At 65.5% G+C, this 230,686-nt stretch carries 191 protein-coding genes, 1 tRNA gene and 1 other RNA gene (2 of these 193 running past the window's edge); 105 read left to right on the plus strand and 88 right to left on the minus strand.

The genetic code is table 11. The features are described 5' to 3' along the window. The 3 genes from FHY19_RS09925 to FHY19_RS09935 form a co-directional block, all read left to right on the plus strand. A protein-coding gene (locus FHY19_RS09925) for a glycoside hydrolase family 3 protein (RefSeq protein WP_259166366.1) crosses the window boundary here: on the plus strand, positions 1-548 show its 3' portion. The gene continues 1,642 nt to the left of window position 1, outside the view; the window shows 548 of its 2,190 coding nt (coding positions 1,643-2,190); its start codon lies beyond the left edge, outside the window; the stop codon is at positions 546-548. Positions 549-689: 141 nt separating this feature from the next. Beyond that, a tRNA-Leu gene (locus tag FHY19_RS09930) sits at positions 690-776 on the plus strand. A gap of 465 nt (positions 777-1,241) precedes the next feature. Next, positions 1,242-2,060: a YggN family protein gene (locus tag FHY19_RS09935; RefSeq protein WP_259165513.1), complete on the plus strand. Its 819-nt coding sequence runs from the start codon at positions 1,242-1,244 to the stop codon at positions 2,058-2,060. Between the two features lie 279 nt (positions 2,061-2,339). Here FHY19_RS09935 and FHY19_RS09940 read toward each other — a convergent pair whose 3' ends face one another. From FHY19_RS09940 to FHY19_RS09960, 5 genes are all read right to left on the minus strand, one after another. Then, positions 2,340-3,674: a serine hydrolase domain-containing protein gene (locus FHY19_RS09940; protein ID WP_259165515.1), complete on the minus strand. Its 1,335-nt coding sequence runs from the start codon at positions 3,672-3,674 to the stop codon at positions 2,340-2,342. A gap of 251 nt (positions 3,675-3,925) precedes the next feature. Beyond that, a complete protein-coding gene (locus FHY19_RS09945; protein WP_259165525.1) occupies positions 3,926-5,506 on the minus strand; it encodes a DHA2 family efflux MFS transporter permease subunit in 1,581 nt (526 codons plus the stop codon). 6 nt (positions 5,507-5,512) lie between these two features. Next, the gene (locus tag FHY19_RS09950; protein ID WP_259165543.1) at positions 5,513-6,706 is read right to left on the minus strand and encodes an efflux RND transporter periplasmic adaptor subunit; all 1,194 of its coding nucleotides are present in this window, start codon (positions 6,704-6,706) and stop codon (positions 5,513-5,515) included. Between the two features lie 10 nt (positions 6,707-6,716). Then, positions 6,717-8,231 carry an efflux transporter outer membrane subunit gene (locus FHY19_RS09955; RefSeq protein WP_259153517.1) on the minus strand — a complete coding sequence of 505 codons (1,515 nt, stop codon included), beginning with the start codon at positions 8,229-8,231 and terminating at the stop codon, positions 6,717-6,719. Then, the gene (locus FHY19_RS09960; RefSeq protein ID WP_259165551.1) at positions 8,228-8,668 is read right to left on the minus strand and encodes a MarR family transcriptional regulator; all 441 of its coding nucleotides are present in this window, start codon (positions 8,666-8,668) and stop codon (positions 8,228-8,230) included. The genes FHY19_RS09955 and FHY19_RS09960 overlap by 4 nt, the downstream gene beginning before the upstream one ends. 122 nt (positions 8,669-8,790) lie before the next feature. Between FHY19_RS09960 and FHY19_RS09965 the strand changes: the two genes are divergently transcribed. The 3 genes from FHY19_RS09965 to FHY19_RS09975 all read left to right on the plus strand — a co-directional run bounded on the left by FHY19_RS09965 (position 8,791) and on the right by FHY19_RS09975 (position 12,863). Next, entirely contained in the window at positions 8,791-9,642 is an 852-nt protein-coding gene (locus FHY19_RS09965) for a helix-turn-helix transcriptional regulator (RefSeq protein ID WP_259153515.1), read from the plus strand. A gap of 60 nt (positions 9,643-9,702) precedes the next feature. After that, positions 9,703-11,946 carry a DNA topoisomerase IV subunit A gene (gene parC, locus FHY19_RS09970; protein WP_259153514.1) on the plus strand — a complete coding sequence of 748 codons (2,244 nt, stop codon included), beginning with the start codon at positions 9,703-9,705 and terminating at the stop codon, positions 11,944-11,946. Between the two features lie 260 nt (positions 11,947-12,206). Continuing rightward, the gene (locus FHY19_RS09975; protein ID WP_259165570.1) at positions 12,207-12,863 is read left to right on the plus strand and encodes a thiopurine S-methyltransferase; all 657 of its coding nucleotides are present in this window, start codon (positions 12,207-12,209) and stop codon (positions 12,861-12,863) included. A gap of 232 nt (positions 12,864-13,095) precedes the next feature. Here FHY19_RS09975 and bfr read toward each other — a convergent pair whose 3' ends face one another. Continuing rightward, the gene (gene bfr, locus FHY19_RS09980) at positions 13,096-13,581 is read right to left on the minus strand and encodes a bacterioferritin (protein ID WP_074059611.1); all 486 of its coding nucleotides are present in this window, start codon (positions 13,579-13,581) and stop codon (positions 13,096-13,098) included. Between the two features lie 262 nt (positions 13,582-13,843). Here bfr and FHY19_RS09985 point away from each other — a divergent pair, with 262 nt between their 5' ends. The 3 genes from FHY19_RS09985 to hpaM all read left to right on the plus strand — a co-directional run bounded on the left by FHY19_RS09985 (position 13,844) and on the right by hpaM (position 20,245). Beyond that, the gene (locus tag FHY19_RS09985; protein ID WP_259165572.1) at positions 13,844-16,249 is read left to right on the plus strand and encodes a penicillin acylase family protein; all 2,406 of its coding nucleotides are present in this window, start codon (positions 13,844-13,846) and stop codon (positions 16,247-16,249) included. 569 nt (positions 16,250-16,818) lie between these two features. Further along, positions 16,819-18,960 carry a TonB-dependent receptor gene (locus FHY19_RS09990; RefSeq protein ID WP_259165573.1) on the plus strand — a complete coding sequence of 714 codons (2,142 nt, stop codon included), beginning with the start codon at positions 16,819-16,821 and terminating at the stop codon, positions 18,958-18,960. Positions 18,961-19,192: 232 nt separating this feature from the next. Continuing rightward, positions 19,193-20,245 (plus strand): type III secretion-associated outer membrane-bound protein HpaM, encoded by a 1,053-nt coding sequence (gene hpaM / locus FHY19_RS09995; protein WP_259165576.1) that lies wholly within the window; start codon positions 19,193-19,195, stop codon positions 20,243-20,245. Between the two features lie 59 nt (positions 20,246-20,304). Here hpaM and asnB read toward each other — a convergent pair whose 3' ends face one another. From asnB to map, 7 genes are all read right to left on the minus strand, one after another. Next, entirely contained in the window at positions 20,305-21,999 is a 1,695-nt protein-coding gene (gene asnB / locus FHY19_RS10000) for an asparagine synthase B (RefSeq protein WP_259165584.1), read from the minus strand. A gap of 295 nt (positions 22,000-22,294) precedes the next feature. After that, on the minus strand, positions 22,295-23,425 hold the full coding sequence (dapE, locus tag FHY19_RS10005; RefSeq protein ID WP_259165597.1) for a succinyl-diaminopimelate desuccinylase: 1,131 nt from the start codon (positions 23,423-23,425) through the stop codon (positions 22,295-22,297). 111 nt (positions 23,426-23,536) lie between these two features. Then, the gene (locus FHY19_RS10010) at positions 23,537-23,893 is read right to left on the minus strand and encodes an arsenate reductase (protein ID WP_046963024.1); all 357 of its coding nucleotides are present in this window, start codon (positions 23,891-23,893) and stop codon (positions 23,537-23,539) included. Further along, the gene (locus FHY19_RS10015) at positions 23,890-24,363 is read right to left on the minus strand and encodes a hypothetical protein (protein ID WP_259165600.1); all 474 of its coding nucleotides are present in this window, start codon (positions 24,361-24,363) and stop codon (positions 23,890-23,892) included. The genes FHY19_RS10010 and FHY19_RS10015 overlap by 4 nt, the downstream gene beginning before the upstream one ends. Continuing rightward, the gene (gene dapD, locus FHY19_RS10020) at positions 24,360-25,526 is read right to left on the minus strand and encodes a 2,3,4,5-tetrahydropyridine-2,6-dicarboxylate N-succinyltransferase (RefSeq protein WP_259165610.1); all 1,167 of its coding nucleotides are present in this window, start codon (positions 25,524-25,526) and stop codon (positions 24,360-24,362) included. The genes FHY19_RS10015 and dapD overlap by 4 nt, the downstream gene beginning before the upstream one ends. A 17-nt stretch (positions 25,527-25,543) precedes the next feature. Beyond that, positions 25,544-28,153, minus strand: a complete 2,610-nt coding sequence (locus FHY19_RS10025; protein ID WP_259165622.1) for a [protein-PII] uridylyltransferase — start codon at positions 28,151-28,153, stop codon at positions 25,544-25,546. Next, positions 28,150-28,926 (minus strand): type I methionyl aminopeptidase, encoded by a 777-nt coding sequence (gene map / locus FHY19_RS10030; protein WP_046963027.1) that lies wholly within the window; start codon positions 28,924-28,926, stop codon positions 28,150-28,152. Before map ends, FHY19_RS10025 begins: the two co-directional genes overlap by 4 nt. Positions 28,927-29,217: 291 nt before the next feature. Between map and FHY19_RS10035 the strand changes: the two genes are divergently transcribed. The 16 genes from FHY19_RS10035 (at position 29,218) to bamA (ending at position 47,360) form a co-directional block, all read left to right on the plus strand. Then, a complete protein-coding gene (locus FHY19_RS10035; RefSeq protein ID WP_259165633.1) occupies positions 29,218-29,760 on the plus strand; it encodes a spore coat U domain-containing protein in 543 nt (180 codons plus the stop codon). Between the two features lie 8 nt (positions 29,761-29,768). Next, complete coding sequence (locus tag FHY19_RS10040) at positions 29,769-30,539, plus strand: molecular chaperone (protein ID WP_259165635.1); 771 nt, start codon at positions 29,769-29,771, stop codon at positions 30,537-30,539. A 16-nt stretch (positions 30,540-30,555) separates the two neighbouring features. Next, positions 30,556-32,907, plus strand: a complete 2,352-nt coding sequence (locus FHY19_RS10045; protein WP_259165642.1) for a fimbria/pilus outer membrane usher protein — start codon at positions 30,556-30,558, stop codon at positions 32,905-32,907. Next, positions 32,904-33,938 (plus strand): spore coat U domain-containing protein, encoded by a 1,035-nt coding sequence (locus FHY19_RS10050; RefSeq protein WP_259165644.1) that lies wholly within the window; start codon positions 32,904-32,906, stop codon positions 33,936-33,938. The genes FHY19_RS10045 and FHY19_RS10050 overlap by 4 nt, the downstream gene beginning before the upstream one ends. Before the next feature lie 48 nt (positions 33,939-33,986). After that, positions 33,987-34,319: a hypothetical protein gene (locus tag FHY19_RS10055; protein ID WP_259153496.1), complete on the plus strand. Its 333-nt coding sequence runs from the start codon at positions 33,987-33,989 to the stop codon at positions 34,317-34,319. 2 nt (positions 34,320-34,321) lie between these two features. Continuing rightward, positions 34,322-35,029: a fimbria/pilus periplasmic chaperone gene (locus FHY19_RS10060; protein ID WP_259165653.1), complete on the plus strand. Its 708-nt coding sequence runs from the start codon at positions 34,322-34,324 to the stop codon at positions 35,027-35,029. Between the two features lie 463 nt (positions 35,030-35,492). Next, positions 35,493-36,305, plus strand: a complete 813-nt coding sequence (gene rpsB, locus FHY19_RS10065; protein ID WP_046963032.1) for a 30S ribosomal protein S2 — start codon at positions 35,493-35,495, stop codon at positions 36,303-36,305. A gap of 170 nt (positions 36,306-36,475) precedes the next feature. Then, positions 36,476-37,354, plus strand: a complete 879-nt coding sequence (gene tsf, locus FHY19_RS10070) for a translation elongation factor Ts (RefSeq protein WP_046963033.1) — start codon at positions 36,476-36,478, stop codon at positions 37,352-37,354. Between the two features lie 281 nt (positions 37,355-37,635). Continuing rightward, positions 37,636-39,159 carry a GGDEF domain-containing protein gene (locus tag FHY19_RS10075; protein ID WP_259153494.1) on the plus strand — a complete coding sequence of 508 codons (1,524 nt, stop codon included), beginning with the start codon at positions 37,636-37,638 and terminating at the stop codon, positions 39,157-39,159. Between the two features lie 106 nt (positions 39,160-39,265). Next, positions 39,266-39,988: a UMP kinase gene (gene pyrH / locus FHY19_RS10080; RefSeq protein WP_046963035.1), complete on the plus strand. Its 723-nt coding sequence runs from the start codon at positions 39,266-39,268 to the stop codon at positions 39,986-39,988. A 195-nt stretch (positions 39,989-40,183) separates the two neighbouring features. Next, on the plus strand, positions 40,184-40,741 hold the full coding sequence (gene frr, locus FHY19_RS10085) for a ribosome recycling factor (protein ID WP_046963036.1): 558 nt from the start codon (positions 40,184-40,186) through the stop codon (positions 40,739-40,741). 17 nt (positions 40,742-40,758) lie between these two features. Then, positions 40,759-41,520: a polyprenyl diphosphate synthase gene (gene uppS / locus FHY19_RS10090; protein ID WP_259165662.1), complete on the plus strand. Its 762-nt coding sequence runs from the start codon at positions 40,759-40,761 to the stop codon at positions 41,518-41,520. After that, a complete protein-coding gene (locus tag FHY19_RS10095; protein ID WP_259165666.1) occupies positions 41,517-42,344 on the plus strand; it encodes a phosphatidate cytidylyltransferase in 828 nt (275 codons plus the stop codon). The genes uppS and FHY19_RS10095 overlap by 4 nt, the downstream gene beginning before the upstream one ends. A gap of 2 nt (positions 42,345-42,346) precedes the next feature. Then, positions 42,347-43,537, plus strand: a complete 1,191-nt coding sequence (locus FHY19_RS10100; RefSeq protein ID WP_259165680.1) for a 1-deoxy-D-xylulose-5-phosphate reductoisomerase — start codon at positions 42,347-42,349, stop codon at positions 43,535-43,537. Positions 43,538-43,563: 26 nt separating this feature from the next. Beyond that, positions 43,564-44,910 carry an RIP metalloprotease RseP gene (gene rseP / locus FHY19_RS10105; protein WP_259165694.1) on the plus strand — a complete coding sequence of 449 codons (1,347 nt, stop codon included), beginning with the start codon at positions 43,564-43,566 and terminating at the stop codon, positions 44,908-44,910. A gap of 83 nt (positions 44,911-44,993) precedes the next feature. Beyond that, positions 44,994-47,360, plus strand: coding sequence for an outer membrane protein assembly factor BamA (bamA, locus tag FHY19_RS10110; RefSeq protein WP_259153489.1), 2,367 nt, complete (start codon positions 44,994-44,996; stop codon positions 47,358-47,360). A gap of 75 nt (positions 47,361-47,435) precedes the next feature. Here the strand turns inward: bamA and FHY19_RS10115 are convergent, their stop codons facing one another. Next, entirely contained in the window at positions 47,436-47,627 is a 192-nt protein-coding gene (locus FHY19_RS10115) for a hypothetical protein (RefSeq protein ID WP_259153488.1), read from the minus strand. Between the two features lie 127 nt (positions 47,628-47,754). Between FHY19_RS10115 and lpxD the strand changes: the two genes are divergently transcribed. The 8 genes from lpxD (at position 47,755) to FHY19_RS10155 (ending at position 57,900) form a co-directional block, all read left to right on the plus strand. Next, entirely contained in the window at positions 47,755-48,768 is a 1,014-nt protein-coding gene (gene lpxD / locus FHY19_RS10120; protein ID WP_259153487.1) for a UDP-3-O-(3-hydroxymyristoyl)glucosamine N-acyltransferase, read from the plus strand. Continuing rightward, a complete protein-coding gene (fabZ, locus tag FHY19_RS10125) occupies positions 48,765-49,226 on the plus strand; it encodes a 3-hydroxyacyl-ACP dehydratase FabZ (protein ID WP_046963043.1) in 462 nt (153 codons plus the stop codon). The genes lpxD and fabZ overlap by 4 nt, the downstream gene beginning before the upstream one ends. A gap of 23 nt (positions 49,227-49,249) precedes the next feature. Beyond that, the gene (gene lpxA / locus FHY19_RS10130; protein ID WP_259153486.1) at positions 49,250-50,041 is read left to right on the plus strand and encodes an acyl-ACP--UDP-N-acetylglucosamine O-acyltransferase; all 792 of its coding nucleotides are present in this window, start codon (positions 49,250-49,252) and stop codon (positions 50,039-50,041) included. After that, positions 50,038-51,357 (plus strand): lipid-A-disaccharide synthase, encoded by a 1,320-nt coding sequence (gene lpxB, locus FHY19_RS10135; RefSeq protein WP_259165698.1) that lies wholly within the window; start codon positions 50,038-50,040, stop codon positions 51,355-51,357. Before lpxA ends, lpxB begins: the two co-directional genes overlap by 4 nt. Then, positions 51,354-52,079 carry a ribonuclease HII gene (locus tag FHY19_RS10140; protein ID WP_259165703.1) on the plus strand — a complete coding sequence of 242 codons (726 nt, stop codon included), beginning with the start codon at positions 51,354-51,356 and terminating at the stop codon, positions 52,077-52,079. Before lpxB ends, FHY19_RS10140 begins: the two co-directional genes overlap by 4 nt. Before the next feature lie 286 nt (positions 52,080-52,365). Beyond that, entirely contained in the window at positions 52,366-55,956 is a 3,591-nt protein-coding gene (gene dnaE / locus FHY19_RS10145; protein WP_259165705.1) for a DNA polymerase III subunit alpha, read from the plus strand. A 164-nt stretch (positions 55,957-56,120) separates the two neighbouring features. Continuing rightward, a complete protein-coding gene (locus FHY19_RS10150; protein WP_259153482.1) occupies positions 56,121-57,080 on the plus strand; it encodes an acetyl-CoA carboxylase carboxyltransferase subunit alpha in 960 nt (319 codons plus the stop codon). A 64-nt stretch (positions 57,081-57,144) separates the two neighbouring features. After that, entirely contained in the window at positions 57,145-57,900 is a 756-nt protein-coding gene (locus FHY19_RS10155) for a tetratricopeptide repeat protein (RefSeq protein WP_259165708.1), read from the plus strand. 152 nt (positions 57,901-58,052) lie between these two features. On the opposite strand, the gene FHY19_RS10160 is transcribed toward FHY19_RS10155, so the two are convergent. Then, positions 58,053-58,499, minus strand: a complete 447-nt coding sequence (locus tag FHY19_RS10160; RefSeq protein WP_259153480.1) for a CopD family protein — start codon at positions 58,497-58,499, stop codon at positions 58,053-58,055. 74 nt (positions 58,500-58,573) lie between these two features. Here FHY19_RS10160 and FHY19_RS10165 point away from each other — a divergent pair, with 74 nt between their 5' ends. Further along, a complete protein-coding gene (locus FHY19_RS10165; protein WP_259165711.1) occupies positions 58,574-59,176 on the plus strand; it encodes a class I SAM-dependent methyltransferase in 603 nt (200 codons plus the stop codon). A 466-nt stretch (positions 59,177-59,642) separates the two neighbouring features. Beyond that, positions 59,643-60,986, plus strand: coding sequence for a polyhydroxyalkanoate depolymerase (locus tag FHY19_RS10170; RefSeq protein WP_259153478.1), 1,344 nt, complete (start codon positions 59,643-59,645; stop codon positions 60,984-60,986). A gap of 164 nt (positions 60,987-61,150) precedes the next feature. On the opposite strand, the gene FHY19_RS10175 is transcribed toward FHY19_RS10170, so the two are convergent. Next, positions 61,151-62,062 (minus strand): sensor domain-containing protein, encoded by a 912-nt coding sequence (locus FHY19_RS10175; protein WP_259153477.1) that lies wholly within the window; start codon positions 62,060-62,062, stop codon positions 61,151-61,153. Next, entirely contained in the window at positions 62,059-62,421 is a 363-nt protein-coding gene (locus FHY19_RS10180) for a PadR family transcriptional regulator (protein ID WP_259153476.1), read from the minus strand. Before FHY19_RS10180 ends, FHY19_RS10175 begins: the two co-directional genes overlap by 4 nt. A 376-nt stretch (positions 62,422-62,797) precedes the next feature. On the opposite strand from FHY19_RS10180, the gene FHY19_RS10185 reads away from it, so the two are divergent. Then, on the plus strand, positions 62,798-64,351 hold the full coding sequence (locus FHY19_RS10185; protein ID WP_259153475.1) for an alginate export family protein: 1,554 nt from the start codon (positions 62,798-62,800) through the stop codon (positions 64,349-64,351). Positions 64,352-64,658: 307 nt separating this feature from the next. Here FHY19_RS10185 and FHY19_RS10190 read toward each other — a convergent pair whose 3' ends face one another. Then, the gene (locus FHY19_RS10190) at positions 64,659-66,020 is read right to left on the minus strand and encodes a hypothetical protein (RefSeq protein WP_259165714.1); all 1,362 of its coding nucleotides are present in this window, start codon (positions 66,018-66,020) and stop codon (positions 64,659-64,661) included. Positions 66,021-66,467: 447 nt separating this feature from the next. Here FHY19_RS10190 and FHY19_RS10195 point away from each other — a divergent pair, with 447 nt between their 5' ends. The 3 genes from FHY19_RS10195 (at position 66,468) to FHY19_RS10205 (ending at position 70,229) form a co-directional block, all read left to right on the plus strand. Then, complete coding sequence (locus FHY19_RS10195; RefSeq protein WP_259165718.1) at positions 66,468-67,142, plus strand: DUF502 domain-containing protein; 675 nt, start codon at positions 66,468-66,470, stop codon at positions 67,140-67,142. A gap of 5 nt (positions 67,143-67,147) precedes the next feature. Next, positions 67,148-67,924, plus strand: a complete 777-nt coding sequence (locus tag FHY19_RS10200) for a queuosine precursor transporter (RefSeq protein WP_259153473.1) — start codon at positions 67,148-67,150, stop codon at positions 67,922-67,924. 355 nt (positions 67,925-68,279) lie between these two features. Next, complete coding sequence (locus tag FHY19_RS10205) at positions 68,280-70,229, plus strand: DUF885 family protein (RefSeq protein WP_259165719.1); 1,950 nt, start codon at positions 68,280-68,282, stop codon at positions 70,227-70,229. 195 nt (positions 70,230-70,424) lie between these two features. On the opposite strand, the gene mmuM is transcribed toward FHY19_RS10205, so the two are convergent. Together mmuM and mmuP are read right to left on the minus strand one after the other, a co-directional pair. Beyond that, the gene (gene mmuM / locus FHY19_RS10210) at positions 70,425-71,387 is read right to left on the minus strand and encodes a homocysteine S-methyltransferase (RefSeq protein ID WP_259165731.1); all 963 of its coding nucleotides are present in this window, start codon (positions 71,385-71,387) and stop codon (positions 70,425-70,427) included. After that, positions 71,384-72,781 (minus strand): S-methylmethionine permease, encoded by a 1,398-nt coding sequence (mmuP, locus tag FHY19_RS10215; protein WP_259165736.1) that lies wholly within the window; start codon positions 72,779-72,781, stop codon positions 71,384-71,386. Before mmuP ends, mmuM begins: the two co-directional genes overlap by 4 nt. Before the next feature lie 379 nt (positions 72,782-73,160). On the opposite strand from mmuP, the gene FHY19_RS10220 reads away from it, so the two are divergent. The 18 genes from FHY19_RS10220 (at position 73,161) to FHY19_RS10305 (ending at position 93,413) form a co-directional block, all read left to right on the plus strand. After that, positions 73,161-73,550 (plus strand): VOC family protein, encoded by a 390-nt coding sequence (locus FHY19_RS10220; RefSeq protein WP_259165738.1) that lies wholly within the window; start codon positions 73,161-73,163, stop codon positions 73,548-73,550. A 144-nt stretch (positions 73,551-73,694) separates the two neighbouring features. Continuing rightward, a complete protein-coding gene (locus tag FHY19_RS10225) occupies positions 73,695-74,588 on the plus strand; it encodes an ABC transporter ATP-binding protein (protein WP_259165740.1) in 894 nt (297 codons plus the stop codon). 12 nt (positions 74,589-74,600) lie between these two features. Next, positions 74,601-78,191, plus strand: a complete 3,591-nt coding sequence (locus FHY19_RS10230) for a M1 family aminopeptidase (RefSeq protein ID WP_259165756.1) — start codon at positions 74,601-74,603, stop codon at positions 78,189-78,191. Between the two features lie 399 nt (positions 78,192-78,590). Further along, a complete protein-coding gene (locus FHY19_RS10235; protein WP_259165758.1) occupies positions 78,591-79,040 on the plus strand; it encodes a DUF2147 domain-containing protein in 450 nt (149 codons plus the stop codon). A 328-nt stretch (positions 79,041-79,368) separates the two neighbouring features. Continuing rightward, entirely contained in the window at positions 79,369-81,459 is a 2,091-nt protein-coding gene (gene metG, locus FHY19_RS10240; RefSeq protein ID WP_259165775.1) for a methionine--tRNA ligase, read from the plus strand. A 755-nt stretch (positions 81,460-82,214) separates the two neighbouring features. Next, the gene (locus FHY19_RS10245; RefSeq protein WP_259153463.1) at positions 82,215-82,805 is read left to right on the plus strand and encodes an HAD family hydrolase; all 591 of its coding nucleotides are present in this window, start codon (positions 82,215-82,217) and stop codon (positions 82,803-82,805) included. A 6-nt stretch (positions 82,806-82,811) separates the two neighbouring features. Continuing rightward, positions 82,812-83,231: an Rnf electron transport complex subunit RnfB gene (gene rnfB / locus FHY19_RS10250; protein ID WP_259153461.1), complete on the plus strand. Its 420-nt coding sequence runs from the start codon at positions 82,812-82,814 to the stop codon at positions 83,229-83,231. A gap of 327 nt (positions 83,232-83,558) precedes the next feature. Then, positions 83,559-84,347, plus strand: a complete 789-nt coding sequence (locus FHY19_RS10255; RefSeq protein WP_259165778.1) for a hypothetical protein — start codon at positions 83,559-83,561, stop codon at positions 84,345-84,347. Positions 84,348-84,432: 85 nt separating this feature from the next. Continuing rightward, positions 84,433-84,798 (plus strand): DUF4345 domain-containing protein, encoded by a 366-nt coding sequence (locus FHY19_RS10260; protein ID WP_259153458.1) that lies wholly within the window; start codon positions 84,433-84,435, stop codon positions 84,796-84,798. Positions 84,799-84,856: 58 nt separating this feature from the next. Further along, positions 84,857-85,420, plus strand: a complete 564-nt coding sequence (locus FHY19_RS10265) for a sigma-70 family RNA polymerase sigma factor (RefSeq protein WP_259153457.1) — start codon at positions 84,857-84,859, stop codon at positions 85,418-85,420. Next, positions 85,417-86,253 (plus strand): anti-sigma factor, encoded by an 837-nt coding sequence (locus tag FHY19_RS10270; RefSeq protein ID WP_259165808.1) that lies wholly within the window; start codon positions 85,417-85,419, stop codon positions 86,251-86,253. Before FHY19_RS10265 ends, FHY19_RS10270 begins: the two co-directional genes overlap by 4 nt. Positions 86,254-86,587: 334 nt before the next feature. After that, complete coding sequence (locus tag FHY19_RS10275; RefSeq protein WP_259153456.1) at positions 86,588-87,583, plus strand: fatty acid desaturase; 996 nt, start codon at positions 86,588-86,590, stop codon at positions 87,581-87,583. Beyond that, the gene (locus FHY19_RS10280) at positions 87,580-88,830 is read left to right on the plus strand and encodes an FAD-dependent oxidoreductase (protein WP_259165821.1); all 1,251 of its coding nucleotides are present in this window, start codon (positions 87,580-87,582) and stop codon (positions 88,828-88,830) included. Before FHY19_RS10275 ends, FHY19_RS10280 begins: the two co-directional genes overlap by 4 nt. Continuing rightward, positions 88,830-89,714, plus strand: a complete 885-nt coding sequence (locus FHY19_RS10285) for a DUF1365 domain-containing protein (protein ID WP_259165823.1) — start codon at positions 88,830-88,832, stop codon at positions 89,712-89,714. Before FHY19_RS10280 ends, FHY19_RS10285 begins: the two co-directional genes overlap by 1 nt. After that, entirely contained in the window at positions 89,711-90,997 is a 1,287-nt protein-coding gene (locus tag FHY19_RS10290; RefSeq protein WP_259165824.1) for a cyclopropane-fatty-acyl-phospholipid synthase family protein, read from the plus strand. The genes FHY19_RS10285 and FHY19_RS10290 overlap by 4 nt, the downstream gene beginning before the upstream one ends. Before the next feature lie 3 nt (positions 90,998-91,000). Further along, a complete protein-coding gene (locus FHY19_RS10295) occupies positions 91,001-91,546 on the plus strand; it encodes a DUF2878 domain-containing protein (protein ID WP_259165828.1) in 546 nt (181 codons plus the stop codon). After that, positions 91,543-92,325: a DUF1295 domain-containing protein gene (locus tag FHY19_RS10300; RefSeq protein ID WP_259165842.1), complete on the plus strand. Its 783-nt coding sequence runs from the start codon at positions 91,543-91,545 to the stop codon at positions 92,323-92,325. Before FHY19_RS10295 ends, FHY19_RS10300 begins: the two co-directional genes overlap by 4 nt. A 17-nt stretch (positions 92,326-92,342) precedes the next feature. Continuing rightward, positions 92,343-93,413 (plus strand): cyclopropane-fatty-acyl-phospholipid synthase family protein, encoded by a 1,071-nt coding sequence (locus tag FHY19_RS10305; RefSeq protein ID WP_259165847.1) that lies wholly within the window; start codon positions 92,343-92,345, stop codon positions 93,411-93,413. Between the two features lie 348 nt (positions 93,414-93,761). Here the strand turns inward: FHY19_RS10305 and FHY19_RS10310 are convergent, their stop codons facing one another. Further along, complete coding sequence (locus FHY19_RS10310; RefSeq protein WP_046963077.1) at positions 93,762-94,109, minus strand: RidA family protein; 348 nt, start codon at positions 94,107-94,109, stop codon at positions 93,762-93,764. A 10-nt stretch (positions 94,110-94,119) separates the two neighbouring features. Next, complete coding sequence (locus FHY19_RS10315) at positions 94,120-94,827, minus strand: DUF998 domain-containing protein (RefSeq protein WP_259165849.1); 708 nt, start codon at positions 94,825-94,827, stop codon at positions 94,120-94,122. Between the two features lie 260 nt (positions 94,828-95,087). On the opposite strand from FHY19_RS10315, the gene mprF reads away from it, so the two are divergent. Beyond that, complete coding sequence (gene mprF / locus FHY19_RS10320; protein ID WP_259165852.1) at positions 95,088-97,652, plus strand: bifunctional lysylphosphatidylglycerol flippase/synthetase MprF; 2,565 nt, start codon at positions 95,088-95,090, stop codon at positions 97,650-97,652. Between the two features lie 265 nt (positions 97,653-97,917). Here mprF and FHY19_RS10325 read toward each other — a convergent pair whose 3' ends face one another. The 6 genes from FHY19_RS10325 to FHY19_RS10350 form a co-directional block, all read right to left on the minus strand. Continuing rightward, positions 97,918-99,291 carry an AcvB/VirJ family lysyl-phosphatidylglycerol hydrolase gene (locus FHY19_RS10325; protein ID WP_259165855.1) on the minus strand — a complete coding sequence of 458 codons (1,374 nt, stop codon included), beginning with the start codon at positions 99,289-99,291 and terminating at the stop codon, positions 97,918-97,920. 69 nt (positions 99,292-99,360) lie between these two features. Next, positions 99,361-99,543, minus strand: coding sequence for an oxidoreductase-like domain-containing protein (locus FHY19_RS10330; protein ID WP_259153442.1), 183 nt, complete (start codon positions 99,541-99,543; stop codon positions 99,361-99,363). A 67-nt stretch (positions 99,544-99,610) separates the two neighbouring features. Next, the gene (locus tag FHY19_RS10335) at positions 99,611-100,216 is read right to left on the minus strand and encodes a hypothetical protein (RefSeq protein WP_259165858.1); all 606 of its coding nucleotides are present in this window, start codon (positions 100,214-100,216) and stop codon (positions 99,611-99,613) included. A gap of 64 nt (positions 100,217-100,280) precedes the next feature. Further along, complete coding sequence (locus tag FHY19_RS10340) at positions 100,281-100,883, minus strand: 2'-5' RNA ligase family protein (RefSeq protein ID WP_259165860.1); 603 nt, start codon at positions 100,881-100,883, stop codon at positions 100,281-100,283. A 280-nt stretch (positions 100,884-101,163) separates the two neighbouring features. After that, positions 101,164-101,619 (minus strand): PA2169 family four-helix-bundle protein, encoded by a 456-nt coding sequence (locus FHY19_RS10345; RefSeq protein WP_104614037.1) that lies wholly within the window; start codon positions 101,617-101,619, stop codon positions 101,164-101,166. Between the two features lie 644 nt (positions 101,620-102,263). Then, on the minus strand, positions 102,264-103,475 hold the full coding sequence (locus tag FHY19_RS10350; RefSeq protein WP_259153439.1) for an MFS transporter: 1,212 nt from the start codon (positions 103,473-103,475) through the stop codon (positions 102,264-102,266). Positions 103,476-103,717: 242 nt separating this feature from the next. Between FHY19_RS10350 and FHY19_RS10355 the strand changes: the two genes are divergently transcribed. The 3 genes from FHY19_RS10355 to FHY19_RS10365 all read left to right on the plus strand — a co-directional run bounded on the left by FHY19_RS10355 (position 103,718) and on the right by FHY19_RS10365 (position 107,077). After that, entirely contained in the window at positions 103,718-104,812 is a 1,095-nt protein-coding gene (locus FHY19_RS10355) for an alkene reductase (protein WP_259166368.1), read from the plus strand. A gap of 233 nt (positions 104,813-105,045) precedes the next feature. Continuing rightward, complete coding sequence (locus FHY19_RS10360; RefSeq protein ID WP_259165864.1) at positions 105,046-106,095, plus strand: L,D-transpeptidase; 1,050 nt, start codon at positions 105,046-105,048, stop codon at positions 106,093-106,095. Positions 106,096-106,276: 181 nt separating this feature from the next. After that, a complete protein-coding gene (locus FHY19_RS10365) occupies positions 106,277-107,077 on the plus strand; it encodes a hypothetical protein (protein WP_259153436.1) in 801 nt (266 codons plus the stop codon). Between the two features lie 134 nt (positions 107,078-107,211). On the opposite strand, the gene FHY19_RS10370 is transcribed toward FHY19_RS10365, so the two are convergent. Next, positions 107,212-107,547, minus strand: coding sequence for a zinc ribbon domain-containing protein YjdM (locus FHY19_RS10370; protein WP_259165882.1), 336 nt, complete (start codon positions 107,545-107,547; stop codon positions 107,212-107,214). Positions 107,548-107,662: 115 nt separating this feature from the next. Between FHY19_RS10370 and FHY19_RS10375 the strand changes: the two genes are divergently transcribed. From FHY19_RS10375 to FHY19_RS10390, 4 genes are all read left to right on the plus strand, one after another. Then, entirely contained in the window at positions 107,663-108,709 is a 1,047-nt protein-coding gene (locus FHY19_RS10375; protein ID WP_259165885.1) for a cation diffusion facilitator family transporter, read from the plus strand. Between the two features lie 338 nt (positions 108,710-109,047). Then, positions 109,048-109,521 (plus strand): peptidylprolyl isomerase, encoded by a 474-nt coding sequence (locus FHY19_RS10380; RefSeq protein WP_259165890.1) that lies wholly within the window; start codon positions 109,048-109,050, stop codon positions 109,519-109,521. 123 nt (positions 109,522-109,644) lie between these two features. After that, the gene (locus FHY19_RS10385) at positions 109,645-111,021 is read left to right on the plus strand and encodes an Hsp70 family protein (RefSeq protein ID WP_259165891.1); all 1,377 of its coding nucleotides are present in this window, start codon (positions 109,645-109,647) and stop codon (positions 111,019-111,021) included. Positions 111,022-111,209: 188 nt separating this feature from the next. Continuing rightward, positions 111,210-111,395, plus strand: coding sequence for a hypothetical protein (locus FHY19_RS10390; protein WP_010366034.1), 186 nt, complete (start codon positions 111,210-111,212; stop codon positions 111,393-111,395). 113 nt (positions 111,396-111,508) lie between these two features. Here the strand turns inward: FHY19_RS10390 and FHY19_RS10395 are convergent, their stop codons facing one another. From FHY19_RS10395 to FHY19_RS10405, 3 genes are read right to left on the minus strand one after another with little or no spacing between them, the layout of a single operon-like run. Next, a complete protein-coding gene (locus FHY19_RS10395) occupies positions 111,509-112,393 on the minus strand; it encodes a DUF4097 domain-containing protein (protein ID WP_259165892.1) in 885 nt (294 codons plus the stop codon). Positions 112,394-112,404: 11 nt separating this feature from the next. After that, the gene (locus FHY19_RS10400; RefSeq protein WP_259165895.1) at positions 112,405-112,941 is read right to left on the minus strand and encodes a hypothetical protein; all 537 of its coding nucleotides are present in this window, start codon (positions 112,939-112,941) and stop codon (positions 112,405-112,407) included. Further along, positions 112,938-113,522 carry an RNA polymerase sigma factor gene (locus FHY19_RS10405; RefSeq protein WP_259153429.1) on the minus strand — a complete coding sequence of 195 codons (585 nt, stop codon included), beginning with the start codon at positions 113,520-113,522 and terminating at the stop codon, positions 112,938-112,940. Before FHY19_RS10405 ends, FHY19_RS10400 begins: the two co-directional genes overlap by 4 nt. 448 nt (positions 113,523-113,970) lie before the next feature. Here FHY19_RS10405 and FHY19_RS10410 point away from each other — a divergent pair, with 448 nt between their 5' ends. Both FHY19_RS10410 and FHY19_RS10415 read left to right on the plus strand, forming a co-directional pair. Further along, a complete protein-coding gene (locus FHY19_RS10410; RefSeq protein WP_259165896.1) occupies positions 113,971-114,219 on the plus strand; it encodes a hypothetical protein in 249 nt (82 codons plus the stop codon). 205 nt (positions 114,220-114,424) lie between these two features. Continuing rightward, entirely contained in the window at positions 114,425-115,018 is a 594-nt protein-coding gene (locus tag FHY19_RS10415) for a mechanosensitive ion channel family protein (RefSeq protein ID WP_259165897.1), read from the plus strand. Positions 115,019-115,165: 147 nt separating this feature from the next. On the opposite strand, the gene FHY19_RS10420 is transcribed toward FHY19_RS10415, so the two are convergent. Next, positions 115,166-115,432 carry a DksA/TraR family C4-type zinc finger protein gene (locus FHY19_RS10420; RefSeq protein WP_259153426.1) on the minus strand — a complete coding sequence of 89 codons (267 nt, stop codon included), beginning with the start codon at positions 115,430-115,432 and terminating at the stop codon, positions 115,166-115,168. 143 nt (positions 115,433-115,575) lie between these two features. Between FHY19_RS10420 and FHY19_RS10425 the strand changes: the two genes are divergently transcribed. Then, complete coding sequence (locus tag FHY19_RS10425) at positions 115,576-115,830, plus strand: DUF2789 domain-containing protein (RefSeq protein ID WP_259165898.1); 255 nt, start codon at positions 115,576-115,578, stop codon at positions 115,828-115,830. Between the two features lie 144 nt (positions 115,831-115,974). Here FHY19_RS10425 and FHY19_RS10430 read toward each other — a convergent pair whose 3' ends face one another. Next, on the minus strand, positions 115,975-116,148 hold the full coding sequence (locus FHY19_RS10430; protein ID WP_003489471.1) for a DUF1328 domain-containing protein: 174 nt from the start codon (positions 116,146-116,148) through the stop codon (positions 115,975-115,977). A gap of 393 nt (positions 116,149-116,541) precedes the next feature. Between FHY19_RS10430 and FHY19_RS10435 the strand changes: the two genes are divergently transcribed. The 3 genes from FHY19_RS10435 (at position 116,542) to FHY19_RS10445 (ending at position 119,618) form a co-directional block, all read left to right on the plus strand. Beyond that, a complete protein-coding gene (locus FHY19_RS10435) occupies positions 116,542-117,069 on the plus strand; it encodes a M48 family metallopeptidase (RefSeq protein ID WP_259165899.1) in 528 nt (175 codons plus the stop codon). Between the two features lie 35 nt (positions 117,070-117,104). Further along, entirely contained in the window at positions 117,105-118,361 is a 1,257-nt protein-coding gene (locus FHY19_RS10440; RefSeq protein ID WP_259165903.1) for a 2OG-Fe(II) oxygenase, read from the plus strand. Between the two features lie 156 nt (positions 118,362-118,517). After that, on the plus strand, positions 118,518-119,618 hold the full coding sequence (locus FHY19_RS10445; protein ID WP_259165904.1) for a Glu/Leu/Phe/Val dehydrogenase dimerization domain-containing protein: 1,101 nt from the start codon (positions 118,518-118,520) through the stop codon (positions 119,616-119,618). A gap of 101 nt (positions 119,619-119,719) precedes the next feature. Here FHY19_RS10445 and FHY19_RS10450 read toward each other — a convergent pair whose 3' ends face one another. Then, positions 119,720-122,563, minus strand: coding sequence for a S8 family serine peptidase (locus FHY19_RS10450; RefSeq protein WP_259165906.1), 2,844 nt, complete (start codon positions 122,561-122,563; stop codon positions 119,720-119,722). Positions 122,564-122,721: 158 nt separating this feature from the next. Here FHY19_RS10450 and FHY19_RS10455 point away from each other — a divergent pair, with 158 nt between their 5' ends. The 11 genes from FHY19_RS10455 to pdeM all read left to right on the plus strand — a co-directional run bounded on the left by FHY19_RS10455 (position 122,722) and on the right by pdeM (position 134,129). Next, a complete protein-coding gene (locus tag FHY19_RS10455; protein ID WP_259153420.1) occupies positions 122,722-123,897 on the plus strand; it encodes a thiolase family protein in 1,176 nt (391 codons plus the stop codon). Positions 123,898-124,020: 123 nt separating this feature from the next. Further along, positions 124,021-124,362 (plus strand): hypothetical protein, encoded by a 342-nt coding sequence (locus FHY19_RS10460; protein ID WP_039528386.1) that lies wholly within the window; start codon positions 124,021-124,023, stop codon positions 124,360-124,362. A gap of 225 nt (positions 124,363-124,587) precedes the next feature. Further along, positions 124,588-124,914, plus strand: coding sequence for a hypothetical protein (locus FHY19_RS10465; protein ID WP_104614060.1), 327 nt, complete (start codon positions 124,588-124,590; stop codon positions 124,912-124,914). A 242-nt stretch (positions 124,915-125,156) separates the two neighbouring features. Further along, positions 125,157-126,878, plus strand: coding sequence for a diguanylate cyclase (locus FHY19_RS10470; protein WP_259165909.1), 1,722 nt, complete (start codon positions 125,157-125,159; stop codon positions 126,876-126,878). Between the two features lie 97 nt (positions 126,879-126,975). Then, positions 126,976-127,536, plus strand: coding sequence for a polymer-forming cytoskeletal protein (locus tag FHY19_RS10475; RefSeq protein ID WP_259153418.1), 561 nt, complete (start codon positions 126,976-126,978; stop codon positions 127,534-127,536). Beyond that, on the plus strand, positions 127,533-127,898 hold the full coding sequence (locus tag FHY19_RS10480; RefSeq protein ID WP_104611419.1) for a hypothetical protein: 366 nt from the start codon (positions 127,533-127,535) through the stop codon (positions 127,896-127,898). The genes FHY19_RS10475 and FHY19_RS10480 overlap by 4 nt, the downstream gene beginning before the upstream one ends. A 251-nt stretch (positions 127,899-128,149) precedes the next feature. Next, positions 128,150-129,166, plus strand: a complete 1,017-nt coding sequence (locus FHY19_RS10485) for a ligase-associated DNA damage response exonuclease (RefSeq protein ID WP_259165911.1) — start codon at positions 128,150-128,152, stop codon at positions 129,164-129,166. After that, entirely contained in the window at positions 129,163-129,396 is a 234-nt protein-coding gene (locus FHY19_RS10490) for a hypothetical protein (protein ID WP_259153415.1), read from the plus strand. The genes FHY19_RS10485 and FHY19_RS10490 overlap by 4 nt, the downstream gene beginning before the upstream one ends. Then, complete coding sequence (locus FHY19_RS10495; protein ID WP_259165915.1) at positions 129,393-130,997, plus strand: ATP-dependent DNA ligase; 1,605 nt, start codon at positions 129,393-129,395, stop codon at positions 130,995-130,997. Before FHY19_RS10490 ends, FHY19_RS10495 begins: the two co-directional genes overlap by 4 nt. Further along, positions 130,994-133,495, plus strand: a complete 2,502-nt coding sequence (locus tag FHY19_RS10500) for a ligase-associated DNA damage response DEXH box helicase (RefSeq protein WP_259165917.1) — start codon at positions 130,994-130,996, stop codon at positions 133,493-133,495. Before FHY19_RS10495 ends, FHY19_RS10500 begins: the two co-directional genes overlap by 4 nt. Further along, entirely contained in the window at positions 133,485-134,129 is a 645-nt protein-coding gene (gene pdeM / locus FHY19_RS10505) for a ligase-associated DNA damage response endonuclease PdeM (protein ID WP_259165923.1), read from the plus strand. Before FHY19_RS10500 ends, pdeM begins: the two co-directional genes overlap by 11 nt. Positions 134,130-134,415: 286 nt before the next feature. Here pdeM and FHY19_RS10510 read toward each other — a convergent pair whose 3' ends face one another. The 11 genes from FHY19_RS10510 to rlmD all read right to left on the minus strand — a co-directional run bounded on the left by FHY19_RS10510 (position 134,416) and on the right by rlmD (position 144,527). Next, positions 134,416-135,726: an NAD(P)/FAD-dependent oxidoreductase gene (locus FHY19_RS10510; protein WP_259165924.1), complete on the minus strand. Its 1,311-nt coding sequence runs from the start codon at positions 135,724-135,726 to the stop codon at positions 134,416-134,418. Positions 135,727-135,822: 96 nt separating this feature from the next. Beyond that, positions 135,823-136,029, minus strand: coding sequence for a cold-shock protein (locus FHY19_RS10515; protein ID WP_003488188.1), 207 nt, complete (start codon positions 136,027-136,029; stop codon positions 135,823-135,825). An 87-nt stretch (positions 136,030-136,116) separates the two neighbouring features. Further along, positions 136,117-136,869 (minus strand): S-methyl-5'-thioinosine phosphorylase, encoded by a 753-nt coding sequence (locus FHY19_RS10520; protein ID WP_259165925.1) that lies wholly within the window; start codon positions 136,867-136,869, stop codon positions 136,117-136,119. Positions 136,870-137,091: 222 nt separating this feature from the next. Then, positions 137,092-137,646, minus strand: a complete 555-nt coding sequence (locus FHY19_RS10525; RefSeq protein ID WP_005991984.1) for a hypoxanthine-guanine phosphoribosyltransferase — start codon at positions 137,644-137,646, stop codon at positions 137,092-137,094. Next, positions 137,646-138,647 carry a beta-N-acetylhexosaminidase gene (gene nagZ / locus FHY19_RS10530; RefSeq protein ID WP_259153363.1) on the minus strand — a complete coding sequence of 334 codons (1,002 nt, stop codon included), beginning with the start codon at positions 138,645-138,647 and terminating at the stop codon, positions 137,646-137,648. Before nagZ ends, FHY19_RS10525 begins: the two co-directional genes overlap by 1 nt. A gap of 357 nt (positions 138,648-139,004) precedes the next feature. After that, a non-coding RNA gene (locus FHY19_RS10535) (sX9 sRNA) lies at positions 139,005-139,081 on the minus strand. Between the two features lie 59 nt (positions 139,082-139,140). Next, complete coding sequence (locus FHY19_RS10540) at positions 139,141-140,706, minus strand: cryptochrome/photolyase family protein (RefSeq protein ID WP_259165927.1); 1,566 nt, start codon at positions 140,704-140,706, stop codon at positions 139,141-139,143. Positions 140,707-140,710: 4 nt separating this feature from the next. Continuing rightward, a complete protein-coding gene (locus tag FHY19_RS10545; RefSeq protein ID WP_259165931.1) occupies positions 140,711-141,721 on the minus strand; it encodes an FAD-dependent oxidoreductase in 1,011 nt (336 codons plus the stop codon). Positions 141,722-141,760: 39 nt separating this feature from the next. Continuing rightward, positions 141,761-142,444, minus strand: a complete 684-nt coding sequence (locus FHY19_RS10550) for a DsbA family oxidoreductase (protein WP_259165936.1) — start codon at positions 142,442-142,444, stop codon at positions 141,761-141,763. A gap of 149 nt (positions 142,445-142,593) precedes the next feature. Further along, a complete protein-coding gene (locus FHY19_RS10555) occupies positions 142,594-143,091 on the minus strand; it encodes a CYTH domain-containing protein (protein ID WP_259165937.1) in 498 nt (165 codons plus the stop codon). A 101-nt stretch (positions 143,092-143,192) separates the two neighbouring features. Continuing rightward, positions 143,193-144,527 (minus strand): 23S rRNA (uracil(1939)-C(5))-methyltransferase RlmD, encoded by a 1,335-nt coding sequence (gene rlmD / locus FHY19_RS10560; RefSeq protein ID WP_259165948.1) that lies wholly within the window; start codon positions 144,525-144,527, stop codon positions 143,193-143,195. A gap of 160 nt (positions 144,528-144,687) precedes the next feature. Here rlmD and FHY19_RS10565 point away from each other — a divergent pair, with 160 nt between their 5' ends. Then, positions 144,688-145,410 (plus strand): response regulator, encoded by a 723-nt coding sequence (locus FHY19_RS10565; protein ID WP_039424755.1) that lies wholly within the window; start codon positions 144,688-144,690, stop codon positions 145,408-145,410. A 119-nt stretch (positions 145,411-145,529) separates the two neighbouring features. Here the strand turns inward: FHY19_RS10565 and recO are convergent, their stop codons facing one another. From recO to rpoE, 10 genes are all read right to left on the minus strand, one after another. Then, positions 145,530-146,252, minus strand: coding sequence for a DNA repair protein RecO (recO, locus tag FHY19_RS10570; RefSeq protein WP_259165953.1), 723 nt, complete (start codon positions 146,250-146,252; stop codon positions 145,530-145,532). Between the two features lie 142 nt (positions 146,253-146,394). Then, positions 146,395-147,171, minus strand: coding sequence for a hypothetical protein (locus FHY19_RS10575; protein ID WP_259165954.1), 777 nt, complete (start codon positions 147,169-147,171; stop codon positions 146,395-146,397). Between the two features lie 25 nt (positions 147,172-147,196). Further along, positions 147,197-148,096: a GTPase Era gene (gene era / locus FHY19_RS10580; RefSeq protein ID WP_259165958.1), complete on the minus strand. Its 900-nt coding sequence runs from the start codon at positions 148,094-148,096 to the stop codon at positions 147,197-147,199. Continuing rightward, positions 148,093-148,773 carry a ribonuclease III gene (gene rnc / locus FHY19_RS10585; protein WP_259165965.1) on the minus strand — a complete coding sequence of 227 codons (681 nt, stop codon included), beginning with the start codon at positions 148,771-148,773 and terminating at the stop codon, positions 148,093-148,095. Before rnc ends, era begins: the two co-directional genes overlap by 4 nt. Continuing rightward, on the minus strand, positions 148,763-149,170 hold the full coding sequence (locus FHY19_RS10590) for a DUF4845 domain-containing protein (RefSeq protein ID WP_259165968.1): 408 nt from the start codon (positions 149,168-149,170) through the stop codon (positions 148,763-148,765). Before FHY19_RS10590 ends, rnc begins: the two co-directional genes overlap by 11 nt. After that, on the minus strand, positions 149,171-149,971 hold the full coding sequence (gene lepB / locus FHY19_RS10595) for a signal peptidase I (RefSeq protein WP_104611436.1): 801 nt from the start codon (positions 149,969-149,971) through the stop codon (positions 149,171-149,173). A gap of 104 nt (positions 149,972-150,075) precedes the next feature. Beyond that, positions 150,076-151,866 carry a translation elongation factor 4 gene (gene lepA, locus FHY19_RS10600; RefSeq protein ID WP_259153985.1) on the minus strand — a complete coding sequence of 597 codons (1,791 nt, stop codon included), beginning with the start codon at positions 151,864-151,866 and terminating at the stop codon, positions 150,076-150,078. A gap of 187 nt (positions 151,867-152,053) precedes the next feature. Then, complete coding sequence (locus FHY19_RS10605) at positions 152,054-153,646, minus strand: DegQ family serine endoprotease (RefSeq protein WP_259165971.1); 1,593 nt, start codon at positions 153,644-153,646, stop codon at positions 152,054-152,056. A 109-nt stretch (positions 153,647-153,755) separates the two neighbouring features. Next, a complete protein-coding gene (locus FHY19_RS10610) occupies positions 153,756-154,736 on the minus strand; it encodes an RseA family anti-sigma factor (RefSeq protein ID WP_259165973.1) in 981 nt (326 codons plus the stop codon). Beyond that, positions 154,733-155,353, minus strand: a complete 621-nt coding sequence (gene rpoE, locus FHY19_RS10615) for an RNA polymerase sigma factor RpoE (RefSeq protein WP_005991949.1) — start codon at positions 155,351-155,353, stop codon at positions 154,733-154,735. Before rpoE ends, FHY19_RS10610 begins: the two co-directional genes overlap by 4 nt. A gap of 235 nt (positions 155,354-155,588) precedes the next feature. Here rpoE and FHY19_RS10620 point away from each other — a divergent pair, with 235 nt between their 5' ends. Continuing rightward, positions 155,589-157,670: a 3-hydroxyacyl-CoA dehydrogenase NAD-binding domain-containing protein gene (locus tag FHY19_RS10620; protein WP_259165977.1), complete on the plus strand. Its 2,082-nt coding sequence runs from the start codon at positions 155,589-155,591 to the stop codon at positions 157,668-157,670. Positions 157,671-157,831: 161 nt separating this feature from the next. Here FHY19_RS10620 and FHY19_RS10625 read toward each other — a convergent pair whose 3' ends face one another. The 3 genes from FHY19_RS10625 to FHY19_RS10635 all read right to left on the minus strand — a co-directional run bounded on the left by FHY19_RS10625 (position 157,832) and on the right by FHY19_RS10635 (position 163,077). Continuing rightward, complete coding sequence (locus tag FHY19_RS10625) at positions 157,832-160,684, minus strand: TonB-dependent receptor (protein ID WP_259165978.1); 2,853 nt, start codon at positions 160,682-160,684, stop codon at positions 157,832-157,834. Between the two features lie 320 nt (positions 160,685-161,004). Beyond that, complete coding sequence (locus FHY19_RS10630; protein WP_259165983.1) at positions 161,005-162,585, minus strand: tetratricopeptide repeat-containing sulfotransferase family protein; 1,581 nt, start codon at positions 162,583-162,585, stop codon at positions 161,005-161,007. Positions 162,586-162,624: 39 nt separating this feature from the next. Next, complete coding sequence (locus tag FHY19_RS10635; RefSeq protein WP_259165984.1) at positions 162,625-163,077, minus strand: type VI secretion protein; 453 nt, start codon at positions 163,075-163,077, stop codon at positions 162,625-162,627. Between the two features lie 159 nt (positions 163,078-163,236). Here FHY19_RS10635 and FHY19_RS10640 point away from each other — a divergent pair, with 159 nt between their 5' ends. Continuing rightward, positions 163,237-164,739: a sulfotransferase gene (locus tag FHY19_RS10640; RefSeq protein WP_259165985.1), complete on the plus strand. Its 1,503-nt coding sequence runs from the start codon at positions 163,237-163,239 to the stop codon at positions 164,737-164,739. Positions 164,740-164,757: 18 nt separating this feature from the next. Here the strand turns inward: FHY19_RS10640 and FHY19_RS10645 are convergent, their stop codons facing one another. From FHY19_RS10645 to FHY19_RS10675, 7 genes are all read right to left on the minus strand, one after another. Beyond that, entirely contained in the window at positions 164,758-166,041 is a 1,284-nt protein-coding gene (locus tag FHY19_RS10645; protein ID WP_259165989.1) for an aspartyl/asparaginyl beta-hydroxylase domain-containing protein, read from the minus strand. Positions 166,042-166,195: 154 nt separating this feature from the next. Next, positions 166,196-167,161 carry a cation diffusion facilitator family transporter gene (locus FHY19_RS10650; RefSeq protein ID WP_259165993.1) on the minus strand — a complete coding sequence of 322 codons (966 nt, stop codon included), beginning with the start codon at positions 167,159-167,161 and terminating at the stop codon, positions 166,196-166,198. Between the two features lie 308 nt (positions 167,162-167,469). Continuing rightward, a complete protein-coding gene (gene mmsB, locus FHY19_RS10655) occupies positions 167,470-168,372 on the minus strand; it encodes a 3-hydroxyisobutyrate dehydrogenase (protein WP_259165995.1) in 903 nt (300 codons plus the stop codon). Positions 168,373-168,490: 118 nt separating this feature from the next. Next, positions 168,491-169,684: an enoyl-CoA hydratase/isomerase family protein gene (locus FHY19_RS10660; protein ID WP_259165998.1), complete on the minus strand. Its 1,194-nt coding sequence runs from the start codon at positions 169,682-169,684 to the stop codon at positions 168,491-168,493. Continuing rightward, positions 169,669-170,466, minus strand: coding sequence for an enoyl-CoA hydratase (locus tag FHY19_RS10665; protein WP_259166006.1), 798 nt, complete (start codon positions 170,464-170,466; stop codon positions 169,669-169,671). Before FHY19_RS10665 ends, FHY19_RS10660 begins: the two co-directional genes overlap by 16 nt. Then, a complete protein-coding gene (locus tag FHY19_RS10670) occupies positions 170,463-171,644 on the minus strand; it encodes an acyl-CoA dehydrogenase family protein (protein ID WP_259153342.1) in 1,182 nt (393 codons plus the stop codon). Before FHY19_RS10670 ends, FHY19_RS10665 begins: the two co-directional genes overlap by 4 nt. A 10-nt stretch (positions 171,645-171,654) precedes the next feature. Continuing rightward, complete coding sequence (locus tag FHY19_RS10675; RefSeq protein ID WP_259166007.1) at positions 171,655-173,160, minus strand: CoA-acylating methylmalonate-semialdehyde dehydrogenase; 1,506 nt, start codon at positions 173,158-173,160, stop codon at positions 171,655-171,657. Between the two features lie 135 nt (positions 173,161-173,295). On the opposite strand from FHY19_RS10675, the gene FHY19_RS10680 reads away from it, so the two are divergent. The 6 genes from FHY19_RS10680 to FHY19_RS10705 all read left to right on the plus strand — a co-directional run bounded on the left by FHY19_RS10680 (position 173,296) and on the right by FHY19_RS10705 (position 184,814). Next, entirely contained in the window at positions 173,296-174,681 is a 1,386-nt protein-coding gene (locus FHY19_RS10680) for a short-chain fatty acyl-CoA regulator family protein (RefSeq protein WP_259166013.1), read from the plus strand. 360 nt (positions 174,682-175,041) lie between these two features. After that, positions 175,042-177,729, plus strand: a complete 2,688-nt coding sequence (locus FHY19_RS10685; protein WP_259166014.1) for a TonB-dependent receptor — start codon at positions 175,042-175,044, stop codon at positions 177,727-177,729. A 304-nt stretch (positions 177,730-178,033) separates the two neighbouring features. Continuing rightward, positions 178,034-179,236 (plus strand): arabinogalactan endo-1,4-beta-galactosidase, encoded by a 1,203-nt coding sequence (locus FHY19_RS10690; protein ID WP_259166015.1) that lies wholly within the window; start codon positions 178,034-178,036, stop codon positions 179,234-179,236. Then, positions 179,233-181,794: a beta-galactosidase GalA gene (gene galA, locus FHY19_RS10695; protein WP_259166016.1), complete on the plus strand. Its 2,562-nt coding sequence runs from the start codon at positions 179,233-179,235 to the stop codon at positions 181,792-181,794. Before FHY19_RS10690 ends, galA begins: the two co-directional genes overlap by 4 nt. A 1,090-nt stretch (positions 181,795-182,884) precedes the next feature. Beyond that, positions 182,885-183,907, plus strand: coding sequence for a hypothetical protein (locus FHY19_RS10700; RefSeq protein WP_259166019.1), 1,023 nt, complete (start codon positions 182,885-182,887; stop codon positions 183,905-183,907). A gap of 322 nt (positions 183,908-184,229) precedes the next feature. After that, on the plus strand, positions 184,230-184,814 hold the full coding sequence (locus FHY19_RS10705) for a hypothetical protein (protein WP_259166020.1): 585 nt from the start codon (positions 184,230-184,232) through the stop codon (positions 184,812-184,814). Positions 184,815-185,123: 309 nt separating this feature from the next. Here FHY19_RS10705 and FHY19_RS10710 read toward each other — a convergent pair whose 3' ends face one another. The 3 genes from FHY19_RS10710 to FHY19_RS10720 form a co-directional block, all read right to left on the minus strand. Beyond that, positions 185,124-185,465 carry a hypothetical protein gene (locus tag FHY19_RS10710; protein ID WP_259166033.1) on the minus strand — a complete coding sequence of 114 codons (342 nt, stop codon included), beginning with the start codon at positions 185,463-185,465 and terminating at the stop codon, positions 185,124-185,126. 164 nt (positions 185,466-185,629) lie between these two features. After that, positions 185,630-187,558, minus strand: coding sequence for an alpha-L-fucosidase (locus tag FHY19_RS10715; RefSeq protein ID WP_259166034.1), 1,929 nt, complete (start codon positions 187,556-187,558; stop codon positions 185,630-185,632). A gap of 738 nt (positions 187,559-188,296) precedes the next feature. Then, the gene (locus tag FHY19_RS10720; protein WP_259166035.1) at positions 188,297-188,590 is read right to left on the minus strand and encodes a hypothetical protein; all 294 of its coding nucleotides are present in this window, start codon (positions 188,588-188,590) and stop codon (positions 188,297-188,299) included. 311 nt (positions 188,591-188,901) lie between these two features. Here FHY19_RS10720 and FHY19_RS10725 point away from each other — a divergent pair, with 311 nt between their 5' ends. Beyond that, entirely contained in the window at positions 188,902-191,166 is a 2,265-nt protein-coding gene (locus tag FHY19_RS10725) for a methyl-accepting chemotaxis protein (protein ID WP_259166036.1), read from the plus strand. A gap of 109 nt (positions 191,167-191,275) precedes the next feature. On the opposite strand, the gene FHY19_RS10730 is transcribed toward FHY19_RS10725, so the two are convergent. The 6 genes from FHY19_RS10730 to FHY19_RS10755 form a co-directional block, all read right to left on the minus strand. Beyond that, positions 191,276-192,400, minus strand: a complete 1,125-nt coding sequence (locus FHY19_RS10730; protein WP_259166037.1) for a pyridoxal phosphate-dependent aminotransferase — start codon at positions 192,398-192,400, stop codon at positions 191,276-191,278. Positions 192,401-192,413: 13 nt separating this feature from the next. Beyond that, entirely contained in the window at positions 192,414-193,190 is a 777-nt protein-coding gene (locus FHY19_RS10735; protein WP_259166038.1) for an SDR family oxidoreductase, read from the minus strand. 11 nt (positions 193,191-193,201) lie between these two features. Continuing rightward, positions 193,202-194,458 (minus strand): aminotransferase class V-fold PLP-dependent enzyme, encoded by a 1,257-nt coding sequence (locus FHY19_RS10740; RefSeq protein WP_259166039.1) that lies wholly within the window; start codon positions 194,456-194,458, stop codon positions 193,202-193,204. A 27-nt stretch (positions 194,459-194,485) separates the two neighbouring features. Then, positions 194,486-195,943, minus strand: a complete 1,458-nt coding sequence (locus FHY19_RS10745; protein WP_259166040.1) for an FAD-dependent oxidoreductase — start codon at positions 195,941-195,943, stop codon at positions 194,486-194,488. An 85-nt stretch (positions 195,944-196,028) separates the two neighbouring features. Continuing rightward, complete coding sequence (locus FHY19_RS10750) at positions 196,029-197,201, minus strand: tryptophan 2,3-dioxygenase family protein (RefSeq protein ID WP_259166043.1); 1,173 nt, start codon at positions 197,199-197,201, stop codon at positions 196,029-196,031. Next, positions 197,194-197,724, minus strand: a complete 531-nt coding sequence (locus tag FHY19_RS10755) for a VOC family protein (protein WP_259153321.1) — start codon at positions 197,722-197,724, stop codon at positions 197,194-197,196. The genes FHY19_RS10750 and FHY19_RS10755 overlap by 8 nt, the downstream gene beginning before the upstream one ends. A 931-nt stretch (positions 197,725-198,655) precedes the next feature. Here FHY19_RS10755 and mutS point away from each other — a divergent pair. The 3 genes from mutS (at position 198,656) to katG (ending at position 204,810) form a co-directional block, all read left to right on the plus strand. Further along, entirely contained in the window at positions 198,656-201,277 is a 2,622-nt protein-coding gene (mutS, locus tag FHY19_RS10760; RefSeq protein ID WP_259166044.1) for a DNA mismatch repair protein MutS, read from the plus strand. A 309-nt stretch (positions 201,278-201,586) separates the two neighbouring features. Beyond that, positions 201,587-202,201: a DUF937 domain-containing protein gene (locus FHY19_RS10765; RefSeq protein WP_259166045.1), complete on the plus strand. Its 615-nt coding sequence runs from the start codon at positions 201,587-201,589 to the stop codon at positions 202,199-202,201. A 362-nt stretch (positions 202,202-202,563) separates the two neighbouring features. Beyond that, complete coding sequence (katG, locus tag FHY19_RS10770; RefSeq protein WP_259166046.1) at positions 202,564-204,810, plus strand: catalase/peroxidase HPI; 2,247 nt, start codon at positions 202,564-202,566, stop codon at positions 204,808-204,810. A 535-nt stretch (positions 204,811-205,345) separates the two neighbouring features. On the opposite strand, the gene FHY19_RS10775 is transcribed toward katG, so the two are convergent. Beyond that, positions 205,346-205,753, minus strand: coding sequence for an RNA-binding S4 domain-containing protein (locus FHY19_RS10775; protein ID WP_259166047.1), 408 nt, complete (start codon positions 205,751-205,753; stop codon positions 205,346-205,348). 439 nt (positions 205,754-206,192) lie between these two features. Between FHY19_RS10775 and FHY19_RS10780 the strand changes: the two genes are divergently transcribed. Next, entirely contained in the window at positions 206,193-207,668 is a 1,476-nt protein-coding gene (locus tag FHY19_RS10780; RefSeq protein WP_259166048.1) for an MATE family efflux transporter, read from the plus strand. A 444-nt stretch (positions 207,669-208,112) separates the two neighbouring features. Here FHY19_RS10780 and rplS read toward each other — a convergent pair whose 3' ends face one another. From rplS to ffh, 8 genes are all read right to left on the minus strand, one after another. Continuing rightward, complete coding sequence (rplS, locus tag FHY19_RS10785; protein WP_005989873.1) at positions 208,113-208,520, minus strand: 50S ribosomal protein L19; 408 nt, start codon at positions 208,518-208,520, stop codon at positions 208,113-208,115. A gap of 144 nt (positions 208,521-208,664) precedes the next feature. Then, entirely contained in the window at positions 208,665-209,438 is a 774-nt protein-coding gene (trmD, locus tag FHY19_RS10790; protein ID WP_259166049.1) for a tRNA (guanosine(37)-N1)-methyltransferase TrmD, read from the minus strand. Positions 209,439-209,503: 65 nt separating this feature from the next. Beyond that, on the minus strand, positions 209,504-210,016 hold the full coding sequence (gene rimM, locus FHY19_RS10795; RefSeq protein WP_259166050.1) for a ribosome maturation factor RimM: 513 nt from the start codon (positions 210,014-210,016) through the stop codon (positions 209,504-209,506). A gap of 43 nt (positions 210,017-210,059) precedes the next feature. Beyond that, positions 210,060-210,320 (minus strand): 30S ribosomal protein S16, encoded by a 261-nt coding sequence (gene rpsP, locus FHY19_RS10800; RefSeq protein ID WP_011036396.1) that lies wholly within the window; start codon positions 210,318-210,320, stop codon positions 210,060-210,062. Between the two features lie 110 nt (positions 210,321-210,430). Further along, on the minus strand, positions 210,431-211,228 hold the full coding sequence (locus FHY19_RS10805) for an aminotransferase class IV family protein (protein ID WP_259166051.1): 798 nt from the start codon (positions 211,226-211,228) through the stop codon (positions 210,431-210,433). Then, entirely contained in the window at positions 211,219-212,310 is a 1,092-nt protein-coding gene (locus FHY19_RS10810) for a nitronate monooxygenase (RefSeq protein WP_259166053.1), read from the minus strand. Before FHY19_RS10810 ends, FHY19_RS10805 begins: the two co-directional genes overlap by 10 nt. 8 nt (positions 212,311-212,318) lie before the next feature. Then, on the minus strand, positions 212,319-213,095 hold the full coding sequence (locus FHY19_RS10815; protein ID WP_259166369.1) for a DUF2314 domain-containing protein: 777 nt from the start codon (positions 213,093-213,095) through the stop codon (positions 212,319-212,321). A gap of 343 nt (positions 213,096-213,438) precedes the next feature. Beyond that, a complete protein-coding gene (gene ffh, locus FHY19_RS10820) occupies positions 213,439-214,815 on the minus strand; it encodes a signal recognition particle protein (protein ID WP_259153280.1) in 1,377 nt (458 codons plus the stop codon). Between the two features lie 437 nt (positions 214,816-215,252). Here ffh and ccsA point away from each other — a divergent pair, with 437 nt between their 5' ends. Continuing rightward, positions 215,253-216,044 carry a cytochrome c biogenesis protein CcsA gene (ccsA, locus tag FHY19_RS10825; protein WP_259153279.1) on the plus strand — a complete coding sequence of 264 codons (792 nt, stop codon included), beginning with the start codon at positions 215,253-215,255 and terminating at the stop codon, positions 216,042-216,044. Positions 216,045-216,413: 369 nt separating this feature from the next. On the opposite strand, the gene FHY19_RS10830 is transcribed toward ccsA, so the two are convergent. Next, positions 216,414-217,463 (minus strand): aldose epimerase family protein, encoded by a 1,050-nt coding sequence (locus tag FHY19_RS10830; RefSeq protein ID WP_259166054.1) that lies wholly within the window; start codon positions 217,461-217,463, stop codon positions 216,414-216,416. A 241-nt stretch (positions 217,464-217,704) separates the two neighbouring features. On the opposite strand from FHY19_RS10830, the gene FHY19_RS10835 reads away from it, so the two are divergent. Next, positions 217,705-219,288, plus strand: coding sequence for an alpha-L-arabinofuranosidase C-terminal domain-containing protein (locus tag FHY19_RS10835; protein ID WP_259166055.1), 1,584 nt, complete (start codon positions 217,705-217,707; stop codon positions 219,286-219,288). A 165-nt stretch (positions 219,289-219,453) separates the two neighbouring features. Here the strand turns inward: FHY19_RS10835 and FHY19_RS10840 are convergent, their stop codons facing one another. Continuing rightward, the gene (locus tag FHY19_RS10840; protein ID WP_259166056.1) at positions 219,454-220,419 is read right to left on the minus strand and encodes a LysR family transcriptional regulator; all 966 of its coding nucleotides are present in this window, start codon (positions 220,417-220,419) and stop codon (positions 219,454-219,456) included. 134 nt (positions 220,420-220,553) lie between these two features. Between FHY19_RS10840 and FHY19_RS10845 the strand changes: the two genes are divergently transcribed. Together FHY19_RS10845 and FHY19_RS10850 are read left to right on the plus strand one after the other, a co-directional pair. Next, positions 220,554-220,829, plus strand: a complete 276-nt coding sequence (locus tag FHY19_RS10845; protein ID WP_259166057.1) for a DUF2798 domain-containing protein — start codon at positions 220,554-220,556, stop codon at positions 220,827-220,829. Between the two features lie 344 nt (positions 220,830-221,173). Further along, positions 221,174-222,523, plus strand: a complete 1,350-nt coding sequence (locus tag FHY19_RS10850; protein ID WP_259166058.1) for a glycoside hydrolase family 16 protein — start codon at positions 221,174-221,176, stop codon at positions 222,521-222,523. 32 nt (positions 222,524-222,555) lie between these two features. On the opposite strand, the gene FHY19_RS10855 is transcribed toward FHY19_RS10850, so the two are convergent. Then, entirely contained in the window at positions 222,556-222,924 is a 369-nt protein-coding gene (locus FHY19_RS10855; protein ID WP_259153273.1) for a response regulator, read from the minus strand. Next, positions 222,917-224,080: a PAS domain-containing sensor histidine kinase gene (locus FHY19_RS10860; protein ID WP_259166059.1), complete on the minus strand. Its 1,164-nt coding sequence runs from the start codon at positions 224,078-224,080 to the stop codon at positions 222,917-222,919. Before FHY19_RS10860 ends, FHY19_RS10855 begins: the two co-directional genes overlap by 8 nt. Before the next feature lie 158 nt (positions 224,081-224,238). Here FHY19_RS10860 and FHY19_RS10865 point away from each other — a divergent pair, with 158 nt between their 5' ends. The 5 genes from FHY19_RS10865 to FHY19_RS10885 all read left to right on the plus strand — a co-directional run. After that, positions 224,239-227,409, plus strand: a complete 3,171-nt coding sequence (locus FHY19_RS10865) for a response regulator (RefSeq protein ID WP_259166061.1) — start codon at positions 224,239-224,241, stop codon at positions 227,407-227,409. After that, the gene (locus FHY19_RS10870; protein WP_259153270.1) at positions 227,382-228,230 is read left to right on the plus strand and encodes a CheR family methyltransferase; all 849 of its coding nucleotides are present in this window, start codon (positions 227,382-227,384) and stop codon (positions 228,228-228,230) included. The genes FHY19_RS10865 and FHY19_RS10870 overlap by 28 nt, the downstream gene beginning before the upstream one ends. Further along, the gene (locus tag FHY19_RS10875; protein ID WP_259153269.1) at positions 228,227-228,811 is read left to right on the plus strand and encodes a chemotaxis protein CheB; all 585 of its coding nucleotides are present in this window, start codon (positions 228,227-228,229) and stop codon (positions 228,809-228,811) included. Before FHY19_RS10870 ends, FHY19_RS10875 begins: the two co-directional genes overlap by 4 nt. Further along, positions 228,808-229,932 carry a hybrid sensor histidine kinase/response regulator gene (locus FHY19_RS10880; protein ID WP_259166063.1) on the plus strand — a complete coding sequence of 375 codons (1,125 nt, stop codon included), beginning with the start codon at positions 228,808-228,810 and terminating at the stop codon, positions 229,930-229,932. Before FHY19_RS10875 ends, FHY19_RS10880 begins: the two co-directional genes overlap by 4 nt. A gap of 393 nt (positions 229,933-230,325) precedes the next feature. Beyond that, on the plus strand, positions 230,326-230,686 hold the 5' portion of the coding sequence (locus FHY19_RS10885) for a DUF1428 domain-containing protein (protein WP_259153267.1). 5 nt of this gene lie beyond the right edge of the window; the window shows 361 of its 366 coding nt (coding positions 1-361); it begins with the start codon at positions 230,326-230,328; the stop codon falls past the right edge of the window.

Genomic DNA, 230,686 nt, shown 5'->3' on the forward strand with positions numbered 1-230,686 from the left:
ATCTGCCGGTGACCTGGCCGGTGGACGAATCGCAGTTGCCGCGCCCCTCGATTCCGGGGCTGGGCTTCAAGCCGGCCAAGCCGGGCGAAGACACGATCGACTACGCCATCGAAGGCGCCAACGTCGGCTACAAGTGGTCTGCCGCGCGCAACCTGACCCCGCGTTATCCGTTCGGGCACGGTCTGTCGTACACCCAGTTCCGCATGGGCGGCCTGCAGGTGGACGCGCAAGGCAGTACCCTCACCGCGCGCTTTGACGTGGAGAACACCGGCCCGCGCGAAGGCGCCGCCGTGCCGCAGCTCTACGTCACCCTGCCCGACGGCCACCCCACCCCGCTGCGCCTGATCGGCTGGCAGAAGCTCACGCTCAAGCCGGGCGAAAAGCGCAGCGTGCAGGTGGTGGCCGAGCCGAAGACGCTGGCCGATTTCGATGCCAAGGCACGTCACTGGAAGATCGCTGCCGGCACCTACCGAGTGCAGCTGGCGCGTTCGGCAAGCGAACCGGTGCAAAGTGCGGAGGTCAGCTTGCAGGCGGCGCAGCTGCCGTAATCGCGTGCCGTGGCGGCCATGCAATGCGCATGGCCGCCACGCCGTCTTCTCACATCGCCGGCAGGCGCCAGCCACGTCAAGAATTTGTGCCAGATGCGTTGACAGCCGCGCGCGCAGCTTGCACAATTCGCCCCCTGAGTCGCCCAGGTGGCGGAATTGGTAGACGCACTAGCTTCAGGTGCTAGCGGGGGCAACTTCGTGGAGGTTCGAGTCCTCTCCTGGGCACCACGACTCACGGTAGATCGCAGAAAACCTCGCTTCGGCGGGGTTTTTTGCGTTTGGGCATTTGCGTTTGGGCGTCTGCCTTCGCGCACTACTCGCCATTGCGCCGTGGTCTGTTGCAGGCAGTCTCCGGCGGCAGCAGCATCGAACGATTCCGCCATCGCGCGGCCAGGTCACCGGGCATGGGCCAAGCTCAGCCCGGGCAGCAAGCGCATGCGTGGTGATCTCCTGATGTGTTGCCAGCAACACATCACTGCGCGCCGCCGCACCCAACAAACACCCAAGCGCCATAGCAGTGACTTTCGACACGCGCCACACGCGCTACACACGCATGAGGATGCCTCGTCACCATCATGGCAATTCCCGATGCGCCGTTCGCTGTCACTTGCCTTGATGCTGATTGCCACGTTCAGCACGCCCGCATGGGCACAGCAGGCCCATAGCGGCGCGGCGCAGACGCATCGAGCCCAGGTGTCATCGCACCAATGCGGCCTTGGCACAGCGTTCAATGTGCTCGCCGACAGCGGCGGCATCTGGCTTTACCGCGACACTGGCGTGCCGCGCGAGGTGTTCTTCCACGCTGGCGAGTTGAGCATCGATCACCAGGTGCAACAGATCAGCGCTGCCGACAGCGAGCGATTGCGCGAGATGGAACAACACGGCCGCGCACTGATGCCGCAGGTCGCCGATATGGCGCACGCGATGGTCGACCTGAGCTACGACGCGCTGGGCGGCGTGATCGAGGTGCTGACCGGCAGTTCGCTCAACGCCCGCAAGATCGCACGCCTGCGCACGCGTGCCAACGACTATGTCGATGCCACGCTGGGCAAGGGACGCTGGGACCAACAGGCCTTCGACGGGAACTTCGAGCGTTATGTCGAACACGAAGCCGAAGCCTTCAAAGGCAGCATCGCGCGTCACATGCTGTGGCAGATCATGACCGGCCGCTCGGATGCGATCGATGCACGCGCACAGGCGATGGATGGCCAACTCGACGCCAGACTGGATGCGCGGGCACGCGCAATCGAAGCCAGGGCCAGCGCCTTATGCAGCGATGTGCAAACGCTACGCGCCTTACAGGATGCACTGGACGTGCGCTATCAGGGCCATGCACTGCAGTTGCTCGATGCAGTGCCGCAAGACGATCGCAACGCCATCACCGCAGCCGCGCACGCACGCACACCGGTTGAAAAAGAGATCGCCAACGATGGAGCGCTTGCGTTGCCGCAACCGGTAAAACTGCAAGGCGGCACCGAAGGCACGCCGGCAGCTGCGGTGACGCATCAGTAGTGTGCCGGAGCGACTGCCACATGCCGCGAGCGAGGTCGGGCGCACGGCGCGGAGAAACGGGTCCTAGGAGCGGCATCTGCCGATTGCGAACACCGGCCGCACCCGCCAGGAGATCGCGCAGCGGCGTGTGAGCCGCACCTAGAGTGGCCAGAACGTGGCGAGCAGTCGTCACGCGGGAACGGACAGCGCGCTCAAAAACGGGGGGACACGTGGTCCATGCCGCACCGGGCACCGGCTGCACCCGCCTGACGGTGAGCACAGTCGGTTTGTTAGCTGCCCTCAGTCGGCACTGCTGGACTTGTCCTTGATCGCTTGCCTGATGCGCTTGGCACGTGCAAGGTCTCCGGCCGCCTCGTACGCTTCAGCCAGGCTGTCCTGCGCATTGCGCGATGCCGGGAACACGTCCACGTTGAGTGCAAACACCCTGATCGCGGCGGTGGCGCCCAGGTTGGACAGCACGGTGTAGCCGGTCGTATTGATCGCGCGTTCGAGCGCAGTGTCGGAGAGGCCGGGCCGTGCCCGCAGTGCCTGCACAAAGAGACGGTTGTCCTGCTCGTCGGAAGCGCGCAGCGCGTAGGCAATCAGTGATTCAGCCAGCGACTTATCGGCAAACCGTTGCGGCGAAAGCGTGCCAAGCACGCTATCCAGCAGCACCCTGCTCCACACACCGCGTACGCTGCCATTGGTGAGATAGACGACGCTGTAACTGTCCCCATCAAGCGTCGTATCGAACAGGATCCGCACTCTCGCCCGCGCGCCACGATCGTGGCCAATCGCCTGATACGCGTCGTCCTGCCCGAGCTCCCACCCACTGGCGAACCAGCCGCGCTGTCCATTGGCAAGCGTCTGCGGTTGCCAGAGCTGGCGCAGCGTGTCCTGGCCCACCAGACGCCCGGTCCGCACCGCCTCCAGGAACGTGCTCAGATCGTCGACGCTCGTATACAACTGCCCATGTGCGAGCGCGTAGTCCGGCCAGGCGACAGTCGGCTCCAGTTCCGGCTTGCCGTCTTTACCGAGGTACGCGCTGGCCACGCTGTGTGCAGGCAGCAGTGGGAGCCCAACAGATGTGCGCGTCAGATGCAGCTTGGCGATGATCCGCTCCGATGCGATCTGCGGATACGGCTTGCGGTAGTGCGCCTGCAGTAGCTGCGCCAGCACCACGTAATTGGTGTTGGTGTAGCGCGTTTGGCTGCCGGGAACGGCAACCAAGGGCTGTATGGCCAGTCGCTCGAACATCGCCTGCGCGCTGGCCGGAAAGCGCGCATTGTCCTGGACCGAGCCACGCATCTGCGACGGCTCGAAGTACTCCGGTAGACCGGAGGTATGATCGAGCAGCTGCCGAACGGTGATGCGCTTCCAGGGCGCGGGCAACGCAGGCAGATACTGCCTGGCCGGCTGGTCCAGGTCGATCTGCCCTGCCTCGACCAGTTGCATGATCAAGGTACCGACAAACAGCTTGCCGATCGAAAATGCGGGAAAGATCTGCTCGCGCGTGATCGGTTGCTGTGTCTGCAGATCGGCGACGCCGTCGACTGCGCAAAATTCCCGCTTGCCGTTGTGCACGACAACCACTGCCTGGCCGACGATGCCGTAGCGCTGCCGATTGAGCTGCATCTGCCGGGCCAGGCGGTCGCCGAGAGACTCAGGCGTGGCAGCAACGGCAAAGCAGCAGCACAACGCAAGACACAGCAGCAGCCATGCAAACCACTGGGTCAGTTGTCGCCGCCGCGCTGGCAGGTGCGATGATCGCGACGCCGCTGGCAAAGCTCCATCCGTGAATGCCCTACCTGCCCAACACCCGACCATCGGCGCTGCTCCCGAGTGAACAGCGCCAGTCTAGCCCAGCGGCAAAACCTGCCGTGCGCTCAATGCCCCCCGGCCGCCGCCGCACCACCGGCGCCCGCGCCGAATGGCGGCTTGGCCAACCAAAGGAAGAAGATGATCGCCAGGAAGGTCCAGCCCAGCAGATAGAAGATGTCATTGAAGCCCATCTGCGAGGCCTGGTGATTGATCATGTTGTTGAGCGATGCCGCGCCGCGTTGCAGGTCGCCCTGCCCCATGGCGGCGACCTGTTCCTGCATGCCGGGCGTGTACACCGAGATGTGTTCGGTGATGTGCGCGTGGTGCACCTGCGTGCGGCGCGCCCACAGATACGTGGTCAACGATGCGGCAAAGCTGCCGCCCAGGGTACGCAGGAAGGTAGCCAGGCCCGAGCCCGCGGCGATCTCGCGCCCATCCAGGTCGGAGAGCAGGATCTGCAGAACCGGCATGAAGAACAACGCCACGCCGACGCCCATCACCAATTGCACGGTGGCCACGTGGCTGAAGTCCACCTGCAGGTTGAAGTTGGAGCGCAGGAAGCTGGTGAACGACAGGAAGATGAAGGCGACGCTTGCCAGCATGCGCAGATCGAAGCGCAAGGCGTATTTGCCGACGAACGGCGTCATCAGCACCGGCAGGATGCCGATCGGCGCGGTGGCAAGGCCGGCCCAGATCGCGGTATAGCCCATATCGCGTTGCAGCCACTGCGGGATCAGCAGGCTCACGCTGAAGAACGCCGCATAGGCCACCACCATCGCCAGCGTGCCGGCGCGGAAGTTGCGATGCCGGAACAGTTTGAGATCGACGATGGGGTCCTTGTCGGTGAGCTCCCAGATCACGAACACCACCAGCGCCACGGCAGCAACGCAGGCCAGCACCACGATCTTGTCTGAAGAGAACCAGTCCTCGTCGTTGCCCAGATCCAGTACCAGCTGCAGCGCGCCCACGCCGACCACCAGCAGGATCAGGCCGATATAGTCCATGCGCGGTTTTTCGAGCTGTTCGGGGCGATGCCGCAACTGCGAACCGACGATGCTGCTGGCGATGATGCCCAGCGGCACGTTGATCAGGAAGATCCATTCCCAGCTGTAGTTGTCGGTGATCCAGCCGCCCAGGATCGGGCCGGCGATCGGCGCGACCACGGTGATCATCGCCAGCAACGCCAGTGCCTGCCCGCGTTTTTCGCGCGGATAGATCGACACCAGCAAGCTTTGGGTGATGGGATACATCGGCCCGGCGACAAACCCCTGCAGCGCGCGTGCGACCACCAGCATGCCCATGCTCTGGGCAAGCCCGCACAGCAACGAGGCGATGGTGAAGGCCAGCGTGGACCACACGAACAACTTGGTTTCGCCAAAGCGCCGGCTCAACCAGCCGGTCAACGGCAACGCGATCGCCGTGCTTACCGCGAACGAGGTGATGACCCAGGTGGCCTGCTGCGAACTGGCGCCGAGATTGCCGGCAATGGTCGGCAGCGAGACGTTGGCGATGGTGGTGTCCAGCACCTGCATGAACGAGGCCATGGCCAGGCCCATGGTGCACAACGCCACGCTGGCCGGACGAAAGCCGGCAGCGGGCGCCGGCGCTGCCGGGCCGCCGGACGCAGTGGGAGCTTGCGAAGACATGGTGGCCTAGCCCGCCTTGCTGGCAGCCTGCGACGGCAGGTTGTCCTGGATGATGCGATGGATGTCGGCGTCGGCAGCCTGCAACTGCTGCGCGTACACATCGGTGGAGAACACCGAACCGGTCGCCAGCTTGGTCGGCAGCACGCTGCCCTGCTGGTCATGTAGATTGACGTCGACCTTCATCGACAACCCAATGCGCAGCGGATTGTTGGCCAGTTGCTTGCTGTCCACCGCAATGCGCACCGGCACGCGCTGCACGATCTTGATCCAGTTGCCGCTGGCATTTTGCGCCGGCAACAGTGAGAACGCGCTGCCGGTGCCCAGGCCCAGGCTCTCGATGCGACCGGTGTAGTCGACACCACCGCCATACAGATCCGAATGCAGTTCCACTTCCTGGCCCAGGCGCATGTGCTTGAGCTGGGTTTCCTTGAAGTTGGCTTCCACCCACACCTGTTCCAGCGGCACCACCGCCATCAACACGCTGCCCGGCTGCACGCGCTGACCGACCTGCGCCGAACGTCGTGCGACATAGCCCGATACCGGCGCCACCACGCCGGTGCGCGCATGATTGAGATAGGCCTGACGTACCTGCGCTGCGGCCGTCTGCACATCCGGCTGATTGGACAGCGCGCTGTCGTCGATCAGCGCACGGTTGCGCTCGAAGCTCTCGCGCGAGCCGCTCACGGCCGCTTCGGCGGCAGCGAGCTCTTCGCGGGCATGCGCCAGTTCTTCATTGGAAATGGCGCCGCTGGCTGCCAGATTCCTGCGTCGCGCAAAGTCGGCACGGGCGCTGCGCAGGGTGACTTCGCGTGCCGACAATTCGGCCTGCGCGCCTTCCACGCTGCGGTACAGACCGCGCACCTGGCGCACGGTCTTGGCCAGGTTGGCTTCGGCCTGCTGCAGCGCCACGGCGGTATCGGCCGGGTCCAGTTGCACCAGCAGCTGGCCACGCTCCACGCGCATGCCGTCTTCGGCACCGATGCTGACCACCGTGCCGCCCACCATCGGGGTGATCTGCACCTGGTTGCCCTGCACGTACGCATCGTCGGTGTCCTCGTACCAGCGTCCGACCAGGACGTACCAGGTCACGATGCCGATGATCGCCAGGATCACCACAATGGCCACGATGCGCAGCGCCGCGCGGCGCTTGCTGGGTGCGGCTGGCGCGGGTTGGGAAGAAGTTGGAGTCGTCTGGCTCATCGTCGATGTCTCAGGAATTCGGTTGTGCGGAAGTGGGCGCGGTGTGTGCGGTGTCGCGTGCGGGCTCTGGCGCGAATCCGCCACCCAGCGCACGCTGCAACCTCACCGAGGCCAAAAGTTGTTGCGATTGCAGTCCGGCCATGCGCTGGCGTGCGACGAGCAATTGCTCCTGCACGCTGAGCACCTCCAGGTAGCCGCCGATGCCGGCGCGGTAGCGCTGCTCGGCCAGATCGAAGGCGGCGGCGGCGGTCTGCACGGCATCGTCCTGGGCGCGTGCGCGCTGCTCCAGCGAACGCACCGCGTTGACCTGGTCGGCCACTTCGCGCAACGCCGCGATCACCTTCTGGTTGTAGTCGGCCACGGCCAGGTCGTACTGCGCATCGCTGCCGGCCAGATTGGCGCGCAGCTTGCCGCCGTCGAAGATCGGCAGGCTCAATGCCGGGGCGACCACGCCGAAGACCGAAGCGCTTTCCAGCAACTGGCCGACATCGCGGTTCACCACACCGCCCAGCGCGGTGATGTTGAAGCTGGGATAGAAGCGGGTCTTGGCCGTGGCGATGTCCTTGTCGGCCGCCTCCACGCGCCAGCGCGCAGCCACCACGTCCGGGCGACGGCCGAGCAGATCGGCCGGCAGGTTGCTAGGCAGCTGCGCGGCGACGCTCGCGCCCAGCAGCGGGCGCGCGATGTCCAGCCCGCGGTCCGGGCCCTGGCCAAGCAACGCCGCCAGCGCGTTGCGCGCTTCGTCGATCTGCTGCTGTGCGGATTGCACCTGTTGCTGCGCCGCCGGCACCCGTGCCTGGGCCTGACGCAGCTGCAGATCGCTGTCGATGCCTGCACTGCGGCGCTGCTGGGTCAGCTCCACCGTCTTGCGCGAGCGCGCCAGTTCCTCGTCGGCCACGTCGTGCAGACGCCAGGCGTAGTCGAGTTGCGCATAGGCTTCGGCGATCGCCGCCGACAGGTTCAGGCGCGCGGCCTGCGCATCCACCTCGGCCGCGTGCGCGGTGTCCACCGCCGCTTCCCAGGCGGCGCGCTTGCCGCCCCACAGGTCCACGCCATAGCGGAAGTCCACCACCAGCTGACCGTTGCCGCCGAAGCGTCCGCCGCGCTCTTCGCCGGCCACCGACTCCGGCAACTGCACGCCCGCATAGCCGCCGGAGACCGACAGGCTGGGGCCGCGATCGGCCTGCGCGGTACCGATGCGGGCCTGCGCCTGGCGCAGGCGCGCGTCGGCCGCCTCCAGGCTGGGGCTGTGCTGCAGGCCTTCGCCGATCAGCGCGTTCAATTGCGCATCGCCAAGCGCACGCCACCAATCGCTGGCCGGCCATGCGGCCGCACTCAGCCCGGCCTGCCCCAGGGTGCGCTCGGCATGCAGCTGGCTGGCGTCGAGCACGGTGGCTTGCGGCGCCAGGCCACGGCTGCTGGCGCAGGCGGCCAGTGCCAGCGTCAGGGCGGCGACAACGAGTGGCCGCGCGCGGCGCATCGGGCGCGGGCGCAGCGTCTGGATGGAAAAACTAGCAGCGTTCATGAGTTGAGTGCATCGCGGACACGGATAAGAAGAGAGGTGAGTTGTTCGCGCTCAGGGGCATCCAGGTCGCGCAGGCCATGCTCGATCGCACGTTCGCCGCGCAAGCGCAGCCGTTCCCACAGCGCCACGCCCTGCTCGGTCATGACGATCTGCAGCGCGCGCCGGTCCTGGGCATGCGGCTCGCGCCGCACCGCGCCCAGTGCCTCGAGCTTGTCGAGCAGGCGGGTCACCGCGCTCGGCGTCTGGTCCAGCGCCAGAGCCAGTTCGTTGGCCGTACAGGGCGAACGCACCGCCAGGATCTTCAGACCGACGTAGTGGCTGAAACCGAAGTCGGGCAGCTCGCCCTTCATCTCGGCATCGAGCTGACGCATCAGCGCGTCGCGCACCTGGCGCAACAGCAACCCGAACGACGGCGGAGCGGTGGGCGGTAAATTCATGTGGCACATTTTGTTCCGAAAAATATATTTGTCAACGCAAATATCTCACCCGGGATTAAACCGCCAGCAAGGATCGCCACCTTACGCGCCACTCCAACTGGCCCGGTAATACAATCAGGCCAATGACTATCGAAAACCCGCCAACGACGGTGGACGCACTACCGCCCGGCGTGCGCAGCAGCTTCGAATGGGCCGACGGCCCGGTGCTGATCGCCTTCCTGGCAGACCTGCGTGCGGTGTGGGCGCCCGAAACCGCCTGGCATGCGCATGTACGCGGACAGCTGATGTTTGTCGAACAAGGCGTGCTGACCGTGCATACCCGACAGGGCACGCTGTCGTTGCCACCGGGCTGCGCCGGCTGGATGCCGCCTGGCCAGCAGCACACCGTCGAGCTGGCCGGCCCGATGCGCGGTTGGGGCGTGGTGGTGCGGCCGGATGCCTGCGCCTCCCTGCCCGCGCAAGGCGGAGTGATCCGGCTGACCGGGCTGGCCCGCGAGGCGATCATGCGTGCCGCCGGCTGGCCGCTGGATCGGCCGCTGGATAGCGCCCAGCAGCGGCTGGCCGCGGTGCTGCTGGACGAGCTATGCCAGGTCCAAATCGACCACCTGCACCTGCCGATGCCGGCCGACCGCCGCCTGCTGCGGATTGCCCGGCAATTGCTCGCCACCCCTGCCGACCCACGCCCGCTCGATGCCTGGGCCGATTGGGGCGGGCTGTCGCCGCGCAGCCTGAGCCGGCATTTTCGCGACGAGACCGGGCTGAGTTTTGCGCAATGGCGCCAGCAGGCACGCCTGGCCGAGGGCCTGCGCCGGCTCAGCCAGGGCAGCGCGGTGGCGCAGGTGGCCGACCAGCTCGGCTACAGCAGCCCCAGTGCCTTCGTCAGTGTGTTTCACCGCCACTTCGGCGCCCCGCCCACCCGTTATCTGGCCGCCGGCCACGCGCGCGGCTTGGCATCCCCCGCCGCATCCGGATAATCGGCGCTCTTCGAGCTCGCGCTGCGGCGCGGTCTCCTCTCACGCAGGACCTGGCTTTACATGACCGATCTGACCCGCCCCACCTTCCATGGCTTCGAACAGCTGCCGCTGCGCGAGTACGCCGAACGCGCCTATCTCGACTATTCGATGTACGTGGTGCTCGACCGCGCCCTGCCGTTCCTCGGCGATGGCCTGAAGCCGGTGCAGCGCCGCATCATCTTCGCGATGAGCGAGCTCGGCCTGAACGCGGCTGCCAAGCCGAAGAAATCCGCGCGCACCGTGGGCGATGTGATCGGTAAGTACCATCCGCACGGCGACAGCGCCTGCTACGAAGCGCTGGTGCTGATGGCGCAGCCATTTTCGTACCGCTATCCGCTGATCGAAGGCCAGGGCAACTTCGGCTCCACTGACGACCCCAAGTCGTTCGCGGCGATGCGCTACACCGAGTCCAAGCTCACCCCCATCGCCGAAGTGCTGCTGGGCGAAATCGGCCAGGGCACCACCGATTGGGCGCCCAACTTCGACGGCACCCTGGAAGAGCCGACCTGGTTGCCGGCCCGCCTGCCGCACCTGCTGCTCAACGGCACCACCGGTATTGCCGTCGGCATGGCCACCGACGTGCCGCCGCACAACCTCAACGAGATCGTCAGCGCGCTGCTGCGCCTGCTCGACAACCCCGATGCCACGGTCGCCGAGTTGTGCGAACACGTGCTGGGCCCGGACTACCCGACCACCGCAGAAATCATTACCCCGGCCGCCGACCTGCGCAGCATCTACGAGACCGGCCATGGCAGCGTGCGCGCACGTGCCACCTATAAAAAAGAACACGCCAACATCGTCATCGATGCGCTGCCGTACCAGGTCTCGCCGTCCAAGGTGATCGAGCAGATCGCCCAGCAGATGCGCGCCAAGAAGCTGCCGTGGCTGGAAGACATCCGCGACGAGTCCGACCACACCAGCCCGGTGCGGGTGGTACTGGTGCCGCGCTCCAACCGTGTCGACGCCGAACAGTTGATGGGCCACCTGTTCGTCACCACCGATCTTGAGCGCAGCTACCGCGTCAACCTCAATGTGATCGGCCTGGACGGCCGCCCGCAGGTGAAGAACCTGCGCCAGTTGCTGAGCGAGTGGCTGACCTTCCGCAGCGATACCGTCACCCGCCGCCTCAACCATCGCCTGCAAAAGGTCGAGCGCCGCCTGCACCTGTTGGAAGGCCTGTTGATCGCCTTCCTCAACCTGGACGAAGTGATCCGCATCGTCCGCAGCGAGGACGAACCCAAGCCGGTGTTGATTGCCCGCTTCGCGCTCAGCGAGGAACAGGCCGAATACATCCTGGAAACCAAGCTGCGTCAGTTGGCGCGCCTGGAAGAAATGAAGATCCGCGGCGAGCAGGAAGCACTGGCCAAGGAACGCGCGCAGCTGATGGCGATCCTGGAAAGCAAGACCAAGCTCAAGAAGCTGATCAAGGACGAGCTGACCGCCGACGCCAAGAAGTTCGGCGACGCGCGCCGCTCGCCGCTGGTGCAGCGTGGCGCCGCGCAGGCGATCGACGAGACCGAAATGGTCGCCAGCGAACCGATGACGGTGGTGCTGTCGGAAAAGGGCTGGGTGCGCGCGGCCAAGGGCCACGAGGTCGATCCGGCCGGCATGTCGTATCGCGACGGCGACAGCCTGCTGGCGGCGGTGCGCAGCCGCAGCACGCATCAGGTGGCGTTCCTGGATTCAGATGGCCGCGCCTATTCGACCGCCGTGCACACCCTGCCCTCGGCGCGCGGCAACGGCGAACCGTTGACCGGACGCTTCTCGCCCGGCTCGGGCGCATCGTTCCAGGTCATGGCCAGTGCCGACAACGCCACCCGCTTCGTGCTGGCGTCCTCGCACGGCTATGGCTTCGTCACCCGCTTCGAAAACCTCACCGGCCGCAACAAGGCCGGCAAGGCGATGCTCAACCTGACTGCCGGCTCGCATGTGCTCAGCCCTGCGCAGGTGAGCAACCCGCAAACCGACCGCATCGTCGCCGTCACCAGCGCCGGCAACCTGCTGGCGGTGCCGGCCACCGACGTGCCCGAGCTGGACAAGGGCAAGGGCAACAAGATCATCGAGATCCCCAAGGCCAAGCTCGGCACCGAGCGCGTGGTGGCAGTGGTCGCGGTGGCGCCGGGCAACACCCTGCTGGTGCGCAGCGGCGCGCGCACCATGAGCCTGTCGTTCAAGGATCTGGATACGTACGTGGGCGCGCGTGCGAGTCGTGGATCGTTGTTGCCGCGCGGGTGGCAGAAGGTGGATGGGCTGGAGGTGCAGTGACGGTGATTCACTCGTCTGGCGCGCGGCGGCGCGACTGACATTGCTATCGCCTCAGGCTGCTGAGGCGCGGCAAAAAAGTCGATGGGCTGGAAGTGCGGTAACGGCATCCGCTCACCGCGCGCGGCGGCGCGGCTGACACTGCGGTCGCCCCAGCCCGCTGAGGCGCGGATCACCAACGCACCGCGTTGCGGTGTCTTGGCTGGGAGGTTCAATGCTGTATGCGGATGGCCAGGAATCCAAAGCACCGACATGACGAGACCATGGACACAGATTTCTGGTTGCAACGTTGGCAGGACGGACAGACCGGCTTTCACCAGGATGAGGTGATGCCGCTGCTGCAGAAGCACTGGCCGGCGCTGCAGCTGCCACACGCTGCACGCGTATTGGTGCCGCTGTGCGGCAAGACGCTGGACATGCATTGGCTGGCCGCGCAAGGCCATCGCGTTCTGGGCGTGGAGGTCTCGCCACTGGCCGTGACGCAGTTCTTCGATGACGCCAACCTGCAACCGCAGCGCCATAGCAGCGGCGCTGGCGAACATTTCGTCGCCGGTCCCATCGAGATCATCTGCGGCGATGCCTTTGCGCTGGACGCGCACGTATTGGCCGATTGCATGGCGGTCTACGACCGCGCTGCGCTGGTGGCCTTGCCGGCGGACCTGCGCCAGCGGTATCTGCAAACCACCTACGCGCGCTTGCCGGCAATGTGTCGTGGGCTGCTGATCACGCTGGATTATCCGCAAACCGAAAAGGCCGGCCCGCCTTTTGCGGTGGATGCGGCCGAGGTGCAGTCGCTGTTTCAGGCGCCATGGCAGGTGCAACAGCTGGAACGGCGCGACATCCTGGATCAGGAGCCGCGCTTCCGTGCCGACGGCGTCACCGCCTTATCGACTGCGGTGTATCGGCTGCAGCGCAACTGACAGCGTCGAGACCAAGTCTGCAGCGCCAATCCGGGCGCCGGGATGGCCTGAATGAAAAAGCCGGCATCGAGCCGGCGATCTGCAGCACTGGAGCCTGTGACGTAACGGAGGTCTGCACGTCTGCACACTCCCGTGCAACGTGCCGGCCGCATGCCCCAAGCACCACGGTTCGTGGCCGCCTCAAGCACCAGCGCACGGCCTTGGAGCGTACGCCAGTCCAGCAATCCCGCAATCAACCGGCCACGTGGCCCTTGTCGATCTTCGAGGTCTGGTACAGCTCCAGGCCGATCCGCTTGATCAGGCCAAGCTGCTGCTCCAGCCACCAGGCATGGTCTTCTTCGGTGTCCTGCAATTGCTTGAGCAACATGTCGCGGCTGACGTAATCGCCGTGCTCTTCGCACAGCTTCATGCCGGCAGCCAGCGCCGCGCGCACTTCGTATTCCACCACCAGATCGCGCTCGAGCATCTCGACAACGGTCTTGCCCGGCGCAAACTCGGCCGGGCGCATATCCGGGTCGCCTTCCAGGAACAGGATGCGCCGCAGCAACGCGTCGGCGTGCTCGGTTTCTTCCTGCATCTCATGGTTGATGCGCTCGTACAGCGCCATCAGGCCCTGATCCTCGTAGCGGCGCGAATGCAGGAAATACTGGTCGCGTGCCGCCAGTTCGCCGCGTAGCAGCTGCTTGAGGTAATCGACGACTTCGGGATGGCCTTTCATGGTGTGCTCCAGCGACGCAATGCGCGCATGGTGCACTAAGCCGGCGGGCAATGATCTAATCGGAATCACTTTCAGTTGCGCTTGCGGCCAGACCCGTCGCGGTCATGATCTGCAGCCACACTGAAACGGCCGGCACCTCGGCGCAGCAGGAACGGGCGGCCTCGCCCCGCATCGCGCCTGATGCACGGGAGCCGCCATCTCCCGCTCCACTGACCGCCCAGGTCTATCGGCAACCCCCGAACCACGCTCCAAGGAACCGACGATGCGCAAATGGCTGGCCCGGCTGATGCTGGCAACTGTGGTGCTGGTGCTCGCCGCCGGCCTGGCGCTGTATCTGCTGCTGCGTGGCAGCCTGGCGCAGCTGGATGGCGACACGCCCTTGAGTGGCCTGGCCGCCGCCGTCAGCGTGCAGCGCGACCAGAACGGCGTGGTCACCATCGACGCGGCAAGCCAGAGCGATGCGATGCGCGCGCTCGGCTACGTGCATGCGCAGGAGCGCTATTTCGAGATGGACCTGATGCGCCGCGCGCCCGCCGGCGAATTGTCCGAACTGTTCGGTCCCAAGGCGGTGGATCTGGACAAGCGCAGGCGCGTGCACCGGCTGCGCGCCCGCGTGCATGCCACCCTGGACATCGCCGCCGGCAGCCAGCGCGCTGCCCTGCAGGCCTACACCGACGGCGTCAATGCCGGGTTGGCCGCCTTGCCGGTACGCCCGTGGCCGTATCTGCTGCTGCGCCAGGCCCCGCGCGCCTGGACGCTGGACGACTCCATCCTGACCGGCCTGGCGATGTATGCCGACCTGCAGGACAGCGACAACCAGACCGAACTGGCCGCCGCGCGCATCCGCGCCGTGGTGCCGCCTGCGCTGGCGGCGCTGCTCGATCATCAAGGCTCCAGCTGGGACGCGCCGCTGCTGGGCCCGGTACATGGCGATGCCGTGCTTCCCGACGCGGCTGCACTGGATCTGCGTGCCTTGCCGCACCCGCCCGCCACACCGCCTGCCGAGCAACCCACCCCAGGCAGCAACAATTTTGCGGTGGATGGAAGCCTCACTGCAGACGGGCGCGCCATCGTCGCCGACGACATGCATCTGGGGCTGCGCGCGCCCAACATCTGGTTCCGTGCGCGGCTGCGCTACCCCGACAGCGCTGCGCCGGACGGCAAGGTGGACGTCACCGGCTTCACCCTGCCCGGCCTGCCCGCGGTGGTAGTCGGCAGCAATGGGCATGTGGCCTGGGCGTTCACCAACAGCTATATCGACACCGCCGACTTTGCGCGGATTCCCGCAGCTACGCCCGGTCATCCGCAGGCGCTGACCACGCATGTCGAAACCATTGATGTGGCGGGCGCTGAGTCGGTGCGCCTGGAGGTGCGCGAAGCGGCGTGGGGGCCGATCCTGCATGAAAACCCGGATGGCAGCCTGCTGGCGCTGCGCTGGGCCGCGCAGTTGCCGGGCGCGATCCGTCTGGACTTCGCACAGATGAGCAGCGCACGCGACCTGCGCAGCGCCTTCGAAGTGGCCGACCGCTCGGGCATTCCGGCGCAGAACCTGTTGCTGGCCGACCGCAGCGGGCGCATCGCCTGGCGCCTGATCGGTGCGCGCCCGGCCCGCAATGCCGGATGCGGGCCGACCGGCATTGCCGAGCTCGCGAGCGCCGCATCACCGTCTGCGTCGCCCACACCCGCTGCGCAAGCGGACACACCAGCGGCCGCCTGCACACCATGGCCGGTGCGCAGCGATGCGGCGCCGGCGTTGATCGACCCGCCCTCGCATCGGCTATGGACAGCCAATAGCCGCGTGGTCGATACGCAGCAGCTGGCCACGCTCGGCAATGCCGGCTACGACCTCGGCGCGCGTGCGCAGCAGATCCGCGACGACCTGTTCGCGAAGCAGCGCTTCAGCGAGCGCGATCTGCTGGCGATCCAGCTGGACGATCGTGCGTTGTTGCTGACACGGTGGTGGCAGCTGTTGCGCGGTGTGGTCGAGCACAACAAGGACCCGGCGTTGCAGCAGATCGAACAGGCAACGCGCCGGTGGGACGGCCATGCATCCACCAGCTCGGCCAGCTACCGCATCGTGCGCGAGTTCCGCAGCAAGACCATCGATGCGGTGGAAGCCGGTCTGCTGGCGCCGGCCCAAGCAGCGCTGGGCGAGCAGTTTCTCGCGCCGCGTCGCGCACAGCTGGAAGGCATCGTCTGGCCGTTGCTGCAGCAGCGCCCCGCCAACCTGCTGCCACCGGCCTTCGCAGACTGGGACCAGTTGCTGAGCGATGCCGCACGCAGCGCGCAGGCGGACCTGATCGCGCAGGCGGCGCCCGGCCAGCCACTCGACAAGCGCAGCTGGGGCGAACGCAACACCGCCGCCATCTGTCACCCGATCGCGCGGGCATTGCCTGCGCTCGCCAAGCACTGGCTGTGCATGCCGCCCGACCAACTGCCAGGCGACCGCGACATGCCGCGCGTGCAAGGCCCGGCCTTCGGCGCATCCGAACGCATGGTGGTGTCGCCCGGCCACGAGCAGGACGGCATCGTGCACATGCCGGGCGGCCAGAGCGGACATCCCTTGTCGCCGTTCTGGGGCGCCGGGCACGACGATTGGGTGCACGGCCGGCCGACCCCATTCCTGCCGGCAGCCATGCGCTACACGCTGCACTTGCAACCGGAGTAGGCGGTCGTGCTTTCTGGTCTGTCGACACGGGTCTCTACGGTCGGCGTCCTGCACCCTCATCCGCCCTTCGGGCACCTTCTCCCGATGGGAGAAGGGAGACAGGCAGCGCTTCATCCGTTTGCTTGAGCAATCCCCTCTTCCGCCGGGAAAGCGGTTGGGGTGAGGGTACGGGCGCCTGCCATGCGACCGATGGCAGGCGATGCGACTCAGCTTGCGCTGGCTTCGATCGGTTTCCTGCATCGCAAAATGGCGTCCTGCACGACAGACAGCACGAGGCTTCGCTCGTACCCTCATCCGCCCTTCGGGCACCTTCTCCCGAGGGGAGAAGGCAGACAGGCAGCGCTTCATCCATCTGCTTGAGCAAGCGCTCTCCCGCCGGGAGAGCGGTTGGGGTGAGGGTATGGGCGCCTGCCATGCGACCGACGCAATTGCACGTTTTGCTGTTTACAGATCGCGCCCGGCACATCGGCACGCGCAAGTGTCCGCGACTATGTCCGCCTGCCGACCTGCGTAATCAAGCGAGCACAACATGCTAAGATGCATTTGATAACCATTCCCATTAGTGACCAATGCGCCCCACGCTCCTTGTCACCGCACTCGCCGCTGTCTTGGCGTTACCCTCGCCCCGCGCCTTTGCCCAACACACCAGCACCTCGGCAACCGTCACCGACCTGGATGGCGTCGACGTCGTCGGCCGTGCGCAGACGCTGTACAAGTCCGACGACGCCGCGGTCGCCACGCGCACCGACACGCCACTGTCGCTGGTGCCGCAATCGGTGCAGGTGCTGCCGCGCGAGTTGATCGACGACCAGGCCGCGCGCCAGATCACCGATCTGTATCGCAGCATCAGCGGCATCAGTTTCTTCAGCTATGCGGGCGTCACCTTGCGTGGCTTTCGCCAGGAAAACGTGCTCTACGACGGTCTGCGTGGCGACCCGTATGCCGGCTTCTCGGTGCCGCAGCTGTTCAACATCGAACGCGTGGAAGTGCTCAAGGGCCCGGCAGGTGCGTTGTATGGCGGCGGCGAACCCGGCGGCGTCATCAACTACGTCACCCGCAAGCCTGCGCACCAGGCGCAGCGGCGCGTGGAGCTGCAGCTGGGCAATCAATCGTTCGGCGCGGCGTCGTTCGAAGCCACCGGCCCTGCGCGCGAAGACGGCCGCATCCGCTATCGCATCGGCGCCTACGCCGATGGCGAGGATGGCTTTCGCTGGAACACCGATAGCCAGAGCCAGATCGGCGATGCATCGGTGGCTTTCGATGTCGGCGACACCGGCGAGCTCACCCTGCAATACACCGACATCACCCAGAACCTGGGCGGAAACCGCTTGCGCGGTGTGCCGGTCGATGACGAGGGCAACTTCCTCACCGACCGTCGCTGGAACCACAACGAGCCCACCGATTTTCTCGACATGCGCGCCAAGGTGGCGTTCGCGCAATATCGCTTTGCGCCGTCGGATGCGTGGGACGTGGACATGGCGCTACGCTGGTTCAAGAACGACGAGCACCAGATCTATCACGAGCCGATGGGTTTGATCGATCGCGATCGCGACGGCACCGCCGAGTGGATGACACGGCAGTTGCGCAACCAGTTCCGCGACAACGATGCGATCTCCAGTAACGTCAATGCGGTGTTCCGTACCAGCACCGGCGCCATCGCACACAAACTGCTGATGGGCGCTGATTACTATCGCCTGGATGCCGATTTCCGCGCGCAAACGGCCAATACCGCAGATACCGGCCGCGTGCGCGGGCCGGTGCCGGGCATCGATCTGTTTAACCCGGTGTATGGCCGCAGCGGTTTTTACGACTACGGCCTGGACGCGCTGCCCTGGCGTGCCACCAGCACGCGCAGCCAGCGCTACGGGGCGTATCTGCAGGACGAACTCACCCTGACGCCGCGCTGGTTTGCGATGGCCGGACTGCGCTGGGACGGCTTCAAGGACGACAACCGGCTGGACGGCTCGCGCGTCACCGGCAACGATCTCAGCTGGCGTGTGGGCAGCACCTTCGTGCTACGCGATGGCGTCAACGCGTACGCCAGTTATGCCAGCGGCTTCCTGCCGCAGGATGCGGCGAACCAGGACAGCAGCGTCGGTGGCCCGTTCGAACCCGAGCGCAGCACGCAGTGGGAAGTCGGCCTGAAAACCGCGCTCAACGATGGCGGGCTGACGCTCAACACCGCGCTGTATCGCATCGAACGCAGCAATATCGTGCAGGCCAACGGCAGCATCGTTGCCGGCGTCAACCAGCTCTCCGCGCTCGGCCTGGTGCGCAGCGAAGGCCTGGAAGTGGATCTGCTGGCCGACCTCACCGAACGCTGGGTGCTCAACCTGACCTACGCCTACAACGATGCGCGCGTGCTCGATGCGGGCACCAACGGCATCACCAATGCGTCCGGCGACCGCTTCGCCAATGCACCGCGCAACACCTTCGGTCTGTGGACGCGTTACGACCTGCCGGCCTGGAACTCGGCGATTGCCTTCGGTGCCGACTACGTGGGCGAGCGGGTCAGCCTTGAAGGTCAGCGCGTCAAGCCGTACGCCATCTTCGACATCAGCTGGCAGACGCAGTGGGATGCCTGGAAGCTGCAGGTCAACCTCAAGAACCTGTTCGACAAGGTTTACGCCGTCAGCGGGTTCACTGAGCGCACCGGTCACTTTCCCGGCGAGCCGCGTCGCATCTACGCGCAGCTGGCTTATAGTTTTTAAGCGTGGCGAACGCGCGCCTGCGCAGGCCTTGCGCGCGGCTTCAGATGTGACGTTCGTCGACCGCTACACGCGCATTTGCGGCCTCGACGACGGCTGTGCAATGAACCTGCGCCGAATCAGGCAGGCCGGAATCAGCCAGACTTTAACGTCCGGTGGGACACACTAGAGGCCGTCGCGATGTGGAGTACCGCTCCACAGCATCGCCCTCTTCCCCCCACTGACCGGAATCCGCATGCCTCTGCTTGCCCGCTCCGTTTCCGCCTTGTTGCCTCTGCTTGTTGCCACTGCCTGCTCGGCAGCGCCGCCCGCCCAGTCCGGCCCGCCGGCCGCGCCCGTCGCTGCCTGCACCGCCAAGGTGAAGCCAGGACAGGATCTGCAAAAAGCCATCGACAAGCTCCCGCAAAGCGATACGCCTGCGGTGTTGTGCCTGGAAAAAGGCGAATTCCCGCTCAATGGCCTGGTCTCGATCCACCGCGGCAATCTCACCCTGCGCGGCAAGGGCCCGACCACCGTGCTGCGCATGGCCGATGGCGTGCAGCAACCGGCACTGGTGGTCGGCGACTACGAAAACCAGCAGCCGACCGGCGTGATCCGCAATGTCAGCATCGAAGACATGCAGATCGTCGCCAGCACCGGCGACAAGGAGTTCATGCCCGAGCGCCCGTACCTGAGCAATAGCGCGGTGGTCGTGCGTTCCGGCCAGGGAATTCGCCTGGCCGGCCTGCAGGTCAACAAGTGCCGCAGCGCCTGCCTGCTGAGCGAGTACGACACCCGCGAGATCACCATCGAAAACAACGATGTGTCCGGGGCGATCTGGGACGGGGTGTCGTTCAACCGCACCGCCAAGGTCACCATGGTCAACAACTACATCCACGACAACGTGGCCGCTGGCCTGACCACCGAACATCTGGAAGACAGCGAGATCCGCAACAACCGCTTCGAGCGCAACGGCAGCCAGGGCATCTACCTGTCCGATGCGCGGCGCAACCGCTTCAGCAACAACGTGTTCGATGGCAACAAGGTGGCCGGCGTGTTCCTGGCCTGCGCGATCCGCTATCGCACGCCGGAAATCCTGTGCTGGGACAACAGCATGAGCCAGGACAACGTGTTCGAGAACAACCGCTTCTCCAATACGCCGTTCACCTACACCATCGGTGTGGACCGTGCGGCCAATTGCACCGCGGGCGACTTCAAGCCGAACCTGTGGCGTAACAACCAGGCCGATGTGGCCGGTGTGGATATCGAGCCGCAGCGCTACGGCTATTGCGTGCGCCACGAGCAATAAGCACGGGCGATATGACAGCGGCCGGCCGCGCAAGCCGGCCGCTGTTCCTGCACCATGCGTTACGAGGCCAGTGCCTGTTCGTGCACGCCGGCGATCGCACGACCCGACGGGTCGGCCATCGCCGCGAAACTGGCATCCCAGGCAATCGCGGTCGGCGACGAGCACGCAATCGACTTGCCGCCGGGCACGGTTTCCGCGGCCGCCTGGCTCGGGAAGAACTGCTCGAACAGGCTGCGATAGAAATACGCTTCCTTGGTCTGTGGCGGATTGACCGGGAAACGCCGGTCGGCCGCGGCCAACTCGCGGTCGCTCACATGCGCGGCGGCATGCGCCTTGAGTCCATCGATCCAGCCATAACCCACGCCATCGCTGAACTGCTCCTTCTGCCGCCACAGGATCGATTCGGGCAGGTAGCCGGCGAAGGCTTCGCGCAACACGCCCTTTTCCATGCGCGTGGCGCCAGTGCTGGTCTTGTCGATCATCTTGAAGCTGGCATCCATGCGCATGGCCACGTCCAGGAACTCGCGATCCAGGAACGGCACGCGCGGCTCCACGCCCCAGGCCATCATCGACTTGTTGGCGCGCAGGCAATCGTAGTTGTTGAGCGCGTCGAGCTTGCGCACCAGCTCTTCATGGAACTCGCGCGCATTCGGCGCCTTGTGGAAATACAGATAGCCGCCGAAGATTTCATCGCTGCCTTCGCCCGACAGCACCATCTTCACGCCCATCGCCTTGATCCGCCGCGCCAGCAAAAACATCGGCGTGGACGCACGAATGGTGGTGACGTCGTAGGTTTCGATATGGCGGATCACTTCCGGCAACGCGTCCAGGCCTTCTTCGAAGCTGTACTCGAACCCATGATGCACGGTCCCCAACGCCGCGGCGGCCACCTCGGCGGCGGCCAGGTCCGGCGAGCCCTTCAAGCCGATTGCGAACGAATGCAGGCGCGGCCACCACGCTTCGGTGGTGTCGTTTTCTTCGATGCGGTGCCGTGCATAGCGCGCGGCAACGGCTGCGACCAGCGAAGAATCCAGCCCGCCGGACAGCAACACGCCATACGGCACGTCGGTCATCAGCTGACGGTGCACCGCGCGCTCGAAGGCCTCGCGCAACTCCTGCAACTGCACCTGCACGCCTTCCACTTCGGCGTATTCGCGCCAGGAGCGCTCGTAGTAACGGCTCAATGCACCGGTGGCGCTGTCGTACCAATGGCCGGGCGGAAACTGCGCCGCATCGGCGCAATCGTCCACCAGCGACTTCAGCTCGGAGGCCACACGTAGCCGGCCTTCGCGATCGTGGCCCCAGTACAGCGGCACCACGCCGATCGGATCGCGCGCGATGATCACCCGCCCTGCCGCCTTGTCCCACAGTGCGAACGCGAAGATGCCGTTGAGGCGGTTGAGATAGGAGGCCGGCGCATCTTCGCGATACAGCGCGTTGATCACCTCGCAATCGGAGCCGGTCTGGAAGGCGTACGGCTGCACCAGTTCCTGCTTGAGTTCACGATGGTTGTAGATTTCGCCATTCACCGCCAATGCGAGCTGCCCATCTTCGGAGAGCAATGGCTGCGAGCCGCCAGCCGGATCGACGATGGCCAACCGCTCGTGCACCAGGATCGCACCGGTGTCGACATACACACCGCTCCAGTCCGGACCGCGATGCCGCTGCCGCTGCGAACATTCCAGCGCCTGCCGGCGCAGGGCCTGCAGATCGTCGCCGGGTTGCAGGCCGAAAATGCCGAAGATGGAACACATGGAAACACTCCTGATGAAACTGCGGGGATGGATGGCCGATGGATGAGCATGCTGCATGCAAGTGACGCCCAAAAAAAAACCCGCATCGGCCGATGCGGGTTTTCTGATTCCTGGGCGTTTGGTTTTACTTCGCCTAGTCGCAGACCCGCATCGACCGCGCACGATTATTCGCGCGCAGCGTGTTGCGGTTGGCGTTATTGACGTTGGCGAAGCGGATGACCATGCAGCCGACGCTAACCGTTCGTTTTCGCTGGCGCAACTGTTTCAGCGGCAACGACGGCGGCGCAGCGCCTGCTCAACCGATCAACAAGCGCTCGACAAGCGTGCGATACAGCGACGGCAGCGCCTCCAGGTCGGCCACGCGCACATGCTCGTCGACCTGGTGGATCGACGCGTTGACCGGGCCGACCTCGATGCATTGCGCGCCAAGCGGGGCGATGAAGCGCGCATCGGAGGTGCCGCCGCCGGTGCTCTCCTCAGGTGGTCCCCCGGCAAACTGGCCCAGCACCTCGCGCGCGACACTGCGCAGGCGCCCCTCCGGCGTGTAGAACGGCTCGCCGCTGCGGTGCCAGCGCAATCTGTAATCCAGTGCATGGCGCTCCAGCACTGCGGTGATTTCCGCCTCCAGACGCGGCGCATCCCAATGCGGGGTGTAGCGCAGGTTGAAGGCGACCTGCAGCTCGCCGGGGATCACATTGTTGGCGCCGGTGCCGGCATGGATATTGGAAATCTGCAGGCTGGTGGGCGGGAAATTTTCGAAGCCCTCGTCCCAGCGGCGCGCGATCAGTTCGGCCAGCGCCGGTGCCGCCAGGTGGATCGGGTTGCGTGCCTTGTGCGGATACGCCACGTGGCCCTGCACGCCGTTGACGACCAGCGTGCCGGACAGGCTGCCGCGGCGGCCAACCCGCAGCAGATCGCCCAGCCGCTCGGTGGAGGATGGCTCTCCGGTGATGCACCAATCGATCTGCTGGCCACGCTCGGCGAACAGCCGTGCCACGTGCCGCACACCATCGATGGCATCGCCCTCTTCGTCGCTGGTCAGCAGCACCGCGAGCGTGCCTGGGTGCTGCGGATGCGCAGCGACGAACTGTTCGGCCGCCACCACGAACGCAGCCACGCTGCCCTTCATGTCGGCCGCGCCGCGCCCGTACAGCACGCCATCGCGGGTCTGCGGATCGAACGGATCGCTGGTCCACGCCTCGCGCGGGCCGGGCGGCACCACATCGGTATGCCCGAGCAGCACGAGCACCGGCGCGCCGCTACCGTGGGTGGCCCATAGATTGTCGACCTCGCCCAGGCGCAGGTGTTCGCAGCGGAAACCGGCCGCATCCAGACGTTGCGCGAGCATTGCCTGGCATCCGGCATCGACCGGCGTTACCGACGCGCGTGCGATCAGATCGCGGGTCAAATCCAGCACATCGCTCATGGAACATCACCTGCGTGGAGGCCGCCGCTGGCGGCGTGAGTTGATCCTGCACCATCGAAACAGCGGGCGCAGGCCTGCAGCGTCGCCGCAGTCTGCATGCAGCTGCGCGACTCAGCCGACGCCGAAGCGCTGCTTGAAGCCGTTATCGGAAAAGCCCTGGGTCAGGGCTCCATCGTCACTCACCACTACCGGACGACGAATCAGTTGCGGATACTCGCGCAGCAGCAGCTTCCACTCCGCCTCCGAGCCGGGCGCCTTCTTGTTGTCGGGCAACTGCCGCCAGGTGGTGGACGACTTGTTGATCAAGGCATCGAATCCGCCGGCCTTGCCGGCCCACTCCAGCAGCGTCTCCGGCGACGGCTTGTTGTCGCGGTAATCCACAAACGTATAGGCGACACCGAAGCGGTCCAGCCACTTGGTGGCTTTCTTGCAGGTATCGCAGTTCTTCAATCCATATAGCGTGGTCATGTCGTGCTCTCTTCAACTGCCTGGCGCGCGCCCGCACGCGTCAGCAAGGTGGTGGCCAACTCGGCGGGGTCCATCCCGTGTGCGGGAAGGAACACCACCTGAGTGCGCTCACCGTGGAATTTCAATGCCAGCCGCGTCGGCGGGAGCAGCCAGGCAGGAACCGCCGCACGCAATTGCGCAAGGTCCACGCGCTGCGATCGCCCCTGCCGGGTGATCTCCAGCGCATCGCCGGCATCGCGCACCTGCGCCCACCGCCTGCATGACACGAGGTGCCGCACGGTCAGCCCCACCAGCGCGACAGGCGCGAGCCAGCGCAGCACATCCAGCTGCTGCGGGACGCCGTCGCGCACCAGCGAGCCCATCACGTAGACCGCAGCCCATCCCAGCCACAGGGCCGGGATGCCCCACCGCATCCAGCCACTGGCCGGACGCGACAGCAGCGTGCCGGCAGGCGCGTGTGCGGCACTCAATCGGCCAAACCGCGCAACAGTTCGTTGACGCTGGTCTTGCTGCGCGTCCTGGCATCGACCTGCTTGACGATCACTGCGCAATACAGCGAATGCGAGCCGTCCTTAGACGGCAGCTGGCCGGACACCACCACGCTATACGGCGGCACATAGCCGTAGGAGATCTCGCCGGTGGCGCGGTTGTAGATGCGCGTGCTCTGCGAAATGAACACGCCCATGCCGATCACACTGTGGTGGCCGATGACCACGCCTTCGACCACTTCCGAACGCGCACCGATAAAGCAGTGGTCTTCGATGATGGTCGGGCTGGCCTGCAGCGGCTCGAGCACGCCACCGATGCCGGCACCGCCGGACAGATGGCAGTGCTTGCCGATCTGCGCGCACGATCCCACCGTGGCCCAGGTATCGACCATGGTGCCTTCGCCGACATAGGCACCGATGTTGGTGAAGCTCGGCATCAGCACCACATCCTTGCCGAAATAGGTGCCGCGCCGCGCGACCGCGCCGGGCACCACGCGCACGCCGGCCTTGCGGAACTGCGCTTCATGGAAGCCGGCAAAGCGCGATTCCACCTTGTCCCAGAACGGCGCCGGCTGCGCGTCGATCACCGCCATCTCGTTGACACGGAAATACAGCAGCACAGCCTTCTTCAGCCACTCGTTGACGGTCCAGCCGCCCTGCCCGTCCGGCTCGGCGACGCGGAACTCGCCGCTTTCCAGGCCGTCGATGACGCGATTGACGATGGCGCGGGTAGACCCGTCGATCTCGTCCATGGTCAAGGTGGCGCGACGCTCGAAGGCGCTTTCGATGCCGAACCTGAGTTCATCGCTGCCCACCTGGGTTGCAGCGCTGTGCACGGCCTGCTCGGCAATGGACAGTTTCTTCGCGGCGGCGGCCTTCCTTGCAGTCGGCGCCGACACCACGCCAGTCGCCTGTCTGGCCACACGCGGCGCGCCGGCTGCGGTCTTTGCAGCGGTCTTCTTTACAGCGGCTTTCTTGAGCGCAGCCGTCTTGACGGCACCCTTCTTGCCGACCCTCGCTACCGGCTTGGCCGTGTCTGCTGCGGACGTCTTGGCGGCCTTGGCGGTGGAGGTGGCTGCGCGCTTGGGTGCGGCGCTGGCGGTGGTGGCACCGGGCTTGCGCACGGTCTTCTTGGTGGTGGCCATGGGGGTCTCCGGTCGTACTAGGCGGGGTCGAGACAGGCGCACAACGCATCGCGCAGGGCCTGCCGGGCGGATTCGGACAACGGGCGATCGTGCTCGTCGGTGATCTGGAACTGATCTTCCGCACGCTCGCCAAAGGTGGCGATGCGCGCATCGTGCACGCGCAGATGTTGCATGCGCAGGACATACGCCACATCGGCCAGCAGGCCGGGGCGATCGGGGGCGACCAGACTGATGCGGGTGCGGCGGCCGCCGGCGCTTTCGCTGAACTCCACGCGCGGCGCGAAGCGGAAATGCCGCAACTGGCGCGGCACCGCACGCCGCGATGGCCGCACTTTTTGCAGGTCGCCGGCCAGCACCTGCCGTAGCGCTGCGGCAAGACGCTGCGGATCGCCATCGGCATAGCCTTCCTGCGGCAGCACTTCGAACACGTCGAAGATCGCATCGTGCGGCGCATCCAGCACGCGCGCGCGGTGGATGCCGTAACCCTTGCGATCCAGGGTGGCCACGATCGCCGAAAACAGTCCATCGCGGTCCGGCGAATAGACGAACAGTTCCAGCGCGTCGTTGTCCGGCACCGCACGCCGCGCCTTGACCAGGGTCTGGCCGATCTGCACTTCGATCAGCGAGACGGCCTGCCAGGCGAGCTGCTCGGGACGGAAGCGCAGGAAGTTTTCGTCCGGCATGCCGGCGAACTGGCGGTCGATGGTGGCATCGTCATGCCCTTGCGCCTGCATCAGCGCGCGCGCGGAGTCGCGCGCTTCGCGCAGCCGCTCTTCGCGCGGCGGCGGATGTTCCAGGCCCTCACGCAGCGCGCGCCGCGCAGCGAAATACAGGTCCGCCAGCAATCGGTCCTTCCACGCGTTCCACAGTTTGGGGCTGGTGCCGGCGATATCGGCGCAGGTCAGCAGATACAGATAATCCAGCCGCTCGCGCGTGCCGACCAGGGTGGCGAAACGATGGATCACCTCCGGGTCGGAGATGTCCTGCTTTTGCGCAGTGACCGACATGCGCAAGTGCTGCTCCACCAGCCAGGTCACCAGTTGGGTATCGCCTTCGCTCAACCGGTGCGCAAGACAGAATGCACGCGCATCGACCGCGCCCAGCTCGGAATGGTCTCCGCCGCGGCCCTTGGCGATGTCGTGAAACAACCCGGCCAGCAGCAGCAATTCCGGCTTGCGCAGGCGCGGCCAGACTTCGTGGGTGATCGAAAAACGCTCGTCGGCGCGGCCGGCGGCGAACAACGCGATGTTTCGCAGCACCATCAGCGTGTGTTGGTCCACCGTGTAGACGTGGAACAGATCGAACTGCATACGTCCGGATACGCTGGCAAAGGCGGGAATCCACTGCCCCAGCACGCCCAGCCGCGCCATGCGATTGAGCGTCTCCACCGCGCGCGGGCCGCGCAGCAGCGCCATGAAGCGGTCGCGCGTGGCGGCATCGGCCACGTCGTAGGCCGGCAGTTGCTGCAGCACCTCGGCCAGCGCACGCGCGGTCAACGAATGCAGGCCGCGCACATCGCGATGCGCCGCCCACTGCGCAAACAGCGCGAACACCTGCAGCACATCGCCATCCGGCCAGCTCTCGGCATCGGCGGCAAGGTAGCCGCGGCGCAGGCTGAAACCATCGCCCAGCGGCTCTGGTACCGCCTCGCCGTCGAACTGTTCTTCGAAGCGCTGCAGCAGCCGGTCGCTGATCCGGCGGATCAATGCAGCGCTGCGGTAAAAGCGCTGCATCATTTTTTCCACGCCCAGGCTTTCCGGGTCGTCGGCAAAGCCCAATCGTTGCGCCAGGGTCTTTTGGTAATCGAAACGCAGCCGCTCTTCCGGCCGGTTGGCCACGATATGCAGCCCGAACCGCAGCCGCGCCAGCTCTTCGCGCTCGCGCCGCAACGCGGCCGCTTCATCGAAGCCGACATGGCCCAGCCCGACCAAGGCTTCCAGATCCTTGACCCCGAACGCGCGCAACGCCATCCAGCCCAGGGTCTGCAGATCGCGCAGGCCTCCCGGGCCATCCTTGATATCGGGTTCGAGGTTATCGGCGGTATCGCCGAACCGCTGATGCCGCGCCAGCAATTCTTCGCGCTTGGCCTGGAAGAAGTCGCGTGGCGGCCATACCCATTGCGGCGCGATCGCCGCAGCCAGCGCTGCTCGCGCTTCGCCATCGGCCACCAATGGGCGCGACTCGATCAGGGCGGTGAGCACGGTCTGATCGATCGCCGCAGCGGTGCACTGCGCCGGCGAGCGCACCGCATGACTGATCGGCAGACCCACATCCCACAACAACGCAAACAAGCGGGCCAGCGCCTGCTCATGGTGCTGCTGCGCAGCGGTGTCGCCCAACACCAGCACGTCCACGTCCGAGCGCGGAAACAGCTCGCCGCGGCCGTACCCACCGACCGCATGCAACGACAGGCCGCTATCGGCCGGAATGCAACGCGTCCAGGCGTTGCGCATCAACTGGTCGACCGCGCGTGCGCGTAACGCAACCAGCCGTTCGATCGGCTCGCCCTGATCGAAGCGCTTGCACAGCCGCATGTCGGCGTGCACCAGCAGCGGACGGGCCTGCGCGGCCCACTCCGCGTCGCCGGCGACGCCCGGGTCGGGTCGGTCCGCCGGCGTGTCCGTCATACCGGCGCGGGCGAATTGGCCGACAGCGTCAGCACATCCACGCCGTCTTCGGTCACCGCGACCATGTGCTCCCACTGCGCGGACAACTTGCGGTCCTTGGTCACCACGGTCCAGCCGTCCGGCAGGGTCTTATGGTGATAGGTGCCTTCGTTGATCATCGGTTCGATGGTGAAGGTCATGCCGGGCTTGAGCACCAGGCCTTCGCCGGGACGGCCGTAATGCATCACCTGCGGTTCGTCGTGGTAGACCTTGCCGATGCCGTGGCCGCAGTAGTCGCGCACCACGCTGAAGCGCTCGGCTTCGGCGAACTTCTGGATCGCATGGCCCACATCGCCCAGCGTGGCGCCCGGCTTGACCGCACGGATGCCGCGCCACATCGCTTCATAGGTGGTGTCCACCAGGCGCTTGGCCATCACCGACGGCGTGCCGACGTAGTACATGCGGCTGGTGTCGCCGTGCCAGCCGTCCTTGATCACGGTGACATCGATATTGACGATATCGCCGTCCTTCAGGACCTTGGCCGCGCTCGGAATGCCGTGGCAGATCACGTTGTTGACCGAGGTGCACACGCTCTTGGGAAAGCCGCGATAGCCGACATTGGCAGGAATGGTGCCCTGCACGTTGACGATGTGGTCGTGGCAGATGCGGTCCAGCTCGGCAGTGGTCACGCCCGGCTTGACGTGCGGGCCCACGATGTCGAGCACCTCGGCAGCCAGACGGCCGGCGACGCGCATCAGTTCGATTTCTTCTTTGGTTTTCAGATTGACGCTCATGACAGCGATTATCGCCGATTCGGGCTGAATCTGAACGGCCTGCGCGGGCGTTTTTTCATCCTGGACGCCCAGCCCGTCGAAACGGACCGGGCAACAGGAAACTGACGGTACCGCGTATTCATGTGTGACGCACTGCCATCCGCGTCAAGAAATCCCTGAGCGAAGTCATCCGAAAGACATCGCAATTTCGCGCAGAATCGCAGGATAAACAGCGAGATAGCCAAACCATTCAGGGTAATCTTTGGCACAGCTGATGCATTGGAGGCAGGGCGACGAGTTGTCGCGTCATCAATGACCAGACCGGTCAAGGAAATGTCCATGCGTACTGTCCTGCTGTCCCTCGGCCTGCTCTCGACCATTGGCGTTGCCAGTGCAGCAGATACCACCACATTCAATGTCAAGATCGCCGTCACCAAGGCCTGCACGATCACGGCAGCCTCCGCGACGGACGTCGACTTCGGCTCGGTGCTGTCCACCTCGACCGCCAATGCCGACGCCAACGGCAGCGTGACCGCACAGTGCACCGCGCTGACTCCGTACAACATCGCATTGAGCGCGGGCAGCAATGCCGGCACCGCCAACGACGTCACCACCCGCCGCATGAAGAACACCGATGCGCTGGTCACCACCAACAACTTCATCGCCTACCAGCTGTACCAGGATCTGGGCCGCAGCACGGTGTGGGGCAGCACCACCGGCACCAATACGCTGAGCCGCACCGCCACCGGCATCAACCAGGTCTACCCGGTCTACGGCCGCGTGACCAACCCGTCGGCCAACAATCCCGCGACCGGTACCTACCAAGACACCATCACCGCCACGATCGTCTATTGAGCGCGCGCATGCCATTGCACCACCCCCTGCAGTACCGGACGCCGGCCTGGCTGATCAGCGCCGGACTGGCCCTGACGCTGGCGCTTGGCAGCGGCTTGCCGCTGCAGCCGGCGCATGCGGCCAGCCTGCAGCTGGCACCGACCTCGCTGACGCTGAGCGCCCAGCAGTCGGCCGACGGGCTATGGCTGAGCAACAGCGGCAGCGCGCCGGTACAGGTGCAGACCCGCGCGTATCGCTGGACCCAGCGCGACGGCAAGGATCAGCTCGACCCGACCCAGGAACTGCTGATCAGCCCGCCGATGCGCACGCTGGCCGCCGGCGAGCGCCAGCTGATCCGGGTGATTCGCGCCGGGCCTGCGCCCACCAGCGAGGAGGCCTGCTACCGGATCATCGTCGACGAATTGCCCAACGCCGATGCGGATCGCAAGGGCATGCAGTTCGTGCTGCGCTATTCGGTACCGATCTTCCTGTTGCCACCGGGCAAGACCGACTCCATGCCGACCTTGAGCACCCAGGTGATTGCCGGCAGCGATGGCAATGCGCAGATCCAGATCAGCAACACCGGCGACGGCCACGCCCAGGTCGCCGACCTGCAGCATCGGGTCGATGGCACGACCAAGACCGCATTGAACGGGCTGGTGGGCTATGTCCTGCCCGGCCAGACCATGCGCTGGTCGCTGGGCGCGCCGCTGGCCCAGTTCGGCCGCGGCACCATCATCGCAAGGATCAATGGTGAGGCGGACGAACGCACCTTGCTGGCCGCGCCAGCAGCGCCGTGATGCGGGCCGGCTGGCGATGACGCTGCTTGCGACCGCCACCTGCCTGGCCCATGCCGCGCCCGCCGATCTGGCCGACGTGGCGCCACTTCCCGACCAGGCCCCGCAAAACGTGGCGGCCCTGCCGCAGACGCTGTACCTGGATGTCACCCTCAATCAGGCCGACCGCGGCCTGGCACCGTTCGAACTGGTGGACGGCCACCTGCGCGGCTCGGTCGAGACGCTGCGCAAACTGGGCTTCATCCTGGCCGACCGCGCCGCCAGCGAGCTGGTCGACCTGGATCGCCTGCCCGACGTGGAAGTGCGCTACGACGCCGCGCTGCAGCGGCTGGCGCTGCAGGTGCCGCTGGCGCAGCTGTCGCTTTCCACGACGGTGCTCAAGGCCGAACAGGTCGCGCCGCCCAGCGCCACCGCCTCGCCGGGCATGCTGCTCAACTACGACTTCTATGCCACGCGCAATGCCGGGGCCAGCAGCGTGTCGCTGGCGACCGAGTTGCGCGGTTTCGGCATCGGCCGCGGCATGGTCGACACCACCGCGGTTTTCCTTGCCTACGACCGTCCGCAGGACCAGCGCTGGCGCAGCGAGGCGGTGCGCCTGGACAGCGCCTGGCAGATGGACTTCCCCGACAGCGCCACCAGCCTGACGGTCGGCGATTTCTACAGCGGCTTTGTCGACTGGAGCCGCTCGATCCGCCTGGGCGGTGTGCAGATCGGCCGCAACTACGCCTTGCAGCCGTATCGCGTGCTGACCCCCACGCCCAGCTTCCTGGGCGAGGCGGTGGTGCCCTCGACCGTGGAGCTCTACGTCGATGGCCTGCGCCAGTACAGCGGCCAGGTGCCGGCCGGCCCGTTCCAGCTGGCCGCGCAACCAGGCATCAGCGGCACCGGACAGGCGCAGATCGTGGTGACCGACGCGTTCGGCCAGGTGCGCCGGCTGGACTTCGCGTTCTATGGCACGCCGCAACTGCTGGCGCGCGGCATTTCCGAGTGGTCTGCCGGCATCGGCCATCTGCGCCAGGACTACGGCGTGCGCTCGTTTTCCTACGCGTCGCGCACGGTCGCCAGCGCCACGCTGCGCAAAGGCCTGCGCGAAGACTTCACCATCGAAGCGCATGCCGAGGCCGGCGGCGGCGTGGTCAATGCCGGTGCGGGCGGTGTGTGGCTGCTCGGCGTGGGCGGCGTGGCCAACGTCGCCTACGCGCATAGCCGGATGGATGCGCTGCGCGGTGGCCAGTACGTGCTGGGCTATGCCTGGAACAACCGTCGCTTCAACCTCACCGCCGGCACCCAGCGCACCCACGGCGACTATCGCGACCTGGGCGCACTGCAGGGCGCGTTGCCAGCGCGCATCAGCGACCGCGTGGCGTTCGGCGTCAACGTCAATCCGATCGGCTCGCTCGGCACCAGCTATGTGCGACTGAGCTACCCGCAAGGCGACACCTCGCGTTACGCGAGCCTGTTCTGGTCGCGCAATTTCGGGCGCAACTGGGCGGCCAACCTGTCCGGCAACCAGAACCTGGATGTGCGCAGCGACCGCAGCCTGTACCTGTCGCTGTCGACCACATTCGGCGAGTTGCGCCAGGCCAGCGCATCGATGCAGCGCAACGGCAACCGCACCGGGTTCGTGGCCGACCTCAGCCAGCCGCTGCCCGGCGACGGCGACCTGGGCGGGGTCGGCTGGCGGCTGCAGGGGCGTGCCGGCGACGACGCCAACGGCGGCCTGGCCGAACTGGGGTGGTTGAACCGCATCGGCCGCTACAACCTCGGCGTCGCCAACCAGGATGGCGACAACTTCGGCTATGCCAGCGCCAGCGGCAGCCTGGTGTGGATGAACGGCAGCGGCTTTGCCGCACGCGACATCCAGGATGCCTTCGCGGTAGTGTCCACCGACGGCCAGCCCGGCATTCCGGTGCGGCTGGAGAATCGCCTGATCGGCGTCACCGACGCGCGCGGGATGCTGCTGGTCACCCCGCTGCAGTCATGGCAGCGCAACCAGTTGTCCATCGACACCCTGAACCTGCCGGCGGACCTGCGCGTGGACCGCGTCGATACCGCGGTGACCCCGCGCCAGCAGTCCGGGGTGGCGGTGCGCTTCGGCATCACCCGGGTACGCGCGGCCATGATCGTGCTGCACGACGCCCAGGGCGTACCGTTGCCGGTCGGCAGCGTGGTGCAGCGCGAAGGCGATGCCGAACGCGTGGTGGTCGGCTACGACGGCGAAACCTATCTGGACAACCTGCAGATCGACAACCGCATCCTGGTCGAGCTGCCCGCTGGCCGCTGCAGCGCGCGGTTCACCTACCCGGCCAACCCCGGCGGCATCCCGCGGGTCGGCCCGCTGCCCTGCGTCCCCGAGCGGAAAACCCCATGAGTCCGCTCGCGCTCTGGCGCCTGCTGCTTGCGCTGGCGATCGCCACGTTATGGCTTGTCCCCGGCCAGGACGCGCGCGCGGACACCACCTGCAGCGTCACCCTGGGCACGCCGCTGGCATTCGGCAATGTGGCGGCCAACGGCACCACCGACGCGGTGGCAACGCTCAACGTCTCCTGCGCGACCGCCGCGCTCAGCGTGCTGGGCTATGCGCAGGTGAGTCTGTGCCTGGACCTCGGGCCGGGCAGCGCCAGCAACGGGCTGTATGCACCGCGCCGCATGCTCAACCCCACCAGCGACAGCCTGGACTTCCAGATCTACAGCGAGGCCACGCGCACCCAGGTCTGGGGCGCCACCGGATCCACGACGCCTTCGCCGCGCCTGCTGACGCTGTCCTACGGCGTCCCGGTGATCACCGGCGGCTCGCAGACGACCACCATCACCGTCTACGGGCGGATTCCGGCCAACCAGATCCTGTCGGTGGGCAACCACACCAGCAGTTTCGGCGGGGCCGACACCGTACTGCGCTACTCCTACAACGAAAGCATCATCGGCATCCCGCCGGCACCGAGCAGCTGCACGGCCGGCGGCAGCGGCGCCAAGACCGCCAGCAACGCGTTTCCGTTCACCGCCTCGGCCAACGTGCCGGCCCGCTGCAATACCTATGTCACCACCGACCTGGATTTCGGCAGCATCGCCGGCACCATCGATACCGCCATCGACCGTACCTCCACCATCAGCCTGTCGTGCACCAACCGCACCGCCTGGAACATCGGGCTGGGCGACGGCATCAATGCCAGCGGCAGCACCCGGCGCATGCGCCATGCCAGCAGTGCCAACTACATTACCTATGAGCTGTACCGGGATGCCGGCCGCGGCAACCGCTGGGGCACCAGCATTGGCGTCGACACGCTCAGCGGCACCGGCAACGGACTGGCGCAGACGGTGACCGTCCATGGCCGCGCGCCGGCACCGCAGCAGCCCATTGCAGGCGCCTACAACGACACGGTGACCGTCTCCATCACTTACTGACAGTTAATAAAGTTCGCATCGGGGACGTCGCTATTTGTTACGTCTCCAATGCAAACGATTGCCTTCATGACGCTGGTCACCTCGCTCAAGCGCCTGACGCTGGCCGCCCTCGTCTGCACCGCGACCTCGACCGCGGCCAGCCCGGCCACCGCCCGCGGCCCGGAGAACTTCACCCTGCACATCGGACTGCGGCTGCTGAGCGGTTGCGAGCTGCGCACTGCGCCGCCGCGCGCCAGCTGCTCCAAAGGCACGCCGATGGCGATCGCCCCGCCAGCCAGCACCGCCGAAGCCCCGACCGTCACCAGCACCGGGCAGGATGCCAGCGCACTTGCCGGGCCTGCGCCTGCCGGCAGCGCGCGCATGACCACGATCGCGTTCTGAGCATGGCCGCGCCCTGCCCCTGTCGCTGCCTGCTGACGCTGGCGTTGGCCGGCCTGTCCATCGCAGGCAGCGCCGCTGGCGCCGAGATCGCGATCGCCCCGACGACCGCGCGCATTCCCGCCGACAACGACCAGGCCACCGTCTGGCTGTACAACCAGGCGGCCCTGCCGTGGCGCGCCGACGCCAAGCTCTACCGCTGGCGCCAGGACGGCGACCGCGAGCTGCTCGAACCGACCGCCGCCGCCACCGTCAGCCCGGCGCATTTCGAAATTCCTCCACAAGGCCGGCAGCTGCTGCGGGTGATCCGCCTCGGCCCCGGCCCGGTGCAGACCGAGGACAGCTACCGACTGGTGGTCACCCAGCATGCCACCGGCAGCGATAGCGAACTGTTGCGGTACTCCACGCCGGTATTCGCCCTGCCCAGCCAACCGGGCGACCCGCACCCGGCACTGCAGGCCAGTCTCTCCGGCCACGGCAGCGGCCGCGCACTGCAAATCCGCAACGCCGGGCCAGGCCATGCCAGGCTGGCCGACCTGGCCTACATCGATGCCGGTGGCACCCGCCGCCGCATCCGCGACGACCTCGCCGGTTACGTGCTGCCGGGCCAGACCCGCCACTGGCCGCTGCCCGCCGACCTGCCGGTCGGCAATGGCCGCTTCGTGGCGCGCATCAACAGCGACATCGAGACTACGCTGGCACTCGAGCCATGAATGGGGAATCGGGAATGGGGAATTGGTACGGCGCATCGCGGTAGCTGCTGGTTTCGCTCGCGGATGCTCAAGGCACTAGGCTTTCCCGATTCCCGATTCCCGATTCCCGATTCCCGATTCCCGATTCCCGATTCCCGATTCCCGATTCCCGATTCCCGATTCCCGATTCCCGATTCCCGATCAATTGCACCGCCCCGCCCAGCCGGCTATACTCCGCCGGCTGTTTTGCGTCTTCCACGCATCGCGCCGTCCACGTCGGACGTCATCGACGAATTCACACCTGCCGCCGCCATCCGTGCCGGGGTGCCCCCACAAGGGGTTCGTCACGGAGGCGACAGGGAAGCCCAACCCCGGAATCATGTGCGTTTTGATGCGAGTGCCTCGCAACAGCCCGCGCATCCATGTGCGGACCCTTCAAAGTCCAGGCCGCGCACGGCGATTCCGCTCTTACGGAGTTACTTCAATGCCCCAAGTCACCATGCGTCAGATGCTGGAAGCCGGCGTCCATTTCGGCCACCAGACCCGCTACTGGAACCCCAAGATGGCGCCGTACATCTTCGGCGCGCGCGGCAAGATCCACATCATCAACCTCGAGAAGACCGTTCCGCTCTTCAACGACGCGATGAACTTCCTGTCCTCGATCGCGCAGAAGCGCGGCACCGTGCTGTTCCTGGGCACCAAGCGCAGCGCGCGCGAGTCGATCAAGGAAGAAGCCGAGCGTTGCAACATGCCGTTCATGACCCAGCGCTGGCTGGGCGGCACGCTGACCAACTTCCGCACCGTCAAGCAGTCGGTTGCCCGCCTGAAGGAACTGGAAGCCGCTGAAACCGACGGCACCTTCGAAAAGCTGGTCAAGCACGAAGTGCTGGGCCTGCGTCGCGAGCGCGAGAAGCTGGACGCCTCGCTGGGCGGCATCAAGGAAATGAACCGCCTGCCCGACGCGATCTTCGTGATCGACATCGGCCATGAAGACATCGCCATCAAGGAAGCCAAGAAGCTCGGCATCCCGGTGATCGCAGTGGTCGATACCAACTACGATCCGGCCCTGGTCGACTACGCCATCCCGGGTAACGACGACGCCATCCGCGCCGTGCAGCTGTACGCACGTGCCGCCGCCGATGCCGTGCTGGAAGGCAAGGCTGCTGCGCCGAACTCGGCGTCGGTTCGCGAAGAAGAGTTCTCGGCCGAAGCCGGCGACGAAGGCAAGGGCCGTCGCGCTCCGGCCAAGAAGGCCGACAAGAAGGCCGACGCACCTGCGGCACCGGCTGCCGAGTAATCGGCATGCCATGCGGTCGCTCCATGCTGGGCGGCCGCAGCCCCGGCGGGTCCATCGCGCCCCGTCGCTGAGGCCACCCAAAATTCTTACGGGGACGGCGCGCACGCTGCACCGTCTCCTCTCTGGCGGAACACTTCCGCCGTACGCATTCGTCCATACGAGGTAATTCCATGGAAATCACTGCTTCCCTGGTCAAGGAACTGCGCGAGCGCACCGGCGCCGGCATGATGGAGTGCAAGAAGGCACTCGTCGAAAACGCTGGCGACATCGACGCTGCGGCCGAGTGGCTGCGCAAGTCGGGCCTGGCCAAGGCCGACAAGAAGGCTGACCGCGTTGCCGCCGAAGGCCGCATCGCCACCGCACAGGCCGGCGGCAAGGCCGTGCTGGTCGAAGTCAATTCCGAGACCGACTTCGTCGCCAAGGATGAGAACTTCCTGGCCTTCACCGAAGTCGTGGCCAATGCCGCACTGAGCTCCGACGTGGCCGATGCCGATGCGCTGAAGAGCGTCAAGCTGGACAGCGGCGAAACCATCGAAGAGCGTCGCGCTGCGGTCATCGCCAAGGTCGGCGAGAACCTGCAGGTGCGTCGCCTGGTCCGTGTCGACAGCGCCAACAACGTCGCAGCCTATGTGCACGGCGGCCGCATCGGCGTGCTGGTCGAGCTGAAGGGCGGCGACATCGAACTGGCGCGCGGCATTGCGATGCACATCGCCGCCATGAACCCGCCGCACGTCAAGGCATCCGACGTTCCGGCCGAGTTTGTCGCCAAGGAAAAGGAAATCGAACTGGCCAAGATGTCCGAGAAGGACAAGTCCAAGCCGGCCGAAATCCTGGAAAAGATCATCAGCGGCAAGATCAGCAAGATCGTCAACGAAGTGACGCTGTACGGCCAGCCGTACGTGCTGAACACCGATCAGACCGTCGAGCAGGCCGTCAAGGCCGCTGGCGCCGAGGTGATCGGCTTCCAGCGCCTGGCCGTTGGCGAAGGCATCGAGAAGGTGGTGGAAGACTACGCCGCCGAAGTGATGAAGCAGGCCGGCCTGGCCTGATCTTCGCCACAGCGTGAAGAAAGCCGCGGCCATGCCGCGGCTTTTTTTTTGCCTTCCAATGCGCGCCGCATCCCAGCGCAGCAAACTGAAGCGCACGCATCCGTCGCGGCTTCAGCCGGCCTCGACGCTATAGATGTCGTCGGGGTTGCCGCTAAACCTGGATGCCAACCACACTCTCAGAACCCACCGCGCATGCATTCCAGCGCGGCGACCGCGAGCCGTGGCGTGCTCAAACTCACCGAACGCAGCTGTATGCTTGCGTTCACTGTTGGCGATGACTCATGCAACCAGATCTCCAGGCCGCCCTGCACTACTGCCGTAACCTGCCCTCGCCCCCGGGCGTCGCGCTGCGCATCATCGAGCTGGCGCAGGACCCGGATGTGGACATGACCACCACTGCGAAGGTCATCGGCATGGACATGGCCCTGAGCGCACGCATGCTGCGCGTGGCCAACTCGCCGCTGTACGCCAGTCGCCGCCGCGTCGACAACCTGGGCCAGGCGCTGACCATGCTCGGCCTCAATGCGACCCTCAGCCTGGCGCTGGGATTTTCGATGGTGCACGGCGTGCGCAGCACCTTCGCCGCGCATCCGTTGCATGAGCGCATCTGGCGTCGCGCCGGCCTCTGCGCCCTGGCAAGCCGCATCCTGGGCCAGGCCTATGGCATCCGCAAACCCGAAGAATTGATGCTGGCCGGCCTGCTGCAGGACATCGGCAAGCTGGCGCTGCTGCAAGGCGCACCCGCGCTGTACGCCCCATTGCTGGAACAGGCGCCCGACAACGCGTCGCTGCTGGAGGCCGAGCGCCAGCACCTGGGCGCCACCCACGCCGAGATCGGCGCCTGGCTTGCGCACCAGTGGCAGTTGCCGCACTACCTGCAGAATGCGATCGCGCAGAGCGAAGAAGAGCCGGCAGGGCTGGAGCCCTTCATGGCCTGTGTGGCGCTGTCCGGGCACCTGGCCGACATCTGGCTCTCCGCCAGCGCCGTCACCGCGACCGAGCATGCGCAGCGCCAGGCGCAGGACGTGCTGGAACTGGATGCCGAACGCTTCGAAAAAGTGATCGAACGCATCGCCGAATCGTTGCCCGAGCTGGAAGCGCTGTTCGATATCCGCGTGCCGCAACCCGAGCACATCCAGCTGATCTTCGAACAGGCGCGCGAGCTGGCGATGCTGCGCAGCCTGCGCGAACTGCAGGATGTGGCCGAAGCGCGCCGACACGCCGACGAATCGGAAAACCGCATGCGTCATCTGGCCGAGCAGGCCAGCCGCGATGCGCTGACCGGCGTGTTCAACCGGCATCAGCTCGGCACCGCCTTGGCGCATGAATTCGAACTGGCGTCGCGACAGAGCTGGCCGCTGTCGATCGCCTTCATCGATCTGGACGACTTCAAGCGCGTCAACGACGCGCACGGCCATCTGGTCGGCGACGAGGTGTTGCGCAACTTCGCGCAGACGCTGCAACGCATGGTGCGCACCAGCGACCTGGTGGCGCGCTATGGCGGCGAAGAATTCCTGGTGATCCTGCCCAACACCCCTGCCGATGCGGCATTGATGGTGATCGAGCGCATCCTTGCCGAGACCGCACGCACGCCGATGGCGCAGTTGCAGGGCGGCCCGCTGCACATCACCTTCTCCGCCGGCCTGGCCACGCATGGCGGCATCGAGCGCCAGTTCGAAAGCATCGAGCATCTGTTGCAGGCGGCCGACAGCACGCTGTACCGCTCCAAGCATCGCGGCCGCAACCGCGTCACCGCCTACGATGCGACCGATGTCTCGACGCCGCCGAACCTGCGGGCACACTGAGCACGCCGTCACTTGGATGCCGACAAAGGAATTTTTACCACGCCCGGTGGCAGGCTTCCGCTAGAATTGCCGGCGTTTGCCGTCCCCCACCCCCGAGGTCTCCCCCATGTCCGAACTTTCCTATCGCCGCATTCTTCTCAAACTTTCCGGGGAGGCGCTGATGGGGGACGGGGATTACGGCATCGACCCCAAGGTCATCAACCGCCTTGCCCATGAAGTGATCGAAGCCCAGCAGGCCGGCGCGCAGGTCGCGCTGGTGATCGGCGGCGGCAACATCTTCCGCGGCGCCGGCCTGGCTGCCAGCGGCATGGACCGCGTCACCGGCGACCATATGGGCATGCTGGCCACCGTGATCAATGCGCTGGCGATGCAGGACGCCCTGGAAAAGCTCGGCGCCAAGGTGCGCGTGATGAGCGCGATCAAGATCAACGACGTCTGCGAGGATTTCATCCGTCGCCGCGCCATGCGCCACCTGGAAAAGGGCCGCATCGCGATCTTCGCCGCCGGTACCGGCAACCCGTTCTTCACCACCGACTCGGGCGCGGCGCTGCGCGCGATCGAAATCGGTGCCGATCTGCTGCTCAAGGCAACCAAGGTCGACGGCGTGTACGACAAGGACCCGAAGAAGCACACCGACGCGGTGCGCTACGACAGCCTGACCTACGACGAAGTCATCATGCAGGGCCTGGAAGTGATGGACACCGCCGCTTTTGCACTGGCGCGCGACAGCGACCTGCCGCTGCGCATCTTCGGCATGAGCGAGCCCGGTGTGCTGCTGCGCATCCTGCGTGGCGAGCAGATCGGCACCCTGGTGCAGGGCCGGAGCTGAGTTTAGGGATTCGGGAATCGGGATTGGGGAGTCGCAAAGGCGCGGCGCCCGGGCTGCGCTGATAGCTCACGATGGCGACGCCGGGCGTGAAGTGCCGGCAAGTGAACCGGCTGCGCCGGCCCATGCAGGCCGGCGAGTCGTGAAACCCCAGTCCCGGCTATAATCCCCGGATTCAGCTCCACACGGATTCCGGCGATGCTCAACCAGATCAAACAAGACGCGCTCACGCGCATGACCAAGAGCATCGATGCTCTGCGCCATTCACTGACCACCGTGCGTACCGGCCGCGCTTCGCCGGCGCTGCTGGACGGCATCAAGGTCAAGGCCTACGGCACCGACACCCCCCTCAACCAGGTTGCCAGCATCAGCGTCTCCGAAGGCCGCTCGCTGGTGATCAGCCTGTTCGACAAGGGCATGATCAAGGATGTGGAAAAAGCCCTGTATGCCTCGGATCTGGGCCTGACCCCGACCGTGGTGGGCACGGTGATCCGTCTGAACCTGCCGCCGCTGACCGAGGAGCGCCGCAAGGAGCTCAGCAAGTCCGTGCATGGCGAAGGCGAAGACAGCAAGGTGGCCATCCGCAATATCCGCCGCGATGCCAATCAGCAGGTCAAGGATCTGCTGAAGGACAAGAAGGTCACCGAAGACGAAGCCCGCAGCGCCGAAGACGACATCCAGAAATTGACCGACAAGGCCATCAAGGATGTGGATGAGGTCGTCAAGGGCAAGGAACAGGAATTGATGACGGTCTGATCGTGGCATCTCCTGCCATGCATCCAGCCCCTTCTACCGACGCGATACCGCGCCACATTGCCATCATCATGGATGGCAACGGGCGTTGGGCGCAGCGTCGGCGACGTCCGCGCATGATCGGCCATCGCGCCGGTGCGCGTGCGGTCAATCGCACCATCGATTTCTGCCTGGAAAAAGGCGTCTCGGCACTCACCCTGTTCGCGTTCTCCAGTGAAAACTGGGGCCGCCCGCAGGAGGAAGTCGATGCGCTGATGAAACTGTTCCTGCATGCGCTGGACCGCGAGGTCGACGAACTGCAGCGGCGAGGCGTGCAAGTGCGCTTCATCGGCGAGCGCAGCCGCTTCGCCGCACCGCTGCGCGAACGCATGGCCGCTGCCGAGCGCGTTACCGCCGGCAACGCACGCCTGGTGCTCAGCATCGCGGCCAGTTACGGCGGCCGCCAGGACATCGCGCTGGCCGCGCGTGCGCTGGCAGAAGAGGTGGCGGCCGGACGCCTGCAACCGCACCAGATCGACGAGGCACTGCTGTCCAGCCGGGTCGCCCTGTCGGACCTGCCGGCGCCGGACCTGTTCATCCGTACCGGTGGCGATACCCGTATCAGCAATTTCCTGTTGTGGCAGCTGGCTTATACCGAACTGTGGTTCACCGAAACCCTGTGGCCGGAGTTCGATGCCGGCGTGCTGCAGCAGGCGCTGGACGACTATGCCGGGCGCGAACGCCGCTTCGGCCTGACCAGTGCCCAGATCGCCGACAAGGCGACGGAGAGCTCCTCCGCATGACCAAGACCCGCGTGATTGCCGCGCTGATCATGGCGCCGCTCGCCATCTGCGCGATCGTGCTGCTGCCCACGCAATGGCTGGCGGCGCTGGCGGCGATCCTGTTCCTGACCGGTCTGTGGGAGTGGCTCAAGCTCTCCGGCATCGACGACAGCCTGCCCCGCACCGTGCTGCTGATGCTCAATCTGCTGCTGATGGTGCTGATGGTGTGGGCGTCGGCCGGCTCCATGGTGCTGTTCCAGATCGCCGCCCTGGTGGGCGTGGTCTGGTGGCTGCTGGCGCTGCTGTGGCTGCGCTTTTTCACCTTTGGCGCCGATCATGGCAACGGCCAGGCGCGCGCGCTCAAGCTCGCTGCCGGTACGCTGGCAGTGCTTCCGGCCTGGGCCGCGCTGGTGCTGCTGCACGCCAACCCGGACAAGGGCAACCTGTGGCTGCTGACCGCGCTGACCATGGTCTGGGCGGCCGACTCGGGGGCGTATTTCGCCGGGCGCGCGTTCGGCAAGCACAAGCTGGCGCCGCGCATCAGCCCGAACAAGACCATCGAAGGCCTGCTCGGCGGGATGGTCGCCGGGATCGCGGTGGCCTGCGCCTTCGGCTGGCTGGCCGGACTGACCCTGGCGCATGTGCCGCAGCTGGTCCTGGTCGCGGCGGTGGCGGTGCTGGCGTCGGTGCTGGGCGACCTGTTCGAGAGCCTGCTCAAGCGCCATGCCGGCGCCAAGGACTCGGGCACGGTCATTCCCGGACACGGCGGCGTGCTGGATCGCATCGATGGCGTACTCGCCGCCCTGCCGGTGTTCGCACTCGGCAAGGAAATTCTCGGATTCTAAGCATGGCTGGCTCTTCTCCCCGCCAGGTCGCCGTATTCGGCGCGACCGGCTCGATCGGCACGTCGGCATTGGACGTGATCGCCCGCCATCCGCAACGGCTGCGCGCCAGCGTGCTGTCTGCGGGCAGCCAGGTGGATGCGCTGCTGGCGCTGTGCGCCACACATCGCCCCGCGCACGCAGTGATTGCCGACCCGACCCTGTACCCGGCTTTGCGTGACGGGCTGCATGCGGCCGGTCTGGCCACCCAGGCGCATGCCGGGACGGCGGCGCTGGACGCGCTGGCCGGCAGCGATGCCTGCGATACCGTGGTGGCCGCGATTGTGGGAGCGGCTGGCTTGCCCTCCACGCTTGCCGCCGCCCGCGCCGGCAAGCGCCTGCTGCTGGCCAACAAGGAATCCTTGGTCCTGGCCGGCGAGCTGCTGACCCGCACCGCCGCTGCGGCGGGCGCGCAGATCATTCCGATCGACAGCGAACACAGCGCGATCTTCCAGTGCCTGCGCTCCTGCGATGCGAGCCGCGGCGTACGTCGGGTGATCCTGACCGCGTCCGGCGGCCCGTTCCGTGGCTGGGATCGCAACGCGCTGTCGGCAGTGAAGCCGGCGCAGGCGGTTGCGCACCCGAAGTGGTCGATGGGCCCGAAGATCTCGGTGGACTCGGCCACCTTGATGAACAAGGGCCTGGAAGTCATCGAGGCGCACCATCTGTTCGGCCTGCCCGGCGAGCAGATCGACGTGCTGGTGCATCCGCAAAGCCTGGTGCATTCGCTGGTGGAATTCGTCGACGGCTCCACCCTGGCCCAGCTCGGCCTGCCGGACATGCGCACCACCCTGGCGGTGGGCCTGGCCTGGCCGGAACGGGTCGACTCGGGCGTGGCGGGCCTGGATCTGCTGCAGCAGGGCCGGCTGGATTTCGAGGCGCCCGATACCGCCGCATTCCCCTGCCTGCGCCTGGCCTGGGAGGCCTTGCGCGCCGGCGGGACCGCGCCGGCGATCCTGAACGCGGCTAACGAAGTGGCTGTTTCAGCGTTTCTTCAGGGCCAAATAGGTTTCCTAGCGATCCCTGCGTTGGTCGAACACACGCTGACAACGCTCCCACGGCACAATGCCGACTCCCTCGACACCCTGCTTTTTGCCGATGCGCAAGCCCGGCAAATCACCGAACGCGCCCTCGCCAACCACGCCCTTCATGCCTGATCGATCCACGCAGCCGAGTTGCATCCATGGGTGATTTCATCGGTTCGGTCTGGTGGATGATCGTCAGCCTGGGTCTGTTGGTGACGTTCCACGAATTCGGACACTTCTGGGTCGCGCGCCGCTGCGGCGTCAAGGTGCTGCGTTTTTCGGTGGGCTTCGGCAAGCCGTTGTGGATGCGGCGCGATCGCCACGGCACCGAGTTCGTGGTGGCCGCGATCCCGCTGGGCGGTTACGTCAAGATGCTCGACGAGCGCGAAGGCGACGTGCACCCGGCCGAACAGGACCAGGCGTTCAATCGCAAGACGGTGTGGCAACGTATCGCCATCGTCGCGGCAGGCCCGATCGCCAACCTGTTGCTGTGCATGGCGATGCTGTGGGCGATGTTCGTGGTCGGCAAGCAGGATTACTCGGCCACCGTCGGCCGCGCCGATGGCCTGGCCGCCGAAGCCGGGCTGACACCGGGCGAGCGCATCGTGCGCATCGACGGACGCAGCGTGAGCAGCTGGAGCGATGCCAGCATGCAGCTCACCACCGCGGCCATGGACAAGCGCGACATCCGGGTACTCACCGCCGCCGAAAGTGGAGGCCACAGCGAACACACCTTGCGTTTTTCGCAGCTGCCGGTCGGTTTCGACGAGCGCCGCGTGGCATCGCTGGCCGGCATCGGCTGGCAGTTCATGTTGCAGCCGCCGGTGATCGCCGAGGTGGTGCCCGGTTCGGTGGCCGACGGCCTGCTCAAGCCGGGCGATCGCATCGTGGCCATCGATGGCCAGCCGATCCGCTCGGCCGACGACATCATTCCGCAAGTGCAGGCTCTCGGCGCACACGGCGGGCCGGGCATGATCGAAGTGGCACGCGGCGAAGACCGCCTGGCGCTGGAAATCGCACCGCGCAAATCGCCGCAGGGCCAGTGGATGATCGGTGTCCGCCCCGCCGCCGCACCGGCGCCGCAATACGACAGCCGCCAGCAGTACGGCATCTTCGCGGCGGTGCCCGCGGCCATCCGCGAAACCGGCAAGATGACCGCCGATTCGCTGGGCATGATGAAGCGCATGCTGACCGGCCAGGCCTCGGTCAAGAACATTTCCGGCCCGGTCACGATTGCGCGCGCCGCCAATGCCTCGGCCGAACGCGGGCTCGACTGGTTCCTGTATTTCCTGGGGTTGCTGTCGCTCAGCCTGGCGATCATCAACCTGATGCCGATCCCGATCTTGGACGGTGGGCATCTGCTGTATTACCTTATCGAGTTGGTCAAGGGCAGCCCGATCAGCGAACGGGCCATGATTGCCGGGCAATATGTCGGCCTGGCGGTCCTGGCCGGGTTGATGGGACTGGCGTTCTACAACGACATCCTCGGCCTGGTTCCACGATGAAACTGCTCCACTCTTTCCGCCTGTTGTCGTCGTCATACGCCGGCACCCAGCAACACCCGAAATCGACTCCAACCGGATGTGACATGACGCGTCTTCCCACTCGCCGCCTGCTTGCCCTCGCTCTTGCCGCCGGCCTCAGCCTGCCAGCCGTTGCCCTGGCCGCAGAGCCGTTCGTTGCCAGCGACATCCGCGTCGACGGCCTGCAGCGCATCGCTTCCGGCACCGTGTTCACGTACCTGCCGGTGAACCGCGGCGACACCGTGGACGACACCAAGGTGGCCGACTCGATCCGGGCGCTGTACCGCACCGGCTTCTTCGAGGACGTACAGCTGGACCGCCAGGGCAACATCCTGGTGATCACGGTCAAGGAGCGCCCGGCGATCAACAAGCTCACCGTGACCGGCAACAAGGACATCAAGTCCGAGGAACTGCTCAAGGGCCTGGGCGACATCGGCCTGACCGAGGGCGGCACCTTCGACCGGCTGAGCCTGGACCGCGTGACCCAGGAACTGACCCGCCAGTACAACAACCGCGGCAAGTACAACGTCGAGATCACCCCGACGGTGAGCCCGCTGGACCGCAACCGCGTCGATGTGGCCATCGCGATCAAGGAAGGCAAGGCGGCCAAGATCCGCCACGTCAACCTGATCGGCACCGAGAAGTTCGCCAACGAGGACATCCTGGAGAACTGGGAATCCAAGGAGCACAACTGGGCCTCGTGGTATCGCCGCGACGACCAGTACTCCAAGGAAAAGATGTCCGGCGACCTGGAGAAGCTCAATTCCTGGTACCTGGACCGTGGCTATGTCGATTTCAGCATCGACTCCACCCAGGTGTCGATCAGCCCCGACAAGCGCGACATGTTCGTCAGCGCTGGCGTCACCGAGGGCGAGCAGTACAAGATTTCCGAGATCAAGGTCACCGGCGACACCGTGCTGCCACAGGCCGACATCGAGCGCCTGGTCATCCCCAAGGCCGGCGACATCTTCTCGCGCGCGCTGCTGGAATACACCTCCGATGCGATCACCAACACGCTGAGCAACGTCGGTTACGCATTCGCCAAGGTCAACCCGATTCCAACCCCCAACCGCGAGGACCGCACGGTTGCGGTGAACCTGCAGGTGGTGCCGGGCCCGCGCGTGACCGTGCGCCGCATCCTCTACAAGGGCAACAGCCGCACCTCCGACGAGGTCTTGCGCCGCGAAATGCGCCAGTTCGAGAACACCTGGTACTCGCAGGCTGCGATCGACCGTTCCAAGATCCGTCTGCAGCGCCTGGGCTATTTCGAGTCGGTGAACGTGGAGACCCCGGCGGTGCCTGGCAGCAACGACCAGGTTGACGTGATCTACGACGTCAAGGAAACCACCTCCGGCAGCTTCGTGTTCGGCCTGGGGTATTCGCAAAGCTTCGGTGTGACCACCTCGGTACAGTTGTCGCAGAACAACTTCCTGGGCGGCGGTAACCGCGTGGCGGTGGAAGCCTCGCGCAGCACCTTCCAGCAGCGTTACGCGTTCTCCTACACCAACCCGTTCTTTACCGACGACGGCGTGTCGCTGGGCTACAACCTGTCGTGGCGTTCGCTGGATTACTCGGACTTCAACACCGCGCAGTTCAACAGCAAGAACGGCTCGGCGCAGGTAGTGTTCGGCGTGCCGATCACCGAGAACGACACTGTCTCGGCAATGGTGGGAATCGACAGCAATCAGATCACCACCTTCCCGGGCACCACGCCGCAGGCGATCGTCGACTACATCGATGCGATCGGCACGCGCACCTTCCATGCCTGGCGCAGCGAGCTGGGTTGGGCGCGCGATACCCGCAACGACTTCTTCATGCCCACCCGCGGCATGTACCAGCGCGTCGGCCTGGAAACCACCCTGCCCGGCTCGACAGTCGAGTACTACAAGCTCAACTACCAGATCTCCAACTACTGGCCGATCATCCCGGCGCTGGTGTTGAACACCCGCTTCGAGCTGGGTTACGGCGACAGCTACGGCAACGACAGCACCCGCGTAGTCACCAACCCCGATGGCACCTCGCGCACCATCACCGCCACCGGCCTGCCGTTCTACGAGAACTTCTACGCCGGCGGTACCAATTCGGTGCGCGGCTTCGAAGACAACACCCTGGGTCCGCGTTCGGAGCCGATCAACGGCTTCAACCGCGGCCAGCCGCTGGGTGGTTCGTTCAAGACCGTCGGTTCGGTGGAAATGTATTTCCCCAAGCTGTTCGACAGCCCGTCGGCGCGCGTGTCGGCGTTCTTCGACTTCGGCAACGTGTACAGCGGCGTGGACAACTTCAAGGCCAACGAGCTGCGCGCCTCCACCGGTGTGGCGCTGTTGTGGCGCGCTCCGGTCGGCCCCATTTCGATCAGCTACGCGTTCCCGCTGAAGAAGGAAGACAACGACGAGATCGAGCGCCTGCAGTTCACCTTCGGCGGCCAGTTCTAAGACGCACACAAGACAATGGCGGCCCGATTGATCGGGCCGCCATCGTTTGTCTGTCGTAGCTGAAGCGCTACCGGTTCAGAGGTAGCTCTGGAACAGCGTGCTCAGGCAGCTGGCCGTACCGCTCCAATCGGACGGATTGACGCACTGGACCTGCTGGTCCCAGAAGCTCTGAGCGTCGGCGCGCTGCTGCGCGAAATCGTCGGCCGAGGCGCTGCTGACTGCGCCCAGCAGGACGACGCCGGCGAACATGGAGAGGAGAGTTTTCATATGCTTCTTCCTGGGTTAGCCGCTCGGTTGCGGCCAGGCAACAGATACGCCTGACTGTTTGGCGGATTCTTGGCGATGTTTTTTTTCCGTAAAAACAGCCACTTACTGTTTACAAGAGGTTCACCTGATGCCCCTAACCGCCAGTGCGATTGCCGAACAATTTGGTCTGACCGTCGTTGGCGACGGCGCAACCGAAGTCACCGGGGTGGCGACGCTGGCGCACGCCGGAGCGGGCCAGCTGAGCTTCCTGTCCAACCCGCGCTACCGGCCGCAGCTGGCCGACACGCACGCGGCGGTGGTGGTGGTGCGCGCCGATGACGCTGAGGCGGCGCACGGCACCGTGCTGGTTGCCAAGGACCCGTACACCGCATTCGCCAAGATCGCCGCGTTGTTCGACGTGGCGCCGGTGCGCGAGCCCGGCATTCATCCCCTGGCGGTGATCGACCCCAGCGCGCAGGTGTCGCCCGGTGCACATGTCGGGCCGTTCGTCAGCATCGGTGCGCGCAGCCGCGTGGGCGATGGCTGCATCATCGGCACCGGCAGCATCATCGGCGAAGACTGCGTGGTGGACGACGGCAGCGAGCTGATCGCCCGCGTCACCCTGGTCACCCGCGTGCGGCTGGGCAAGCGCGTGCGGATTCATCCCGGCGCGGTGATCGGCGCCGATGGCTTCGGCCTGGCGATGGATGCCGGCCACTGGATCAAGGTGCCGCAGCTGGGTGGTGTGGTGATCGGCGACGACTGCGAGATCGGCGCCAACACCTGCATCGACCGCGGCGCGCTGGAAGATACCGTGCTCGAAGAAGACGTGCGCGTGGACAACCTGGTGCAGATCGCCCACAACTGCCGGATCGGCGCGCACAGCGCGATCGCCGGCTGCACCGGCATTGCCGGCAGCGCCAAGATCGGCCGGTATTGCCTGCTCGGCGGGCACGTCGGCGTGGTCGGCCACCTGGAGATCTGCGACAAGGTCGTGATCACCGGCAAGTCGGTGGTGCGCAATTCCATCCATGAGCCGGGCGAGTATTCGTCCGGCACCCCTCTCACCGACAACCGCACGTGGCGCAAGAATGCCGCGCGCTTCAAACAACTCGATGCGCTGGCAAGGCGCATCCTGGCTGTGGGCAAGGAGAACGCATGAGTCACCCCGTTTACGAGCTGCCGATCGACGTCAACCAGATCCAGACGCTAATCCCGCACCGCTACCCGTTCCTGTTGATCGACCGGGTCATCGAACTGGACCTGGAAGCCAAGCGCATCGTTGGCCAGAAGAACGTCAGCATCAACGAGCCGTTCTTCCAGGGCCACTTCCCGAGCCGTCCGGTGATGCCGGGTGTGCTGATCATCGAGGCGCTGGCGCAGGCCGGCGGTGTGATGACCCAGCTTGGCCTGGGCCGCGATGCGCTGTCCAAGCTGTTCTACATGGTCAAGGTCGACAACGCGCGCTTCAACAAGCAGGTGGTGCCGGGCGATGTGCTGATCCTGGAGGTGCAGATGAAGCGCCTGATCCGCAACATGGGATGCTATTACGGCGAGGCCAAGGTCAACGGCGAGATCGTGGCCAGTGCCGAAGTCATGTGCGCCGGCGCCAAGGAATAACCCGTTTTTGGAGGTGAGACACGATGCGTGATCAAGCACCCTTGATTCATCCCACCGCCGTCATCGACCCGTCGGCGCAACTGGCCGACGACGTGCGCGTTGGCGCGTTTTCGCTGATCGGCGCCGACGTGCAGATCGGCGCCGGCACCGAGGTGGGGCCGCATTGCTCGATCCACGGCCCGACCCGGATCGGCCGCAACAACCGGTTTATCGGGCATGCGGCGATCGGCGGCGAACCGCAGGACAAGAAGTACGCCGGCGAGCGCACCGAACTGGTGATCGGCGACGGCAACGTGATCCGCGAATTTGTCACCATCAACCGCGGCACCGGCGGCGGTGGCGGCATCACCGTGGTCGGCGACGACAACTGGATGCTGGCCTACACCCACGTGGCGCACGACTGCCATGTCGGCAACCACTGCGTGTTTTCCAACAACACCACCCTGGCCGGCCATGTCACCGTGGGCGACTACGTGATCATCAGCGGCTTTGCCGGCGCGCATCAGTTCTGCCGGATCGGCGCGCACGCCTTCCTGGGCATGGGCGCGCTGACCAACGGCGACGTGCCGCCGTTCACCATGGTCGGCAGCGAATCGCTGGGCCGCCCGCGCGGCATCAACAGCGAAGGGCTCAAGCGTCGCGGCTTCGATGCCGAGCGCATCACCGCGATCAAGCGCGCCTACCGCACGCTGTACGTCGCCGGGCTGCCGTTGGCCGAGGCCAAGGCGCAGCTGGCCGAACAGGCCAAGAGCAGCGAGGACGTGCGCGGGCTGCTCGAGTTCATCGAGGCGGCGGAAAGGCCGTTGTTGCGATGACGGGAATCGGGAATCGGGAGTCGGGAATCGCTGCGGGCGCGCACGACGACGCGTCTGTCGTCGGCCACCCGACGGCACTGCCGATTCCCCATTCCCCACTCCCGATTCCCAGCGCGCGCGAGCGCGCCCCACGCATCGCCCTGATCGCCGGCGAAGCTTCCGGCGACATCCTCGGCGCCGGGTTGATCGATGAATTGAAGCGACGTTATCCGAATGCCGAGTTCGTCGGCATCGGCGGCGACGCGATGCGTGGTGCCGGTTGCCAGACCTGGTTCGATGCCAGCGAGCTGGCGGTGATGGGGCTGACCGAAGTGCTGCAGCATCTGCCGCGGCTGTTGAAGCTGCGCCGCGCGTTCCGCGAGCGCGCGCTGGCGTGGAAGCCGGACGTGTTCATCGGCATCGACGCACCCGATTTCAATCTGCCGGTAGAGCGCTGGCTCAAGCAGCGCGGCGTGCGCACCGTGCATTACGTCAGCCCATCGGTCTGGGCATGGCGCGAGAAACGTGCCGAGAAGATCGGTGCCAGCGCCGACCTGGTGCTGTGCCTGTTTCCGATGGAGCCGCCGATCTATGCCAGGCACGGCATCGATGCGCGCTTTGTCGGCCACCCGATGGCCGACGACATCGCCTACAAGGCCGACCGCGAGGCGGCCCGCGCGGCCCTGGGCATCTCCGCCTCCAGCACCGTGCTGGCGGTGCTGCCGGGCAGCCGGCATGGCGAGATCACCAAGCTGGGCGACACCTTTTTCCAGGCCGCCTGGCTGGTGTCCGAGCACCTGCCCAACCTGCACGTACTGGTGCCCGCCGCCAACCCGGGCTGCAAACAACTGCTGGCCGAGCAGCTATCGCGCAGTTCGTTGCCGGTGCTGCGCTCGCACCTGCTCGATGGCCAGGCGCGCACCGCGATGCTGGCCGCCGACGTGGTGCTGCTGGCGTCGGGCACCGCCACGCTGGAGGCGATGCTGGTCAAGCGCCCGATGGTGGTCGGCTACAAGGTCGCCCCGCTGACCTACCGCATCGTCAGGACACTGGGCCTGCTCAAGGTCAACCGCTACGCACTGCCCAACATCCTGGCCAACGACGACCTGGCACCGGAGCTGATGCAGGACGACTGCACCCCGGAACGCCTATGCGTGGCGCTGCTGGACTGGTTCAAGCACCCGGAAAAAGTCGCGGCCCTGCAACCGCGCTATCTGGCCCTGCACGCCGAGCTGCGCCGCGATGCGTCGGCGCGTGCGGCCGATGCGGTGGCGGAGCTGCTGACGCAGCCGGAATCGGGAATCGGGAATGGGGAATCGGCAGGAGCTGGGCCATGAAACGCTCGAGCTTCCACAGTGCCGTTGTCGTTCCGACGACGCAGGACACGCTCTTCCACGATTCCCCAATCCCGATTCCCGATTCCCGCCTGATTGCCGGTGTCGACGAGGCCGGCCGCGGTCCGCTCGCCGGGCCGGTGGCGGTGGCTGCGGTGGTGTTCGATCCTGCCAAGCCGCGCATCAACGGGCTGGACGATTCCAAGCAACTGACCGCGCAGCGCCGCGAGCAGCTGTACGCGCGCATCGTCGAGCGGGCGCTGGCCTGGTCGGTGGTGCTGATCGACAGCGAAGAGATCGACCGCATCAACATCTACCAGGCCACCATGCTCGGCATGCGGCGCGCGGTGGAAGGCGTGGCGCACGTGGCAGGGTTTGCGCGGATCGACGGCAACCGCGTACCCAAGGGGCTGCCCTGCCCGGCCGAGGCCTTGATCGGCGGCGATGCGCTCGATCGCGCCATCATGGCCGCCTCGATTGTCGCCAAGGTCACCCGCGACCGCCTGATGCAGCAGCTGCACACCGAGCATCCCGAATACCGCTTCGACCAGCACAAGGGCTACGCCACGCCGGTGCATCTGGCCGCGCTGCGCAGCCACGGACCGTGCCCGCAGCACCGCCGCAGCTTCGCCCCGGTACGGCGTGCCTTGGGAATCGAGGCGGCGCAGTCGCCGTGGGACGTGCCCTGCGCGGCCCCGGCCGACGACCTGTTGCGGGCCGACTGAACGACCGCACCCCAGGCAGACCGGTCCGCTACCGGCGCCATCCCTCCATTGACGCGTACACAGCCGGTTCGCCCGGGGCCTCGAGTATCGAACCTCGCACACCCGCGTCCGCAGGCCGCCGATCCGCGCAATCGCCACCGCTGCGCCGCACGCAGCTAGCCGAAGCCTGAATCGGCCGCAGCGCCCAGCCCCCGTGGTAGCTGGCCGCGGCCCTGCGCCGGCGCTGTCAAGCCTTGTTCGACCGGACCACGCTCGTTACCCTGACCGCGCATTATTCCGGCCTCGCATGTCCACTTCCCGTTTCGTCCATCTGCACGTCCACACCGAGTTCTCGCTGGCGGATTCCACCATCCGTGTGCCCGAGAAACCGGATCAGGCTGACCCGAAAAAGGCCAAGCAGGCCAACCTGCTGAGCCGCGCGGTCGAACTCGACATGCCCGCGCTGGCGGTCACCGACCTCAACAACCTGTTCGCGCTGGTCAAGTTCTACAAGGCCGCCGAAGGCGTGGGCATCAAGCCGATCGCCGGCGCCGACGTGATGATCGCCACCCCGGACATGACGCCCTGGCGCATGACCCTGCTGTGCCGCGACCGCGAAGGCTACCTGAGCCTGTCGCGGCTGCTGACGCGCGCCTGGATGGAAGGCCACCGCCCCGAAGGCGGGGTGGCGATCCACCCGGAATGGCTGCAGGCCGGGCACGCCAACCTGTTCGCCCTGGCCGGCCGCGACAGCCTGGCCGGGCGCCTGTTTTCCGAAGGCCGCGCCGATCTGGCCGAGCAGCAGCTGGCCGACTGGCAGCGCGTGTTCGGCGATGGCCTGCATCTGGAACTGACCCGCACCGGACGCGAGGGCGAGGAACGCTTCAACCAGTTCGCCCTGCATGCCGCCGGCGTGCGCGGGCTGCCGGTGGTGGCCAGCAATGACGTGCGGTTTCTGTATGCCAGCGACTTCAACGCGCACGAGGCGCGCGTGTGCATCTCCTCCGGCCGCGTGCTCGACGACCCCAAGCGACCGCGCGACTACAGCGACCAGCAGTACCTGAAATCCGGCGACGAAATGGCCGCGCTGTTCGCCGACGTGCCCGATGCCATCGACAACACGCATGCGCTGGCGCAGCGCTGCAACATCGAGATGCGCCTGGGCACCTACTTCCTGCCCGCCTACCCGGTGCCCGAAGACGAGACGCTGGACAGCTGGATCCGCAGCCAGTCGCGCGACGGTCTGGCCGCACGCCTGGAAAAGAACCCGATCGCGCCCGGCAAGACCCGCCAGGACTACGTCGACCGGCTGGAATTCGAGCTGGACACCATCATCAAGATGGGCTTCCCCGGCTACTTCCTGATCGTGGCCGACTTCATCCAGTGGGGCAAGAATCAAGGCATCCCGATCGGCCCGGGCCGCGGTTCCGGTGCCGGTTCGCTGGTGGCCTGGGCGCTGCAGATCACCGACCTGGACCCACTGCCGTACAACCTGCTGTTCGAGCGCTTTTTGAACCCCGAGCGCGTGTCGATGCCCGACTTCGACATCGACTTCTGCATGGACCGCCGCGACGAGGTGATCGACTACGTGGCGCGCAAGTACGGGCGCGAACGGGTCAGCCAGATCATCACCTACGGCACCATGGCCGCCAAGGCGGTGGTGCGCGACGCCGGGCGCGTGCTTGGCTTCACGTACGGGTTGGTCGACAGCGTCGCCAAGCTGATCCCCAACATCCTGGGCATCACGCTCAAGGATGCGATGGGCGAAGGCAAGGATTCGGAGATGGCCTCGCCGGACCTGATCCAGCGCTACCAGGTCGAAGACGACGTACGCGACCTGATGGACCTTGCGCGCCAGCTCGAAGACCTCACCCGCAACGCCGGCAAGCACGCCGGTGGCGTGGTGATCGCGCCCGATCCGCTGTCCGAGTTCTGTCCGCTGTTCGCAGAACACGACGAAGACGGCCGCGGCAAGAACCCGGTGACCCAGTTCGACAAGGACGATGTCGAAGCGGTGGGCCTGGTGAAGTTCGACTTCCTCGGCCTGCGCACCCTGACCATCATCGATTGGGCGGTCAAGGCGATCAACGTGCGCCATGCGCGCGCCGGCATCGACCCGGTCGACATCACCACCATTCCGCTCGACGACGTGCCCACCTACAAAGGCGTGTTCGCCTCGGGCAATACCGGTGCGGTGTTCCAGTTCGAGTCCTCGGGCATGCGTCGCCTGCTCAAGGACGCGCGCCCGGACCGCTTCGAAGACCTGATCGCGCTGGTGTCGCTGTACCGCCCCGGCCCGATGGACCTGATCCCGGACTTCAACGCGCGTAAGCACGGCCAGCAGGAGATCGTCTATCCGGATCCGCGCACCGAAGTCATCCTGAAAGACACCTACGGCATCATGGTGTATCAGGAGCAGGTGATGCAGATGGCGCAGATCGTCGGCGATTATTCGCTGGGCGGCGCCGACCTGTTGCGTCGTGCGATGGGCAAGAAGGTGCCGGCCGAAATGGCCAAGCACCGCGAGATCTTCCGCGAAGGCGCGGCCAAGGGCGGGGTGAGCGCGGCCAAGGCAGACGAAATCTTCGACCTGATGGAGAAGTTCGCCGGCTACGGCTTCAACAAGTCGCACGCGGCCGCCTACGCGCTGGTCAGCTACCAGACCGCCTGGCTGAAGCGGCATTACCCGGCCGAATTCATGGCCGCGACGCTGTCCTCGGACATGGACAACACCGACAAGGTGGTCGGCTTCCTGGATGAGGTGCGCAACCTCGGCCTCACCGTCAAGCCGCCGCGGGTCAACGAATCGGCCTACATGTTCGAAGCCGCCAGCCCGGACACGATTCAATACGGCCTGGGCGCGATCAAGGGCGTCGGCCAGGGCGCCTGCGAGGCGATCGTCGAAGAACGCCAGCGCGGCGGCCCCTACACCACGCTGCTGGATTTCTGCACGCGTGTGGGCACCGCAAAGCTCAACCGCCGCACGCTGGAAGCGATGATCAATGCCGGCGCGATGGATGGGCTGGGCAGCAACCGCGCCTCGCTGATGCTGCAATTGCCGGAAGTGATGAAGGCCACCGAGCAGATGGCGCGCGAACGCGCCTCGGGGCAGAACTCGCTGTTCGGCGGGCCGGACCCGAGCGCCCCGGCGATGCGGCTGGACCTGCCCGAAAGCAAGGAATGGCCGCTGGGCCAGTTGCTCACCGGCGAGCGCGAAACGCTGGGCTTCTACCTCAGCGGCCACCCGTTCGACCCGCATCGCGACGAAGTGCGCGAACTGGTCGGCTGCGACCTGGGCGCACTGGAAAAGATCCTGGCCTCGCAACAACGCGGCGGTGGCGGCGGTGGCGATGGCGAAAAACGTGCATGGCGCCCGGAAGTCAGCGCCATCCTGGCCGGCCAGGTGATCGGCGTGCGCCGCAAGGGCGACAGCCAGGTGTTCGTGCAGCTCGAAGACGGACGCGGGCGGGTGGAATGCAGCGCATTTTCCGATGCGATGGCCGAATTCGGCCACCTGCTCACCCGCGACCGCATCCTGATCGTCAAGGGCGGCCTGCGCGAGGACGAATTCAACGGCGGCTACAGCCTGCGCATCCGCCAGTGCTGGGACTACGAGCAGATCTGCGCCGAGCATGCGCAACGTCTGTCGCTGCGCCTGGACCTGCGCGAGAAGCAGGCATGGAAACGCATCGACGCGTTGCTGGCCAAGCACCGCCCCGGCAAGACCCCCCTGCGCCTGGACCTGCTGCTGCGCGCGCCCAGCGGCGGCGTGGCCGGCATGCTCGACCTCAACGGCAGCCACTCGGTGCGCATCGACCAGCACCTGATGGACAGCCTGCGCGCCGACCCGGCGGTGCGGACCTTGAAGATCAAGTACAGCCCACCGTGGGCGCAATGAATCGGGAATCGGGAATCGGGAATCGGGAATCGCAACAGCGTGGCGGCCGGATACCTTGCTCTGATTCCCGATTCTCCATTCCCGATTCCGCTCCCAACGCCCCCGTACGGGCCAGCCACACCGCTTCAGCTACACTCCCCGCCTTACGTTGACGACGCCATTGCATGAATCCTAACTACCTCGACTTCGAGCAACCCATCGCCGATCTGGAAGCCAAGATCCAGGAACTGCGCAACGCCAGTACCGGCCCTGCGGTCAACGTGGAGACCGAGGTGCGGGCGCTGCGCGACAAGGCACGCGTGCGCACCGCACAGATCTTCCGCGACCTGTCGTCGTGGCAGATCTCGCAGCTGGCGCGCCACCCGCAGCGCCCGTACACGCTGGACTACATCAATACCATCTGCGACCAATTCCAGGAGCTGGCCGGCGACCGCGCCTATGCCGACGACAAGGCCATCGTCGGTGGCCTGGGCCGCATCGATGGCCGCCCGGTGGTGATCATCGGGCACCAGAAGGGCCGCGATACCAAGACCAAGGTGGCGCGCAACTTCGGCATGCCGCGCCCGGAGGGCTACCGCAAGGCGCTGCGCCTGATGAAGCTGGCCGAGCGCTTCCGGCTGCCGTTGCTGACCTTCATCGATACCCCCGGCGCCTACCCGGGCATCGGCGCCGAAGAACGCGGCCAGTCCGAGGCGATCGCGCGCAATCTGCTGGAAATGGCAGAGCTGAAGGTTCCGGTGATCTGCACCGTGATCGGCGAAGGCGGCTCCGGCGGCGCGCTGGCGATCGGCGTGGGCGACCGCACCCTGATGCTGGAATACGGCACCTACTCGGTGATTTCGCCCGAAGGCTGCGCCTCGATCCTGTGGAAGGACGCGGCCAAGGCCAAAGACGCCGCCGAACAGCTCGGCCTGACCGCCAAGCGACTCAAGGGCCTGGGCCTGGTCGACAAGGTGATCCGCGAACCCACCGGCGGCGCGCACCGCAACCCCGAGCAAATGGGCAAGCGCCTGAAAGCGGTGCTGCTCAACGAGCTCGACGCGCTGGAGAAAATCCCGGTCGAAGCGCTGCTGCAACAGCGTTACGAGCGCCTGCGCAGCTACGGTGCCTACGAAGGAAACTGAATCCTGCGGCTCCGCCTGGCGGAGCCCCAAGGAACTTGCACCAGGGACAAGGACTCCTACCGGCATGAGCCCCCTCATTCTTCTGTCGATCGTGTTGCAGATCGCCTGCTGCGTGCATGTGGTGCGTAGCGGACGGCCGCTGTACTGGATCCTGATCCTGCTGACATTTTCATATCTGGCGGTGTTGATCTACGCGTTTGTCGCGGTCATCCCGGACATGCGTAACGACCCGAGCGCACGCCGCAGCCTGCAACGCGTGCGCCGGACGCTGGACCCGCAGCGCGACCAGCGCGATGCCGCACGCAAACTGGATGTCTCCGACACTCCGGAAAACCGCCGCCAGCTGGCCCGCACCCTGCTCGAACAGGGCAACCATGCGCAGGCCGCCGAGGTCTACGAAGGCGCCTTGCGCGGGCTGTATCGCGACGACCCGGACCTAATGCTGGGGCTGGCGCAGGCGCAGTTCGGTCTTGGCAATGCCGTGCAGGCACGCCAGACCCTGGATGCCTTGATCGCCGCAAACCCCAACTTCCGCTCACATGACGGGCATCTGCTATACGCGCGTGCGGTGGAAAGCAGCGGCACCATCGAAGAAGCGCTGCACGAATACCAGACGCTGGTGCAGGGCTATCCTGGCGAAGAGGCACGCGTGCGCTATGCGCAGTTATTGCAACGCGCTGCGCGTCCGGAGCAAGCCAAGGCCGTGTTCGACCAGGTAATCCGTCGCGCCGCCGCCTCGCCCAAGCATTACCAGCGTGAGCAACGCGGCTGGATCGATCAGGCGCGCAAGGGCCTACGCGAGTTGGATTCGATCGCCTGAGTCAGGCCGGGGTATGCGCCATCTGCGCAAATCTGCCCCTTCCCCACTCATTGATGGCATGCAGCGACAGCGACCAGCGCGCCATGCAGCGACCGCACCGGAGTGGCACACGCCGACAAGGCGACGCTGCGCCGCCTTGTCGGTATCGCGGCCTAAAAAGGCTTGGCCAGCACCAGCCAGATCACACCGACCAGCAGGATCACCGGCACCTCGTTGAACAAGCGCAATGCCCGCCCGCTCGGGACCGCGCGCCCCTGGTCCACGCCCTTCAACCAGCGCCCGGCCACGATGTAATGCGCCAGGATCAAGGCCACCGCCAACAGCTTGGCGTGCAGCCAGCCGCCGGTCACCATCGTCGGGAAGTCGGGGATCACGCGATAGCCTTGCCACAGCACCGCACCCAGCAGCAGCGCCAGACCGAGCATGCTGTGGCCGAACCTGTAGAGGCGGCGGCCCATCAGTACCAGCCGCGCACGCACGGACGGCTCGCTGCCGGCTTCGGCGATGTTGACCAGAATGCGCGGCAGATAGAACACCGCCGCCATCCAGGCGATCACGAACAGCAGATGGAAGGTCTTGATCCACAAATACAGGGTCATGCGCTGGCTCCGCTGGCTCGCGTAGGATGGCCCGCATTTTCACCTATCCGCGCACGCGAAAGCAGCTGAGCCCCATGCAGCAGTCAGACGAAAAACAGTACGACGCCCAGTATTTCCGCCGCTGGTACCGCGATGCCGGGCTGGCCGACCCGGCCCGCCTGCGACGCAAGGTCGCACTCGCCGTCGCACAGGCCGAGTATTACCTGGAGCGACCGATCCGCAGCGTGCTGGATATCGGCTGCGGCGAAGCGGCCTGGCGCGCGCCCTTGTTGGCGCTGCGGCCCAAGCTCAGCTACCTGGGCTTCGACAGCAGCGCCTACGCCGTGCAGCGCTACGGACGCAGCCGGCAGATCCACCCCGCCCGCTTCGGCGATTTCGCCTGGCTACGCCCCGGCGCACCGGTGGACCTGCTGATCTGCTCGGACGTGCTGCATTACGTGCCCACGCGCGAATTCAACCAGGGCCTGCCGGGGCTGGCCGACATGTGTGCGGGCGTGGCGTTTCTGGAGACCTTTGCGCAGGAGGACGCATTCGAAGGCGACCACGACGGCTTCCAGCCCCGCCCGGCGCGTTGGTATCGCAAGCGCTTTGCCAGCGTCGGATTCGCTGCGCTGGGGTCGCATTGCTGGTTGTCGCCGCAGCTGGCAGATGAGACATCTGCGCTGGAGCGCGGTTGACGAGTCCGTTGGCTACTTGAGGCACTTATTGCGTGTAGCTTCGCTCCGTACCCTCTCCCCAATCCCCACTCCGCGCCCCGGCCCGCGCTTGCGGCGCGGGGGCTCCAAGGCACGCGCGCCATGGCGCGCAAGCAATGCCTTCTCGCCCCGCAGGGAGAGGGGCTTGATTGTGCAGGCCGGACGTTACTTTGCTGGCGAACGCTATCTTCCAGACGCACGAAACTGTTCCTTCTCGCGCCGGGCGAAGGTGCCCCGCAGGGGCGGATGAGGGCACGTGCGAAGCCTCATGGAATTTGAATGCACATGTGGCTTCGCCCATCCCCTCACCCCGCCCCCTGTTCCGGGAGGTGCTTACCCTGCCGGCGAACGCGATCTGCAAGCCGAAAGCTGCTTACGCCCGCCATACCTTCTATGACAGCCTCTACCGTCCGCAGCCCCATTAAGGTGCAAATGCGCCAAACCCGGTATGCTGCGCGGCAGCAAAACCGCACGGATGGGTGGAATGCTTTATCAACTGCATGAGCTGACCCGCAATCTGCTAGCCCCCTGGGTGCATCAGGCCCAGGCGAACGCCAAGATGTTCTCCGACCCCGATAGCCTGTGGGCTTCGCTGCCCGGCGCCGAACGCATGGCGGCCAGTAACGAGCTGTTCCATCGGCTGGGCAAGGAATACGAAAAGCCGGCCTGGGCGCTGGACGATGTCGAGGTCGACGGCCATTCGTTGCCGATCATCGAACGCGAGGTGCTGAGCAAGCCCTTCTGTCGCCTGCTGCGCTTCAAGCGCTTCAGCGACCACGTCGAGCTGATCGGCAAGATGAAGGAGCAACCGGCCGTGCTGGTGGTGGCGCCGTTGTCCGGCCATCACGCCACCCTGCTGCGCGACACCGTGCGCACGCTGCTGCGCAACCACAAGGTCTATGTGACCGACTGGGTGGACGCGCGCATGGTGCCGCTGGAGGCAGGCGCGTTCCGGCTCGAGGACTACATCAGCTATATCCAGGACTTCATCCGCCATATCGGCGCCGAGCGCCTGCATGTGGTGAGCGTATGCCAGCCCACGGTACCGGTGTTGGCGGCGGTGTCACTGATGGCGACCAACGACGAACCCACGCCGCGCTCGTTGGTGATGATGGGCGGCCCGATCGATGCACGCCGCAGCCCCACCCAGGTGAATAACCTGGCGACGGAAAACGGCATCGAGTGGTTCCAGAACAACCTGATCCACACCGTGCCATTCCCGTATCCGGGGCATGGCCGCCAGGTGTACCCAGGCTTTCTGCAGCACGCCGGCTTCCTGTCGATGAACCCCAATCGGCATGTGATGTCGCATTGGGATTTCTACACCGATCTGGTCAAGGGCGATCTGCAGGATGCGCAGGCGCATCGACAGTTCTACGACGAGTACAACGCCGTGCTCGACATGCCGGCCGAGTACTACCTGGACACGATCCGCGTGGTATTTCAGGACTTCCTGCTGCCGCAGGGCAAGTGGAAGGTGGACGGCCAGCTGGTCAAGCCGTCGGCGATCCGCAACACCGCCCTGTTGAGCATCGAAGGCGAACTGGACGATATCGCCGGGCTCGGCCAGACCGAAGCGGTGCACGATCTGTGCACCGGGATCGATGCGGCGCATCGCCGTCATTTGGTGGTGGAAGGTGCCGGCCATTACGGCATTTTCAGTGGCCGCCGCTGGCGCGAAGTGGTCTACCCGCAGGTGCGCGAGTTCATCGCGCGCTATGACGCAGACCCGGTCGGCAGCCGCGACCCCGCCACCGTCACGCCCATCCGCAAGCGCGGCAAGCGCGCCTGAGCGCACGGACAAACGCTCCCGGTCGTCGTCGACCGGGAGCGTTTCTTTATGCGCGCGACTGCCTCATCCATATCTGCAGCAACGCATGCGTGCGGCCGTCGTCGTGTCTGAACCACTCGCGGAGGACGCAGGCCTGCTCAGCGAGACCGCCTGCATCGATCCACTCAGATCGCACCGCTCTTGACCAGCAGATGCTTGGCCAGCATGCCGTGCACAGCGCCGATCGCACGCGCCAGGTGCAGGGTCACGAACAGCAGCAGCACACCGAGCACGCAGATCGGCAGCGTCAGCCATCCATTGACGACATCCACACCACCGAAGGTCATCACCACGCCGGAGTCGAACAGTGACAGCACGGGCGCGACGACGAACCCCAGCGAAATCGCCAGCAGCGTGACGAATACCGTGAAGTACACGATGCCCAGCGGCAGCATCAGCAGGAAGTACAGCATGGTGCTCCAGGTGCGCAGGTCGGTGAACATCTCGCCGATCCGCTGCAGCCAGCCGCCCTGCAGGCCCGGATGGGACGGCCGGCGCGGCATGCGCACCCCCAGCAAGGTCTCCACCACGCGCCCTTCCACCAGCGACAGCATCCGCACCGAGCCGAAGAACAGCACCAGCAGCGGCACGCCGATGATCAGGATCAACAGGCCCAACGACAGGCTGCCCCCGGCAACCACCCAGGTGAAATAGAAGATGCCGGTCAACAGCGACAGCAACATGTAGAACAGCGCGCCGTAGGTGCGCGGGTCGGCGGCCACACCGAAGAACTTGCCGATCCATGAGGCACGGCGAGGCGGCAGCGGCGGGCGCAGCGCACGGCTGACGGTAACTTCGGTTTCGCGATAGATCTCGGCTACCTCATCCGGCGCGCCATAGCTGCCGGCGACGCCTGCGATGACCTCCGCTTCGCTCTTGTCACGGTGTTCGGCAAGCTCGGCGCGCAGATATTCTTCGGCGTCGTAAAGCGCATCCTGGACCATCGCCGGGTCGGCACCGGCCAGCGCCTGCCGCAGTTGCGTCAGGTAATCGGCAATGGTGGTCGGCAACGGACGTGTTTGTGCGATCGTCATCATGAGTGGGTCCCCTCCAGCACGGAATCAACGGAATCACGGGTGGCGCGCCAGGCGGCGATCCATTGGCGCAGGCAGTCATGCCCGCTGTCGGTAATGCGGTAGTAGCGTCGCGGCGGTCCCGATGCGGACGGCTCGATATGGCTGTGCAACAGCCCCGCCCCTTCCAGATTGCGCAACACCGGATACAAGGCGCTCTGTTTGCCGCTGAGCACTCCCTCCAGCCGCTCAAGCCGCTTGGCGATCAAATAGCCGTACAGCGGTTCTTCGGCCTGGGCCAGCACCGCCAGCAAGGCCAGCGACACGGTGCCTGCACTCAGCTCCTTCTGGAATTTGCGCAGGTAGACATCCGGCTCGCTCATCGGTCATCTCCGCTAGGTCGAAGCTCATACTATGTAGAACCTAGCTATAGCGAATGTGCCGGTAGTCATGGACGGTGATGGGGGAGTCGGCATTGGGGATTCGCGAAAGCAAAAACAAAGGCGGGGCCGCCGGCTCGCTTGGGCAATCGTCGGCATCGCAATGCGGTCCACCGCAGACCCCAGCGCCGCCGTTGCCAACCCACAATGCCCAATCCCCACTCCCCGCCCCACTCGCGCTCGCCTGTGCAAACCCCAGTGCGTTCATGAGCTTAGAACCTTTGGGTTACTGCCTTTCTGGCACGGCTTAACTACAGTCGACGTCCCCCGTGCCGATAAGTTTCGCTCAGGGGTTTTTCACTTTCGACGGGGCAATACGATGCAATTGACACGCTTGGCGCAGCCGGCCATGGCTGAAACTTCCTTTGGAGCCACCCGGCGCCTGTGCCTTGCGATCGGGTTGGCGCTGCCGGTGCTGGGCTTTGCGCAGACACAGCCTGCGCCAGCCAATGCCGAACAGACCCAGCCGGAGCCTGCCAAGCCGCCGGTCACCGCCGCACCCGCCACCGCCAAGGGCTACCCGCTCGAGGCGCAGGGCTGGGGCGCCAAGCAGGGCGGCAACATGTGGCAGGTGCGCTGGGCGGAGGACTGGTCGTATCTGAAGGACCCATCCAAGCGCAAGAGCCTGTTCGATCCGCTCAAGTACATCCCGCTCAGCGAAGACGGCGATGTCTACGTTTCGCTCAGCAACGAGCTGCGCGTGCGCAGCAACACCATCACCAACCCGGGGCTGATTCCCGGCAGCCACTCGCAGCAGCAATACCTGTTGCGCGCGTTCTTCGGTGCGGACCTGCACGTGGGCGAGCACTTCCGTCTGTACACGGAACTGGCGCACGGCAGCCTGGATGGGCGCAACGAGGGCGCCAAGACCGGTACCCAGGAAAACAACGCGATCCTGCAGCAGGTGTTCTTCGACGTGAAGGGCAACATCGGCGGCGCCGACACCGGCCTGCGGGTCGGCCGCCAGGTGTTCGTCGACGGCCCCACCACCTTGATGGCACTGCGCGACAACACCGATATCTTCGTGACCTTCAACGGCGCACGCGCCTGGGCGATCGGCGAAAAGACCCGAGTGGACATATTCGATTTCAATTTCAACCTGGATGGCACCGAAGGCCTGGGCGATGACCGCATCGACCGCTCGCGGCATTTCCGCGGCGTGGTGGGCGGCTATCGGTTGCCGACCGCCAAACCGATGTATCTGGAGCCGTTCTTCTATCAGTTCCGCAACGACAACCAGGTGTGGGGCCGCCAGACCGCGGAAGAAAACCGCAACTACTACGGCCTGCGGTTGTGGGGCAACGTGGGCAAGCTGCGTACCGACTCGTTCGTGACCGTGCAACGCGGCAGCTTCGGCGGGCGCGACCTGCGCGCCTACATGGCCAGCACCTCCAATGCGTGGACGCTGAGCGACAACGGCTGGAAGCCGCGCCTGGGCTTCCACAGCGAAATCGCCTCCGGCGGCGGCGGCACCTCCGGCACCGGCACGCTGCGCAACAACAACTTCCTGTACGGCAATACGATCTACTTCAGCTGGGCCACGTTCTTTGGCCCGGTGAACCTGGTCACCGCCGCCCCGACGTTCACCTTCTCGCCCACCTCCAAGCTCACCGTGAACCTGGAATGGGAAACCCTGTGGCGGCAGACCACCAGCGATGCGATCTACAACAATCAGGCGCGCGCCTATGCACGCACCCAGGGCACCGGCGAGCGCCGCATCGGCACCATGCCGCGCATCAACGCGACGTGGAATATCGATCCGAACTGGTCGGTGACCTTCCGCGCCGAGCATCTGATGGCAGGGCCCGCACTGGAGAAGGCCGGTTACGGCGATTCGACCTTCGTGATGGGCTGGTTGAACTTCCGGTTCTAAACGCCGTTTGTCGGCGCTGCAATGTACCGACCCGGTGTGCGTGCGTTTCTAAACCAGTCGCTGTTGGATCACATGCCGCGTCCGGCAAGGACGCGGCATGTTGGTTTTCAGCCTTGATCGTTTTGATGACCCGGGATTTTTCGCACGCTGCACGCAACAGACAAGCGCTGCCTTCGGTCACTTGTGGCGACGGATGGTCGCGCTGCTCCGCCGGTCGACCGCGCCGCAATCGGCTGCGTTGCACGCAAACGCGGTCCGCATCCGTCGTCGGCCTGACGGTGCCGGGCACATCGAAAAGGCACTGTCCTTACTGAATCAACGGCGCCCGGCGCCCTGCCTCAAGCGCACTGCCCGCCAACGGCCAGCGGTCGTCAGCTGCGCTTGCTTCCGGTCTTGCGTATTGCCGCAGCAGCAGGCTGTTGCCGTCGGAGCCAGCCTGCAGGGCGCGCGCCTGCCCGCGTAGCGCAGGTGGGAGGTCGGCCACCCGCTGCGCGAGCGGCCTTGCATCGGTCGGGCGATCGCGCAACCACTGCACTGCCGACAACGCACGCAGTGCAGCAGCGGCGTCCTGCATCTTGTGCTGGTAATTGGCGTAGTCCGGCTGCCCCGCACTTGCCAGCAGGCAGCCCATCAAATTGGCCACGCAGGCCACCGATGCCGTTTGAGGCGCCGGAATCAGCGTTTGCGGCACCGGCTGATCCTGCGCCAGCAAGGTGCGCACCGGCGCGCTGCAGGCCCAGGTATAGGTGGGTGCGAGCAAGGCTTGGGTGCGTTCCCGATCGAACACGCGCAGCGACATCCGCTCTTCCCAGGACATGTTGCCTGTTTGCGTGAGCACCTTCTCCTGCAGAAGCGAAAACGCCATACGCGACTCACCGTGCAAGGCATTGCACAGCGCGATGTCGTCCACGGCCAGCGGCATAAAGGCAGTGGCGCACTGCGCGGGCAACGGGTGCTGCGCCGGCAGTTCGGCCAGCATGTCGGCGAACAGATGCGCATTGGCGCGCAACATCGCCGCGCCGATCAACGGCATCATCAGATTATCGCCACTGCGCAGCAGCACCCGCGCCGTCTGCGCATCGGCGCAGACACCCGATAACGCCTGCAGGGTGCGGCCCTGCACGAAGTCCAGTGCGTTGCCGGTCATCGACAACGGCAACCGTGGCGACTCTGGCAGCGGTGCAGTGATGTCTGCGCGGAACGGGCTGCGGTAATCGGCGTACGTGGCCAGCGCGCGCAGCCTGGCCAACAGCGGCGCCTGGGCGGCCAGCGCATCGGCATAGGCCTGCGGCTGCTGGCGCACGCGCTCCAGGCAGCCGCCGGCGCTGGCGCTGCATAGCGCAGGGGCAGACGATGGCCAGCGCGGCGGGCCCGGGACATGCGCCAAAGCACTCTGAAAGGGAGTACCTGCCGGCAAGCGGTTGAACCGTTCCACATCCTCGGCCAGCAGGCTCTCTCGCTGCGCCTCGGGCATGGCGTAGGACAGCGACCAGAGCGCGACGAACATGTTGGTTCCGCGCAACGGCGGCGGCGGTTGCCGCAGCTGCGCCAGCGCCTGGCGTTGCGGCTCGGGAATCGGCCAGCGCCTGGAAACTGCATACAGCGCCACCAACGCTGCCAGCAGGATGCAGACTCCCAACAAAGCCGACTTGAGGAATCTGCCAAGCATGCGCATTCAACCTTCCCTGGAGAGGGCACATCTTAGTGCGAGAGCATGCGCAAACGACAACCCGAGCGAACGCGCATCGCCCCCCCCTTGGGCGAGATATTTCAGGATGCAAAAAGCATCGGCAGCCGTTCGACGGACGACCGCGCCTCGCCAAGCCAAGGCACCACGGCACTGCTCACCTTCCAAAAGCCATGTTTCGCTTGAGCACGGCGCTATCTAGCTCAGTCGCCCAGGCAGTCGCGGCTGCCATAGGCGCATCCAGCGCCGTGCGCCCCTCTTCCTGGTGGGATGAGGAAGCGAGCTGCTGTTGCCTTGCGCACGCAACGTGTCACTACGTGTTGGTCACCTTTCAGCACGCAGCAGTGCATCTTTTACCAATCCCCAATGCCCAATCCCGAATCCCCGCCCCACCTGCACCGGACGCGGCCGAATGCCTACACTACGCAGATGTCCGAATCCCCCACTCCGCATCCCCGCCCTTCCCTGCAACGCGTGTTTCTGACCGGGTTGCTGACCCTGCTGCCGGTCTGGCTGACATGGGTGGTGGTGAAATTCGTCTTTTCACTGCTCTCTGGCATCAGCAGCCCGTGGGTGGTGCCATTGTCCGAGCGCATCGCGGCCTCGTTTCCCGATTACCTGGGCTGGATCAAGGCGCTGTGGGTGCAGAACACCATCGCACTGATCGCCACAGTGGGGGCGATCCTGTTCGTCGGCATCCTGAGCCGGCGGGTGATCGGCCAGCGCCTGCTGCGCTGGTTCGAGGCGATCATGCGGCGTATCCCGCTGGCCAGCGTGGTCTACGACAGCGCGCGCAAACTGCTCGACATCCTGCAGACCCAGCCCGGTAGCACGCAGCGCGTGGTGCTGATCGACTTCCCGCATCGCGACATGAAGTCGGTCGGCCTGGTCACGCGTGTGATCAAGGAGCAAGGCACCGGCCGTGAGCTGGCGGCGGTGTATGTGCCGACCACGCCCAACCCCACCTCCGGCTATCTGGAAATCGTGCCGGTCGAACTGCTCACGCCCACCGACTGGAGCGTGGACCAGGCGATGAGTTTCATCATTTCCGGTGGCGCGGTTGCGCCGGAGTCGGTTCCCTTCACCCGTACTGCGGATCGCTGAAGCCCATGACACACACGCGTACCCTCGACGATCGTGCGGTCCGCCTGTTCATTGCCTTGGCGGCATTCTTCTGCGTCAACGCGGCCCTGGCCGAGTTCATCGGCGTCAAGATCTTCGCACTGGAAGACACCCTCGGCATCGCGCCGCTGAACTGGAACCTGTTCGGCCAGACCGGTTCGCTCAGTTTCACCGCCGGCACCTTGTTGTGGCCGGTGGTGTTCATCATGACCGACACCATCAACGAGTTCTTCGGCAGCCGCGGGGTGCGTTTCATCTCGTGGGTGGCGGTTGCGCTGATCGGCTACGGCTTCGTGTTCGCGTTTGCCGCCATCGCATTAGCGCCGGCAGGCTGGTGGGTGACCGCGGCGCAGAGCCAGGGCGTGCCGGATTACCAGGCCGCATTCGCGGCGGTGTTCGGGCAGGGATTGTGGACGATCGGCGGCTCGCTGGTGGCCTTCCTGTTCGGCCAGTTGATCGACGTGTCGGTGTTCCATCGCATCCGCAAGGTCACCGGCGAAAAACACGTCTGGCTGCGTGCCACCGGCTCTACCGCAGTATCGCAGTTGGTGGACAGCTTCGTGGTGATCTACATCGCCTTCGTGCTTGGCCCGCAGCATTGGTCCACCGACCAGTTCCTGGCGGTGAGCACACTCAACTACATCTACAAGATGGGTTTTGCGATCGCCTTGATTCCGCTGCTATACCTCGCGCGCCGCGCCATCAGCGCGTATCTGGGTGCCGAACGCGCCGAGCAGTTGCGCGAAGAAGCCGCTGCCGACTAAGAGCGGCCACCAAACGTAGCGCGCAATCGTCGGCTGGGGCCGACGGCGCACTCGGCATCGGGGTACCCGCGTGGCCTCCATGGGGCCGAGTACCGGCCGCGCCCGTCTGGCGATGAGCACAGGCGTTTTGTTGGCTGCTCCTGAAACGGCGCGGTGCCCACACGGTGCCTGACCGAGGCCGGCAGCGCCCATGGCAGCACGCTGCGCGGCGGGTTATCGCAGCGCACCATTGCAGCCAGGCCCCCTCCCCTGCCCGTGCCGCATCTGAATTGCATGTACGCCGCATGCGCCGCACGGCTGGCCGTAACGGTGCGGATCGGGCAAGCTCCCCGCTCGCTTGTTTCCGGAGCCGGTAATGCCCCTCAGCTTTTCCCGCCTGCTGTCGCTGGCCCTCGCCGCCGTGTTGAGCCTGTCAGTGGCAGCGCCCGCCGATGCGGCCAAGAAGAAGACCGCCAAGGCACAGACCACGCAGACGCGCGCGAAGGCGAGCAAAGGCAAGAAGACCACCAAGCCGGCGGCCAAGGCCTCCAAGACGGCCAAAGGCAGCAAGGCAGCCAAGGCCAGGCCGCGCGCAGTGGCCGCGCCGGTGGTGCTGACCAAGGCGCAGCAACTCAACCTGCTCTACGACCAGTACTGGGACGCTTCGCTCAAGCTCAACCCGCTGCAGGCCACCTTCCAGGGCGAGACCCGCTACAACGACCAGCTGCCCAACTTCCTGTCGCCGGCGTTCCGCCAGCAGTCGCACGATTTCACCGTGCTGTGGCTGGGCAAGGCCGAGGCACTGGGGCCGGACGGTCTGAGCGGGCAGGACCTGCTCAGCTACCAGATCTTCGTGCGCGATGCGCGCAGCGCCCTGGCAGCCGAGCAGTTCCCCAGCTGGATGCTGCCGATCAACCAGTTCTACAACATCGCCAGCATTACGGTGGTGCTGGGCTCGGGCACCGGCGCGCAGCCGTTCAAGACGGTCAAGGATTACGACAACTGGTCGCGGCGTGCGCTGGGCATTCCCGACCTGTTCGATCAGGCCATCACCAACATGCGCGCCGGCATGCAGGCCGGCGTGGTGCAGCCCAAGGTACTGATGCAGAAGGTGTTGCCGCAGCTAGATGCGATCATCGCGCGCAGCGCCGAAGACAGCCTGTTCTGGGGGCCGATCCGCAACCTGCCGGCCGACATCCCCGACGCCGACAAGCAGCGCCTCACCGCCGAATACAAGCGGCTGATCGAAGTACGCATCCTGCCGGCCTATCGCGCCCTGCGCGGTTTCATCGCCACCGAATACCTGCCCGCCTGCCGCGACAGCGACGGCCTGGCCGCGCTGCCCAATGGCGCGGCGTGGTACGCCTATGACGTGCGGCAAAGCACCACCTCCGACCTGAGCCCGGGGCAGATCCACCAGATCGGGCTGGAGGAGGTCGCGCGCCTGCAGGGCGAGATCACCGCGCTGACCAAGCAGGTCAAGTTCCGCGGCAACCTGCCCAAGTTCTACAAGTTCATGCAGACCGACAAGCGCTTCGGCTTCCGCAGCGACACCGAGCTGCTGGGGTATTACCGTGGCCTGCAGGGGCGCGTGCAAGGCGCAGTGCCGCGGCTGTTCGCCCTGCAGGGCATTCCGGAGCTGGAAGTACGCGCGGTGGAACCGCAGCGCGCGCAATCGGCTGCCAGCGGCTCGTACATGCGTCCCAGCGTCTCCGGCAGCAATGGCGGCACCCCGGGCATCTTCTACGTCAATACCTCCGACCTGCCCTCGCGCAAGACCTGGGAAGCGGAGAGCCTGTACCTGCACGAAGCGATTCCGGGCCACCACTACCAGCTCGGGCTGCAGCAGCAGCTGACCGACCTGCCCAAGTTCCGCCGCCTCGGAGGCGAGACCGCCTACATCGAGGGCTGGGGGCTGTACGCCGAATCGCTGGGGCGCGAGTTGGGGCTGTATCAGGACCCCTACAACTATTACGGCTACCTGCAAAACGCATTGTGGCGCTCGATCCGGCTGGTTGCCGATACCGGCCTGCACAGCAAGGGCTGGACGCGGGCCCAGGCCATCGACTACATGCTGGACAACTCGGCGATGAGCCGCACCGATGCCGAAGCCGAAGTCGACCGCTACATGGCCATCCCCGGCCAGGCGCTGGCCTACAAGGTCGGCGAGATGAAGATCGCGCAGCTGCGCGAGCAGGCGCAGCGCGAGCTGGGGCCGCGCTTCGACGTCCGTGCCTTCCATACCGAAGTACTCAAGGATGGCTCGGTGCCGCTGGAGATCCTGCAGGACAAGATCCAGCGCTGGATCGCAACGCAAAAAGGGTGAGGCGACCTGGCGCGGCATCACGGTCGTCAAGCCACTGCAGGTCACGCGCTCCGGACCAGGCGCGTCACCTGTGGGCATCGCCCAAGGCGCGGGCTAGCTGACGCCGCGCCAGCGTCTGCCATTGGCACACACGCGGCTGACCGGTCCGTCCGACGCCCTGCCCTGCGATGAACGCCGCCGCTTTACCGGCTGCGTTCAACCCGCCACGCGTGCGGCTGCCAGCGCTGCAATGTCGCGCGGCGTGGTGCGGCAGCAGCCGCCGATCAGGCGCGCGCCTGCAGCCACCCACTGCGCGTGCTGGTCTGCCAGGCTGCAGGCCGGCGCATCGCCGGCATGCCAGCGCTTGTCGCCAGCATCGTAGTGCTCGCCGGAGTTGGGATACACCACCAGCGGCAAGGCGGTCAGCGCCGACAGGCTCTGCAATGCGGCGGTGACCCGATCCAGCGCGATGCAGTTGATCCCCACCGCGATCACCTGCACGCAGGCATCCAGCGCCGGAATCACCTGCGCCAGCGGCGTGCCATCGCTCAGATGGTCGGCATCGCGCAAGGTGAAGGAGAACCACGCATGCAATTGCGGGAACTCTTCCAGCAGCAGACGTAACGCCACGATCTCGTTCGCCGAGGGCAGCGTCTCGCAGGCCAGCACATCCACGCCCGCCGCTGCCAGCGCGGCGATGCGCGGGCGATGGAAGTCCATCAATTGCGCCAATGGCAACGCATAGTCGCCGCGGTATTCCGAACCATCGGCCAGATAGGCGCCATACGGCCCCACAGACCCGGCTACCCATAACGGCGCGTCCTGCGGTTGCATCTGCAGATGATCGGCACGCGCCTGCGCAGCCAGTGCCACGCTGCGCGCGATCAGCGCCTGCGACTGCGCCAGATCCAGCCCGCACGCCGCAAAGCCCAGCGGCGTGGCCTGGTAGCTGGCGGTGATCGCGCACTGCGCGCCGGCAGCGAAGTAGTCGCGATGCACCTGATAGATCAGCTCCGGTTGCTCCATCAGCACGCGCGCCGACCACAGCGCATCGTTGAGATCGCAGCCGCGTTGCTCCAGCTCGGTGGCAAGCGCGCCATCCAGCAGCACATACCCATCGTGCTGGAGCGCCGCACTGAAAGGCGCATCCACGCGCGGCTGGCGGGGAAGTGTCGTCATACGTGCAGTCTCCTGGCTGCGAGCCATCGGGTCAGTGCATAGGCGCCATAGCACAGTGCCACGAACGGGATCCCGCACCACAGCGCGATGCGCTGCTGCGGATCGAATGCCAAGCCGACACAGGCCAGCAGGCATAGCGTAAAGCCCAGGATCGGCGTCCACGGATACCACGGCGCGCGATAGGCCAATGTCTCTACTGCGATGCCGTCGCGCAACAACTGGCGCCGAAAAAAATAGTGCGAGGCGCAGATGCTCAGCCACACCACCACCACCGCAAAACCCGATACTGCCGAAATCGCCACGAACACGGTATCGGCCGCGTAGACGCCGGTGAGCAGCGCCAATAGGCCGCCCAACATGCTCAACAGCAAAGCCGGCAAGGGAATGCCGCGCTTTGTCAGGCGTGCCAGCCGCGCCGGCAGCGTGCCCTCGTTGGCCAGCGACCACAGCATGCGCGCGGCCGCATACAGGCCGGAATTGGCCGCCGACAGGATCGCGGTCAGGATCACCGCATTCAAGGTGTCGGCCGCATACGGGATACCCAGCAACTCGAACGCGCGCACGAACGGACTGGTGTCTACCGCCGCCTGCTCGGCCGGCAGCAGCGCGGCCAGCACCAGCACGGTGCCGACAAACAACACCACCAACCGTATCAATGTGGTGCGGATCGCCAGCGGAATCGCACGCACCGGCTGCGCGGTTTCGCCTGCGGCAACGCCGATCAATTCGGTGCCGGAGAAGGCGAAATTCACCGCCACCATCGTCATCAGAATCGGCAGCGTGCCTTGCGCAAACCAGCCATCGGCACGCAGATGGCGCAGCCCGGGCGCGGGCGAGCCATTGGCCAACGGAAGCAGGCCGATCACCGCCGCGCCACCCAGCACGATGAACACCAGGATGGTGATCACCTTGATCAACGAAAACCAGAATTCGCCCTCGGCAAACCAGCGCGCCGACACCGTGTTCAGGCCGAAGATCAGCGCGCAGAACAGCAGACACCACGGCCACGCCGGCGTGTGCGGGAACCAGTACTGCATGCAGAACGCCGCAGCGGTCAGGCTCGAACCCAGCGCCACCGTCCAGGTCAACCAGTACAACCACGCCACCACGTACCCGGTGGCCGGGCCAAGGTAGCGCGCCGCATACACATGGAAGGCACCGGTCTGCGGCATCGCCACCGCCAGTTCGCCCAGGCATTGCATCACCAGATACACCACCAGCGCACCGATCAGGTAGGCGATCACCGTGCCCAACGCACCGGTGCTGGCAATGATGTAGCCGGTGTTGAAGAACAGCCCGGTGCCGATGACCCCGCCCAGCGAGAGCATCACCAGATGGCGCACCTGCATGCTGCGCTGGAATTGCGGTGCGGCGCTGGACGACGGCTCGGGCATCGGCGTGTCTGATCGGTGGCAGCGCATCCTGCCATGCGCGCGCAGGCGAGCACAGCCATGCAGTGGCCAGGCGTGACGCGCAGCCAGGTATTGCGGGATGCCATGCGGCAGGTCGCGCCCACGATCGGCCCACGCATGCTTCGCGCCCGGCCCGGCCTGCACGACACGCCCGGGCGCTACCGAGGGTATCCTCGCGACTGCTCATCCGGACTGTTGCCATGCCACATCATCTGCACACACGCACGGCGGCGCAGACGCAGCGCTGGAGCGCATCCCGGCTGCCGGCACGTCTCGCAGCCCCGAGCGCTGTCGCCACGCTCCGTGCATCCGTGCTCGCCACCGGGCAGCGCCAGCGTCCACAACGCGTGCGAGGCGCGGCATGAAGCTGGCCGGCATCCACCACGTGGCGATCATCGCCGGCGACTACGCGGTCTCCAAAACGTTCTACTGCGACATCCTGGGCCTGCGGGTGCTCGATGAGCATTACCGGCAGGCGCGCGCTTCCTGGAAGCTGGACCTGGCACTGCCCGATGGCGGCCAGATCGAGCTGTTCTCGTTTCCCGCCGCACCGCTGCGCCCCAGCCGCCCGGAAGCACGCGGCCTGCGCCATCTCGCCTTCCGTGTCGAGGATCTGGACGCGGCCGTGACGCATCTCGCTGCGCATGGCGTGGCCACCGAGGACATCCGCATCGACGAGTACACCGGCCGCCGCTTCACCTTCTTCGCCGACCCGGACGACTTGCCGCTGGAGCTGTACGAGGTGGGCTGAGCGCAGCGGCGCCGGCGGGCTCGGTCACATCCGCCGCACGGTCACGTCGAACAGCTGTAGTCGATCGTCGCCGTGACTTCCGGCGGATGTGGCGATGCGGCAACGTCGTGAAGATCGAACCACCCCAGGACACAGGAGCCGTCCATGCTGCAGATCCGTGCGTTGTCCAAGACCTATGCCAATGGCGTGCATGCGCTGCAAGGCGTCACGCTGGACATTCCTCGCGGCATGTTCGGACTGCTCGGGCCAAACGGCGCCGGCAAATCGTCGCTGATGCGCACGCTGGCCACGCTGCAGGAGCCAGATTCGGGCAGCGTCAGCCTGACCGGTGCCGATGGCAGCAGCATCGACGTGCTCGCCGACAAGGACGCGTTGCGGCGCCGGCTGGGCTATCTGCCGCAGGATTTCGGCGTGTACCCGAAGGTGAGCGCGCTGGACATGCTCGATCACTTCGCCGTGCTCAAGGGGCTCACCGATCGCGGCCAACGCAAGGAGGTGGTCGAGCGGCTGTTGCAGCAGGTCAATCTGTGGGATGCGCGCAAGCGCAAGCTCGGCACCTATTCCGGCGGCATGCGCCAGCGCTTCGGCATCGCGCAGGCGCTGCTGGGCGATCCGCAACTGGTCGTCGTCGATGAGCCCACCGCCGGGCTGGACCCGGAAGAGCGCAACCGCTTTTTGAACCTGCTGGCCGAAATCGGCGAGAACGTGGTGGTGATCCTGTCCACCCATATCGTCGAAGACGTCACCGACCTGTGCCCGACGATGGCCATCATGAACAAGGGCCAGGTGCTGCTGACCGGGCGGCCCGTCGATGCGATCGACATGCTGCATCAGCAGGTCTGGCGCAAGCAGGTCAGCAAGCAGGCCTTGCCCGATTACGAAGCACGTTTCACCGTGTTGTCCACGCGCCTGATCGCCGGCCACCCGGTGATCCACGTGTTCAGTACCGATTGCCCGGAGCCCGGCTTCGAGCAGGTCGCCCCCGATCTTGAGGATGTCTATTTCCAGCGCCTGCGCAAGCAAGCGCTGGCCGCCTGACGGAGCGCTGCGATGATCCTGGCGTTCCTGCGCTTCGAGCTGCGCGAACAACTGCGCTCGCCCTTCCTGTGGTTGCTGGCCGCGCTGTACGCCTTGCTGGCCTTCGCCGCACTCTCCAGCGACGCGGTGCAGATCGGCGGCGGCATCGGCAACGTGCTGCGCAATGCGCCGACCGTGATCGCCACGCTGCTGAGCCTTTTCAGCCTGCTCGGCCTGCTGGTGACCACTCTGTTCGTCAGCAACGCCTTGCTGCGCGACTTCGACCTGGGCACCGCCGAGCTGGTGTTCTCCACACCGGTGCGCCGCCGCGATTACCTGGTCGGCCGCATCGGTGCGGCATTGATCGCCGGCACGGTGATGTATCTGGTGATCGCGCTGGGCATGTTCATGGCGCAGTTCATGCCCTGGATCGACCAGGCGCGGTTGGGGCCGGTCGCCGTGTTGCCCTATCTGTGGTCGCTGCTGGTGCTGGTGCTGCCCAACCTGCTATTCACCACCGCGTTGCTGTCAGTGCTGGCGGTGACCACGCGCAGCATCCTGTGGGTCTATATCGGCGTCATCGTGTTCTTCGTGCTGTACGGCGTGAGCCGTGCGCTGCTGGCCGATCTGGACAACGTCTGGCTCGCGACCCTGTCCGATCCACTCGGCATCCGCGCACTGTCGCAGACATTGCGCTATTGGTCGGCCGAACAACGCAACCTGCAGCTTCCTCCGTTGACCGGTTACCTGCTCGCCAATCGCGCCCTATGGCTGGGCATGAGCGGACTGTTGTTCGCTGCGACCTTCGCACTGTTCCGCACCGAACGTAGCGGCACGCGTCGCCGACGCGGAGCGGCGCCTGCTGCATCCACCAGCGCACCGGCAGCCAGCGTGCGCGTCACCACCACCCGCCTCACCGTGACACCCGCCTTCGCGGCTACCACCGCGTTTCAGCAACTGCTGCGCCAGATCCGTTTCGATACGCTCGGCGTGCTGCGCAGCGCGCCGTTCGTGGTGCTGCTGATGCTGGGCCTGGCCAATTTCATTCCGACCGCACTGTTCACTGCGCGCCTTTACGGTACCGCCGTGCTGCCGGTCACCTCGTTGATGCTGCAGGCGCTGCAGAACAGCTACAGCTTTCTGCTGATCATCGTGGTGCTGTTCTATGCCGGCGAACTGGTGTGGAAGGAGCGCAGCAACCGTATCGACGGCATCACCGATGCCATGCCGGTGCCGGACTGGGTTCCCCTGCTGGGCAAGTTTGTGGCCTTGCTGGCGGTGATCGCCAGCTTCCAGCTCGCCGGCGCGTTGACCGCGATCGCGCTGCAGCTTGGCCGTGGCTATACCAGCATCGAGCCACTGCTGTATCTCAAGACGCTGGCGCTTGGCTCGGTGCTGTATGTGCTGATGGGCGGCATGGCGCTGGCGCTGCAGGTGTTGAGCAACAACAAGTTCGTCGGCTATGCGCTGCTGATGCTGGTGCTGATCGGGCAATCGGCGCTGTCGATGCTCGACTACACCCAGAACCTCTACACCTTCGGCGGCTGGCCCAACGCGCCGTATTCGGACATGAACGGCTACGGCCACTTCCTGCCCGGCCAGTTGTGGTTCCAGGGCTATTGGGGCCTGTTCCTGCTGGCCCTGCTGTTGCTGTCTTCGGCGTTCTGGCCGCGTGGCGTTGGCCACGGGGTGCGCCAACGTGTGCGGCTGGCGTTGCAGCGCCTGCGCAGCCCGACCGGTGCGGCCCTGGCGGTCACCCTGCTCGGCTTCGCAGTGGTCGGCGGCTGGCTGTACTGGAACACCAACGTCTACAACAGCTTCCTGTCGCCGGAGCAGCAGCTGGACCTGCAAGCGCGCTACGAGCGCGAGTACGGCAAGTACCGGAACCTGCCGCAGCCGCGCATCATTGCCGTGGATAACCATGTCGACCTGCATCCGGAAACGCAATCGGTTGTCATCGATGCCACCTGGACCGTGCGCAACACCCACCCCACGCCGATCAGCGACGTGCACATCGGCATGCAAGGCCGCGTTGGCGACCGTAGCCTGGTGCAGGTAGATCTGGGCGGGCAGACGCTGATCACGCACGATGTACCGGCCGGTTACCGCATCTATCGCCTGCACACACCGCTGCAACCCGGGCAGGAGCGCGTGTTCCGCTTCCGCGTTGACCAGCACCCGCATGGCATTACAGCCGGGCAGGCACAGACCGATCTGGTCGCCAACGGCAGCTTCTTCAACAGCCAGGTCTTGCCCTGGTTCGGCTACAACAGCCAGACCGAGATCACCGACCGCAACGACCGCCGCAAGCGTGGGCTGGGCGAGCCCACGCGCATGCCCAAACTGGAAGACCAGGCCGCACGCGCCAACACCTACGTCAGCGACGATGCCGACTGGCTCAGCTTCGCCAGCACCATCTGCACCGCACCGGACCAGATCGCGCTGGCGCCGGGCTATCTGCACAAGCAATTCCGGCAGGCTGGCAGGCGCTGCTTCCGCTATGTAATGGATCGCCCGATGCTGAACTTCTATGCCTACCTGTCGGCGCGCTGGCAGGTACGCAAGGCCTACTACAACAAGATTCCGATCGAGATCTACTACGACCCCAAGCACCCGTACAACGTGCAACGCATGATCGAAGGCGTGCAGAAATCGCTGGCCTATTACGAGGCCAATTTCACTGCGTACCAGCATCACCAGGTGCGCATCATCGAGTTTCCGGGCTATGCGGGGTTTGCGCAGTCGTTCGCCAATACCATTCCTTATTCCGAATCGATCGGTTTCATCGCCGACCTGCGCGACAAGGACGACATCGACTACGTGTTCTACGTCACCGCGCATGAAGTGGCGCACCAGTGGTGGGCGCATCAGGTGATCGGTGCGAATGTGCAGGGCGCCACGGTGCTGTCCGAATCGCTGGCGCAGTACTCGGCGCTGATGGTGATGGAGCGCGAGTACGGGCGTGCGCACATGCGCCGCTTCCTCAAGTACGAACTGGACCGCTATCTGGAGGGCCGCGGCGGCGAAACCATCGACGAACTGCCGCTGTACCGGGTGGAGAACCAGCAATACATCCACTACCGCAAAGGGTCGCTGGCGTTCTACCGGCTGCGCGAGGAGATCGGCGAGCAGGCGCTCAATCGCGCATTGCAGCGTTTCCTGCAGGCCAACGCGTTTCAGCAGCCGCCTTACACCACCTCGGCCGAGCTGTTGCAGGCCATTCGTGCCGAGGCACTCCCGGACCAGCAGGGAATGATCACCGACCTGTTCGAGAAGATCACCTTTTACGACAATCGCGTGGTTAGCGCACAGGCCCACAAGCGCCCGGATGGACGCTTCGATGTGACCGTGCAGACGCAGGCGGCCAAGTTGCAGGCCGATGGCCGCGGCAAGGAGCATGCGGTGCCGATGGACGACTGGATCGAAGTCGGGATCTACGGTTTGCCGGCCGGCAAGAACGCGCAGGCGCCGGTGTTGGCGCTGCAGCGGCAGCACGTCACCAGCGCCACGCCCAGCTTTACCCTGACCGTCGACGCCCTGCCCATCGAAGCCGGGTTCGATCCCGACAACAAGCTGATCGACCGGGTGCCGGACGACAATCGCAAGCGGGTGACGCTGCAATAGCGGGCAATCGCGTTCGCTGGCCGATGATTGGCGGTCGGCCAGGACCGGCGACGCGCACGGCCAACGACTGAAAGCGAGCCGGACCAGTCCGCGACGGCCGACGTGACGACGAGCCCTGCGCGCGTCGTCGACTCAGTCGCAGCGAACGGACTGCGCTCACCCGTCCTCCTCCCGGATGCCGGACAACGCGTATGTCGCACGAGGGATTTGCCGACCTAGCGCCGGCCCGAAGCGGCCAGCCTGCGCAGCTGGCATCTTCAGTGGGAGCGGCTCAGCAACGGCACCGCAGCCGCGCGCATGAACGCATCCCGCAGCGCATCTTTCCCGCACCATACCCCACGGTATACATTCGCCATCAGGCCGCCGACGGCGGCCACAGCAATCCCTGGGAGGGGACACATGCGCAAGACCTTCAAGACCCTGATGGTGGCCCTGCCGCTGGCCGCCGCCTCGCTGCTGGCCCAGGCGTCCGATTCGCCGGTGGGCCGCTGGAAGACCATCGACGACGAGACCGGCAAGCCCAAGTCGGTGGTGCAGATCGAACAGGCCTCCAACGGCACGCTGAGCGGCAAGGTGGTCGAGATCCTGCAGTCCAACCATGGGCCCAACCCGACCTGCGACAAGTGCGATGGCGCGCTGAAGGGCAAGCCGATCAAGGGCATGACCATCCTGTGGGGCCTCAAGGCCGACGGCACCGCCGTGTGGGATGGCGGCTCGGTGCTGGACCCGGCCAAGGGCAAGACCTACAAGGCCAAGATCACCTTGACCGAAGGCGGCAAGAAGCTGCAGATGCGCGGCTACGTCGGCATCGAAGCGCTGGGCCGCACTCAGACCTGGATTCGTGAGTAAATCGGGAATCGGGAATCGTAAAAGCAGGCGCCCGCGAGGGCGCCTTTTTTGTGTGTATCCGTCCGCGCATCTCTGTGCGGCGCGTTCTGGCAGGCGACAATCGACAGTCCATGGCTTTGCATTGACGGCGAAACGCAACTGCAACGCATGCAGCTCGCAGCGCGCCAGCGCGCCCTACACCATGGCAACCTGGCCATGCTTTGACCGATTCCCGATTCCCGATTCCCGATTCCCGATTCCCGATTCCCGATTCCCAATTCCCGATTCCCAATTCCCGCCACCATTCCCACTAATGCGATAATCGGCTGTCCCCCGCATCACGCCTGCCATGACCCGCACCGCACTTGTCACCACCGCTTTGCCGTATGCCAACGGCCCGCTGCATCTTGGCCATCTGGTCGGTTATATCCAGGCCGATATCTGGGTGCGCGCGCGCCGCCTGCGCGGCGACAAGACCTGGTTCGTCTGCGCCGACGATACCCATGGCACGCCGATCATGCTGGCGGCCGAGAAGGCCGGAGTGACCCCGGAAGCCTTCATCGCCAACATCCAGGCCAGCCATGAGCGCGATTTCGCCGCGTTCGGGGTCACCTTCGACCATTACGACTCGACCAATTCGCCGGTCAACCGCGAGCTTACCGAGGCCTTCTACGCCAAACTGGAGGCCGCCGGTCACATCAGCCGCCGCTCGGTGGCGCAGTTCTACGACCCGGCCAAGGGCATGTTCCTGCCCGACCGCTACATCAAGGGCATCTGCCCCAACTGCGGCAGCGCCGATCAGTACGGCGACAACTGCGAAGTCTGCGGTGCCACCTACGCGCCCACCGAGCTGAAAGAGCCCAAATCGGTGATTTCCGGCGCCACACCGGAGTTGCGCGATTCGGAGCATTTCTTCTTCGAGGTGGGCCATTTCGACGGCTTCCTGCGCGAGTGGCTGGCCGGCGATGTGGCGCTGCCGGGGGTCAAGGCCAAGCTCAAGGAATGGCTGGACACCGAAGGCGGCCTGCGCGCGTGGGACATCTCGCGCGATGCGCCGTACTTCGGCTTCCAGATTCCCGGCCAGCCGGGCAAGTATTTCTACGTGTGGCTGGACGCGCCGATCGGCTACCTGTGCAGCTTCAAGACGCTGTGCGCGCAGATGGGCGAAGACTTTGAATCGCATCTGGTCGCCGGCACGCAGACCGAGCTGCATCACTTCATCGGCAAGGACATCGTCAATTTCCACGGCCTGTTCTGGCCGGCGGTGCTGCACGGCACCGGCCACCGCGCGCCGACCCGGCTGCACGTCAACGGCTACCTCACCGTGGACGGCGCCAAGATGTCCAAGTCGCGCGGCACCTTCGTGATGGCGCGGACCTTCCTGGATGTGGGCCTGGAGCCAGAGGCGCTGCGCTATTACTTTGCGGCCAAGTCCTCCGGCGGCGTGGACGATCTTGACCTCAACCTGGGCGATTTCATCGCGCGGGTGAACGCGGATCTGGTCGGCAAGTTCGTCAACCTGGCCAGCCGCTGCGCCGGCTTCATCGGCAAGCGCTTCGACGGCAAGCTGGCCGATGCGCTCCCCGATCCGGCGCAGTACGCCCGCTTCGGCGCCGCATTGGCGCCGATCCGCGAGGCCTATGAGCGCAACGACGCGGCCAGCGCGATCCGTCAGACCATGGCGCTGGCCGACGAGGCCAACAAGTACATCGACGACACCAAGCCGTGGGTGATCGCCAAGCAGGACGGTGCCGATGCGCAGCTGCAATCGGTGTGCACGCAAGGCCTGAACCTGTTCCGGATCCTGGTCGCCGCCCTCAAGCCGATCCTGCCGCGCACCTGTGCCGAGGCCGAGGCCTTCTTGTCGGCGCCCATGACCAGTTGGGAAGACGTGGAGCGCCCGCTCACCGCGCACACGATCCAGCCCTACACCGCCCTGTTCACCCGTATCGACCCCAAACAGATCGACGCCATGACCGACGCTTCAAAAGACACCCTCGCCGCACCTGCGGCACCTGCTGTGGCCGCCGTCAGCGCTGCAAAGGTGGCCAAAACCGATGCAAAAGCGGCTACGCCGGCTAATCCCCCCGCCTCCGTCTCGAATCCAGGTCTTATTGGCATCGACGATTTCGCCAAGCTCGACCTGCGTATCGGCAAGGTGCTGGTGTGCGAATTCGTGGAAGGCTCCGACAAGCTGCTGCGCTTCGAACTGGATGCCGGCGAACTGGGCAAGCGGCAGATCTTCTCGGGCATCCGCGCCAGCTATGGCGAGCCGGACGCGCTGGTCGGCCGCAGTGTGGTGTTCATCGCCAACCTGGCCCCGCGCAAAATGCGCTTCGGCATCAGCGAGGGCATGATCCTGTCGGCCGGCTTCGACGGCGGCGCCCTGGCGCTGCTGGATGCCGACAGCGGCGCCCAGCCGGGCATGCCTGTGCGGTGAAGCGGGATTCGGGAGTCGTAGAAGCCAGGGCTGATTGTTGAGGAGACCTGACTCGAGTGCTTGGCGCGTCCCCTCATCCGCCCCTGCGGGGCACCTTCTCCCGCAAGCGGGAGAAGGTAAAATTTCAGAGCCATCTCCCGCCGACAGAGGGGTTGGGGCGAGGGTGCGGGGCGAAGCGCTGTTACCTTTCCACCTGCACATGGCTGCGCCCGTCCGCTCATCCGCCCCTGCGGGGCACCTTCTTCCGCAAGCGGGAGAAGGGAAGATTTCAGAGCCCTCTCCCGCCGACAGAGGGGTTGGGGTGAGGGTGCGGGGCGAAGCGCTGTTACCTTTCCACCTGCACATGGCTGCGCCCGTCCGCTCATCCGCCCCTGCGGGGCACCTTCTCCCGCAAGCGGGAGAAGGGAAGATTTCAGAGCCCCTCTCCCGTCGGGAGAGGGGTTGGGGTGAGGGTGTGGGGCCAAGCCCTGGTACCGTTCCACCTGCACATGGCTCCGCCCATCCCCTCATCCGCCCCTGCGGGGCACCTTCTTCCGCAAGCGGGAGAAGGGAAGATTTCAGAGCCCTCTCCCGCCGACAGAGGGGTTGGGGTGAGGGTGCGGGGCGAAGCGCTGTTACCTTTCCACCTGCACATGGCTGCGCCCGTCCGCTCATCCGCCCCTGCGGGGCACCTTCTCCCGCAAGCGGGAGAAGGGAACAACAAGTCACCGCGCTTTTAACCAATCCCCAATCCCGACTCCCCAATCCCCGCCCCCATGCACCTGGCCCTGTTCGACTTCGACCACACCATCACCACCTGCGATACCTATGCGCGCTTCCTGCGCAAGGTCGCCACGCCCGCGCAGCTGGCGTCGGCAAAGTGGAAGGTCGGTCCGTGGGTGCTGGGCTATCGGCTCGGCATGGTGTCGGCCGCCGCGCTGCGTGCGCGGGTGACGCGCATGGTGTTCAGCGGCCGTGCGCTGGACGAGATGACCGCGCACGGCGCGGACTACGCGCGCAGCGCACTGCCGGGCGTGCTGCGTGCAGAGATGATGCAACGCATCGACTGGCACCAGGCGCAAGGGCATGAGGTGGTACTGGTGTCGGCATCGGTGGACCTGTATCTGCAGCCATGGTGCACCCAGCATGGGCTGTCGCTGATCTGCAACCGGCTGGACCACAGCGACGGCCGCCTGAGCGGACGGTATGCCGACAGCGACTGCGGACCGCACAAGGCCGCGCAGATCCGCGCGCGCTATGACCTGTTGCAGTACGACTGCGTGCACGCCTACGGCGACAGCCGCGAAGACAAGCCGATGCTGGCACTGGCGCAGCAGCGCTGGTATCGCGGCAATCCGCTGCACTGATCGCCCATGCCCGTCTCCGCGCCCTCCCTGGTCGAACGCCTCGACCGCCTGCTGCCACAGACCCAATGCGGTCAATGCGGCTACGACGGCTGCCGCCCCTATGCACAGGCCATGGCCGACGGACTGGCCGACGTCGACCATTGCCCGCCGGGCGGCGATGCGGGCGCACGTGCCCTTGCGCAGGTGCTGGAGGTGCCGGCGCGCCCCTTCGATCGCAGCCGCGGCGCGCACAAACCACCACAGGTGGCCTGGATCGTGGAGGCCGATTGTATCGGCTGCACCAAATGCATCCAGGCCTGTCCGGTGGATGCGATCGTCGGCGGAGCCAAGCACATGCACACGGTGATTGCGCCGCTGTGCACTGGCTGCGAGCTTTGCCTGCCGGCGTGCCCGGTGGATTGCATCGCCTTGCGCGTCCTCGGCTAGGCAACGCGAGCGCAAGCCGGCGCGACCCGTCCGGCACGACCGGCAGTGCACGTTGCATCCTCCACCTGTGGCTCTGCGATTGCTGCGCAGGCGCTAACCGAGGCCAGATGTGGCGGGTCTGCTCGCCAGCCACCTCGACGCACGTCGCAACGGTGAACCGACCTGTCGGCATGACCGGCGACGCCTTCCCCGCGCAACGGCCCGAAATCGCGCCACCGGCCATGGCGGCCGCACCCTACCTTCGGTCAGGAACGTCCTGACGCCGCCGGCGCATCCATGCTGCGGCTGTGCCCGTATGCATAGGCACTCCCATCGAGGAATCGGCCGATGCGCCCATTCGCTGCTGTCGTTGCTGCGCTGGCACTCCGCTGCCGGCCGATTCCGCCGTTGCTGCTGCTGGTGCTGGGCAACGCGCCGCTCAGCGCGGCAGCGGTCACGCGGGTGGACGGCGATGTCTTCGATGCCGACAAGGGCGCGCTGCGCTACCGCGAGTCGCATTGGCTGCTCGACGATGGCGGGCGGCTGGTGCTGTACCGCTGCCCGAACGGGCAAGCGTTCGCACGCAAGCAGGTCGATGGCGGCGGCAGCTCGCCCGATTTCAGTCTGATCGACGGTCGCGACGGCTACCGCGAAGGCGTGCGCAGGCGCAATGGCGTGCGCGAGATGTTCCAGCAGCCGCCCGGCAAGCCGGAGCGCAGCACGGCATTACCGGCCGGCGAAGACGAGCGCGTGATCGATGCCGGTTTCGATGCCTATCTGCGCAACCACTGGGATGCGCTGGCCAGCGCCCCGCAACGTGTGGACTTCGTCTTGCCCAGCTTGCAGCGGCAGTTGGCGTTCCGGGTCGAACGCGTCGACGACAGCGCCGGCCAGCGTCGCTTCCGCATTTCGCTCGACGCCTGGTATGGCGCGGCAGTGCCCTCGCTGGAGGTGCGTTACGCGATCGCCAGCAAACGTCTGCTCGAGTTCCGCGGCGTGGGCAATCTGCGCGACGCACAGGGGCGCTACCCGCGCGTGCGCATCGTGTTTCCGGACACCGCTGCGGGTGCCGCCAGTGCAGATGAACTGCGCCAGGCACGCGAGCAGCCGCTGACCCGCAGCTGCAGCGCGTCATGAGCCAGGCCCGCGTCATCTTCACGTTCGACCACGCGCCGTTGCGTACAACGGCCCGGGCACCCACTCCCTGTACAGGAACACGTCCATGGCAAAGGCTTATCTCTGGCTCAACGCAGTGCTCTACGTCGTCCTGGCGATCTGGTGCACGCTGTCGCCGACCAAGACCGCAAACGCGGTTGGCTATACCCAGCTCTCGCCGGCCGGGCAATCGGAGTATCTGGTCATCTATGGCGGGCTGCAGCTGGGCATGGCGTTCTTGTTCGGCTACTTCGCCTGGATCAATCAACCGCGCACCGGTCTGCTGGTCGCACTGGCGTTCTACGTGCCCATCGTGTTGTTCCGCAGCGTCTCGCTGTCGCGCCTGTGGCCGGTGTCCACGCCAACCGTCGCACTCGCCGGTGTCGAGATCCTGCTGCTGCTCGCTGCCGTGCTGTTGTGGCTGCGCAAGTGACAGACAGCGCCTGCGCACTCCGGTAGCATCGCCCCCACCTTACCCAACGCCCGACCGCATGAGTGCCATTCCTGGCCACGACGACGATGAAACCGGACGCCTGCTGACCGCAACCGCGGGCGGCGACCGGCATGCCTTCGAAGCGCTGTACCGGCAGACCTCGCCCAAGCTGTTCGGGGTCTGCCTGCGCATGATCCCGCAACGTGCCGAGGCCGAAGAGGTGCTGCAGGACGTGTTCACGCTGATCTGGCACAAGGCCGGGCAGTTCGACCCCGCGCGCGCGCGCGGGCTGACCTGGCTGGCGATGATCGCGCGCAACAAGGCGATCGATCATCTACGCGCCAACGCGCCGCAGCGCCGCAACGTCGCGCTGGACGATGCCGGCGAACTGCGCGATGGCGATGCGTCGCCGCTGGAGCGTACCGAGCGTGCCAGTACGCGTCGCCGCATCGACCATTGCCTGGCCGAACTCGAACCGCCGCGCAGCGAACTGATTCGCACCGCATTCTTCGAAGGCATCACCTACGAGGAACTCGCCGCGCGCACCGACACACCGATCGGCACGGTCAAAAGCTGGATCCGCCGCAGCCTGGCCAAACTCAAGGCATGTCTGGAACGATGAGCACGCCCTTTCCCATCGACCAGGAACCGCCGCGCGAAGTGTTGGCCGGCGAATACGTGCTCGGCCTGCTGAGCGCAGAAGAACGCCTGGCAGCAGAACAACGCATCGCCACCGACGCCCAGTTCGCGCAGGCGGTCCTGCAATGGCAGGATCTGCTGGCCCCGCTGCTGGAAGACATCGCCGCCGTGACCCCGCCCGATCAGGTCTGGGCGCAGGTGCGGCAGGTGCTGGGCTTCGACACGCCGCTCCGCGCGGTGACATCGGCCGCGCCGGCAGCCACTACCGGCACCCCGGCCACGCCATTGTGGAACAACGTCCGCGTGTGGCGTTGGGCCAGCGCCGGCGGCCTGGCGACCGCTGCAGTGTGCGTGCTCGCCTTGCTGAACCTGCGCACGCCGCCGGCACCGGTACCGCCCGTGGGCGATACGCCGGTGGTACAGACGCCGGTCACCCCGCCTGCGGCCACCACACCGCCGGAGACCGGCATCGCAATGACATCGACGCTGGCGACCGAAGACGGACGTCCGGGCTATGTGGCGCTGATGGATGCCGACAAGCACACCATCACGGTGACGCCGCTGGATCGCACCGCCACCGCCGACAAGGTGCCCGAGCTGTGGCTGATCACCCCGGACGGCAAGGCGCATTCGATGGGCACCTTCGACGATCAGCGCGCGCGTCGCGCGCAGATTCCCGACCAGCTGATGCCCATGCTCAGCAACGAGGCGATTCTGGCGGTGACGCTGGAGCCGCCGGGCGGCGCGCCGGGTGGCGTGGCCACCGGCACGGTGGTCGCCAAGGGCGGCATCAGCACGCTGGCAATGGCGCCCTGATCGGATGCCCGGGCAGTTGCTGCGCCGCCGGACGGGGCGCAGCAACTGCGCGATGGAGTCATCGTTCTCACCGCCCTTGCGTGCCTTCCGCACCGGGATGAGCACGCCTGCCCAGCGCGATGGCTTTACGCACCCGCGCTGCCCGCACCGGCGACTTCACAACCCACCTCATCTGCGTCACTGATACTGAGCGCACATATCGGTGTGCGCGCTTGCGTCCTGGGGGTGCGCAAACGCGTCAATCCCACCCTTGCATGCGACGATCAAGCGGGCTGGTGCATCTGTTTGCCGGCAGCTTGCGTACAGGGTTTCGATAACCTACGGAGAACCACGCGTGCCGAGCACTGGACTCGACCCCCACGTCGCATCGCCTCAGCCCCCGCCCAAGCATCGCGGCTGGGTGGCATCGCGCATCGGCAGCCTGCGTCGCTGGGTGGATTCGCAAGCCGACGAGCCGCTGGACGAGGCGCGCGCCGATCGCATCGACTGGCTGCGCGCCCTGCCCTTCATCGCGCTGCATGTGGCCTGCCTGGCGGTGTTCTGGGTCGGCGCGTCGTGGTTTGCCGCCGGCATAGCACTGGCGCTGTACGCGCTGCGCATGTTTGCGCTCACCGGCTTCTATCACCGCTATTTTTCCCATCGTGCATTCAAGACCTCGCGCGCATTGCAGTTCGTGTTCGCCGCCATCGGCGCCACCTGCGTGCAGCGCGGGCCGCTGTGGTGGGCGGCGCATCACCGCAACCACCATCGGCACACCGACACCGGCCGCGACCCGCATTCGCCGGCCCAGCACGGGTTCTGGTGGAGCCACACCGGTTGGTTCCTCACTCCGCGCAACTTCCGCACCGACTGGGAGGTGATCCCGGACCTGCGCCGCTTCGGCGAACTGCGTTTCATCGACCGCTTCGACATCGTGATGCCGGTGCTGCTGGCGCTCGGCCTGTATCTGCTTGGCGACTGGCTGGCCGACGCTGCGCCCGCGTTGCACACCAACGGCCCGCAGCTGCTGGTGTGGGGATTTGTGCTGTCCACGGTGGCGCTGTTCCATGCCACCTTCACCATCAATTCGCTGGCCCACCGCTTCGGTAGCCGGCGGTTCGACACGCGCGACGACAGCCGCAACAACTGGCTGCTGGCGTTGATCACCTTCGGCGAAGGCTGGCACAACAACCATCACTTTTTCCCCGGCTCGGCGCGGCAAGGCATGCGCTGGTGGGAGTACGACGTCACGTGGTATGGCCTCAAGGCGATGTCGTGGGTAGGCCTGGTATGGGATCTCAAGCCGATGCCGGCAATGCTCACGCGCCGCGCGCAACGGGTGGCGCGATGAGGGAGGGCAGAATCGCCGTGGTCGGCAGCGGAGTCGCCGGCCTGGGCGCGGCGTGGCTGCTGTCGCGTCGCTACGAAGTCACCTTGTTCGAGGCGGCCGATTATCTCGGCGGCCACACCCACACCCACGACATCCAACTGCACGGCCAGCGCTACGCGGTGGACAGCGGCTTCATCGTGTTCAACCCGCAGCACTATCCGCTGCTCACCCGCATGTTCGCCGAGCTGGACGTGGCCTCGCAGCCGACCACGATGAGTTTTTCGGTGCACGATGCCGGCAGCGGGCTGGAGTACAACGCCGGCAGCCTGGATGGATTGTTTTGCCAGCGGCGCAATCTGCTCAGCCCGCGCTTCTGGGGCATGCTGGCGGACCTGCGGCGCTTCTATCGGCAGGCGCCGCAGGTACTGCACAGCGACGAGCGCTTCAGCACGCTGGGCGCGTATCTGCAGCGGCATGGCTATTCGGCCGCGTTTCGCGACCAGCATCTGGTACCGATGGCATCGGCGCTGTGGTCATCGCCGTCGCAGACCATCCTTGAATTCCCGATGGGCCAGCTGATCGGCTTCATGGCCAACCACCACATGCTGCAGATCAGCGGCCGGCCGCAGTGGCAGGTGGTGCGTGGCGGGTCCAACAGCTATGTGCGTGCGCTGCGGCGGCGTTGGCAGGTGCTGGAACGCTTGTCCACGCCGGTGCACGCGATCCGGCGCACCCCCGATGGCATCATGCTCAACTCGTTGCGCGGCGAAGAATACTTCGACGAGGTGGTGCTGGCCTGCCATGCCGACGATGCACTGGCCTTGCTCAGCGATGCCACCGAGTCCGAGCGGCAGATCCTGGGCGGCATCACCTACCAGGACAACGACACCGTGCTGCATACCGATGCCCGCGTGCTGCCGCGCGACAAACGCGCGTGGGCGGCGTGGAACGCGCATGTGCCGGCCGACCCGCAGGCGCCATGCACGGTGAGTTACTGGATGAATGCGCTGCAGTCGATCGACGCGCCGCAGCCCTTCATCGTCAGCCTCAACCGCGACCACGACATCGACCCGGCCAAGGTGCTGCGGCGCATGCGCTATCGCCACCCGGTGCAGAACGCTGCCGCGCTGGCGGCGCAGGACCGCAAGGCAGAGATCCAGGGCAGGCACCACACCTGGTTTGCCGGTGCGGCATGGGGCTTCGGCTTCCACGAAGACGGCCTGCGCAGCGGCGTGGATGTGGCCCATGGCCTGGGAGTGACCTGGTAATGCAACTGCTGCGCGAAGCCAGCACCGACGCGGTGCCGCTGCCTCCCGGTGAGGACAGCGGTGCCGGCAGCGTGGCGGGCGGCTTGCGCAGCGCGATCTACACCGGATGGGTGCGGCATCGCCGCTTCGCGCCCAAACCGCTGGATTTCCGTTACCGCCTGTTCCTGATGTACCTGGACCTGTCCGAACTGGATCAGGTGTTCGCCCATCGCTGGCTATGGTCGGTAGGCCGCGCCAATCTGGCGCAGTTCCGCCGCAGCGACTACCTGGGCGATCCCAGCGTTCCGCTGGACCAGGCAGTGCGCGATTGCGTGCAGGCGCAGACCGGCGAGCGCCCGGAAGGCGCCATTCGGCTGCTGACGCATCTGCGTTACTTCGGCCACGTGTTCAACCCGGTGAGCTTTTATTACTGCTTCGACCGGCATGACGGCTTGCGCTGGATCGTGGCGGAAATCACCAACACGCCCTGGCAGCAACGTCACACCTATGTGCTGCCGGTGGCGCAGGCCCGCACGCATCGCGATGTGCATGCATGGCGCTTCGACAAACGCTTTCACGTCTCGCCGTTCATGGGCATGCAGCACCGCTACGACTGGCGCTTCAGCGTGCCGGATGCGCAACTGCGCGTGCATATGGACGTACTGGATGCCAATGACGACGACGTTGCCGACGCAATCGACAACAGCGGCACCCGACGCTTCGATGCCACGCTGGTCCTGCAACGTCAGCCGCTGACCGCGCGCACGCTGGCGCGCACCCTGCTCGCCTACCCCTTGATGACCGTGCAGGTGGTGCTCGCCATCCACTGGCAGGCCCTGCGCCTGTGGCTGCGCGGCAACCCTGTCCACGATCACCCCCATCCGCCTGTGCGAGATCCCCGATGAACGCCACGTCCCTGCCCGACACTGCTGCGCCGCGCGCGGCTTCCTGGACGGACCGCCTGCTGCGCAAGCGCCTGCTGGCCACACTCGGCGACCTGCGCGACGGGCAGCTGCAGCTGCGCGAAGCCGACACGGTCACCACGCTGGGTAACGCCAGCGGTGCGCACGCGTTGCAAATGCAGTTGCGCGTCATCGACCCGGATTTCTATCGGCAGGCCGCACTCAACGGCAGCGTCGGCGCGGGCGAGTCGTACATGGACGGGCAATGGCAGTGCGACGATCTGGTCGGACTGATGCGCCTGCTGTTGCGCAATCGCGACCGGCTGGATGCGATGGAGACCGGCATCGCGCGCCTGGGTGGCTGGGCGATGCGCAGCCTGCATGCGTTTGCGCGCAATACCCGCAGCGGCAGCCGGCGCAACATCGCCGCGCACTACGACCTGGGCAACCCGCTGTTCAAGCTGTTTCTGGATCAGAACCTGATGTACTCGTCGGCGATCTTCGTCGATGGCGAAGAAGCCCAGGGCGAAGCGGCGCTGGAACGTGCGGCCACGCGCAAGCTCGAACGCATCTGCCAGAAGTTGCGCCTCGGCCCGCAGCATCATGTCGTCGAGATCGGCACCGGCTGGGGCGGGTTTGCACTGCATGCGGCGCGCGAACACGGCTGCCGCGTCACCACCACCACCATTTCGCGCGAGCAGTTCGATCTGGCGAGCGAGCGCATCGCCGAAGCCGGCTTGAGCGATCGGGTCAGCGTGTTGTTGAGCGACTACCGCGACCTGCAGGGCCGCTACGACCGCGTGGTGTCGATCGAGATGATCGAGGCGATCGGCCACCAGTATCTGGACACCTACTTCGCCAAGGTCGGCAGCCTGCTCGGCGACGATGGCGAGGCGCTGATCCAGGCCATCACCATCGAGGATCATCGCTACAAGCAGGCGCTGCACTCGGTGGACTTCATCAAGCGGCATATCTTCCCCGGCAGCTTCATTCCGTCGGTGGCCGCGATGACCGGGGCGGTAGCGCGCGCCAGCGATCTGCGCCTGTTCCATCTCGAAGATATCGGTCCCAGCTATGCGCTGACATTGCGCGCCTGGCGGCAGCGCTTCATGGCGCAGCTGCCGCAGGTGCGCGCACTGGGCTATGACGAGCGCTTCATCCGCATGTGGGAGTTCTACCTGGCCTATTGCGAAGCCGGTTTTCTGGAACGTTCGATCGGCGACGTGCACCTGTGGCTGAGCAAGCCCGGCGCACGCCCGCCGCAGTTCGTGCCCGGTCTTGCGTGAGGCATGAAGCAGCTCGACAACTATCTCGGCTTGCAGGTGCTCTGGGTGGTGGCGGTGGCCGCTGCCGCGCACGGCCGCGTCTGGCCAACGCTACTGGTGCTGGCGCTGTTTGCGCTGTATCAACTGTGGCCCTCGCGACGCGCGCCCGGCGATGTGCCGTTGCTGATCGCCGCATTGGCGCTGGGCCTGCTGCTGGACACCACGCTGGCAGCGGGGGGCTGGGTGCGGTACGCCGCGGAGTGGCCCGGTAGCGTGTTGGCGCCGGCATGGATTCTGGCGCTGTGGGTGGGCTTTGCGCTCACGCTCAATCATTCGTTGCGCAGCGTGATGCAACGCCCGTGGCTGGCGGTGGTGCTTGGCGCCATCTTCGGCCCGTTTTCGTACTGGCTGGCGCAACGCAGCTGGCATGCAGTGGAACTGTCGGCACCGCCGCTGCATGCGGTACTCGCCGTCGGCATCGGCTGGGGCGTGGCCTGCGGCGTGTTGTCGCTGTATGCACGGCGTCTGGCGCGACCATTGCCGCACGACATGACCGGAGAACTGCAATGACTGTGTGGCCGCTGCTGCATGTGGGCGTATTCGCAAGTGGGGTGATGGTGCTGGGCTGGCTATGGCAACGCCGTAGCGGCAATGCCGGCCCGGTGGACGTGTTGTGGGCGGCCTGCCTGGCGATTGCTGCGCCGTATTGCGCGTGGATGTCCGACGGTGCGTTGCTGCCGCGCGTGTTGGTGGCGGTGCTTGGCGGTCTGTGGGGCGCGCGTCTGGCCTGGCATCTGGGCGTGCGCGTGTTCGGCGACCCGCACGAAGACGGCCGTTATCGCGCCCTGCGCGAACACTGGAACGGCGACCAGCGCAAGTTTCTCGGTTTCTTCCTGGCCCAGGCGGTGGTGGTGGTGCTGTTTGCGGTGCCGTTCCTGGCTGCGGCCAGCAACCCGAACCCGGCGTGGAGCGGATGGAGCACGTTGGCGGTCGTGGTGTGGCTGGTTGCCGTCGGCGGCGAGGCACTGGCCGACCGGCAGCTGTCTGCGCACAAGGCCGACCCGGCCAATCGCGGCAAGACCTGTCGCAAGGGACTGTGGCGGTATTCGCGCCATCCCAATTATTTCTTCGAGTTCGTGCATTGGTTCGCCTATCTGGCCTTGGCGGTCGGCGCCGGGCCCTGGCCGGTGGCGCTGTGCGCGCTCGGGCCGGTGGTGATGTTCGTGTTCCTGTATCGCTTCACCGGTATTCCCTACACCGAGCAGCAGGCCCTGCGCTCGCGTGGCGAGGATTACGCGCACTACCAGCGCACCACCAGTGCGTTTTTCCCGCTTCCCCCTTCGTCCTGAGTTGCCTGGAGAGTCGCATGTCCACCGTCCCCGCCCCGCCCTCCTCGCTGCCCGAAGAAGCCTTTGTCACCCGTCTGGCCGAATCCGGCGTGCTGCCCGACGCCGCGTTGCGTTACGGCATCCGGCGTCTGTGCGCGCAGCGCCTGCGCGATGAGCGCGGCGGCGCTGCCGATGCCAACGGCGAGCGGCAGCGCGTCTTCATCGACAGCCTGCGCGCCAGCGCGATCGCGATCGAAACCGATGCCGCCAATCGCCAGCACTACGAATTGCCGCCGCAGTTCTTCACCCTGTGCCTGGGCAAGCGGTTGAAATACAGCAGCTGCTACTGGGACGCGAGCACACCGGACCTGGACGCGGCCGAAGAACGCATGCTGGCGCTGTACGGGGAGCGCGCCGAGCTGGCCGATGGCCAACGCATCCTGGAACTGGGCTGCGGCTGGGGCTCGCTGACCTTGTGGATGGCCGAGCGCTACCCCAACGCCACCATTACCGCGGTGTCCAACTCACGCCCGCAGCGCGCGCACATCCTGGAGCAGTGCCGCATCCGCGGCCTGGGCAACGTGCAGGTCATCACCGCCGACGTCAACGCGCTGGCGCTGCCGCCGGGCAATTTCGACCGCGTGGTGTCGGTGGAAATGTTCGAGCACATGCGCAACTACCGCGATCTGCTTGCACGTGTAGGCAGCTGGCTGGCGCCCGGCGGCAAGCTGTTCGTGCACATCTTCTGCCACCGCGATCTGGCCTATCCGTTCGAGGTGGCCGGCGAAGACAACTGGATGGGGCGGCATTTCTTCACCGGCGGGCTGATGCCGGCGGCCGACACCCTGCTGCATTTCCAGCAGGACGTGGTGATCGAACAGCGCTGGGTCCTGTCGGGCGAGCACTACGAAAAAACCGCCAATGCCTGGCTGGAAAACCAGGACCGCCACCGCGCGCAGATCATGCCGCTGTTGAGGCAGACCTATGGCGACGATGCGCAGCGCTGGTGGCAGCGTTGGCGCATGTTCTGGCTGGCCTGCGCGGAGCTGTTCGGCTACGACCACGGCCGCGAATGGGGTGTGGCGCACTACCGCTTCGTCAAACGCTGAGGGCACGCTGCCTCGAACGCCTGGATGGCGATGACGGACCAGCGGCCACCGCTGCCGTGCATCGCGACGTAAACGAACCATCGAAGCGGTTGGCGATGGAGAGAGGGCGCGACAGACCGCAGTCGCGCATCGTGGCAGCCTGCGCATTGCAGGCGACCTGACGCGCAACGCGCTCGGACCTTAGATGGCAAAGCGCACCAAGCACGACGCAGCTGAGCCGATGCCATGCATCGGCATCCATGCACCGCGCTTACACGCGCGCAGTGCGGGGGAGACACACCGGCGGCAGACACCGCCACGCACCCCGGCGGATGCGCGGCTGTATCGATAAGCGCATGCAGCGCGCGATCAGCCCGCCGCGGCGGTGATCACGATCTCCACCTTCCATTCCGGCCGCGCCAGTTTGGCTTCGACCGTGGCGCGCGCAGGCGTGAAGCCGTGCGGCACCCATTCGTCCCAGGCGGCGTTCATGCCGTCGAAATCGGCGATGTCGGCCAGATAGATTTCGGCGCGCAGAATCTTGGTCTTGTCGCTGGCCGCCTGCGCCAGCAGCTTGTCGATCTCGGCCAGCACCTGGCGGGTCTGCCCGGTGATGTCTTCGCTGGTGTCATCGGCAATCTGGCCGGCCAGGTAGCACACGCCGCCATGGACGGTCATTTCGGACATACGCGGACCCGCATCGAATCGCTGCAGCATTTCAGACTTCCTACGGTTGATTGACCCGGCCATTGTCACGCGAATGCGCGGTGCGTGCAGCCCCACCGCGTACGGTGTGCGTCAGCCACAGCCCCACCCGCACCATCCAGGCCACGATCAGCACGATGGCGATCTTCTGGCTGATCCCCGGCGGCGCGCTGGTGACCGTGACATGGAACAGCAGCACCGCAAATGCCGCCCAACCGAGCACGCATGCTCCGACCCAATGCGCGCGCCATGCGCGATCGCGGCCGAAGTACCACGACTGCAGCAACACCGCCGCGATCACGCACAGGAACGTGGCGTCGGCCGACACCACATGCACCAGTGTTGCCGCGTCTGGCGCCAGCTCCGGCATCCAGCTGTCGCCGATCGCCACCGCGCACAAGCCCAGCCCTGCCAGCCAGAACAATCCCAACACCGTGCGGCTGCGTGCCGCCGGCGCCAGCGCCGCATACAGGCCCGCCGCCAGCCACGCCATCGCTGCGGCCAACAGGCAGTACGCCGTGCGCAGCAGCAGGCCGTAGGCGCCGTGCAGATAGGCGCTGAGTTGCGCGTCGATCCACCACAGATCGCCGCGTAGCCACTGCAGCACCAGTACCAGCCCGATGAAGGCCAGGCCGGCGGCAGCGGCCAGCGCCCCGGCATGCCCGCTCCAGCGTGGCGCCCCCCCCGGGGTGGCCTGCGCACCATCCGTGCGAAAGTCGGTCGTGCGCATCAGCAGCCTGTCTGCCTTCCAACGGTAACGCCGTTCATCCATTCCCCTGCGGCACGCACCTGCGCCTTTGCCCTATGATGCGCGCGGCCGTCCCGGGCCGACAGGTGTCGGCTCTCACGAACCCTGCGTTCACCTCGTTTCGGCACTTCGCGATCACGCTGCATGCTTCTTCAACCCGCTTGGCACATGCAGATCTTTGCGCACGCGGCACGTATCGTGCATGCGTCCTCTTTCCCTCTTATGCAGATCCCGTTGCCCTCATGACGGATACCCCCGTGTCTTCCGAAGCGCCTGCCAGCGGTTGGCGTCGCGCCCTGCCGGTCATCATCAGCCTGGCGATCCTGGCCATGGCGCTGCACGCGCTGTCGGCGCAGTTCACCGACCATGGGTACCGCCAGATCCGCCAGGCGTTCCGGGCGCTGGGCGCGGGGCAGATCGCACTGACCCTGCTGCTCGGGTTGAGCAGCTACGCCTGCCTGGTGGGTTTCGACTGGGTGGGGCTCAAGCGCACCGGCAAGCGGCTGCATCCGGCCCGGGTAGGCATCACTGCCTTCATGGCGCATGCGGTCGGCCAGACGCTGGGCTTTGCCGCGCTCACCGGTGGCGCGGTCCGCCTGCGCGGCTATGGCAGCGTCGGGCTGACCCTGGCCGAGATTGGCCAGGTGGTGCTGATGAGCACGCTGGGCTTCATCTTCGGCGCCTGGGTGCTGCTCGGGCTTGCGCTGATGCTGGAACCGGAAGCGGCCGCGCGTGCCCTGCCGATCACCGCAGAAGGCATCCGCATCGCCGGCATCGCCTTGCTGGCCGGCTATGTGGCGATGCTGGTGCTGGTGGGCAAACAAGGCCGTGAGTTCGGGATCCGCAGCCATCGCTTCTGGTTGCCCGACCGCACCACCGTGCTCGGCGTCACCGCCCTCAGCGTGGTCGAGCTGGGCCTGGCAGCGGCGGCGTTCTACGTTCTGTTGCCGCCGGATCCGGGCACCGGTTACTTCGGTTTTATCGGCATCTGGCTGGTGGCGGTGGTGGCCGGCCTGATCTCCACCGTGCCGGCCGGGCTGGGCGTGTTCGAGTGGAGCCTGCTCAAGCTGCTGCCGCATGTGACGCCTGCCGCCGTGCTGGCTGCGGCGCTGGCGTACCGGGTCACCTACTACATCGTGCCGCTGCTGATTTCGGTCGCGATGGCGGCCGCCTCCGGGCTGGGGGCGCCGGTCCGGGCCAGCGCCAGCACCGCACGCACGGTGTGGAAGACGCTGCGTCCGTGGCTGCCGCAGATCCTGGCCCTGGCGGTCTTCGCCGTGGGCGCGGGCCTGATGATCGACGGCACCTTGCCGACGCCGCGTGCGCGCCAGGAAGTGGCGCCGCTGCCACTGATCGAAACCTCGCATCTGCTGGTCAGCCTGGGCGGCATGCTGCTGCTGCTGATCGGCCAGGGCCTGCAGCGCCGCAGTCATGCGGCCTGGATGCTGGCGCTGGGCGTATGCGTGCTGCTGCCGCCGCTGTCGCTGCTGCGCGGCAGCCACATTTCGGTGTCGTTGTCGGCAGCGCTGGCAGCGCTGGCGCTGTGGGCCGCGCGGCGCGAGTTCTACCGCCAGGGCGCGCTACTGGACGAAGCCTGGTCATGGCGCTGGCTGAGCAATCTGGGCCTGGTGCTGGTGGCCACGTTCTGGCTGCTGTTCTTCGTCTACAGCCACGTCGAATACAGCAACGACCTGTGGTGGCAATTCGCCACCTCGGCCAATGCGCCGCGCGCGTTGCGCGCCGCGCTGATCCTGTGCGTGGGCGTGATCATGTTCGGCATGGCGCGGCTGCTGCGCGGCGGGCGCCGACCGATGTCGGCCGCCGATGCGCAAACCCTGCAGACGCTGGCGCCGATTCTGGAAATCAGTACCGACACCCAGGCCTGCCTGGCGTTGACCGGCGACAAGGCGTTTCTGTTCGATGCGCAGGGCCGGGGCTTTGTCATGATGCAGCGCTACGGTGGCTCGCTGATTTCAATGGGCGACCCGGTCGGGCCGCCGGAGGTGGCCCGCGCGCTGATCTGGCGCTTCCGCGAGGAGGCCGACCACATGGGCCTGCGCCCGGTGTTCTACCAGGTCGGCGAAAAATACTGGCAGACCTATCTGGATATGGGCCTGACCCTGGTCAAGCTTGGCGAAGAAGCGATCGTGCCGCTGGAGGGCTTCACCCTGGAAGGCCGCGACCGCGCCGATCTGCGTCAGGCCTGGAACCGCGGCAAGCGTGGCGGCCTGACCTTCCGCATGCTGCAGCCGGAGCAGGTGGACGCCGTGCTGCCGCGCCTGGCCGAGGTATCGGAACAATGGCTGGAAGAAAAATCCGGCGAGGAGAAAGGGTTCTCGCTCGGCAGCTTCGATGCGGACTATCTGCGCCGTTTCCCGGTCGCGGTGGCCGAGGCCGAAGGGCAGATCGTGGCCTTTGCCAATGTGTGGTGGGCACCGGCCGGCGGCGAGCTGTCGGTTGACCTGATGCGGCATAGCGCCGAGGCGCCGAAGGGCACCATGGATTTCCTGTTCATCGAGCTGTTCCTGTGGGGCCAGGCCAATGGCTACACGCGCTTCTCGCTGGGCATGGCGCCGTTGTCGGGGCTGGCCGAACACCGCCTGGCCGGGCGCTGGAATCGCTTCGCCAGCCTGGTCGCACGCCATGGCGAGCGCTTCTACGGCTTCAGCGGGCTACGCCGGTTCAAGTCGAAGTTCGCCCCGACCTGGCGCCCGCGCTATCTGGTCGCGCCGGGCGGCATGCATCTGCCGGCCGCGCTGCTGGACGTGACCCGGCTGATCTCGGTGGACCCCGGCCGGCAGGAATGACGCGATGCACCCGCCTGTCCGCTTTGCGGCGCAGGTGGGTGCGCAGATCGCAGGATGTGGCTGGGCGGTTGGAGCGGTTGCCGCAATGGAGTCAACCATCGCCAGGGGCGCCCCCACAGCTGGCGCACACCAGTGGCACAGCCACACCTGTCAGCGGCCGCGCCCGCCTGGCTGGGAGCGTTGCAGCACTGACAGCCGCGCCTGGTTCAGTGCCTGAGCCGCACCGACCGATGGCAAGGGCATCGTGGTTACGATGCCCTGCACGTCAAGGCGTCGACAAGCCGTGCAGCTGCTCCATGATCACCTTGGACAGGGTCGCGTAATCGCCCTTGAAGTGGTGATCGCCCGGCAGCGCCACGCGCTTGGCGGCCTGCGCCGGCAGGCTCGGGCACAACGCATCGCCATCGTCCTGGCCGTAGATGCACACCGTGGTGCCGGCCGGCAGACGCTGCACTTCCGGCGCGATCGGCAGGCCTTCGTCATCCGAGCCCAGCCAGTTGCTGACATGGAATTCGTAATCGGCCAGCTTGCCGACCGACAGCAGCGCGGTCATGCGGATGTTCTGCCTGGTCTGCGCCGGCAGCTTGTTGATCGCCGCCGGCAGCACATCGGCGCCTTGCGAGAAGCCGATCAGCACCACGCGCTTGCGCTGCCAGCGCTGCGCATACACGCGCGCAATGCGGTCCAGGTCGGTGGCGAAGCCCTGCGGCGTGCGCTCGGTCCAGAAGTATCGCAGCGAATCCAGCCCGACCACCGGGATGCCCTGCGCGGCGAGCGCATCGGCGACTTCTTCGTCCAGCCCGGCCCAACCGCCGTCGCCGGACACGAAGATCACGAAGGTGTCGTCGTCGCCGTCGCCGTCCGGCTTGGCCGGCAATTCGACCACCGGCAGGTCGGTCAGGCCGCCCGGCGGGGGCGGCAAGGCCACGCCCTTCTGCTCGCCCAGCGAACGGGCTGCGGCACGCAGGCCGGGCAGGATGTCGCCCTGCGCAGACCGCTTGAAGGTGCGGGCCTGCGGAACCTGCTTGAGGAAGGCGTCCTCGGCTGCTGCAGGACACCGTTTGTCCTGGCTGCCGGCCAGCACCCAGGGAATCTGCAGCGTCGCCGGAACCAGGCTATTGCCGCCCGGACGCACACCTGGCTGGCAGATCGCCTGATCGGACACCGTGGCCGGGCACAGACCATCGGTGAGCACGCCGGCCAGCACATGCGGCTTGGCCTGCGCGCCGATGGCATACGCCAGCGCCGCACCTTCGCCATCGCCCACCAGCAACGGCAACCGGTAGGTGGGGATGTGATAGAAGGCCTGCAGGTAGCGCGAGAAGTTCTCCACATCGCCCACCGAAAACGCGCAGGTGCCGCCGGCCTTGCGCAGGACCGCGTACAGATGCGCGGTATCCACCATCGCCACCATCGCGCCATCGTCGCGCAACGCTTGCGCCTGGGCCTGGCGCTTGCCGGCATTGCCTGCGCCCGCCAGCCAGATCACCACGCGCTGCGGCTCGTCCTTGGGCATCAACACCGGGATCTGTTCGAAACGCCCGTGGCTGATCGGTTCCGGAGCCTGGGCGGCGGCCATTCCCGACAGCGTCACCATCGCCGCGCCGCAGAGCGCGCTCCATCGTTCAAGTCGTCGCATGTCGCACCATCGGGAAAAGTGATCCAAAGATAATCGTTCCGGCACTCGCCGCGAAGCGCGGCGCTTCGCTCACCGCGCCTGCGCCAGCTGACGGGCTTCCCAGGCGGCCAGGGCCTGGCGATAACGCGTCATTTCTTCGGCGTACAGATCGTGCACGCACAGCGGGCAGCCGCTTTCGCAGCACTCGTTGGGCGCGGGTGCCTGCGGCGGTTGCGGGCGGGGATCGGAGGCGGACATGGCGCTGTCGTGCATGCGGCTATTGTAGCGTCGTGCGCATCCGCCGCTGCGGAGTCGCGCGCCGCGCGGCGGCAGCGGCGGCTCAGCGACCCAACCGGCGACGCAGGTTGTCCCGCGCGGCCGTATCGATGCGTGCGTGGAAATAGTCGCTGAGAAAGATACGCGGGCGCTTCAGCAGCCCGGCCAGGAAGCGGCGGCGATTGAGCCGGAACAGCAATGCCGGAACATGGCCCCGGTATTCCTCGGCGATCGCGCGGTCGTAAGCATCGAAGACGGCAGCGGGCGCGGCCAGGATCGCCATGTCGCAATCCAGGAACAGCGCGGCCTCCTCGTCCACATCCTGCGGTTGCAGTTGTCCATGGCGCGCGGTGAGCAGGATCAGCGCCTGCACGCGCTGCAGATCCACTTCGGCATGCGGCCACCAGCGCGGGATGCAGTCCATTGCCCACTTCGCAGATTCGGCTTCGTTGTCGCTGCGCCCGGGCTGGTAGATCGCATCGTGGAACAGGACCGCCAGCCAGACCTCCATCGGCCGTTGCCAACCCGGCCCGGCAGCGACCTCGGCATAGTGGTGCAGAAGTGCACGCACGTGGCCGAAGTGATGGTAGGCGCGCGGCGGCGTGGCATAGGCCTGTTCCAACGCGGCCAGATGGTCGGCATGCAACGGCAGGGGTGTGATGGCATCCATGCGCGCAGGCTACCGCGTGCATGCGCGTCTGCACACAGCCTTACCGATCAACGCAGCTTGCGGCCTAACGCAGCGGCCAGCGGCCTTCGATCTGGTAACGCGACTGGCCAAGAAAGCTGCGCACCAGCGCAAAGTCGCGCACCGTCCAGGCAAGCGCGTCGCAACGGCGTTGCGGCAAGCTCTGGTTGCAATACAGCAGCGTCATATGCGGCGTGTACTGCGCATCGCCAGCGATGCCCACGTGTGCCAGCTGACGGCCAAGCGCCCCTTGCAACGCATACAGCCCGCGCACGCGCTCTTCGCCACGCAGCACGCACGGCAGTTGCGAGCGCCGTCCACCGAACGTCCCGACGCGGTCGAACTCGACCTCGAAGGCGTCCATCGCCACCCGCTCGGCGGCCTGGCTTGCACGGCTCACCAACGAGGGCGGCAGCCCGCCGGCGTAATCGCCCAGGTGATGCAAGGTCACATGCAGCCGCTCGCGTCCCAACGGCTTGCCATCCACCTGCCCGCTCTGCAGCAGCCCGTTGGCGATGCCTGCCGCACGCTCGGCAGTGGTGGCGTCGGCCATCACCGCAAAGAACAGACGTTCGGTGGTCTTCTCTTCCCCCAAGCCAAGCGACAACTGCGCCTCGGCCGATGACAGATATAGAAACTGCTGCTTCATGGGGTGATTCCACGACCGCCTGCGCGGGCCTGGCTGAAGAAGGGCGGCGGATACTAGCAGACCTGACGCATGCGCGAATATGCCGCGCAATCCATCGCCAGCGTGGAACACACCAGCGCCGTGGAACGGCACCTTCGATGTGGCGATCTGTTCGCCACATGATGGCCAGCATGCCGCGCACACAAAAAGAAACGGGCAGCTCGCGCTACCCGTTTCCCGCCTGTATCGATCTACTCCGAGAGCTGCATCGGTACAGATGCGCTTCGGTCTTGCTACCGCGTTATGCGGCGTTCTTCATCGCATGCTTGCGATTGCGCATCACGTCGTGACATGCACGCACTTCCGGCAGCAGGCGCAGTGCGGCGTCGCGTGCAGCGGCCGGCGTGTCGGCATCGGCAATGGTTTCATCGAACGCCTTCAGCAGGCGGTCTTCGGATTCTTCCAGCTCGGCCACGTAGCCGTACTTGGTGTCGCCCAGCGTCGCGCGCACCTTGCCGTAGAACTGCTGCATGCTGCCGACCATGGTGCCGTGCTTTTCCGGCGTCCCACCGGCCGAGACGACCACGCTGCTCAGGCTGCTCACGATGTCGGTCTTGACGCCGGCAATGCGGCGAAACAACGTCGCCAGCTCTGCGTCGCCAACCTTGGCCGCGGCTTCGTCGTAGAAGTCCTTGCCGTCGCGGGAAATGGCGATGAGGTCGTTGAGGCTATGCTCGGTCTTGCTCTGAATGCTCATGTGTCGCTCCTTGCTGGATGCGCTGACGCTGCGAAGTGCGATGCGTCGGCTTTCGGGGATTAGCGCAATCGATGCGTTGATTGCGATGCCGTAAACGTTGTGTACGGCTGCATCCTGGCGGCGCGACCATAATCGGCATGTGAGCGATGCGCGGCTCGTCCTCACGCCATCGTGCGGCCGATGAACTGCGATTCATCGATGGCAACGACGCATCAAGAGTCCTTTGGCTGCCGACTCGCCCACATGTTGTCGACCAGGTTCGGATACGGCCGCCCGGCCGCTGCTGCACGCTGTTTCGCGGCGGCTTTCTGTGCCTCGGTCAACGCTGTGGATGCGCTCTTTCGCTTGGGAGTGGGCCGCTTCCACGGTGGCGGAGTGAATTCGGTCATGGCGCTGTTCGGTCCGCTTGCGAAAAGGCTGCAGTCTCGACGCATCGCTGTGAGTTGATCGTCGATGCGGTGCGCGCATGCAACGCCCATAGGGACGCAGTAGCGAACGAGCGCTGTGGCGTGTTGATCAGCCCGCCACGCCGTCAGCCGGCGTCGCACGCTTCCCAGATGGAAGGCGCAAGCCCAACGTCAACAGACCACCCCAAGCAGCGCAGCCCACGCCGGCCGGCAAACGCAGCTGCACGGAGCAACCCATCAGCAGTGGGTCACCAACGTGCGCTGGCGTTGCTCCTGCCACACCGCCAGCGCGTAGACCAGTAAGCCGCCAAGTGCCGTGGCCGCACCCACGTACCCGGTGGAGGTCCAGCCCCAGCCCGCGGTGATCGCCATGCCGCCCAACCAGGGGCCCAAGGCATTTGCGGTGTTGAAGGCGGCATGGTTGGACGCTGCCGCCAAGGTTTGCGCTTCGGCCGCCACATCCATCAGGCGGGTCTGCAACGCAGGCGCCAGCGCGCCCATCGTGCCAACCGCCACGATGGAGACGAACACCCACAGCCCCGAATGCGCGGCCAGCGGGAAGGTCAGCATCACCACGATCGACCACACCAGCAGCACCGGCACCGCGCGGAACTGCATGCGGTCGAATAACCACCCACCCAGGATGCTGCCAAGCACGCCGCCAACGCCGAATGCGGCCATTGCCAACGGAATGCGCGCAGGCGCGACGCCGGTGACCGCCGTCAGGGTTGGCGCCAGGTAACTGAAAACGCAGAACATTCCCGAGAAGCCCACCGCACCGATCGCCAACGCCAGCCATACCTGCGGCTGATTGAACGCACGCAGCTCGCGCAGTGGCTGCTGACGCGGCTCGTCCGGCGCAGGCGGCAGCAACGCCGCCACCGCCGCCACCGTGCCCAGCGCGATCACCGACACCGAGGCATACGCCCAACGCCAGCTCACGAGTTGCCCCAGCCAGGTCGCCAGCGGGTTGCCCACCAGCAAGGCAACGCTCAGGCCCAACAGCACGCGTCCCACTGCGGTGGCGCGTTGATTGGGCGGACTGATCGAGGCGGCAACCAGGGACGCGACGCCGAAATACGCGCCGTGCGGCAGGCCGGCGATGAAGCGACACAACAGCATCGTGTGATAGCTGGGCGCCAGCGCACTGGCAAGGTTGCCCAGCGCGTAGAACACCATCAGCAACAACAACAAGGTGCGGCGCGGCCAGCGCGCGCCCAGGATCGCCAGTAACGGCGCACCGACCACCACACCCAGCGCATAGGCACTGATGACATGGCCCACCTGCGGTTCGCTGATCTGCAGTCCCTGCGCGATCTGCGTCATCAGGCCCATCGTGGAAAACTCGCTGATGCCGATCGCAAAACCGCCCATCGCCAGCGCAAGCAGGATCAGCACGTAGTCGCGCCGTGGCACGCGTGGCGGCGCGGAGAGGTCGATATCGGACATGCCCGACTCCAGGATGACGGGGCAGCTTATTATTGTGCAACGCAGCAATCGGCGAAAGGTGTCGGCCGATGACGGTTCAGCGCTGATCCGCAGCACATCACAGTTCCACCGGCCTGACGGGTGTGGAGACGCAGTGTCCTATTGACGTCGCTCGAATCTGCTTGGGTCCGCCACCATCGCTGTGGGGCACCGCGATCGGCGTGGTGCCGCGCCTGGCGCGATCCAACTCGAACTGGTTGCTGATGTCCAAATCCACTGAATCTCCGTTGTTCTCCCCGGTGCGCCTGGGCGCATTGGATCTTGCCAACCGCGTGATCATGGCGCCGCTGACACGCAACCGCGCCGGCGCCGGCCAGGTGCCCTCGCCGCTCGCTGCCGAGTATTACGGCCAGCGCGCCACCGCCGGCCTGATCGTCGCCGAAGGCACGCAGATCAGCCCGCTCGGCCAGGGGTATCTGGACACCCCCGGCATCCACACCCAGGCGCAGGTCGAAGGCTGGCGCGCAGTCACCGATGCAGTGCACCGCCGTGGCGGCAAGATCGTGCTGCAGCTATGGCATGTCGGCCGCGTCTCGCATACCAGCGTGCTGCCTCCTGGCGAAGTGCCGGTCGCGCCCAGCGCCATTCGCGCCGAAGGCAAGACCTACACCAAGAACGGCTTCGAGGATGTCTCCGAGCCGCGCGCACTGGCGCTGGATGAAATCCCCGCGCTGATCGAGGACTACCGCATCGCCGCACGCAATGCGATCGATGCCGGGTTCGATGGCGTGGAAGTGCATGCCGCCAACGGCTATCTGCTGGATCAGTTCCTGCGCGATGGCTCCAACAAGCGCACCGATGCCTACGGCGGCGATATCGAAAACCGTACGCGCCTGCTGAGCGAGGTGGTGCAGGCCATCGCCGACGAAATCGGTGCCGAGCGCACCGGCGTGCGGCTGTCGCCGGTGACCCCGGTGTACGGCGCACACGATTCCGATCCGCAGCCGTTGTTCGAACGTGCAGTCGAGCGGCTCAACCTGATCGGCGGGCTGGCCTTCGTGCACGTGATCGAGGGTGCTACCGGCGGCCCGCGCGACAACATCGCCTTCGACTACGCCGCGTTGCGTGCCAAGTTCGATGGTGCGTGGATCGCCAATAACGGCTACGACTGCGGCATGTCCGAACAGGCCATCAGCAGCGGCTACGCCGATGCGATCGCTTACGGCCGCCCGTTCATCGCCAACCCGGATCTGGTGCGTCGCCTGCGCGAGAACGCGCCGCTGACAGAGGTCGACCAGGCCACCCTGTACGGTGGCGGTGCCAAGGGCTATACGGACTACCCCGCACTGGCGGATTGATTCCACCCCGGCTGGCCGATCACTGCCGCAACCAGGCGGCAGTGATCGGCAGCCAATGCGGTGCGTACGCGCAGTGCGCGATGCAGTACGGCACTACCTACGCAGACCGGCCAGCTTGGCTGCCCTGCGTGCGCAGCCCAGGTTCGCGTGGCACGCCGACACCGCAGCGTCGCCACATGACGCGCACAGCGCATGCCGCTAGCATCCAGGCAGCCCTTGCTGCTGGACGACCCATGCGCTGCCTTCTCTCGTTTGCCCTGTGCTGCACGCTGCTGATCGGCGGGCAGGCGCTCGCCCTGCCGTTCTGGGGCGCGCGCCAGTCCAGCCCTGCCGATACCCTGCCCGCGCAGCTCCAACCGGGCCAATGGATCTGGGGTGGCGTCAGCAAAGGCTGGGGGCCGATGGCGGTGATCGTCAGCCTGACCGAACAACGCGCCTATGCGTATCGCAACGGCATCCTGATCGGCGTGTCCACCATCAGTTCCGGCAAGCCGGGGCACGAAACGCCCACCGGTGTGTTCACCATCCTGCAGAAGGACAAGGACCACCGCTCCAACATCTACAACGCCGCCCCCATGCCGTATCAGCAGCGGCTGACCTGGGACGGCGTCGCCCTGCACGCCGGCGGCCTGCCCGGCTATCCGGAGTCGCACGGTTGCGTGCATCTGCCTTCGGAATTTGCGCGATTGCTGTTCGACAATTCCAACATGGGCATGGTGGTGGTGGTCGCACAGGCCGGCATCAGCGCCGACGATGTGGTGCATCCGCGCGCGCTCAGCCCGATCGATCCCACCACCGGCGCCGAGCGCGCCCTGCTGCCGCTGCCAAGCGGTCAGGCGTTCGCCTGGCAGCCGGAGCTGGCACCGACCGGCCCGATCTCGATGCTGATCAGCAGCACCGACCAGCAACTGGTGGTTTACCGCAACGGTGTGGAAATCGGACGCGCGCAGGTGGCCTTGCATGCACAGCCAGGCGCCGCGCCGCTGGGCACGCAGGCGTTCATCGTCGGCCAGGGCTTTCTGCCGGGCGACCTGCCCGGACTGCCCGGCCAGCGCATGCCCAACTGGATGCGAATCGGCATTCCCGGCAGTACATCCGCGGCAGGGCAGGCACTGGACGCCGCCACCGTCGCGCGCCTGCAGGTGCCGCCCGCATTTCTGGCCGGGCTGTTGCCGCTGCTGACCCCTGGCGTGGTATTGGTCGCCACCGACCAGCGCATCCTGCCGCAGACCACCGGCGCCAAGCTGCAGGTGCTGGATTCGGACCCGCCTGAAACGCCATGAGCGCACCATCGGCGCGTTGACCGGACAAGCGGGGGCAGCGACTGCGGCTCGCGCGACGTGCCGCGTGCCGCCCTCCCCCACCGCGCAGCGTTGTTGTTTGACGGGCTGATCCAGTGCCACGGATCGCGCGATTGTCAACGCAGCGCTACAGGCACATGATGCGGCGACCTCATTGCCAAGGATGTGCGTGATGCGCCTGTTCGCTGCGGTTCTGTTCGGCATCCACGTTGCGGCCTGCAGCATGGCCGCTGCATCGGCACAAACCACACGTCCTGCGGCACCAGGCGCAGACTGCCTGGATGCGCGGCAGGTTGCGGAACTGCATCAGGCCGACGCACGCACGCTGGCCGTCGCCCAACACGACGGCCGCTTGTTCCGCCTGCAGCTGGCGCAGGACTGCCCACAGCTCGCCGCACAGGCAGATGCCACGCTGCTCGCCCCGCACGGCTGGGTCTGCAACGGCGCCCAGGCGTTTGTCGGCGTCGGGCAGCAACGCTGCGCCATCGGCCAGGTCGCCACGCTCAGCGCGCGCGATTACGCCGGCATTGCCCGGCAACGCGACCGCGACGGAATCCCCACGCTGGACGGCGTCAGCGTACGCCAGGCGCGACGTCGCAGCTTCGCCGGCTCATCCAGCTACTGCTTCAATCCCAGCATGTTGCGCGCGTGGTCGGAAGACGCCCAGGGCCTGGTGGTGGAAGTGTCGCCGCGCCACCCCGGCACGCACCGCCATTATCGCGTCGAGTTGATGGACAGCTGCCGCGAACTCAGCGGCGCACCGCCGATTCGCTTCGTATCCGGCATGGGCTTGAATGCGATCTGCGGCAATCCTGGCGACAAGGTCGATGTCCTCGACGAAATCGGCCTTGCCGGCGCCAGCGTCGGTGCGGGCCAGCAAGGCGACCTGAGCACGACGCGCGGCGGACAGTTTGGTCGCATGCGCCAGAGCTGCATGGTGGCAGCGGTGTATCCGCGCGATTGAGCGTGCCGCAGCGCAGGAACGCGCTTGCGCGCGACGAAGCGTCATCGAGCATGCATCATCGCGCGCAAGCGCGCTCCTACATACGCCAGATGACATCTGACTCCAGATGACACCTGACCAAGGCGGCGGCAGGCTCAGGCCTTGCGCAGGAAACAGGTCTTCAGCACCAGCCCCTTGATCTTTTCCGAGTTGCCTTCGATATGTTCGGCATCGTCTTCGACCAGGCGGATATTGCGGATCACCGTGCCCTGCTTGAGCGGAATCGACGAGCCCTTGACCTTGAGATCCTTGATCACCGTCACCGTGTCGCCGGCCTGCAACACGTTGCCGTTGCTGTCGCGCACGACCGTCGCGCTCGCGGCAGCCTCACCTGCACTCCATTCGAAACCGCAATCGGCGCAGATCGACAATGCGCCGTCGGCATAGGTGTTGTCCTGGCCGCATTGCGGGCAGGCGGGAACGGTAGACATGCGGGTCCTTGATCAAAAACGGCTGTGGATTGTAGCTCTCCGGCGTTGCGATCACGCACCCGGCACGGCCGCAGCGCGATAGTGCCGGGCTTATCGAATACCTTGCAGGTCGTACGTGTCCAACCAGCCAGCGCCTCCCGTACCGACCGCCACAGACACCGGTAACGCCAGCGACGGCCCCGGCAATGCGAGCCCAGGCACTCCTGCAAAGCCCAAGGGCTCGCACCTGGTGGTTTACGTTGCGCTGGCCGGCAACCTGGCCATCGCAGTGGCCAAATTCATTGCGGCAGGCATTTCCGGCAGCTCGGCCATGCTCAGCGAAGGCGTGCATTCGCTGGTGGATACCGTCAATGAGGTCCTGCTGCTGTACGGCCTGCGCCGCGCCGCGCAAGCGCCAACGCCGACGCACCCATTCGGCTACGGGCGCGAACTGTACTTCTGGAGTTTCATCGTCGCGCTGCTGGTGTTTGCGATGGGCGCCGGCGTGTCGCTGTACGAAGGCATCGTGCACCTGCGTCATCCCGAGCCGGCCAAGAGCCATCTTGTCGCCTACTGCGTACTCGGCGTCTCGATCGTGTTCGAAGGCATTTCCTGGGTGGTGGCGCTGCGCGAATTTCGTGCCAAAAAGGGCCGCATGGGCTATTTCGAGGCGTTTCGCCAGAGCAAGGACCCCAGCACCTTTACCGTCTTGCTGGAAGACAGCGCAGCGTTGATCGGCCTGTTCATGGCGCTGCTTGGCCTGGCCGGCGCGCAGCTGCTGGACATGCCCGAGCTCGACGGCATCGCATCGATCGGCATTGCCGGCGTGCTCGCCTTCACCGCCTTCCTGCTGGCGCGCGAAACCAAGGGCTTGCTGATCGGCGAGCCGGCGCATGCGCATGTCACCGAGTCGCTGCTACGCATCGCCGCCAGCGACCCGGATGTGCGCGCCGCCAACGGCGTGCTCACCATGCAGATGGGCCCCAACCAGGTCGTTGCCGCGCTCAGCGCCGAGTTCGAAGACAGCCGCACCACGCCGCAGATCGAAGCCTGTGTCGGGCGCATCGAAGCGGCGGCCAAGCGCCAGCATCCCGAGCTCACCGCGTTGTTCATCAAACCGCAGACACCGGAAACCTGGCGCGCGCGCCGGGCACAGATTGAGCGTGGCGCTCAGACCGACTGAGCAGGTCCATAGATGTCTGACGCGCACGCGAGCGTGCGCGAGGTGCGGCGTTTCAGCCGGATTCGCGCTGCAGCAGATCCAGCACACGGCCGCCAGCGCATCGGCGCAGACCGCGCCACGAGCAGATCTGCACCCGCATCGCCCGTGCCCACGCAGCAAGGGATCGCTGCGTAGCCTGGTCCAGCCACGCTCTCCACCAAGCTGATCCTCGCCCCAACCGCAACTGCAGCCGCGGTTGCATGACCGGCTTCGATTGCCTACGGTGTGCGGGCAGCATCTGTTCGCATCGTGAATCAGCCGATGCACTCCCCTTCGATCACCCGTCATGGAGGTTTCCAATGGAAATCAGCCAAGGTCGCGTTGCGACCATTCACTACACACTTTCCGACGACAGCGGCCAGGTATTGGACCGCTCCACCCCGGACACCCCGCTGAGCTATCTGCACGGTGCCGGCAATATCGTTCCCGGCCTGGAGCAGGCCCTGGACGGCAGGCGCGTCGGCGACACGCTCACTGCCGATGTCGCGCCTGAGCAAGGCTACGGCCCGCGTCATCAGCAGCTGATCCAGCACGTGCCGCGCGATGCCTTCCCCACTGATGTCGAGGTGGCACCCGGCGTGCAGTTCGAGGCGCGCACCCAACAGGGCCCGGTGCTGGTCACCGTGACCGAGGTCGGCCCCGACCAGGTCACCGTGGACGGCAACCACCCGCTCGCCGGGCAGACCCTGCACTTCGCGGTGGAGGTGGTGGAGGTGCGCGAAGCCACCACGGACGAATTGAACCAGGGTCACGTGGACGATATCGCGGCCTGACGTGCTGTGCCGCGTGCCGACGCGCACGCGGCACAGCGGCCGGGGCGCAATGCCTGCGTGCCGATCTGGACGGAGCACGCGGCAGCCGTAGTACAGTGCGCGCCCCGCTCTCAGGCACTGTGCATGAAACTCGGCATCGACTTCGGTACCAGCAACTCCGCCGCCGCGGCGATCGTCGATGGGCAGGTGGCGCCGGTGCGCTTCGGCGAGGCCTTGCAGTTCCGTACCACAGTGTATTTTCCCGACACCATGCGCGACCCGGAGGATTTCAGCCTCACGCCCGCGCTCGAATACGAAATGCAGCGCCTGATCGACTCCGGCCGCCGCGACGCCGTTGCCGCTGGCCGCACGCCCAATCAGGACAGTCTGCGCCGCGAGGCGCTGCGCATCGTGCGTCGGCAATGGATGGAAGAGCAGGTGCGCGAGCCGCGCAGCTCGGCGGCGCTGCTGCAAAACGCGGTATACGGCGACGATGCGCTGGACGCCTACTTTCTCGAAGGCGAAGGCAACCTGGTGCAGAGTCCCAAGTCGATGCTGGGCTACAACCTGCACCCGCGCGCGCGCCAGACCATCACCGGCATCGCCACGCACGTGCTGGAACATATCCGCCTGACCGCCTCGCGCCAGTTCGATCTCAACATCCGCACCGCCGTGCTTGGCCGCCCGGTGCAATTTCGCAGTTCGATCGGCGAGGCCGGCAATGCGCAGGCGCTGGAGATTCTGCAGACTGCGGCAATCGCTGCAGGGTTCGACAGCGTGGAGTTTCTCGAAGAACCCGCAGCGGCGGCGATGCACTACCACGTCAGCCATGACACCCGCCACGACACGGTGGTGGTGGACATCGGCGGCGGCACCACCGACATCGCCCATGCCAGCGTCGGCGGCAGCGCCCCGCCGCAGGTGCACCGCGCCTGGGGCATCGCGCGCGGCGGTACCGACATCGATCTGGCACTCAGTCTCGCGGCCTACATGCCGCTGTTCGGCCGCGGCATCACCCGCGTGCCGGCGCACCATTACGTGGAAGCGGCGATGGTGCAGGACATGACCCGCCAACGCGAATTCCGCCTGCACAAGTACCAGGACGTACCTGCCCCGTTCGACAAACGCCTGCAGGCATTGCAGGACACCGGCAATACCGCGCGCCTGTATCGCGGTGTGGAAGCCTGCAAGATCGCACTCAGCGAGCTCGACCGGCACCAGGCATCGCTGGAATTCATCGAACGCGGGCTGGGCGTGGACGTGCAGGCCAGCGCACTGGTTGCGTCCGCTTCCAGTTATCTGCGCGAGCTGGAAGGCCTGCTTGGGCAGGTGCGCGCCGACCTGGCTGCGCCGCCGGCTACCTTGTTCCTGACTGGCGGCATGTCGCGCGCCGGCTATATCCGCGACGCCGTGGCCGCGGTGTTCCCGGAATCGCGCCTGGTGCATGGCGACCCCTCGTTCGGCGTGGTGCAGGGCCTGGCATGGGCGGCGGCACAAGGCGCCCGCCCGTCGGACGGTTAACACAAATCGGCGCTCAGCGCCTATAATAAGCGGTTGCTGCCTGACGCCCCGCCGTCGTGTCAGCAAGGCACGCTCGCCGTGCCACCGCGATGGCGCACCGAACGCGATCGCACTTCTCGACACCGCTTCCGCGCGCACCACCCTGGCCGCACGCGGTGTCATTGCACTTCCCCGCTACAGGAGGCCACATGGCACGTCCCGCGACCAAGCAGAAATCCCAGCCCAGCATCGCTCGCAGCGAAGGCAAGTCGCAGCCGCTCAGTCGTGAGCGCATCGCTGCCGACATCGCCGCGTTCCGCAAGACCGGCGGCCGGATCGAAGTGCTCACCACCAACTTCGGCCCCGCCCGCAACGACGGCGACAAGATCGCGTAAGCAGCGAGCACGCTAGCGCTTGCTGCGCAGCGCGCGCTCAAGCAGCTGCAGCCAAGGGTTTCCTTGACGTGTTACCGACGTGCCACCGCAAGGTGGCACGTTTGTTTTCGGCATCAGTTGCTGTAGTCGATACGCACCGAACCCGAGTGCGACTCCAGTTTGATATCGCCGTTGCCTGCCCCCAGCGTCGCACGCAAGCTCTTGCCGGGGCCGTACTCCGGCCGTTCGACCCGCCCGGCCACCGAGCGGATGTCGCCACTGAAGACCTCTGCATTCAGCGCCGCCGACACGTTGCGCGGCACCCCCAGCGTGATCGTGCCGCTGACGCTCTCGGCAGAGATGCTGCCGCCCGGCGCCAGTCCGGTCACCGTCACTGCGGTCGAGCCAGACACGCTCTGCGAACGCAACTGCGAGACCTGCCCCGCACCGATCCGGATATCGCCGGAGACGGACTCGGCCGACACGACCCCGCTGGCACCGGCTTGCGCGTCGATCTGCCCGCTGACCGTGCCCAGCGTCACCCGCCCGCTGCTGACCGTGCTGCGCAACGTCCCGCTGACCGTCTCCAGCTGCGCTTCCTTGGCACGCCCGCGTGCCACCACGTCGCCACTGACGGATTTGAGCTGCAGCCGCGCAAGATCGACCTGATCCACATCCACCGACGCGCTGACCGCATCCACCTGCAGCATGGCGGCACGCGGTACGCGCAACTCCAGCTGGGCGCCCTTGCCGTTGCGGCTGGTGCGCGGATAGATCACCTCCAGCTGCAACCGGTTCGAACTCGCATCGACCTCCAACCGCTGACCCTCGCCCAAGGTCCCGGTCAGCGCCACCTCGTCGCGGTCCCAACCGCGCACACGGATTTGCCCGGCGATGTTTTCCAGCTCCACGCGCCCGCCGCGCGCCATGGGATGACTCTGGTTGACCGCGGTTTGCGCAGCTGCCGGTGCAGCGCACACCGCAGCCAACAGCAGCAGGGAAACAGATGCGTAGTGCATGAGCATGCTCCTCAACTTAGAAAAGGTGTCTGGCCCTGGGAGGCGAGACGGGTCAACTGCAGCCGCTTGGCGTAGGTGCGCTGCAGTTGCGATAACAAAAAGGCCGACCGCGGACTCTGCGCGATGGCGGCATGGATGGCCTGTGCGCTTTGATCCAGCTCGTCCAGCGCAGGGCGCAAATCGGCCGGCACCTGCTGTACCGGAACCTGCGCAATGGCCTGCTGGTATTGCCCGGCCATCGCCTGCGCCTGCGCGACGAGCGCCGGCTGCGCAGGACGCAGTGGCGATGTGTGCTGCCTGAGACCTGGCACGACCGCGACCACGGCCACCGCCGCTGCCAGCGCCACCCCGAGCACCGGCATCGCCCGGGACCGGCCGCGCGGCCGGCGCGCCACCACAGCGGCGTGCGGCACCAATGCCGGCGCGATGCGCTCCCACACCTGCGCAGGCGGCTGGCGCTGCTGCGGCAACGCCTGCAGGCGCGCACGCAGCACAGCGTCTTCGGCCGTGGACTCGGCGGCGATGCGATCAGGGGGATCGGGGGTCATGCGTGTTCTCCAAGCCGGGCGCGCAGCAGACCGCGCGCGCGATGCAGTTGTGCCTTCGAACTGCCCACTGCCATTTGCAGTTGGTCGGCGATTTCATGGTGTTTCCAGCCTTCGATATCGTGCAGCACCAGCACCGCCCGCGCACGTGGCGGCAGGGTTTCCAGGGCGCGCTCCAGATCCATCCGTATCGAATGACAACCCGCGCCATCGGGAACCGCCGCGAGAAGTTCGTCAGCGTCGTCACTGGCGCGATCGCCAAACGCCGAGCGCGCGCGCAGTTCCATCAATGCGGTATTGACGGCGAGCCGATGCAACCAGGTGCCCAACGCGCTCTGGAAGCGAAACTGCGGCAACGCCTTCCACGCGGCGATGAAGGTGTCCTGCAGTACGTCGTCGGCGCGCGCGGCATTCCCGCCGCACAGGCGCCACACCAGCGCATACAGCCGCGGCGAATGGCGGCGATAGATCGTCTCATACGCTGCGCGTTCGCCAGCGGCTGCCGCACGCGCCAACGCCGCGTCGTCGCGGTCGGCGGGAGTGGCGCAAGGCAGGGCGTCGATGGGCACGGAGGTGTCGAGCATAGCCAGTTGGATGCGCCGGGCAACGGAAAGGTTTAAGGCCTGGCGAACTTTTCCAAGACCGGTCGAAAGACCACTGACCTGCCGGCATCCCTGCAGCCCCGCATCGCTTGGTCCGGGGCGGCGCCAGCGCTCTGGCTACTGGAGGCGTCGCAGTGTTTGCCAGTGGCACGCCGCGTGGCAGCCGCCACCGCTTTAAAAGCGGCTGACAAAGCGCAGCAAGCGGCGTCAGGCAGGCGCACACGGCACGCAGCACCCGGCGTGTACGTGGGATAGATGCCGCACCGAGCCCGGCCGCACCCGCCTGGCGCCGAGCACGGCCCTTTGTTTGACTGCCCTAAACCTTTTGGCCGGCTGCCGCATCCAAGTCTGCAACCGTGCGCTCCCCGCGCCATCTCGCTGCAAGCCGCCACCACCGTGGTGTCACGCCTGATCGACATTGGAGATCGTCATGCCACACCTGCTCGGCCTGGTCCTGGCCTTGTGCACACCCCACTGCTCCGATGCGCTGCCGCTGCAAGAAGTGCAACTCAGGCTGACGCCTACGCGGATCGAGGCCTGCCTGCTGGAGACTCGTCCGAAGCACGCGTCCTGCATCGGTGCCAGCACGCCGGATCAGTGGGCGACTGTCCACGCAATCGCGCAGACGTTGCAGCGGTTGGCGGCTTTGGTGACACATGACGCACGTGATCGGCACTGAGTCGCAACCATCTATCGCAACGGAAGACGCGTTGCCTGCACACCACAAGACGCTCGGCATCGGAGACGCGGCGTTTTGAGTCCCTAGCAGCGACAGCACTCGCTGCTGTCGATAACACTCGGCACTCCACGCATTCATCCCCCGCACCTGCCGCGTGCAGGTTGCGCCGTTACAATGGATGCCCGCTCCATGTCTGCCCGATCCGATGTCCGCGTCCGACCCCTTGCCCGCCATGATCCGCAGCCTTTTGCCTCACTGGAACCCGCAGTGGCTGGCAATCGCAGTGCCCACGATCAAGATCGTGCTGATACTTGCCTTGGCCGGATTGGTGCGGCTGTTGTTGCGGCAATTGCTGCGGCGCCTGTGCACGCGCTACAACGTGCCCGCCGAGATGATGATCGGCATCCGCCGCGTTGGCAGCTTCGTCATTTCGATCAGCGCCTTGCTGATGGTCCTGCGCGTTGCCGGTGTCTCTGGCGGCACGCTGTGGACGGCCTTCACCGGCTTTGCTGCGGTCGGTGCGGTGGCGTTCTTCGCCGCATGGAGCGTGCTGTCCAATATCTTCTGCACCTTCCTGATCATCACCACGCGCCCGTTTCGCCTGCACGACCATATCGAGTTGCTCGAAGGTGGCGACAAGCCCGGCCTGAAGGGGCGCGTGATCGATATCAACGTGATCTACACCACCCTGGAAGAAACCGGCGACCATGCGGGCAGCGTGTTGCAGGTTCCAAACAGCCTGTTCTTCCAGCGCACCACGCGCCGGTGGCGCGAGAGCAGCGGCTTCAGCGCGAATTGAGCCAGCAAAGGGTGCGTAAGCTACGGTAGCGGTGATTGGCAACCGCAGAGCGCGCGAAGCAATGGCGGCTGACGGGGCAACCCGCTCGCGTCGAGAATGGTTGAAGGTCAACTGAGGCGCCAGCCATTCGCAGGCGCGCCGACGCATTCAGCGCAACTGGCTGTCCTTGCTGCCGCGACGGTTGAAGCCGCCCTGCGCGCCCTGCTCCAGGTCATGCGCCTGCTGACAGTTCACGCACAGATGCACGCCAGGCACTGCCTTGCGTCGCGCTTCGGGGATAGGCGCATCGCACTCTTCGCAATGCGTCAGGCTCGGCCCCTGGTGCAGCTGGCTGCGCGCTCGCTGGATCGCATCTTCGACGGTGGCATCGATCTGGTCCTGCACCGCCCCATCACCCGCCCATCCGGTCGCCATGCTCGTCTCACCTTGTCTGGTCAGGCTGACGATATGGTCATTGGCGCAGGCAATTCCAAGCCGGCCGTGCACAGTGCCCTCAAACTGGGGGCTTTAACATTCAGCCATCAACACCCGTCATCCGCACTCACGAAGGATCTGCCATGGAACAACCTGTCCACCCATTTTCTGACCTGTTCGCCCAGCTGGGCTTGCCCTCCGATGAGGTCAGCATCGGCAACTTCATCGCCAAGCACTCGCCCTTGCCGGGCGATATGCGCCTGGAAGAAGCGCCATTCTGGACACCTGCACAAGCGCAGTTGCTGCGTGAAGAACGTCTCGACGATGCCGACTGGATCGTGACCATCGACCAGCTCAACATAGCGCTGCACACGACCGCCGACGACACGGGCGTCTGATCTGCGTCCGCGAGGTAGTTGCGGTTGAGATCGCCTTCAACGATCGCGTCGTACAAGGCGCTGACAAAAAGAGAGCGGCCAGTGGCCGCTCTCCTTGCAAAAGTGTAGCCGACAGCAAGGCGCTGCCTAGCTGCACGTGGCGCGTCAGGTCACCTTCTTGGCGATCGTCATGCCCAGCACAAACAGCACGATGGCAATGATGATGCCGGCCCAGAACAGGAACTTGGCAATCCCCATCGCAGCGCCTGCCATCCCGCCGAATCCGAGCGCACCGGCAATCAGTCCGATGATGGCGAAAATAATGGCCCACTTGATCATGTTGTTGTCTCCTAATCCGGCACGGTGCCGTGTTCGATCGTGTGCTTGCGACACATCGCCGCAAAACATGCGCTGCACGCTACCCATCGGCATGTGCCGCATTCGTGAATACAGCTGACACACGCTGCCACACGCAGACGGTGCTCAGAGCCAATGGCGCGCAGGAATCATGCACAGACCAGGCGCGTCGACGGTGCGTGGACATCGCAAAGTCGCTATCTCTCAAGACCGTTTGCAAGAGGCGTCAGGTCGACCGCGACCACGCAGCGGGCGAGCCGGTCGCACGTCCATACATGAGACTGGTGGCAGTGAAAGCAATCGCCGGGAATTGTTCCGACGCCATGCAGCGCACCCGCTTTCCCGGATTCGCCAGCGCCGCCGGCATCGGCGATCATGCAGGCCTTGCAGCAATCGATCGCCATGGACACTCTTCGCTATCTCGCCGGTTACCCGCCCGCCGTCCTGGATCAGGTGCGCGAGCTGATCGCACAGGACAAGCTCGCCGCGGTACTGGCGCGGCGCTATCCGGAGCGGCACAGCATTCGCACCGATCGCCACTTGTACGACTACGTCAAGGCAATGAAGGAGCGTTACATGCGCTCCTCGCCGACCCTGCACAAGGCGATCTACGACAACCACCTGCAGGTGGTGAAACATGCGCTGGGCACGCATACCGCCATCTCGCGCGTGCACGGCGGCCGGCTCAAGGCCAGTCGCGAAATTCGGATTGCCTCGGTATTTCGCGATGCACCGGAGCCGTTCCTGCAGATGATCGTGGCGCACGAGCTTGCGCACCTGAAAGAGGCCGATCACAACAAGGCCTTCTATCAGCTGTGCAACCACATGACGCCGGATTACCACCAGCTCGAGTTCGACCTGCGCCTGTATCTAACCCAGCTGGCACTCGTTGCCGATAGCTGATCGCGTTGTGCCGGGGCACGCATTAGGATGCGGCCATGCACACCCCATCCCTCGCGCAGCTCACCCTTGCCGCACAAAGCCGACAGCCTGCGGCCATCAACGCATTGGCGCAGGCGCTGGTTCGCGCCGGCGAGACCGGGCAGGCCCGGGGCTGGTATGTCCGTGGCGCCGCTGCAGGTGATGCCGCCGCCCAGATCGAAGCCGGCCGCATGCTGGCCTACGGCATCGGCGGCCCAGTGGATGTCGCCCAAGCCGTCGCGTACTGGCAGCACGCCGAACGCAACGGCGTGGCCGCCGCGTCTTACCTGCTGGCGACGCTGGCTGTCGGCCAGGATCCTGAGCAACTGGGCACGCAAGCGCATGCGCGGCTGCACACGGCAGCGGCTGCACACTACCCGCCGGCGCTGCGTGCGCTGGCCATCCAGCACGGCAGAATCGATCATCCGCAACACCAACAGCGCTGCGTTCGCCTGCTGGAGCAGGCTGCATCGGCAGGCGACGTGCCAGCCGCAGCGCTGCTTGCCGAGCGCCTGCTGCGCGGCGAAGGCGTTACCGCCCAGCCCGATGCAGCACATCACCTGCTACGGCAATTACAGCCACTGGGTGTCACGGCCCTGCCCGACGTGCAGATCGCGCCGCCCGATCCGGCCGGTGACATCGCGCTGGACCACCTTCACTTCACACCACGCAGCGCACCGACCCCGCTCCACCAGAGTCCAACGATCGAAAGGCACGCGGCCGTGCTGTCGGCCGACGAGTGCCGGCTGCTGATCCTGCTGGCCCGCCCGCATCTGCGTGCTTCCCAGGTGGTCGATCCGGAGGATGCAAGCAGCCAGCGCACGCCGATCCGCACCAGCCGCGGCGCCACGCTGGACCCGATTCTGGAAGACTTCGCCGCCCGCGTTGCGCAGGCACGGCTGGCCGCCTGCGCACGGCTGCCATTGACGCACGCCGAGCCGTTGTCGGTGCTGTGTTATGCGCCAGGGGAGCACTATCGCGCGCACCGCGACTACCTGCCGGCCAGCAGGATCGCGGCGGATCGTCCCGCCGCCGGTAACCGGTTGCGCACCGTCTGCGTCTACCTCAATGCGGTCGCGGCAGGTGGCCACACCGAATTCCCGGTCGCCGGTGTCAGCGTGCAGCCCTGCGCAGGCTCGGTAGTGTGTTTCGACAACCTGCACGCCGACGGGCGGCCCGATCCCGATTCGCTGCATGCAGGCCTGCCGGTCACCACGGGAACCAAGTGGCTGGCGACATTGTGGTTCCGGCAGCAGCGCTATCGGGATTGGTGAACAGATTCATACACTGCGCCCTACCGACGTGGTTTAAAATGTTGCAGCGCGACGTGATCGGACAGGGTCTGCAGACGTCGCTTTTTTGTTTCCTCATTGCACGGGTCCAGGCCCGGCGTCAGGGGAGGCACATCACGCAGCCCCGCGGAGCCTTCGATGCTTTTCGAAACCCTCGATACCACCGGTCACGAGCAGGTGATCTTTTGCCACAACCGCGACGCCGGCCTCAAGGCCATCATCGCCCTGCACAGCACCCGGCTCGGCCCGGCCCTGGGCGGCGTGCGCATGCGCCCGTATCCCAATAGCGAGGCGGCGCTCGCCGATGCGCTGCGGCTCAGCCGCACCATGACCTACAAGAACGCGCTGGCGGGGCTGAATGTCGGAGGGGGCAAGGCGGTGATCATCGGCGACCCCAAGACCGACAAGAGCGAGGCGCTGTTTCGCGCATTCGGCCGTTTTGTCGACACGCTGGGAGGCCGCTACATCACCTCCGAAGATGTCGGCACAGACGTCAACGACATGGAACAGATCTACCTGGAGAGCGAGTACGTCACCGGCGTGCATCAGGTGCACCGCGGCTCCGGCGACCCGGCGCCCTTCACCGCCTACGGTGCGTTGCAGGCGCTGATGGCCTCGCTCAATCGCAAGCTCGGTCACGAAGAAGTGGGCAAGGCGAGCATCGCCATCCAGGGCCTGGGCCATATCGGCATGGAGCTGGTGAAGTTGCTCAAGGAACGCGGTGCAAAGCTCTATGTTGCCGATCTGAATCAGGCGCTGGTGGACCGGGCAGTGGCCGAATACGGCGCCGAAGCCGTGCGCCCGGACGAAATTCACCAGGTGCCGGCCGACGTGTTCGCACCCTGCGCACTGGAAGGTGCGATCAACGAAAACACCTTGCCGCAGCTCAGGGCCAAGATCATCTGCGGCACCGCCAACAACCAGCTCGCCAGCGCCGCCATCGGCGAAGAACTACACCAGCGCGGCATTTTGTATGCGCCCGATTATGTGGTGAATGCCGGCGGAGTGATGAATGTGTCGCTGGAGATCGACGGCTACAATCGCGAACGCGCAATGCGCCTGATCCGCAGCATTTATCACAATCTGGAAAAGGTCTTCGACCTGTCCACGCAGTTGAATGTTTCACCGCAGCAGGCGGCCGATCAGATTGCCGAGACGCGCATCGAAGCCATCAGCAAACTCAAACTTCCGCTGGGCCGCACCGCACCGCGTTTTCTGCATAAATTGCGCGGCGAATAAGCCAGCCGGCAGTCGAGCCGCGTTTGACGACACGTGCGCTAACGCAACGGCCGCCGCACACGTGACGCCCGGGCATTGCACCCGGGCATCACCCACACCGATCAGAAATCGGCGCTGTACTTCAGGCTCAACGCGCGGTCGTCGCCGCGCTCACCAACGCGTTGGTCGTAGCCGAAACGCAGCTGGCTCTGCTGGCCCAACGGCGCCGAGGCCGCAATGCCGAACACGCCGCCCGAGCGCGCCGGCTGCATGCCGCTCATCGGTGCCCATGCTTCAACACCGGTGAAGCTGGCATCCAGCATCAACCCCTGGCTGCTCAACGCCTGCTGCCATTCGGCATAACCGCCCAGTTGCAGGCCGCGCCAGCGATACGCCGAACGCACACCCGCCAGCACCTGCGTGCGCGAAGACGTGCTTGCATCGGCACGCAGACCGAAGCCATCGCCACCGCTTTCGCGGAAACCTTCGCTACGCAGGCGCACGTAATCCAGGCCCATGTACGGCGTCAGCGACGCAGCCGCATGGCCCCAGCGATACCCGGTCTCCAGGTTGCCGCTGAGATAGCTGCCGCTGTAATCGCTGAAGGCGCTGCTGCGGTCTTCGCCCAATTGCAGGTTGCGCTCGATCTGCCGGTTGACGTTACCGAAGCCCAGCTGGCCTAGCGTGTACGCCGAGCCCAGCGTCGTGCCCCAGTAAAGTTGCGCCTGCACCTGCCGATCGCGGCCACGTGCGCCGTCCAGATCGCCCAGGCTGCTGGAACGGGTTTCGCCGAAAGCGAAACCGGTGACTGCGCCAGACGCCAGGCGCAGATCGTTGCCCATCATCCAGCCGGAGGTAGCGAATCCTGCGGTGGTCACCCCGCCCTCGCCCGGCCCGCCCAGCGCACGCTGCCAGGTGCCCAGCATGCGCGGCTGTTGCGACAGGCCATCGAAATGCGCAGACAACGCGCGCCGGCCCAGATCGATGGTGTCGAAGGTCATCGCTGCCGACGCAGCATGCGCGCGTCCGGACAGGCTGCGCAGCGAATCCGCAGCGGTCTTGGCATCGGGTGATTGCTGCAATGCCGCCGCGGCACGAATGAAACCGCTGCTGATGCCGCCGTTGCCCTGCAGCTGCTGCGCATCGACCTTCTGGAACGCCTGTTCGACGCGGATTGCCGAATCCATCGATGCCGTGCCGACCGCGCCAAGCGAAGCGGCGACGGCGGTGACATCCATGCGCTGCAGCGACACGTACGCGGTGTTGGCGTCGTAGCTCAACGTGGCATTGAGAAAGGTGACTGCAGGCCCGCTGCTGAGACTGGCAAACGTTCCCTGCAGCCCATTGACTGCTTGCAGCACAGGATAGGTGGTGTTGTTGACGACATAATCGCGCCGCCCGATCAACTGCAGGTCACCATCGATCGTCGCTGTACCGCTCACGTTCAAGCGGTCGCCCACGTTTAATGCCAAGCGCCCGAAGTCATCCTGAGTGTAGTTACCTGCGATTGCCAAAACCGCGCCACCGACCTGCAGCGTACTCGCTCGATTGGAGACTGTGCCGGCAATGCGTCCTGCTCCGATCAACGTTGCACCATTGAGGATGTCCACCCGCGCGCTCTGCAGACTAGCCGTCTGCAACGTGCCGTCCAGCACTTGGGTATCGCCGGCAAACGTATTGTTGCTACTGCTCAGTATCAACGTACCGGATCCGCGCTTGGTTAATCCGCCGCTGCCACTGATGTCATTTGCCCAGGTCGAACGCAAGCTTGTGACCTCGACATCCACCGTACCCCAATCGAACCGCGCCGGCCCCAGCACCGCCTTGCCAACGTTGAGCAGGCCGTAGCCGAACGTCGGATCGACGCCGGGCGCGCCCAGATCGGTGGCCGTGCCCAACAGCGTCTGACGTACCAGATCGTTGTTGAAATACGGAAACGCCTGCCACACCAGTGCCGCTGCCCCCGATACCAGGGGCACCGCAAACGAGGTGCCGCTGCCGTAGAAGTAACGGATGTTGCTGGCGGTTGCATCGGGGTCGATGAACAGCGACGTGCCCGGTGCCACCAGGCAATAACGCATCGCCACGCCGCAGGCATTGGAGTACGACGCCAGCTGCGTGGGATTGGCGGTGTCCAGCGCGCCGACCACCAGCCAGCCACGCTCCAGGTCGGCGGCCGGAAGCGTTCCGTTCGGTCCGGGCTGACTCGGCAACGCGGCAGTATCGGACGGCTGCGCGCGCGACTCGTTGCCCGAGGCGAACACCACCAGGCCATCGTTGCCGATGACGAAGGAGCGGTATTCCTGCGCGATCTGATTGGTCACCGTCGGGTCGTTCCAGTAAAAGCCGCCCCATGAGTTATTCATGATGCGCACGCCCGCGCCGATCAGGTCGGCATGCACCGGACCAAGACCGAGCGGGCCGTCGACTTCATTGCCCTGGCCACTGCCATCGTCCACCGGCGCGCGGTCGCTGATGATGCGCGCCGACACCAGGCCCGCACCCGGCGCAATGCCGCCCGGCCACTGCCCCACCGCACGCCCGGCCGCCAGCTCGGCGACAACCGTGCCATGCCCGACTACATCGCCCACCGCAACATTGTTGGTACGCGGGTCGACGTAGATAAAGCTATCGCTCACCCGGCCCTGCAAGGCGGGATGATTGGCGTTGATGCCGCTATCGACGACGCCGATGCGATAGCCCGCGCCGGTAAAGCCCAGTGCCTGCGCCGCACGTGCATTGGTCAACGCCAGATGCGCGTCGATTGCCGGTTCCGGCGTCGGTGCAGTGACCGGCGGTGGAGGCGTCGGCGGTGAGGTGGGCGGCGGCGGAGGTGGCGAGGTCGGTGGCGGTGCGCTCGGCGTGGTCGGGCGAATACCGCCTCCGCCACCACCGCCGCCACACGCAGTCAACGCCACAGCCAACGCCGAGGCCAGGACAGTCCTGGCGACGTCTTTCTTCTTCATTTGGTGTTCTCCCCGAACCCATTCCATGGATTGGGCCCCATCCCGGGCCCGAACCGAATCATATACGGCATCGAGGCGCGCCTGCAGACGCACTTCAGCTTGCTGGCGCGAATCGACCATGAGGCAGATAATCGTTTCACTTTAAACGGTATCCGCTCATGTCCGACATCGTCATCGTTGCTGCCAAACGCACTGCCATCGGCTCGTTTCTCGGTCAATTCAACGGTGTGCCCGCACCGACGCTCGCTGCTGCCGCCATCGAAGGCGCGCTGGCGCAATCGGGAATCGCACCGGCCGACGTGTCCGAGGTCATTGTCGGCTGCGTGTTGCCAGCCAATCTTGGTCAGGCACCGGCGCGCCAGGCCGCCATTGCCGCAGGCATCCCCACGTCCACTGGCGCCACCACCATCAACAAGGTGTGCGGCTCGGGCATGAAGGCGATCATGTTCGGACACGACCTGATCAAGGCCGGTTCTGCCAGCATCGTGGTGGCCGGCGGCATGGAGTCGATGAGCAATGCCCCGCACCTGCTGCCCAACTCGCGCACCGGCAACCGCTACGGCAATTTCCAGGCGGTGGATCACATGGCGTGGGACGGCTTGACCAATCCCTACGATGGGCAGGCGATGGGCGTGTTCGGCGAAGCCACCGCAGAAAAATTCGGGTTCAGCCGCACCGATCAGGATGCCTTCGCGATCGCCTCGGTGGAGCGTGCACAGGCCGCGCAACGCAGCGGTGCGTTCGCCGATGAAATCGTCCCGGTCAAGGTCGCAACGCGCAAGGGCGAAGTGGTCGTCGACAGCGACGAACAGCCCGGCAAATCCGACATCGCCAAGATCCCGACCCTGAAGCCGGCCTTCAAGAAGGACGGCACTGTCACGGCGGCCAGCTCGTCGAGCATTTCCGACGGTGCGGCAATCACGGTGCTGATGAGCGCCGACGATGCGCAGCGCCGTGGCGTGACGCCGCTGGCGCGTATCGCCGGCCACGTCACCCACTCGCAGGCGCCGGAATGGTTCACCACCGCACCGGTGGCGGCGATCCAGTCGTTGCTCGGCAAGATCGGCTGGCAGCTGGACCAGGTGGACCTGTTTGAAATCAACGAAGCCTTTGCCGTGGTGGCGATGACGCCGATCAAGGAACTGGGCATCGCGCACGAGAAGGTCAACGTGCACGGCGGCGCCTGCGCACTGGGTCATCCGATCGGCGCATCCGGCGCGCGCCTGGTGGTGACATTGGTGAATGCGTTGCGCATGCGCGGCGGCAAGCGCGGAATCGCGACGCTATGCATCGGCGGCGGCGAAGCGACCGCCATCGCTATCGAATTGATTTGATTGCCATTAACAGCGAATTTGCAAAGCTGAATGCGCGCGCGCTTGACACTAGTCTTCGGGCCGTCATCATGTCGGGGGCGCGCAATAGCGCGTTGCCTAATCTAATCGACGAGGATTGAAACAATGACCATCAACAAGCTGCTGATCGCAATGGCTCTGGGCCTGGCCCTGACCGCTTGCTCGAAGCCGGAACAGGCTCAGGACGCTGCTGCTTCGGCCAACGAAGCCGCTGCTGACGCGCAGACCGCTGCTGACCAGGCTGCTGCCTCGGGCTCGCAGTCGGCTGACGCCGCTCAGGCTGCTGCCAACACCGCCGCTGCTTCGGCCGACACCGCTGCTGACGCTGCCCAGGCTGCTTCCGGCGCCGCGACCGACGCTGCTGCCGACCAGGCTGCCGACGCTGCCAAGACGGCTGAAAACACCGCCGAAGCTGCTAAGGACACCGCCGAAGAAGCCAAGAAGTAATCACTTCTTAGCTCCAAGCGAGTTCGGAAAAAGCCGCTGGTTTCCAGCGGCTTTTTCTTTGCCTGCGATTCGAGTCGAGCGACCTGCCGGCCACGATGATGCGCCGCGCCGACGCGATCAAGCCCCGTGCTTGTCCCGCACGCTGGTGGTCGCCCCTTGACACAGGCTGCATCGGCTCCTGCATAAGCTCCGCTCTCCAACACCGGAACAGGAACAGGACCACTTATGAAGACGATCCGCATGCTGTCCTTGAGCGCCATCGCCGCCCTCACCCTCGCCGCCTGCCAGGGCCCTGATGCCGAGCAGGCCCGTCGCGATGCCGCGTCCGCCGCCAAGCACGCTGCCGCTGCTACCGAACAGGCTGCCGACCGCGCTGCAGTACAGGCCAAGGCCGCCACCGCCGATGCGCGCGTGGCCGCGCGCGAGATGGCAGCCGACGCCAGCCGCGCGACCGCCAACGCTGCCGACGCCACCGCCGACAAGACCCGCGAGATGGCCAACAAGGCAGAGCAGAACGCCGACAAGCACGACGCCGAGCACCCGCAGCACTAACGGCGACGACAAAGCCGCTGCGCTCACCGGCAGGTGAGCGCGGTCCATCGCATGAACTGGCCCCGGGCACCCGCGCGTGTTCCAGAGCGGCATCCCGCCAGCCAACGGCAGCCTGCAATGCCTGCCAGCTGCACTGAACCGCTCATGGCGCTGCGTCTACGCACCCACAATTTCGTGCGCGCGCACACGTCTTGCGTCGAGATGGATCTCGTGTTGTCGAGCCTGGCAGGCTAGCATTCGGCATGCCCAACTCCTTCACATCGCGGCGTCGCAACCAGCTGGCGCTGGTGTTCTCTGCCCTGATCTTCATCGCCATCGGCATCGGCATCTTCGTCGGTGCGCGCCGCTCGCTGGCCGATGCCGCGCTGGTCTCGCATACCCATGAAGTGATCGGGCGGGTCGACGAGATCCAAGCACGCTTGCTGGATGCCGAGTCAGCCCAACGTGGCTTCCTGCTCACCGGCAACGAGGCCTATTTGCTGGACTACCACAGCAGCGTGGAACGCCTGCCGATCCTGCTCGGCAATCTGCGCACGTTGATTATCGACAACCCCGCACAAGAGCGGCATCTGGATCAACTGCAGACCATGGTGGAGACGCGGCTGCGGCAGATTCAGCATGTGCTGGACGTCTACGCGCAAGGCGGCCTGGAACCGGCACGTGCCAGCATCCGGCAGAGCGCGTTCCGCACCACCAGCGCCATCCGCGAGCAGGCGCTGACGATAGTGCAACGTGAGCAGGAACTGCTGGCCGAGCGCGCGGAAAGCAGCCGGCAAAGCGCGGCCTTGTTGCTGACGCTGGCCCTGGCCGGCATTCCGTTCGGGCTGCTGGTGGTCGGGGGTGTCTATGCGCTGCTGATGCGCGAACTGCGCCATCGTGCGCAGGCCGAACGCCGTGCCGCAAACGCCAATCGAGAACTCGGCGACAGCGTCGGCGCATTGCAGCGCAGTACCGCCGATCTCAATCTGCTCAGCCGCTACACCGGCCTGCTGCAAAGCTGCATCAGTGCCGAAGAGGCATTGGTGGTGACCAGCCGGACCCTGGCCAGCCTGCTGCCGGGCGTTGCCGGAAGCGTGTACCTGCTGCGCGCCTCGCAGGATCGCGCCGAAGCGATCAGCCACTGGGGCGAGCCGCTGGTGCAGAGCGCGCCGCATCTGTTGCCGGAGGAATGCTGGGCGTTGCGCCGCGGCCAGCCGCACATCATCGAAGACCTCGCGCGGGATGCGCTGTGCGCGCATATCGACCCACCGGAGCACCCGACACCGATCACCACCGCGTGCCTGCCGATGTCGGCGCAGGGCACACAGCTCGGCTTCCTGTTTCTGTCCTCGCCTGGTCCGGGGCCGATGCAGCGCCTGGAAATCGCCGAGGCGGCGGCCGAGCAATTGTCGTTGGCGTTGAGCAATCTGCGCCTGCGCGAGTCGCTGCGCCGCCAGTCGATCCGCGACGCGCTGACCGGGCTGTACAACCGCCGCTATCTGGAAGAATCGTTGAGCCACGAGCTGGCGCGTTGCGCGCGTCGCGGCCTGCCGTTGTCGGTGCTGATGCTGGATGTGGACCACTTCAAGCAGTTCAACGACAGCCAGGGGCATGCCGGTGGCGACCTGCTGCTGGCAGCGGTCGGCGAGCTGTTGCTGACCCGGTTGCGCGCCGAGGACGTGGCGTGCCGCTATGGCGGCGAAGAATTCACCGTGATCCTGCCCGAGGCCGATGGCGAGGAAGCCATGCGGGTGGCCGAGCAGATCCGCGGCCACATCGCGGCGCTGGCGGTCAGCGATGGCCAGCGCGCATTGCCGCGGGTGACCGCCTCGATCGGCGTGGCCAGCTTTCCGGCCGATGGCGAACTCGGTGCGAGCCTGATCCAGAAAGCCGACGCAGCGCTGTATGCAGCCAAGCATCGCGGGCGTAACCGGGTCGAGCGCCATGGCGACGGCGCGCCGCGCGCGACCGACAGCGGGGCCTGAGCAGGCAGCTTGTCGATCGCGGATTGTGCGCTCTGTCACACAAAAGATCGATTGACGCAGCGATAGTCGGCCTTGATCCCCGAAGCGAGGCAATCCGATGTCGATGTGGCGCGATCAAGGTCCCAACAAGAAAGACGGCGTTCCCGCAACGCCGGAGGCTACTGCCGCCGATGGGCGGCTGTTCAATGCCGATGCCAGCCCTGCCCCGCCGGTGCCGGCCGCCACCGCCACGCCCAGCGTCGCGCCAACCGCCGCAGTGCCCCAGCGCCAGGGCGAGGCCAAGGAATCGCTGATCGCCGCGGATATCAGCATCGAAGGCAAGATCGAGGGCGCCGGCCACGTGCGTCTGGCTGGCCGCTTCAAGGGCGACGTCAACGTCAAGGGCGACCTGACCATCGAACGCGGCGCCAAGCTCAATGGCGGCGTGCGCGCCAACAAGGTCATCATCGCCGGCGAGCTGGAAGGCAATATCGAATCGGCCGCGCAGGTGGAGCTGCAGACCTCCGGCGTGCTGGTCGGCGACGTCAAGGCCGGCAGCCTCACCGTGGCCTCGGGCGCGCGCATGCGCGGCCAGGCCGACTTCGGCTGGGGCGATGACACCGGCAAGCCGGCAAGCGCCGGCAAGGCGGCCATCGTCGGCGACAACGACGCCACATGAGTGCACCCCGCCCGGGCACGCCCGGAGCCACGCGCAGCTGTCCGCATTGCAAGGCGACGATCCTGGAAAGCGCCATCATCTGCCCTGCCTGCAAGCACCATCTGCGCTTCGATTCGGCGGCTGCGCAACACGCGCAGCCGGCGCCGATCGTGCCGTTGAAGGTCGACGGCACGATCCGTCATCCCGCCGACGGCGATCCGTGGGAATACACGGTGGTGGTGGTGGTGCGTAACGGCAAGGGCGAGGAGATCCGCCGCCACGTGGTCGACGTGGGCGCGATGCATGGCGGCGAAGAACGCGGATTCACACTGGCGGTGGAAGCGAGCGCGGTGCGCTCGCCGGGGCGACGAACGCGGCATTAGCGCGGTGAGCGCGACCTCGCAGCTGTGGAATCACACTGGCGCAGTGGCGGCGCGGGGTTCGCATGCGCAACACGAGTGACGCCGAGCACCATAGCGCCCACCGCAAACCTGCGTACTGACGCGCTCTTGGCGCCGATACAAGCAGGTTCTCAGTCCCGCACTCGTGACTATGGCCGCAGTCGCCTGGTCGCGCCGATGCGCGCCATTCCCATTCTCAGGATCTGCACACCGGCTTGGCCAGAGTTGCGGGCATGCGCAATGGCAACGACACGAACACACGCGGCGATCTGGTGGTGCTCGGCCCCGAGGGGCTGTATTGCCCGCAGGGCGACTTCCATATCGACCCCTGGCGGCCGGTGGCGCGTGCGGTGATTACGCATGGGCATGGCGATCACGCGCGTGGCGGCATGGGTCAATACCACTGCACGCGCGAGAGCCTGCCGATCCTGCAATGGCGGCTCGGCGAGCAGGTCTATCACCCCCATGCCGATGGCGAAGCGTTCACGTTGGGACGCGCGCGCGTGTCGCTGCATCCGGCCGGGCATGTGCTGGGCTCGGCCCAGGTGCGCATCGAGGTGGATGGCGAGGTCTGGGTGGCCTCCGGCGATTACAAGCGCCAGCACGACTCCACCTGCGCGCCGTTCGAGGTGGTGCCGTGCGACACCTTCATCACCGAAGCGACCTTTGGCCTGCCGGTGTATCGCTGGCCGGAGACGGCGGAGGTGGCGGCCGATATCGTCGCCTGGCGGCGCGAATGCGCCGAACGCGGCGAGGCGGCCATCCTGTATTGCTACGCCTTGGGCAAGGCGCAGCGTGTGCTGGCGGAACTGCGCGCCTGGGATACCCAGCCCGCACTGTTGCACGGCGCGATTGCTGCGGGGGTGGAGGTGTACCGCCAGGCCGGCATCGCGATGCTGGACACCCAGCCGGTCAGCGAGCATGCGCGCGGCGCCGACTATGCCGGCCAATTGGTGCTGGCACCGCCGTCGGCTGCGGGCAGTCCCTGGATCCGCCGCTTCCGGCATGCGCAACAGGGATTCGCCTCGGGCTGGATGCGTATTCGCGGCAATCGGCGCCGACGCAATTACGACCGCGGCTTCGTGGTGTCCGATCATGCCGACTGGCCGGATCTGCTGCGCACCATCGAAGACACTGGCGCGCGCCGGGTGATCGCGACCCACGGCAATACCGATGCCTTGATCCAGCACCTGCGCGAGCGCGGCGTTGCGGCCGAAGCGTTCCGCACCGATTTTGGAGCCGAAGAATGAACCCGCTTCCCGCCTGCCGTTATGCCCGCGCCCGTGCGCGTGCGCGCTTGAGCGGCGCGCTGGCGTTTGGCCGGCACGCACTGGCGTTTCGCGTGCATCGTGGCGCACCGGCTGCAGCAATCGGGCCGCCACGTCCGCAGCGCCGTCCACGCACGTTGGCCGCATTTACCCGGCGTGCGCTGGAGCTGCGCGCGGCAGCTGACGACACGACACCCCAGGCGCTGCAGTGAAGCGTTTCGCCGCGCTGTACCGCACGCTCGACCGCAGCACCGGGACGCTCGACAAGCGTGCTGCGCTGGTGGCGTATTTTCGCCAGGCGCCCGCGTTGGACGCGGCCTGGGCGCTGTATCTGCTGGCCGGCGGCAAGGTCGCCGGCCCGCGCATGCGCATCGCCAGCAGCGGCGAGCTGCGCGAGTGGATCACCGATACCGCAGGCATTGCCGATTGGCTGGTCGCCGACAGCTACGACCATGTCGGCGATCTGGCCGAAACACTGGCGTTGTTGCTGGACGACCCCATCACCGAAGCGCCCGATCTGCCACTGGCGGAATGGATCGAACAGCGGCTGCTGCCGATCGCCAACCAGGACGTTGCGGTGCGCAAGGTGTGCATCGTGCAGGCCTGGCGCAGCCTGGCCTTCGACGAGCGCCTGGTGTTCAACAAACTGCTGACCGGCGCCTTGCGCGTGGGCGTTTCGCAGCGGCTGGTGCAACAGGCACTGGCCGAACTGTCGGGCGTGGATATCGCACGCATCGCCCAGCGCATGCTCGGCAGTTGGCGGCCGCACCCGACCTATCTTGCCGATCTGCTGACACACGAAGAACTGCCGGGCGATCGCCAGCAGCCCTATCCGTTCTTTCTCGCCTCGCCGCTCGAAGCCGAGGTCGACACGCTGGGCGCCATCGACGACTGGCTGCTGGAATGGAAATGGGACGGCATCCGCTTGCAACTGCTTCGGCGCGCCGGCGAAGCGGCATTGTGGTCGCGCGGCGAAGAACGCCTGGATGGCCGTTTCCCGGAAATCGAACACGCTGCCATGCAGTTGCCCGATGGCACCGTCATCGACGGCGAGCTGCTGGCCTGGCAACCCGGGCACCCCCTGCCGATGCCGTTCACCGCCTTGCAGACGCGCATCCAGCGGCTCAAGCCCGGCCCCAAGACATTGGCGGCCGCGCCCGCGCGCATGGTGGCCTACGACCTGCTCGAACTGGATGGCGTTGACCTGCGCGAGCGCCCCTTGCACGCGCGGCGCGCACTGCTCGAGCACGTGCTCAGCGCGCTCGACGATCCGCGCATCGTCGCCTCGCCCCTGGTGCAGGCCGGCGATTGGCATGCCGCCACGCAGCTGCGCGTGCAGGCGCGCGAACGCGGCGTGGAAGGGCTGATGCTCAAGCGCGCCAACTCGGTCTATCAGGCCGGCCGCCGACGTGGCGACTGGTGGAAATGGAAGATCGACCCGCTCACCATCGACGCGGTGCTGCTGTACGCGCAGGCCGGCCATGGCCGCCGCAGCACGCTATATACCGACTACACCTTCGGGCTGTGGCACGAAGGGCAGCTGGTGCCGGTCGCCAAAGCGTACTCGGGCCTGGACGATGCACAAATCCTGCAGCTGGACCGCTGGATCCGCGCCAACACCACCGAACGCTTCGGTCCGGTGCGCGCGGTCAACCCGCACCATGTGTTCGAGCTGGGCTTTGAAGCGGTCAACCGCAGTGCGCGACACAAGTCCGGCATTGCGGTGCGGTTTCCGCGCATCCTGCGCTGGCGGCACGACAAACCGTTTGCCGAGGCCGATCACCTGAGCAGCCTGCAGGCACTGGCGCGGTGACGGCGGCGCAGCAGGCGCGCGGCACGCCATTGCAGCAATGGCGCGACTGGTTCGCGCAGCGCGGCTGGACGCCGTTGCCGTTTCAACGCGATGTGTGGAAGCGCTATCTCGCTGGCGAATCCGGGTTGTTGCACACGCCAACCGGTAGCGGCAAGACGCTGGCGGCCTTCGGCGGCCCATTGCTGGAAGCACTGGCAGCGCGCGGCCGCACGCTGCCGATCACATCGGCCAAACCTGCCGCTGCACCGCGCCGACAGCAGCAACGCAGCTTGCAGGTGCTGTGGATCACGCCCTTGCGCGCGCTGGCCGCCGACACCGCACGCGCACTGCGCGAACCGGTGGACGCACTGGGACTGGACTGGCAGGTGGGGTTGCGCACCGGCGATGCCAGCGCGCGCGACAAGCGGCTGGCACGCAGCGGCAAGCTCGATGTGCTGGTGACCACGCCCGAGTCGCTGGCCTTGCTGCTGTCCTACCCCGACACGGCGCCGCAGCTGTCCGCGCTGCGTTGCGTGATCGTCGACGAATGGCACGAGCTGCTGGGCAACAAGCGCGGCGTGCTGCTGCAGCTGTGCCTGGCGCGCCTGCGCGGCTGGGCGCCCGCGCTGCGCATCTGGGGCCTGTCGGCCACGCTGGGCAACCTGTCGCAGGCACGCGATGTCCTGCTGCCGCATCTGCCCGATGCGGCACTGGTGTCGGGCGTCAGACCGCGCGCCATGACGCTGGAGACGCTGTTGCCCGACAGCGGCGAGCGCTTTCCGTGGGCCGGCCACCTGGGTCTGGCGCAGCTGGCGCGGGTGCTGCAGAAGATCATGCAGCAGCGCACCAGCCTGGTGTTCACCAACACGCGCGCGCAGGCCGAACTATGGCACCAGGCATTGAGCGCGGTGTGGCCGGACGATCTGGCCACGCTTGCGCTGCATCATGGCTCGCTGGACCCCAGCCTGCGCGCGGCCGCCGAACAGGGGCTGCGCGACGGCAGCCTGCGTTGTGTGGTTGCCACCTCCAGCCTGGATCTGGGCGTGGATTTCCCGGCGGTGGATCAGGTGCTGCAGGTCGGCAGCCCCAAGGGCATCGCGCGCTTGTTGCAACGCGCCGGCCGCGCGCGGCACCGCCCTGGCGAATCCGGGCATGTGGTGTGCGTACCCTCGCATGCCCTGGAACTGGTCGAGTACGCCGCGGCACGTCGTGCCATTGCCAACGGCCATATCGAAGCGCGGCCACCACCGCGGCTGTCGCTGGATGTCCTGGCCCAGCACTGCGTCACCCTCGCCCTGGGCGGCGGCTTCGATGCCGATGCCTTGTTCGCGCAGGTGCGCGGCACCGATGCCTTCGCTGCGCTGGACGCACCCACCTGGAACGCGGTGCTCGACTTCATCGTGCAAGGCGGCAGCGCATTGGCGCATTACCCGGATTTCCACAAGGTGGTGCGCGACGAAGACGGCCTGTATCGCGTCACCGACCGCCGCGTCGCGCTACGCCATCGCTTGTCCATCGGCACCATCACCAGCGATGGCAGCGTGCGCGTGCAGTTCCTGCGGGGCGGCCGACTGGGTGCGGTCGAAGAACAGTTCGTCGGCCGCCTGCGGCGTGGCGATCGCTTTCAGTTCGCCGGACGATTGCTGGAACTGGTGCGCCTGGAAGACATGACCGCCTATGTGCGCGTGGCCAAGGGCGGCAGCGGCGTGGTACCCAAGTGGATGGGCGGGCGCATGCCGTTGTCGTCGGCATTGGGACGCGAAGTGGAAGCGGTCTTCGCCACGCCCGGCGATGCGCCTGAAATGCAGGCGCTGGCGCCGCTGCTGCACTTGCAGGCATCGCTCTCGTCGCTGCCGGGTCCGGATCATCTATTGGTGGAAAGCATCAAGGCGCGCGATGGCCGGCACGTGTTCGTGTATCCCTTCGCCGGGCGGCAGGTCAACGAAGGGTTGGCGGCGCTGTTGGCCGCGCGTTGGGGCCGACGTCAGCGCAATACCTTCAGCTTCGCTGCCAACGACTACGGCTTTGTACTCTCGCCCGCACAGGAGGTGGAGATCGATCCGGACGTGCTGCACGCCTTGCTGTCGCCGACCGGGTTGTTCGACGATCTGCGCGACAGTCTCAACCTGGGCGAGCTGGCGCGCCGGCAGTTCCGCGAGATCGCGCGCGTGGCCGGGCTGCTGTCGCCGTCGCTGCCCGGCCGTGCGCCGCGTAGCCTGCGCCAGTTGCAGGCGTCCAGCGGCTTGCTCTACGACGTATTGCAGCGCTTTGATCCGGAGCATTTGCTGCTGGCGCAGGCCGAACGCGAAGTCTTTGAAGGCCAGCTCGAACTGGCGCGCCTGGCGCATGCATTGGAGGACTGCGCACGCCGCGAACTGCGTCTGTGCACGCCACGCAGCCTCACCCCGTTGTCGTTCCCGCTGTGGGCCGAACGCATGCGGGGCCAATTGAGTACCGAGGACTGGAAGGCGCGCGTGTTGCGCGCCGCCGAGCAACTGGAGCGCAGGCATGGGCGATAGCGTGCACCTGCAGCTGGCCGGCGAAACCGTCGAACTGCTCGGCGAACGTGCATTGTATCGACCGGCACAGCGCGCCTTGTTGATCGCCGATCTGCATCTGGGCAAGGCCGATGTGTTCCGACGCGCCGGTATCGGACTGCCGGCCGGCGGCACCGCGCACGATCTCGAGCGCCTGGATGCGTTGCTTGCGCAGCGCCAGGTCGAGGCATTGTGGATACTCGGCGACCTGTTGCATGGCCCTGCTCCGCGCGCGGCCTGGCATCGCCGCTGGAGTGCATGGCGCGAGCAGCATCGCGATCTGCGCGTGATTGCCATCCGCGGCAACCACGACCGCGCGGTGGCCGGTGCGGATCTGCAGATCGAAGCGGCCGGCGAGCAGGTCGAAGACGGGCCGTTCGTGCTGCGCCACGAGCCGTTGCCGCATCCCACCGGCCACGTGCTGTGCGGGCATCTGCATCCGCTGGCGGCACTGCCGGGCCTGTCGCGACGCTGGCCGGCATTCTGGTTGCGCGAACGCGTCACCATTTTGCCGGCGTTCTCGCATTTCACCGCGGGCGTGGTGCCGACACTGCGCGAGGGCGAGCGGCTGGTGGCCTGCGTGGAAGGCGATGCGGTGGCCTTGCCGGTACGTTAGCCGCTGCGCCGCTGGCAACGACTGTGCTCGCCGCCAGGCAGGCGCGCCCGGCGCCCGGTGCGGCATGTCTTCCTCGCGCATGCCTACTCGTACATTCCGATTCCGGGTGCGCCATCCCTATCCGACGTCTGCGCGCCCATCTTTGTAGTCGCCGCTGGCAAACCGCGTACACGCAGGCGACGTCGCGTTGCTACTACGCCAGATGGAGCCACGCACACAGCGCGGCGAACCGTCGCCGAGCACTGCGGTCGATGCATTGCTACCGAAGCCCGGCGATCCGTGCGCCTTACGACGACTCGCCACGCGCGGTGGGCACATGCGTCTGGTCAGCTGCGGTGGCAACGCCCTGTGGCCGTGGCAGCGCTTGGGGCAATGGTTGCGACAGCGCGTCCACGAACTCGGGGGCCAGTGCCAACTTGCCGAACCAGCCGTGCTGGGTGCCGCTGAGCACGCGCAACATGTGGCCACGACCGCCCGGTACGCGTCCCATCGGCTGCAGCAACAGATCGCGCCCGCGCGCCCACAGGTCGCGCTCGGATTGAAACAGCGGCGTGAGCCAGCGGCTCCAGCGGTGATAGATCGCCACATGCGCCTGGCGTTCGCGCTGATAGCGCTGCAAGGCGTCATCGATATCTTCGCCCGCGCGCAATGCGTCGCGCATGGCCAACGCATCCAGCAACGCCATGTTGACGCCCTGACCCAGCTGCGGGCTCATCGCATGTGCGGCGTCGCCGGCCAGCACGAAACGGCCACGATGCCAGCGCGTCATCACCGCGTCGCGATAGCTGGCGCGTGCCAGCGCGGTGTGCATCTGTACGCTGTCCAGGCGCAGATGCGCGTCCGGCCACATCTGCGCCACCTCCTCGCGCCATGCGCCGATGCCGCGTTGCTCCCAGGCTGCGAAATCGCTGCACGGCAGGCTCCAGAAAAAACTCAGCCGCGGGGTATCGTCGCCAGGCCGCGTGCCGACCGGCAACAGCCCGATCATCTTGCGCGCACCGATATAGCGCTGGCGCAATTCGTCGACGAACGGCCAGTCCTCGCGCGGCAACAGACACCACAGCGCGCCCCATGGATATACCCGATCCAGCCGGGTTCCCTGCACCTGCGCGCGTAGCGTGGAAGCCGAGCCATCGGCGGCGATGATCAGATCGTAAGGACCATGCCATTGCCCACGCTGGTCCTGCACACGCCTGCCCTCGTGGTCGATGGCGGTGATCCGGGTATCGGTATGCAGCTGCGCGTACTCGGGCCAGGCATCGCACAACAGCGAGAACAACGCACCGCGCTGCATGCCCACGCCCATCAGACGGGCATCCAGATCGCGGTATTGCATGTCCATCACCGCGCGCCCGCAGGGCGTCTCGCCGTACAGGCGGCGCACCGGCGCGCCATGCACCAGTGCCTGCGGCAACAGGCCCATCTTCCACAACACCTGCAGGCCGCTGGGCTGCAGCAGGAAACCGGCACCGACCGGCCCGGGCCTTTCGGCGCGCTCGAACACGTCCAGTCGATGGCCATCGGCACCCAGCAGGACCGCCAGTGCCTGCCCTGCCGTTCCATATCCCACTACCGCAATCCGTAATGCTTGTTGCATCGTCCCTGCTCTGGTTCGCTGGCACCGGCCCCGCATGGGCCGGTGTAAAAAAAACCCCGCCGTGGCGGGGTTCTTCAACCGCACAATCGAGTCGGTTTACTCGACCGGCGTGATGTTCGAAGCCTGGGCACCCTTGGGGCCCTGGGTCACGTCATAACTGACGCGCTGGCCTTCCTGCAGGCTGCGGAAGCCCTTGGAGTTGATCGCGGAGAAGTGCGCGAAGACATCGGCGCTGCCGTCCTCCGGTGAGATGAAGCCAAATCCCTTGGCGTCGTTGAACCACTTGACGGTACCGTTCGGCATGGTGATGCGAGACCTTTGCAATAATTAATGGGTGGTGTACGGCGGTGCGTACGCGCCGAGTATGCAAAGCTTATTCCCCAATGACAATCACCCGCGTGCAAGTTCGCCGATCAGTTCGGGCAACCCGGACGAGGCGGCATCCACGTTGGCCAGCACCTCGGCCATGGTGATTTCCTGCGCGTCGCCGCACCCGGCCGCCCAGTTCGCCACGATCGCCAAACACGCATATTCCAGGCCTTTTTCGCGCGCCAGCCCGGCCTCTGGCATGCCGGTCATGCCGACCAGGTCGCAGCCGTCGCGACGCATGCGGGCGATCTCTGCAATCGTTTCCAGACGCGGCCCTTGCGTCGCACCGTAGCAACCGCCAGCCACCATCGTGACGCCTGTCACCTTGGCCGCAGCGATGACCTTGCTGCGAAACATCGGCGAATACGGATGCCCGAAATCCACGTGCTGCACCTCGCTGCCCGGCTCTTCGCAGAAGGTGGACACGCGCCCCCAGGTGTAGTCGATCAGCTGATCGGGACACGCCAGCACGCGTGGGCCGAACCGTTCGGTGATGCCGCCGACGGTGTTGAGCGCAAGCACGCGCGAGGCGCCGATTTGCTGCAATGCAGCGATGTTTGCGCGGTAATTGACCTTGTGCGGCGGCAGCGAATGGCCTTCGCCATGCCGCGCCAGGAATGCGACCCGATGGCCGAGCAACATGCCGACGCGGATCGGTCCGGATGGCGCGCCATAGGGCGTCTCCAGCTCGTGGGTCTGCACGTCATCGAGCTGCGCGAGCTTGTAGACACCAGTGCCGCCGATCACGGCCAATGCGATGGAATGGGAAGACACAACCGACCTCTGCAACATAACGGACGTGGAAGCGCGCAAGCGCGCAGGAGTGCCCGCGCGATGGCGGACCGGTGATTGGAAGCGACCAGCAACATAGGACGGGCAATCTGTCGCGGGGTTTGGCCGCCGAGGCAGCGAATTGCCACGGTGCGAACCCACCCTGCGCAGCTGCCAGGTTCGCCTGGCGGCTACGCCACCGCGTCGAGGGTGGCAGCGCGCGTCTTATTGCTTCATCGCGTAGATGGCAGGAATGCCGCGCAGCTGTTCGTTGACGTCCATGCCGAATCCGAACACGTAGCGGTCGGCCACTTCCACGCCCACGTAATCGGCGGTCACGCCCGGCACGCAGCGGTCGTGGCGCTTGACGGTCAACACCGCCACGCGCACGTCGGTGGCGCCCTGCTCCAGGCACCACTGGCGCACGCCCTGCAGCGTATAGCCTTCATCGAGGATGTCGTCGACCAGGATCACCCGGCGGCCGAACAGCGCGGTGGCCGGGCGGTGCTTCCACACCAGCTCGCCGCCGACGGTTTCGCCGCGATAGCGGGTGGCGTGCAGGTAATCGAACTGCAGGTCCTGCCCACGCGCGCCCAACTCCAGCGCCAACTGGCCGGAGAACGGCAGCGCGCCGTGCATGATGGTGAGATAGACCGGCACCTCGCCGGCATAGTCGCGCGCAATGGCATCGGCAATGGTGGCGACGGCAGCATCGATGGCCGGGCGGTCGACCAGCAGATCGGCTTGGGCCAGGGCCTGGGAAATGGTGAGCGTGGACATCAGGCAATTGATCCGAAAGGGGCGGAAGGAGTGTTGAAAGAGGCGTCGGTACCGGCAAGCAGGCCGTCCCAGCCGAGCGCGCCGCGACCGATCAGGCCGATCAGCGCTGCAGTGTTGAGGCTGCGGTTTTGCACCGCCTGCAGCGATTCGTCGACCAGTTCAGGATGGCAGACCAGCACGACGTCGCAGCCGGCATCCAGGTGCGCGTGCACCCGGCCCGCTACGCCCCCGGCGCTGAACGAGGCCGCCATGCCGATGTCGTCGGAAAACACCACGCCGCGGAAACCCAGCTGTCCGCGCAGGATCTGTTCGATCCAGCGCTGCGAGTAACCGGCCGGTTCCGGCGCGACCTGCGGGTAGACCACGTGCGCCATCATCACCGCATCGGCGCCGGCCTCGATGCCGGCCACGAACGGCAGCAGATCTTCGGCCTGCAGTTGCTCCAGCGACCGCGGGTCGCTGGCATGGTCCACATGGGTGTCTTCAAGCACCGTGCCGTGGCCGGGGAAATGCTTGAGCGTGGCGGCCATGCCGGCGCCGTGCAGCGCCTGCACATAGGCGCGGGTGAAGGTGGCCACGATCTGCGGGTCGTCGCTGAAGGCGCGATCGCCGATGGCGCGGTTGCCGCGGCCCAGATCCACCACCGGCGCGAAACTGAGGTCCACGCCGCTGGCGCGCACTTCATTGGCCATCAGCTGCGCATGCGCGCCGGCCGCGGCGAGCGCGCCTTGCGGATCCTGCAGATACTGCGTACCGAAGCTTTGCAACGGCGCCAGCGCGCTGAAGCCTTCGCGGAACCGCTGCACGCGGCCGCCTTCCTGGTCCACGCACAGCAACACCGGGCGCGGCGCGGCTGCGCGGATGGAGGCCGACAACTCGGCCACCTGGGTGCGCGAGGCGAAGTTGCGCTTGAACAGCACCACACCGGCCACGGCATCGTGCTGCAGCCAGTCGCGTTCCTGTGTGCTGAGTTCGGTACCGGCAACGCCGATCAGAAGCATGTTGGGGGACTCCCGGGCCAGGCGCCACGAGGGCGCAGCGCGGCATTGTCGCAGATGCGCGTTGCAGCGTCAGATTGCGCATTCAGGCAAGGGCTGACGTCTCCCCGCCGAAATGCCTTGCGACCAGGCATTGCGGTGCCGCGCGCAGCCGCCGCCCGCGTGATTGCCTGCGTGGCCAGGTTGCTGCGCTGACTGGCTGGCGACATTCGTTCGCACCGCATATCCGGTAGCCGGCAGACCCGGCAGCCATTGTGGCTGCGCTGGCCTGGTCGCCTCCACGTGGCGGTCTTCGGGGGCACAGGCGGCCGCCTTCCGCACCCAGGGCAGACGGGGTCAACATGCGCCGACTCCAAGAGCGGCTGACAAAACGTCGCGCGCGGTCGTCAGGTGGGTGTGGACGGCGCGCTCAGAACCGGCGTGTACGCGTGGTCCATGCCGCACCGAGCACCGGCCGCGCCCGCCTGGCGGAGAGCACGCTCCTTTGTCAGCTGCTCTAAAGACGTTCCAGATTCGCCCGCCAGTGCGCGGCCTGGGTCTGGATGCCCTCCAGCACCTGCGGCGCCATGCCGTCGAGCTGCCGATACGGCATCGCCAGGCGCTCGTTCGTGCCCAGCAGCGGGCGCTGCCGCGCCAGGAAATCCCAGTACAGCGCGTTGTAGGGACAGGCCCGCGCACCGACGCGCGCCTTGCGCTGATAGCTGCAGCCGCTGCAGTAGTCGCTCATGCGATCGATATAGGCCGCACCGCTGATATACGGTTTGCTGCCGAGCAGGCCACCGTCGGCGAATTGACTCATGCCCACCGTGTTGGGCAACTCCACCCACTCGAACGCATCGATATAGACACCCAGATACCAGCGATGCAGCGCCTGCGGGTCCAGCCCCGCCAGCAACGCGAAATTGCCGATCACCATCAGCCGCTGGATGTGGTGCGCATGCGCGTTGGCCAGCGAATTGCCGACGGCATCGGCCAGGCAACGCATGCCTACCTGCCCGTCCCAGAACCAGTGCGGCAGCGGCGCATGCTGATCCAGCCGATTGGACTGCGCATAGCCTGGCATCTGCGACCAGTACACGCCGCGCACGTACTCGCGCCAGCCCAGGATCTGGCGGATAAAGCCTTCCACCGATGCCAGCGGTGCATGCCCCTGCCGCCACGCCGCCTCTGCACGCGCGATCACTTCGGCCGGGTGCAGCATCTTGACGTTGAGCGCGAACGACAGCAGCGAATGAAACAGCCGCGGGCTTTGCGTACTCATCGCATCTTCATAGCGGCCGAAATCCGGCAACGCAGTGGCGATGAAGGCATCCAGATGCCGCAAGGCTTCGTCGCGGTCCAGCGGCCATGGCAGCGCCTGCGCATTCGGCGCGCCAAAACTGCGTACGCCAGCGGCTTCGATGCTGCGCCACAACGCGCCATGGTCGTGCGCGGCGCGCCACTCCTGCGGTGCCGGCGGATCGCCCGGCCACGGCGCGCGATTGTCGCGATCGAAATTCCAGCGCCCCCCTTCCGGTTGGCCGGAGGCATCGAGCAGGATGCGATGGCGCGTGCGCATGCGTCGATAGAAGACCTCCATGCGCCACTGCGTTGCAGCGCGGAAACACCCTGCCACCTCATCGCGTTCGGTCAGAAAATGCTCGCTATCGACCATGCGCGTGGCGAACGCGCAGCCCGCGCTCCAGTGCCGCAGCGCTTCATCCAGCCGCCACTCGTCCGGCGCCTGATACTGCAGATGCTGTGCACGGTAATGCGCCATCAAGGCCTGGAGATTGGCCGGGATGGATTGCCGATTACTGGGGGCATCGATCGCGACATAGCGCACGCGGTGCCCGTCATGCCGCAAGCGCGCGGCAAACGCGCGCATTGCCGCAAAGATCGCCAGGATCTTCTGCGCGTGATGCAGCACGTAATCGGTTTCCTCGCGCACCTCCATCAGCACGTAGACCACGCCCGGGTCGTGCGCGGCAAACCAGCTGTGCTGCGGATTGAGCTGATCGCCCAGGATCAGGCGCAAGGTGTGTGCGGATGCCTGTGGGGTGAGGTCGGCTGCGCCTGCCACAGCGTCACTCGTGGCCGCTACGCGCGGCATCGCTGGCGCGCACACGCTCCGCCAATGCCACACCACTTTGCCAGGCACCTTCGACCTTGCCGCCGGCCAACCAGTCGCCGCACAGACCGATGCTCAATCGCCGATCCCACGCACAGCCGATCTGCGAGGGCGGATCGGTGCTGGCCGCAGTCCAGCGATAGGCGTCGCAGGACTGCGGCAATGGCAAACCGAGCACAGGCAACGTTGGCAGCACACTGGCGATCACCGCTTCGGGTTGTGCATCAAGATGCGCTTGGCTCCAATCGGCGGTGGTATGCAGCAGCCAGGTTTCGGCGCCCTGACGTCCAGGCTTGCTGGAGTTGCGCGCCACCCAGCGCAATGGCCCGACGTTGACGAACAAGGCGTCGTAACCGGGATCCACCGGCGTGTCGAAATGCAGCACCACCGCCCAGGCCGGCCGCATCTTCGCGCCAGCGGCAATCGTCGCGAGCGTGGGCGCGCTGTTGGCCAGTAATGCAGCTGCAACTGGCGCAGGCACTGCCAGCAACACGGTGTCGAAAGCGCGTGTCGTCTCGTCTCCCGACACTGCCAGCTGCCATGTGTCACCGTCGCGCTGCAGCGATCGCACAGCGATCAGCAATCGAACATCAAGTCCCGCCGCAAGCGCACGCGCCGGTGCGGCCATGTCCGGCACACCGACCAAACGCGTCAACTCGCTCTGCGAAGCGCGAAAGTCGGTGCCGTTCCAACTGGCGACGCGTGCAGGCCAGGCCGCTGCGACGCCGCTCGCAATCCACTTGCCCCCCACCGCCGCAAACGCCGGATCGCGTGCGGTGAAATACTGCGCGCCGTGGTCGCACTGCCAGCCATCGCCTGCGCAACTGCGCATGCGTCCTCCGGGCGCATCGCCCTGCTCGAACAGCGTCACCATCCATCCAGCCGCCTGCAGCCGTTGCGCGCAGGCAAGCCCGGCCAAACCGGCGCCGATCACCGCAACCGTCTTCGGGCGGGCAGGCGGCGTCATCTCTTCAGCTGTTGGGAGTTGCAAGATGCCGTTGGCCGTTCACACCGCACAGTCGTCCGGCCCGCAGACATCGGGACCACCGATGGGCGTCGATTCGGCCGCCAGCTGCAGCAACGCTTGCGCAAAGCTCTCTGGCGGCTGCGCGCCCTGGATCAGGCTGCGTCCGTCGATCACGAAACTGGGCACCGCGCGGATTCCCAGTGCAGCGGCTTGCGCCAATTGCGCCTGGACCGCAACGCTGCCTTCGTCGGAGTCCAGCAGCGCGCGTACGCGCGCCTCATCAAGACCGCCAGCGGCCCCGGCATGCACCAGCGTTTCGGTCGCACCGACGTTCTGGCCTTCGGCAAAATGCGCATGGAACAGCGCTTCGATCACCGCCTCGACATCGCCCTCGCGGCTCGCCAGCCAGATCAGCCGATGCGCACGCAGCGTGCTGACCTGCACCTGGTCGCGTCCGAAATCGAATGGCAGGCCTTCGGCCCGCGCAGTGGCCTGCGTCTGCGCGAGCATCTGCTCCACGCGCGCGGCACCGCCGAACTTTTGCGCCAGCGCATCGCGCAACGGCGTCGGCTCCAGGCCGGCGTCAGGGTCCAGCTGAAACGCGTGGTAATGGATGTCCAGCGCAGGTGCCTGCGCGCCAAGCGAGACCACCGCCTGCTCGAAACGGCGCTTGCCGATCCAGCACCAGGGACAGACAACGTCAGACCAGATATCGATGCGCATGGGCGGGGATTGGAGAGTCGTCATTGGGGATTGGCAAAGCATAAACCCAATACCAAGGCAGGGATCGGCGAGTCGCAACGCAAGCAGCCCAAGTCCGACGCGCCACTTCAGCTGTTACGAATCCCGAATGCCCAATCCCGAATCCCGAATCACAAATCCCCGCTCCAGTTCCTGAACGGATGCGACGCCAATGCCAGGTTGTAATAGCGCACATCGTCGGTGACTTCCGCACCGATCCATTCGGGCTTGGCGAAGGCCTCGTCGGCACTCCCGAGTTCGATCTCGGCCACCACCAGCCCGGCATTGTCGCCGAGAAACTCGTCCACCTCCCACACGTGGCCCTGGTACTCGACCAGATGCCTATGCTTGTCGATCAGACCGCCGACACACAGCGCCAGCAGCGCACGCGCCTCGACCACCGGAATCGGATATTCGAACTCCTGCCGGGTATGCCCCACCTCACGCGATTTCAGATTGAGAAACGCGCTCTCGCCCTGGATGCGCACCCGCACCGACGCGTTCTGCGCACCACTGCGCATCGCCGCCTGGTCGTTGATGTAGCCCTGCGCCATCGGGATCACCGCATGCGCGGCGCTACGCCAACCGTCGCCGGTCACGAGAAACTTGCGTTCGATTTCAATGGGCATGGGTTTTGGGAATCGGGAATCGGGAATCGGGAATCGGGAATCGGGAATCGCAACAGCATACGGCGAACCGCCTCTACGATTCCCGATTCACCATTCCCGATTCACCGCCTCTCAAACACCGCGATGCTTTCCACATGCGCAGTATGCGGAAACATGTCCATCGCGCCGGCGGACTTGAGCGTAAAGCCCTGCTCGTTGACCAGGTAACCGGCATCGCGCGCCAGCGAGCCGGGGTGGCAGCTGACATAGACGATGCGCTCGAACTTTTTCAACGGCAGTTGCTGCAGCACTTCCAGTGCGCCCGAACGCGGCGGGTCCAGCAGCAGCTTGTCGAAGCCCTGCTTCATCCAGGGCGCATTGCGTTGGTCCTGGGTCAGATCGGCCGCATGGAACTGCGCGTTGTCCAGGCCGTTGCGCTGCGCGTTTTCCCTGGCACGTGCGACCAGACCGGCATCGCCCTCCACGCCGACCACCTCGCGCACCGTCCGTGCCAGGGGCAGGGTGAAATTGCCCAGACCGCAAAACAGATCCAGCACGCGGTCGTCGGGTCTGGCATCGAGCAGCGCCAGTGCGTGCGCAATCATCTTCTGGTTGAGCGAGGCATTGACCTGGATGAAGTCCAGCGGCCGGAACGCCAGCTCCACATCCCATTGCGGCAGGCGGAACGACAGCGGCACATCCTGCGGCCACAAGGGATGCACGCTGTCCACGCCGCCGGGCTGCAGGAAGACCGCAAACCCGTGCGTCTGCGCGAAGTCCACCCAGGCCTGCCGATCGCGCTCGCTGAGCGGCTGCATGTGGCGGATGGTCAACGCCACCGCATCGTCACCGGCGATGAACTCGATCTGCGGGATGTCGCGCTTGCCGTCCATGCTTTCGACCAGGGCGGCCAGCAGCTCAATCTTCTCGCCGATCTGCGGGATCACCGTGTAACAGACCGACAGGTCGGCCACAAAACGCGGGTCGAGTTCGCGAAACCCCACCAGGGTCTTGTCCTTCTTCTCTACCCGCCGCACCGAGAAACGGCCTTTGCGCCGATAGCCCCAGGCGTCGCCGACCAACGCGGGCAGCACCGCCTGCGGGCTGACGTGGCCGATGCGCTCAAGGTTGTCCATCAGCACGCGCTGCTTGGCCACGATCTGCTGCGACTCTTCCAGGTGCTGCAACACGCAGCCGGCGCACACGCCGAAATGCGGGCAACGCGGGGTGACCCGCTGCGGCGAGGCCTCCAGCACTTCAACCGTCTTGGCTTCATCGAAATGGCGGCTGCGCGCGGTGGGTTCGGCACGCACCAGTTCACCGGGCAAGGCGCCGCTGATGAAGGTGACCTTGCCGCCCTCGCCGTCGCGGCGCGCCACCCCACGGCCGTCATGGCTCAGGTCGGTGATGGCGGTCTGAAAGGGAGTACGGTCGAAACGGTTTCGGGTTCTGGCCACGTGGCGACAAGCTGCGGGCAAAAAGGGTGCGTATTGTCGCAGATGCGATCGACCGAGGCCGCCCTGCGCGGGATGGCAATTGTCGTGCCCTGCAAACACAGGCAAACTTGGCCTGCGCGCCGCAGCTCAGGACGCGGCACCGCTGACAAGGAGGCAGCACATGAATATGGCGACACGTCAGGAACCCCACCCACGACTCTTGCTGGTGGAAGACGACCCGATCAGCCGCGGCTTTCTACAGGCTGCCCTGGAAAGCCTTCCGGCCCAGGTGGATTGCGCCGATTCGTTGTCGTCGGCGCTGGACCGCGCGCGCGAACGTCGCCACGACCTGTGGCTGATCGACGTCAACCTCCCCGATGGCACCGGCAGCGGCCTGCTGCGCGCGTTGCGTCTGCTGCACCCGGATGTGCCCGCACTGGCGCATACCGCCGATGGCGACATGGCGATGCAGCGCGGCCTGCAGTCCGACGGCTTTCTGGAAATGCTGGTCAAGCCGCTGACCACCGAGCGCCTGTTGCAGGCGGTGCGTCGCGGCCTGGCGCGGGGCCGCTACAGCGTGGCGCCGGTCGGCGTGGTCGACATCGCCGCCAGCGATTGGGACGAAGCGGCAGCATTGAGCGCACTCAACGGCCAGCAGCATCATCTCAACGCTCTGCGCGAACTGTTCCTGGCAGAGCTGCCGGGCACACGCGATGCGGTCACCTCCGCACTGAACATCAGCGACGAGCAGGCGCTGCGCAATCACCTGCATCGGCTGCAGGCCAGTTGCGGCTTCGTCGGCGCTGCCCGGCTGGCCGGCGCGGTCCGCCTGCTGCGTGGCGACCCGCAGTCGCGCACGGCGCAGACCCAGTTTCATGCCGCAGTGGCCGCGTTATTGCATTGAGCTGAGGCTGCCGCAGCCGCCAGCGCCGGTAAGGTCAGGCGCTGGCCGGGTGTCGAAGGGAGCGGAGACGCGACTGGTCCAATGACACGCGACACGGCGCTTGGTCCGGGTCGTGCAGATCAACGCCGCCGCGCCAGATCCTCGAGCATTTCCCAGGATTTCAGGCCGCGTCCGTTCAGATGATGCAACAGCACGCTGCGCATGCTGCGGCGCAAGCCGGGCATGTCGTCGGTGGCCGGCATCGTATCTTCCCCTAGCGCCAGCAGCGCTGCGCCAGTTACGGTTTCGCGCCGATCCTGCGCCAGACGTTCGCTCAGTACCCGCATGGCGCCCTCTTGCGGATCGAGTCGATAGCGCGCCGCCGGGTCGATCGGCTGCCCGTCGCTGTCGTGCTGCAGATCGAAGGCAAACCCAAGCCCATCCAGCACATCGCGCTCGAACCGGCGCAACCCCCACGCCAGCGACAACTCCGACGCCAGATGCGCCCGCGCCTGTGCATAGCACGCGTAGAGCTCCGGCACCGCATCATTGCGAGGAGCCAGGCGCAGCAACAGCTCGCTGATATAGAAACCGGCCAGCATGCGCTCGCCGACCAACCGCGGCGCAGTGTCCAGCGCCTCGGCCTGGCGCAGCTGGGCAAGTTCGCCGCGCTGCACGGCCGTGAACTGGATCAGTTGCAGGGGCTGCAGCGCCGCACGCAGGGCCTGCTTGCGCGGACCCTGCACCCCACGCGCCAGCAATCCGACACGTCCGTGCTGCTCGGTCAGCACTTCCACCAGCAAGCTGGTTTCGCGCCAGGCACGCACATGCAGGACGAAGCCGTGTTCGTGCTCGATCAGCATCTTGGGCCAGCGCTCACCACTGCACTTACAGCCCAGGCCATGCGGCCATCACGCACTCGGCAGCGCAGGTGCCAACGCCGCTGCGGCATTTTTCGTATGTTCCCGAGGACGACAGAAAGGGCACATGCAACGCTGCAATCGGCTACGAGGCGTTGCCTGCGGCAAGACAGCGCCTCAATTGATCTCTGGCTTGGTGACCATCGTGCCACTCGATTTCGAACACCTGTTTGTTGTCGATGAGTAACCGGTAATGCGCGTTGTCGTCTATCCCGCCCAGCATTGCCTCGGCACTGGGGACTGCGAAGGCGATCGTGACCAGGTCAGTACCGGGTGTGAGATAGTGAAAGGCGCGCACCGTTGTCGGCTTTCCATCGCCGCCGTCCAGCCCCACCTTGATCGAGCAGTCCTTCTTGGGCCGCGGCAATCCGGGACCGGTGAACGATATCAACGCACGGCGATAGTCGCCTGAAGGGCCGGCCAGGGTCACGATACCTTGCAGATTACCGTAGGCCGCAACGCAATTATCGCCAGGCTTCGCGTCGGCGCTCGGGTCGAAGTGCTGCCAGAAGCCCTTGCGGAAACGCTGATAATTTGGATCAGTCGCAAGCTTGGCTTTCTCGCTCAAGAGCATCTGCGCCATGCCCAGGGCAGCGGTCGCGCGCGCCTTCATCGGGTCGTATTCGGGCTGCGCCGCACCTGTCGAGGCCGCGCCATCACGAACGCATAAAGGTGTCGGTGCAAGGCCGGGACCACCAGGTGCGGTCCCCATCATGCGCTCACCGGCTCCGGGCGTATTGGAGCAGGGAAAAGTCTGCGCATTCACTGCAAATGGCAGCAACCCCAGCACCAGCGCTCCCGCCATCATCCTGCCGACACCCAATGCCCCTGGGCCACCAAAGTTCGCTTTCTTTCGCCGCATCGTGCACCTCCATGTTGATACGAAATTAGTCGCCGTACCCAAATGCCTTGAGCGCTCCCTCGTCATCCGACCAGCCCTCGCGCACGCGCACCCAGGTTTCCAGGAACACTTTCGCACCGAATAGCCGCTCCATCTGCAGACGCGCCTTGCCGCCGATCTCCTTCAGGCGGGTACCGCCCTTGCCGATCACGATTGCCTTCTGGCCCTCGCGTTCGACCCAGATCACCGCACCGATTCGCAGCAGCGCGCCGTCTTCGGCAAAGCGCTCGATTTCCACGGTGGTGGCATACGGCAGTTCTTCGCCCAATTGACGCATCAGCTGCTCGCGCACCAGCTCGCCGGCCAAAAAACGCTGGCTGCGGTCGGTGATTTCGTCCTCGCCGTACATCGCCTCGGCTTCAGGCACCAGCTTGAGCAGATCGCTCACCAACGCTTCCAGCCCTTTGCGCTTGAGCGCGGACACCGGATGCACTGCGGCAAACGTCCGCCCTTCACTGACCTGCGCCAGAAACGGGAACAGCGCGGTCTTGTCCTTCAGCCGGTCGACCTTGTTGACCACCAGCACCACCGGCACTCCGGCGTCGCTGAGCACGCGGAACGCCAGCGTGTCTTCCTCGTCCCAACGGCCGGCCTCGATGACCAGCACGGCGGCATCCACGCCTTCGAGCGACCCGCGCGCGGCGCGATTCATCACCCGGTTCATCGCGCGCTTTTGTTCGCGATGCAGCCCGGGCGTGTCGACCAACATCAACTGCCCTTCCGGGAAGGTGGCGATGCCCAGCAGCCGATGCCGCGTGGTCTGCGGCCGATTGGACACGATACTGACCTTGGCACCCACCAGGGCGTTGGTCAGGGTGGATTTGCCGACATTCGGCCGGCCGATGACGGCAACGCTGCCGCTACGGTGGGGAGTGGTTTCGCTCACGTGTTTACATCCAGTTGTGCGATGACGGTAGCCGCCGCCTGTTGCTCGGCAAGACGGCGCGACGTGCCCTGGCCCTCGGCGCGGGCGATGGGCTGCTCCAGGATGCAGGCGACGTGGAACTGCTTGGCATGTTCGTCGCCGCTCTCGCTGATCAGAGCGTAATTGGGCAACGGCAGCTGCCGTGCCTGCAGCCATTCCTGCAGCCGCGTCTTGGGATCTTTTTCGGCCTTGCCGACCGGCAGTGCCGCCAGCGATGGTTCGAACCACGGAAGCACCACCTCCCGGCAGCGCTCGAACCCGCAGTCCAGATAGATCGCCGCGACAATCGCCTCGACCGCATCGGCCAGGATCGAATCGCGCCGATGGCCGCCGGACTTGAGTTCGCCCGGGCCAAGCGTCAGCCGCTCGCCGAGATTGAGCGTGCGTCCGATCACCGCCAGCGCACCTTCGCGAACCAGTTCGGCGCGCGCGCGCGTCAATGCACCTTCGTCGGCCTTGGGCCAGCGCCGATACAGCGCCTCGGCGATCAGCAGGTTGACGATGCCGTCGCCGAGAAATTCCAGTCGCTCGTTATGCGGCGTCCCGGCGCTGCGATGGCGCAGCGCCTGGGCGAGCAACGCCGGATCGGCGAATGCGTGCCCGATAGGATCGCCACGTTGGAAGGTTCTATTCGACACCGCGCTTCGTCAAATCCTGTTCCGTATCGAACTTGCCGACAACATCCAGATTGCCAACCAGCTCACGGCGTACCTCGTAGTTGACTTTCATCCGCCAACCACCCTCGATGCGTTCGAACTTGACGTCTTCTTTTTTGACGTTTTCCGAATAGTTTATGTAAAGCCGCTTGAAGAACATGTCCTGCAACTTGGACGGATCCATATCCGCAGTACCAACTTCGTTTGCAAGCCCCTTCATCGAGGTGCGCACCGCGTAGTACTCCTGATACATCGGAAACAGCTTCATCCCGATGTACAGGCCAAATCCGACCACCGCCAGCACCACCACGAACGACGTCAACGTCATACCGCTTTGCTTGCGCTTCATTGTGCTTTCCCCGGCACGCCGTGCGTGCATTTACTGGATTCCAGTCCCGATCCGCGATGGATCGAAACTCCCCTTGCAGAACCACCCTTCGCAATTGAGCCAGATCAAGAACGCCTTGCCGCGCAGATTGGCCTCCGGCAGGAAATGCGTCTGGGTCCAGAACCGGCTGTCTTCGCTATTGTCGCGATTGTCCCCCATCACGAAATAGCTGTCTGCAGGCACCGTCCAGTCGCCCTGCCCGGCCGGCATGTTGCGGTCCACCCACTCCAGCACGGTGTGCGTGCGGCCCGGCAGGTCCTCGACCAGCAGCGTGGTGCCGGTCATCTCGGCGCCCTTGCCCTTGCCGATGTACTCGCCCTTGACCGTGTAGCGCATCGGCTTGTCGTTGATATACAGCGTATCGCCATGAAATCCGATCTTGTCGCCCGGCAGGCCGACCACGCGCTTGATCCAGTTCTGGTCCGGCGCATGCGGCGGCTTGAACACCACCACGTCGCCACGCTTGGGCTCGCCGGTGGGGATGAACTTGGTATTGGTGATCGGCAGACGGAAACCGTAGGCGAACTTGTTGACCAGGATGAAATCGCCGATCAGCAAGTTGGGCATCATCGAGCTGGACGGAATCTTGTACGGCTCGGCGACGAAGCTGCGCAGGATCAGCACCACCGCCAGCACCGGGAAGAACGCACGCGAGTAATCGATGATCGCCGGCTCGCTGTCCAGCAGCCCGGCACGTGCGGCACGGCGCTTGGCCAAAAACAGCTTGTCCAGCAGCCAGATAAAGCCGGTACCCAGCGTCAGCACAACCAGGATGATTTCAAACCATTTCATTGGTGTTCCTTTCGGAAAGGGAATCGAGAATCGAGAATGGGGAATTGGAACAGCAGGAGCACGTGCGCCCTTACGATTCCCGATTCCCGATTTACCATTCCCAGCTACTTATCCATCTGCAGCACGGCCAGGAAGGCCTCCTGCGGAATCTCCACGCGGCCGACCTGCTTCATGCGCTTCTTGCCTTCTTTCTGCTTTTCGAGCAGCTTTTTCTTGCGCGAAACGTCGCCACCATAGCACTTGGCCAACACGTTCTTGCGCATCGCCTTGACCGTGGAGCGCGAGATGATCTGCGAGCCGACAGCGGCCTGAATCGCCACGTCGAACATCTGCCGCGGGATCAGGTCCTTCATCTTTTCGCACAGCTCGCGGCCGCGCCGGTCGGCATGGCTGCGGTGCACGATCAGCGACAATGCATCGACCTTGTCGCCATTGATCAGCACGTCCACGCGCACGAACGGGCCGGCATCGAAGCGCACGAAGTGATAATCCAGCGAGGCGTATCCGCGGCTCACCGACTTGAGCTTGTCGAAGAAATCCAGCACCACTTCGGCCATCGGCAGCTCATAGCTGATCTGCACCTGGCTGCCCAGATAATTGATGCTGATCTGGGTGCCGCGCTTTTCTTCGCACAGCTTGATGATGTTGCCGATGTACTCTTCGGGCGTCAGCACGTTGGCGCGAATGATCGGCTCGCGGATCTCCTGCACCAGGTTCAACTGCGGCAGCTTGGCCGGGTTGTCCATGTTGATGATGGACCCGTCGGTCTTGAGCACTTCATACACCACCGTCGGCGCGGTGCTGATCAGGTCCAGGTTGTACTCGCGCTCCAGACGCTCCTGCACGATTTCCATGTGCAGCATGCCCAGGAAGCCGCAACGGAAACCGAAGCCCATCGCCTCGGAGCTTTCCGGCTCGAAGCGCAGCGCCGCATCGTTCAGACGCAGCTTGTCCAGGGCTTCGCGCAGATCCGGATAGTCCTCGGCATCGACCGGGAACAGGCCGGCGAACACGCGCGGCTGCATTTCCTGGAAACCCGGCAATGCATGCGGCGCCGGATCGGCCGCCAGGGTCAGGGTGTCGCCGACCGGCGCGCCATGCACGTCCTTGATCGAGGCATTGATCCAGCCCACTTCGCCAGCGCCCAACGACGCCAGCTCCTTGCGCTTGGGGGTGAACACGCCAACCTTGTCGACCAGGTGCGTGCGCCCGGTCGACATCACCAGAATCTTGCTGCCCGGCTTGATCTCGCCCTGCATCACGCGCACCAGCGACACCACGCCCAGGTAGTTGTCGAACCAGGAATCGATGATCAGCGCCTGCAGCTTGTCGGTATCGCGCGGTTTTGGCGGCGGGATACGGTGCACGATCGCTTCCAGCACCAGATCGATGTTCAGACCGGTCTTGGCGCTGACTGCCACCGCGTCTTCGGCATCGATGCCGATCACCGCTTCGATCTCGGCCTTGGCACGGGCGATGTCGGCGGTGGGCAGGTCGATCTTGTTGAGCACCGGCACCACTTCCAGCCCCTGCTCCACCGCGGTGTAGCAGTTGGCCACCGACTGCGCTTCCACGCCTTGCGCCGCATCGACCACCAGCAGCGCGCCTTCGCAGGCGGCCAGCGAGCGGCTGACCTCATAGGAGAAGTCGACATGCCCGGGGGTATCGATGAAGTTCAGCTGGTAGACCTGCCCGTCCTTTGCCGTGTACGGCAAGGACACCGACTGCGCCTTGATCGTGATGCCACGTTCGCGCTCGATCGGGTTGGAGTCGAGAACCTGGGCCTCCATCTCGCGCGCCTGCAGGCCGCCGCACAGCTGGATGATCCGGTCGGCCAGGGTGGATTTACCGTGGTCGACGTGGGCAATGATGGAGAAGTTGCGGATATTCCGCATTGAATCAGAGGACATTGAGGTGGGCGCCGGCGGTGCCGTCGTCAGGGTAACGCAGCATTATCGCACGCTACGGCCCCGCGGGGCCGGGAATTGGGAATCGGGAGTGGGGAATCGGAAAAGCCAGGCGAGCTGTCGCCTCGCGGAGCCGCTCTTGCCATTCCCGATTCCCGATTCTCCATTCCCTCCGTTAGCCGCCAGCCTTCAGGGCCACATAGCTGGTCGCCTTACCGTCGGTGACCAGCAGCATGACCACGTCGCCCTTCTTGTAGCTGGACAGCGCGCGGTTGAGTTCGGCGACGCTGCCCACCTTGGTGCGGCCGACGCGGGCGATGACCAGGCCCGGCGAGAGCGGCGGCTGGGTGCTGCGCGCCGCAGCCCCGGTGACCGCGGCAATCCGCACGCCCTCGCCCGCTTCCAGGCCCAGGCGGCTGCGCTCGGCAGCGGTCAGGTCGGCGACCTGCAAGCCGAGCAAGGCCACGCTGGCGGGAGCTTCCGGCTTGGCGTCCGCGGCCGCAGTACGCGGCGCGGCGTCGTCGCGACCATCCTGCAATGGCGCCAGCACAACCGACACCTGGCGCGGCTTGCCATCGCGCAGCACGTCCAGGTTGACCTTGGTGCCCGGCGCCATCAGGCCGATCATCGGCGGTAGATCGCTGGCGACATCGATCGGCTTGCCGTTGACGGCGCGGATCACGTCACCCACCTCGATTCCGGCCTTGGCGGCCGGGCTGCCCGCGGGAATGTCGTTGACCAGCGCGCCGCGCGTATCCGGCAGGCCCAGGCCCTGCGCCTTGAGCGAATCGATCGGGCCGACCGCCACGCCCAGCATGCCGCGGCTCACATGGCCGGTAGCCTTGATCTGCTCGGCGGCGCTGAAGGCCAGATCGATCGGGATCGCGAAGCTGATCCCCATGTAGCCGCCCGACGCGGAGAAGATCTGCGAGTTGATCCCGACCACCTCGCCGCGGGTATTAAGCAGCGGGCCGCCGGAGTTGCCCTGGTTGATCGCCACGTCGGTCTGGATGAAGGGCACATAGCGCTGATCCGCATACGGATTGCTGCGACCGGTGGCACTGACGATGCCGGCAGTGACCGAGTGGTCCAGCCCGAACGGCGAGCCGATCGCCACCACCCACTGACCTGGCTTGAGCGTATTGGAATCGCCCAGGCGCACGGTCGGCAGGCCCTTGGCCTCGATCTTCAGCAACGCCACGTCGAACTGCTCGTCGCTGCCCACCACCTTGGCCTTGAACTCGCGGCGGTCGGTCAGCTTGACGGTCACCTCGCTGGCGCCATCGACCACGTGGTGATTGGTCAGCACATAACCGTCTGCGGAAATGATGAAGCCCGAGCCCATCGACTTGCCGGCGATGCCGCCATCGTCATCGCCCTGGCCCGGCCCTTGCCTTGGGCCGCCTGGCATCTGGAAATCCGGGCCGAAGAAGCGCTTGAAGAACTCCGGCATCTGCTCGTCGTCCGGCATGCCGCCCTGACCGGGCATGCCACCCTGGCCACCGCGCCCGCCACGGGCAGAACGTGCCATCGCATCCTTGCGGGTGATGGTGGTTTCGATATTGACCACGCCCGGGCCAACCTGTTCGACCAGATTGGTGAAGTCCGGCAGGCCGGCGACCAACTGCGGCGCCGGTGTCGCGCTGCGGTTGGCGGCAATCGGCGCACTGGTCTTGGCCTCCGGCGGCGGCGCCTGCTGGGCACAGGCTGCCAGCGGCAGGGTCATGGCGATCAGGCCAAACATCTGGGTACGCATGCGGTGATTCATCGAGTTGCCTCCGATGGCAGGGCGACAGGGGCCGCAACCCGCGACATGACGCGGGCCCGGCAAGTTAACGGGAGGAAGGGCGCCGACTGGATGAAGATCGGCAGCAGGATCAGTTCTGCGGGACCGGCAGCGGCAGCGGCCGGCCTGGCGCGGCAGTGCCGGCCGCCTGGGGCGCAGGCTCGAACGGATAGAACGCCGGACCCTGACGGCTCTGGCTGAAACTGGCGTTGAGCGGGCTGTCGCCTGCACCGGACAGGGCCGAGCGCGGCCACGGGCGCGCCTGCAGCGTCGTACCCGGATGCGTAAATGGATTGGAGCTTGCTGCCGGGCTCACCGCTGCCGCAGGAGCCGGGGCCGCGGAGGCCACCATCCGTGCCGGGGTCGGTTGCTGACGTGTTGCCGCGTTGCGCGCCACCTGCTGGTTACGCGTGGCGGCACCGCGGCGGGTGGACGCCAGCGCAGCGGCCGGCACCGCCGCAACCAAGGCGCCACCGTCGCCGGGGTTGGCCGGGTCGGGGACGGCCGGCGTCTTCGGCGCCGCTGGCGGCTGCGCAAGGGCGGGCACTTGCGCGGTGGTGGCATAGACCGGCACAGCGGCGCCGGGGTTGGCCGGGTCGGGGACGGCCGGCGTCTTCGGCACCGCTGGCGGCTGCGCAAGGGCGGGCACTTGCGCGGTGGTGGCATAGACCGGCACAGCGGATGCTGGCGACGCCGTCTCCGGCAAGCGCTCGCGCGCCATGAACAACGCGATGGCGGCAACCGACGCAGCAATCGCCGCACCGCCACCCCAACGCCAGCGTGCGGCCGAGCGCGGTGACGGCTGCGCCTGCGGCGCGGGCTCATCGGCAATGGCGCTGCGGACACGCGCGGCAAAATCCAGCGGCGCCGGCGCACTGGCCGCACCGCGCAGCACGTCGCCGCACAGCTGCCAGCGTTCGTGGCAGCCGGCCAGCTCCTCATCGTGCGCCAGACGGCGCAGCAAAAAGCGCGATTCGTCGGCGTTCAACTCTCCGTCGACCAGTGCAGACAACTGCTGCCGGTAGTGACGTTCGAATTTGTCGGTGGTGGACATGGCAGGGTTATCGCTCATACACGGTGTCGCTCACGGGTAGCGCTTTCGGTCTCCAGCAGAGGCCGCAGCTCGATGTCGATGGCCTCGCGCGCCCGGAAGATGCGCGAGCGCACCGTTCCGATCGGGCAATCCATCTTTCGCGCGATGTCCTCGTAGCTCAGCCCCTCCACCTCGCGCAGGGTGATGGCCGACCGAAGTTCTTCCGGCAGGGCTTGGACCGCACGCATCACCGTTTGTTCCAGCTCCTGTCGCATCAATTCGCGCTCCGGGGTGTCGTTGTCGCGCAAACGGGTCGCCCCATCGAACTGCTCGGCATCGCTGATCTCGATGTCGTCGGTGGGCGGACGGCGGTTGTGCGCAACCAGATGATTCTTGGCAGTGTTGACGGCAATGCGGTGCAGCCAGGTATAGAACTGGGAGTCGCCGCGGAAACTGTTGATCGCGCGGTAGGCGCGCACAAACGTATCCTGGGCCACGTCCTGACATTCGCTCCAGTCGGCGATGTAGCGCCCGATCAATGCAACGATCCTGTGCTGGTATTTGCGCACCAGCACATCGAACGCCGCGCTCTCGCCGCGCTGCACACGCCGGACCAGTTCCAGGTCCAGCTCCTGAGGTGTATCGACTTCGGCCATGTCGGGCCGCACTCCTGTCAGCCCACCGAAGTCGGGCAATGAGACCGCCGTTGAAGAGGAAAGTTCATACCGATCGGTACGATCGTCACGTAGCAGGGTAGCGGCTCGGGTGAGCCGCTGGCGACGCCTCCTGCGAAGCGCATGCCGCCCTGTCGACTGGTATGGGTATTTGACGTGATGGAAACAACCTCTGGATGATAACGGCCTTTCCTTATATCGCCGGATGGCCAGACGCATGCTTCCAGGTTTCGACGGGCTCCGATTCAGCCATTGGCAGGCCGACCTGCGCGAGGACGGCGTGGTCGTGCTCAGCCTTGATCGCCAGGGCGCACCGGTCAACGCGTTCTCGCAGGAGGTGCTGCTCGAATTGGGCGCCCTGGTCGAGCGGCTGGCGCTGGACCCGCCCAAGGGCGTGGTGCTGCGCTCGGCCAAGCCCAACGGCTTCATCGCCGGTGCCGACCTGAAGGAATTCCAGGAATTCGACCGCAAGGGCACGGTCAACGATGCGATCCATCGCGGCCAGCAGGTGTTCCAGAAGCTAGCGGAGCTGCCCTGCCCCACGGTGGCGGCGATACACGGCTTCTGCATGGGGGGCGGCACCGAGATCGCGCTGGCCTGCCGGTATCGGGTGGCATCCGACGATGCCGGCACTCGCATCGGCCTGCCGGAAACCAAGCTCGGCATCTTTCCCGGCTGGGGCGGCAGCGCCCGCTTGCCGCGCCTGATCGGCGCACCGGCGGCGATGGATCTGATGCTGACCGGGCGCACCGTCGCGGCCAAGGCCGCGCGGGCGATGGGGCTGATCGACAAGGTGGCTGCACCTGCCGTGCTGGTCGATGTCGCCGCCGCGTTGGCCTTGAACGGCACCACGCGTCCGTTCAAGCAACGTGCGACTGCCTGGGCCACCAATACATTGGTGGCACGCAAGCTGCTGGCGCCGCAGATGCGCAAGCAGGTCGCACGCAAGGCGCGCAAGGAGCACTACCCGGCCCCGTACGCCTTGATCAACGTGTGGGAGCGCGCTGGCGGCAGCGGTATCCAGGCGCGGCTTGCGGCCGAGCGCAAGGCGGTGGTCAAGCTCGCCAGCACGCCGACCGCGCGCAACCTGATCCGCATCTTCTTTCTTACCGAGCGGCTGAAGGCGCTGGGTGGCAAGGATGCTGGCGCGGCCGCATTGCCGCCGATTCGTCATGTGCACGTGATCGGTGCCGGCGTGATGGGCGGCGATATCGCGGCCTGGGCGGCCTACAAGGGCTTCGAAGTGACGCTGCAGGATCGCGAGCAGCGCTTCATCGATACGGCGCTGGGCCGTGGCGGCGAGCTGTTCGCCAAGCGGGTCAAGGACGAGGCCAAGCGCCCGGCGGTGGCGGCGCGCCTGCGTGGCGATCTGGCCGGTGCGGGCGTGGCGCAGGCGGACCTGGTGATCGAGGCGATCATCGAGAATCCGCAGGCCAAGCGCGAGCTATATCAGTCCGTCGAGCCGCAGCTCAAGCCCGATGCGGTGCTGACCACCAACACCTCGTCGATTCCGTTGACCGAGCTACGCGGGCATCTCCAGCGTCCGGCGCAGTTTGCCGGCCTGCACTACTTCAATCCGGTGGCGATGATGCCGCTGGTGGAGATCGTGCAGCACGATGGCCTGGATCCGGCCAACGTGGCCCGCCTGGCGGCGTTCTGCAAGGCGCTGGACAAGTTTCCGGTGCCGGTGGCGGGCACGCCCGGGTTCCTGGTCAACCGCGTGTTGTTTCCGTATCTGCTCGAAGCGGCCACCGCTTATGCCGAAGGCGTGCCGGGCCCGGTACTGGACAAGACCGCAGTGAAGTTCGGCATGCCGATGGGGCCGATCGAACTGATCGATACGGTGGGGCTGGATGTCGCTGCAGGCGTCGGCGCCGAGCTTGCACCGTTCCTGCACCTGCCGATTCCTGCGGCGCTTGCCACCGTGGAGCCGGGCAAGCGCGGCAAGAAGGACGGCCAGGGCCTGTATAAGTGGGAGAACGGGCGCGCGGTCAAGCCCGAGGTCGCCAGCGGCTACGAGGCGCCGGCAGACCTGGAAGATCGCCTGATCCTGCCGCTGCTCAACGAAGCGGTCGCCTGCCTGCACGATCGCGTGGTGGCCGATGCCGACCTGCTCGATGCCGGTGTCATCTTCGGTACCGGCTTCGCGCCGTTCCGCGGTGGCCCGATCCAGCATATCCGCAGCGTCGGTGCCGATGCCCTGCTCGAACGCCTGCAGGCGCTGCACGCCCGCTATGGCGAGCGTTTTGCACCGCGCCCGGGCTGGGACTCGCCGGCGTTGCGCGGGCCGGTGGCGTGAGGCTGCAGTACCGGGATTCTGCCTGCGCACGCACGCGAGCCGATTGATCATCGGCTGTTTCGAATCAAGCCACGTTGCACAATGATCGAGCGGGCCATCACCACTGAACAAAGAACGGCGAGCCAAGGCTCGCCGTTTTTTAACCAGAACCGCAATGCAACCTAGAAGCGCAGACCCACGCTGGTGAAGATGTAACGACCAGCCTGGTCGTAACCCCCCAGGGAGTTGCCGTTGAAGGTCAGGCTGCCGCCCACCAGCGGCGGCTCCTTGTCGGCGATATTGTTGACGCCCAGCGTCCAGGTGACGTAATCGCCCAACTGCATCGAACCGGACAGGTCGAAGTAGTTGTACGCCGACACCTTGTTGTCCTGGTTCACCAGGCGCACGTCGGTCGTGCCTGTGGTTCCGTCGGTGTTCTGGTAGTCCAGCTCACCGATGTAGCGCCAACGCAGACTGACGGTGTAGCGGTCGAAGTTGTAGCGCGTACTCAGCACATGTCGCCACTCGGCACTGTTGCATGCCACGTTGACCACGCCTGCGCAGTCGTAGGTCACTTCCTGCACACCCGGAACCGGCTCATATTCCTGCTTGAGGGCGTAGCTCCCCATCATCGAAGCGGTCAGGCGACCCGGCCCGACACTCCATGCATACGATGCGGTCAGATCGATCCCCTGGAAGTGCAATGAGCCGAAATTGTCCTGGGAATTGAAGATCAGGCCGGAGACATCCGGGTCGCTGCCGCGGAACAGGTCGCCGGTGGTGGCGTTGCGGCGGACGCGGCTGCAGATATCCGCATTACCGGTCACACCGCATGCGGTCAGGATGTTGGAAGAACCGATCGCACGGATGGCGTCGTCGATCTTGATGTCGTAATAGTCCACGCTCAGATCGAGCCCCTTGATCGGGCTGGCCGCGAAGCCAACCGTCCAGGTATTGGCCGTTTCCGGTTGCAGAGCAGTATTACCACCGGCGATCTCGTTGTACTGCCCCGCTGGATTTGCCGCCACACGGCCGTATTGCGCGGCCGTCACCCCGGTGTTGGCGCACTGGGCCTGGGTAAATGTCGGATTGGCGCCAGCGCAGGGGTCGCTACCGCTCCACAACCCGATCGTATTTTCGTTGTACAGCTCGGTGACGTTCGGAGCGCGGATCGCACGGTTCCAGCCTGCACGCAGGTGATATTTGCCATCGACGAATGTCGCACCCAGACCCGCCTTGTACGTGCTGACGCCTCCGGAGATGTCGTAGTCCGAATAGCGATAGCCAAGCTGCATATCCAGATGATCCAGGCTGCCTGCGTTGGCCAGAATCGGCACGGCGCCTTCCAGGAACAATTCCTTGACGCTGATGTCGCCGGACACATTTGATGTTGGGCCGCCCAAACCTGTGAAGTTGCCGGTCTGCATATTGCTATCGGCAACGCGCTTGAAGGTTTCAGTACGGGTTTCCACGCCACCGACCACGCTGATCGGATTGTCGCCGGCCCACGGCAGGCTGTAACCGAAGTTGCCGGTCACATAGGCATTGAAAACGCGCATCGAGGTTTCGTAATTGACGATACCGACGCCCTGGAGCGCCTGCGCTTCCGCTGCAGTCACACTATCGTTCCAGACGCTGTACGGCACGCAGCCGTCGAATGCGCCAGGCTGGCAGCCCAATAGCGCATCGCGCACCCGGGTGGTGACGAAGTCGTTGATGTTTTCCGACTTGGTGGTACTGCGGTTATAGGTAAAGGAGGCGTCATACGACCAGTTGTCGTTGATATCGCCCTGCGCACCGGTGGTGATGCTGAAGCTATTGGTATCCGACTCGGTGATGCGCGGGCCACCTTCGACGTTGCGCTTGGCGACATACACCGTGAACTCGTCGTCGGTAATACCGACATCGTTACACAGGCTACCGATCACCGATGTTGCGCAGTTGACGTTGAGGTCGGTAAAGAATGCGCCCGAGGGAGCGATCTGCGTCGAACTCTTGCGGTTGACGAAGAGGGTCTCGAGGTAGGGCTTGAAGTGCTCGTTGACCTCGTACTTGATGCTGCTGCCAGCCGTGTAACGCGTATCAGGCCGTTGGTAGTAATTCAACGGCGCAAAATTGTAGAGATTGGGCGAGGCGACCTGCGACCAGGTCCCGCCTGCGGAAGGCTGCACATAGAACGCGCCCGCCGACGGGGCAACAACGTAAAAATTGGCAGGGTCCGCAGTCGCCGAGCCGCCGCATGCAGTGCCCCCGTTGCTCAATGCACAGGCAGAGTAATCACGCTGCCCCTGCAACAGGGGATCATTCTCGCGCCAGGTTGCCCAGGCGGTCGCATGACCCGATTCACCGAAACTGCCGCCGATCGCCAGATCCACATTGCGGGAAATACCATCGAAACCGGAATTGCCCGTTGGATAATCGTATCCCGCATCATCCATCAGACCGCGCATCAACTTGTTGCCGTTGTCGTGCTGAAAGGCGTTATAGCCCATATCGACACTGACACCTTCAAACTCGTCGTCCAATACGAAGTTGACCACGCCGGCGACTGCGTCCGAGCCGTACACCGCAGAAGCACCGCCAGTGAGCACATCCACCCGGCGCACCAGTGCGGCAGGAATGATGCTGATATCCGGACTTTCACCGATGCCCTTGGGGATACGCCTGCCGTTGACCAAGGTCAGGGTCCGTTGCGCACCCAAGCCACGCAGATCGACGGTTGCATATCCATCCGAACCGTTGTTGGCAAAGTTGTCGAAGCTCGCGGCAAGCTGGGGATACTGATTGATCAGATCTTCGACCTTGGTCGCGCCGGTGTACTGGAATTCTTCCTTGTTGATTTCCGCCACCGGACTGGAGGCAGTCATCGTCTGGCTCTTGATACGCGTACCGGTGACATTGACCGTATCCAGGCTTTTGGCATCCATCGACGGCTGCTCCTGCGCCATCACGCTACCGGTAAACGCCAATGCAGCGGCGCCAACCGTGAGCGATACCCTGATGGCATCGCGCAACTTGGTGGTCTTCAATCTCATTTCTCTCTCCGACAGTGCGAACGGGTGGCGCAGGGCAACACCTGCCATCAGATAGCGGCAAAGTGCGCAACCACTGCGACGACGCAGGCGAGCGCATCAAACGGCGCCGACCACATTGGCTAGCGGGGGGCGAAATAAGCGCCCCAAATATCGCTGCCAAGCCGATGCTAAGGCGATGTCAAAGAAAATTAAAGTCCCGTTCAGCAATGCTCTGAAAGGGTGCGTAAAAGCCCCAAAACGGTGCGTAGATCACGCGATGGTGGCAGGTTCGCAGTGCCATCGAACGAGCGATCATCTGTCCGTTGAGGCCGCTGCACCGATCACCTCGCCGTCGGCACTTCAATGCCTGCTATCTGCAACCGCTTCACGAGCGTGCCGAGTGCAGACAGATGCCGGCGTGAGCCATGTACCGAGCGCTGATGAACCTCTCCGCGTACCTGCGCCGCACTTGCAGTGACAAAGGCCACTTCCGTCATCTCAGGCACGGCCTCGCGCGAGGCAAGCCCGCACCACTGCAACACCCGAGCAATCTGTTCGCCCGTATCGCGTACCAGCTCTTCGTAGTGCACGTCCAAGATCTTCCCCGGAAGCAGCGCATGCCAGTGACGCATCGTCTGCTGATATGCCAGGTAATACTCGCCAATTTCGTCAAGCGCGTAAGAAAACGGATAAGCGTTGTAGAACAGGGTTTTGTACATGGCGTAGCAGGTATCGAGCGGATCCCGGACCAGGTGGATGATGCGCGCCTTCGGCAGGGCGGTTGCGATCATTCCGCAGTAGAGATAGTTGATCGGCATCTTGTCGATCAACAGCCGGTGCCCATGAACGACCTCACGCGCGCCGCGAAGGTAATCCTCACCGAGCGCGGCAAAATCGATCTGCAACGATGCCTGTGCCGCGGTCAGCATCGGGTTGCTTGACAGTATTGGCGACGTCGCAGCTCCCAGCAGCGCACCGAAGTCCATCAGCTCCCCTGCCGAACGGGCATCAGCGTGCTGTACGAGTAGCCGTTCAAGCAGCGTGGTGCCCGAGCGCGGCAAGCCGACGATGAAGATGACGCCCTCGCCACCCTGCCCCGAGCGCAGCGTCTGCAACGCTTCCGGACCGTAGGCGTCGCGCATCTCCGCGATCCGTGCGCACTCGGCAGCGACGTCGTACCGCAAGGTCGCGCGCTTGCTGGCAGCGGCGATCGTCAGTGTCTGAAACGACTCCTCGTGCCGGCCAAGATCTTCCAGCTCCTTGGACAGTGCAAAAAGGGCTGCCGGCCTCGCCTGCGCATCGAACGAGGCTGATGCCAACCTGCGATGCAGATCCACCAGGTGGTTCTGCTGCGTGGTCTGCCGTCGCAAACTGGCACGCAGATACAACGCATCGCCGGCGTTGGGCACCAGCTGCAACAACCGATCCAGAATGCGCTCTGCAGCATCGAACTCACCGCTGAAAAATTGCATCGTCGCAAGGTCGTACATCAGTCGCGGCTGCTCTCCGAGCAATGTCAGCGCCTGCCGGTAGGCGTCGCGTGCGGCAACCACGTCCTGGCAGCCGCTATGAAGCGTGCCGATCTGCCACAGCGCAGCTCCGTCCGCCGCCGACAGTGCCTGCGCCTGGCGGGCCACGCGCCGCGCCTCGTCGCGGCGGCGCAGCTGCACCAGCAAGCTGCCGTACTTGATCAGGAGAGGTACCGGCGACACCGCAACCGCTGCAGCACGCGCGATGCGCTCGGCCGCAGCGTCCGGATCGCCGTTCGCCAGCCAGGCTTCGCTAGCCAACTCAAGCAGATGCGCATCATCGCGATGGCGCGCACAAGCATCCTCTGCCAGTGCAACCGCATCGCGATAGCGGCCCTGGCGCAACAACTGGTAGCCGTCACGCAGGATGCTTTGGGGCTCGATTTCGGTCAATCTGGTCTCTCCCGGTCACGGATATTGGTATCAGCGATGTCAATCGAGGCGGCGGGCCCGCAGTGCGACGCCGCCCGGGGTGACCAACATGTAGCTCCCCATCGCAGCCGTGCGAATTGTCACTGCATCGCCCTCGGCCAGATGACCGCGGCTGGTGGCTTCTGTCAGCGCCCAGCGCTGCCGTGTATCCAGCACAACCACGCGAGTGCCGTCGGCTCGATAGGTCACCGTGACCACGGTGGCGCTCACCTGTGCTGGCGGCTTTACCGGCGACATCGCCGATGCCTGCGCCGGGTTGCGGCCGAATTCGCGTAGCCCCCTGCCGGCTTCAGCGGCGCGCACTTCAGGCGATGGCGGGAAGCTCGCGTCGTAACAGGCCAGCCGTGGCAACGGATCGGGCACCGACGCACAGGCATGCGTGGTCACCTGCTGCGCCGCCGCGCTCGTTGCGCACACCATCAGCAGGGTTCCGAGGGATTTGCACGTGGGCATTGCAGGTCTTCGCTGTCGACGATGTCCGAGCATACAAGGCAAGCGCTTGGCCGGGTACGGGACCGGCCGTGGTTTCGTCGGCAGGCCGATTGACACACCGCGCACGCTGCCCAAGCATGCAGCCATACCGGTTCTCCATCTATGTTTCGGGAGCATGCGTTGAACGCCTCTTTGCAGCAGGCCACAAAACTCCTGCAGCAGGGATATCTGCAGCAGGCAACCGAGGCCTATCGACAGGTGCTGCAAGCACAGCCCCGCTGCGCCGATGCCTGGTACAACCTGGGTTACCTGCTCCGCCGTCATGGCGACGCAATCGGGGCACTCGATGCTTACGGGCAGGCCCTGCGCTGCGGCGCCTCGGAGCCGGAGCAGATTCACCTCAACCGTGCCGCACTGTTGAGCGACCATCTGCATCAGGATGGGCTGGCGCTCGAAGAACTCGGGCTTGCGCTGCAGTGCCATCCGGATTATCCGCCGGCGCTGCTCAACCTCGGCAACCTGCATGAGGAAATGGGCGCGCGCGATCAAGCGATCGCGGCCTATGCCCGACTTGTTGCGATCGCTGGCGCCGACACATCCATCCACGCGCTGCAACTGCAGGCGAACGCGCGATTGCTGCACCTGGACCCACCCGCGCATGCGCAGGATCCGCGCCTGGCCAGGCTTGCCCATGTTGTGGCGTCGCCGGGCCAGGAGGCAGCGTTGTCGGCCATTGTCTTGCACGCGCTTGCGCAGGCTTACGATCGCCTGGGGCTGCACCAGCGCGCATTCGAGACTGCAAGCGCGGCCAACCGTGATGGCTACGCACAGGCACGCCGCTACGACCCCACCCAGACGCAACAGCGTTTCAGCCATATCCGCACCGTGTTTGCCGACGGCGCCAGGTTGAGCGAGCGCTCTGCTCCGCTCACCGAGCAGAACGGACCGGCGCCGCTGTTCATCTGCGGCATGTTTCGCTCCGGCTCCACATTGCTCGAACAAGTGCTGTCGCGTCATCCCTGTATTGCCGCCGGGGGCGAGCTGGACGCGCTGCCCCGTCTGGTTGCCCAAGCGTTGTCACCGTTTCCGCAAGCCGCGCAAGACCTGCCTGCACAGACCAGGGCGCAGTTGGCAGCCAGTTACCGGCAACGTGTGGCGCTGTCGGTGCCGCAGCACGCGCAGTTGCGCTACATCACCGACAAGCGGCTGGACAACTTTGAACTGATCGGCTTGATCAAGCAGCTCTTTCCCTCCGCGAGGATCGTATACACACGCCGCCATCCCCTGGACAACGGGCTGTCGATCTTCATGCAGCAACTCAATCCGCACCGATTCGGCTATGCAGGCAGACTGGACGACATCGGGCATTTCTATGGCGCATCTACGCAATTGATGCAGCACTGGCTGTCGCTGTATCCGGACAGCATCCACAGCTTCGACTACGACGCCTTCGTTGCCGCGCCGGAGCCCACGCTGCGGGCGCTGCTCGATTTCCTGAAGCTGCCGTGGGAGCCGCAGTGCTTGGAGTTCCACCGCGCGCACAACGCGGTCAGAACCGCCAGCTACTGGCAGGTGCGCCGCCCGTTGCATGCCGAGGCATCGGGCCGCTGGCGCGCGTACGCCGCGCAGCTCGGGCCGCTGCGGCAGGCACTGGCAGCAGCCGGCGTGGCGATCGACGACTGACCGCCGGCTGGCACGCACTCATCCAGCGCGGTGGCGTGCGATGGTCGCTTCCATGGCATTGACCATGGCGCGCTCTTCCTCGCTCAACTGAGGATTCCACACGTCGAAGATCAGCACGACACGCGCCTGCATGCTCTCGTTGCGTGCTTCGTGCTCGATCGAGTCATCGAACACGAGGACCTTGCCGATCTCCCAATGCCGCCAGTCGTAACCCACCCGGAAGCTGCAACCTTCCGGCACTATCAACGGCAGGTGCGCCACCAGGCGCGCATTGGTCTCGCCATGGTGCGGGGGAATCACCGTCTGCGGCGCCAATACCGAAAACATCGCATTGGGGCAGACACCGGCAATCTGTGCAGCATCGACTGCTGCCAATGCGGCAGCGGTTGCAGGACACTTTCGTAGATGGGCCTCCACAGGCTGCCCATGTTGCCAGAGCGGGTATGAGCTCCATGCCGGCGAGTGGTTGAGTTCTTTCCACTGATTCACCGGCTGATCGGGTGCGTAGGCGATATAGGGCGCAAATCCGCCGCTGTCGGCCGCCATGACGGCACGCAGCTCCTGTGCGATGGCATCGGTCTGTCTCTGCACTGCATCGACCCAGGGAAACGCCGCCGGGTCATGGAAGGGCAATGCAGGCAAGCGCGGAATGAGCAGGCGGTTGGACTGGGAATGGAAGGGGCGGGATCGGCCGATTGCGATCGCCGCCGCCTCATCCCACCGCCCCTGCAGCGCAGCATTCACCGACTGACACGGCACCTGCAGCGCGGTCCGTAGCTGCGCCTCCAGTTCCAAGGTGTCGTGCTCCACTGCCCGACTGGCGCGTGCGAGTTTGTGGCGCAGAACGGCCGGCCAGTGTGGTTGGGGTGGTGCAACCGTCAAGGCGTCGCGGTAGACACCGGCAGCGGCACGCGGCCTGCCACGCGCCTCCAGAAACTCGGCTTTCGCCAGCAGGCCAGGTAAAAAGTAGGGATCCAGCGCCAGCGCAGCGGCAATGGCCTGCCATTCGCCGTCCAGGTCACCCTGCGCCTGCTTCACCACGGCAATGGTCAACGCGACCATCGGATCGGCCGGGCTGGCTGCCCGCGCGCCGTCCAGGTACGCGATGGCGGCCTGCGTGTCGCCGCGCTGGTAAGCGTGAACCCCCAGGCTATACAGCGCCTGCGGGTGCGTCGGCGCCAATTGACGCACGCGCTGCCATAACGCCTCGGCTTGCTGCCAGTCCCCTGTCGATGCTGCGGCACCGGCCTCCTGCGCGAGTTCGGCAACCCGCTCGTTCACCTGCCCGACCTTTACCGCCATGACACCCGCCGTGTGCAGAGCTCATCCCGCGCCGATCATACGGCGTAGGCGGTCATGCGACAGCCGGTCGTGACGCCGTGAGCGCTGGCGCCCGCCTCTCGTCCTGCCCGTCAGCACACCTGCAACACGCCCAAGCCACGACGACACCCACCGCTCAGTGGGAATGTCCGCCATGCCCATGCGCGTGCCCGTGGTGATCGTCATGTGCGGCGCCCGACGCGCCCTTCGGCGTGCCGCAGGGTTCGGTACCGCAATCGCCGCTTTCCACCTGCAAGGTGACGTGGGCGATGTCGAAACGGTCGTGCAGCAGCGTGCCGAGGGCGTCGCGCAGGCGATCGCGGTCGGTGCTGTCACCGACCACCACGTGCGCGGTGAGTGCCGGCGTGCTGGAGGCCAGGGCCCAGACGTGCAGGTCGTGCACATCGTCGACGCCGGGATAGCTGGTCAAGGCCTGACGGACCTGCGCCAGGTCGATGCCTTTGGGGACGCCTTCGAGCAGGACGTTGATCGCCTCGCGCAGCAGCACCCAGGTACGTGGCAGCACCCATAGGCCGATCAGCACGGCCAGTACCGGGTCGATCCACTGCCAGCCGGTCCAGCGGATCAGCAAGGCGCCGATGATCACCGCCACCGAGCCGAGCATGTCGCTCCAGACTTCCAGGTATGCGCCCTTGACGTTGAGGCTCTCGCCGCTGCCGGCATGCAGCAGCTTCATCGCGACCAGGTTGATCACCAGGCCGAAGCCGGCGATCAGCAGCATGCCGTTGGAGGAAATGTCCTGCGGCGCGCGGAAGCGTTGTGCGGCCTCCCAAAGGATATAGGCGCCCACACCGAACAAAAGCGCGCCATTGACCAGGGCACCCAAGGCTTCGAGACGGACATAGCCGTAGGTGCGACGCGCGTCCGCCGGGCGCCGGCTCAGCCGCACCGCGAGCAACGCGATCATCAGACCGAGCGTGTCGGTGGCCATGTGCGCCGCATCCGACAGCAGCGCCAGGCTGTTGGACACGAAGGCGCCGATGACTTCGGCCACCAGAAAGGTGGCAGTGAGGCCGAGCGCCCACCACAACGGTGCTTCGTGGCGGATTTCGCTGGGTGCGTGGCTGTGATCGTGTCCCATGGGGTGCAGTGGCCTTGTGCGATGCGCGCACCTTAGGCGCGTGCGATGGCGGAGACTATTACACCCGTGCGTGATGACATCACATCACGTGAGCGCGGCGCCTTGTTGCCCAAGCCGGGTGGCAACTCGGAGCGGCCCACAAAATCCCTCGAACACCGCAGCAGTGGCGGCAATGTGCCGACCACGCTGCATTCGTCAGCCGGTGGAGTGATGTCGTCCTGGCGGTGACGTTGTTCGATTGCCTATCGATACGAAGGCGCGTTACCACGCTGGCGACGCCTACTTGGCGGTGGGCGTCGTAGTCGCTCTCACACCTTGGCCACAAGCTTGACCACGCTGGAAAAATCCAGCGCACCGTTGCCGGCCTGGCTGTTCATGGCGTACAGGTTGCGTGCCAGCTCGCCGAGCGGAATCGACACGCCGGCCTGTACTGCGGATTCGGCCACCAGGCCCAGGTCCTTGAGCATCAGGTCGTTGCCGAAACCACCGCTGTATCCGCGCGAAGCCGGCGCGTTGGGCAGCACGCCCGGCCAGGGATTGCAGACCTCGGTGGCCCAGCTGCGGCCGGTGCTGACCGCCATCATCTGCGACAGCACCGCCGGGTCCAGGCCCTGCGCCACGCCAAGCGCCAGCGCTTCGCCGGTGGCAGCCATGATCACGCCCAGCGCCATGTTGTTGCACAGCTTGGCGACCTGACCGGCACCGTTGTCGCCGACATGGAAAATGTTCTTGCCCATGGACTCCAGTACCGGGCGGGCGCGTTCCAGCGCGTCGGCGGCACCGCCGACGATGAAGGTCAGCGTGCCGGCGGCGGCGCCTGCGGTGCCACCGGACACCGGCGCGTCCAGCATCGCCAGCCCGCGCGCGCGCGCGGCATCGGCCACCTTGCGTGCGGAGACCGGCGCGATGGTGCTGCAGTCGATCACCAGCGCGCCGTCGGGAATCTGCGTCAGGATACCGCGATCGCCCAGATACAAGCCTTCGACATGCCGGCTGGCCGGCAGCATCGAGATGACGATCTCGGCATCGGCCAGGGCGTCGGGCGCCGAGCCTGCTGCGTGCGCGCCGGCGGCCGATGCCGCATCCAGTGCGCCCTGCACCAGATCGAAGACGCGTAACTGGTGGCCGGCCTTGATCAGGTTGGCGGCCATCGGGCCACCCATGTTGCCCAGGCCGATAAAAGCGATCTTACTCATCGTGTCGATCTCCACAGTGGAGCAAATAGCGAACTTGTCGGGCGCACGCGCAGCGCTTGATCGCAAGCGGCTTCATGCACGCAACGTGCGCGGCGGTTACGTGGGCGCGTCGAACCTGCGACGCACGCGGTCGTCATGTCTGATACACACCAAGATCTGCCAACGGATGCTGCGCAGCCGGCCATGGCGCATTGAGGAAAGCCGCCGCCCATTGCGTATCCGCTTCGCTCAGCGATGCCGGCTGCCACTGCGGCTGGCGATCCTTGTCGATCAGCAGCGCACGGATGCCTTCGGCAAAATCGCCGTGGGCGGCGGCATGCAGCGCCACTACGTACTCGGTGCGGAAGGTATCGGCCAGCGTGGCGGTGCCGGGATGACGATGCAGCTCCCATGCCAGCCGTGCCGAACCGGGTGAACCAGCCGCCAGGCTCGCGCGTGCAGCCTGCAGCCAACTGTCCTCGCTTTGCAGAGCCTGGATCGCATCGACCACCTGATCCAGCGTGTCGGCGGCCACCAGTTGCGCGATCAATGCCGCATGCAGTTGCAGCGGGCCCGGTTCCAGCGGCTGCGCGATGCCCTGTAAAAACGTGCCCAACTGCTCGCGGTCGTCGCCGGCATCGCCGGTCCAAGCGTGCGCGCTCAACGCGTCCAGCACGGCGCTGTATTGGGCATGTTCCAGACGCACGTCGGCCAGGCCGGCGTAGATGGCATCGCTGGCATTGAGCGGCGCGCCGGTCAAGGCGAGAAACAGGCCAGCGCCGTGCGGCACGCGTCGCAACAGCCAGCTGCCGCCCACGTCGGGAAACAGGCCGACGCTGATCTCGGGCATGGCCAGGCGAGAACGCTCGGTGACCACGCGATGGCTGGCGCCGGACATCAAGCCGATTCCACCGCCCATGACGATCCCATGCCCCCAGCACAGCAGCGGCTTGGCATAGGTATGGATGCGGTGATCCAGCCGATATTCCTCTTCGAAGAATGCGGCGGCATGCGGATTGTCCTGCGGCCGTGCGCGGCGCTGGGCCGCATCGGGCACCGCATCGCGATGCGCGCGCATGCTCTGGTACAGCCCGTGCAGATCGCCGCCAGCGCACAACGCCTTGTCGCCGGCGCCACGCAGCACCACGCAGGCGATCTGCGCATCGTCGGCCCACACCTGCAGCTGCGCATCCAGCAGCCGGGTCATCTGCAGCGACAGGCCATTGAGCGTCTTGGGCGCATTCAAGGTTGCGATCCCGATGCGATGCCCGTCGGCACAATCGCGCTGCTCGAACAGCACTGGCGCCTCGTCGGTTGCGCTTGCCTCCACCATCAGCGTTTGCTCCACTGCGGTGCGCGCTTTTCCAAGAATGCGGCAACACCTTCGGCCTGGTCGGCCTGTTCGAACAGGTCAACGAAGGCTTCGCGCTCGGCCACCAATGCCGCAGCGTGCGTGCCATGCCGGGTGGATTGCACCAGACGCTTGCAGGCCGCCACGCTCACCGGGCTCTGCTTGCCGGCACGCTGCGCCCAGGCTACCGCCAGCGCGCGCGACTCACCCTTGCCCACCACCTCCTCCACCAGGCCGATGCGGTGGGCGGTGGCGGCATCGATGCGCTCGCCCAGCAGGATCATGCGCTTGGCCCAGCCTTCGCCGACCAGGCGCGGCAGGTTCTGCGTGCCGCCCGCGCATGGCAACAACCCGACGCTGGCTTCCGGCAGCGCCAGGTGCGCCTGCTGTTCGGCGATGCGCAGGTCGCAGGCCAGCGCGCATTCCAGACCGCCGCCCATGGCATAGCCGTTGATGGCGGCGATCGACACGCCACGGAAGGCGCTCAACGCCTCGAACGCTTCGCCGAAGCGACGCGCGGCCTCCCGCGCGGCGGCCTTGTCGCCGTCGGCAAACTGCTTGAGGTCGGCGCCGGCGCTGAAGAACTTTTCGCCCTCGCCCGTGATGACCAGCGCGTACACGCTGCGGTCGGCATCCAGCGCATGCACCAGATCGCGCAAGGCAGCCAGGCTCTGCACGGTCCAGGTGTTGGCCGGCGGGTTGCTCAGCGTGACGATGGCCACATGCCCATCGCGCTCGACCTGCAGGCCGGCATGCACGCGTCCTCCCCAAGTGCTCATCGCAGTTCCTCCTCGCCGTTGAGCAGATGGCGCGCCACGATCATGCGCATCACCTCATTGGTGCCTTCCAGGATGCGGTGCACGCGGCTGTCGCGCAGCAGGCGTTCGATCGGGTATTCGCGGATGTAGCCGTAGCCGCCGTGGATCTGCAGCGCTTCGTCGCAGATGGCAAAACCGGCATCGGTAGCGAAGCGCTTGGCCATCGCGCACCACACGGTGGCATCGTGGCTGCCTGCATCGAGCTTGCGTGCAGCGGTGTGCACCATCTGCCGCGCGGCCACCAGCTGCGTGGCCATGTCGGCGAGCTTGAATTGCAGCGCCTGGAAATCGGCCAATTTTTTGCCGAACTGGCGGCGCTCGCCCATGTAGCGGCGCGCGGCATCCAGCGCGCCCTGCGCCGCGCCCAGCGAACAGGCAGCGATATTGATGCGGCCGCCGTCCAGCGCCTTCATCGCCATCTTGAAGCCCTCGCCCTCCTTGCCCAGAAGATTGCCGGCCGGGATGCGCACATCGGTAAAGGTCACTCCGCGCGTGGGCTGACTGTTCCAGCCCATCTTTTCTTCCTTGCGGCCGTAGCTGATGCCCGGCGCATCGGCCGGCACCACGAAGGCGCTGATGCCGCGTGCGCCATCGTCGCCGGTACGTGCCATCACCACCAGCACATCGGTGGCGCCGGCACCGGAAATGAAGGCCTTGCTGCCGTTGAGCACATAGGCATCGCCGTCGCGCTGGGCGCGGGTTTTCAACGATGCCGCATCCGAGCCGGCACCCGGCTCGGTGAGGCAATACGAGCCCAGCTTGGCGCCGCTGGTCATCGCTTCGCCCCATTGCGTACGCACGCCGTCGTTGCCGTAGCTGGCGATCAACCAGGTGGCCATGTTGTGGATGCTGATGAAGGCCGAGGTGGACGGATCGACCGTGGCGAGCTCTTCGAACACCACTGCCGCATCCAGCCGGCGCATGCCCAGGCCGCCTACGCCTTCGTCGGTATACAGGCCGCAGAAACCCAGTTCGGCGGCCTTGGCAATCGCCTCGCGCGGGAAGTGGCTTTCCGCATCCCATTGCGCGGCGTACGGGGCGAGCTCCTTGTCGGCGAAGTCGCGCGCGGCGGCGCGGAACGCTTCCTGCTCGTCGTTCAGATCGGCCGCGTTGGCGTGTAGCTGGATGGCTGCATTCATGGCGTTGAGATCACTTGAGAGAGATGGTGGTGTTGACGCCATGGCCCAGCGTTTCGTCGTCGAACCAGCGCGCAGTGACGGTCTTGGTCTGGGTGTAGAACATCACCACCTGCTTGCCGTACGGGCCCAGGTCGCCGAGCTTGGAGGCGCGCGAGCCGGTGAACGAAAACAGCGGCACCGGCACAGGGATCGGCACGTTGATGCCGACCTGGCCCACCTCGATGTCTTCCTGGAAGCGCCGCGCGGCAGCACCGGACTGGGTGAACAATGCAGTGCCGTTGCCGTTGGGATTGGCGTTGACCAGCGCGATCGCATCGTCGAGCGTGTCTGCGCCCAGGATCACCAGCACCGGGCCGAAGATTTCTTCGTCGTAGATGCGCATGCCCGGGGTGACGCCGGAAAAGATCGTCGGGCCGACGAAGTTGCCCTGCTCCAATCCCGGCACGGTCGGGCTGCGACCGTCCATTTCCAGCGTGGCGCCCTGCTCCACGCCGGAAGCGATCAGGCCCTCCACGCGCTCACGCGCCGCGCAGGAAATCAGCGGGCCCACGTCGGTGCCCTGCGCGTTGCCCGCGCCCAGCGTCAAGGTCCTGGCCTTGGCGACCAGGGCGGGAATCCACTGCTGCGCTTGGCCCACCAGCACTAGCGTGGAGGCGGCCATGCAGCGCTGGCCGGCAGCACCGAATGCGGCGCCGACCATCGCATTGAGGGTCTGTTCCTGATTGGCGTCCGGCAGCACCACGGCGTGATTCTTGGCGCCCATCATGCATTGCACGCGCTTGCCGGCCAGCGATGCGCGGCGGTAGACGTGCGTGCCCACCTTGGTCGAACCGACGAACGACAGCGCCTTGATATCCGGGTGATCGCACAGTGCGTTGACCACGTCTTCGCCGCCGTGCACCACGTTGAGCACGCCCTTGGGAATGCCCGCCTCCAAGGCAAGTTCGACCAGGCGCATGGTGACCATCGGGTCCTGCTCGGACGGCTTGAGCACGAAGGTGTTGCCCGTCGCAATCGCCATCGGAAACATCCACAGCGGGATCATCGCCGGGAAATTGAACGGCGTGATGCCCGCGCACACGCCCAGCGGTTGCAGCAGGCTATAGGTATCCACGCCGGTGGCGACGTTGTTGGCCAGCTCACCCAACTGCAGGTTGCCGATCGCCGCGGCGTGCTCCACCACTTCCAGGCCGCGGAACACATCGCCTTCGGCGTCGGCCAGGGTCTTGCCCTGCTCGGCGCTGAGCAGCGCGGCCAACTCGGGCATGTGCTCGCGGATCAGCTGCTGGTACTTGAGGAAGATGCGGGCGCGGGCGCCGATCGGCGTCTTGCGCCAGCCGACGAAGGCGCGGCTGGCGGCGGCCACCGCAGCGTCGACTTCGGCCGTGGTGGCGAACGGCACCTGCGCCAGTACCGACTGGTCGGCCGGGTTGACCACGTCCAGCCACTGATCGCTGGTTGAGACCAGCATTTGTCCATCGATCAACAGGGACACGCGGGGGACGGATTCGCTCATCACAGGGCTCGCTTGTAGAAGGACATCGGGCCGACCGGCCCCGTTCTTCGCATTGTTCGCAGCCCGCACCGGCTTTCCCAGCCTTCACTTGCTTAATCGCGCTAAGCTGGCGGCACAATTTTGCGAATCTTGCGAATGCCGCAACCCCCTCCTGCCCTCCGCCATCAGCTCGGCCTGCGCCTGCAACGGCTGCGCCAGCGCCACGGCCTGACCCAGGCAGAGCTGGCGCGCCGGCTAGGCCTGTCTCCCAGCTATCTCAACCAGATCGAGCGCAACCAGCGCCCGCTGACGCTGGCGATCCAGCAGCGTCTCAAGGCCACCCTGGGCGATCTGGAAGGCCTGCTGGATCTGGACGACCCGGCCGCCCTGGCCGACCCGCTGGACGAGTCGCTGCGCAGCCTGGGCCACACGCTGTCGCCGGCCGAGTTGCGCGCGCTCACCGGCAACCTGCCGCAGGTGGCGCAGGCGCTGCTGGATCTGCACCGCGCCCATCAGCACCTGCTGGAGCGCAATGCCGCACTGGAAATGCAGATCGGCGTCGAGCATGCGGCGATGCCGTCGCTGTCGCCCGGCGAGCAGGTGCGCGATTACTTCAACCGCGCGCACAACTATCTTCCCGAACTGGATGAGCGCGCCGAGGCGTTGTACGCCGAACTCGGCCTGACTCCGGAAAACCTGCCGCTGCGGCTGCGTCAGCGGCTTGCCGACCGCCACGGCCTGCTGGTGCAGGAGGCGCCCGATCTGCACAGCGACAAACGCAGCGTGGATGCGCAGGCGCGCGTGCTGTGGCTGCCCGCCCATCTGCGGCCCGGCCAGCAGGCGTTCCAGATGGCCGCGCACCTGGCCTTGCTGGAATGTGCACCGTTGCTGGAAGCGCGCATCGCCGATGCCGGATTCATGGATGCCGAGCGCATCGCGCTGTCGCGGATCGGGCTGTCGAATTATTTCGCCGGCGCGCTGGTGATGCCCTACAGCGATTTCCTGCGCAGTGCGCAGCGTTCGCGCTACGACATCGAATGGCTGGCGGACCGCTTCGGGGTGGGTTTCGAGGCGGTCTGCCACCGCCTCAGCACCCTGCAACGGCGCGGCGCGGCCGGGCTGCCGATCTTCTTCATGCGGGTGGACCGAGCCGGCAACGTCTCCAAGCGCCATTCGGCCACCGACTTCCACTTCTCGCATGTCGGCGGCGCCTGCCCGCTATGGATCGTGTACGAGGCCTTCAACCAGCCAGACCGCATCCTGACCCAGATCGCGCGCATGCCCGACGGGCGACGCTATTTCTGGCTGGCGCGTCAGGTCAGCAGCGGCGCGCCCGGCTACGGCCGTCCGCGCAAGACCTTCGCACTGGCGATGGGCTGCGACCTGCGCCATGCCGACCAGCTGGTCTATGCGCGCGGTTGGGACCTGGGCGCGGTGGACGACGCGGTACCGATCGGGCCGGGCTGCCTGACCTGCGAGCGCAGCGACTGTGTGCAGCGCGCATTCCCCGCCCTGCCCCGGTTGCCGGTCAGTCCGCGCTAGCGAGACCACCCCGCGCCACTGCCACCTGGGCAACATTTGATCGCCCCACACGCACCCACGCCAGACTGCGACCAAGCAGACGCTAGCGCTGCAGTGCAGCATTCCAAGCCGAGATAGCTCCCGCAAAATGCTTCATTGGAATGGAATGACTCGCGCTTCTACCCTGAAGCGGACACATGCAGGACAGGGGGACGCCAGCGCGATCGTCGATCGTGGCAGCGCCACAGCAACGCACTCACCGTAACCGCGTCACCGCACTACGCCATACCCGCTCGATCGCGCCAGACCCAGGTCGGCGCCGGCGGGCAGCACCATCCGCCATCACTTATTCGGTCACTTAATCCTGGGAGGGATCAACCGATGCCTGTTCACCATACCGGTCACCCGGCCAGCCGGCGCCTGCGCCGCACGCCGGTCCGCGACGTCCTCTGCACCACCATTGCCTTCGTGCTCGCCACCGCGTTCAGTGCGCAAGCGCAGGACACCGCGCCCGCCGCGCCGCCAGCCAACGACACCAGCGCCAGCAATGCGCAGGCACCGGTGACGCTGGACAACATCACCGTGATCGGCCAGCGCGCCAGCCTGAATCAGGCCGTGCAGGCCAAGCAGATGTCCGATCACGTCATGGAAGTGATCTCCGCAGACAACATGGGCCAGATGCCCAACGTCACCGTAGCCGAAGCGCTGGTGCGCCTGCCCGGCGTCAACGGCACCCGCGACCGCGGCAACGAGAGCCTGGCCACCGTGCGCGGCCTGGGCCCGCGCATGACCATGGGTACCGTCAACGGGCGCGAAATCGCCTCGTCCGAGCCCAACCGAGCGGTGCGCTGGGAAGTGTTCCCCACCGAGATCGTCTCCACCGTCAAGGTCTACAAGACCCAGTCGGCCGACCTGGTCGCCGGCGGTCTGGCCGCTACCGTGGACATCTCCACCATCAGCCCACTGGACTACACCGGCCCGGGCTTCGTCGGCACCGCCGGCCCGGTGTTCTACGACCACGCCAAGGATGTGGACGGCTACACCCCGTGGGGCAGCCGCTTCGGCGCCAGCTGGGTGCACAAGTTCAACGACAATCTGGCCGTGGCCTTCGGCGCGACCTATCAGAAGCAGAAGAACGCCAGCTCCTCGATCGGCAGCTGGGGCTACACCGATGCCACCACCTCGCGCGACGTCGATGGCGATGGCACCCCGGATCCCACCCCGTGGGGCGCGGCCGATCAGCTCAAGCTGATCGACCAGACCCGTACCGGCGCGATGGGCACCGTGCAATGGCGCTCGGGCAATTTCGAGTTGAAGTTCGACGGGTTGTATTCGCGCATCGAAATCGACGAAGACCAGCTGCAGAACTGGTTCAACGGCCTGGCCTTCAGTACCTTTTCCGGCGCAACCAACCCGTACACCACGCCGGGCTCGTCCTACACCATCGTCGACGGCGACGTGGTGGCCGGCACCCTGGCCAATTCCAACCTGCAGGTCGACCATGTGGTCAGCCACTACAACGAGGTCAAGACGCTCACCGCCGGCGGCCTGAATGCCAAGTGGAACGGCGATGTGTGGACCTTGGGCAGCGACCTGTCGTTCTCGCAGGCCAAGCGCGACAACACCTGGCAGGCGGTGCGCTTCGGCAGCAATCCGGACACGGTGTCGTTCGATTTCCGCCGCAGCGTGACACCCACGATCAGCACCAGCTCCGATACGCCCGAATACGGCATTGCCGGGCAGACCGAACCGCAGGCGCTGCGCGACAAGATCGCCGCGCTGGCGCTCAATGCCAGCCGCTCGGTCGATGCAGGCCCGTTCACCTCGCTGGAATTCGGTGCACGCGCGGCGCGGCGCGAAAAGCAGAACCGGCATTTCATCAGCAACCAGTCCGGCTACGACCAGCCGATCTCGGCGTACCAGGACCTGATCTACCCGGTCACCATGCCCGACTTGAACGTCCCCACCCTGACCGGCGGCAATCTGGGCGAGATCGCGCGGATCGGATTCGGCGGCTTCGACCCGACCACGCTCAATGAGCAGATGCTCGACCACTGGAACGTCAAGGAAGACGTGCGCGAAGCCTTCGCCAAGGCGGTCTTCAGCTCGCAGCTGTTCGGCACCGATGTCACCGGCAACGTCGGCGTGCGCCTGGTCAACACCAAGACCAGCAGCAACGGCTTCGATTCGGTCGGCGGCACGGTGCAGGCCAGCAGCGACAGCAAGGAGTACACCGACGTACTGCCCAGCGCGACGCTCAACTTCCTGATCGACGATCAACGCATCCTGCGCTTTGCGGTGGCCAAGGTCATCGCACGCCCGCCGCTGGACGAACTGCGCACCGGCCGTCGCCTGGACGACCCCACCGTCACCGTCGGCCAGCTCACCGGCAGCGGCGGCAATCCGCAGCTGGACCCGTTCAAGGCCACCCAGGTCGACGTCTCCTACGAGTGGTACTTCCACAAGGAAGCGCTCGCTGCACTGGCCGTGTATCGCAAGGAAGTCGATTCCAGCATCGGCTACCGGACCGACCGCGAAGTGATCAACGGCCTGGATTACCTGGTCAGCGCGCCGTTCAATGGCGGCGGCGGTTACATCAATGGCGTGGAACTCACCTTCCAGACGCCGTTCTTCTTCATCCCGCACATGGAAAACTTCGGCGTCTATTCCAACTATTCGCTGGTGGATTCCAACCTCAAGGAATTCTCGCCGGAAGACAACCCGCTGCCGCTGAGCGGCCTGGCCCGCAAGACCGGCACCTTCGACCTGTGGTACAGCAACGGCACCTTCGAAGCACGCGTGGGCTACAAGTACCACAGCCCCTACACCGTGGTGTACGGCTGGAATGCAGCGCGGCTGGCACGCCTGCAGAGCGAAGGCACCGTGGACCTGAGCTTGAACTGGCAGTACAGCAAACAGCTGGGCTTCCGTTTCCAGGCCGGCAATCTCACCAACGAGCCGCTGCGCGCCTATACCGACAACAAGCCCAACCGCCTGGCCAATCAGGACGATGGCGGCTACCAGCTGTTCGGCCGTCGTTACCAGCTGGAAGCGACGTACCGCTTCTAGGCATGGCGGCGAACCATGGAGCGCAGTCGCCGGCAACACATCGACGGCACGCAGGAACCGGCAGCTACGTGTCATGCGTGCCGGTTCCGTGCAGGCCGCCATGCCCCTGGCGCCTGCACCGTCATGCTTGATTGCCACCCTACATCCGCATCCGGCGCACGCTGCGCCGGGCAGCAGGCCAGTGAAGTCGATCCGCGGGAACAAACTGCAACCCTGGTTGCGATTCCGCACAGCGCCTGCGTCGCACGACGGCCACATGCAGCATGCTGTTGGCCGCTTCATGATTGATCTGTCGAGGAATAGCATGCGCTCTACACGCCGCTTCTGGACGCCGACGCTGCTGGCGCTGGCATTGTCCGTTTCCGCACACGCCGCCCAGCCTCCCGCCACGTTGTATCTCGGTGCGGACCTGTCCTACGTCAACGAAATGGAGGAATGCGGCGTGCAGTACCGCGAAAACGGCGCGGTCACCGATCCATTCGAACTGTTCCACGCGCATGGCGCCAACCTGGTACGGGTGCGGTTGTGGAACGATGCACGCTGGACCAAGTACAGCGACCTGACCGATGTCAAAAAGACCATCGCACGCGCACGCGCGCAGGGCATGCAGGTACTGCTGGACCTGCACTATTCCGACGATTGGGCCGATGGCGAAAAGCAGCTGATCCCCAAGGCCTGGGCCAGCATCACCGATACCGACGAGCTTGCGCGCACGCTCTACGGCTTCACCTACGACACCCTCAGCGCGCTCGACCGCGCCGGGCTGATGCCCGAACTGGTGCAGGTGGGCAACGAAAGCAATTCCGACCTGATGGCCAGCCAGCCCTGGGACAAGAAACGCCCCATCGATTGGCAACGCAACGCCAAACTGTTCAACGCAGGCATCAAGGCGGTGCGCGACATGAGCGCGCGCTCGACGATCAAACCGCGGGTGATGTTGCATATCGCCCAACCGGAAAATGTGGAGCCGTGGTTCGCCGCCGCCACCAAGGCCGGCGTTACCGACTTCGACCTGATCGGCATCAGCTACTACCGCAAGTGGTCCACCCAATCGATGGCGCAACTGGGCAAGACCATCAAGCGCCTGCGCAGCCGCTTTGATGCCGACGTGGTGGTGGTGGAAACCGCCTACCCGTGGACGCTGGAGTCCGGCGACACCTCGCACAACCTGCTTGGCGAAGACTCGCTGATTGCCGGCTACCCGGCCACGCCGCAAGGGCAGTCCAGGTACATGATCGATCTCACCCAGCTGGTGATCGACACCGGCGGTGCCGGTGTCGTGTACTGGGAACCGGCATGGACCAGCAGCAGTTGCAAGACGCGCTGGGGCACCGGCTCGTCATGGGAGAACGCCAGCTTCTTCGATTTCAAGCATGGCAATGACGTGCTGCCGGCGATCGACTTCATGCACCACCCATACACCGGCGCGCCACCTTCGTATGTGCCCACAGTGCACACGCCTGCATCGGCACAACCGGCAGGCGCCGGCACGAGGACACGGCCATGACCGGCATCAATCGCCGCGCGTTGCTGCGCGGCATGCTTGCGAGCGGCGTGAGCGCGGCACTACCGGTTGGCAGCGCTGCCGCCCTGGTGCCCGGCGTTGCCGCATCGGCAACGGCCAAAAACACCGTGCCGGTTGGCCCACTGGGTGACGCAACGCTGGCACCACGCGAGCGGCTGCTATTGGATTTCGGGTGGCGCTTTCATCTGGGCCATGCCGGCGATGCGTCGCGCGATTTCGAATTCGGCACGTTTCAACGCACCTTTGCCAAGGCCGGCAAGGATACTGCCACCTGCGCGCAGCTGGCCTTCGACGACAGCAGCTGGCAGCAGGTGGATCTGCCCCACGACTGGGCCGTGAGCCTGCCGTTCCGCCCGGAACCGATCTCCGCCTCGATGACCGAGGAAGACCCGGCGGCCGCACACGGCTACAAGGCGCTGGGGACCAGCTTTCCGGAAAACAGCGTGGGCTGGTATCGGCGCACGCTGCAGATTCCGGCAAGCGATCTGGGCAAGCGCATCTGCCTGGTGTTCGACGGTGTGTTCCGCGATTGCGTGGTGTTCTGCAACGGCCACATCGTCGGGCGCAACGCCAGCGGCTATTGCGGCTTTGAGGTCGACCTGAGCGAAGTGCTGGACTACGGCAAACCCAACCTGATTGCCGTGCGCGTGGATGCCACGCTGGGCGAAGGCTGGTTCTACGAAGGCGCCGGCATCTATCGCCATCTGTGGCTGCAAAAGACCGATCCGCTGCAAATGCCGCAGCACGGCGTGTTCGTACGCAGCACCGTGCACGGCGACAGCGCCACCGCGCAGGTGTCTGCCGAAGTCCGCAATGACGGTACTGCCCCGCGCCAGTGCAGCGTGCAGGCCAGCATCACCGCACCCGATGGTCGCGTGGTTGCAAAGGCGGTCAGCGCGGTGGTGACGGTGGCGCCGGGCCAGGTGCAGTTGCTTGAGCAGACCCTCCCGCTGGGACAGGCGGCGCTGTGGTCGATCGACGCCCCGCAGCTCTACACGCTCACCGCCAGCGTGCACAGCGATGGCAAGGCAACCGATGCGGTGGCCACGCCGTTTGGCGTGCGCAGCATCGCTTTCGATGCGCAGCGCGGTTTTCTGTTGAACGGCACCCCGCTCAAGCTGCACGGCACCAACAACCATCAGGACCATGCCGGCGTCGGCACCGCCATCCCGGACGCCCTGCACGAATGGCGCCTGCGCCAGCTCAAATCGATGGGCTGCAACGCCTATCGCAGCTCGCACAATCCGGCCACCCCCGAATTGCTCGCACTGTGCGACCGACTGGGCATGTTCGTGATCGAAGAAACCCGACGCATGTCCACCGACCCCGAAGCGATGGGCGAACTGGAAACCATGGTCCGGCGTGGGCGCAATCATCCCAGCGTGATCCTGTGGTCGCTAGGCAACGAAGAACCGCAGCAGGTGACCGAGCGCGGCGCGCGCATCGTCGCGCGCATGCAGCAGCGCGTGCGCCAGCTCGACCCCACCCGCCCCACCACCTTTGCCATGGACAAGGGCTTTGGCGACGGCGTGGGCCAGGTGGTGGATGTGGTCGGCTTCAATTACCGCACCAGCCAGATGGACGGCTTCCACGCGCAATACCCCGACATCCCCATCTACGGCAGCGAAACCGGCAGCACCGTGTCGGTGCGCGGCAATTACCAGCGCGACGACGCACGCGGCTATACCCGCGCCTACGACCTGGATCACCCGTGGTGGGCCAGTACCGCCGAAGCCTGGTGGAGCTATGTCGCGCAACGCCCGTACATCGCCGGCGGCTTTATCTGGACCGGCTTCGACTATCGCGGCGAACCCACACCCTACAACCGCTGGCCGAATGTCGCTTCGCAGTTCGGTGTTCTAGACAGTTGTGGCTTTCCCAAGGACAACTACTGGTACTACCGCGCGCAGTGGACGCACGAGCCGGTGCTGCACCTGTTCCCGCACTGGAACTGGGACGGACTACTGCAACCCGACGACAACGGCCACCTCGCCGTCTGGTGCCATAGCAATCTCGACGCGGTGGAGTTGCTGGTCAACGGCGTCAGCCAGGGTCTGCAGCAGGTGCCCGCCTACGGCCATGTCGAGTGGCGGGTGGTCTATGCGCCCGGCGTGATCGAGGCGCGCGGCTATCGCGGCGGCAAGCTGGTGCTTACCGAACGCCGCGAGACCGTCGGCAAGCCGGCTGCGATCCGCTTGAGTTGCGATCGCAAGGCGCTGCGCGCCGACGCAGAAGATGTTGCAGTGATCAAGGTAGAGATTGTCGATGCACAAGGCCGCCTCGTTCCCACTGCCGACACGCAAGTGCAGTTCGCCGTGCACGGCGCAGGCAAGCTGATCGGCGTCGGCAACGGCGACCCCAGCAGCCACGAGGATGACAAGGCATCACAGCGCAAAGCGTTCAACGGCCTATGTGCGGGGCTACTGCAAACAACGCGAAAGGCTGGCGACATTCTGTTGCAGGCCAGTGCGCCAGGTCTGACATCTGCCACCTTGCGTCTGCAGGCTGCCAAGTCGGCCTTGCGGCCGTCGGTGGGCTGAACCTCGACCACCAGGAGCAGTTCGCCCATGCCCAGTCCCGTGCTTCTGATCGGCGCGGGCAATGGAGTCCTCGGTCGCCACGGTGACCGACAGGGCGCGGCAGCATAGGACGTTCAACGGTGGGTACGTGGCGTTACTGCAAACCGAATGGACGTGCGACAGATTGGGTCGCATGGCGATGTATCCGGCCCGACATCCCAGAAGCGGCGCCTGACTTCGCCGCGTGAATTTTTGTGGCTTGAGTCACCTGCGATGTTCTCCGGGGACCCCACCGATCATCGCTCGATGCAGGTAGCAATTCGTCGACGCGTATGCAGCCAAACGAACCAACTCACCAGGCGATTCCGAGCGAGGGACGACGCGATCGTCGTTATGTTGCATGTGTGTGCCCCGGCCCATGGTGGCGATGGGACTCAGCCGCGCAAAATCCCGTGCAGAAGGCGATCTAGCTCGACCGAAAGAGCGACGACTCAGAATTATTTTCTTGACTGCTGCAGCTCGCTTGATGCGCTACTTGAGGGACGCCGGATGAGCGACCCGCTATTCCACGGCCATATAAGACCCAGCCAGATTCACCATGGGCGCCAGAAAACCTATACCAGGTATCGAACAATGCATCGCTAAAATCAAACCCCCTTCGCAATTTGACATCGCTTTTCGACACAAAGATCCGGTTATCTTTTGAGACAAAATAACGTCATTAAATCGCATAGACACCCTATTATCGGCAAACAATAAGTTATGCAAAGATAGTAACCTACTTTATCGCACTTCATCGAAATTTTTGTCAACAAATGACATCGATAACGTTAATTGAACATGTACGTTCTTCCCCGGCAACAATAAATAACACCTGACATCGGCAACGCATTGCCGGCGTTATCCGAATTACAAGAAACATTGAAACCGCAATATTCGCTTCATGATATTAAAATACAAGCGGAACTCAACCACATACCATCAGGCCCAAAATATGCATTTGCACGCCTCTGACTCGTCGCGTCTGAAATTAACGCACATGCAAATGTTCCGCATTTAAATTTTTAATAGTATTTAATTATCTAGCAAAGCACCTGCCTTAGGAAAATCAATGGCTGACAATATCAGATTGATCCAACCCAGCAAGCCCGCCATTAAATTGATTATCGGAGGACTCGTGGCAATCACTGGAATATACTCATTGACCTATTTTTCAGCTCAATCGAACAGCGATAAAACCGTTGACGCAAGCCACATCACCCAGACGATCCACCCCGTCGGGGTTGGCCATGCACCGCTTGCAGAGCATGCGCATACAAGTGGAATTGAATTCAACGATTCCACAAGTGCTGAAATTGACAAGCCCTTCAACGCGAGCGAGGTCCAGCAACGCTTACAGGATTTTTTCGATCGATGGGATTCAGGCCATGCCATGTCCCGGGCACAACGGGACATCTTCATGTCACGCTTGCTCAGCACGATCGATTCCAGCCCAGAGGGGCGAAAGGCGGTCGCTGACTATTATTCCAGAATACCTGCAAAAGACGCTGCCAATCGTGAAATTATTCAGAACATGATTGTTCGTAGCGAGACCGGCAGAAAAATGATGGTAGACGAGGCCAATCGCATTTGGGCAAGTAAGGACGACACCCTCTATACTGCGATGTACAAAACGTATGCAAATTTTCCTGGCACAGCGCCCAAAGAGGCACTGTCGCAGGCAATGTCGACCCTCAATAGCCATGCGAGCGACGTACCTACATCGGTCGCTGCCTTGAACTTTATTGGGACAATCGAAGAAGACACATCCAAGGATGCAATGTCGCTCAGAAGCAATGCCCTTTCCCAGCTGAATTCGGTTGCGACCGGAAACGGCGACGAAGTGGTGAAAGCACTGGCTGCGCAGAAGGTTTACCGACTCTCCTCCCCCGATGCCGCAGCAGATGCCGCGGTCAATTACCTGAGAGGTGGTGCAACCGAACCGCTGGTGAGACAGACGCTCAATTCGATCGCAAGCGGAGAGGTTGAACTCACGCCCCCGCTAAGATCGACTCTGCTGATCGCGGTAGCACGTCCCTCTGCGGCGCCTCAAGAACGGGAAGTTCTGGAATCTCTGCTGCAGGGTCACAGCTGAAAACATTCGTCCAGCTCCAGTCAGCGCGCACCCGCATTTCCTAGCCAGCTGTGCTGCGAGCCATGTGCTAAATAATTTTAAATACCCAAAAATCATCCTTTTATTTTTTCAAATCACATTGATCTGGACCAACCTGATCAATTGATAGCACAGCCATGCACGTAACGCTCGAAAATAATTCACACACGAACAATAAAAATACCCCACTACTGATTGCACACCTGCAATTTATTGACACCTAGCAACACTTAACCCGCACCGGGTCTAGTCACATCATAAATAAACTTCACCCCTAAAATTAAACAACCGCACGGAGATAATCGTGATTAATAATCTAAGAAAGCATTTCTACCTCGTCCTCTTGGTGTTGACTATGGTGGGAACCGCCCAGGCATCACCGGACAAACATATGTTCACTACCTTCGGAGGATGGTTAGGAAAAAATCAAAAGTCTTTCTACGAAGACCCGGGTGATCTTGCGGTATGTTACGGGGACGAAGCACATTGCCCAACCTCCACGAAGTCCACAACGCGCGGCACTTGCAAAGAACAGTCCTTCGACATCGGCGGAAGCTGGGATGTGCCGATCAGGATTCCTGGATTGTCCCTTGCGGGGAACTACAATCGTAGCTGGACAGAATGCAATGAAAGAGCCGACGAGAACTCCTGCCCCCCGAAAGCGCACTCCAAATACGCTCCAGCCATCCTAGTCGGCGAACGTTGGGGCCGCACTCATGTCACGGGAGCCAATTCCGGATGGTTCCAGAATGGCAGTTGCGAGGCTGGTTATAAGAAGACATGGATGGGTGGCCCCAACTGGCGTTGCGAATACAACGGTGCACCGTACGACAAGGACGGCTATCTTCCTGAATTTCGTTACGTCGGTTGCGAATATCTTCCGATCTGAGGGGGCATATTAGGCAGCAACCAGCCCGTTCACAAAAGTCACGGCCGCATTTGTGCCTGCTCTATTGAGCAGGCACAAATGCCAGGAGAGGCCTTGACCAATAACAAGCAAGCAGTGCTTGTGACAAAAGTCCAGGCCGGAGCAGTTAACGTTTGACGCTGCTAGCGAGTGCAGCAACACCCGCACGGCGACTGCTTGATTGAGATTGTGCCCGGAGCCACGGTAACGGTTACACAAGCTGCAACTGCCCGCTCCAAGTACAGCTAGGCTGTGGTACTCCGGCAATAGTGCGACGCCTGGAGTGCCGACCTAAGGCGTATCAAAGTTGCGCGGAAAATAGCGGTTGAATTTTTCTTCCCACGCCTGGAATTGCTCCAGCGTGTAGGCATCCATCGGGCGCGGGTCGTCCGCCAGCGCTTTATTCTGCGCAACGTAGGCGATGCGCTGGGACGACAGCTCATCCCACGCCTTTCTGAGCGTGACCGGATCCGGATGCGAGACCAGCATCGCTTCCAGCAACGTGGCCTGTGCCACGCGCGCGGCCAGCAGATCGCTGAGCGCTTCGGTCACGGCCTGCATCCAATCGTGCTGTTTCTGTTCCATACCCAACCACGTCGCTTGCGTCATGCGCCGCGCACCATAGCGCGTCATCCGGAACGGCGGTGTGCAAGCACGGTTCAAGAGTCAGGTCACCATGTGATGCGAATACGCGATTTCTCTCCATCGCGTGGCCTGATGCATCTCAAGCCCGCGAAACCGCCTCGCCCCAACGATGCGCTTCCTCGCGGCTTATGGCCGCGAGGGGTCGCAAGCGCTTATCGCATGCGCGAGAACGCGCCGATCCCCGCGATCGCCAGCCGTTCGGCAGGCACCGCTGTTTCAGCGAACGACAGCCGCAGATAGCGGATCTGGCGGACCTCGGGGAAATTCAGGCGCTGGGTCGAAAGCGCGTAGGCGATATTGGACAGCTCACCGGCGCCAGCCGGCTGCCAGCGTTGGCCATCTTCGCTGGTTTCGGCGCGATAGCCCTTCGGCGGCGCCGCACCGTTCATTACCGTGCGCGAGGGCGTGAGGCTGAAACCGGCCACCTGACGCAGCGCGCCCAGATCGATGGTCGCCTGCGCGGGATGGCCCGGCGTGGGCGCGGGCGTGATCCAGATCGTGCTGGCATCGTCGTCGAGCAATTTTTCCGCCCCGGGCGCGCTCGCCTCGACGATGTGCCAGCCAGCGGTGGACAGCACGTCCGGCGCATTCGCCATCGGCCGCGCAACCGGCACTGGCGCCACGGCCCGGAATAACGCGAATTCGCTGATTGCCGGGCACACCGGCGCCTCAAGCACGACCAAACGCACCCGGCGCGCGGCGATCGGGCGCTCCAGCCGCACGATGCGCTGCGCACCAATGCACTGCGCTTCGGCCAGCCGACGCCATTGCCCATCGACCTCGGCTTCGACCGCGAAGCGAGTGACGCGCACGCCCAGCGGCAAATACTCGCGCAGCCGGATCAGGTCGAAGCTGTGCACCGCCGACAGGTCCAGCGTCAGCGTGGGCGTGGTGAGGTCATCCGGCGTGGACCAGTAGCTGTCCGGCTGCCGATCAAGCACGCGCGCCGGCTCGAATCCAGGACCGCGCGACGCACTGGCGCTGGCCTTGGCGCCCTTGGCCAGATCGATGGCGAAGCTGGCGCGGATTGCGTCGCCGAAACTCTGCAGCACTGCCACGTCGTGGTCGGCGATGCGGCCGCGTCGGTCGGGCGGGAGATTGAGGTTCATGTTGGTGCCGCGCGCGACGGAGGTGTCGAAATAGCGCACCAGGTTCTCCGGGCTGCGCACCTTGCCATCTTCATCGGCATGGTAGAACCAGCCCGGGCGGATCGAGGTGTTGGTTTCGGCCGGCCACCACAGCGCCCCTCCGCGCACCCCGGAGTTGCCGTTTTCCTGTGTGTAGGGCGCATTGGGCATGGTCGGCCAGGATGGATCACCAGCGATACCGTCCTCGTTGCCACCCCAGCGAATATCGGCGCCGAGCGGATCGAAGGTGCAGGCCATCGGCTGGTGCAGATGCACCAACTCGATCATTTTTGGCCAGTTGTAGTAAGCAGGCGCATCGATCTTGCGCGCTTCGCGCGCTCCACCGTAATAGCCGTCGCCACCATTGGCGCCGTCGAACCAGAACTCGAACAGCTCGCCATAGCCCGTGCAGAGTTCGACGATCTGCTTGCGAAAATAGTCGAGGTAGCCGGGGCGCCCATACTCGGCGTGATTACGATCCCAGGGAGAGAGATAGATGCCGAATGCCAGGCCGGCGCGTCGACACGCCGCGGCCATCTCACCGACGATGTCGCCTTTGCCGTTCTTGTACGGCGAGTTCCGGATGCAATGCTCGGTCAAGCGGGTCGGCCAGAGGCAGAAGCCGTCGTGGTGCTTGGCCGTGAAAATGAGCCCTTTCAGATTGCCGGCCTTGGCAGCAGCGACAATCTGATCGGCCGAAAAATCGCTGGGGTCGAATTTGCCAGGATCCTCGTCGCCGTAGCCCCATTCCTTGTCGGTGAAGGTATTCATCGCAAAATGCACGAAAGCGTATTGCTCCCACCGATGCCACCGCAGCTGGCGCTTGCTAGGAACCGCACCCCACGGTGCCGGCCCGTTTGCGCGCGGCGTCTGTGAGATCCGCGCCGCCGGGGAACTGAAGCTGGCAGCAGCGGCTACCACGCCCGTGGCAAGAAAGGTACGACGATCGATCATTGGCGCCTCCGACTTTGCACAAGTTTCGATCTTAGCTTTTTCAAAGGCGAATGAGTCCTCGCAACGACGCAACCGGCAGTGATGCAAGGCAACGCGCGCAAACAGGCCCCTGCGCGGCTGGCATTGAACAGCGGGCGAAGCGAGCTGCAACGATGCGTGGTTCAACCGCCGCTTGTCTCATCCCACGCTGCGCTGTGGTGCCAGCAGGGCGGCTCGTCTTTCCGCACGCGAAGCGAGTTCCGCGGACAGGACAAACAATGACTGGATGACACCCCGCCAAGACCGCAAGACAGTCTAGACTAGCCAGCACCCGCCAAGTTTTGTCATCAAGATTGACCGCAGACCTTATCGTTTGGCTTGCACTGCATTGCAGGGTCCACAGGACCTTGTGTGGCAGCAATTGCTCGGGCTGATTGCGCGCACTCCTCGATGCCAGGACGCCCTGTTCGTCAGCCGTACGCAGTGACGAGGCTGGTGTGGATTGCTCTACTGCAGCGTTGACAGGTCTTGCGCGATCCAGCGATGGACGAAACGCTGAATGAGCCCCGCATCCCGCGGCGTTTTGCCAAACTCAAACCCACTAGGCGCGTCCTCCAGGCACTGCCTTTGAACTTCAGAAATTCTGCAGGTTATGCAGAGCACTAGCATCGGGCCAAACCAACATGCGCCGAGAAAATACAACGCGCTCCGTCACTTGCCTTGTGTTTTCTACGGCGACGAAAACGCGCGCCCGCGCACCTACGGCCCACCCACATCGCGCGGAAAATAGCGGCGAAACTTCTCTTCCCAGGCCTGGAATTGTTCCAGCGTGTACTCGTCCATGGGGCGTTCCACCGCCGCGACGGCCTTGTTCTGTGCAACGATCGCGATCCGCTGAGACGACAGCTCGTCCCAGGCCTTCCTCAAGGCCACCGGATCGGGATGCGAAACCAGCATGGCTTCCAGCAGCGTGGCCTGCGCCACACGCGCGGCCAGCAGATCGCTGAGCGCGTCGGTGACGGCCTGCATCCATTCCTGATTGCGGTTATCCATGCGCGGCGTGTCGTAGGTAATCGTTGGCACACCACTCTAACGTGGCGGCCGCAACGATACCGTGCAGCAGCCGGCTGCCTGGATGACAGCGCGCAGTCCAGCCGCTTTGGTAGTCTGCGCGCCTTCACGCAGCACTCGCCAGTCGGGCAATTCCTGACCGCTGCCGAAGGCAATCTGCAGCTAAATCCGAGCGGTACAGTGGGGTCAAGTTTCCCAATGGCGCGTCGTTATCCACACGCCGGCCCGACACTCATGCGTTCTTCACGCAGTTGCCCAGACGGCACCCTTCGACTCGCACCTGGGATTGCCGCATGACCGCCTTACTCCAACGCTATTCCGTCGGCCGCCGCCTCGGCGCCGCCTTCGGCCTGTTGATCCTGCTGTCGGGCCTGCTTGTCGCCATCGGGCTGAGCTCGATGGCCAGCGCCAGAAAACAACTGGATTTCATCGTGCTGGACCGCATGGCCAAGATCCAGATGGGCAACGGGATGCTGGATGCCAACTCGTCGATCATGATCGCGCTGGGCACCTACGCCATGGCCACCAGTGATCAACTCAACGATGACGCGGTCGCGACGATCAAGACCCAACGGCAACGCTACAACGACTTGCGCGCCAAGCTCGACACCCTGCCCAGCTCCGAAGAAGGTCGCAAGATCCGGGCCGAGATGGATGCCAAGCGTGCCATCTCGGGCACGCTCAACGACCAGGTGATGGCGTTGGCCGCCAGGAACGACAACACCGCAGCGCAAACGCTGCTGAACGAAAAAGCCAGGCCTGCCACTTTGGCCTGGCAGGAAAAGATCCGCGAACTGGTCTCCCGGCAGGAACAACAGAGCCAGCAGGCGTACACCGAAGCCGTGCAATCGATGAATCGCGCCAAGCTGCTGCTGTTGATCGGCGGCGTCGCCGTGGTCACGATCAGCGGCCTGCTGGCCTGGCTGATCACCCGCAGCCTCACCCATCCGTTGGCCCGTGCCACCAAGGCAGCCGAAGCGATCGCCAAGGGCCAGCTGGACAACCAGGTGCAAACTGACGCGCAGGACGAAACCGGCCGCCTGCTACGCGCCATGAGCGGCATGCAGACCCAGTTGCAGTCCCTGTTGCGCGCGCAAGCCGAGATGGCCAAGCTCCACGATGAAGGCCAGATCAGCTTCCGCATCGATGCCAATGCATTTCCCGGCGATTACGGCCGCATGGCGCACGACACAAACACTCTGGTCGCCTCGCATCTTGCGGTGCAGACCACGCTCGCGCGCATCATGGGCCGCTATGCCATCGGCGACCTCAGCGAGAGCATGGACGCGCTGCCCGGCGAAAAAGCCGTCCTCACCCAGACCATGAACGAGGTCAAGGCCAACCTGTCGGCGATGAATGCCGAAATCAAGCAGCTGGCAGTGTCGGCGGCCAATGGCGACTTCAGCGCGCGCGGCGATGCGGCCCGCTTCCAGTACGACTTCCACATCATGGTCGACAGCCTCAACCAGCTGATGGCCACCGCCGACGGCAATCTGCAGTCGCTGTCGTCGTTGCTGCAATCCATCGCCGCCGGCGATCTCACCGCCCGCATGAGCGGCGAGTTCAAGGGCGTGTTCGCACAGATGCGCGACGACGCCAATGCCACCGCCGCGCAACTGGCCGAGATCGTCGGGCGCATCCAGCACTCGGCGGTATCGATCAATTCGGCTGCCAGCGAGATTGCCGCCGGCAATCAGGACCTGTCGCAACGCACCGAGCAGCAAGCGGCCAATCTTGAAGAAACCGCCGCATCGATGGAAGAACTCACTTCAACCGTGCGTCAGAACGCCGAACACGCACGCCAGGCCAATCAGCTGGCGATCGGTGCCGCAAGCGTCGCCTCGCAGGGCGGCGACATCGTCAGCAAGGTCGTGGGCACCATGACCGGCATCGAAGCATCGTCCAAGAAGATCGCCGACATCATCAGCGTCATCGACGGCATCTCCTTCCAGACCAACATCCTGGCGCTGAACGCAGCGGTCGAAGCGGCACGCGCTGGCGAGCAGGGCCGCGGTTTTGCGGTGGTCGCCAGCGAAGTGCGCACCCTCGCCCAGCGCTCCACGGCTGCGGCCAAGGAGATCAAGAGCCTGATCGACGATTCGGTCGAGCGCGTGGCCGAAGGCTCGACACTGGTGCACAGCGCCGGCACCACCATGGCCGAGATCGTCGCCAGCGTGCAGCGCGTCACCGACATCATGGGCGAGATTTCCGCCGCCTCGCAGGAGCAGTCGGCCGGTATCGAGCAGGTCAACCTCACCGTCACCCAGATGGACGAAACCACGCAGCAGAATGCCGCATTGGTCGAAGAAGCCACCGCCGCCGCACGGTCGATGGAAGAACAGGCGGTACAGCTCAGGCAGGCGGTGTCGATCTTCAAGATCGAAGCCGAACGCCCCTCAGTTGCGCGCGCAGCCGCACCGACCGCGCTGCATCCCAGCAAGCCGGCCGGCGTTGCCGCACCGAAGCCACAGGCTGCCGCGGCATCGGTCAAGCGCCCGGTCAGGCAGGCGGTTGTCGCCAGCGCGTCGAGCAATGCCGCAGATTGGCAAGAGTTCTAAGCCGTCGCTGTCAGCAACAGATGGCGCAACACAGAAGGCCGGCTGCGTGAGCAGCCGGCCTTCTGTGTTGCGCTCAAGCACGTCTCAATCGATAACGCCCAAACAGCGGTCAGCTCCACTCGGCCAGCAACTGCGCCATCCGCGCAAGACCCAGCTCCAGCTCCTCGGGCGACACCCCACCCGCCCCCAGGCGCAGGTGCTGCGGGTATGCGTACGCACCACCGGACATCACGAACGTCTTGTACGGCGGCGCCAGCAGCCGGCTGCTGAAGGCATCGGCGTCGATCGGCAGGTTCAGATGCGCCATACCGAGCAGGCCTGCCTGCGGCCGCCGCCAGGTCAGTGCCGGCTGTTCGGCGACAAAGCGATCCAGCAGATCGATCCGGGCGTGCCCCATCGCACGCGAGTGCGCGACCGCAGTATCGAAATGCTCCGGTCGCAGCGCGACCTCGGCAATGCGCTCTCCCAGCACATTCATGATTTCGCTGGTGTTTTCGCGCAGCACCATCGCCGCATTGAGCAGGGCTTGATCGCGCGTCACCATCCAGCCGGTACGCAACCCCTGCAGGCCGAGCAACTTCGATACGCTGCCGGTGCTCACACCGCGGTCGTAAAGAGTCGCAATGCGTGGCGTCTCTTGCCTATCCCACTCCAGGCCGCGATAGACCTCGTCGGACAGGATGTAGGCCCCCACGCGCTCTGCCGCCGCCACGATGCGCTGCAGCGTTGCCAGATTCTCCACGCGCCCGGTCGGGTTGTTGGGATTGCACAGAAAAATGAGCTTGGTCCTGGGCGTGACCAACGCTTCGAGCTGGTCGATATCCAGCGCCCAGCCGGAGGCCTCCAAACGCGTCACCAACCTGGGCACCGCACCGATCTGTCTTGCCAGCACCAGCGGTTGCTGCCACCCCGGCGCATCGATGACGAATTCGTCGCCGGCAGCGAGCAATTGCGTCAGCACCAGATAGTTCGCCTCCTGCGCGCCGGCGGTGATCAACACATCCTGCAACCCGCATGTGCTGGCATACCCATACTGCGCCAGCACGCGCTCGCGCAGCAGTGGCAAACCTTGATAGTCCTCGCCGGTCCAGTCCAGCGACTGCGCAGGATCCAGGTGCGCCAGATAGCGCTGCAACGGCGGCGATGGCGACAGCGAATAGGTGACGCAGGCATCGGGCTTGGCACGATGCGCGGTGAGCCATTGCTCCCAGAAACTGTTCGATGGCACAGGCATGCGTGTGGCTCCCTTATCCCATGACGGCCGGGCACACGCCCAGCCCAAGCGAAGCGTCGATCACCGCGCCACGCAGAATGCGCGCCTCGTCGCGGCACAGGTAAAAGCACAGATCGGCGATCTCCCGCGGCGCGATCAAACGCCCGCCAGGCAGCGATGCCTCGAGTAGCCGGCGTTGCTCGGCCGTCAATGCATCCAGGGTACTGGCCTGAAACATCGGCGTATCGGTGGCACCGGGACAGACGGTGAAAACATCGATACCCGTGCAGGCGTAGGTGGCCGCAAGCTGCCGACCCAGAAACGCCACCGCCGCCTTGCTCATGCCATCGGCGGCGCGAAAGCGCGGAAAGTGCGTGATGCCGCCATCCACCGAACTCATCAATAAAATCTTGCCGTGTCCACGCGCCAGCATGCCCGGGATCACATCCTCGCTCAGCCACAACGGCCCCAGCGTGTTGACCCGGAAAAACACCTCGTCCTGCTCCTTGTACGTGGCCGCAGCGCGCTCAACGGTCTTGGTGCCGACGCCGGCGTTATGGATCACGATGTCCAGCGGTAATGACAGCGCGTCCATCAGCTGCGCATGGCTTTGTCGGTCTCCCACATCCAGTTCCAACGCGTGCACGCCCTCCTCGCCAACTTCTTCGAGCAGCGCCTGCGCACGTTGCCGGCTCTCCTTCCCGGGGCGGTAGGTAAAGCTCACCCGGTACGCGGCCTGCGCAAAGAGGCGCACCAGCTCGACGCCGATCCCTCCTACACCGCCGGTAATCAACACATGTTTACGATCCATCCCGATTGCATTCATCGCGCAACTCCCGCAGTGACGGCCTGCATCAACGCATCGCGTTCGTCCAGGGCAGCGAGCGCGCCTTGCAACGCATCGCCCAGTCGAACCACATCCTCCATCGCCGCATACACCTGCATGGAGACACGCAGCACGTAGCTGGTGTTGTCTGGCCATGCGTTGACTGCCACGTCGATGGAAGACGTGTCGTACAGCCAGTCCTGCAGCGCAGCTGCATCGGGATACGCCGCGCAGATGCGAGGCGGCAGCGCGAATGCGACCATGCTGCCAAGGTGGTCGTCGGTGGCCAGGCGCTTGAGCGGCAGTCGCGCCGTCAGGTAGTGCCCACACCGCATCGCCAGCGCACGGTTGTGTGCGAGCAGCGCAGGCATGCCGCCGGGCAGCACGTTCTGCAGGAAGACGATCGCTTCGGGAATGCACAGCAGCGGCGTGGGGTCGGAGGTACCCAGCCAATCGAATTCCAGATGCAGGCGCGGGCGAGCGCTGCTGCGGTCGCCATAGCCGCGACTGATCACCGGCGGATGCACTCCCGCCTGACGATCGCGACGCACATGCAGGAACCCCGCACCACGCGGGCTGCAGAGCCATTTATGGCAATCGCCTGCGTAATACGCCGCCCCGATCGCTTGCACGTCCAACGGCAACATGCCCGGTGCATGGGCGCCGTCGACCAGCGTCTCGATGCCACGTTCGGCCAGCGCGGCGACCAGGGCGGCGATGGGAAATACGATCCCGGTGGGGCTGGTGACGTGATCCAGCACGGCAAGCCGCGTGCGTGCGGTGACCCGCTCCAGCACGGCCTGCACGACATGCTGCGGGTCCGGAACCGGCACGCCGACCTGCGCAACCACCACATGTGCCCCGGTGGTGCCGGAGACGAAATCGAGCACGTTGCGCGCAGACAGATACGCATGGTCCGTGGTCAGAATCTCGTCGCCGGGCACAAAAAGACACGAGCGCAGCACCGCACTCAGTGCGGTGGTGACATTGGGCAGCAACACAAAATCGGTTGGATCGGCACCGATGAGCCCAGCCAGCGCCTCGCGCGAGTCATCCAGCAAACGCGGTAGATCGCGCAGGATGAAGGCAGACGGCAGCCGCTCGATCTGTGCACGAAACGCCGCCTGACGTTCCAATACATCATTGGGGCAGGCACCCAGCATGCCGTGATTGAGGCAGGCAACTGTCGGATCGAGCGCAAAACGGTGTTTCAGCCGCATCGCTGGTGCGTCGGGTTGCCACGGTGATTGCATCAGGTACATCCTCTTGGCAACGGCAGATCAGGAAACAAGGGTGGACTCGGGCGCGGCGCGGTGCTGAGCGATCAGCTGCAACAGCGTCTGTCGGGAGGGTGTGGCCGGCGCAGGCGCGGGATGTGTCGCTGCCAGCGTGCGCACCCGCGTCATGACCTCGTGCTGGTTGAAGATCGCAGACGGGTCTTCAAGCATTCCGGTGCGCCGCGCCAGTGCGTGCCAGACGACTGCATCCTGGCGCGCGGCTGCGGCAATCTGCGGCAAGTCGATCGCATCCGGGTGCTGCGCCACAGGCGGTTGCTCGGCCCACACCGCGCGACGTATGCGGTCTTGCGCCACGCTATCGGCGTGCCAGGGCCGAACAAGACGCTGCGCAAGGGCATCGGCATCGATGGCAAGCCGCAGCGGGTCATCCAGTCCCTGGCGGTGGGCAAGATCGGCGACGGCATACGCGTAGCGCATCGCCAACGACATGCCGCGCGTATAGGTCGGATTGGTGGTGCACAACGCATCCCCCACCGCGACCGTCCCGGCGACGGTCGGCATACCGCTGACCACCGCCGGCCGGTAGCGGTTCTCGCACACTGGCCAGCGCAGCACGTCTGACACCGGTTCGCAGACCCCGCCTTCGAGCCAGGGCGCAATGCCGGCATGCGCGCATGCGGCTGCAGTGAACACCACGGGCTCGGCCATGCGATGCCAGGCGCTGTCGCCATGCGGCGCCATCAGCGTGATGGAGACATAGCCGTTATCGGCCGGACACACGATGCATCCACTGGAGGCGGCATAGCCGCCCACCGAAAATCCCGCCGTGAGCTGCACATTCGGCCGCTGCCGGCAGCGATACCAGCGCGTGAAATATGCCAGCCCGCAACTTTCCACCAAGGTATCGGGCGTCTGCACACCAGCCTGCCGCAGCCATTTGCCGAATGCAGAGCCGCGACCCAGTGCATCGATGGTCAGCGCCGCACGCAGCTCGCCGCGTGAGGTGCACACTCCTTGCACCAGTGGACCATCCTCGGCACCAACCAGCAGGCCATGGACGCCGACCGCATCGCGCACCGTGATGTTGGGCTCTGCCAGCACCACCGAACGAACGACGCCCTCGATCAACGGGCGGCGCGTCGACAGGCCGAATAGCTCCGCATCCCCGCAGCGCGGCACAGCGACAGAGGGTCCAAGCCTTCCACCGAACGGCATCTCGACCGCACCGGCATCCAGTAGTGCCTGCCAGACGTCCGGTGCGCGTTCGCGCAACACCTGTCGCCCCAGCGCAGCCAGCGCATGCGTGTGACGCGCGTGCGGCACGCCTTTGCGCCACCAGCGCTGCGTGGGCAGATGGGCATCGCGCGCCAGCGATGCCCCGTCGACGAACTCGTCCCGTTCAAGCACGGTCACTTGGTAGCCGTGCCTGGCAAATGCCAGTGCGCTCATCAGACCGGCGATGCTGCCGCCGACCACCAGCACCTGCGAGGTGTCACTCATGGCAGCCAGCCTGCATCCGCATCGATCCCGTATGCCGACAGGTCGTAGGCAAACGGCAACCGGCGAACGACCGCAAACCTCGACATCACCGTCCATCCTCCGGCGCAAATCCATACGCCGCCGGGTTGTCGATCGGCGGCACGCTGGAGGCGCGTAGCAACAACGAGCGTACCGTCCAGAGTTCGGCAAAAATCCGGTAGCGCAGCGCGGTCTGATCCAGGTAGTCCACACCCGCCGAGCCACCCGTACCAACGCGACGGCCGATAAAGCGTTCAACCATGCGCGCATGCCGTTGCCGCCAGATCAACATCGCCTGTTCCAGCTCGACCACGCTTTCCAGCAGTTCGCGCGGCCACGCAAGCTGCGGCAACTCACGATGACTTTCGACAAACAGCAAGGCAGTGCGTACCGCGCGGTGTGCGTCGCGAGCGGGCGCGCCCAGCTGCGCGTGCTCGTCGGCCAGCAGGAACGCCTGAGCGCTATCGTCTTCCGCCGCATACCGCGCCCGCAGCCGTTGCAACTCTTCCGCAGTGGCGGCCCGGTCGGCAGCCAAACGCCAGCGGCGCTCGCTGTCTGCACGCATCGCCTCGATATAGCGGCGCGCGAAGCGCTCTTTCGCTACCGGCGTAGTGGCGCCGTCGATCGGTAGCCGAGCCAGCCATGCGTAGAGACATTGCTTCAGCGTGGGGCCGGCCTTGGCGCGCGCGTCGACGCGCTGCGCGGCAGTCGAAGGACTGCCGTCCGGCAGCTTGAGCGCATCGCGATAGGAACCGGCGCCGATGGAAATACGCTGCGCATCCTCAAGACCCAGCAGGATCTCGATCTCGCGCAATTGCGCCGACTGAAACCCGCTGGCTGGCGTCAGCCGCTCGCGAAACTCGAGAAAGTCGCGCGCGGTCATGGTCTCCATCAATCGAAAATGCTGGTTCGCCTGCTCGAACACCGTGATTGCGCGACGCAGCGAACGTACCCCGGCAACAACCTGATGCCCCGCCACCTGGTGTGAATTGAGCAGATCGCGCGTGTAGGTCAACTCGCGCAGCACCAGCTTGAACCACAACTCATGCACCTGGTGCACACTGATGAACAAGGCTTCGTCGTTGCTGACCGCTGCTTCGTCATCGTCAAGCCCTCCCTGCAGGGCGAGCAGTTTCTCGACCTTGATGTAGTCCCAGTAGTTCGCCGTTACCGCCCGCGCGCCTTTCCGGTGCTGCGACGCCAGGGCGGGCTCTGCATCCAAGCGGCCGGCATCATCCAAGCAAATGCTCCTTTTTCAGTTGCGTCCACGCAGCAAGATTGGCGTAGGCCATCTTCTCCAGATCGTCCCAAATGGCCGTTTGCGCCACCTCCGGCTTGACGATCAGTTCCAGTCGATGCCCATTCGGGTCGCGGAAATACCACGACCTGGCCAGCTCGGCATGCCTCCCGTCCCCGGCCACGTCGTGGATCACCGGTCCTTCCACCTCGACCCCGCTGGCACGCAGGCGAGCGCACAGTGCATCCGCCCGCTTGCTGTCTCGCACTTCAAGCGCCAGATGCTGCGCCCAATCCTCCTCGACCGGCACCAGCGGAAGCGCACTGCCAAGCACCTCGAAGAAGCAGATATAGCTCCCGTCTTCCATTTCAAAGAAGACATTATTGTTCGTGGCCTTCAGGCCACTGGAAGGAACGTGGTCGATCAGTGCCGCCGCAAACTTCAAACCCAGGGTTTCCGTATAAAAATGCACTGTTTCTGCCGCATCCCGGCAGCGATAACCCACATGATGAAGTTTACTTAACATACTTCCTCCCAGATTTCAGCCACAGAAAATCGACTTTCAATTAGTGAAAGCGCTCCGATCATTATTTTTAGCAAGCGAGAACTCACAACCATGCTTGCGCACAGCGTGATAGGCCATTACAACTGCAGGACACACCCGGACCTGGAGGCCACCCCACCCGCCATGCATGCAACAAACCGACAGGGCTCAAGCGCTCTCATCCGCAACGAGACGGAACTTAGCACTTATAGCGGCAGATTTTTATTAATACCCCGACTATTTTCCGATGACATTTGCGATCGATCCCACCTCTTTCCGATGGCGCCGTAAATCGCTTCCGATGGGGAAAATCAACTTTTAGCGAGAGTTGCAGATAAGAACGCAGATCCATCGCGACATACATCACAAAGTGGTTCCCTGCAGATCATCGAAGACGATCGAAGGCCACCCACAAAAAAATTTTGATTTACTTCAGTTTCTCGAGACAGATCTCATTCCAACCATAATCAGCACGTGGTTACTTAAATGGAACCATTATCCATCCCGGCTTTCGCCGCAGCGATAGAGAGTCGTGGATTGTCACTGACACACGACACGGTGGAAGCAGATGCATGGCCAACTCGCCCGACGACCTCCGGACAACAATCGACGACGCCTTGCCGCGACACCCCGCACGATCGTCGCAAGCTGCGCTGGCCAACTGAGAGTGCACCCTCCACAAGGTCGCGACGCACTGAACCCACCGCTCCGGTCCCTTCATTTGTTGCCTCTCCCCAAGCGGCCCGCGCTGCATCCTGGATCGCGGTTCCGGCGCGCTCGGCTTAAACTTGCCTCCCCACGCCCGACCCGACCACAGCCGCCGCCGCACGCGGCGCCCGGCAGGCCAATGCCGTACGCCCTGCACGCCATCGCCTGCCCGCCCCTACCGCGCCCAGATTTCGGAAGCCGTTTCTTGCAAAGCATTGACACCAAAGACAAATCCAAGCCCAGCGGCGGAGTTCCAGAGCACACCCCGCTGATGAAGCAGTTCTTCGCGGCCAAGTCGGACTACCCCGACCTGCTGCTGTTCTTCCGCATGGGCGATTTCTACGAGCTGTTCTACGACGATGCGCGCAAGGCGGCGCGCCTGCTCGACATCACCCTGACCCAGCGCGGTAGCTCCGGCGGCGCACCGATCCCGATGGCGGGCGTGCCGGTGCATGCGTACGAAGGCTACCTGGCGCGGCTGGTGGCGCTGGGCGAGTCGGTGGCGATCTGCGAGCAGATCGGCGACCCGGCACTGGCCAAGGGCCTGGTCGAGCGCAAGGTGGTGCGCATCGTCACCCCGGGGACGGTCACCGATGAGGCGCTGCTGGACGAGCGCCGCGACACCTTGTTGATGGCGGTCTCGCGCAGCAAGCAGGGCTATGGCCTGGCCTGGGCGGATCTGGCGGGCGGGCGTTTCTTGGTCAACGAAGTCGATAGCGTGGATGCGCTGGAAGCGGAAGTCGCACGCCTGGAACCGGCCGAGCTGCTGGTGCCCGACGAGGACAACTGGCCGGAGTTCCTGCGCGGGCGCGTCGGCGTGCGGCGGCGGCCACCGTGGCTGTTCGACGCCGACAGCGGGCGTCGGCAGCTGCTGGCGTTCTTCAAGCTGCACGATCTGTCCGGCTTCGGCATCGACGACAAGCCGTGCGCCACGGCCGCCGCCGGTGCGCTGCTGGGCTATGTCGAGGAAACCCAGAAACAGCGCTTGCCGCATCTGACCTCCATCGCGATGGAAGTGGCCAGCGAGGCGATCTCGATGAACGCAGCCACGCGCCGGCATCTGGAGCTGGACACGCGCGTGGATGGCGACACCCGTAACACCTTGCTCGGTGTGCTGGACAGCACGGTTACGCCGATGGGCGGGCGATTGCTGCGACGTTGGCTGCATCGCCCGTTGCGCCTGCGCGATGTGCTGGTGCAGCGCCACCACGCAGTGGCGAGCCTGATCGACTCCGGCGGCGATGCCGACGTGCGCGAAGCCTTCCGCGCGCTTGGCGACCTGGAACGTATTCTCACGCGCGTTGCATTGCGCTCGGCGCGCCCCCGCGATTTCTCCACCCTGCGCGATGGCCTGGCGCTGTTGCCGAAGGTACGTACGATCCTGGCACCACTGGATTCGCCGCGCCTGCAGACCCTGTTCGCCGAATTGGGCGAGCACGATGCCACCGCGCATCTGTTGAGCAGTGCAGTGGCCGAGCAACCGCCACTCAAGCTCAGCGACGGTGGCGTCATCGCTACCGGCTACGACGCCGATCTGGATGAGCTGCGCCGCCTGTCCACCAATGCCGATCAATTCCTGATCGACCTGGAACAACGCGAGCGCGCCAGCAGCGGCATCGCCACGCTCAAGGTCGGCTACAACCGCGTGCATGGCTACTACATCGAGATCAGCAAGGGCCAGGCCGAGAAGGCCCCGCTGCACTACAGCCGCCGGCAGACGCTGACCAATGCCGAGCGCTACATCACCGAAGAACTCAAGAGCTTCGAGGACAAGGTGCTGTCGGCGCGCGAGCGCTCGCTATCGCGCGAAAAACTGTTGTACGAAGGCCTGCTCGATGCGCTGGGCAGCGAACTGGAAGGCCTCAAGCGCTGCGCTGGCGCCCTGAGCGAACTGGATGTATTGGCCGCCTTCGCCGAGCGCGCGCAGGCACTGGACTGGTCGCAGCCGGAACTGGACAGCGCACCGTGCCTGCGCATCGAACGCGGCCGCCACCCGGTGGTGGAAGCGGTGCGCGACCAACCGTTCGAACCCAACGATCTGGACCTGCACACAGACCGCCGCATGTTGGTCATCACCGGCCCGAACATGGGCGGTAAATCGACCTACATGCGCCAGAACGCCCTGATCGTGTTGCTGGCGCATATCGGCAGCTTCGTGCCGGCCAGCCGCGCGGTGATCGGGCCGATCGACCGCATCCTCACCCGCATCGGCGCCGGCGATGACCTTGCGCGCGGGCAATCCACCTTCATGGTGGAAATGGCCGAAACCAGCTACATCCTGCATCACGCCACCCCGCAATCGCTGGTGCTGATGGACGAGATCGGCCGCGGCACCTCGACCTACGACGGCCTTGCCCTGGCCGACGCGGTGGCGCGCCATCTGGCGCATACCAATCGCTGCTACACGCTGTTTGCCACGCATTATTTCGAGCTCACCGCACTGGCCGACCAATCGCATGCCGGCGGCGCCAGCGGCATCGCCAACGTGCATCTGGACGCGGTGGAACACGGCGAGCGCCTGGTGTTCATGCATGCGGTCAAGGATGGCCCGGCCAATCGCAGCTTCGGCCTGCAGGTCGCCGCGCTCGCCGGCTTGCCCAAAGCGGCCGTGACCCAGGCGCGTCATCGCCTGGCCGAACTGGAACAACGCGGCGGCGACAGCCATGTCGCACAGATGGCGCCGGCCGCATTGGACGCCCCGCAACAGTTCGGTCTGTTCACCGCGCCCTCGTCCGCTGCACAGGAAGCGCTGCAGGCGCTGGACCCGGACGAACTCACGCCCAAGCAGGCGCTGGAAGCACTGTATCGGTTGAAGGCGTTGCTTTGAGGGAGGGGATTGGGGAGTCGGGATTGGGGATTCGTCACGGCGCAGCTTGCTGCGCTTACGGATCTGTCACGGCAGCAGGGTTGGTTGGTCGTTTGAATGCTGGTTTGGAGGTTCGCCACGGCTTTAGCTGCATGCCCGACGCTTGCGAGACCCGATGATCCATTGCTGTTGCAGGTTTGCGTGGTTGCTCGAATGCTGCCCTGCGACAGCGCCGCATCGCGCCCTGCGCGGTGACGCGCAGCGCGCGGATTGCTCTGCTGGCGCGACGGGCGCACGCTGCCGCAACGTTTAGTCCAACCGGAGACACCGATGACCACGTCCGCCTCGTTGACCGATCAACTTGCCGCGCAGTTGCAAGGTCCGCAGTTGCAGCAACTCGCCAGCCGGCTCGGCATCGCGCCCGAGCAGGCCCAATCGGCGGTGCAGACCGCGCTGCCACTATTGATGGGCGCACTGGGCCGTAACAGCCAGCAGGCCGGTGGCACCGATGCGTTGCTGGGTGCCTTGCAGCGCGATCATGCCGGCAGCCCGGACGTCGGCAGCCTGCTCGGCTCGCTGCTGGGCGGCTCGGCCAGCGGTGCGCAAGGCAATGGCGCCGGTATCGTGGGGCATCTGTTCGGCGACAAGGCACCGCAGGCTGCCGCAGGCCTGGGCCAGGCCACCGGGCTGGAAACCGGCAAGGCCAATCAGCTGCTGCAATTGCTGGCGCCCATCGTGATGGCGTATCTGGCCAAGCGCTTCCTCGGCAGCGATGCCACCGCCAGCAGCCAACTCGGCCCTGCCCTGGCACAGGAACGCCAGCAGGTCAGCAGCAATGACGGCGTCAACGGCCTGCTAAGCAGCGTGCTGGACCAGGATGGCGACGGAAAGCTTGGACTGGGCGATGTCATGAAGCTCGGTGGCAGCCTGTTCGGCAAGCGCTGACAGCGCGGGCGCACGTCGGTCCGGTGCCGGCGGATCATCCATAGCACCTCGCTATCGATATGGTTGAATAATTCGAATTCCCCAACCGATCGATGCTGCTTATCGTGTGCGCACGCCGCCACGATGAGTCCGCCTGATGCGCATGTCCGCCAGTCACATTCTGCAGATCGCCTCATACCGACCCCTGCAGGCAGGCGCTAGCATCGGCACACGCGGCGACGCTTCTCGATGACCCCACGGCCGCATATGCGCCTTCGCCCGATGACCACCGCTGACGCATTGCCCGCCCTTTCGACTCCACCAGCACGTGTCCGCAGTTTCGGCACACAGCTCCCCAAGTGCTCACGCACACAGGTATTGCCATGACAACCGAAGCAAAGTGCCCCTTCAACCACGCCGTCGTCGGTACCGGAACCACCAACCGCGATTGGTGGCCCACGCAGTTGCGTGTGGACCTGCTCAGCCAGCATTCGAGCAAGTCCAACCCGCTGGGCCAGACTTTCAGCTATGCCGAGGCGTTCAAGCGCATCGACCTGACCGCGCTCAAGCAGGAGCTGCGTGCGCTGATGACCGACTCGCAGGACTGGTGGCCGGCCGATTTCGGCCATTACGGCCCGCTGTTCGTGCGCATGGCCTGGCATAGCGCCGGCACCTATCGCATCGGCGACGGGCGCGGCGGCGGCGGTCGCGGCCAGCAGCGCTTCGCACCGCTCAACAGCTGGCCGGACAACGTCAGCCTGGACAAGGCGCGCCGGCTGCTGTGGCCAATCAAGCAGAAGTACGGCCAGGCGATCTCCTGGGCCGACCTGATGATCCTCACCGGCAACGTCGCGCTGGAAAGCATGGGCTTTACGACCTTCGGCTTTGCCGGCGGCCGCGAAGACACCTGGGAGCCGGATCAGGACCTGTACTGGGGCCGCGAAACCAAGTGGCTGGGCGGTGACGACCGCTACGCGCGCGGCTCGCCGGGCGTGGACGAAGCGCACGGCGTGCTGGTGAAGGACGACGACAGCGAAGTGCCGCACACGCGCGACCTGGAGAACCCATTGGCCGCCGTGCAGATGGGCCTGATCTACGTCAATCCGGAAGGCCCGGACGGCAAGCCCGACCCGGTCGCCGCCGCGCGTGACATCCGCGATACCTTCGCGCGCATGGCGATGAACGACGAAGAGACCGTGGCGCTGATCGCCGGCGGCCACACCTTCGGCAAGACCCATGGCGCCGGCCCGGCCGACAACGTCGGCGCCGAGCCCGAAGCCAGCGAGCTGGAAAGCCAGGGCCTGGGCTGGCACAACCGCTACGGCAGCGGCAAGGGCGCCGACACCATCACCAGCGGCCTGGAAGTCACCTGGACCACCACCCCGGCGCAGTGGAGCAACGACTTCTTCGACCATCTGTTCAAGTTCGAGTGGGAGCTGAGCAAGAGCCCGGCCGGTGCGCACCAGTGGGTGGCCAAGAATGCCGACGCCATCATCCCCGATGCGCACGATGCATCGAAGAAGCATCGCCCGACCATGCTCACCACCGATCTGGCACTGCGTTTCGACCCCGCTTACGAGGCCATCTCGCGTCGCTTCCACGAACACCCCGACCAGTTCGCAGATGCCTTCGCCCGCGCCTGGTTCAAGCTCACCCATCGCGACATGGGCCCGCGCTCGCGTTACCTGGGTACTGAAGTACCGAGCGAAGAATTGCTGTGGCAGGACCCGGTGCCGGCTGTCGACCATGCCCTGGTCGATGCGCAGGACGCTGCCGCCCTCAAGCAGACCATTCTCGATTCGGGCCTGAGCGTGGCGCAGCTGGTCTCTACCGCGTGGGCGTCGGCGTCGACATTCCGCGGCTCGGACAAGCGTGGCGGCGCCAACGGCGCACGCATCCGCCTGGCACCGCAGAAGGACTGGCAGGCCAATCAGCCCGAACAACTGGCCAAGGTGCTCGGCACGCTGGAACGCATCCAGGCCGACTTCAACGCGGCGCAATCGGGCGGCAAGAAGATTTCGCTGGCCGACCTGATCGTGCTGGCCGGCAACGCCGCGGTGGAACATGCAGCGCACGCCGCAGGCCACAGCGTCACCGTACCGTTCGCACCCGGCCGCACCGATGCCTCGCAGGAGCAGACCGATGTCGAATCGTTCGCCGTGCTTGAACCGGTGGCCGATGGCTTCCGCAACTTCGCCAAGCGTCGCTACGCCGTGCCTGCCGAAGCATTGCTGATCGACAAGGCGCAGCTGCTGACCCTGACCGCACCCGAGCTCACCGTGCTGGTCGGCGGCCTGCGCGTGCTCGGCGCCAATGTCGGCGACTCCAGCCATGGCGTATTCACCACGCGCCCCGGCGTGCTGAGCAACGACTTCTTCGCCAACCTGCTCGACATGCGCACCGAGTGGAAAGCCACCTCCGAATCGAAGGAGGTCTACGAAGGCCGCGACCGCAGCACCGGTGCAGCCAAGTGGACCGGCACGCGCGTGGATCTGGTGTTCGGTTCCAACTCGATCCTGCGTGCGGTGGCCGAGGTCTATGCCAGTGCCGATGCACAGGAAAAGTTCGTGCACGACTTCGTCGCTGCCTGGACCAAGGTGATGCAACTGGATCGTTTCGATCTGGCGTGAGTTGCAAGGCGCGCGCCATCGTGCGTGCGCCCGCAGCGGTGTTGAACCACACGCAAGAGGCTGACTCGGCGCACTGAAGACGTCGGTAGAGCGGCTGTTCTGCTGCTTGGCTGCAAGGCCCTTGCCCGCCCACCATCGCAGGACACGCCGCAAGTACGTCCTTGTAGGCTCTTACGCGGCATCCATGCCGCGTAAGGTCCCGCGACGCTGGGCGGACAAGGCCCCGTCGAGATGGTCGGTGTGCATGGTCAAGAGCAGAGCAGAATGCGCTGGTCGGATTACTGTGCGGCTTGCACCACCTACCTGGCGCCAAACGCGGCCAACACTGCCACCACGCGACCGCCGGCCAAGTCTTGTGAGCCGTTCTCAAGCTTCTGATCGATGGTCCTGCACCTGGATGCATCGCACACCGCAACAGAAAACGGCACTTCCCACCTCAATCGGGAAGTGCCGTTCTTTCTTGAATGAACGACACGATGTAGGCACAGGCGTTTCTTTTTCCACCATCCAATTCGCAGCGGACAACCACGCAGTGCTACAACGCGTCGATATCGCCCAACGCGTTGATCAGCCGGCGTGCGCGCTTGTCCGGCTTGCCCTCGGGTGCGCGATAGCCGGTGCGTTCGGCAGCGCGCTGCAGCCGCCATTGCGCACGCGCCTCGCGTGAGGCATCGCTTTCCAGGTACAGCGTCTGCGCGACCGGTGCAGGGCCGCGTACATCGCTTAGCGCGGCGATGGTGATCTCGAAGATTTCGCCACCGCGGTCGATGCGCAATTGCTCGCCGCTACGCAGCGTGCGCGACGGCTTGGGCCGCTGCCCGGCCACATCCACCTTGCCGGTCTCCACTGCCGCCTTGGCCAGGCTGCGCGTCTTGAAAAAGCGCGCCGCCCACAACCACACATCCAGCCTGACCGTTGTGCCCTGTTCCAGCTCCGGATTCATGCGCCTTGCTGTCTCGCTCTGTCTGGTAGCCGATATTTGGGCAGCCATCTGGGAACTCAAGCTGGACCGTCAACCCCGCGATGGTGATCGATTGCCAGGTCGATGGTCGTCGCGCTCCGATCCGCCCTGCGGGCACCTTCCCACGCAGGCAGGGGAAGGGACCGGCTGTCCATGCGCAACCCCAATCCAATAAGCGCTCGCGAGCTCCAACCCTTCTCCCGCCTGCGGGAGAAGGTGGCGCACAGCGCCGGATGAGGGACACGCCCCTGGTCTACAGCGCATCCCCAACAGCAAGCGCAACATCTTTGCGAAGGCAGTCACCGCTGGTGTCAAACGTAGAGCGTGTCCCAACGAAATCTGCAGCGCAAATCGCATGGCATGCATCGGATCTCACACAGCGATGCTAGTGTGCGCAGCTTCTGCGCGACGATGCCAAGCGATGCCAAAATCCGCTGTCCTGACCGAAGGCCCGATCGGCAAGAACCTGCTGTTGTTCGCGCTGCCGATCATGGCCGGCAACGTCGCCCAGTCGCTCAACGGCTCGGTCAACGCAATCTGGATCGGCCGCTATCTTGGCGAGGAAGCCCTGACCGCTGCGGCCAACGCCAACAGCATCATGTTCTTCCTGATCGGCTCGGTGTTCGGCATCGGCATGGCCTCCACCATCCTGATCGGCCAGGCCATGGGTGCGCGCGACATCGCGCAGGCACGCAAGGTGATGGGCACCAGCGCGAGTTTCTTCGGCGGGCTGTCGGCGGTGATTGCCGTGCTCGGCTGGTATCTGGCGCCCCACTTGCTCACCGCCATGGGCACGCCGGCCGCCTCGCAGGCGCTGGCCGAAGCGTATCTGCGGGTGATCTTCCTGGCGATGCCAACGCTGTATCTGTTCGCCTTCCTGTCGGCGGCATTGCGTGGCACCGGCGATGCGCGTACGCCGTTTCGATTTCTCCTGTTGTCGGTGCTGCTGGATATCGTGTTGAACCCCTTGCTGTTGTTCGGCATCGGCCCATTTCCCGCGCTGGGCATCGCCGGTGCGGCCTGGGCCACACTGATCGCCCAGGTGGTCGCGCTGGCCGGCCTGCTGATCTATCTGCGCAAGAAAAGCAACGTGCTTTGGCTGGGGCGGCGCGACCTGCACCTGTTCCGGATCGATCCTGCCATCCTGCGCGCGCTCATCGTCAAGGGCGTGCCAATGGGCCTGCAGATGGTGATGATCTCGCTGGCGATGATTGCGATGCTGTCGCTGGTCAACGGCTTCGGCACCGACACCGCCGCCGCATTCGGCGCCGGGCTGCAGCTGTGGAATTACGTGCAGATGCCGGCAATGGCCGTTGGCGCTGCCTGTTCGTCGATGGCCGCCCAGAATGTGGGGGCCGGCCTGTGGTCGCGCGTGGATGCCGTCGCGCGCACCGGCATCGCCGCCAACTTCCTGATGACCGGCCTGCTGATTGCGCTGTTGATCGGGTTCGATCGCTGGACCCTGGCGCTGTTTCTGCCCGAAGGCAGCGCCACGCTGGAGATCGCGCGCCACCTCAACCACATCGCGATCTGGTCGTTCCTGTTGTTCGGGGTCAGCTTTGTGGTCTCGGGCGTGGTGCGCTCCACCGGCGCAGTGATCCCGCCGCTGCTGATCCTGGCGTTCTCGCTGTGGGGCGTGCGCGTGCCGCTGGCCAACGCTTTGCTGCCGCATCTGGGGGCTGATGCGGTGTGGTGGAGCTTCCCGATCAGCTCCACCTGTTCGATGCTGCTGTCGCTGGCATATTACCGCTGGGGCGGCTGGCGCAAGGCACGCATGCTGGCGACACCGACGCATCCGTCAGCCTTGGCTGCCGCTGCCGAAGTGCCCGCGCACCCCGCTTCCCCCGTCGCCGACCCGGCTCCGATCACCAACCCGGCAGAGCCTCGGCAGCGGTGAGCCCGGCCCTCGCCACGCGACGGATACCGCGGTCGATCCCGATCAAGACACGAACCACCTGCCCTTGAAAGAACGCAACAGCCTGGAATGAGCCCTTGCAAGACCGGCTCGCTGTTGAAGCGCAAAACGCCACGTCGGCCGACTTCACGATTGACAGCAGCTAGCTGCGATCAGCGATCTTTTTGCGCGCCATGGCGCCAGAGGAACCGGCCCGGTCTCCAGGCCGTCCATGTGCCGATGGCTAGCCCATTGCCGTGCAACGGCCAGTCCTAGCGAAAGAAGTGCGTCGCCCTGAGATGGCGATCGACGAAAGGGCCTGCGACGAAACCGCTCCCACGGCCCGCGCAACCTCCCCAACGCACCCGCCACTGCGTTCCCAAACGCAGACGGCCGCCCGAAGGCGGCCGTCTGGCAGTGGCAGATCGACGATCTGCCAGTGTTGGCTTACTCGGCCTTGGCAGCAGCCTGGCGAGCGGCCTTGGCCTGTGCAGCAGCGGCCAGATCTTCCTTGATGCGGGCAGCCTTGCCTTCCAGACCACGCAGGTAGTACAGCTTGCCGGCGCGCACCTTACCGCGGCGCTTCACTTCGACCGAGTCGATGATGGCGCTGTGGGTCTGGAACACGCGCTCGACGCCGAAGCCGTGCGAGATCTTGCGCACGGTGAAAGCGGAGTTCAGGCCGGCATTCTTGGTCCCGATCACGACGCCCTCATAGGCCTGCACGCGCTCGCGGTTGCCTTCCTTCACCTTGACGTTCACCACAACGGTGTCGCCCTGGTTGAATTCCGGCAGCTTGCGCTGAATCTGGGCGGCTTCGAAGTCAGCCAGGATGGTCTTGTTGAGTTTGCTCATGATGGGCACCGCGTGTCTGGTGATATTGGACCGGCAGTCGCCGCACGGCGATTGCTCGAGGTTCGTAAGAGGGCCAGACGCAAGGCTGGCCAGCAAGCCGCATATTGTACCCCAATCAATCTTGCAAGAGCTAGGGGTGAGCTCTTATTTCTCGTCACCGGGTTGATCGTCGCTTGGAGCGAGTTCGCGGCGAAACTCGTCCAGCAGACGACGATCGTTCTTGTCCAACCCGGCCTCGTCCAGCAGATCGGGGCGACGCAACCAGGTCCGGCCCAGCGACTGCTGCCGCCGCCAGCGCGCGATGGCAGCATGATTGCCCGACCGCAGCACGTCCGGCACATCGCCCCAGGCATGGGTCGACGGATGGCTGTAGTGCGGGCAGTCCAGCAAGCCTTGCGGGCCTTCGAAACTGTCCTGGGCGGCAGATTCGGCGTCGTTCAACACCCCTTCCTGCAACCGCGTCACCACATCTACCAGCACCGCTGCGCCCAGCTCGCCACCGGACAACACGTAGTCGCCGATGGAGATTTCCATATCCACTGACTGGATCAGAAAGCGCTCGTCCACCCCCTCGTAGCGCCCGCACAGCAGCACCATGCGCGGCAACTGCGCCAGCTCGCGCGCGAGCGGCTGGGTCAGCGGACGCCCCTGCGGGCTGAGATAGATCACCGGTGCCGGCCGCGGATCGGCGGCGTGCACAGCGTCCAGGCAGGCCCGCAACGGCTCGATCAACATCACCATGCCGGGCCCGCCACCGAACGGACGGTCGTCCACCCGGCGATAATTGCCCTGCGCATGCTCGCGCGGATTCCAGCCCTGCAATTCCAGCAAGCCGCGCTCCTGCGCCCGCCCGACCACGCCGAACGCCGCGCATTGCGCGATGAACTCGGGGAACAGGCTGATGACGTCGATGCGCACTGGGGAATCGGGAATCGGGAGTGGGGAATGGGTAGAGCGAAAGCGAAGCCGGGGCAGCGCTTCGATCAGAAATCCGGATCCCAGTCGACCACGATCAGATTGGCCTCGAAGTCCACCGACTTGACGAACTCCGGAAACACAAACGGGATCATCCGCTCACGATCGCCGCGCACCACCACCACGTCGTTGGAACCGGTGGAAAACAGATGCGACACCGTGCCGAGCTTGACGCCCTCGACGGTTTCCACCTGCAACTCTTCCAGATCCACCCAGTAGTATTCGTCGGGCTTGGGCGGCGGCAATGCGCTACGGGCGACGTAGATCTCGGTCCCGTGCATGGCCTCGACGGTATCGCGGTCGGTCACGTCCGGGAACACCGCAATCAGGTTCTTGCCCTGGTCGCGCCCACGCACGCCGCTCACAACCGTTTCCTGCCCCGATGGCGAACGCACGATCCACGGTTGATACCGGAAGATCGCATTGCGCGGCTCGGTCCAGGATTCGAGCTTGAGCTCGCCCTTGACACCAAAAGCGCCGACAATCCTGCCTAACAGGATGCGGCGCTCGGTCGGCTTCATCTGTGTCGACTCTGGGCCAGGCGGCGATGCCCGGCCCTCAAGATCAGGCCGCAGCGGCCTGGGACTTGGATGCTTCGCGATACAGGTTGCGCACCTTGTCGGTCAGCTGTGCACCCTGGCCGACCCAATGGTCGACGCGTGCAACGTCCAGCACGACGCGCGGTTCTGCGCCCTGTGCAACCGGGTTGTAGTAACCCAGACGCTCGATGTTGCGGCCGTCGCGCGCGCTGCGCACGTCGGTCACGATGATGTGGTAGAACGGACGCTTCTTGGCGCCGCCGCGGGTCAGTCGAATCTTGACCATGGTGTCGTTTTCCTAAGTTGCCCAGTCGCCTGAAGTGGCGCGGTAAGCCGGCGATTATAGCGGGCTCCGGCGGCGAAGCCAAGCCACCCGGCGCCGGCACAGCAGATCGCTCAGATCGCCTGCCAGGCATGGGTCTGCAGGGCCCGCTCCAGCAGCGGCAACTGCGCGGCATGCGGCCCCCAGCGCGCCGGCCCCAGCGCCACGATGGCCTGCTGCCCACGCGCATTGCAGGCGAATGCGCCATCGAAACGGTCCAGCTCGCCCAGCTCCACCGGGCGGCTGATCTGGGCGATACCCAGCGTCTTCAGGCCGGACTGCAGCAACCGCTGCCGGGTCCCCAGTAGTGCCGGCCCCTGCGGCCAGACCAGCCCGCCGCGTTCCCACAGACCCAGATTCCAGAAGGCGCCCTCCAGTACCCTGCCCTGCCGGTCCTGCAGCACCACATCGTCGTGGTCTGCCTGCATCGCCAGCCGACGCAGATGCAGGAGCCCAAACGTGCCGACATGCTTGAGCTCCGGCCGCTCGCGCACGTAATCGGTCACCTGCACGCGCAGCCCGGTCTCGGGCATGTCGGCCGGCGGCGAAATGGCGACCAGCACATCCAGTGAGACTTCGCGCAACGGGTTGCGGAAATCGTAGTCGGGCGCGAACACGGTGACGCGCAGGCTGGCATCGGCCATGGCCGATGCCAGCAACGCAGCGCGCATCTGCGCCCGCAGCTGGTCTGCTTCCAGCTCCTGGCCGAACAGCGCGCGACTGCCTTCCTGCAGCCGCTGCAGATGCAGCTCCAGTCCCAGCGTAGCGCCGCCGCGCACCTGCAGCGTGGTGAAGTGGCCGTAGTTGATCAGCGCAGCAGCGCCGAGCTGTTGCGCGCTGGCCGGAGCGCCATTGCAGAAAATCAGCGCCATAGCAGTGCCTGCGCCTGCCTCCACCACTGCGCGACCAGTTCGCCGGCCGGCCGGGCTGGTGCCATCCATGCGGATTGACCCGCCCAGGCCTGCATCGATGCCAGACGGTTGTCGCGCGCCGCTGCCTGGCGCATCGCTGCAGTCAGCCCGCGCTGCACCGGATAGGGCGCAGGCGGCGGTGCATCCGCAGCGATGGCGGCCCGCACGTAAGGCGTGAGCAATGCCCGCCCCAGGCGCCCGGAAAATGCGCGGGTTGGCTGGGTATGTTCCGGCTCGGCGGCCGCCAGCGCATCCGCCCAGGCGTCGGGCAGTGCCGCTTCGGGCGTGCGCAGCAGGCCGGTGCCGATCTGCACTGCGCTCGCGCCCAGCATCAGCGCCGCCGCGATTCCGCGCGCGTCGGCGATGCCACCGGCGGCGACGATCGGAATCTCCAGATGATCGACAAGCCGCGGCAACAAGGCGAACAACCCGGTCATCTGCTGCGCGGCCTGGCCCGCAGCGAACGCGCCGCGATGGCCACCGGCTTCGGCACCTTGCGCAACCACTGCGTCGGCACCGGCAGCCTGCGCCGCACGCGCTTCCTCCAGGGTGGTGGCGCAGGCGAACCACGCGATGCCGGCCGCTTTCAGGCGCACAACCTGGTCGGGCCGGAACAGGCCCATGATCGAGGACGCCACCGCCGGGCGGGCGTCGAGCAAGGCCTCGAACTGCGCATCGAAGTCGGCTGGCGTGGCATCGCCTGCGGCTTCGGCCACCGGCGGCCCCCAGTGCGCAAGAAACCCGCGCAGACGCGCCTCTGCCCCTGCATCGCGGACCGGGGCCGGATCGGGAATCCACAGATTGACCTGCGCAGGCCCGGCGCTCGCTTCAGCGAAGGCGGCCATCCACGCCACGATGTCCTGCGGCTGCGACAACACCGCACCCATCGCACCCATGCCGCCGGCGTTGGCGACAGCGACCGACAGCGGCACCGGGCAGGCGCCGGCCATGGGGCTGAGCAGGATCGGGACACGCACGCCAAAGCGCTCGCAGAAATGGGCGACGTTTGAGTACGGGCCATCCGATGCGAGCGACTGTGTCATGACTACCTTTAGCGATGGCCTTCAAGAAGTTGCACGATCCTGGACCACTGCATCTGACGTGCCAGGTCCAGCGCACTCTTTCCCGCGGGCGTGCGTAGCGACGCATCCGCGCCGTGCTTGAGCAGCAGCGAAACCGGCTGGTAATTGCCAGCCAAGGCCTCGCGGTGCAATAACGTCCAACCAGCATCGTCACGAAAATGCACCATGTCGGGCTGATCGCGCAGGCCCTGATCGAACTGGGGCCCCATGTTTTCACTCATCGGATGCTCGCGATCGGACGGATCCTGCTCCGCTGCGGCAGGCTTGCGACCGAATAGCTTGTCGAGCAGGCCAGCTTTATGCTCCTGCACAGGCTTAGGCACCAGGCGCACTTCGCCCAGCTCAGCGAAGTCCAGGCCCCACGCGACATCGTGCTCGATCTGTTCGGCCGGCGACATCGCGCGGCGCATCGCGTCGATGGTATGACCACCGTAAGCCAGCCCATCGATGACGTACATCCAGTCTTCCAGTTCGCCGATCGGCGCAGAGACGGCGTCGCCGGCGGCCAGCCCCGAGATCCAAGCCGGGTTGTTGACCAGCTTGCCAGACAGCTGGTCGCCGTCGAACTGCACGTCCGATACCCACATGTGCTCATGCGAGGGCGCACCAACCGCGAATGCATCGGTGGCAAACGGTAACTTGATCGCCGCCAGGGACAACGCCGGCACGATCCGACGATATTCCCACGATAGCTCACGCCAGAAAAACTTGAACGTCCCGCGCGCAGCGGCATACGCCGCCAACATCGCGGCGTCGTCCTGGGCGGGGTACATACGGCTTTCGGTCATCTATCCATCTCGAAGTAGGCGCCGCTGGCCACGTCAGGCAAGCCTTGGTCAGAAGCCGGCAAGAGGCAGGCAATAGCGCGGCATGGCGGCGACTCTCAACAGAACTAGGCTTCGACAACCAGTTCCAACGCGCGCATGGGCGCCTTTCATTCGCCTGCGCGCGCGTTGGTGCCATGCAGTCTGAACGCTGCGACGCAACGCTCAGCCAATCGCGCCAAGCCCATCCTCGCGCTGCCCCGTGTGACTTTACGACCGCACCTACCGCATGCACTTATCGCGTCGCGTGAGCGAACGAGCAGACTCAGCGGAACGGCATACCGCCGCGGCCGCCCATGGCGCCCATCATGCCCTTCATGTTGCGCATCAGGCCCTTCATGCCGCCGCCGGCCAGCTTGCCCATCATCTTTTCCATCTGCTGGTACTGCTTCATCAGCTTGTTGACGTCGGCCGGCAACATGCCCGAACCACGGGCGATGCGGGCGCGGCGCGAGCCGTTGAGCAGGGCCGGGTTGCGGCGCTCCTTCTTGGTCATCGAGTTGATGATCGCGATCATGCGCGGCACTTCTTTGCCGGTGACCTGCTGCTTGACGTTGTCCGGGATCTGGCCCATGCCCGGCAGCTTGTCCATCAGCCCATGGATGCCGCCCATGTTCTGCATCTGCTCGAGTTGTTCCTTCATGTCGTTGAGGTCGAACTTCTTGCCCTTGGCGACCTTGGCGGCGAGCTTGGCGGCCTTTTCCTGGTCGACGCTGTGCTCGACCTGTTCCACCAGCGACAGCACGTCGCCCATGTCCAGGATGCGGCTGGCGACGCGGTCGGGGTGGAACACGTCCAGGCCGTCGGTCTTTTCGCCAGTACCGACGAACTTGATCGGCTTGCCGGTGATGTAGCGCACGCTCAGTGCGGCACCGCCACGGGCGTCGCCGTCGGTCTTGGTCAGCACCACGCCGGTCAGCGGCAGCGCCTCGCCGAAGGCCTTGGCGGTGTTGGCCGCGTCCTGGCCGGTCATCGCGTCGACCACGAACAGGGTTTCGGTGGGGTTGACCGCGGCGTGCAGCGCCTTGATCTCCTCCATCATCGCCGCATCGATCGCCAGGCGGCCGGCGGTATCGACCAGCAGCACGTCGGCGAACGACTTGCGCGCATCGCTGATCGCGGCGCGCACGATGTCGACCGGCTTCTGCGAGGCGTCGGAGGCGAAGAACAGCACGCCGACCTGTTCGGCCAGGGTCTTGAGCTGCTCGATCGCAGCCGGGCGATAGACGTCGGCCGAGACCACCATGACCTTCTTCTTGCGCTTTTCCTTCAGGTGCTTGGCGAGCTTGCCGACCGTGGTGGTCTTGCCCGCACCCTGCAGGCCGGCCATCAGGATGATCGCCGGCGCCGGCACATTGAGGTTGAGGTCGGTGGCGGCCGCGCCCATCACCGCGGTCAGCTCGTCGCGGACGATCTTGATCAGCGCCTGGCCCGGGGTCAGCGACTTGAGCACTTCCTGGCCGACCGCACGCACCTTGATGCGCTCGATCAGCGCCTGCACCACCGGCAGCGCCACGTCGGCTTCGAGCAAGGCGATGCGCACTTCACGGGTGGCTTCGCGGATGTTCTCCTCGGTCAGGCGGCCGCGGCCGCGCAGGCGCTCCATGGTGCCGGAGAGACGTTGGGTAAGGGACTCGAACATGCGCAAGGGACCGCGTAAGGGGAAACGGGCACCGATTATAGCGGCACCGGCCAATGCGCCGCCCCGGCCAGCCCGCCGTCCAGCGGCGGAGCCAGCTCGGGCAGCCGCCGCGCCCAAGCGCGGCAATACGCACAGCCAACCAGCGACAGCGCCGCGATGCACGGGAACGGCAGCCGCAGGAAAGCAGCCCCCCCCCCCCGCATCCCAAGCCCCCTTACCCACTCGCGCCCTGCCACGCCTGCCAGCCCAGCTCAAGCCCCGCAGCTCGCAACCTGCTTTTCCCGACTCCCGACTCCCGACTCCCGACTCCCGACTCCCGACTCCCGACTCCCGACTCCCGATTCCCGACTCCCGATTCCCGATTCCCGATTCCCGATTCCCGATTCCCGAATCCCGAATCCCGAATCCCAGCCCCACCAATATGCGAAACTTCCACGATGACAATCGTTCTCATCGCGTTCGCCCTGTATCTGCTGGCCACGGCGCTGCTCACCCAGGCGGTGCTGCGCGATGGCAACCAGGCCCCTGCGCGCTGGCTGGCCCCTGCGCTGGCGGCGGTGGCATTGCACGCCGGATATCACGTCCTGGTGGCGTTCCGCACTGCGGGCGGGCCGGACATGCATTTCTTTGCGGCCCTGTCGCTGTGCGGCCTGGGCATGGCCGCGCTGACGGCGGTGTTCGGCGGCCGCGGGCGCATGGCGGCGGTGGGCGTGGTGGTGTTTCCGCTGTCGGCGATTCTGCTGGCCTGCTATCACGCCTATGGCCACGAACCGAGTGCGGACCTGGGCTGGCGGCTGGAGCTGCACGCCTGGATGGCACTGCTGGCCTACGCCACCCTGGGCATCGCCGCGCTGCTGGCGATCATGCTGTGGCTGCAGGAGCGTGCGCTGCGGCGGCGCGACTTCCATACCTGGTTGCGTGCGCTGCCGCCGTTGACCGAGCTGGAAACCTTGCTGTTCCGCACGATCACGGTGGGCTTCGTGCTGCTGAGCCTGACCCTGCTGACCGGGCTGCTGTTCGTGCAGGACTTTCTGGCGCAACGGCTGCTGCACAAGACCGTGCTCAGCATCCTGTCGTGGATCGTGTTCGGCGCGCTGCTGGTCGGCCGCTGGCGCAACGGCTGGCGCGGCAGCAAGGCGGTGCACTGGACGCTGACCGCGATGGCATTGCTGGTGCTGTCATTCTTCGGCAGCAAGTTCGTGATCGAGCTGGTGCTGGGACCGCGTTGATGGCGGTGGACGTGGAGCTGTTCCGGGCGTCATCGCCGCGGGACGGCATGCCGGAGTGTGTCCGACCCTGGGTCACTGCACGTCGATGTCACTGACGCAACCACCGGGCGTCCTTGCGAATCCGCGGGCGATGCGCTTCAGAGCGCAGGCCCGGAACTGCCCAGCTGCGGCGCGCATGCAATAGCAAGCCAGCCAGACTGATCCGACCGATGCGCAGGCTTTCGTGCAATGCGCGTATGCCGCTTTCGCCGCGTCGCTGGCGCCCGGCTGACGTGCGCGCTCCATATGTGCGCATTACCAAACGCAGCAACGCCTGTTTCAGACACGAGCCGCGCAGCGCAGTGGCATCCTATTGCCCGACGCCAAGCCTCAAGCATCCAGCGCCGCACTGACCACATCCCACGGCTGGTCCGGTCCGGGGACGGCGAAGCGATAGACGATACGGCGGCGGTAGGTCTCGCCCGGGCGCAGGATCGTGGACGGGAAGTTGGGGTGATTGGGGGCGTCCGGGTAGTCCTGCGGCTCCAGGCAGACACCGCGCCCCAGTCCGGGGTGATGGGCATCCAGATGCTGCCCCTCGTAGAGCTGCACTGCCGGGGCATCGCTGGTCATGCGCAGCGCTACGCCACTGTGCGGCGAGTACAGCTCAGCCGCGCGGTCCGCGCCGTCCGCCAGCACCAGGCACTGGTCATACCCCTTGCCGAGCACCACTTGCGGATGCGCGGGGTCGATCCGGTCGGCCAGCGCGGCAGGCGTGCGGAAGTCGAAGGGCGTGCCGGTCACCGGGGCGATCTCGCCGGTCGGTATCGACTCGACATCCACCGGCAGATAGCGGTCGGCCGGCACGCGCAACACCTGCGATGCCGCCCGCGTCTGCGGGTTGCCCGACAGGTTGAAGTACGGGTGGTGGGTCAGGTTCAACGGCGTGGCGGCATCGCAATGCGCCTGGAAGTCCAGTTGCAGGCTGCGCTCGTGCAGCGCCAGACGCGCACGCACCTGCAGATTGCCGGGGTAGCCTTCTTCGCCATCGGGCGAGTGGTAACCCAGCAGTACCTGATCGGCGCTCTGCTCCAGCACGCTCCACACGCGTCGGCCGAACCCACGCAGGCCGCCGTGCAGCTGGTTGCGCCCCTCGTTGGCTGCGAGCACGTGCGTCACCCCATCCAGGGTGTAGCGCGCACCGGCGATGCGATTGCCGAAGCGGCCCACCAGGATATTGAGGCTGTCGCCATCGGCCGCGTAGGAAGACAGGTCCGGCAAGGCCAGCAGCAACGGCACCACGCCCTGTGCGGTGGTCAGCCTCAGCGCGTGCAGGATGCCGCCATAGGTCAGCACTTCGGCCTCCAGCCCGGCAGCGCTGCGCAGGGTAAGCGCGTGGACCTCGACACCGTCTGGCAACTGCCCGAATACTCGCTGCATGAATCGCCCCGCCACTGATGGAAGCTGGCGAGCATAGCGGTGTCGCGCATCTGCCGACCATGCCCTTGCGCACATCTCGGCGGCACACTCCACAACCACGTATCGGTGCGCGCGGCCGTGCCCGCCTGCATCGCTCGCGCTGCAACACGACAAACGGCGGCAGCACGCACTACGCTACCGCCGCACTGCTGCAGCAGCGGCGCGTGACCACCCCGACGACCAACACAGGAGCGCCAAGCCGATGCAGTGGAATTCCCTCACGTTGCGGACAGCCTGCAGGCGGCTGACGCATACCGTCGTTGCGGCCGCCCTGGCGACCGGCGCATGTAGCGCTTCTGCCGCCGAGGTCAAGGTGACCGGGACGCTGCGTGCGGACCAACCGGGCGCGCAGGTCTCGCGGCAGCTGTTTGGCCAGTTTGCCGAGCATCTGGGCACCGGCATCTACGGCGGCGTGTGGGTGGGCGAAGACTCCCCGATTGCCAATACGCGCGGATACCGCAACGACGTGCTCGCCGCGCTGAAAGCCATCGCAGTGCCGAACATCCGCTGGCCGGGCGGTTGCTTTGCCGATGAATACCACTGGCGCGATGGCGTGGGTAACCCGGCCAAGCGCCCGATCCGGGTCAACACGCATTGGGGTGGCGTGGAAGAATCGAACCGGTTCGGCACCCACGAGTTCATGGACTTCACCGAGTTGCTCGGCACCCAGGCCTACATCGCCGGCAACGTGGGCAATGCGGCGCCGGACGAGATTGCGCAGTGGACCGAATACATGACCGCGCCCACTCGCTCCAGCCTGGCCAGCGAGCGCCGCGCCAACGGCCGCAATACGCCCTGGCAGGTGCCCTACTTCGGCGTGGGCAACGAGCTGTGGGGCTGCGGCGGCAACATGCGGGTGGAATACGCGGCCGACGTGTATCGGCGCTACCAGACCTTCGTCAAGGCGCCGGCCAACCAGAAGATCCTCAAGATCGCGCCCGGCCCCAACAACGACGACTACCACTGGACCGAGGTGATGATGCGCGAGGCCGGCACGCTGATGGACGGCCTGAGCCTGCATTACTACACCGTGCCCGGCGGCTGGCCGCCGCGCGCCTCGTCGACCGACTTCGACCAGCGCGCCTGGATCGACACGCTGTCGCGCACGCTGGTCATGGACGAGCTGATCACCAAGCACGGCGCGATCATGGACAAATACGACCCGGGCAAGAAAGTCGCACTGGTGGTCGACGAATGGGGCACCTGGTATGCAGGCCTGCCCGATGCGAACCCGGGCTTTTTGCACCAGCAAAACAGCCTGCGCGATGCGCTGGTGGCCGCACTGAACATCGATATCTTCAGCACGCATGCCGAGCGCGTGCGCATGGCCAACATCGCGCAGATGGTCAATGTGTTGCAGGCAATGATCCTCACCGACGGCGACAGGATGGTGCTGACGCCGACCTACCACGTGTTTGCGCTGTACAAGCCCTACCAGGACGCCACACACCTGCCACTGCAGTTGCAGACACCGGAGTACCGCCACGGCAACACGCATGTGCCGGCGGTACATGGATCGGCGGTCAAGGCAAAGGATGGGCATGTGTATGTCGCGCTGACCAACCTGGATGCAAGCGTGCCCGCCTCCGTCCGCGTCGACGTGCAAGGGCTGTCTGCACGCCGTGTCGATGGGCAGATCTTGACCGCGCCGGCGATCACCGCGCACAACACCTTTGCGCAACCACGCGTCGTCGAGCCGAAGGCGTTCAACGGCGCCCGTCTGCAAGCGAAGGTGTTGACGGTGGCGCTGCCTGCGCACTCGGTGGTGATGCTCAAGCTGCAATGAGCGCGCCATCGCAGGCTTGTTGCCCCGGGAGCAGGTAACAAACCAACTGCGCGAACACCACGCAGGCCAGGCCGGTGCTCGACATCATCATGTAACGCGCGCCCCTGGAGTGAGCGCGCCACCCATGCCCGCCTGGCCGTCGCCGGCCCTGTTTGGTTGGCAGACCTAGACGGATGTGGGTGCCGATGTCGGCAGCGCGTCCGGCTCTGCGAGGCGCCACTCCTGCGGCAGGCGTTCGAGTAGATGCGCCATGAAGGCCCGCACCTTCGGGGTGAAGTCGCGGCGGTCAGCCACGCAGAGGTAGATCCGCAGCGGCTCCGGCAAGGCCTGCGTGGTGCTGCCGAGATCGGAGCCAAACAGCGGCTGCAGCTCGCCGCGCTGCAGGTAAGGCTGCACGACATAGGCTGCCAGGCGCGCGATGCCGCCGCCGGCAGCGGCCATGGTGGCCAGCGCGTCGATATCGTCGCTCACCATCGCCTTGCCCGGCTCCGGCTGGAAACGCACGCCATTGCGCACGAAATTCCATGGCAGGCAGCGTCCATCGACCGGGTAACGCAGCAACAGGCAATCGTGATACTTCAAGTCGTCCGCGCCCTGCGGCGTCCCGCAGCGGGCCAGATAATCGGGCGCTGCGCAGATCACCATCGGCACCTGGGCGATGCAACGTGCCACCAGGCCATCTTCGAGTTGCGCCTCGATACGCAGACTGACATCCACGCTTTCCTGCGCATGCTGCACGGCACGGTCGGTGCATAGCAGCTCGATCTCCAGCTGCGGGTAACGCTGCCGCAGCGCAGGCAGCATCGGTGCGAGCACGTGACGCGCGAATGCAGCGGTGCTGGCCACGCGCAATCGCCCTGCCGGCGCATGCTGCGGGCCGGCCACCAGCTGCCGTGCACGCTCCAGGTCGCGCTCCAGCTGCCTGACCTGTTCGAAGTACAGCGCGCCGCGCTCGGTCAGCGCCAGGCTGCGGGTGGTCCGATGCAGCAGGCGCACGCCCAGGTGGTGCTCCAGCCGCGCAATGTTCTGGCTGACCGCAGCGGCACTGACGCCCAGCAACTTGGCCCCACCGGCAATGCTTCCGGCATCGACCGTACTGACAAAACTGCGAATCGACTGAAGAATATTCATTTATCGAGCAAGTATTCCCTGGCGATTCGTAAGATCTGCTTACGTAAGCCGCAAGGTTACGCCATCTACCCGCCCGGCGACCCGCATCCTAGAGTTGCACCACGCCGCTGGTTCGCGGCAAGTGAGGTCACCGCATGTCGTCATCCCTACCCCCATCCGCACTGGCGCGCCCACGCTGGAAACTCGGCGTACGCGCCACGCCGTTCGTGTTTGCGTTTTACATGGCCGCGATCATGGCGCTGCTGATGTGCATCGTGATTACCGGCGCCAACACAGGCCTGGCGCCAGGGTTCGGGTGGCGCGTACTGGACGCCTACCGCATCGCAATGCCCACTGCGTTCTGCTGCGTGCTGGTGGTACGGCCGCTGGTGGTCCGCCTGGTCGCGTGGACGGTGCATGCGGGGCATTGAGCAGCGCTGGCAATGCTGCTGGTGCCAGATGCGGATTGTCTGCGAGCGCGGCGCCCGGATGTGCTGAGCAGGCTCCATGCGTCCTCGACAAGTCCCAGGCTTTGCTGGGTGTACGCAAGCGTACCGATGGAAGGGAGTACCAGCCCCGGGTAGTGCCGATCGCACCAGGCTGCTGCCGCGCAACATGCAGCAGCCGACGTTTGCGACCGGCGTCATACCATTGATTGATTATTCCGGAATGAACACCACGAAACGGAATCAGATCGAACAATTGCTTTGACTCTGAACCAAGCGCTGCGCAGCGTCGCTACTCCACGGACACCGGTCCATCGTTGGAGATACGCATGAGCGTCGTACGCAGCGTCACCGTGCAGTTCGCTATTGTGCTGGGCCTCGCACTGACACCTTGCGTGCACGCGCAGACCCTGGTGTGGGAAGACAACTTCAACGGGCCATCCATCGACGGCACCAAGTGGACCTACGACGTCGGCAACGGGTGTCAGATCGGCTTGTGCGGCTGGGGCAATGGCGAAATGCAGTACTACACCAGTCGCCCAGACAACGCGCGCGTCGAGAACGGCAGGCTGGTCATCCAAGCGCGCCGCGAAGCGTTCGGCGGCATGCCCTTCACCTCTGCGCGGCTCAAGACCGAAGGCCGCATGCACTTCAGATACGGCACGCTCGAAGCGCGCATCAAGACGCCGATCGTCGGCAACGGGCTATGGCCGGCCTACTGGATGCTGGGCACCATCGGCGTGTGGCCTGGGCGTGGCGAAATCGATCTGATGGAAGCCGGCATGGCTGCGGCGATCGCCAACGGCACCGCCAATCGCCGGATCGGTGCGGCCGTGCATTGGGACTACAACGGCTCGCAAGCCGACTACGACACCAGCTACACCAGCCCGGTGAATCTGCATGACGATTTCCATGTGTATCGCATGACCTGGGACCCGCAGTTCATCCGTGTCTCGATCGACGGGCAGCAGTATTTCGAATTTGCGATTTCCAATATCGAAGGCGCCTCGTTGCATGAGTTCCATCAGCAGCAGTATCTGCTGCTCAATCTGGCAGTGGGTGGCACCTACACCGGGGTGACCTCACCGGCCGCAGTCACCGCGCCGCTACCGGGCAAGATGGAGGTCGACTACATCCGCCTGTACCAAAACCCCGGTTCGCAGCTGTATGTGGGCTCCCAACACGCCACACCGGCCGGACGCTTTGGCGTGTTCACCGATCAGACCGATACCAGCGCGCGGCTGACCTTCGGCCAGGACGCCGAACTGTATCTCTGGAACAACCTCACCCCGATCGCGCAGGCGCCGTTCGAAGGATCCAATGTCATGGCGTATCGCGCCAATGCGGGGGCATGGTATGGGCTGGGAATCCAGAGCGATTACCGCAATCTGGCCGCCTACGCCGGTGGTGCGCTCAAGCTGCAGCTAAAGACCACCACGGCATCGACATTCAAGATCGGCATCAACACCAGCTTCGGCGATAGCTGGGTGGATTTTGCGGCCGGCGGCAACCAGTACGGCCTGGTGCGCGATGGCGCCTGGCACGAAGTGAGCATTCCACTCAGTGCGTTCTACGACCTGGACCTGCAGGCGGTCAAACAGCCTTTCATGCTGGTGGCCGATCCGCCGGCAGCACCGGTGGAGATCGCCATCGACAAGGTCTATTACCAGAGCCGTTGAGCCGGCAGCGGACGCGCGCCCGCAGCCGGTGCTCAGGCGTTGGCCGGGATGCCCTTCAGCATGTCGATGAGCTGACGCAGGCGATAGGGCTTGGGCAGAAAATCCACCCCTGCCGGCAGCGGCGGCAACTGCGCCTTTGCAAAGCCCGATGCCAGGATGACGCGCGCCTGCGGCAACAATTGCGCCACCTGCTCGCTCAATTCGATTCCCGACATGCCGTTGGGCATGCGGATATCGCTGAACACCACATCGTAGGGGCCGCTGTTGCGCACCATGTGCAAGGCGCCTTGCGCATCGTCGGCGGTGTCGACGGTGATGCCGGCATCGCGCAGCGCCTCGCCGATCAACTCGCGCAGTTCTTCTTGATCTTCCACCATCAACAGGCGCAGGGATTCAGTCATGCTCGGCCTCCTCGATGGCCGGGAGAAACAGGGTGACGGTGGTGCCGCACCCAGGTGCGGTTTCCAGATCGACGAAGCCACCGGATTGGGACGCAAAGCCATACACCTGGCTCAATCCCAGGCCGGAACCCTTGCCGACATCCTTGGTGGTGAAAAACGGCTCGCTGGCGCGCTGCGCCACCTGTACCGACATGCCGGGGCCATTGTCGCGCACGGCGATGCTGACATAAGTGCGCTGCGTCCCTTGCGGCGCTGACGGTGCAATACGCTGCTGCGCGGCGGTGATCACGGTGATGGCGCCACCGGCCGGCATCGCGTCGCAGCTATTGAACACCAGATTGAGCAGCGCCGATTCCAGTTGGCTGGAGTCCACGCGCACATCCGGCAGCGCCTCGGCAAAGTCCAGCGACAGCGCGACTCCGGCCGGGCAGGCGCGGCGCAACAGCTCGAGCGTGCGCGTCACCACCGCGTTGGCGGCATGCCGCTCCGGCACCAGGCGCTGCCCACGCGCGAAGGCCAGCAGCTGGCGGGTCAGCAAGGTGCCGCGATCCACCGCGGTCTGCGCCGCTTCCACCAGCATGCGCGTGCGCGCATCGTCGCCGGCGCGCAGCGCGATCAGATCCAGGCTGGTCACCATTACCGTCAGCAGGTTGTTGAAGTCGTGCGCCATGCCCAGCGTCAACCGGCCCAGCGCCTCGACTTTCTGCGAATGCAACAGCGCGTGCTGCGCCTGCTGCAACAGGCGTTGCGCCTCATGACGGTCGGTGACATCGCGGGTGATCTTGGCAAACCCGACCAGCACGCCAAATTCAAGCACCGGCTCGATCACCACGCTGGCCCAGAAGCGGCTGCCGTCCTTGCGTACGCGCCAGCCTTCGGCAGCAAGCCGCCCCTGGCGTTTGGCGATGTCCAGGTTCTGCATCGGCTCGTCGCGCTGCGCATCCTCGGGCAGGTAGAAGCGCGAAAAATGCGAACCAAGCACTTCGGCAGCGGAATAGCCCTTGATACGCTCACCGCCGGGATTCCAGCTACGCACGTAGCCGCCGGTGTCGAGCATATAGATCGCGTAGTCGGAGACGCTTTGCACCAACAGCTGGCACTGCCGGCTGTCGTGCGACAGCGGCCCGATGCTGCCGATGGCCGTTTCCGTCTCCATCGCGCGATGTTCCCCTGCAAAAGCGCGCGACCTTAGTGACGTTGCCGTGAAGGTTGCGTGCAAGCCAACCCGGCCGGAAAAGCGTCAAAAACCCGGCGATTGGCCCGTGAAACTTATCGGCTACCATGACCGCCCTCTCAAGTCGGTACGCGTGCCCCATGCAGAACATCTCGACCACACGCGACCGCTGGATCTGGGTCATCGCGGGGGCCTTGATGGCTGGCACGCTGGGCGTGGAGCTGGTCACGCCGCTGGGGTATGCGGTATGGCTGACCTACTTCGTGGCAGTGGGCGTGACGGTGTTCCAGAACCGCCCGCAGGCGCCACTGGTGGTGGGTGTGCTGTCGTGCGTGCTGCTGGCAATTGGTTTCCATCTGGCGCCGCCCAGCAGCAATTCGAGCTTCTCGTCGATCAACCGCAGCATCGGCGGCGTCTCGTTTGTGGCGATGGCGCTGGTGGTGACGCAGGCGATCCGCGCGCGACGTCAGGCCGAGCTGGCGTTGTGGCTGCAGCAGGCAGAGAACACCGTCGAAGCGAGCCTGCGTGGCGATCAAAGCCCTGAGGATCTGGCCAATGCGGCGCTACGCGCCCTGTGCGACACCCTGGACGCGCAGGTCGGCGCACTGTACCGCGTGGAAGGCGAGCGGCTGCGGCTCACCGGCGGTGCGGCGCTGCCGGTCGACATGCCCAGAACGCTGCCCAGCAACGCCGGCCAATGGGGCGAGGTGTTGCAGCGTGGCACGGTGCGTCGCGTGCATGGCGTGGATGCGGGGCATCTGCAGATTGCCTCCGGCCTGGGCCAGAGCGCGTGCCAGGAGTTGCTGCTGGCCCCGGTGACCGCCGATGGCCGCGTGATCGGTCTGCTGGAGCTGGGCCGGGTCACCAGCGCGCAGACATCGGGCACGCGCGAGGAAGAAGTGCTGGCGCGTTGCGGCGAGAACATCGGCCTGGCGCTGCGCACCGCGCTGCTGCGCGCGCAGCTGGTGTCCCTGCTGGAAGAAACCCAGCGACAGAGCGAGGAACTGCAGACGCAGCAGGAAGAGCTGCGCGTGGCCAACGAAGAACTGGAAGAACAAAGCCGCAGCCTGCAGCAGTCGCAAAGCGATCTGGAGCAGCAGCAGGCCGAGCTGGAACAGACCAATGTGCAGCTCGAGGAGCGCACCCAGGCACTGGAAGCCCAGAAGCAGGCACTGCTGATCGCGCAAGGCCAGCTGGTGCGCAATGGCAACGAACTGGCCACCGCCTCGCGCTACAAGTCGGAGTTCCTGGCCAACATGTCGCACGAGCTGCGTACCCCGCTCAACAGCGCGTTGATCCTGGCCAAGCTGCTCGCCGACAACAAGGACGGCACGCTCAGCGCAGATCAGGTGAAGTACGCGCAGGCGATCCTGTCGTCCAACAACGATCTGCTGGCGCTGATCAACGACATCCTGGACCTGTCCAAGATCGAAGCCGGGCATGTGGAACTGGCCGACGAAACCGTCGCTACCGACGCGGTGCTGCAACGCCTGCGCGACACCTTTGAACCGATGGCGCGGCAGAAGGGCTTGACCCTGGAGATCGGCGTTCAAGCCGCCGCACCGACGCAATTGGTGGTCGACAACCAGCGGCTGCAACAAATCCTCAAGAACCTGCTGGCCAACGCGATCAAGTTCACCGAGCGCGGCACGGTGAGCCTTTCGATCCAGGCGGGTGCACCGGGACGGGTGCTGTTCAAGGTCAACGACACCGGCATCGGCATTGCGCGTGAGCAGACCGATGTGATCTTCGAAGCGTTCCGTCAGGCCGACGGCAGCACACGACGTCGCTATGGCGGCACCGGCCTGGGCCTGTCGATCTCGCGCGATCTGGCACAGCGCATGGGCGGCAGCATCAGCGTGGACAGCGAACCCGGTCGCGGCAGTTGCTTCACCCTGGAATTGCCGACCGACGGCGCGCCGGCAGAAGGGATGAGCGCCACCGAGGCGAACGCGACGTCGCCATCGAGCGCGATCAACGCTACCGCGCCCCTGCATCAGCCCACCGGCACCGCAATGGCTGCGCGGCTTGGCGCACCCGGCAGCGCTGCACCCACGGCAGTGCCGCTGCCGATTCCTGCGCCCAGCGCTGCGCAACAGCAACGTGCGCAGGACGACCGCGATCAACGCACCCGCAGCGGTCGGCTGATCCTGGCGGTGGAAGACGACACCCGCTTTGCGCAGGCACTGGTGGACCTGGCGCATGAGATGGACTTCGATTGCGTGGTTGCCCCCAGCGCCGAAGAAGCGCTGCAGCTGGCCGCCGAGTTGCGCCCCAGCGGCATCCTGCTCGACATCGGCTTGCCGGATGCCTCCGGCCTGAGCGTGCTCGAACGCCTCAAGCGCGACCCCGCGACCCGCCACATTCCGGTGCACGTGGTGTCGGCGCTGGAACGCAGCCAGATCGCATTGGAACTGGGCGCGGTGGGCTATCTGATCAAGCCGGCAACGCGCGAGTTGCTGGCCGGTGCGATCCGTCAACTGGAAGATACCAACGCGCGTGCGGTGCGCCGCCTGCTCATCGTCGAAGACGACAGCGCCCTGCGCGAAAACCTGCAGCTGCTGCTGGCGCGCGACCAATTGGAGATCGTTGCGGTGGGCAGCATTGCCGAGGCGATGGCGCAGCTGGCGGGCTCCACCTTCGACTGCATGGTCACCGACCTGGCATTGCCCGATGGAAGTGGCTACGACCTGCTCGAACGCATGGCCGGTAACGATGCGGTCGCGTTCCCGCCGGTGATCGTCTACACCGGGCGCGCACTGACGCGCGACGAAGAACAGCGCCTGCGCCGTTATTCCAAGAGCATCATCATCAAGGGCGTGCGCTCACCCGAACGCCTGCTGGACGAAGTGACGCTGTTTCTGCACAGCGTGGAAGCCTCGCTTCCCAGCGACCAGCAACGCCTGCTGCGCGAAGCGCGTCGCCGCGATGCGGTGCTCGACGGCGCCACCGTACTCCTGGCCGAAGACGATGTGCGCAACATCTTTGCGCTGTCCAGCGTGCTCGAACCGCTGGGTGTGACCCTGCAGATCGCACGCAATGGCCGCGAGGCGCTGGAGCGCCTGGCCGAGCGCGAGGTGGACCTGGTGTTGATGGACATCATGATGCCGGAGATGGATGGCATCACCGCGATGCGTCAGATCCGCGCCAATCGTCAGTGGCAGGATCTGCCCATCATCGCGCTGACCGCCAAGGCGATGGCCGACGACCGCGAGCGTTGCCTGGAGGCCGGTGCCAACGACTACATCGCCAAGCCCATCGACGTGGACAAGCTGGTGTCGCTGTGCCGGGTGTGGTGCTCGCGGCAATGAATCCAGTGGAACTGTTCGACCTGGAACTGCGTGTGCTGCTGGAAGCGGTGTACCAGCGCTACCACTACGATTTCCGTGACTACGCGGTGTCGTCGTTGCGGCGGCGCATGCGCCATGCCATGGCGCGCTTCGAGTGCGCACGCGTGGCCGATCTGCAGCACCGGCTGCTGCACGAACCCGACGCGTTTGCGCAGGCGATGCAGTTCTTCACCGTGCAGGTGTCGGAGATGTTTCGCGACCCGGCGTACTTCCGCGTGCTGCGCGAACATGCGGTACCGGTCCTGCGTACCTACCCGTCGATCAAACTGTGGGTGGCCGGCTGCAGCACCGGTGAAGAGGTCTGGTCGCTGGCAATCCTGCTGCACGAAGAAGGCCTGCTGGAAAAAGCCGTCATCTACGCCACCGACATCAATCCCGAAGCGTTGAACATGGCCGAAGCCGGTGCCTACGGCATCGATCGCATTGCCCAGTTCAGCCGCAACTATCTGGAGGCCGGCGGCCGCGGGTCGTTGTCGGACTACTACACCAGCGCCTACGACGGCGCGGTGTTCGATCGCCGCCTCAAGCGCAATATCGTCTTCGCCGATCACAGCCTGGCCACCGATACGGTGTTTTCCGAAGTGCATCTGGTGTCGTGCCGCAACGTGCTGATCTATTTCAACCGCACCCTGCAGGACCGTGCCGTGGGCCTGTTCTTCGATGCGCTGGTGCACCGCGGATTTCTTGGCCTGGGCAGCAAGGAATCGCTGCAATTCGGCGCGCATGCGCAGGCCTTTGAGACCTGCGCACGCGAACAACGGCTGTACCGGAAGGCCGCATGAGCAGCATGCCCGCGCCCCGGCGGTTCGATGCCATCGTGATCGGCGCATCCGCCGGTGGCGTGATGGCGCTGCAGGCGCTGCTGTCCCACCTGCCGGCAGATCTGCCGATGCCGGTACTGGTGGTGCTGCACATGCCGCGCGACCGCACCAGCCATCTGGCCGAGCTGATGGATGCGCGTTGCGCGCTGCCGGTGCGCGAGGCGGACGACAAGCAGCCATTGCGCACCGGCACCGTGACCATTGCCCCGCCCGATTATCACCTGCTGGTGGAAACCCGCGACAGCCTGGCGTTGTCGATGGATGCGCCGGTGCTGTTTTCGCGCCCGGCAATCGACCCCCTGTTCGAATCGGCCGCGGACGTGTTTGCCGAACGCCTGCTGGCGATCCTGCTCACCGGCGCCAGCAGCGATGGCAGTGCCGGCGTGGCCGCGGTGCGTGCAGCCGGCGGCACCGCCTGGATCCAGCGACCCGATGATGCCGCGTCTCCGCTGATGCCTGCCTCCGCCCTTGCCCACGCCGGTGCCGATGCGGTGCTGACCCTGCAGGCGATCTGCAGCCGACTGGAAGCCTTTCACCCATGAACCTCACCGCGACCGGTCTTGCCACACACCGCGACGAACCCGCCAAGCTCCTGATCGTGGACGATGTCCCGCAGAATCTGGTGGCGATGGAAGCGTTGCTGCAACGCGACGGCATCCAGGTGCTGTGCGCATCCTCCGGTGCGCACGCGCTGGAATTGCTGCTCGAGCACGATGTGGCGCTGGCCCTGCTCGATGTGCACATGCCGGAAATGGACGGTTTTTCGCTGGCGGAATTGATGCGCGGCTCGCAGCGCACCCGACATGTGCCGATCATTTTCCTGACCGCCTCGCCGAACGATCCGATGCGCGCATTCCAGGGCTACGAAACCGGTGCAGTGGACTTTTTGCACAAGCCGATCGAGCCGCACGTGATCCTGAGCAAGGTCAACGTATTCATCGAGTTGTATCAGCAGCGCCGGCTGCTCAAGGCACGCAATGCCTCGTTGGAGCGCGCGCTCGCGCTCAACGAAACCATGATGGCAGTGCTCACCCACGACCTGCGCACGCCGCTGTCGGTGATCCTGCTGTGCGCAGACAAATTGAGCCTGGACGTCGACGGCGAAGGCTCGTCGGCACGCACACTCGAACACCTGGAAAACAGCGCCCGGCGCATGGCGCGCATGGTCGAGCAGTTGCTGGATTTCTCGCGCCTGCGCACTGACGGGCTGTCGATGCAGTTCGGCCCCTGCAATCTGGGCGAGGTGGCGCACAGCGTGGTCGGCGAGGTGGCGCAGGCCAACCCGCACACCGCCATCGACCTGCGCACCGAAGGCGATCTGGACGGCGACGGCGACGGCGACCGACTGGCGCAGGTGGTGTCCAACCTGGTCGGCAACGCCGTGCTGCATGGCGGCAGCCATCCGGTGCAGGTGCATCTGGATGGCCGCGAGCGCGACGTGCTGCGCCTGTCGGTCCGCAATGCCGGGCATATTCCCGACAGCCTGATGCCGCGCCTGTTCGAGCCGTTCAAGGCCAGCTTCCACGCCAGCCAGGGACTGGGGCTGGGGCTGTTCATTGCCGACCAGTTCGTCAGGGCGCACGGCGGGACGCTGCAGGCCCGCAACGAGGGCGGCAATGTGGTGTTCGAAGCAAGACTGCGGCGGCACAACCTGGCTGCATGACCCGGCACGCGCCGGCCGCCAGGTAACGCACTGGCGCGCCACGCCACGCTTGCAGCAGCGTTGCGCAGTGCGCCTTGCATCTCACGCAATGCACGACACAGGCGTGTTGCGATAACCGCCCGTCAGGTAGTCCAGCCTCGCAACCGCGACGGGCGAGCTCATCGATTGTGGGTGGCCATCACCGCTAGGCCTTGAAGCACACAACCGGGCTCAACGCCTGCATCCTGGCGTCATGCGAGCACGAGCAGTGCCAGTTGCGGCAATGCACCGTATGCTCGCAGCCGATGCCCTGGCGCCGTTGGCCCGAGCGCTGCGTTGCTGGTTCTTCGATCGCACCTAGATCTGTTCGTCATCATCAGGCGCACGCCGTGCGCCATGTCAGCGGAGGCGGTTATGTCGTATATCGATGGCTTTGTGCTTGCAGTGCCTGCAGCCAACAAGGATGCGTTTATCGAGCACGCCCGCATGGGCGACGCCGTGATCCTGGAATATGGCGCATTGCGTGTGGTGGAGTGCTGGGGCGACGATGTCCAGCGCGGCCAGTGGACTGACTTCCAGCGCGCGGTCGATGCCAGCGACGACGAGATCGTGGTGTTTTCTTGGATCGAATGGCCGGACAAGGCCACCCGCGATGCCGGCATGCGCAAGATGATGGAGGACCCGCGCATGGACCCGTCGGTCAACCCGATGCCCTTCGACGGCAAACGCATGATCTACGGCGGCTTTGTCCCGATCGTGACCCTTGGGCAATCGG

The organism is Xanthomonas sp. 4461 (genome assembly GCF_024806475.1).
Taxonomy (GTDB): Bacteria; Pseudomonadota; Gammaproteobacteria; order Xanthomonadales; family Xanthomonadaceae; genus Xanthomonas; species Xanthomonas arboricola_F.

What these genes read in the sequence shown, in the direction of transcription:
- FHY19_RS10865 (WP_259166061.1), top strand. Translation starts at nt 224,239, where the DNA reads ATGCAGAACATCTCGACCACACGCGACCGCTGGATCTGGGTCATCGCG.
- FHY19_RS10830 (WP_259166054.1), bottom strand. Translation starts at nt 217,463, where the DNA reads ATGCAGCGAGTATTCGGGCAGTTGCCAGACGGTGTCGAGGTCCACGCG.
- FHY19_RS10575 (WP_259165954.1), bottom strand. Translation starts at nt 147,171, where the DNA reads ATGCGGCGAAAGAAAGCGAACTTTGGTGGCCCAGGGGCATTGGGTGTC.
- FHY19_RS10765 (WP_259166045.1), top strand. Translation starts at nt 201,587, where the DNA reads ATGACCACGTCCGCCTCGTTGACCGATCAACTTGCCGCGCAGTTGCAA.
- FHY19_RS10665 (WP_259166006.1), bottom strand. Translation starts at nt 170,466, where the DNA reads ATGAGCACTTGGGGAGGACGCGTGCATGCCGGCCTGCAGGTCGAGCGC.
- FHY19_RS10195 (WP_259165718.1), top strand. Translation starts at nt 66,468, where the DNA reads ATGTCCGAATCCCCCACTCCGCATCCCCGCCCTTCCCTGCAACGCGTG.
- FHY19_RS10400 (WP_259165895.1), bottom strand. Translation starts at nt 112,941, where the DNA reads ATGACCCCCGATCCCCCTGATCGCATCGCCGCCGAGTCCACGGCCGAA.
- FHY19_RS10435 (WP_259165899.1), top strand. Translation starts at nt 116,542, where the DNA reads ATGCAGGCCTTGCAGCAATCGATCGCCATGGACACTCTTCGCTATCTC.
- FHY19_RS10515 (WP_003488188.1), bottom strand. Translation starts at nt 136,029, where the DNA reads ATGCCGAACGGTACCGTCAAGTGGTTCAACGACGCCAAGGGATTTGGC.
- lepB (WP_104611436.1), bottom strand. Translation starts at nt 149,971, where the DNA reads ATGAAATGGTTTGAAATCATCCTGGTTGTGCTGACGCTGGGTACCGGC.
- FHY19_RS10160 (WP_259153480.1), bottom strand. Translation starts at nt 58,499, where the DNA reads ATGACCCTGTATTTGTGGATCAAGACCTTCCATCTGCTGTTCGTGATC.
- FHY19_RS10780 (WP_259166048.1), top strand. Translation starts at nt 206,193, where the DNA reads ATGCCAAAATCCGCTGTCCTGACCGAAGGCCCGATCGGCAAGAACCTG.
- rplS (WP_005989873.1), bottom strand. Translation starts at nt 208,520, where the DNA reads ATGAGCAAACTCAACAAGACCATCCTGGCTGACTTCGAAGCCGCCCAG.
- FHY19_RS10810 (WP_259166053.1), bottom strand. Translation starts at nt 212,310, where the DNA reads ATGACACAGTCGCTCGCATCGGATGGCCCGTACTCAAACGTCGCCCAT.
- FHY19_RS10550 (WP_259165936.1), bottom strand. Translation starts at nt 142,444, where the DNA reads ATGCGCATCGATATCTGGTCTGACGTTGTCTGTCCCTGGTGCTGGATC.
- rpoE (WP_005991949.1), bottom strand. Translation starts at nt 155,353, where the DNA reads ATGGCCGAAGTCGATACACCTCAGGAGCTGGACCTGGAACTGGTCCGG.
- FHY19_RS10510 (WP_259165924.1), bottom strand. Translation starts at nt 135,726, where the DNA reads ATGCAACAAGCATTACGGATTGCGGTAGTGGGATATGGAACGGCAGGG.
- FHY19_RS10845 (WP_259166057.1), top strand. Translation starts at nt 220,554, where the DNA reads ATGTCGTCATCCCTACCCCCATCCGCACTGGCGCGCCCACGCTGGAAA.
- rpsB (WP_046963032.1), top strand. Translation starts at nt 35,493, where the DNA reads ATGCCCCAAGTCACCATGCGTCAGATGCTGGAAGCCGGCGTCCATTTC.
- FHY19_RS10260 (WP_259153458.1), top strand. Translation starts at nt 84,433, where the DNA reads ATGGCAAAGGCTTATCTCTGGCTCAACGCAGTGCTCTACGTCGTCCTG.
- FHY19_RS10875 (WP_259153269.1), top strand. Translation starts at nt 228,227, where the DNA reads ATGAGCAGCATGCCCGCGCCCCGGCGGTTCGATGCCATCGTGATCGGC.
- FHY19_RS10410 (WP_259165896.1), top strand. Translation starts at nt 113,971, where the DNA reads ATGCCACACCTGCTCGGCCTGGTCCTGGCCTTGTGCACACCCCACTGC.
- FHY19_RS10055 (WP_259153496.1), top strand. Translation starts at nt 33,987, where the DNA reads ATGCAAACGATTGCCTTCATGACGCTGGTCACCTCGCTCAAGCGCCTG.
- FHY19_RS10265 (WP_259153457.1), top strand. Translation starts at nt 84,857, where the DNA reads ATGAGTGCCATTCCTGGCCACGACGACGATGAAACCGGACGCCTGCTG.
- FHY19_RS10230 (WP_259165756.1), top strand. Translation starts at nt 74,601, where the DNA reads ATGATCCTGGCGTTCCTGCGCTTCGAGCTGCGCGAACAACTGCGCTCG.
- FHY19_RS10155 (WP_259165708.1), top strand. Translation starts at nt 57,145, where the DNA reads ATGAGCCCCCTCATTCTTCTGTCGATCGTGTTGCAGATCGCCTGCTGC.
- FHY19_RS09955 (WP_259153517.1), bottom strand. Translation starts at nt 8,231, where the DNA reads ATGAACGCTGCTAGTTTTTCCATCCAGACGCTGCGCCCGCGCCCGATG.
- FHY19_RS10395 (WP_259165892.1), bottom strand. Translation starts at nt 112,393, where the DNA reads ATGCACTACGCATCTGTTTCCCTGCTGCTGTTGGCTGCGGTGTGCGCT.
- FHY19_RS10415 (WP_259165897.1), top strand. Translation starts at nt 114,425, where the DNA reads ATGTCCGCGTCCGACCCCTTGCCCGCCATGATCCGCAGCCTTTTGCCT.
- FHY19_RS10385 (WP_259165891.1), top strand. Translation starts at nt 109,645, where the DNA reads ATGAAACTCGGCATCGACTTCGGTACCAGCAACTCCGCCGCCGCGGCG.
- dnaE (WP_259165705.1), top strand. Translation starts at nt 52,366, where the DNA reads ATGTCCACTTCCCGTTTCGTCCATCTGCACGTCCACACCGAGTTCTCG.
- map (WP_046963027.1), bottom strand. Translation starts at nt 28,926, where the DNA reads ATGAGCGTCAATCTGAAAACCAAAGAAGAAATCGAACTGATGCGCGTC.
- FHY19_RS10755 (WP_259153321.1), bottom strand. Translation starts at nt 197,724, where the DNA reads ATGTTAAGTAAACTTCATCATGTGGGTTATCGCTGCCGGGATGCGGCA.
- FHY19_RS10235 (WP_259165758.1), top strand. Translation starts at nt 78,591, where the DNA reads ATGCGCAAGACCTTCAAGACCCTGATGGTGGCCCTGCCGCTGGCCGCC.
- lpxA (WP_259153486.1), top strand. Translation starts at nt 49,250, where the DNA reads ATGCGTGATCAAGCACCCTTGATTCATCCCACCGCCGTCATCGACCCG.
- FHY19_RS10455 (WP_259153420.1), top strand. Translation starts at nt 122,722, where the DNA reads ATGTCCGACATCGTCATCGTTGCTGCCAAACGCACTGCCATCGGCTCG.
- FHY19_RS10220 (WP_259165738.1), top strand. Translation starts at nt 73,161, where the DNA reads ATGAAGCTGGCCGGCATCCACCACGTGGCGATCATCGCCGGCGACTAC.
- FHY19_RS10625 (WP_259165978.1), bottom strand. Translation starts at nt 160,684, where the DNA reads ATGAGATTGAAGACCACCAAGTTGCGCGATGCCATCAGGGTATCGCTC.
- FHY19_RS09975 (WP_259165570.1), top strand. Translation starts at nt 12,207, where the DNA reads ATGGACACAGATTTCTGGTTGCAACGTTGGCAGGACGGACAGACCGGC.
- FHY19_RS10165 (WP_259165711.1), top strand. Translation starts at nt 58,574, where the DNA reads ATGCAGCAGTCAGACGAAAAACAGTACGACGCCCAGTATTTCCGCCGC.
- FHY19_RS10545 (WP_259165931.1), bottom strand. Translation starts at nt 141,721, where the DNA reads ATGACGCCGCCTGCCCGCCCGAAGACGGTTGCGGTGATCGGCGCCGGT.
- FHY19_RS10345 (WP_104614037.1), bottom strand. Translation starts at nt 101,619, where the DNA reads ATGAGCATTCAGAGCAAGACCGAGCATAGCCTCAACGACCTCATCGCC.
- FHY19_RS10775 (WP_259166047.1), bottom strand. Translation starts at nt 205,753, where the DNA reads ATGAATCCGGAGCTGGAACAGGGCACAACGGTCAGGCTGGATGTGTGG.
- FHY19_RS10290 (WP_259165824.1), top strand. Translation starts at nt 89,711, where the DNA reads ATGAACGCCACGTCCCTGCCCGACACTGCTGCGCCGCGCGCGGCTTCC.
- FHY19_RS10490 (WP_259153415.1), top strand. Translation starts at nt 129,163, where the DNA reads ATGAACCCGCTTCCCGCCTGCCGTTATGCCCGCGCCCGTGCGCGTGCG.
- FHY19_RS10555 (WP_259165937.1), bottom strand. Translation starts at nt 143,091, where the DNA reads ATGCCCATTGAAATCGAACGCAAGTTTCTCGTGACCGGCGACGGTTGG.
- FHY19_RS10040 (WP_259165635.1), top strand. Translation starts at nt 29,769, where the DNA reads ATGCCATTGCACCACCCCCTGCAGTACCGGACGCCGGCCTGGCTGATC.
- FHY19_RS09950 (WP_259165543.1), bottom strand. Translation starts at nt 6,706, where the DNA reads ATGAGCCAGACGACTCCAACTTCTTCCCAACCCGCGCCAGCCGCACCC.
- FHY19_RS10745 (WP_259166040.1), bottom strand. Translation starts at nt 195,943, where the DNA reads ATGAGTGACACCTCGCAGGTGCTGGTGGTCGGCGGCAGCATCGCCGGT.
- FHY19_RS10685 (WP_259166014.1), top strand. Translation starts at nt 175,042, where the DNA reads ATGCCTGTTCACCATACCGGTCACCCGGCCAGCCGGCGCCTGCGCCGC.
- rnfB (WP_259153461.1), top strand. Translation starts at nt 82,812, where the DNA reads ATGCCCGTCTCCGCGCCCTCCCTGGTCGAACGCCTCGACCGCCTGCTG.
- FHY19_RS10095 (WP_259165666.1), top strand. Translation starts at nt 41,517, where the DNA reads ATGACCAAGACCCGCGTGATTGCCGCGCTGATCATGGCGCCGCTCGCC.
- parC (WP_259153514.1), top strand. Translation starts at nt 9,703, where the DNA reads ATGACCGATCTGACCCGCCCCACCTTCCATGGCTTCGAACAGCTGCCG.
- FHY19_RS10670 (WP_259153342.1), bottom strand. Translation starts at nt 171,644, where the DNA reads ATGAATGCAGCCATCCAGCTACACGCCAACGCGGCCGATCTGAACGAC.
- FHY19_RS10430 (WP_003489471.1), bottom strand. Translation starts at nt 116,148, where the DNA reads ATGATCAAGTGGGCCATTATTTTCGCCATCATCGGACTGATTGCCGGT.
- FHY19_RS10735 (WP_259166038.1), bottom strand. Translation starts at nt 193,190, where the DNA reads ATGGATCGTAAACATGTGTTGATTACCGGCGGTGTAGGAGGGATCGGC.
- FHY19_RS10115 (WP_259153488.1), bottom strand. Translation starts at nt 47,627, where the DNA reads ATGAAAACTCTCCTCTCCATGTTCGCCGGCGTCGTCCTGCTGGGCGCA.
- FHY19_RS10445 (WP_259165904.1), top strand. Translation starts at nt 118,518, where the DNA reads ATGCTTTTCGAAACCCTCGATACCACCGGTCACGAGCAGGTGATCTTT.
- FHY19_RS10690 (WP_259166015.1), top strand. Translation starts at nt 178,034, where the DNA reads ATGCGCTCTACACGCCGCTTCTGGACGCCGACGCTGCTGGCGCTGGCA.
- FHY19_RS10270 (WP_259165808.1), top strand. Translation starts at nt 85,417, where the DNA reads ATGAGCACGCCCTTTCCCATCGACCAGGAACCGCCGCGCGAAGTGTTG.
- FHY19_RS10335 (WP_259165858.1), bottom strand. Translation starts at nt 100,216, where the DNA reads ATGGATGCCATCACACCCCTGCCGTTGCATGCCGACCATCTGGCCGCG.
- FHY19_RS10340 (WP_259165860.1), bottom strand. Translation starts at nt 100,883, where the DNA reads ATGAAGCAGCAGTTTCTATATCTGTCATCGGCCGAGGCGCAGTTGTCG.
- FHY19_RS10855 (WP_259153273.1), bottom strand. Translation starts at nt 222,924, where the DNA reads ATGACTGAATCCCTGCGCCTGTTGATGGTGGAAGATCAAGAAGAACTG.
- FHY19_RS09940 (WP_259165515.1), bottom strand. Translation starts at nt 3,674, where the DNA reads ATGCAGCTCAATCGGCAGCGCTACGGCATCGTCGGCCAGGCAGTGGTT.
- hpaM (WP_259165576.1), top strand. Translation starts at nt 19,193, where the DNA reads ATGCCTCTGCTTGCCCGCTCCGTTTCCGCCTTGTTGCCTCTGCTTGTT.
- FHY19_RS10370 (WP_259165882.1), bottom strand. Translation starts at nt 107,547, where the DNA reads ATGTCTACCGTTCCCGCCTGCCCGCAATGCGGCCAGGACAACACCTAT.
- FHY19_RS10840 (WP_259166056.1), bottom strand. Translation starts at nt 220,419, where the DNA reads ATGAATATTCTTCAGTCGATTCGCAGTTTTGTCAGTACGGTCGATGCC.
- bfr (WP_074059611.1), bottom strand. Translation starts at nt 13,581, where the DNA reads ATGAAAGGCCATCCCGAAGTCGTCGATTACCTCAAGCAGCTGCTACGC.
- FHY19_RS10060 (WP_259165653.1), top strand. Translation starts at nt 34,322, where the DNA reads ATGGCCGCGCCCTGCCCCTGTCGCTGCCTGCTGACGCTGGCGTTGGCC.
- FHY19_RS10675 (WP_259166007.1), bottom strand. Translation starts at nt 173,160, where the DNA reads ATGAGCGAATCCGTCCCCCGCGTGTCCCTGTTGATCGATGGACAAATG.
- FHY19_RS10300 (WP_259165842.1), top strand. Translation starts at nt 91,543, where the DNA reads ATGACTGTGTGGCCGCTGCTGCATGTGGGCGTATTCGCAAGTGGGGTG.
- FHY19_RS10175 (WP_259153477.1), bottom strand. Translation starts at nt 62,062, where the DNA reads ATGATGACGATCGCACAAACACGTCCGTTGCCGACCACCATTGCCGAT.
- FHY19_RS10565 (WP_039424755.1), top strand. Translation starts at nt 144,688, where the DNA reads ATGAATATGGCGACACGTCAGGAACCCCACCCACGACTCTTGCTGGTG.
- FHY19_RS10475 (WP_259153418.1), top strand. Translation starts at nt 126,976, where the DNA reads ATGTCGATGTGGCGCGATCAAGGTCCCAACAAGAAAGACGGCGTTCCC.
- FHY19_RS10150 (WP_259153482.1), top strand. Translation starts at nt 56,121, where the DNA reads ATGAATCCTAACTACCTCGACTTCGAGCAACCCATCGCCGATCTGGAA.
- FHY19_RS10100 (WP_259165680.1), top strand. Translation starts at nt 42,347, where the DNA reads ATGGCTGGCTCTTCTCCCCGCCAGGTCGCCGTATTCGGCGCGACCGGC.
- FHY19_RS10225 (WP_259165740.1), top strand. Translation starts at nt 73,695, where the DNA reads ATGCTGCAGATCCGTGCGTTGTCCAAGACCTATGCCAATGGCGTGCAT.
- FHY19_RS10465 (WP_104614060.1), top strand. Translation starts at nt 124,588, where the DNA reads ATGAAGACGATCCGCATGCTGTCCTTGAGCGCCATCGCCGCCCTCACC.
- FHY19_RS10315 (WP_259165849.1), bottom strand. Translation starts at nt 94,827, where the DNA reads ATGCGCACGACCGACTTTCGCACGGATGGTGCGCAGGCCACCCCGGGG.
- FHY19_RS10715 (WP_259166034.1), bottom strand. Translation starts at nt 187,558, where the DNA reads ATGATCGATCGTCGTACCTTTCTTGCCACGGGCGTGGTAGCCGCTGCT.
- pdeM (WP_259165923.1), top strand. Translation starts at nt 133,485, where the DNA reads ATGGGCGATAGCGTGCACCTGCAGCTGGCCGGCGAAACCGTCGAACTG.
- FHY19_RS10045 (WP_259165642.1), top strand. Translation starts at nt 30,556, where the DNA reads ATGACGCTGCTTGCGACCGCCACCTGCCTGGCCCATGCCGCGCCCGCC.
- FHY19_RS10835 (WP_259166055.1), top strand. Translation starts at nt 217,705, where the DNA reads ATGCAGTGGAATTCCCTCACGTTGCGGACAGCCTGCAGGCGGCTGACG.
- FHY19_RS10355 (WP_259166368.1), top strand. Translation starts at nt 103,718, where the DNA reads ATGTCCAAATCCACTGAATCTCCGTTGTTCTCCCCGGTGCGCCTGGGC.
- katG (WP_259166046.1), top strand. Translation starts at nt 202,564, where the DNA reads ATGACAACCGAAGCAAAGTGCCCCTTCAACCACGCCGTCGTCGGTACC.
- FHY19_RS09945 (WP_259165525.1), bottom strand. Translation starts at nt 5,506, where the DNA reads ATGTCTTCGCAAGCTCCCACTGCGTCCGGCGGCCCGGCAGCGCCGGCG.
- metG (WP_259165775.1), top strand. Translation starts at nt 79,369, where the DNA reads ATGACCCGCACCGCACTTGTCACCACCGCTTTGCCGTATGCCAACGGC.
- FHY19_RS10255 (WP_259165778.1), top strand. Translation starts at nt 83,559, where the DNA reads ATGCGCCCATTCGCTGCTGTCGTTGCTGCGCTGGCACTCCGCTGCCGG.
- FHY19_RS09965 (WP_259153515.1), top strand. Translation starts at nt 8,791, where the DNA reads ATGACTATCGAAAACCCGCCAACGACGGTGGACGCACTACCGCCCGGC.
- FHY19_RS10405 (WP_259153429.1), bottom strand. Translation starts at nt 113,522, where the DNA reads ATGCTCGACACCTCCGTGCCCATCGACGCCCTGCCTTGCGCCACTCCC.
- FHY19_RS10390 (WP_010366034.1), top strand. Translation starts at nt 111,210, where the DNA reads ATGGCACGTCCCGCGACCAAGCAGAAATCCCAGCCCAGCATCGCTCGC.
- FHY19_RS10860 (WP_259166059.1), bottom strand. Translation starts at nt 224,080, where the DNA reads ATGGAGACGGAAACGGCCATCGGCAGCATCGGGCCGCTGTCGCACGAC.
- FHY19_RS10440 (WP_259165903.1), top strand. Translation starts at nt 117,105, where the DNA reads ATGCACACCCCATCCCTCGCGCAGCTCACCCTTGCCGCACAAAGCCGA.
- rimM (WP_259166050.1), bottom strand. Translation starts at nt 210,016, where the DNA reads ATGAAGCCGACCGAGCGCCGCATCCTGTTAGGCAGGATTGTCGGCGCT.
- FHY19_RS10740 (WP_259166039.1), bottom strand. Translation starts at nt 194,458, where the DNA reads ATGCAATCACCGTGGCAACCCGACGCACCAGCGATGCGGCTGAAACAC.
- FHY19_RS10680 (WP_259166013.1), top strand. Translation starts at nt 173,296, where the DNA reads ATGCCGCAACCCCCTCCTGCCCTCCGCCATCAGCTCGGCCTGCGCCTG.
- FHY19_RS10365 (WP_259153436.1), top strand. Translation starts at nt 106,277, where the DNA reads ATGTGCGTGATGCGCCTGTTCGCTGCGGTTCTGTTCGGCATCCACGTT.
- FHY19_RS10025 (WP_259165622.1), bottom strand. Translation starts at nt 28,153, where the DNA reads ATGACGGACACGCCGGCGGACCGACCCGACCCGGGCGTCGCCGGCGAC.
- asnB (WP_259165584.1), bottom strand. Translation starts at nt 21,999, where the DNA reads ATGTGTTCCATCTTCGGCATTTTCGGCCTGCAACCCGGCGACGATCTG.
- bamA (WP_259153489.1), top strand. Translation starts at nt 44,994, where the DNA reads ATGACGCGTCTTCCCACTCGCCGCCTGCTTGCCCTCGCTCTTGCCGCC.
- FHY19_RS10480 (WP_104611419.1), top strand. Translation starts at nt 127,533, where the DNA reads ATGAGTGCACCCCGCCCGGGCACGCCCGGAGCCACGCGCAGCTGTCCG.
- FHY19_RS10295 (WP_259165828.1), top strand. Translation starts at nt 91,001, where the DNA reads ATGAAGCAGCTCGACAACTATCTCGGCTTGCAGGTGCTCTGGGTGGTG.
- FHY19_RS10190 (WP_259165714.1), bottom strand. Translation starts at nt 66,020, where the DNA reads ATGCTTGGCAGATTCCTCAAGTCGGCTTTGTTGGGAGTCTGCATCCTG.
- FHY19_RS10590 (WP_259165968.1), bottom strand. Translation starts at nt 149,170, where the DNA reads ATGCACGCACGGCGTGCCGGGGAAAGCACAATGAAGCGCAAGCAAAGC.
- FHY19_RS10075 (WP_259153494.1), top strand. Translation starts at nt 37,636, where the DNA reads ATGCAACCAGATCTCCAGGCCGCCCTGCACTACTGCCGTAACCTGCCC.
- rpsP (WP_011036396.1), bottom strand. Translation starts at nt 210,320, where the DNA reads ATGGTCAAGATTCGACTGACCCGCGGCGGCGCCAAGAAGCGTCCGTTC.
- FHY19_RS10635 (WP_259165984.1), bottom strand. Translation starts at nt 163,077, where the DNA reads ATGCCCACGTGCAAATCCCTCGGAACCCTGCTGATGGTGTGCGCAACG.
- FHY19_RS10710 (WP_259166033.1), bottom strand. Translation starts at nt 185,465, where the DNA reads ATGACGCGCTATGGTGCGCGGCGCATGACGCAAGCGACGTGGTTGGGT.
- FHY19_RS10700 (WP_259166019.1), top strand. Translation starts at nt 182,885, where the DNA reads ATGGCTGACAATATCAGATTGATCCAACCCAGCAAGCCCGCCATTAAA.
- FHY19_RS10730 (WP_259166037.1), bottom strand. Translation starts at nt 192,400, where the DNA reads ATGCCTGTGCCATCGAACAGTTTCTGGGAGCAATGGCTCACCGCGCAT.
- FHY19_RS10610 (WP_259165973.1), bottom strand. Translation starts at nt 154,736, where the DNA reads ATGAGCGATAACCCTGCCATGTCCACCACCGACAAATTCGAACGTCAC.
- FHY19_RS09985 (WP_259165572.1), top strand. Translation starts at nt 13,844, where the DNA reads ATGCGCAAATGGCTGGCCCGGCTGATGCTGGCAACTGTGGTGCTGGTG.
- lpxD (WP_259153487.1), top strand. Translation starts at nt 47,755, where the DNA reads ATGCCCCTAACCGCCAGTGCGATTGCCGAACAATTTGGTCTGACCGTC.
- FHY19_RS10325 (WP_259165855.1), bottom strand. Translation starts at nt 99,291, where the DNA reads ATGCGACGACTTGAACGATGGAGCGCGCTCTGCGGCGCGGCGATGGTG.
- FHY19_RS10815 (WP_259166369.1), bottom strand. Translation starts at nt 213,095, where the DNA reads ATGTTGGCGGCGTATGCCGCTGCGCGCGGGACGTTCAAGTTTTTCTGG.
- FHY19_RS10850 (WP_259166058.1), top strand. Translation starts at nt 221,174, where the DNA reads ATGAGCGTCGTACGCAGCGTCACCGTGCAGTTCGCTATTGTGCTGGGC.
- FHY19_RS10470 (WP_259165909.1), top strand. Translation starts at nt 125,157, where the DNA reads ATGCCCAACTCCTTCACATCGCGGCGTCGCAACCAGCTGGCGCTGGTG.
- FHY19_RS10245 (WP_259153463.1), top strand. Translation starts at nt 82,215, where the DNA reads ATGCACCTGGCCCTGTTCGACTTCGACCACACCATCACCACCTGCGAT.
- ffh (WP_259153280.1), bottom strand. Translation starts at nt 214,815, where the DNA reads ATGTTCGAGTCCCTTACCCAACGTCTCTCCGGCACCATGGAGCGCCTG.
- FHY19_RS09960 (WP_259165551.1), bottom strand. Translation starts at nt 8,668, where the DNA reads ATGAATTTACCGCCCACCGCTCCGCCGTCGTTCGGGTTGCTGTTGCGC.
- FHY19_RS10330 (WP_259153442.1), bottom strand. Translation starts at nt 99,543, where the DNA reads ATGCACGACAGCGCCATGTCCGCCTCCGATCCCCGCCCGCAACCGCCG.
- FHY19_RS10010 (WP_046963024.1), bottom strand. Translation starts at nt 23,893, where the DNA reads ATGACCACGCTATATGGATTGAAGAACTGCGATACCTGCAAGAAAGCC.
- FHY19_RS10650 (WP_259165993.1), bottom strand. Translation starts at nt 167,161, where the DNA reads ATGGGACACGATCACAGCCACGCACCCAGCGAAATCCGCCACGAAGCA.
- FHY19_RS10205 (WP_259165719.1), top strand. Translation starts at nt 68,280, where the DNA reads ATGCCCCTCAGCTTTTCCCGCCTGCTGTCGCTGGCCCTCGCCGCCGTG.
- FHY19_RS10050 (WP_259165644.1), top strand. Translation starts at nt 32,904, where the DNA reads ATGAGTCCGCTCGCGCTCTGGCGCCTGCTGCTTGCGCTGGCGATCGCC.
- galA (WP_259166016.1), top strand. Translation starts at nt 179,233, where the DNA reads ATGACCGGCATCAATCGCCGCGCGTTGCTGCGCGGCATGCTTGCGAGC.
- FHY19_RS10310 (WP_046963077.1), bottom strand. Translation starts at nt 94,109, where the DNA reads ATGCTGCAGCGATTCGATGCGGGTCCGCGTATGTCCGAAATGACCGTC.
- FHY19_RS10725 (WP_259166036.1), top strand. Translation starts at nt 188,902, where the DNA reads ATGACCGCCTTACTCCAACGCTATTCCGTCGGCCGCCGCCTCGGCGCC.
- nagZ (WP_259153363.1), bottom strand. Translation starts at nt 138,647, where the DNA reads ATGCTTCTGATCGGCGTTGCCGGTACCGAACTCAGCACACAGGAACGC.
- rseP (WP_259165694.1), top strand. Translation starts at nt 43,564, where the DNA reads ATGGGTGATTTCATCGGTTCGGTCTGGTGGATGATCGTCAGCCTGGGT.
- FHY19_RS10140 (WP_259165703.1), top strand. Translation starts at nt 51,354, where the DNA reads ATGAAACGCTCGAGCTTCCACAGTGCCGTTGTCGTTCCGACGACGCAG.
- ccsA (WP_259153279.1), top strand. Translation starts at nt 215,253, where the DNA reads ATGACAATCGTTCTCATCGCGTTCGCCCTGTATCTGCTGGCCACGGCG.
- FHY19_RS10180 (WP_259153476.1), bottom strand. Translation starts at nt 62,421, where the DNA reads ATGAGCGAGCCGGATGTCTACCTGCGCAAATTCCAGAAGGAGCTGAGT.
- FHY19_RS10200 (WP_259153473.1), top strand. Translation starts at nt 67,148, where the DNA reads ATGACACACACGCGTACCCTCGACGATCGTGCGGTCCGCCTGTTCATT.
- FHY19_RS10645 (WP_259165989.1), bottom strand. Translation starts at nt 166,041, where the DNA reads ATGGCGGTAAAGGTCGGGCAGGTGAACGAGCGGGTTGCCGAACTCGCG.
- lepA (WP_259153985.1), bottom strand. Translation starts at nt 151,866, where the DNA reads ATGCGGAATATCCGCAACTTCTCCATCATTGCCCACGTCGACCACGGT.
- mmuP (WP_259165736.1), bottom strand. Translation starts at nt 72,781, where the DNA reads ATGCCCGAGCCGTCGTCCAGCGCCGCACCGCAATTCCAGCGCAGCATG.
- mmuM (WP_259165731.1), bottom strand. Translation starts at nt 71,387, where the DNA reads ATGACGACACTTCCCCGCCAGCCGCGCGTGGATGCGCCTTTCAGTGCG.
- FHY19_RS10035 (WP_259165633.1), top strand. Translation starts at nt 29,218, where the DNA reads ATGACCAGACCGGTCAAGGAAATGTCCATGCGTACTGTCCTGCTGTCC.
- FHY19_RS10485 (WP_259165911.1), top strand. Translation starts at nt 128,150, where the DNA reads ATGCGCAATGGCAACGACACGAACACACGCGGCGATCTGGTGGTGCTC.
- FHY19_RS10720 (WP_259166035.1), bottom strand. Translation starts at nt 188,590, where the DNA reads ATGGATAACCGCAATCAGGAATGGATGCAGGCCGTCACCGACGCGCTC.
- dapD (WP_259165610.1), bottom strand. Translation starts at nt 25,526, where the DNA reads ATGGCCACCACCAAGAAGACCGTGCGCAAGCCCGGTGCCACCACCGCC.
- FHY19_RS10280 (WP_259165821.1), top strand. Translation starts at nt 87,580, where the DNA reads ATGAGGGAGGGCAGAATCGCCGTGGTCGGCAGCGGAGTCGCCGGCCTG.
- lpxB (WP_259165698.1), top strand. Translation starts at nt 50,038, where the DNA reads ATGACGGGAATCGGGAATCGGGAGTCGGGAATCGCTGCGGGCGCGCAC.
- pyrH (WP_046963035.1), top strand. Translation starts at nt 39,266, where the DNA reads ATGTCCGAACTTTCCTATCGCCGCATTCTTCTCAAACTTTCCGGGGAG.
- FHY19_RS10805 (WP_259166051.1), bottom strand. Translation starts at nt 211,228, where the DNA reads ATGGCGCTGATTTTCTGCAATGGCGCTCCGGCCAGCGCGCAACAGCTC.
- FHY19_RS10605 (WP_259165971.1), bottom strand. Translation starts at nt 153,646, where the DNA reads ATGAATCACCGCATGCGTACCCAGATGTTTGGCCTGATCGCCATGACC.
- frr (WP_046963036.1), top strand. Translation starts at nt 40,184, where the DNA reads ATGCTCAACCAGATCAAACAAGACGCGCTCACGCGCATGACCAAGAGC.
- FHY19_RS10460 (WP_039528386.1), top strand. Translation starts at nt 124,021, where the DNA reads ATGACCATCAACAAGCTGCTGATCGCAATGGCTCTGGGCCTGGCCCTG.
- FHY19_RS10525 (WP_005991984.1), bottom strand. Translation starts at nt 137,646, where the DNA reads ATGTCCACGCTCACCATTTCCCAGGCCCTGGCCCAAGCCGATCTGCTG.
- FHY19_RS10350 (WP_259153439.1), bottom strand. Translation starts at nt 103,475, where the DNA reads ATGTCCGATATCGACCTCTCCGCGCCGCCACGCGTGCCACGGCGCGAC.
- FHY19_RS10620 (WP_259165977.1), top strand. Translation starts at nt 155,589, where the DNA reads ATGCTTCCAGGTTTCGACGGGCTCCGATTCAGCCATTGGCAGGCCGAC.
- tsf (WP_046963033.1), top strand. Translation starts at nt 36,476, where the DNA reads ATGGAAATCACTGCTTCCCTGGTCAAGGAACTGCGCGAGCGCACCGGC.
- FHY19_RS09990 (WP_259165573.1), top strand. Translation starts at nt 16,819, where the DNA reads ATGCGCCCCACGCTCCTTGTCACCGCACTCGCCGCTGTCTTGGCGTTA.
- FHY19_RS10285 (WP_259165823.1), top strand. Translation starts at nt 88,830, where the DNA reads ATGCAACTGCTGCGCGAAGCCAGCACCGACGCGGTGCCGCTGCCTCCC.
- mprF (WP_259165852.1), top strand. Translation starts at nt 95,088, where the DNA reads ATGACGGATACCCCCGTGTCTTCCGAAGCGCCTGCCAGCGGTTGGCGT.
- fabZ (WP_046963043.1), top strand. Translation starts at nt 48,765, where the DNA reads ATGAGTCACCCCGTTTACGAGCTGCCGATCGACGTCAACCAGATCCAG.
- FHY19_RS10880 (WP_259166063.1), top strand. Translation starts at nt 228,808, where the DNA reads ATGAACCTCACCGCGACCGGTCTTGCCACACACCGCGACGAACCCGCC.
- FHY19_RS10305 (WP_259165847.1), top strand. Translation starts at nt 92,343, where the DNA reads ATGTCCACCGTCCCCGCCCCGCCCTCCTCGCTGCCCGAAGAAGCCTTT.
- FHY19_RS10360 (WP_259165864.1), top strand. Translation starts at nt 105,046, where the DNA reads ATGCGCTGCCTTCTCTCGTTTGCCCTGTGCTGCACGCTGCTGATCGGC.
- FHY19_RS10450 (WP_259165906.1), bottom strand. Translation starts at nt 122,563, where the DNA reads ATGAAGAAGAAAGACGTCGCCAGGACTGTCCTGGCCTCGGCGTTGGCT.
- FHY19_RS10420 (WP_259153426.1), bottom strand. Translation starts at nt 115,432, where the DNA reads ATGGCGACCGGATGGGCGGGTGATGGGGCGGTGCAGGACCAGATCGAT.
- FHY19_RS10185 (WP_259153475.1), top strand. Translation starts at nt 62,798, where the DNA reads ATGCAATTGACACGCTTGGCGCAGCCGGCCATGGCTGAAACTTCCTTT.
- recO (WP_259165953.1), bottom strand. Translation starts at nt 146,252, where the DNA reads ATGCTGATCGAGCACGAACACGGCTTCGTCCTGCATGTGCGTGCCTGG.
- FHY19_RS10170 (WP_259153478.1), top strand. Translation starts at nt 59,643, where the DNA reads ATGCTGCGCGGCAGCAAAACCGCACGGATGGGTGGAATGCTTTATCAA.
- FHY19_RS10425 (WP_259165898.1), top strand. Translation starts at nt 115,576, where the DNA reads ATGGAACAACCTGTCCACCCATTTTCTGACCTGTTCGCCCAGCTGGGC.
- uppS (WP_259165662.1), top strand. Translation starts at nt 40,759, where the DNA reads ATGCATCCAGCCCCTTCTACCGACGCGATACCGCGCCACATTGCCATC.
- FHY19_RS10380 (WP_259165890.1), top strand. Translation starts at nt 109,048, where the DNA reads ATGGAAATCAGCCAAGGTCGCGTTGCGACCATTCACTACACACTTTCC.
- dapE (WP_259165597.1), bottom strand. Translation starts at nt 23,425, where the DNA reads ATGAGCGATGTGCTGGATTTGACCCGCGATCTGATCGCACGCGCGTCG.